The sequence below is a fragment of the Vibrio galatheae genome (assembly GCF_000967545.1).
Taxonomy (GTDB): domain Bacteria; phylum Pseudomonadota; class Gammaproteobacteria; order Enterobacterales; family Vibrionaceae; genus Vibrio; species Vibrio galatheae.
Map to the genome: position 1 here is coordinate 173,015 of NZ_JXXV01000018.1, position 193,880 is coordinate 366,894.

Below are 193,880 nucleotides of genomic sequence, written 5' to 3' on the forward strand. Positions count from 1 at the left end.
CTTGGCTGGTCGATATCAACCACAAATCGAAAAATTTCTGGTCTGCGATAATATGGGAAGTTTAAATTTGATGCAGTCTGCCGTGGCTGATTTTCTCAGCTCAGGAAAATATCGCCAGCATGTATATAAAATGCGTCGTTTTTATCAAAACAATACCCGTTTGTTGCTGCAAGAATTGAGTAACGCCTTCGATCAATACCCAAGTTTGAAACACAAATACAAAGCCATATTGCCACAAGGTTCCTTTTTACTCTGGCTTAGCCTACCGGAAGGGTTGGATAGCCATAACCTTTATCAACAGACGAAACATATAGGGATTAGTATCTTGCCGGGTACCATTTTCGACACCTCAGGACAATATGAGAACTGTGTGCGTTTTAGTTGCTCAAACTTTACATCCAATCCGGAATGGCGAATCGGAGTTGAAAAGCTCGCCTCTGTTATCCATCATCAATTAACCCACTAAGAGCATGGAACGATTATGAATACTCTACCCAGCTCAACAGATGTTCTCGATTTTTGGTTTAATGAATTGGACGCCAAAGACTGGTTTATGGGCAGTCCAGAACTCGACGTTCAAATAGACTCTCGGTTTGGCGCTTTGCTCACGCGTGCGTCTCAAAGTGAACTGTTTACGTGGCGAGGCAGCGCAGATGGACGCTTAGCAGAAGTTATCGTGCTCGACCAGTTTTCGCGTAATATCTACCGAGGTACGCCCAACGCATTTGCTCAAGATCCACTCGCTCTCGCCCTAGCGCAAGAAGCGATAGCACAAGGGCTAGACAAAGCACTGCCCATAGAACAACGTGCTTTTCTTTATATGCCATTTATGCATAGCGAATCCGCGCTAATTCATCAACAGGCCATTGAGCTCTTTAGCACACCCGGCATGGAGAACAACTACCAGTTCGAACTCAAACACAAACTTATTATCGACCGCTTTGGACGTTATCCACATCGGAATCAAATTCTGGGTCGACAAAGTAGCGAGGAAGAAATTGAGTTTCTCACTCAACCGGACTCAAGCTTTTAACCAACTGGGGCATAGATATGAGCAACGATCATAGGAGCCTTATTGGCTCCTATTGTGATTGGCTAGGCGTTCGACGCCTTTTTGTGCCCTTCTTGTAGATGCACAAAGTCAACTAGGTCATCTCCAGATACTTGATAGGCTTGACCAAAACCTTTAACAAACAAGCCTTTGTCAGCTTTTAGGTTGAATAGCACGAAGTCTTGCAGTTGACTCAAGCCATCAATGATTTCGCCAAAACGTTGTTGCATTTGCGCAATGACCTGAGTCCATTGAGCGCTGTCACGTTCCACCACAGACGCAACTGCATCGAAAGTTAAGCGCTTACGGGCAAACAACTGTTTCGAACTTTCTTCATCTTCAATCATCATGATCGAAACATTCGGATTAACCTGCAGATTCCGTGCGTGACGTGCAATTTCTGAGATCAACACAAAATAGCCATCTTGGTTCTGTACATAAGGGGCATAACTGACATTAGGGCGACCATTCTCATCCACAGTGGCGAGTTGCAACGTGCGGCGCTGTTGACGGAATTCTTTAATCTCTGGCCCTAATCGCCCTTGTAAGCGTTCTTGTTTCACTTGTTGTTCCATGTTGAGCTCCTAAACTTACTTTTCTAATTCTAGTGGTGATTATTTTTTGAATTCTTGCTGCCATTGTTTGAATGTTGCGACTTGAGACTCGATCAATGCGCGCTTTTCATTACGGCCTAAATACACTTTAAAAATATTGTTTCCCGCTTCACAAAAGAAGCCAAAGTAGTGACTTTCTCTGCCCATGAAGGGCTTACTCACTAAAGCGACGTGCTTGATGTTCTCTAACTTCAAATGCCCGTGAAGCTCACCGTCACGCCCCATCAAGTTGTAGTAGCCACGTGCCACTTTTCCTTTTGGAAACGGGGCTTTTACTTCAAAAATCGAACCAAATGAATGCACAATTGTCGTGACTGGGCCGAAACCCACCAAGCTTTCCATGATTGGCAATGCTTGCTCGCCATCGACAATCGCGATCATCTCTTCTGGCAACGACGAAACAGCTTCAAACTCCGAAATATCGAGTTTTTCTGCTATCGCCGCAGGAAGAAGGGTTGGTTCCTGTTCAATAAGTTGCGCGACCTTTTGTTTTAGTGTTTGCATAATAGTTCCATTTACATCGCGACGGGTTCGAGCGCGATTTGTTCTTGATAAGTAGACTGTAGTACTTGAATACATGCTTGAGCGAGACTGACTGCCCAAAACTGCCCTGCCATGGTTAATGAAAAGTAATCACCTTGAACCTGCAGCAGGCCTTTTTCTTGCCAATGGTTAAATAGAGGCAATAAATAGTCATATGATGAGCAAGCACCGAACTCTGGCATCATCGCACGTGAAACAACACCGCGATCAAAACCGGCTTTTAATGCCGCAAATATCGGTTCGAGAGCATGCTGCTTGGTCATCATTGCCACCACACTGTCGCCCGACTTTATTGCGTTCATATACGTATCCAAGGTGCGGTGATTCATCATGCTGTAGCCACCAATATTGCCTCCAGCACCGCAGCCGATGGGCAACACTTGGGCGTAAGTTTTGGCTAACGAGTTGTATTGGCTACGTTCTCGGTTATCTCTCGCCCAGTGGTTAACACTTAATTGGCGCATATGATGCTTTTGCATAAATCGCGAACCTAACTCATACATTGAGGCTTTATCTGGCGTTGTTGCAGGCGAGGGTATTCTGCCTTTCTCGACCAAATTTAACATCGGTGCGTTTGCCCCAACCACCAGTTGGTATAAATCAATGCCATGCGCACCTGTTGACAGATAGTCCGCTAAATCCTGTTCGAAAATGTCGATAGTTTGATAAGGCAAGCCATACAGTAGATCGAGAATGATTGGCGCTTGCTCAGTTGCGCTCAAGGCGGTGATGCGTTCCAACACAGTTTCTCTGTCGTCTAACCGTTTTGCGCTACGTCTTACTTGAGTGTTAAAACTCTGGATGCCAAATGAAAATCGATTAAATCCACCTTCTAAAGCGCGCTGAAACATTTCGTCACTGAAGCGATTGATTCTGCCTTCTAAGGTGATCTCACAATCGGCGGTGAGTGGAAAATAGTGGCGAATTGCCTTACCTAGTGCCTCGATTTGCTGAGCAGATAGATCTGTTGGTGTTCCTCCACCAACGTAGACCGCATGAAACGTACCCGCCTGCGTCCATTGCATCCAAGCTTTGTGCTTAATCTCAAGCATCAACGCTTCAAAGTAATCATCAACCAACTGACGACTTGCCGCATTTTGGAAAAAGTTACAAAACGTACACCTAACGCGGCAAAAAGGAACATGGATGTATAGACAGCGTTTATGACTCTTCTCTCCATCAGCAGCAAATAATTGCTTTAATGCGCGCTCTTTTTCATCAACGGCTAATGGTTTCAGCCTTACTCCAGCGTGAGGAGAAGATTTGCGTGCAAAGGCAAAGCGTAACGGATCGGGGGTTTTGACCGCCAAAATGGATTCATCAAATTTATCAATACTAAGCATTTCATACTTCTCTTAACGCTTGTCACAACGAGCTTCACGTTAAAAACAACATTCACTGCAACAGATCATAAATTGACGCTAATGATAATGCAATTGATAATTGATCTTATTTGCATTTTAAGTAATACTGCCGCTGTCTGGACATTATCTTGCTAGTTGGAGAATCTGAGTGAACATAAAACGATACACAATGGCTGCTAGCCTATCTCTAGCTATCCACACTGGATTCGTTTTTATCGCACAAGAACCCAAAGCATTTGCCATGCCTGCTGGAACGCAATCGCACACGGTATCGATCAATTTCAAAGCGGTTACGCCACCAACAAAACCTGAAGTTACAGCGACCAAACCCACTGCGGAGCCAATTGAAAAAGCGCTCACAACAACCCAAGACCAAAAGACGTCGCAAAAGCCCACGCCTGTAGAGCGCAAGATCGCACACAAAAAACCAGCTCCAGAGAAAAAAACTGCCAAACAAATGCCAAAAACCAAGACAGCGCCTTCCCCTGAGCAGACGATAAACAAACAACCTGTTCGACCAAATGACCAAAAGCGCGAAGCCGAACAAAACAAACCACAGACTCAAGTCGTCAACCAAGGTGCTAGCGCTCAACCAGTATTAATTACCAAACCTTCATTTGTGACGCGCCCAACTGCACCGAAATACCCTCGCTTGGCAAGAAAGCGGGGCGTTGAAGGCGTCGCACTGTACGAAATATGGCTAGATGAGCAAGGTAACCAAATCAAACAAGTTTTAATTACCTCGTCAGGCGCAGAGATGCTCGATCATTCCGCCCTCGTCGCCATCAAAAAGTGGCGTTTTTCTCCTCATTCAGTCGATGGGCAAAAAATGGCTCACCGCGTACAAATCCCAGTTCGTTTTAAGTTGGATTAAAAATGGAACAACTACAGCAAATACAACAGCAATTAGGCCTGATGACATGGCCTTTGATTATCTGCTCTGCGCTGACATTAATGATTATTGCCGAGCGATTATTTCAAGTAATGATCAGCCTAGGGGTTGGAAAACGCACCATACGTGCGGAGCTTAAAAAAATCACCCCAACCGACAGCCAACAGATTGAATCGTTGGCGTTAAAGCTGTCACCGCGCCGTCCACTGTTATACAAGGGCGTCGCAATGTTGCTCGCTCATCACTCATTCGCCAAGTCGCTACGTGAAGATGCGGCGGGGATGTGGCTCCAGGAAAAACGTCACCAACTGAACTCGGGGCTTAGGTTGCTGACCCTGATTGGCGTACTCAGCCCTTTAATCGGGCTACTTGGCACCGTACTCGGCTTAATAGAGATGTTCAAAGGTGTCGCCGCATCAAGCGGAAATATTACTCCGAATGATCTCGCGGATGGACTTGGTTTGGCCATGCGAACGACGGCGGCAGGGCTACTGATCGCATTACCTGCAATCGCGGGCGCGCAACTTTTAGGTTTATGGGCAGATAAAGTAGTAGCCAAGCTCGAACATACGCTGAACTACGTCAACTTATGGTTAGAAGGGATCAGCCTGCAGCACGTATCCCCAGATGAATCCTTAACTCAGCACGCGACAGCATCTTTGCACTCGTCGCTAGAGAACGCCTCATGATCAAGGCGAAAAACGACGATGTTCGATACGGGCTAACACCAGATCTTACGCCCTTGCTCGACATTATTTTTATTGTCATGGTGTTTCTAATGCTGACAGCCGCAGTCAAGCTCGAATCACTTGAGGTTGATTTACCGACCACAGATTCACCAACGGTGTCCCAAGTGGACACTCAATCTTTGTCCGTCAACATCCTTAAGCAAGAACCTCACTGGGCAATTGAGGGGAAACAATACATCGACTGGGAGAACTTCACCCTTGCATTGCTAGAAGAGTACAAAACCAATAACAAACCTATCGTGATAGGGGCAGACAAAGACGCCGAAGTTCAACACTTAGTTAAGCTGCTCGCCTTTTTACAACAAAACGGTATCCAAGCGACACAACTGCTCACGGAAGAAACCAAATAATCGAGTTCAATATGTTCAAAAAACCATTAGTCAAAACTATGACCACGTTAGCCTTCTCTTTGCTTGCCATGACCTCATACGCTGAGGAACGAATAGTAAGTGCTGGCAGTGCAGTCACCGAGTTACTGATAGCACTTAACCAGCAAGATAAGCTGGTTGCCGTCGACGTCACGAGTCAACTGCCTGACACAATGACCCTACCCAAAATAGGCTATCACCGACGCTTATCTGCTGAAGGTTTACTGGCCCTTGCACCCAACCGCTTGATTGGCTCGGATGAAATGGGGCCAGAAACAGCACTCAGCCAACTCCGTAGTGCTGATATCGAGGTCAATATCGTCAACACTAAGCCTACACCGCAAGGTTTGCTAGAGCGAATTGACGAGATCGCAACACTCACCAACGCTAGCCAGCAAGCTGAAGAGCTCAAACAGCAAGTCAAGCAACAGCTCGCCAGTTTAGCGCACAACAAGGCGCAGCATAATTCAGCGAAAAAAGTGATGTTCCTACTCATTCATGAAGGTAGACCAGCCAACGTAGCGGGAAGCGACACTACGCCCAATGCCATCATCGAATTAGCAGGGGGAATCAATCCTGCTGCCAAGCAGCTCAGTGCCTATAAGCCACTTTCAGCCGAAGCTATGGTCGAAATGCAGCCAGACATAATTTTAGTCAGTGGTCGTAGCTATAGAAAACTGGGTGGTGCAGAACAAATACTCAACAAAATGCCGATGCTCGCCGCAACGCCAGCGGGTCAAAATAAACAATTTATTGCCATTGATGGTCACGCACTGGTGGGTGGACTGGGTCTAAAAAGCCTGCAAGAAGCCGAGCGTCTAAGTCAACTTTTAAAATAACGAATACAGCCATGCTATTACGCAAATTTCCACTCCCTACGCTATTGATTCTTTTTGCTGCCGCTTTGGTGGTGACGGCAATCAGCTCAGTCACCGTTGGACCAATGGATATCAGTTTTTCAGACAGTGTACAGAGCTTGTTGTTGCAATCGGATCAGCTCGCCCCTCACGTCAATTTAGTTATTCATGAGATCCGTTTCCCACGCACAGTCTTGTGCATGCTTGTGGGCGCGATACTGGCTGTGTGTGGCACGGTAATGCAAGGGTTGTTTCGCAACCCGCTAGCTGAGCCGGGAATTATTGGGGTTTCAGCCGGTGCGGCATTAGGCGCAGCACTAGCCATTGTCCTATTCGCCGATCTGAGTGAACAGTTCCCCCAATTTATGAACTTAGCGGCACTGCCATTGTTCGCTTTTCTCGGCGGGGCGCTGACAACGGTGCTGGTCTACAAACTCGGTACCAGTAAAATGGGCACATCGGTGACAATCATGCTATTGGCTGGCGTAGCAATAAGCGCGCTGTCAGGTGCAGGAATTGGCTATATGAATTTCATCGCCGACGATCAGATGCTGCGCGACTTATCTCTATGGTCAATGGGTTCGTTAGCGGCGGCCAATTGGATGAGCATAACGCTGTGCGCCTTTACCCTCATGGTGTTGATGCTCATCTTTAATCGCAAAGCGATGTCATTGAACGCGTTGCTCTTGGGCGAAGCTGAAGCTAGCCACCTTGGTATCCCAGTACAAAAGCTTAAACGTCAGTTGATACTATTAACAGCCGTTGGTGTGGGAGTCACGGTCAGTGTCTCAGGCATGATTGGCTTTATTGGCTTAGTGATTCCGCATTTAGGTCGAATGCTATCGGGGCCGGATCATCGAACTCTGCTGCCTATTTCTGCCGTCATGGGTGCATTGCTTCTGACCTTCGCTGATATGTTTTCACGTATTGCCGCTGCGCCTGCAGAGCTTCCTGTCGGCATTGTTACGGCCTTGATTGGCGCGCCATTTTTCATTTACCTACTCTTCCAACAAAAAGGAAAAATCATCTGATGAGTAATGTGGTTTTATCAGGTAAACATATTTCCATGACGTTTGGGTCGCGCAAAATATTGGATGACATTAACCTTGATATTCGTGCTGGTGAGGTCACCACTCTATTGGGGCCAAATGGCGCTGGAAAAAGTACGCTACTCAAGCTGCTAAGTGGTGAAATAGCCTCTCGCTGCGACATCCGCTACTTTGATTCACCTCTCGACGAGTGGAAGCCGAGTGAACTGGCTAAACATATCGCTATGCTGCCACAACACAGCACCTTAAGCTTTCCCTTTTTGGCCCACGAAGTCGTCCAGCTCGGTGCCATTCCCTTAAATGTCCCCAACAAAGTCGCTCAGCAGTTGGCAGACAAATATATGCAAATGACCGATGTGGCTCATTTGCGTGAGCGCCTTTACCCTTCACTATCAGGCGGAGAGAAACAGCGCCTTCACTTCGCACGCGTGCTGGTACAACTTGACCAAGCAAAAAACAAAAAGATCCTTATGCTGGATGAGCCGACATCAGCCTTAGATCTCGCCCACCAGCACAACAGTTTAAAAATCGCCCGTCATCTCGCCGACGAACACAACACAGCAGTCATCATAGTGCTGCATGATTTGAATCTGGCGGCTCAATACTCAGATCGCGTGGTGATGCTCCACAATGGAAAACTCGTTTGTGACGCTACACCTTGGAAAGCGCTAAAACCCGAACTCATCAAACATGTCTATGGCTATGAATCTATCGTAGCTGCGCATCCAACATTAGGGTTCCCTCTTATTTATCCAGCGGCTTAAACCAGTTAGAAGGGTCAGTTAACCTTGGCTATACTCAAGTCATTGTACTTGAAAGGAGTCATACAATGGTTTGGAAAACTGGCCCTCTTGTTCTTGCTCTTATCCTATTGGCTGGCTTTGGGCTGCATGCTGCTCCGCACAATAATCTCCCCCATCTGCGAATTTGTGGTGATGCAATTGATTGGCCTCCCTATATCTATGTGCAAAATGAAGAGATACATGGCTATGATGTTGAGATTTTAGACCGCGCGCTCGCTAGGCATGGGGTCAAATACGATTTGGTATTAACATCTTGGTCACGGTGTTTACGGGGAGCAAAGCACGATGAATACGATTTGGTGGTCAGTGCCTCCTACAGCCCTGAACGCGAAAAAGATTACCTCTACACCGAATGGTATTACACAATCACACCGCTCTATATCTATTCTTCACAACTGTTTCCACAAGGTTTAACCATCTCGACTAGCCAAGAGCTTTCTGCGTATCGTGTTTGCGGACAACACAGCTATAACTATCACGACTTTAATATTGACGGTATTGAAAGCGTTGGTAACTCAATCAGGGAGATCACCGAAAAGCTCAAAACGGGTGAGTGTGACGTCTATTTAAGTTGGGAAGAGATACTAGAAGGGACACGACGAAAGTGGGGAATCGAACATATTACCCCTCCTCTCGTGTACAAAGCGGTTCCAAATATGGAACCACATAAGTTTTACATGCTCATATCACGGCACTTGCCTGAGCGAGAGCAACTAAAAACACTGTTAGACAGGCAATTTCGTTTAGACAGAACCGCTAATAAGGACTCACAGTAGTCGACGACGTAAGCCGGTTCTTTCTAACACACGCGTTGAAATCTCTTCGACCGACAAAGACGAAGTGTTGATGTAGGGAATCGCCTCACGTCGAAACAGCGCTTCGACGGTTTGCAGTTCGTGCAGGCACTGCTCATTACTTGCATATTCACTGCCTGCCAATCTATTTTCACGAATTTCAGTCAATCGTTCAGGGTTGATGGTTAAACCAAACAGTTTGTGGCGATGGATCTCGAACTCAGGCAGTAGTCTCATTCTCGCTAGGTCGTCTTCGATGAAGGGGTAATTGACGACTCTCAGGCCAAACTGCATCGCCATATAAAGACTGGTAGGCGTTTTACCGCTGCGCGAGACACCCAATAAAATAATATCGGCATCCTCAAGTCCTTTTAAGGTAATACCATCATCATGGGCTAAGGTGTACTCAATGGCAGCAATACGATCAAAGTATTTGTCTGAATCGCGGCTGACGCTACGCGAACGATGCAATTTCGGCTTAGGCTGCATTTGAATATCGTCTTGCACTTTTTGCACTATGCTCTCAAGCACATCGTAGCTATAGGAATGCGACGCTAGCAATTGTTGGCGCAACTCAGGAATCACCATCGAAAAGAAAACCAATGGTTTGACCCCATTGCGTAAGTATGAAGCTTCGATTTCTTTTAATAAATCAGTTAATTTGTCTGCACTTTCAACAAAAGGGAAGGTTTTTTCGTTGGCTTTAAACGGGAATTGACCCAAAACGACATGACCCAATGTCTCACATGTAATGGCAGTACCGTCAGAAACATAGAATACATCACGACTTTGCATATCAGTTTGCATTTTATTTTAAACTTTCAAATTCTTTTGAGTAGGATAGTAGCCATAATATCGATAATAAAACCCGGCTTGCTGTTACGGCCCCCACAGCTTTAAAAATTCCCTGCGAATTTTTTTCAGCTTTTACGTAATCGTTTGCCTTAAATCCCTACGCTGCAATGTTTCTGGAGAAAGACATGCAAAAAAACACCCTCTGGTTCGATGGCCTATCGATGGAAGATGTCGACAAAGTCGGCGGTAAAAATGCCTCGCTTGGTGAAATGGTTTCAAACCTCGCTAATGCTGGTGTCTCTGTACCCAACGGTTTTGCGACAACTTCTTATGCATTTAACCAGTTCTTAGATTACGAAGGACTGGACGATCGCATCCACCAATTGCTAGATGAACTGGACATTGATGATGTAGACGCTCTGCGCAAGACAGGTGCTACCATCCGTCAATGGGTTTTAGAAGCCCCCTTCCCTGCTGATTTAGAGCAGGATATACGTGAAAACTACCAACAGCTTATTGATGGCAACCAAGAGCTTTCTGTTGCCGTTCGCTCATCAGCGACTGCAGAAGACTTACCCGACGCCTCATTTGCTGGTCAACAAGAAACTTTCCTTAACGTCAAAGGAATTGATGCTGTTCTTGAAGCGACCAAGCATGTGTATGCATCTTTGTTCAATGACCGAGCCATCTCTTACCGTGTTCACCAAGGATTTGATCATCGTGGTATCTCGCTTTCAGCGGGTATCCAACGTATGGTTCGCTCAGACAAAGCGTCTTCAGGTGTCATGTTCACTCTCGACACTGAATCGGGTTTTGACCAAGTCGTCTTCATCACCTCATCTTGGGGACTTGGTGAGATGGTGGTACAAGGTGCGGTCAACCCTGACGAGTTCTACGTTCACAAGCCGCTACTTGAAGCCGGAGAGCATCCAATTGTTAAAAAAACCTTTGGTTCAAAACTTATCAAGATGATCTACTCAACCAATCAAGAGATTGGTAAACAAGTCGACATCATTGATACCGATGCGCAAGAGCGTCAAACCTTCTCGCTGACCGAGGAAGAGATCAAAGAGCTTGCCAAACAAGCGATGATTATTGAGAAACATTATCAGCGTCCTATGGATATTGAATGGGCGAAAGATGGCATCGATGGCAAACTGTATATCGTTCAGGCTCGACCAGAAACGGTATGTTCGCAAAATGAACAAAACGTTATCGAACGCTACGAACTAAACAACAAGGCTGAAGTATTAATTGAAGGTCGTGCGATTGGTCAACGCATCGGCTCAGGAACGGTTCGCCTAGTTGATTCTCTGGATCAAATGTCTTTGGTTCAAGATGGGGATGTGTTGGTCACTGACATGACAGACCCAGACTGGGAACCAGTGATGAAAAAGGCATCCGCTATTGTCACCAACCGAGGCGGCCGTACTTGCCACGCAGCGATCATTGCACGCGAATTAGGTATTCCTGCTATCGTCGGTTGTGGACACGCAACCAGTGATCTTAAAGATGGCGCGACAGTGACCGTTTCTTGTGCTGAAGGGGAAACGGGGTACGTTTATCAAGGAGAACTCGATTTCGAGGTTAAACGCTCTGCTGTCGACGAACTACCAATGCTGCCAACAAAGGTAATGATGAACGTCGGTAACCCAGATCGCGCGTTTGATTTTGCCCAATTACCTAATGAAGGGGTTGGCCTCGCCCGCCTTGAATTCATCATCAACAAGATGATTGGTATTCACCCGAAAGCACTACTGAATTTTGATGCGCAGAGTGAAGAGCTCAAAGCAGAAATCAGCCAGCGTATTCGAGGCTACAAAGACCCTATCGATTTCTACGTCAGCAAGTTGACCGAAGGCATTGCGACCATTGCTGCCGCTTTCTGGCCAAAACGTGTGATCGTCCGTATGTCTGACTTTAAGTCGAACGAATATAGCAATCTTGTCGGCGGTAAAGAGTATGAACCGCATGAGGAAAACCCAATGCTTGGTTTCCGCGGTGCGTCGCGTTATATCTCTCCCGTCTTTGAGGATTGTTTTGAACTGGAAACTCAAGCCATTCGTCGGGTGCGTAATCAGATGGGACTCAAAAACGTCGAGATTATGATTCCATTTGTGCGTACACCAAGCGAAGCCGCTTCGGTCATTGACCTATTAGCCAAATTCGACCTACGCCGTGGCGATCAGGGTTTGAAAGTCATAATGATGTGTGAACTGCCATCTAATGCGATTCTTGCCGATGAATTTTTGAAGTATTTTGACGGTTTCTCTATTGGTTCCAACGACATGACACAGTTGACCCTCGGACTTGACCGAGATTCAGGTGACGTCGCTCATCTTTTTGACGAACGTAACCCAGCTGTCAAGGCGATGCTGAAAATGGCAATCGATGCTGCAACCAAAGCGGGTAAATATGTTGGTATCTGTGGTCAAGGCCCATCTGATCACGAGGATCTTGCCGAATGGTTGATGGAACAAGGGATCAGCTCGGTATCCCTTAACCCAGATACAGTGATCGATACTTGGTTACAATTGGGCAAAGTGAACCGCTAACAGTTGATAACGATTAAAAAAGGCTTCCAGTTTGTTGGAAGCCTTTTTGTTTGTTAGCAATGCATTTAGCTAGTCACATCGTTATGTGACTGGCTGGCAATCTCTAACTCTCTTTGTTTGAGCATCTTGTCCATCTCATCACGATGGGTACGGAACGATGCCAGCTGTTTCTTCGGCACTGAACTTGCCATCGGGATGTTCGCTTTCATCGCATTGACAGGTCTTCCACGATCAATTAACTCGTAATGAATATGCGGACCAGTCACACGGCCTGTTGCACCCGATAAACCGATACGCTGTCCACGAGAGACCTTTTGCCCTTTGCGCACCAAAATTTTGCTAAGGTGAAGGTAACGGGTCTTATAGCGACTGCCGTGCTGGACAACAACATAATTGCCCGCATACGGGTGTTTGCGCGTCATGATAACCACACCATCGCCAGTAGAGACGATTGGCGTTCCTGTTGGCGTCGCCCAGTCTGTCCCGTTGTGCGGAGATACTCTTCCCGTTACTGGGTGCTTGCGTGTCGGGTTGAAATTCGAACTGAGTCGATATCCACCGTTGACAGGCTTACGCTGAAACGCGCGTTGTAGGCTCTCACCATTGTAGTCGTAGTATTGACCATCACTATGTAAGTAAGCAGACAGTACACGACCACGATTGTAGATTTTAATCGCTTGGATTTCGCTGTTGCCCGTTAGCCTCTCTCCAACAAACTGACGAGATTGCACCACTTCAAACTTATCACCGGCGCGTAAATCTCGCGCAAAGTTAATCTTGTCCTTGAGTAGGCTGACGACTTGCTCAATTTCACTTTTACCTAAACCAAGCGCATTGCCAGACTGTGAGAAACTCCCGTTGATTTCACCAATCATCGGAAAAGGTTTCCAAGTCCCCGGGATCTTAACGTCAGTGAATTCGTAACTGCCATCATCAAGACGGCTGTAGACCGCTCGCTCAACTAGGCTAAACTCAAGTTCCATTTTACCCAAATGGCCGCTTTCTTCGTTACGCCAAAACCTTAGCGTATTGCCGGGCTTAAGGGTATCTAACGCGAGATAGTTGAGATCGGTTTCCATGATCTTCATTAGCTCACTATAGCCAAAACCCAGTTGTTCAAAGATAGAGCTTAAGTTGTCACCCGTACGAATTTCATATTCATAATCAGGGACATCATTTGCAATGCCACCATCGAAAAAAAAGTCATTTACAAGCGTGGACTCTGGTAACGCAAGATCAATAGTGCGGTGGTATTTGTCATTGTTAGGCGCACTCGCTATGGCGATAGCGACCAGTACGGGCAGGCTTACAACCATCATTCTTTTAGCTCTAGACAGCCGTTGGAAGCGAGTCTTCAAACTTCTAGTTAGCACAATTTGACCTATGACCTGAATTAAACAAAGGCCTAAGATTACGAATTTATCTAGAACTTGTCACCTTCGAATTGTCAGGTTTAAACGAAAAAAGGCGCAAAAAGCGCCTTTATTGATCTCAATTAGAATTTACGACTAAAGTGATTTCCTTTACTGGTAAGTTGACACCAGACTATTGTCTTCACCAAAGCCGTTCGGTTGATATTGATCGGCTTCAGGGTCGTTCAGCCACTTATCCTGATCGACTAAATATCTAAACTCAAATTGGCTATCTTTGGGTAAGCGAGTTTTGAATTTGTATGTTTTTGATTTTGCCACTTTTTTCATTTCGGCTGGTTGCCAATTTAAAAAGTCTGCAACGATAGCGACGGATTGACCTACTTCCTCTGCTGCAAGTTCAAAGGTAACTTCGACTTCATCTTTCGTTTTAAAAAAACGTTTATTGATCATAGTTTACTCCATTAACGACGTTAAAATTCCATCTCATAACTTGTTAGGTCAAATAATAAGCAATCCATCACACATACTCAATACTGTTTCACATACGGTTAACTATTGCTTTTCTAAGCTATCTTGCTCAGTTACCTTGAAAAGTATAGTGGTTAATTGTGAAGGTTCTTCAGACATCGATTGATGTACATCACGTTCCAAGAGTTTGACCGTGACGACTCCCTCCTCAAATGACAGCCGTTCAACGCTAATTCTGTCGCCAAGAAAGACGGAATCGGTCGTGACCATTCTCTGCCTAAACTCATCATAGATTGAGACAACGAGATAATAAAAAGTCCCACTTCCTTGATTAGACAACGCCAGCGTCGAGACAAAAGTTTTAGAATCTATTTCAATAATTCTTCGGCTATCGATAACAATGATGCCGCGCTGCGCGCCATCCTCATAGTGTCCTTTAAGCAAGGGGAATTGCTCAATGTCATCGATAAAAGTAAAGGCTTGGCTCTCAGGTACTTTAACTGTCCACGGGTTGACCGTTCTAATCCCAAAAACCTTTTGCATAACAGCGTCACTTTTCGCCGCTTGAGTTGGAAACTTGGCTAAAATCTCATCATCAGTTAGGCTAAAACGGTAGACACCTGCTGCAGTGACTATAATTAGCAATACGATGGGAATCAAAAGGATAAGCGGGATAGGCAGTATGCGTTTTTTCATCTTTGTTTAGGTCTTATTACCAGATTCATTCAATTCGTTGCCATGTTATCAGGGTAAGATTAGGAGTTAAAATGGAACAGCAACAGAAAATTAGAATGGCCGATTGCAGTTGTGGTCAAGTTAACCTTGTCTGTCGCGGAGAACCTTTGCGCACTGCTGTTTGCCACTGTTTTGAGTGTCAAAAACGAACTGGGAGCGTGTTTGGTGTTCAAGCACGTTTTTATAAGGAGCAGGTATCGTTTAGCGGCGATCTGGTGGAATATACTCGCATTGGTGATTCTGGTAATGAGGTCACTTACTCTTTTTGTCCGAGATGCAGTACAACCATGATGCTCAAACTACAAGCCGCACCAGAATACCGGGTCATCCCCATCGGTGTTTTCAATCAGCAAGATTTACCGACGCCTAGCTTTTCTGTCTATGAAGAGCGTATCCATGGTTGGGTCAAGTTTGATTGCCAGATGGAACACTACCTTTAATCTTTTAGTTGCGGCCGATCAAATTTCTTTGCGACTTTCGCCTGTCGATATACTTCACTTCCCTCTATAATTGCGCCCTTAAGTAAGGAGCCAAATTTGATCACTAAACTTCCTCGCTGGGTAGAATATGGCGCTTTTCTGCTCGCTTTACTTGCTGGCACAGTAAACGCTATTGGGTTACTTGGCTTTCAGCATCAAGCCGTATCACACATTTCAGGCACGGTAACGCTGATTGGAACTTCAATAGAGGCGTTTGATCCACAAACGGGCCACCTATTCCTTATCTTAATCAGCTTTTTATTCGGTTCCGTGTTAAGCGGGGTATTTATCGAAAGTACCGCACTGAGATTCGGCCGTCGCTATGGCATCGCACTGTGCGTAGAAGGACTATTACTGTTTAACGCATATTGGCTATTAGAGCAAAACCATCAATCTGGTCAATACCTTGCATCTGCCGCCTGTGGTTTGCAAAACGCCATGATTACCACCTTTAGCGGCGCTATTGTTCGCACAACACACATGACGGGGATCATCACCGACCTTGGTTTAATGATTGGCGCCAAGCTGCGTGGCGAGAGTTTTGACTACCGTAAAGCAAAGCTATTTATGTTCATTTTTTGTGGATTTTTATTAGGCGGCATTTTGGGCGCAAAGCTCTATGTAACCATCGCGATTACAGCGCTGATCGTCCCTGCATGCCTCGCGTTTGTACTCGCAATTACCTATTGGCGGTTTATTGCAAATCATCACACACATAAATAATGTGCTTCTCACACTTGAAACAGACCAACAAACAATTTAACATTATCGACACATTTAACCACTAAATGATAAATATTCAACGTTTTATAATGAATATTTAGCAATATATATTGAATAGTATTGCAAGGATGCGTAAAAGCCATTAATCTTGCGCTAATTTGATAATATATGGATGTTTAGTGAATATATATGCCACAGGCAGTGGCTAAAGTATTTAACTAGTTGTAATTCGAGAAACATATGCAAAACAGCGCTAACACTATTGAACAACCTAAAAGTAGAAATAACTTTTGGATGTTCTTTATCCCTTCATTGATCGGCCTATTCGTTTTTATGGCTCCGATCAGCTATCAAGGTGATATCACAATTCCAGTAGCCGTATTGGCTAAGTCGATTCAAGCCATTTTTGGTGATCACCTAGTCGCTATTGTCACTGCGATTATCGCTTTTATGGCGATTACTTCGCTATTGTGTCGAATCAAGACGCCCGCATTTATCGCCAACAATGACTTTTTAAACGGGTTGTTCAATCCAAGTCCAATTTGGCTAGCGGTACGATTGATCGGTGGTGCCGCAGTTATTATGACCTTCTTTAAAGTTGGCCCTAATGAGATTTGGCAAGAAAACACTGGCGGATTGGTACTTGAAGGTCTGCTGCCAACACTATTTTCCGTGTTTATTTTTGCGGGTCTATTGCTACCACTACTGCTTAATTTTGGTCTGCTAGAGCTATTTGGCACACTTCTCAGCAAAGTAATGCGCCCAGTGTTTAACCTCCCAGGAAGAAGTGCGATCGACTGTATCGCATCTTGGTTGGGCGACGGTTCTGTCGGTATCTTGCTGACCAGTAAGCAATACGAAGATAAGTTCTACACACAACGTGAAGCGGCTGTAGTCGGAACTACCTTTTCAGCGGTTTCTATCACTTTCAGTCTAGTGGTCATTGCGCAAGTTGAGCTAGAGCACCTATTTCTCCCTTTTTACGGTGCAATTTGTTTAGCTGGCATCATTGCCGCTATTATCATCCCGCGCTTGCCTCCACTTAGCTATAAAAAGAACACTTTCATCGACGGTTCAAAGCCAGACGAAGATGCCGATGCTATCCCACAAGGCCATACAACTTTTTCATGGGGTATGAACTTGGCGCTGAACAAAGCATCTCAAGTCAAGTCGGTAAAAGGTGTGTTCGGCGAAGGCGTGAGAAATGCCGTAGATATGGTCTTTGGCGTTCTACCTGTGGTGATGGGTTTAGGCACGATTGCGTTGGTGGTTGCGGAGTACACTTCTGTGTTTAGCCTTCTTGGTCAACCCTTCATTCCATTTTTAGAGCTGCTAGGTGTACCAGAAGCAGTAGCCGCATCAGAGACTATCGTTGTTGGTTTTGCTGATATGTTTATTCCGGCTATTTTGGCCGCTTCAATTGATAACGAAATGACGCGCTTTGTGATTGCAGCCATGTCTGTTACCCAATTGATCTACATGTCTGAAGTTGGTGCTTTACTGCTGGGGAGCCGTATTCCGGTTAATATTTTCGAGCTATTCGCGATTTTCATCCTACGTACACTCATCACCTTGCCTGTGATTGCTGGTGTAGCCCATATGATTTTCTAATCAATAATGCTAAGCCCCTTCGGGGGCTTTTTCATTCTTGCTACAACAAAGTGACCATAGACAATCATTTGTTTTTGTAATAGGAATTCCTTTTACCCTAATCTCATCTTATAATTACTGACACATTACATAATAAACCAAAATGTGGGGGTGTTTATGAGATGGTCACTCGTTCTTGTGTCATTGCTCATATGTCTACAGACACAAGCTTCTCAGCTTGTTATCCGCGTAGATAACCAACAAGCAGCCGTATTCTCCGACAATGATATCGCGACTCAATTTTCGCCCACTTCTTTTTCCACACATCTGCCTTGGTACCCAGACAAAAACAAATTTACAGGATTTAAAGTCACTGATCTCTTACGCCACCTAAAAATTAACGATGCTCTTTCTGTATCATTTGTAGCACTCAATGACTATGCAGCAAGCTCTCAGATAGCAGATATAGTGAAGTATGAACCGATCATTGCCTATCAAATGAACGACAAAAACATGAAGATTCGAAATAAAGGGCCGTATTGGCTAGTCTTTAACTTAGACAGGAACCCAGAAATCAATAACGCAGCGTTTCACTCTCAAATGGTATGGCAAATAGACGAAATACTGGTGCATAGAAAGGCAAATGCAAAATAAGAAAAACAACAACCCACTCCCACCATTACTTAGAAGGGCAAAGTACTTACTGCTCTTTGTAAGTGGTGTGCTGATTATTGCCAACCTCTACTTCCTCTCTGAGACCCGCAGCTATGCAAAGTCGTTAAACTCGCAACAAAGTCAGGCTACTTGGTACTTATTCCAATTGACCAAAGAGTACGCCGAATTTCAATCTTCGCTCGCACTCGCTCCCTACAGCAACTCTTACCAGCAAAGTGCACTACTCAAGTACGAATTGACCTGGAGTCGCTTTGACCTACTCATCGCCAATCAAGAATCGAGTAATTTCCTTACCCTTCCCGGAGCAAAGTCGGTCTTTTTCCCTTTGTTTGAACGATTTAAGGCGCTGGAACCAAATTTAGAATTAATTGCTATCCCAGAACACAATATCGATATAGCACAACAATTTGAAGCCTTGTACTTAGAGATCATTGACTACGTCAACACCAACTTCAGAGTAAGCAGTTCGCTGTACCAACATCAGATGGATCAGGCGAGGGAACTGTTCAACATGCAACTGTTAACGTTGCTGTTACTGATTTTTGGCGTCTTGTTCGCCGCCTATATTTTGCATAAGGAATCGGAATACCACAGAGAACAATCCCTAACAGACTCACTGACGCAAATTCCAAATCGACTCGCGCTGTTTAACGACTTAAGAAATAAGATCTCTCGTCATCAGCCATTTCGCCTATTTATTCTGGACCTAGACGGTTTTAAACAAGTAAACGATCAATACGGCCACCAAGCTGGCGACCATGTCTTGAAAGCATTTGCCGAGAAAATCAACAGCCTAGGGGCAAACTGCTACCGTATCGGGGGAGACGAATTTGCGATACTCAGCGATACATTCAACAAAGATGAAATTGCACTTATTACCAATGAGTTCCACCAGCGGATGCACGCAACAGTGATTGTTACCGACGGAAATGCAATCCAAGTACGTACCAGTGTTGGCAGTGCTTGCTTCCCTGATGATTCCAATGATCTCAATGAACTCATCAATATTGCCGACAACAAAATGTATGTCAGGAAACACACCTCCAAAAAAGACGACTCCGAGAGATCAACTATAAAATCTGATGGGTCTGTCGAGCATACTTTTTAAGTACTTCGTGATTTAAGTCCTCACGACTCTCTGGTTGCCACAGCCCACGACCAATACCAGTAACAATCATGTGGATGACAGCTGAATCGATTGCAGACATAACCGCTACATTGACAGGCTCATTATTGGTATAACCCAGCTCCACTTCTAACAAATCTTGGTAATCGATAAAGCGAAAGGCACCCGCACTCAGCTCGTGTGAATAAATGGTTTTGCTCGTCGTAACACTAAGGAGTATTTGCCCCGTTCTTACATTGACTGCGCGTAGGTTTACTGTTACCTGATCTGCCCTATATTGTCCTGAGCCACCGATACCTAAATATCGTGCACCCATACCGCCAGTTTTGATGTTGGAGTCATAGGCAACAATTCCCCCTTCGATCATAACGTTGGCAGAACTAAGCGCGGTCAAGTCATCGCCGTGATTAGCTACACCTTCGCCCTTTTTTTGCGCCGCACGTATAATTTTTCGTTCCGTTAGCAAGTTTTGCAGACCTTCTCTCTCCAGTGGAATGAACCATTTAGAATCAAGTAATGAGGCTGTCAGCAAAGCCGTCCCCCCTTGAGGAACTGCGGTTGAGAAATTACTGTTTGGCTGTGGCTTATATTGACCCGTTTGGTCACGAAAATCATAAACTGATACCAGTATTTTGCCTTTAGGCTCTGGTAGATTGATCAAATCTTTGTAGGTCGCACCACGGGGCATCAAAGTTGGCGCCTCGTCCACATCTGGTACATTCATCGATGTTGCACAACCTGATAAAACACCACAAAACAACACAAGAGTAAGAAATCGCATGGGATTCTCCAAAACTATCTAGCTGATCAATCTGGGTTTAAGCCCGCGACTTTAATCTCTGTTGACTCACCTGAAATTTTGTCAACGATTTGTACAATCAAAGTACCACCGTCATCGACAATATTGAGGAAGAAATCATCCGTCTCCAACTGACCTGTATTACCGTTACCCACATCAGCAAGCAACTGACTGATCAATCTCGACTCTAAACTATTGGCAAGCCTGTCTAACGCTGATTCTTCTTCAAAGCCAAATTCATCACTCGGTGCTTTGTAGTGATTAATTGCGTTAGCAACGTTGAACAAGTGGGAACTGTTAAGCGCATTGCCACCAAAGCTCGGATTCACTGGGGTATAAACCAGCTCTGACGCGATAGACGTGCCTGCAAAAAAGCAAACCGCAGCTGCACATCGCTGAAGTAATTTCCGTTTCATAGTTATTTCCTTAAAACTCATCACGATCTAGATCAAACGTATCTTGATATTCACGCTGAGCCTTCCACCTTAAAAGGTAATTTGTAGCAGCAGATAAAGCTTCTTTTGCTTTATCCTGAGCGCTTTTTCGTCCAGGAGACAATGCCGTGCGATAGAAAACTTTATCGCGATGTAGAACGCTTATAATGCTGCCTGACAAAGCGGTTGGGCGCTCTTTCACCACCAAATTCTCTTCTAATGAGCCATGTCGGTCATTCATATACTGGGAAAAGAAGAAATAAAAATCATCACCTAACCTTGTCATGGTCCGGTCCACAATTAAGCCTTGTACCTCTGCTGTAAACTGCTGCTCTTGTACCGCTAGTTTGTTGTTTTCGTCATTATCAGATCCGAGTTCCTCGGCCAATACGAAAAAGGGAAAAATTAAGAAAAACAACAGCAAAGATACGATTATTTTGACGGAATTAACATCAACCATAAACACCCAACAATATAAAATTCTCACAAGGCCATATATAACTTAACTCAACAAAACTAAGTATAACAGTAAACCTCAACCTCAATACCAGATGTCTTAAAAATGAGACTTTGACATCAAACAATGATCCAAATCAACTCAAACCCATTATTTACCTCAGTTCAAACACTTTATAAAAAATAGTTAAATCATAAAGTTATGAGGCAAATAAACTTTTTTACCCGTCAAAAAAACGAAAAATTAAACTTAAGTTTACTTTCCCATTTACTAAGCCTAATACCAAAGAGAAGTATCATCAGCAAATTTCAAATTTAAGTTCATTGTGTTTAATTCTGGTAAAACCATAATTAGTGTCGAGTTAAGGGTTTGACGATTTTCGTCAATACTTAATTAACGGAGGCTAAGGTGCAAAATCTTAAATTTATACGTAATGGTTTTGTTGTCTTATCTATATTAACCACGGCGAGTGCATATAGTGGTTCCCAATTAGATGTGGATGAAATGTCTAATATCTTTGGCGAGTTTCAAGGTTCTGATGAGCTTGGATTGCTCGAAGATTTGGTTCTTTCTCCGGGAAATTATGCAGAAGTCACCCTAACTAGTACCTCCAATTCACACGTTGCTATTGGTCAGGTGAGAAAGGGAAACGGCACAAATAAAGCTAAGGTAATTCAAGACGGAGCTCACTCAAGCACCGCGATTGTAACCCAAATTGGTTCAAGTAATACCGCATTGGTTGAACAGTCTGGAGAAAACAACATCGCCGTTCTTGAGCAAACAGGTCGGTATCATACCGGCTATATCAGTCAAGATGGAAATAACAATTTAGCTTATCTAAATCAATGCAGCGGGCGCTTTTGCTTAGGCAATGAAGGAAGTGAAATCAGTATTTCTCAAGCCAATGATAACAACGTCGCCATTGTATTAGATAAAAGTAACGCAAGTTACGGAATTGAACAGAGTGGGAATGATTTCATATTCATCAGAAACTCTATGAATCGCAGTATTTACGTTGAGCAATGACGCACAGCGTAAAGGATAAGACCATAATAAATGGACAAAAAGGAACTATTCATGAAAAAGTTAGCTATTACAATCTCAGCAATTCTCGCATCAACCGCTGTATACGCAGAAAATGATGCAACCGTGGATCTTCAGGGCGCTGTAGGAGATACGGTGACGATTACCCAAGTCTCTAGCAACCCTTTCCCATGGGATGACGGTAATGATGCACAAGTCAACATGACTAACACCTTTGAAAACACGGTAACTATCGATCAAGATGGCCGATACAATGATTCTACAGTTGATGTAAGCGGTAGTAGATGGAACTCGATTACAACGACGCAAAACGGTAAACGTGGTGACTCAGATGTCGATGTCATGAATCGATCAAATGGTAATATTATTCAAATCACACAGACTGATGGTAGCTTTTTTAACAAAAACACCTCTGATGTTGACGTCTCAAATTACTCAAGTAGAAATGAGATTTATATCACTCAAAATGAGGATGGAAACAGCTCAACTGTAAGTATATCGAACGGAAGCAGCTTTAACGATGTAGACGTTACTCAAAGTGAAGACAATACTGCGACAGTAAACATCTCAAACGGAAGTGGCTTTAATGACGTAGACGTTACTCAAAGCGAAGACAATACCGCAACAGTGAGTTTGTCTGGAGGAAGTGGCTTTAATGACGTAGACGTTACCCAAGGTGAAGACAATACTGCAACTGTTGAAGTTTATTGGGGAAGTAATGGTAACGACATCTCCATCGATCAGGATGAAAGCAACACGGCTACTGTTAAACTTGGATACTACAGTAATGGTAACGAAGTTGATATTGACCAAACTAGCTACGACTCTCTAGCCACGGTCGATATGACAGCATCTAGCTTCAACTCAATCAGCATTATGCAAACAGCTCAAGACGTGGCTTTGGTCACTGGTTCAAATGCTGTTGGTAACACAGTTACTATCAACCAGTATTAGTCAGTGATTCGTTGTTTACCTACCAAAGCGATGCTCCTAGGCATCGCTTTATCGATCCCGAGTTATACAATGGCAGCTTCCATTACTCACGTCCTAGATAATTTCGTGACACTGACTTGTCGCTTTTCGAGTAAAGTGACTCAGCTCACCTTTGTCGCTAATAGCAATACACCTAGCGGCAGTTCAATCCAGCTTCAAGGTCCAAACTCTATTCGTAGCTCTCTCTCACCTAATTCTCGAGTTAGCACTTCATTGGACACCCAGCAATTCCCTATACGAGTCATTCTTAACGACTCTAAGACTCAGACAGTATTCTCTATCAATAAACATTGCGAGATTACTGTTGAATCTTAAGCTAAGAGAACCACTTGATAAATAAGCCTCTAAACGAAAAAAGCCCCTCATAAAGAGGGGCAAAGTACCATCGCTTATAGTTATTATCTAAGTGCCAGTAAAGTGTATTAGCCAAAATCGCCGTTTACGTAACCGCGAGTTCTATCGTCTTTTGGTTCACTAAAGATCACCTGAGTATCGTTGTGCTCTACTAGCTCTCCCATTAGGAAGAAAGCGGTGCGGTCGGAAATACGACGCGCTTGTTGCATTGAGTGAGTCACGATAACAATGGTGTAGTTCTTCTTCAGATCTTCCATTAGTTCTTCAATCTTGTGAGTTGCGATTGGGTCAAGCGCTGATGTTGGTTCGTCCATCAAAATCACATCCGGCTCCATCGCGATGGTGCGAGCGATACACAAACGCTGTTGCTGACCACCAGACAAACCGAATGCATGAGATTTCAAACGGTCTTTCACTTCATCCCAAAGTGCCGCGCCACGTAGTGAACGTTCGACGACTTCATCTAAATGTTTCTTATCTTTGATGCCTTGAGCGCGCAAACCGTATGCCACGTTCTCGTAAATGCTCATTGGGAATGGATTTGGCTTCTGGAATACCATCCCTACTTTGATGCGCAGATCGGCGACATCCACATTACCGTAGATGTTGTCACCATCCATTTCTAATCGGCCGGTGATCTTCACACCTTCAATCAAATCATTCATACGGTTCAAACAGCGAAGTAACGTCGATTTACCACAACCAGATGGGCCAATCAAAGCCGTCACTTGACGCTCTGGTACTGGCAGGTTAATGGACTTAAGTGCTTGGTTCTCGCCGTAAAATAGGTCTAGATTTTCAATATTAAACTTGTTCATGTTTTGTTCTCTTAATTCGTCAATTCTGTCTGTATCAATCTTTTAAATCTCAGCGCTTGTTAATAAGTCGCTGTATTGAAACGTCGTGCAATCAATTTTGTCACTGTGTTGATAAGCAGTACGACCACGATAAGTACTGTCGCTGTACCGTAAGCTTGGTTCCACTCTTCAATAGTGAACAGCTCAGTAGTCAATTTGTAGAGGTGAACAGTCAACGTACGACCAGAATCGAGTAATGAATCCGGAATACGTGCCACCATACCCGCCGTTAAGAAAACCGGGGCAGATTCACCAATTACACGACCAATACTCAGAATGACCGAAGTTAAGATACCTGGCATTGCACTTGGTAAAATCAAACGCCAGATGGTGTAAATTTTAGAAGCACCGAGACCATAAGAGCCTTCACGATAAGTTTGTGGTACAGCCATTAATGCTTCTTCTGTTGTACGAATGATGACTGGCAGGATTAAGATACTCAGTGTCAATGCACCCGATAAGATCGAAAACCCTAAGCCCAAAATCGCAACGAAGAACGTCATACCAAAAAGACCAAAGATGATCGAAGGAATACCCGCCAAAGACTCGGTACAAAAGCGGATAATCTTGACTAATCGACTGCCGACTTTCGCATATTCAGTTAAGTAAATTGCGGTCATGATGCCCATTGGTGCCGCCACAGCAATGGATGCGATAACCATATAAATGGTCGAAACAATCATCGGGAAGATACCGTGTTCTTCACCCGTACGAGTGTAATCATCGGAAATGAAATTCCAATCGACATGCTGAAGACCATTCGACAAGATGTACCAGATGATCCAGAACAAGAAGCCAACCGTTAAGGCTGCTGCCGCCCATACAAATCCATTAAGCACATTGTCTTTTAGCTGGCGGGATTTCTTAAGTTTATCTTTGTTCATGGTCGAAAGCTTTGAATGAGTAACTTGAGACATAATCATTACCTCGCCTTTTCGCGGTTAAGGTACAACAACACCGCATTAAGAGACATAATAAACACCAGCAGCACAACACCCGTTGCGTACAGTGCATTGGCATGGACACCGCTCGCGTAAGACATTTCAATCGCAATGTTAGCCGTTAGCGTACGAGCAGAATCTAGAATACCCTCCGGCATCGCTGGTGCGTTACCCATCACCATAATGATGGCCATTGTTTCACCAAGTGCGCGACCAATACCCAGAATGACACCTGTCATAATACCGCTGCGTGCTGCAGGAACGAGGAGCTTGAAGATGGTAAAGATTTTTGAAGCGCCGAGCGCCAGTGAGCCTTCTTTGTAGGTTCTTGGTACTGCGCGAATCGAAGTTTCAGAAACCGTAATAACGGTTGGCAGAATCATAACACCTAGCACAATAATACCTGCCAAGATGGTGTTACCCGCAGGCACATCGAAGATGTTTTGAATCAGTGGAACGATGATAACTAAGCCAAAAAAACCGTAAACTACCGAAGGGATACCAGCAAGTAATTCAACCGCAGGGCGAATAATATCGGCCACTCGCTTTGGTGCAATTTCAGCAATGAAAATCGCGGTAAGAACACCAATTGGCACACCCACAACTACAGCACCAAGCGTAGAGACAATCGATGCAACAATCATAGTTGCAACACCGTACAATGCTGGTGGTAACCAGTCCTGGCCTAGAACTATGCCAGATACACCCGCTTCTTGGAATGCAGGAATACTCTCTTTAACAATGAAGTAGGCGATAACCGCTAGGGAGACAATACCGATAACCGCACTGGTTAGAAACAGTCCATGGAAAATGCGTTCTTTCCAATCCACGCGCTTCTGGGCACGTAGACCTGACTTATTTAGTTTAGTCGCTTCAGTATTCATAAGCTTTTCACTATTTGCGATGGTCATACGAAGTTCTCACAGTTCGAGCTGCAAAGCAGAATCGAATTGGATAGAAAACGCTCAGCCCGAAAAGGTGGGCTGAGCAAATTAATGGGGTATAACTTAATTAGTTAACTGAGATGTAACCTTTTTGGTCAACTAGCGCTTGAGCTTCAGGTGTTAGCATCCAGTCTAGGAATTTCTTAGTTTCAGCTGAAGGCTTACCTTCTTTGTAAAGTACAAGGAAAGGACGAGCAACTTTGTAAGAACCGTTCTTAACGTTGTCTACAGAAGCGGCTGTACCATCGATTGCTAGCGCGTTAACTGAGCTGTCAACTGTACCTAGAGAAATGTAGCCGATAGCGTAAGGGTTTGACGCAACCATAGTTTTTAGCGCACCGTTACCGTTAGCAACTTGAGCACGTTGAGAAATTGCAGAAACTTTCTTACCAGATACTTTCTTTTTAAGGCTCATGATGTCTTCGAATGCGCCACGAGTACCAGAAGCTGTATCACGAGTGATAGCAACGATTGGTTTGTCTGCGCCACCAACGTCTTTCCAGTTTGTGATTTCGCCTTTGTAGATAGCCGTTACTTGCTCACCAGTTAGACCAGAAAGCTTGTTTTTTGGGTTAACAACGACTGCGATACCATCACGTGCAATCACTTCTTCTTTCAATGAAGGCTCTTTTTCAGATGCTTTCAAGTTGCGAGAAGACATACCAAGATCCGCTGAACCATTCTTCGCTGCTTTAACACCAGCTGAAGAACCTGGTCCTTGAACTTCGATAAATACGTTAGAGTTTGACTTCATGTATGTTTCAGAGAAAACTTCCATCAGTGGAGTAACGCTGCTAGAGCCCACTGCAGAGATAGTTTCTTTAGCAGAAACTGAAGTCACTGCCATTGCGCCTAGAAGTGCGATTGCACCGATTACTGTCTTTTTCATCACAATTTCCTTAAGTGGCTTTATTGCCGTTGTGTTTCACTTGAACGCTGCCCACTTTAGGACTCAAATATGACAGTTGTGTTTCACTTCGTTGAAGCCTGTATGACAGATGATAGTTTTCTGTTTTTGCCTCGCACAACACCATTGTCCCTATCATATCGTTTACCAGACACTTTCCGAACATTCATAGCTGCTGATATAGAACACTTTTTAGCCCATGAAAAAGCTAATAAATTCAGTTGCATAATGCGAAATCGATGTTTACAAAAAAGACGAGTATTTCGTCTTTAATTCATACATTAAACGAATTAAAATCGCCCGTATTATAAGAATAATAAACGATTGCTATTTCACAGAAGAGGACTCTAAATGCGCCAGTTACTAAACGGCTTATCCATTAAACTGCAGGTCGTCGTGCCTGTAGTATTCACATTATTACTACTCATTGTCGGAATTACTTTTAGCACTTCCAGTTTAAAACAGGCGTTCAGCCAGGTGATGGTATCTACCGAAAACGTTGTAGAACACAAAGATGAACTGACCAAAATCATCGATAACACCTATGGAATGCGTATCAAGGCGATTTACAGCCTTTTTAGAGCCGAAGACGTTGCTCAGCTACACACCACTTTGCTTGAGAACCAAAACGATAGCTTGCGTAGACTCGACTCATTACGCACCGTACCAGGGCTTCAACGCGAAGTAGCGCAAATGGAACAAGCGATTGAAGGTTACGTTAGCTATTCCGTTAACACTATGATTCCATTATTGAAGAGTAAACATCAGCAATCATCCATCTCGAACGATTTTCAAGCCGAGTACGATCAAGCCTCAACCATCTATCGTGACAAAGGCAAGCTGATGGTAAACGCAATTGAGGTTCTTTCTGCCAAACTGAATCAACTCGCGTTAGAAGATGTAAAGCAGAATGAACAGGTTCACTCTGGAGTACTGACGAACTCCGTACTCGGCTTAAGCATCGTATTACTGTGCGCGTTGGCAATCAGTTGGTTATTGGCCGGAATTATTGTCAATCCGATCACCAAGCTGCAAAAAGCGATGCAAGAACTGGCACAAGGTAACTTAAAGGTTTCAGTCACCGAAGAGGGCAACAACGAAATCACGGCGCTTTCGAGAGACTTCAATTCCACCGTAGTGCAGCTAAAAACTACTGTCGACTCATTAGTTCGAATCAGTGTCGACGTAGCGTCTGCGTCTACTGAACTGGCGGCTGTGATGACCCAATCAAGTGCCAACTCGGACCAAGAGAAAAACGAAGTCGAACAAGTAGCTTCGGCAATCAATCAGATGGAAGGAACGGCTGCTGAGGTCACGCAAAATGCGAATCTCGCCGATCAAGCTTCCTCAAATGCGGACAAACTCGCACGCGAAAGCTTAGCTACCTTCGAACAAAACACTCGTGACAGCGAAAAAATGGCGCATCAACTCACTCAGGCTGCAACTGTTGTTAGCTCGCTAAAAGAGCAGTCTGAACAGATAGGTAAGGTCATTGAAGTTATTCAAAGTATTTCTGAGCAAACCAACCTACTTGCGCTAAACGCAGCGATTGAAGCCGCACGAGCGGGCGAAAGTGGTCGTGGTTTTGCTGTAGTGGCTGATGAAGTACGCATGCTGGCAGCAAGAACGCAAGACTCGACCAAAGAAATTCAAACCATTATTGAAGAACTGCAGCAACAATCTGGCAGTGCTAATGACAGCATGAATTCCAGCTTAGATATGTTGTCTAAAAACCAACAGCAAGCAGAAAAAGTCAGCCAAGCTTTGAGTGATATTAGTGGTTCTATTTCCGAGCTGACGACACTCAATGCTCAAGTGGCGGTCGCTTCTGAAGAACAAGGGCAAGTTACGTCTGACATTAACAAAAATCTAGGTAACATTTATGAGCTCGTTAGCCAAAATGTCACTGGTATTACTCAATCAGCCGCAGCGAGTCACGAATTATCTAACTTAGCAGAAAATCAAAAGCAACAGCTTGGTTTTTTTAAGGTGTAAAAGTTCCCAACAGAAAAGAGGCTCACGATGAGCCTCTCTTATTATGTTGACCAGCTTGCCGCCCACTAAAGGGACAAATAATCAATAAATTCTGTTAGTTCGTTTTACCAAACACATATTTATCAATCATCGACACCATCTTGCCAATTTCAGGTTTAGTGATGGTGTCATTGGCACCCAGTGCAAGTGCTTTAGCCCGGTTATCTTCACTCATTAAAGAAGAGAACATAACAATAGGCATGGTGGCGTATGCATCGCTATCACGTAGACGTTTTACTAAATGCATCCCATCCATACGTGGCATCTCTACATCTGTTACCACACCATCAATCAGCTCACTGACGGGCAAGCCTTCTTCTTTGGCGACTTCAATCAGTCCCATCAGTTTTTCATGCGCTTCACCACCATCTTTACATGAAATGATGTTGTACCCTGCAGAACTCAGCGTGTCTTGGATCAGAGAGCGGATAAATGCCGAATCGTCCACAACCATAATGGTTTTTGCATTGCGTTTGGTTACCATTCGTTGGTTAAGGTCAACACTACGGTCAACCGTCACATCGTATTTTTCCATACTAAGCTCTGGGTTGATGTCGGCGATGATCTTTTCAAAATCGAGAATCATAATTAAATTGCCGTCTTTACGCACAACAGCAACCACACAGTCTTGTTCGCCCGCTTCCAAAAACTGGCTAGGCGATTCAACATCATTCCACGAGATCCTATGAATTCGGCTGATACTGTCAATTAAGAAACCGTTGGTCATATTGTTAAAGTCGGTGACGATAACAAACTTTTTCTCTAGATCTCTCGCCGTTGGCACACCCAGCCACCCGGCAAGGTCAACCAAGGGTGTTAGGATGTCTCGCGATGAAAAGACGCCGACCATGTGAGGTTGAGCATTTGGGTAATCCGTTGTCTCAGGTACTTGGATAACCTCTCTCACTTTGGCGACGTTAATACCGTAATAGCACGTCTTCTTGCTGCCGTTGGGCAGTTCTTTCACCAGATGAAACTCTATAATTTCAAGTTCATTGGTACCACTTTCTGTTAAAATCGTACTGGTTGATCCGCTCATAGTCTTATTTTCTTAATTTGATCACTCTAACTTATCGTCATCAATTACAAATTCTTTTGCTCTTTGTATCTATATTCCCATGATTTGTAAATCAAATGCGCGAACTCCGTTCAAAGTTCTCCGCTCACACCTCAAAACCAATGACCATGTAATCAATAGCCGTTGTGAACGACAGAGTATCTCAACGCCGTAATCAACATGCTTCTTCATGATCTCCCACTCGTCCGCATCCAATTTTCCGGGTTTCTGAAGTATCGAATCAGGAACGGCAACCTTGCCGACATCATGCAAAGGAGAGGCATGTTTAATCATGTTTGCTTCGTGGTCGGATAAACCATATAGCAGGGCAAGACGTTCGCATATTAAAGAGACACGCTGAACGTGCGCCCCAGTCTCACGACTACGCGCTTCGACTGCATTAGCAAGGTTATAAACAAGCTCCTTTGAAGTCTCTTTAAAATCAATAAGTAAGCTAATATTTTCAAACGTTAGACCTATATTTTGCATATAGATTTCGAGAAGCTGGACAGCCAACTCGCTCAGTTCTCGATAAAAATTGACATAGAAATAGCCAGACGATAGCTTAATATCTGGCAATCACTTTTAGCGGGACAGGAATATAATCATCGACTTGTCCACCTTTCAGAAACTTGCTCGCAGTCTCTACACCCAAAGCGCCGATAAGATCTGGCTGTTGCGCTACCGTAGCGGAAAGTTGACCAAGATTTACAGCCTCAATACCTTCATCTGTACCATCAAACCCAACCACAATCACTTCTTTGCCCGACGCTTGTATCGCTCGCACTGCGCCTAGCGCCATTTCATCATTATGGGCAAAAACAGCTTGTACATCGGGGTTAGCTTTTAGCAGGTTGTCCATCACACTTTCGCCCTTATCACGCTCAAAACCTGCTGACTTACTCGCCAGCAGCTTCATTTCACTCCCTTTCACTGCATGCATAAAGCCTTCACCACGCTCACGAGCGGCTGACGTACCAACAATGCCTTCAAGTTGAATGACCTTCGCTTTCATGCCGACTTTTTCAACTATATAGTTGCCCGCCATTTCACCGCCAACGATATTATCTGACGCGATATGGCTGACGACCTCACCGCCATTGGCTCCGCGGTCTAAGGTTAGTACCGGAATGTTCAAGCGATTGGCAAGGCGAATTGCATTTACCACCGCATCTGAATTGGTTGGGTTAATGAGGATTGCTTTTACACCACGAACCGTTGTTTCCTTAACATTCGCAAGCTCTTTCTTCGGGTCATTCTCTGAATCCAGCACGATAAGATCATAGCCTAACCGTTTGGCCGTTTCTTCGGCGCCTTTTTTCATCGTCACGAAAAAAGGATTATTGAGTGTGGAAAAAACGATCGCCATTTTATCTTGGGCTTGAGCAGAAACAGAAACGGTTGACGATAGCAGTACAGCATAGATAAAAGTTGCTAATTTTTTCATCTTCTCATCCTTGCTTAAGACGAAATGAGCCAAATCATGGGCTGGCTCTATCATTATGTTTTGTGCCGTGTTTATAACCTATCAGTAAAAACGAGAGAAAGAACGCTACTTTTAGGTGTGTTGGGCAGTATACGGGCATAGATAAGTTTAGGATATTATTCAAAAAAACAGCAATACCTCATCGTCATTATGCGACCTTTAGCAATCTAAATTTGTGGCAGGTTGCCAAGGAGATAAACGTCTTTAAATATAGCGATTGGATGTATGTTGAAGTCAGCCATCGTATTCTTATTAACTTGCTGGTCTCACTTTTTGTGTTCATCTTCGCTATAGTGTGAGGAAAATACTCTTGGAACTAAATATGAAAAAAATTGCTTTTGCCTTCGTTGTACTTACCACTCTGAGTGCATGCCAAAAAGAAGTAGGTACTCAAGCTTGGTGTGATGACTTGGCGACAAAAAAGAAAAGTGAATGGAAGGCTCAAGAAGCGATAGATTATGCCAAGCATTGTTTGCTGCAAGATGCGATAGGCAGTGAAGCTTGGTGCAATGACTTGGAAGAAAAACCCAAAGGAGACTGGAGTACAAACGATGCAACCAGCTATGCCAAGCATTGTGTATTTTAATTGACCGTTGTAAAACAAAGGTCAGATGGAAGTCTGACCTTTGTTTGCTATACCCTTTCTTCTAACGCTACATTATTGTTTGCCCAGAGCAAGGCTTGTAAGCGGTTCTTAGCATTGATTTTTTTAAAGATATTATGCAAGTGAGTTTTGACCGTATTTTCGCTGACAAATAACTCTTCAGCTATCTCCATATTTGAAGCTCCGTGACCGAGCAAACGCATGATTTCTTTTTCGCGCTTAGTTAAGTTTGTATACGTTTGAGAAGTCGTCACCACGTCTGCACAGCGGAAATGTTCGATATAATCTTGAGCAACTTTGCGTGACAGCCACATCTCATCGTTCATGATCTTTTCCATCCCTTTGAGCAGTATAGATACTTCGTCATCAACATAAAACACGCCGACTAAGTTACGCCATTTGAACAAGTAACTTGAAGGGGCTTCGTCAGGGCAGTTAAACACTATCTCTTTCACTGAATGGGTACATTCCCCTTTAGCTTGGTTGTACGCTTCAAATTTGTTGTCATCAAGATAATGGTAGTCAATAAGGACGAGATTACCCAACTGAGCGCCCCCTTGTTCTAATCCATCAGAAGTAACCATCGCCACATGTAGCGATAAGCCTCTCTCCAACGAGTCTTTTAACAGCCTTGACTGCATGGTTAGATCAGAAATAAGGGTAATTTTATAGTGCTCATCATTATTCATCATAACAATACCTAATTGACATTTAATAACTCAAACTATAGTTTAGCGCAAAATAGTCAACTTTGTATCTCAAGCAATTTTTCAACATTTAACATAACGTCCTTTAGTTTCAAAGAATTACTCTGACATTCTTATTTATGAGAAGCGGGTGGATTGAATATGCGCAATAGGAATACACCAGCACTTCGCACCAAAAGAATGATCACTAAGCAAACGAGAATGATGACACCATTGGAACCGCCACCGCTCTCCCCTTCAGATGTCACAACCGCTACACCAGACGCATTAGTCGCTAAGGTTCGCACGCCATTAACTGTCGTCACATAGGCCTTCGGCGTTTCCACTCCACTTAACACCCGTGCTATCCATGACTGATAATCATAGATGTCAGTAAACACAGACGTGACATTAACGCTGGCGTCACCGCACGTTGAAGGGCCAAAACTCGTTATACCAATTTGAATATATTGTGTGCCGTTATACCAGTAGACAGGGCCACCAGAGTCCCCCTGACAAGTGGCATTGCGATAGCCCGCATTTATCGCACCGCTAAAACATAGCTGGCTAGAGGTTATTTTACTTCCATACTCCGCTTGGCAGGTTGCTGTATCCACATACGTCAGTGTCGCTTCGAGTAAATTGGTGCCCCCTGAGACATTACCGGCAATTAAGCCATGACCAATTGCTTTATAAAGATCGCTAGAAGAAAACGTATTGTTTATCGAGGTATTGAGCAAAGATGAGTAGTTAGACACGGCAAGGGGGGTTTCAAGTTTGATAATCGCAATATCATTGGGCCAATATTCACTAGCGGAATCGACATAGTTGTCAGGATAATAAAACTCGATCGCCCTTTCTTGCTGGTTAGAGAGAAAGTTACTTTCATCGTCCAATTGAGGAGTGACGACGGTGTAAAGCATTGTGTCCTCATCGCCATATATGCAGTGCGCTGCGGTAAGAACATAGCGAGAATTGATCATGGTCGCGCCACAATAGGAAGACGAGCTGTAGACGCTATCAGTACGATAGAAAAGGCTGGCAAATGAAGGGTAATCGACAATGTTGGCGTCTGTGCCATTGACAACGTAAGGCGTAACGTCAATGGCATAACTCAATCGACTACACATCAGAAGACAAATTAGCAGCGCCGACACTCTCATGCTTTTTCCTATCTCTTAATCACTTAATAAGTTTAGATTACCGTAAATAAAACGAGGCTATTTACGTTGAAAATGATGTTCCAGCATATAGGCACAGGAAACAATCGTTTAAGCCTCATAGAGTGAAAAAAGCCTCTATACGAGAGGCTTAGCAAATATATGTAAACTAACCATTAGCCACGATAATATCTTTGCGGCACAAATGGCATTTTTTCTACTGTCATCGGTAATTTTTTACCACGGACATCAGCAAACAGCTCTGTGCCAATCGCCGCAAGATCGGCTCGAACATACGCCATTGATACCGGCTTTCCTGCATTCGGGCCTGCTGTGCCACTTGTCACGATGCCGACTTTGTTATCTTCAGCGTCAAACAGCTCAGTACCTTCACGCACGGGGGCTTTGGTTTGACCGACTAAACCAATACGCTTACGAGTTACATCTTTGGTCTCAATTTGATTAAGGATAATATCTGCACCAGGGAAACCACCTTGACGTTCACCACCGATACGGCGAACTTTTTGAATGCCCCACAATAGGCTTGCTTCCACTGGTGTGGTGGTCGTATCTAAGTCATGGCCGTATAGACACAAACCACACTCAAGACGCAATGAGTCTCGGGCACCTAAACCAATCCATTCTACTTCGTCTTCTGCAGTGAGCTTTTTAGCCAGCTCCTCAGCATGACTGTTTGGTACCGAGATTTCGTAACCATCTTCACCGGTATAACCGCTACGGCTAACAATGCACTCGACGCCCAAAATATCGAGCTTCTTAACATCCATAAACAGCATATCCGCAACTTCAGCATTAAAACGCTTCAGTACATCAACCGCTTTAGGACCTTGGAGAGCCAACAACGCGCGATCATCGATCACTTCCAGTTCGACACCCGAAGGCAGGTGCGCTTCGAGGTGGTTGATATCTTGCTCTTTACAAGCCGCATTAACGACGACAAACAAGTGATCACCTAGGTTTGCCACCATGAGGTCATCCATAATACCGCCATCGTCATTGGTAAAGAAAGCGTAGCGCTGATTGCCCTGTGCTAGGTCAATAATGTCTACTGGAACTAATGACTCAAGAAACTCTGCCGCACCGTCACCATGTAAACGTAATTGCCCCATATGGGATACATCGAATAACCCTGCTGCGTCACGGGTATGCAAATGCTCTTTCTTTACACCGAGTTTGTACTGAACAGGCATATCGTAGCCAGCGAAAGGAACCATCTTAGCACCAGCTTCAATGTGAAGTGCGTGCAAAGGGGTTTTGAGTAGTTCTTGAGTCATTATTGTCTCCGTTTAATCAGGTACGCTTTCCTTACAAGGAAACCTTGTTTCCAATAATAAACACGAGCGTAGACATTTTGCACTCTTAAGATGATGACAAGCATTCAAAATGTGACATTTAACATCATATTCACATCAAAAGAGATAAATCAAAAACGCCATTCTGGATAAAACATATCCAAAATGGCGTTATTACATACCAACACAATCAAATAGCAAACGGTTGCATTCACTATAGGAAATTTACACCTAAATTACATTACTTAGCCGTAACCCAAAGAATGTGCGCATCTTGCTCACTGGTTGAGATCAACATATGTCCCATATTGGCATCGTAGTACACACTGTCACCTTCACTGAGTTCAACCGGTTCATAGAACTCCGAGTAGAACATCACGGTGCCAGATAAGATCAAAAGAAACTCTTCACCATCGTGTCGTACCCAATCCCCATACTCTTCAAAGCTACGCGCATGCACTTGGCTTTTAAACGGCATCATCTTTTTATTCGATAACTGTGTGGCTAACAGCTCATGCTCATAAGTCGGTGTTGGGTGAGGCTTTCCTTGGTTGGCTTTAGTGATATCCCGACGGCCAGTAGCAACTTTTTTCCTAGGTGGCTCAAAGAGTTGAGGCATATCAATCTGTAAACCAACAGCGAGTTTTTGCATCGCTTGGAACGTTGGCGAGATCTGTTCGTTCTCTATTTTACTTAATGTAGAGCGCGCCAATCCAGTGCGCTGACTCGCCTCTTCTAGTGTGATCCCAAGCTTGCCACGAATCTCTTTTATTCGCTGCCCAAGTTTTAATGGCTCAATGTTCTCATCAATGGACTCTTTTGCCAGAGTCAAAGATGGATACTCATCATAAATGTCTTCGGGCATGCTTCCCTCTTTTTTTTCGCCGACTTCCTGTTCATTTTTATTGTGCACGAAGCAGCTAGTGGAAGAAAGGCTAGTTCAAGAAATAAACCGTGCTCTTGTTAACAAAAACAGAAACCTTGTTTCCAATAGGAAATTTTTGGTTGATTGTTTATCTGACAACCGCTATGTTACCAACTTGTTAGTTGTAGAGATGTTTTTTCCGGACTTTGTGTCGAACAGTTTCAACACTCTGTTTCGGTTTCCCCGCCATTTCGGGGTTGAAAAATCACCCTGCTCTTACATAGAGAAGAGTAGTAATAGAAGTAGAACCAACGAGAACCAATAACGTGAACCTATAGCTCGTTGGCACGAATGGAAGGTCATCTACCATGAACAAACCGTTTCAAAATCACAGCCTAGAGAACTTTTTCTCGACTAATCTTGCTGCTACCGACGACGCCGTCTTCGCTGGAATCCAAGCGGAATTCACGCGCCAAAACGAACAAATTGAACTTATTGCTTCTGAAAACATTGTTTCTAAGGCAGTAATGCAAGCACAAGGCACCTGCCTGACTAACAAATACGCAGAAGGTTACCCTGGTCGTCGTTATTATGGTGGCTGTGAGCACGTAGACACAGTAGAAGCGATTGCGATTGAGCGCGCTAAACAGCTGTTTAAGTGTGAATACGTCAATGTTCAGCCTCATTCTGGCGCACAGGCCAACGGCGCGGTGAAATTGGCTCTACTTCAACCGGGTGACACCATCTTAGGTATGTCTCTTGACGCAGGCGGTCACTTAACACACGGCGCTCGCCCAGCCTTATCTGGTAAATGGTTTAATGCTGTTCAGTACGGCGTAGACCGCGAAACACTTGAGATCGACTACGACGCAGTGCGCGAACTCGCCGTAGAGCACAAACCAAAAATGATCATCGCAGGTGGTAGTGCTATTCCACGTACGATTGATTTTGCTAAATTCCGCGAGATTGCAGACGAAGTGGATGCCATTCTAATGGTCGACATGGCGCACATCGCTGGTCTTATTGCGACTGACGCGCACCCAAGCCCTCTGCCACATGCGCATGTGGTGACAACAACGACACATAAAACATTACGTGGCCCACGTGGCGGTATGATTTTAACCAACCACGAAGACATTATTAAGAAGATCAATTCAGCGGTCTTTCCTGGGCTACAAGGCGGTCCATTAATGCACGTAATCGCGGCTAAAGCTGTCGCATTTGGCGAAGCATTGGGCCCTGAATTTTCTACATATATTGATTCAGTGATCAACAACGCAAAAGTTCTCGCTGAAGTATTGCAAACTCGCGGTTGTGACATTGTGACTGGCGGAACAGATACGCACCTAATGCTGGTTGACCTTCGCCCTAAAGGTTTGAAAGGTAACAAGACCGAAGAAGCATTGGAACGTGCAGGGATCACATGTAACAAAAATGGCATCCCATTCGATTCAGAGAAGCCTATGATTACATCGGGCATCCGTTTGGGTACGCCTGCGGGTACAAGCCGCGGCTTTGGCGCTGAAGAATTCAAACTCATCGGTAATTGGATTGGCGATGTTCTCGACGGGTTGGTTGATAACCCTGAAGGTAACGCAGAGGTCGAACAACGTGTTCGTAAAGAAGTAAAAGCTCTGTGTGCTCGCTTCCCACTTTACCAATAAACAAATTAATCAAAGTTATTTTTTGGAGATTAAGCAATGGACAAAACACTGAAGTTTGCAGATAGCCACGAGTGGGTACGTGACAACGGTGACGGCACAGTAACTATCGGTATTTCAGAACACGCTCAGGAAATGCTTGGCGACGTAGTATTCGTTGACCTACCTGAAGTTGAAGATGAAATTGAAGCAGGCGATAGCTTTTCTCTGGTTGAGTCTGTAAAAGCAGCTTCAGATATCTACGCACCAATCTCGGGTGAAATCGTGGAAATCAACGAAGAATTAGAAGACAGCCCAGAGCTTATTAACGAAGAACCTTATGAAGGCGGCTGGATTGTTAAAGTGAAGATGTCAGACGCATCTGAACTCGACAACCTAAAAGACGCAGAAGAATACCTAAACTCAATCGAAGACGAGTAAATAGGAAAACGCAGGAAGCTGCCCCCGATTAGGGTGGCAGCTTTTTTTCTAAGTTCGGGCGTATAAATAGACATATCAGTAATGATACCCGTTACCCGAACACGGAGTAGGTAAAGGACAATGACTGAATTACTTCAAAGCCTCAGCACACAAAATGAGTTCGTTGCTCGCCACAACGGCCCAAACAAATCAGACCAACAAAAAATGTTGGACGCGATCAATGCCATAAGCCTTGACGCACTTATCGAAGAAACGGTGCCCGCTCAGATCCGTCTCGAAAAACCGATGACACTCGCCGAAGCGAAAAGCGAAGCAGACATGCTGCTTGCAATGAAAGAGTTTGCCAACCAAAACCAAGTAAAGCGCACTTTCATCGGTCAGGGTTACTACAACACGTTCACGCCAAACGTTATTCTACGTAACGTACTTGAAAACCCAGGTTGGTACACAGCATACACACCATACCAGCCAGAGATCTCTCAGGGTCGTTTAGAGTCTCTGCTTAACTTCCAGCAGATGGTGATGGACCTTACGGCAATGGACATTGCTAACGCCTCACTGCTTGACGAAGCAACTGCAGCCGCTGAAGCAATGACGCTTTGTAAGCGTGCGGGTAAGAGCAAGAGTAACGTATTCTTTGTCGCAGACGACGTACATCCACAGACACTAGAAGTGGTGAAAACTCGCGCGAAGTACATCGGCTTTGAGGTTCAAGTTGGTTCTCTAGAATCTCTTCCAGAGCAAGACGTGTTCGGTGCTCTGGTTCAATACCCTGGTACAACAGGTGAAGTCCGCGATCTCACCGAGATCATCGCCAAAGCACAAGCAAACAAAACACTGGTTACCGTTGCGACGGATCTACTTGCTTCAGCACTGCTGAAACCAGCAGGTGAAATGGGCGCAGATGTTGTTATCGGCAGCGCGCAGCGTTTCGGCGTACCAATGGGTTACGGTGGCCCTCACGCAGCATTTATGGCAACGCGTGATAAGCACAAACGCACCATGCCGGGCCGTATTATCGGTGTCTCTATCGACACTAACGGTAATAAAGCACTACGTATGGCTATGCAAACTCGTGAGCAGCACATCCGCCGCGAGAAAGCAACGTCAAACATCTGTACCGCTCAAGCACTACTTGCCAACATGGCCTCTTTCTACGCGGTATACCACGGTGCAGAAGGTCTACGTACTATTGCTCGTCGTACTCACCATATGACCGCTATCCTAGCAGCAGGTCTGACAAAATCGGGCTTCGAACTCGCGCACAACAGCTTCTTTGATACCATCACGATTAACTCTGGTGAACAAACTGACGCGCTTTATGCCAAAGCCGCAGCAGCAGATCTAAACTTGCGTAAACTAAACGGCAAGTTAGGTATTAGTTTTGATGAAACGACAACAACAGCAGACGTAGAAGCGCTATTCGCCGTATTCGGTATTAAAGAAGATATCGCAGCGCTATCAACAGAAATTGCCAGCAACGAATTTGCCGCTATCCCAGAAGCACTTCGTCGTACATCAAAGTACCTGACTCACCCTGTGTTCAACACGCATCACAGTGAAACGCAGATGATGCGTTACCTAAAACAGCTTGAAAACAAAGACTTCTCGCTAACGCACGGTATGATTCCACTCGGCAGCTGTACCATGAAGTTAAACGCAGCAGCAGAGATGATCCCGGTGACTTGGCCAGAGTTTGGTTCTATTCACCCGTTCGCACCGGCAGATCAAGCGGCTGGCTACGCAGCTCTTGCAAAAGATCTTAAAGAAAAACTTTGTGAGATCACAGGCTACGATGCATTCTCGCTTCAGCCTAACTCGGGTGCATCAGGTGAATACGCAGGTCTTATCGCTATTCAACGCTACCACGAAAGCCGTGGTGAAGGTCACCGTAATGTGTGTCTGATACCTAGCTCGGCGCACGGCACTAACCCTGCAACTGCATCGATGGTTTCAATGAAAGTGGTAGTGGTTAAGTGTGACAACGAAGGCAACATCGACATTAGCGATTTAGCGGATAAGATTGAAAAACACAAAGAAAATCTATCGAGCATTATGATCACCTACCCTTCTACCCATGGCGTATACGAAGAACAAGTGAAAGAAGTATGCGAGATGGTTCATGCGGCTGGCGGTCAGGTATATCTAGACGGTGCTAACATGAACGCGCAGGTTGGCTTAACCTCTCCGGGCTTTATTGGTTCTGACGTTTCTCACCTGAACTTGCACAAAACCTTCTGTATCCCTCACGGCGGCGGCGGCCCGGGTATGGGCCCTATCGGTGTGAAATCGCACCTAGCCCCATTCCTACCAGGCCACATCGAAAACGGTGTTGAAGGTGATGACTACGCAGTATCAGCGGCCGATCTTGGTAGCGCATCAATTCTGCCAATCTCGTGGGCTTATATCGCGATGATGGGCGAAGCTGGCCTAACAGACGCAACCAAAGTCGCTATTTTGAACGCAAACTACGTGATGGAGCGCTTACGTCCTCACTACCCTGTTCTTTACCGGGGCACCAACGGCCGCGTGGCTCACGAATGTATTATCGATATTCGTCCACTGAAAGAAGAAACAGGCATTAGTGAAGAAGACATCGCTAAGCGCTTGATGGACTATGGTTTCCACGCACCAACCATGTCTTTCCCGGTTGCAGGAACATTGATGGTCGAGCCAACAGAATCTGAAGATTTGGAAGAGTTGGATCGATTCTGTGAAGCGATGATTGCCATCCGTGAAGAGATGACAAAAGTGAAAAATGGCGAATGGCCACTAGAGAATAACCCGCTAGTAAACGCGCCACACACGCAAGTCGATCTATCAAAGGATGAGTGGGATCGCCCATACTCACGTGAGCTAGGTTGCTTCCCATCACCTGCAACTAAGTCTTGGAAATACTGGCCAACAGTAAACCGCGTAGACAACGTTTATGGTGACCGTAACCTAATATGTTCTTGCCCAAGTATCGACAACTACGAAGATTAAATCTTTGTTCTACCGATAATTAGGATACAAAAAGCGAACCAATTGGTTCGCTTTTTTATTTCATTCTAACTTTGATTTAGTTACTACAGTAAATAGCTTAGAACTTTGATGGCTTGTTCTAGACAGCTATTATGTCTCATCTATCATTCATGTTTCATACATATTAATAGTAAAACTTTCTAAGCACTAACGAATACTTGAAATTAACTACGCTGCGTTGTCGCTAGGTTTGTCTGATTGGTCATTTCTTTTTTTATTAAACCAACTAAACATTCCCGCGTTAGATGCTGCGCTTAATCCTTCATGCATGGGGCTATTGTGATCAGCGCCATCAATTAATCGTAGAGGCGGAGCACCAAAAGCCAAAATGGTACGCTCAAAAACAGCCTGGCTAACTTCATCTTCATAGAGTTTAGATTCTTCTTGAAAGCCTGTATATGCACGGGCTACTGAAGCTTTATACGAGTAATCTTCAGACAACTTGAAGCATTTATTGATTTGGGAGGTTGCTACCCACGCAAACCACAGAGGGCCACCTAGTGACAGAGCAGATAGCATGGTTTTTATCAGTATCCTAGAATCGGACACTTTATCGTTCTCCAATAATGCAGATAACTGCACAGCATGACTGTATCCAAATGAAGCACCAAATAATAAAACAATGATCAAACCAATAACCCAGTAACTCATAGTCTGCTTGAGTTCTTGTGCCTTTTTCTCAAAGGCTGCTGACAACCCTTCAGCGGTAGCTAGCATGCGCGCATTTCTGCATTGCTTCACTAATAGTGCAGCGTCCTCATGACATTGAGTTATCGACTTTAGATGCTCAAGCATTTCTTTCTGATCACTTTCCAGTTTACCCGCTGTTTTCATAGAACTGTCATGGAGTTGAGTGAGTTCATCTTTTCTCATCTCAAGATCATGCAAGGTGTTCGGCAGACTTTTAAGCTCCTCATGCGCCTTATTTATGAGAGTCACTTTTTCTTCAACATCTAGTGCACTTGAGTTGATGTGTTCGATTCGAGTCCGCGTACTTCTTATATCGGTCGCTAAGCCAGATATATCGCTATAGGCTTCTGAGTGTTCTTCAACCAAATCATTGACCTTTGTACGCAGTTCAATCAACTCTGATTTTTCTATATTCAGTTCAACACTATCACTCCAATGTTTAAGAGAGTTAGATATTGCTGTTACTCCGTGAATAATATTGGTTGCACTCTTGTTTGCTTGCGGAAGTGTGTGGGATACAAAATGTTTCAGCATAAGATCTAGTTGCTCTATGTACTCTGTTCTATTCACTAAGCCACCCAGTACACCTGAGTCTGAAAATGAGTTGGTTACCAGTTCTCTTGCTACTAAAATAGAATCACCCAGTGTCGTACTTGTAACGGCTGGCATATTCCATTGACGCGCATTTAAGTAATGTTGATCTGTATAGTTTGTAGTTACAGAGGAAAAATGATTTTCAATTTGATCGAGCTGAGTATTGATTGAATCAACTAACGGTTTTATATCACTCATAATTGTTTTTCTTTGTAATCACTGTGATTTAGAACTATAGCTGTGTTTAAAACCCGTTTAAAAACGTTTAATTCAAAAGAAAGCCCCAGCTCACGACATGACGAGGACTTTGCATCCCACATACCTCAAAACCGCTTACGAAACTCTCGTGGTGTTAATCCGACAATATTGATGAACGCTTTTCGACATGCGCTGATATCTTCGTAGCCCACTTGATTGGCAATGAGCTCAAAAGAGTGTGAGGTGCTTTCTAAACAATCACACGCATTCTGCACTCTAAGCCTTTGAAGGTACTGGTTAGGATTGTGTCCAGTTGCTTTTTGAAAGCGCCTTTGTAATGTGCGCTCGGTGAGGCTGACTTGATTCGCTAACTGCGTGACCCACACTGTGTTGTCCAAAAGCGCAGAAAAGTATCAGCTTTCTATTGTTGAAGATTGTTGTACCGCAACTGATGAGATGATTCACAAGATAGCGCTGAACGCGGTCTCGGTTCGAGTTCCAACCATCACGTCTGAACAGGCGTTATAGAAAGCTGCAACGGAATACTCACTGGGATTAGCACCCGGTGAGTTTTCGCGTTAATCAAGGTTGCACGGTTCATTGATGATCCCACATGACGTCACATTGGTCTTCAATGGCCGACTTTAGCATTTCCATCAATGGCATGGCTCTGTGGCCAATCGAAACCACAGGCTCCGATTGCTCGTCGTCATCGATGTCATGCTGTTCACTCTTTTCAACCTGAGCGGCTTTAGACAGTGAAGCGCTTAGTTTATCTAACGCTACAGGTATATCGGGGGCAAGAATCGCTCCGGGTACTGAGCCACTGTGACCCATCATTTTAATTAGACTAAGGGCAACATCACCGAACATGGTGATACTGGCGTGGCAAGGGCTACGAAAAATAATCAACATTATCTACTCCAGATGATCTAAGTCGCGGTTATTGTCCCTATAGTAAATCATTTGCTCAGCTCTAGCTCGTTGATGGAGATCCACTGACTGTTTTTAGTTTAGAGGTCGTCGTTCCTATCGTAAATCACGAAAAAACGTACCAACTTCTCACTTCCTAATTGATAATGCAGTTAACACGAGACTCCCTAGTTTATGTACTACACTTGACTCAATAAGTTTCTTGAAAAATTTAGCATTTTTTCTCGGCAACGTTTTTAGCGCTCAATAACAAAAGTGACGGCAACCACATCAAGTGCGATGTCACAAAACGGGAAAGTGAAGGTAAGGATAGCAGATGGTGAATAAGAAAATATGGTGGTTGATCCTTCCTCTAATTGTTTCTTTAACACTCTATGCAACCTATAGATATACAGAAAATTCTGCTCAAGCGATTCTTAAGGAAACCGCTTTGACGCTGCAAATTGAAACCGAAGAGAAGGTCAACACGGTTCAGCAAGACATCTTTCAAAATATCCGCGTGATTAAGTTTTTACATTCAACCCCACCCATTTCAGGTATTACGCGCGCCTTGTCGAACAATAATGTCGATGCACTTGATAACACCACATTGGAGCAGTGGAAATCTCGTTTATCGGTAATATTCAAATCTTGGATTGAAAACGATCCGGCCATCAAGCAATTACGCATCATCTCCGTTGAGGATAAAGGTCATGAATTTCTGCGCGTCGACCGAGATGGAGGACGCGTTATTGTCGTTGGAGAATCTCGCCTTCAGGACAAGAGTAATGAACCTTACTATGAACCTTCTGCTAAATTGGGGGCGGGTGAATTGTACGTTAGTTCAGTGAATCTTAATAAAGAGTACGGAAAAATATCTTACCCGTTGCAACCGACTTATCGGATTGCTCTGCCTATTTTCTATGACAATGGTAATCGCTTTGGCTTTATTATCATGAACATAGACAGCACTGAACTCTTCAACGCACTCTACAAAGACAGCAAAACGCTCGACGCTTCATGGATAGTTGACAGCGACGGATATTTTATATCGTCTTCTGATAATGCGTTGGCGTTTACCAGACAGCTTGCTCCCGAGGTAACATTAGAAAGCTCTTACCATATAGAACCAATGAGTCGCTCACACTTAATGACGCTGATCAGCCTCAGCGATCCGCAAGAGCAGTGGTTTGCCCATAAAGTCACCCTCATTACTGGCAACGACATGGAAAGGAAAATGTATGTCTATGGTTTGATTTCTAAGAACAAAATAATGGCAGAGATCAGCCATCGCCGTAGCGAAATTCTTTATCTGGGTTTGTTTGCCGTTTTAGTGATTGCGACAGTACTTGCTTTCTTTTATCGCTCATATTCTTCCAGTTTGAAGTTAAACAAAGCCAACTCGATATTTCAGGCCATCATCAATAGCTCGGTTGATGCCGTTATCTGTGTCTCTCCTTTAGGGCAGGTAAAGACGTGGAATGGTGCCGCATCACACCTGTTTAATGTGCAATCCAATATGGCGCTAAATCGACCGCTTTCCAAACTAATATGGTTTAATAAAGCGAATGTGATGGACAAAATTGAACAGTGTAAAAACGAAAAGACGGTCATCAAGTTCCAAGACAGCGTCACTTTTGGCGAAGAGAGAAAAGTCTATATCGATGTCATCATCTCACCCGTATTTCTGCGGAATATTGAAGAAATTGATTCATATGTAATTTCCGCCCGTGATGTCACCGAAAGTGTTGAAGCGCAGGACAAATTAAAACAATACAATGCCGAGCTTGAAAAAGAGGTCGATAAACGCACTGAAGAGATAAGACAACACAGTGAAGCTCTCGAAGAAGCCCACGGTAAGGCATTAGAAGCCAGTCAAGCTAAAAGTAATTTTATCTCTACTATCAGCCACGAGATGCGCACCCCACTTAATGGCATGGTCGGCACTCTCAGTTTGGTAAGAAATGGCCCTCTCAACCCAGAACAACAGCGCTACTTAGCCATGGCCGAAAGCTCGGTTGGCACCTTAGCCTTGTTGATTAACGACATTTTAGACTTGTCGAAAATCGAATCAGGAAAGTTAGAAGTCCACTATCAGCCGTTCTCGCCTCGCGACGTGATTGAAACTATGGTGCAGTCCAATGCCGTCAAAGCGTACGAAAAAGGCTTAGACGTCATTTTAGATACCACACAAGTCCACTACCAATCCGTGCTCAGCGACCCCAACCGACTCAAGCAAGTTCTCAATAATTTGATGAACAATGCAATTAAGTTTACGCAACAAGGGATGATAAAAGTCATTGCCTCAACAGAAGTGATTGAGGATAAGTTCGTGCGCTTGAATGTTGGCGTGATAGACAGTGGCATAGGTATCGCCGCAGAAAATCAACATCGTCTGTTCCAACCTTTCTCTCAAGAAGGGCCAGAGACCTCGGCCAAGTTTGGTGGTACAGGGCTTGGTCTGTCTATCTGTCGCCAGTTATGTGAGTTAATGAATGGGCACATCGATTTTGAATCAAAGCAAGGCATCGGAAGCCATTTCTATTTTTACATCGATATCGATGTCGCGGATTGTGAGCTTATGAGCAGTGAGCATGAGTTGCAAGGATCGACCATTGGCATTGCCATCTCAGACAACGCTTTATCAGAGGTGATAGAGAGGGCGTTAGACAATTGGGGAGCGAACCATCAAGCGGTATCTGAGCCTGTCGACAACTGGGTCGCGCAGTTAGACTCCATTATTACAGAGAAACACTCGCCTTATTATCAATCCATCGTTGATGCGGCAGCCGCAGACAATACCAAGGCAGACCTACAAGTCATTGAGTTAAATGCTTCGAGCGTCATGCCGCCTTATTTGGTTGCCGGCAACCCAAATATAGTTATAGTTTCTAAGCCTTTGCTTAGCACCGATTTGTTAACCGCACTGAGTGGTAAATTTAATACCGTTAAAGAGAGCGTCAGCCACACGAAACAGAGATTGTTAGAAGCCGATTTATCCGCCCTGCATATTTTGGTCGTCGATGACAATCAGATAAATCAGGAAGTCGCCAAAGGTTTCTTAGTTCCGCTCGGTGCCAAGGTAGAATGTGCTGAGAACGGTCAAGAGGCGTTGGGCTGTATAGAGCAGGCTGAACGTGATGGCAACACATTTGATTGTATATTGATGGACTGCCAGATGCCGATTATGAATGGATACGAATGTTCGCAAACGTTACGGCTTAACTCCAAGTTTAACGGTGGCCCTGATATCCCAATCATCGCAATGACCGCTAATGCTTTTTCTGGCGAAGAAGAGAAGTGTCTCGCTCACGGAATGAACGACTACATTACTAAGCCTGTCGACTCGACACTACTGATTGAAAAAATTCTGCGCTGGACACTAAACCGTCGTCATACTGCACCGACTCAACCGTTAACGAGAACAGAAAGCAAACCACTGCCAGACAACTATTCCGGTTGGAACAAAGACGTCGCACTGAAGCGTTTGGGCGGAAACCAAGCACTGTTTACGAAAATTGTCTCTATTTTCCAGCAAGATGCAGCCAAAGATATTGAGTTGTTACACAAAGCGATCAACGCGCGCGAAGTCGACGAAATTGCCCACTGGTCGCATAAGCTCAAAGGGCTGTGCGGTGACATCGGTGCTGAAGAGTTGCTCACCCTAATGGCTATGCTCGAAGACGAAGTACGTCGGACTGAAAGCGTAAACTTTGAACGGGTTGAGCAAGTGTTTGAGCGATGCAGCCAAGAATACACTCACTTGATGGCTGCCATTGAACAAACGCAGCAACAATCCATCGCTTCTTAGTGGATTGCTGACCAAAAGTGGCGGCTATTCGTTGACGAGTCAAACATCCAAGGTTTGCTTAATTTGACTCTTTAACCAGCTTCTCAATTTGCTGTAGCGCTCAGTTTGGGCAAACTCGGCTTTGCATACAATCCAATAACTGGCGTCTATTTTGACCGCCGGACCAATCTTAGTTAAGAAGCCTGACTGCCTGATGCTTTGGCAGGTCAATACACTCACGAAGATATCCAGCTCGCATTGGGACTCGACAAACAAGATTTATGTTTAGAAGTACCCATTACCCGCGTCAATACGGGAAATAGCTTTTTAATCATTAAAGTAGCTAATGGAGAGGCGCTGAGTAAAATCATCCCCAACCAAGGACTTATCAACACGATCAGCGATGATCTCGACTTGATTGGCTTCTATGTCTACACCACAGATAAAAGTGCCACCCTCTACCACGCGACAACCCGCATGTTTGCTCCACGTTATGGTATTGAAGAAGAATCCGCGACAGGCATGGCAGCTGGTCCACTCGCATGTTTCTTGTATCAGTATGAAGGCCTATCTGACACCAGTATTAGTATTGAGCAAGGCGCTTATATGACCCCAAAATCAGCCAGCTTAATCAACATTGATTTAGAAACACAGGGGTCAGAGATCACCCGTTTAATGGCCGGCGGCTATGGAAGTTTAGTAAAAACCATCGAGCTTGCTGTGTGAATAAATAGAGAAAAACAGCAAGTATTTATGATTCGCGCGTGATTACAGTTTTCGCGTCAGATCTCGGGCGAAGAGGTATCACTAATTGGAATGACTAAAACGCACAACAAACGTATTGTTTTCATCGCTGCGTGGCATTAGCTCTAAGCTGGCGTTATGCAGCGTTGCTATGTCTCTACAGATTGCCATTCCTAGCCCTGCACCATCGCCTCGATCAGATTGCCCGCGGTAAAACGCTTCAAATAATCGCTCACGAGTAACGGGAGCAATATCAGGGCCGTTGTCAGAAACTTGAACCTCAATTACGCTATTTTTCTCATGTAAAACGACACGGATTGCACTGCCTGATCCAGAATATCGGATTGCATTGTCGATCAAGTTTCTAAACAAAACTTCCAGCAGCGCACTGTCACCAAGAAACTTACTGCAGCGGCCTTCTAAGCAAATGTCTTGATTCTGCTTTAATGCCAAAGGAGCCAAGTCGCCAATCACGCGTTGGAGTAAAACATTGAGATCAACCGAATCAATCGCGCGCTCAGAAGTTGTCTCCACCTTGGCTAAAGTTAACAGCTGTTGGATTAGCCGATCAGTACGTTCAATTCCGAGCAAAATATTATGCAAGTCTTGCTGTTTTTGCTCTGGCTCATCAGTAGCAAGCGCATTTTCAACGTTAAGCCTCAAGATGGTGAGCGGCGTTTTTAACTCGTGTGCGGCAGCGCGTGTAAAACGCTTTTCTCGCTCCCAAGCGAGCTCAAGCTCTTCCAGCAATGTATTGAGGGCATCAACCAGAGGCGCAAGCTCAACAGTATGATCTTTGACATGAATTCGGTCTAGATGATGGGCGTTTCGCAGCGCGATGGCTGTGCGCAATTGATCAATTGGCCTGAGGTATTTGGCAATTAACCACAATAAAACCGCTAACAGTGCGGGCAATAGAAACATCTGTTCAATCGAGGTAGCGAGTGCAATTTCGTTAATGATTTCCTGACGAATCGCATGTTTTTCCGCCACCACAACGTACTCACTTATTCCTTGCTCGTTGATAAAGGTAAGTTGAAACGTGCGCCACGCTTCCCCTTTTACATCAACGTCAGTGAAACCGCTGTCCTGGGCGGATTTCGACAAAGCTGGTAAGTCGTCTATCGAGCTCCATAACAGTTCTCCACTACTAAAAAATTGAAACACCAAGTTTTGCTCATAAGGGTGACCATAGACGGTGCCTTCATCATCATTGGCAGCCAGTTGACGAATGTTATCCATCCAAGCATCAAATTGATGCCGATGGTCAATGATGTCGTTTTGATTTTTAGAGAGTGATACGGCCAATAGTAGCAGTTTGGCCGACTGTCCTAGACGAGCATCATACACTTCTTCTACTTCATGCTTGGCGGATTGAAAGCTAAAGTAGAGCGAAATCATCAGTAGCACACTGACGAGAATGGTCACTGAGAGTGTTAACTGGCGCTTTATTGAGTAAGGCGCTTTACGTTCGAAATTCTCACTTTTCAAGGATGTACCCTACGCCACGAATGTTTTTGATCGCAACATCTGGCACCTTTTTGCGTAAATTATGGATGTGCACTTCTATCGCGTTGTCACTTGAGCCTTCATCCCAACCATGCAGTGATTGTTGCAATTGCTCTTTGCTCTGAACACGACCCGCATTCGTCATCAAACTGGCTAAGATTTTAAACTCATTGCGCGTAAGCTTAAGAGGAGAATCAGCAAAACGGATACTCTGCTCGGAAAGAGAAAGACTCAATGACCCAATCACGATGTTTTCATCCGCACTGCCCGATTGACGACGAATTAACACCCGAAGCCGCGCTAACAACTCTTCGAGTGCAAAAGGTTTACCCAGATAGTCGTCAGCTCCGCCATCCAAGCCCTGAACTCGATCACGAATATCATCACGCGCGGTTAAAATCATCACTGGCAACTCAAACCCTTCACGACGAATGGCTCGCAAGACCTGCAAGCCATCAATGTCCGGAAGCGTCAGGTCAAGGATCACAGCGGTAAACGCCTCTGTTTTGAGCGCGGTCGTCACTCCGGCGCCTTTTTCTAGCCAATCTACCGTATACCCATGTCGGCTTAGCGACGTTACCATCGACTGCCCTAACAGGGCATCATCTTCTACCAGTAATAAACGCATGAATTATCTAAGTCTCGCCATTGTTATCTCTATCTCTTTCTTCCGGCCTTCATCCGCTAACTGGCGATTGGCTCTTGGTGCGGCTTGTAGGGCTTTGGTTAAGTAAGCTTTCGCCTCTTTTTTTCGCCCATCCTGCGCGAGGAAGTCCCCATAAAAGTAGTTAGGATCGATACCTTTAGGATTGATCTCTAACGCTTTTTTTAACATTTGTTCGGCTTTTTTGTCATCTCCAAAGCCAATTGGCCATCCCGGAACCTTATAATACAAGGAACCTAGACTGGTGTATGCCGAACCATTCAAAGTATTTGGCGCACTCTCTATCACTTGCTCCAACAAAGCTTTAGCCTCTTTTGCCAGTGATAACGCGCCTAGTCCACCTTTTGCGCCTGCCAGTGACGCTTTATTGATCGCCAACCAAACCGTTAGTTCAGGATCGCTTGGGCTCTGTTTAAGATACTGAACGTTTTTATTGATCGCCGCTTCAAGGCATTGCTGCTGCTCGTCTTCACCGCCACTATTGTACTGACACAGTGCCCACTCTTTTTGCACTGTTTGCAGTTGCAACTCGTTGGCATTGGCAAGCGATGAACTCAATATGGCTATCCCTAGCGAGATAGTTAAGACTCGTTTCATACTCATTTTTCTTCCCTTACTAAGGACTTATACGATTAACGTATTGATGAATGGTTTCTTTCTGCTTATTGATAGCGGACGAAACCACGCCGGGTAAAATTTGATTCACACGCGCAAAGAGCTTTTCCGGCCAACCAATCCATTTAGCACTGATCTCTTTTTCCAACATGGTCTGCACATGCTGTGCGACACATTGCGGTGAATCCGTTGCGTTGCCCAATTTTTGATTCATTTGCGTCACCGCACTGCTGTTCAGCGCCGTGTCGGTAGCCCTAGGGGCAAGGTAAAGTACGCGAATACCACTGCCGCTGAGTTCTCGGTCGAGAGATTCTGAAAATCGATGCAACCCCGCCTTGGCGGCGCAATACGAGGTATAGCCTGGATAGCCAATAGAGCCAAAGGTTGAGCCTATGTTTAATATTACGCCCGGTTGGGAGAGCGAACCGATCAATGTTTGACAAACCATTATTGGCGCAAGCAGATTGAGGCTGATTTCTTGCTCGATTTGTTGTGGCGATTTACTGTTCAGTAACGCGAATTCATTGCAGCCTGCGCTGTTAATCACAGCATTGATTCTAACGCGTTCGACAATCGCACGTTTGGCGTATTCGTTGATGGCGGCAATGCCAAGCGGCGAAGTGATATCCGCGACTAAGATCTGATGCTGCTGACTGTGTTCAAGTGATGCTTTCAACGATTGCAAAACATCTTCGCTGCGCCCCACTAACGTGAGCCTCGCCCCTGCTTGAGCGAGCTGAGTTGCTATCGCGCGTCCTATCCCACCCGACGCACCCGTCAGCATAATATGGCTGTGTTCAATTTTCATCTTTCACCTCATGCCGCTTGTTGGGTGGTTTGCACAGGTAAAGCACGCAGCATCTGCCCATATAAGTCAAACACCATGTTAGCTGAGTCAATAATCACCTGCTGATCCCTTGGGTCAGTGATCTTATTCATCAACTGCTCAAAGAACTGCAAATGTGATTGATCTAAGACGCTATGGGAGACGAGATAAGTCATCGCTTCTGCCGGCAGTTCTAAACGCGTCTGGATGATTTGCGCCATTTGTCCACCGATACCCACGCTGGTACCTTCAAGCACCCAAACCATACCAAACAGCGCTAAAGGGTTTTGACGGTCGATGTTGTGATAGAGATAAGCCACCATAAGCTCAATAGCTTGTCCAACACATCCTTGACCAATGTTATTGCGCACCTGCTCGGCATCAGCGCCGCAAGCTTTGATATCATTAAGAATCCACTCTTGGTGACCTTTCTCTTCCTCAATGTATTCGGCCAGTGCTTCTCGTACCCACTCATACTCAGCAGATAACCGACCACCACAGGCCATCAATAGCGGCACGGTATGTTTAACGTGGTGGTAAGCCTGAGTAAGAAACGCAACATACATTTCTTTATCAATGTTTCCGCGCTGAACTTCTGCAATCACAGGGGCATTGAGCATCGCCTGCTGAGCCTTGGCCGTATGGTGTTGTAGCTGACTAAAAAAAGTGTTCATATTCTTCTCCTTAAGAGGCTAATAGCTGCTGCGCAGCAATATCAATTCGTGTCACTGACTGACCATCAAGCAGCATTTCGACCTGATTGTTTGCCAACAGCTGGGTCGCATCGCGCTCAAGTTGATTGCGTCTAATTTTGCCGTTGGCGGTAAACCATTGGGTTACCTGACTGATATTCTCAAATACCAATAGACGGCCAATACGGGCGTAATCAGGAAGCAAAGCATTAAGCGCAGTCACTTTTTGCGCTAAATCTGGCTGTTGCTGCGTAATCGCACACAGTGTGTGTTGGTCATTACCAATGACAAAAAACGGTACATTGGGTAAAAAAGCGACCGCTTCGGATTCCACCCACTCAGGTGACACATTACGTCCATACGCAGTCACAATAAGATTCTTCTTTCGTCCTAACAGGGTGACAAAACCTTGCGCGTCGATTTCAGCTAAATCCCCCGTCGCTAGCCATTCGCTCGTAAACGCTGCGCCTAAGTAACCCAGCGCACTGTTGCCTTTCACTTCCAGTTCGCCGTCTTTAGCAATTCGGACATTTAGGTGAGGTAGCACTCGCCCACTCGATCCCGCTTTATGTGCCTTGGGCGTATTAAGACACACCACGGAGCCGCATTCTGAAAGGCCATACCCTTCATAAGCGGCTATGCCAAGTTGCTGCGCCGCTTCAATCAGAGAAGCAGAGACGCGCGCGCCACCGACAGCAACATACTTCAATGTCTCGGCTAAACTCGGTTGCTGTTTTACCACTGAGATAAGGGCCAATAACAACGCGGGAGTGAGTACTAGGCTTTGTGGATGATACTGTTCAAGCGCGTTAGCAAAGCGCTTTACATCGAACTGATTTGAGCCCATCAGCCCCGTTTGCTCACCTGAAACCACATAAGAGGTGACACCCAACAGCAGAGGGACGTAAACACCGGTGATATTTTCCAGCAAAGTTGATAACGGCAAGACAATAAGGTGACGCGTCGCTTCTCCACAAACACTCGTCGCTAACGACTGAGCCACTCGACACACGTTATCTTGACTTAAACACACACCTTTCGGCGCGCCTGTCGAGCCCGAGGTAAAAGTGATTTTCTGTGTTCCTGGTAAATAACTCGCACTTTGCGCCATGTTGTGGGCATAAACCGCCAATCCCGCAATTGTCTCGATTCGCTCTCCAACATAATCCCCCTCATTCACTGACCATTCGCCCACCAGTGCATCGACCGCGGAACTGTGCAAGATATGCTCAACCTGCGAAGCAGAAAAAAAGGTCGGAATCGGAACCACCACTACATTGAGATACATCGCGGCCAAATCGACCACAACCCACCCTAGGCTGTTGTCTGCGCGCAGAGCAATCGCTTGTGCCTGCATCGCTTGCAGTTGATGCGCGGTATAATGAATACAATCCACAAGTTCTTTGTAGGTCACAGGTAAAGGCTCGCCGCTAAGGCCAGAGCCGACAAAGGCAATATTGTCCGGCGTCTCGCGTGCCCACTTTTCTATAGCATTTAATATGGCGTTCATGGTGCGCTCTCCTATGCCTGCTTGCGACGGTTTTGCTGAATTAGGCGCAGACGCTGCAAGCCTTTAATAAGATTTCCGGCATAAACCTTGGGCTGATACTCGTAGTAAGTACCCCAAGTTTTCTGTGCATCGACCACTTTGTTGGCATCCGCACATGTGATTAAACGCGGCTCTAGCCCAAGGCGTGACATCAGTGCGAACAGAGGATCCGTCGCGGTAAAAATGCACCATTCGAAGCCATTTTCGGCCAAACACTCAGCAATCAAATAAAAATGCAGTGGTGACATTCCCTTGGCAAACGACGCCAAATGTCCAAACTCAACTAAGTTATTGCGCTCAACGGATTGCTCAAACAACTGGGAGATCATTTCATGTGCTGGCGCATCAAGGTACTGCTCAAGGAACAAAGGCTCATCGGCAGCAATACGAAAACCGCACACCGACGCAATCTCATCGTTATCGAGCAAGGTAAGATAGGCGGGCATATACACTTTAAGGTCAGCACTAAACGCTTGTTGGTAGCGCTCTGAAACGTGATCAACAACGTCATGCCATAAGCCGTGTGACGGGTGAACAATATCGAGCTGAAAATCTGTTGGTAAAGCTTGAGTTTGAGGTTTCATTCGCATCACCTAATCCTGATTCGTTATCAGTAAGATAAATCGCGAAACTTAAGAAACCCTTAAGGTAGGGAAATTTGCAAGAATTGAAACTGCTCGGGCAATTTTCCGAGCAGTTTTAGTTCGTTAGGCCGTCGTGAGTTCAGTAAAAAAGCTTCTTAACTCTTCGTCGCTCAGGTTGAGTAAGTTGTCACCCACATACCATTCAACCACCGACTGATTAGGATGCCCCGTCACTTGAGGGTTACCGAACCAAATGCCTTTTTCTGTCGCAAACGCTTGCTGCAACTCTTTTGCTTCATCACAACTAAAAGGAAGAATAAGGTGTAACATGTTGGACTGTGGTGTTGGCGGATTCACTGCCAGCGTCGGAAACTCTTCAATGATCTGATACACCTGCTTTGTGCGCTCAAATAACTGTGGCAATCTTGCTAGTCTTTGATCAAATTGCATGGCTGCAGAGACGATGTAAGGTGTTCTATGATAAAGATTGCCACCTTGGCGTTTCATCCACATTGCTGCCAGATCGATAAACGCTCGTGAGCCCAATAACATCGACCCACCTAATCCGTTGACGCCCTTGTACAATGACACATACGTTGTATCAAAGCCTTGCGCAATTTGGTGATACTCTTTTTGGTAATAAGCCGCGGCTTCCCACAACCGAGCCCCATCCATATGCAGGTGAATCTCTTGTTCTGCACAATAGGACTTGATCTCTTCCAGCTCATCCCAAGACGGTAATTGACCCCCAATTTCTCGCATCGGCAGTTCATAAAGTACCGCCGCAATCTCATCTGGCCATGCTTGGAGGTCTTCGAGTTTCCAAGTCTGATAGGGGTCGCCGATCGGCAAAATATTGAAGCGATTCTGCAGTTGGTAGCCTTGTCTTTCATGAACATAAACATGGCTAGATGGGTGCATAGCAACGATTGGATTGCGTTTTTGTTTCGTCACCAACTCAAGTACCGTCGGCTGAGTCATCGTACCCGTAACAACAAAAAGCCCAGCTTCATAACCAAGCAAGTCTGCAATTTTTTGTTCGAATGCCTGTATGGTCTCGCCTTCACCATAAACATCATGATTGACATGGTTGTCTTCACACCACTGTGCCATTTGTCTGAAATGCTCCGCTGGCGAATCTTCTTTATTACCGGGTAAATGGGTATGACAAAGCTGCTTGAGGTGAGCACTCATATTTCTATCCTTTGATGTTATTTCGTCTAATGTAACTTGTTCTTACTTAAGCGTAAATACATTCAATTACACGACTTCAGCACGGCTGTTTGCGCTAAATCGCACTCAACTCAGACACAATTTGACGCACTACGGGCAGGACAGAAATGACCAACAACGTTGACATAGTCAGGTTAAATACGCGCAAATAGGTGGCGTTGGCTAGGTATTGGCGAAGCAGCGAGCCAAACATCAGCCATATCCCAACACACGGAAATGAAACGACAAAAAACGTCATCGCTATGGTCAGGTTCTGCGAGGTGTAAGCATCCCCTATGGTGGTAAACGCGGAAATAGCACCAATGGCAACCACCCAAGCTTTCGCGTTAATCCATTGAAACAACGCGCCTTTTACAAAACCAAACGGCTTGGCCTTTTCCCCACCAAATGAAACTTCACCTGAGCGAGCGATTTGCCATGCAAGATAGAGTAAATACAAGGTACCTAACGACTTAATCAGCAAATCAAGCTGCGGAAAGAGACTGAAGATCTGACCGAATCCGAGACCAACCAGCAGCAACATGATGGTAAAGCCAATACAAATGCCCAGCAGCAATGGTAAGGTTCGGCGAACACCAAAATTCACCCCTGACGTCATCACCATAATGTTGTTTGGCCCCGGCGTGACCGATGAAGAAATCGCAAACAAGGCGACAGACAGTAGATATTCCACAACAAATTCCTTTCTGCTCTGGCTGACAGGATGTAGAGCTAGATTCTCAATCAGACGATATATTGAACAATGATTTATATATGCAATATCAATCTATCGCAATAACAAATCTCACTCGGTCACAAAACCGTTGTGCCCTGTTGGTATCAAAATATCGCGAGTGGAACCTTAGATATATAGAGATAAGGGCTCTGCCGCTGCACAATCTTAGTACCAACAATAGTCATTTTCATTTTCGGCAAACGGTGTTAGTGTGCAGAAAATCAATGACAACTGGAGTGCCGGTTTATGAGTGTCGAAAGCGCCGTTACCTTTTTTATCGCTATGTTTATTTTCAGCATCACTCCCGGCCCTGGTGTATTCGCTATTATTGCCAGAGCGATAGTTTCTGGCGCGCGAAACTGCATCGCTCTATCTGCCGGAATGGTTGTCAGCGATGTGATCTATTTTCTACTCGCGTGTTTTGGTCTTGCGGCTATCGCAGAAAACTGGGCAACGCTTTTTATCGCTATCCGCTACATAGGCGCGGCTTATCTGATTTATCTTGGCTATAAAATGATTAAATCGCTCCCACAAGCGACGGATGCTTTGGAACAAAACACCGCGGTCAATAAGCAGTCTATTTTAGCGGGTTTTGTGCAAGGCTTTCTGATTTCAGCCTCGAACCCGAAAGTGATTTTGTTCTACATTTCATTTTTGCCGACATTTATGGATTTGACCTCGTTGAGCCACCAAGATATTGCGCTTGCGGTAGGGCTGACCATGGTGGCCTTAATGACAGGTATCATGAGTGTCGCATTTGGTGCAGGTAAGCTGGCAAAAGTCATCAAAACACCGAAAGCCCAGCAAAGGATGAATCGAGGCGCCGGAAGTATTATGATCGCCGCCGGTACGTATTTAGCCGTCAATAAGTAAACCGAACCCATTTCATAAGGGTGGCATAAGCCTCCCTTACTGACATCAACACCGAATAAAACATGCCGAATCAACTGTTCAATCAGATCCCTGCAGGGGTCCGTTTTATGCTTCTCTCCGCGCTGGGTTTTGCCCTCATGTCTGCGTGCGTTAAATACGTCAGCAACTACGGCATCCCGCTATTTGAAATTGTGGCTGCACGTGCTTTGGTTTCTCTGATAATCAGCTATTTAGACGTCAAGCGTAAAGGCATTTGTGTCTGGGGTAACAACAAGCCATTACTCTTTGTTCGCGGCACGGTTGGTACCATAGCGTTAATGTGTGTTTATTATGCGGTGACCACTCTACCCCTCGCTGAAGCGACTATCTTGCAATACGTTCATCCGGTATTTACTGCTCTGCTCGGAGTGTTATTTCTCAAAGAACGAGTTCAAACCTCAACTGTGATTTGTATTGCTTTCTGTCTTGCAGGCCTTTGGGTGATGGTTCAGCCAAGCATCAACAATAACGCCAGTGTTGAGTTACCGCCATTAAGTATTGTGACCGCCCTGCTAGGCGCATTTGGTAGCTCGATTGCTTACGTAATTGTCAGGAAGTTAAGCCAAACAGAAGACAGCTCAGTGATTATTTTCTACTTTCCACTGGTTGCTCTGCCGACCTCGGTATTTTTAGTTTGGGATCAGTTTGTGTGGCCCAGTTTAACGCTGACATTTATTCTGTTCCTGGTTGGCGTATTTACTCAAATTGGCCAATACGGCTTGACCAAAGCAATGCAAACTCAAGCTGCAGGCAAAGCCTCCGCCTATTCATATATTCAGATTGTATTTTCCGCCTTGATCGGCGTTTGGTTATTTAACGAAGTTCCCTCATTCTGGACATACTTAGGCGGTGGGCTCATTGTAACTGGAGCGCTAATCAACGTCTTCGGCAGACGATTGTTAAAGCCTTGGATGCCCAACAGATAACGTAAACTCACTAGTTAGGGCGAACCTCTAACAAAGCCATTTGTCGTCGCCCTTATGATCACGCAGAAGCAAATAAGAAGGCATTTTTGCCCGAGCTTTTCACCTGATACATCGCATCATCAGCAAGCTTAAGTAGGTCTTTTAAGTTGTCAGCATCTTCAGGATAGGACGCGATACCAATGCTGGCGTTCACTTTAATGGTGCCCCCTTGCACGGCAATCGGTTCAGCGAGATGAGATAAGGTTCTCGCCGCCACTTGCTCAGTATCTTCAACACCAAACTGGAGGATGACAAATTCATCACCGCCAATCCGCGCGAGCATATCAGATGCGCGAATGCTCGCTTGAATGCGTCGAGCAACGATTTTAAGAACCTCATCACCAATATCATGACCATATTGGTCGTTGATCTCTTTAAAGCCATCGAGATCGATAAATAATACTCTGACCCGCTCACCCTTCTGCGCCGCGTCATCTAACGCCTGTTTCGCCACTTCCTGCATGTGGTGGAGACTAGCAACTTGAGTCAGGGTATCGGTCATTGCGATATCGTGAAGTTTTTTGCGCGCTTGTTCGACTTCTTGCAGAGCCTGATAGAGTTCGGTCACGTCATATTCCACGACGAGCAGTAAGAATTCACCCGTGAGCGGATGCCGTGTACGACGCACATCCAACGCATGCTGCCTATCACCTTGAGTTGTGCGCATCACGTAATCCCAGCGCCCACCTTGATCTGCTATCGCTTTGGCGAGACATTCTCTGCCTTGCTCTGGGTCTGCAAAACGGGCGACAAAGGCGCTAACACCTTTTGGTAGTGGTTGAGAATTAAGGTGAGCATAAGCCTCTGTGGCGGCTGGGTTCTCGATAACAACCTCACCTTGATCGGTAAAAGTCGTCGCCGCGACGCGTGTATAACGCATTGCTTCCACCAAGAGTAGGTTCTCTGGTTGTTCGCCCAGCTCTACTTTTTCGTTGATAAAAGCAATGATACCGCGGTGTTTTTCAGGCCCAAGCAACACAGCGCGATGCATCATGAACACGGTTTTAGGTTTGCCGTTCGGGTAGGTGGTCCAAGGATCAATGGTGAGGCCATTTTTAACGGCCAGTTCAAACGTTTGGGCCGTGCGATCTTTTGCGCCTTGAGTGTCGCCCGACAAATCCTTATCAATCAACTGCTGGACATCATCTAAGCCCCAGAAATCAACCGTAGCTTGATTACCCCACCACCAGCCATGCTTATCGAGGTCGAAAAACCACACCACATTTGGGATCAATTCATACAGTGCTAATTCATCATGACTCTTAATATGAACCAAGTGATCGTAATTGCTCGTGTGTTCCATTCAATACGTCTACCTATACATCCTGCTTTGTAGTTAGCACAATAATATAGCTAGTTAGACAAATCTATTCTGCAGATAGTGACGGAACGCTCAATCACTAGCTAAAGCAAAAATCAGTTTTGTATCTGTAGAGCACAACTAACGAACGGAGACGCAAACCGTCCGTTAATTGCTAACTGATTGATTGACGTTTAGGCCCCGGTTTGCTGTCCAAGTTTGTCAGACCAATCACGAATACCACAGAGCGCTTTTTCCACCACTTGGTCAACATTTTGCTCGACATCGACGAATATCGCCTCTTCCGTGCTAGGTTCTACCAAGGTATCAAACTGGCTTTGGAGCATATTTTTACTGGTAAAAAAGTGCCCCTTACGCTTTTGGTAACGCGCCCAAATGGTGTCAAAAGAGCCTCGTAGATAAACGGTGATTAGCTCAGGGTTGTTTTCTATGAGCAAGCTTCTGTATTGAGGTTTCAAAGCGGAGCAAGCAATGACCCCGCCACCATTGGATACAAATAGTCGATTCAGGGTTTCTAACCAGCCCTGCCGATCTTCATCGTTCAGCGGAATACCTTGACTCATTTTGTCTATATTGCTTTGTGGATGGAAATCATCGCCATCATAGAACGTCTCACCAAGCGATTTAGCGAGGCGCTCTCCTATACAACTTTTTCCACTTCCCGAAACACCCATAACGAGCACTTTCTGTTTATTCATATCTATATTACTGCTTTAGCGATCGGTTTGAAGTTACATACGACAGGTTGTTCCTGCATCAAAAATTGAGCATCGGGATACATCAATCTGCACACTCACCTTCTCACCAACAAAATACGATTTCTCGGTACTCGCACGATGGGATAAGGTGTGAGAATTGGTGAATTTCGTCCAAATAAGAGTGTCTGAGCCCATTGGTTCGACTAACTCAATACTGCCAGTAAGTACATTATCGAGCGATTGCTCACCATCAAGGGTTGAAATGTGCTCTGGCCTAACACCAAAAGTTACCGCGCGCCCATGTTCTGGCGGCTGAGAAAATGGATAATCACTAACATCCAATATCAACTCATCGGAGTAAAAGGTTGTTTTCCCGTTTTCGAGATATAAATGCCCCTGAATACAGTTCATCGCTGGCGACCCCAAAAATGTCGCAACAAACAAATTATTCGGTTTATTGTAAACGTTATCTGGAGTGTCGAGTTGTTGAATGACCCCATCTTTCATCACCGCAATACGGTCAGCTAGAGTCAGCGCTTCAATTTGATCATGGGTGACATAGATCATGGTCGAATTGATAGTTTGATGGAGTTTTTTAATTTCAAGACGAAGTTCTGCCCTAAGTTTTGCGTCTAGGTTCGACAACGGCTCGTCAAATAAATAGATATCCGCATCACGTACCAATGCTCGACCAATCGCTACTCGTTGTCGTTGCCCTCCAGACAAAGCGGAAGGTTTACGTTTTAGTAGTGGCTCCAGTTGGAGCAGTTTGGCCGCCCATTGCACCTTTTTCTCGATTGTCTGTTTGTCTACACCAGCGATTCTTAGTCCAAACGACATGTTTTTTTCAACGGTCATGGTTGGATACAAAGCGTAAGATTGAAATACCATTCCGATGCCGCGATCTTTGGGATCCGTCCATGTTACGTCTTTGTCATCAAAATGAATGGTGCCACCGCTGGTATCAATAAGACCACCAATCGCGTTGAGTAGAGTAGACTTGCCACACCCAGACGGGCCAAGTAGAACCAAAAACTCTCCATCCTGTATTGCTAGGTCAAGCTGTTTAACGATATGCGTCGTTTCGTAGCTGATATCAAGCTTGTTGATGTTTACCATACCCATAAGAATTATCCTTTTACTGCGCCAGAAGCGATACCACGAACAAACCAGCGTCCTGAAGCGACGTAAATGATCAGCGGTACAAGTGAAGTTAAAATAGTCGCGGCCATATTGACGTTATATGCCCGTTCTCCGGTCGTTGTATTGACAATATTGTTGAGCTGTACGGTCATTGGAAGATTGTCATTACCAGCGAACACCAAACCGATTAAAAAGTCGTTCCAAATGTTGGTCACCTGCATAATCACTGCAACAATCACAATCGGTACAGACATGGGTAACATAATGGTAAAGAACACCTTAAAGAATCCCGCGCCATCAATGCGTGCAGCATTAAACAGCTCCAAAGGCAACGTGCTGTAATAGTTACGAAATAGCAGAGTCATTACTGGCATGCCGAAAATGACGTGTGAAACAACTACACCCGTTAAAGTCCCGTAGATGCCGATATCTGCATAGACGCGAATCAACGGATAGATAAAAACTTGGTATGGGATAAACGCCCCCAGCAGCAAGCAAGCAAACAGTAAATTTGCACCTTTCATTTTCCAAAATGACAAGGCATAACCATTTACTGCACCAAACAGAACAGATATGGCAACGCTCGGGATTAGAATTTTGACTGAGTTCCAAAAGCCGACCTGCAAGCCTTGGCATTCCAAACCTGTACAAGCGCTACTCCAAGCCACTTTCCAAGCATCCCAAGAAAATTGCTCCGGTAACGCAAAAATAGAAGAAACACGAATTTCACTTAGTTCTTTAAACGACGTAACTAACATCACATAAAGCGGTAATAGAAAGAACAACGCTGTTAGCAGCAAAAAGCCATAGACTCCCGCTCTGCCCCATTTCGCTTTTATTGAGCTGCGTTTCTTTGTAGCCGGAGCGGAAAGTGTAGGTGAAAGTGTGGTGGACATAAGTTACCTACCTTGCTTTTTTATGTAATTTGAGTAGATAAAAGGCGCGATCAAGCATAGAACTGTCACTAACATGACACTTGATGCCGCTGTTGCGATACCGATATTGGCACGTTCGAACAAGTTATCCATGATGAACTTAGCTGGCACTTCACTCGCAATACCAGGACCGCCTCCGGTCATCGCGACCACGACGTCATACATTTTAATGATGCTAATTGAGAGCAGAACAACCGTCGTAATAATCATTGGACGTAGCATAGGTAGGATGATACTGAGATACACTCGCCATGCAGGAATGCCATCAATTTTTGTCGCTTTCCATAAATCGTCATCAATTCCTCGTAAGCCAGCAAGTAGCAGAGCCATCACTAAGCCGGAACCCTGCCATACTGCGGCAATAATGACGGTATAGAGCACCATATTAGGATCGACGATCCAATTAAATTGAAATGACTCCCACCCCAACTCTTGAACCGTTTTTTGTATGCCGAGCTGTGGATTAAAAATCCACTGCCAAACCAATCCCGTGACGATAAAAGACATCGCATAGGGGAATAGAAATACTGTTCTGAAAAAGCTCTCAGCTTTTATTTTTTGGTCAATGAATACGGCAAGCAGAAAACCAAGCACGAAACAGATCGCCAAGAACAAGAATGCGATGGTCAACAGGTTCTCTAAAGACGTAATCCAACGTGAAGTACTAAACAATCTTTCGTACTGCGAAAATCCAACAAAGTCAGATTTTGGTAACATCCTTGAGCTAGTAAAAGAGAGACGAACCGACCAAAACATCGTACCCATGTAAGCAATAAACACAGTCAGTGCCATAGGTAATGCAGCGATATATGCGAAAGCGTTTCGCTTAAGATGCCTTTGAAAGGCGACGATATTCATTCATGACTCCTTCGAACGAAAATATGAGAGCAGAATTTAAGAGGAAAGGCGCAGTACATGCGCCTTAGATAGACTAGTTAGTTAGAGCATGAGCAAAGATAGAAACCGCTGTATCGGTAGACATATCTTGGCTATTCCAAACCTCGGTGACTGCGTCTTTTAATGCGCCATAGCGGAACTCTTCCATCAACATAGAGCCGTCTGGTACTTGGCGAGAGGCCACTTTCAGTATTTGAGCCCCTTTCTGTGCACAGATGTCCATGCTTGATACATCAATATCGGTTCGTACCGGAATCGAGCCTTTCAAATTGTTGAACTTGATTTGCGTTTCAGGGTTCAACATAGTTTCCACGAGCTTATTCTGAGCTGACACTTGCTGAGCATCTGTCGTTTTAGGGAAGACAAAAACATCACCACCGACAATATACAGCGACTCATCTCCTAGACCTGGGAAACAACCATAATCTTGACCTGGAACTTTGTTGGCCTGAGTAAATTCGCCTTTCGCCCAGTCACCCATGACTTGAATACCCGCTTTGTCATTGATCACTAAGTTGGTAGTGTCGTTCCAGTTGCGGCCCGGTGAGCCTGCATCTACATAAGGTTTCAGTTTGAGGAAAGTTTCAACAACCGTTCTAAACTGCTGAGAGTTCAATGTGTTGCTATCACGTTTACCTAATACGTCTAAGTACAACTGTTTGCCACCCACGTTACTTAACACGGTTGCAAATAACAGGTTCTCTTGCCAATTCTGACCACCTAATGCGAGTGGGATGTAACCAGCAGACTTAAGTTTATCTAGGCTAGAGAAGAATTCCTCGATCGTTGTTGGTTCTGAGTTGATTCCTGCTTTTTCAAACGCCTCTTTTGAATACCAGAACCAACCTGGCATATGGATATTAACCGGAGCGGCGTAAAAGTGACCGTCAACCTTGATCGCATCTAAAGTAGGTTTAGGTAAGATCTCTTCCCAACGATCCGATTTTGCCACTTCATCAATATTATTTAGCATGCCTTCTGCAATCATTTCTCTGTATTGCTGAGAAGTATTAAATAACGCGGCGGTCGTCGGTGAACCACCAATCATGCGGTTAATCGCAGCACTACGCGCATTTGAACCACCAGCGACGGCACTGTCTTTCCAAGTACCTCCCTCTGTCTCATATGCATCAGCTAATACTCGAATAGCTGCAGATTCGCCGCCAGACGTCCACCAATGCATCACTTCCGCTTCTTCTTTAGCAAGAACAGGAGATGAAGCCAGTATAAAACTTACCGCTAGTGAGAGTTTTTTCATCATGAGAGTACCTTTAGTTTCGTTATTGTGTCGTCAGAAATAGGATATATTCGTTGGTCATTATATTTATTTGGAATCGTTTCCAATCGGGTGAATTTATATCCTGATAGCTGTCACTGTTCCACTAAATATTTGGAGTTGTTATCTAACATGGGGGGTTGGTCACAAAAACTTAACAAGGCCATAAATTGGTCTAAAAACACTATAAATATTGAGCTATTGGCACTAGTATGAATGAAAACAAGTCAAAACGAGCTTAAAGAGTTAGATTAAATGGCAACTATTAAAGATGTAGCTAAACTGGCAGGCGTCGGAGTTGGAACCGTTTCCAGATACCTTTCAGGAAATGCATCCATATCCGCGGAATCAGGCTCAAAGGTAGCCGCAGCCATGGCTGAATTAAACTATCGACCAAACAGTATCGCTCGCTCACTGTCTTCAAAAAAATCAAATATCATTGGTTTGTGGGTTCCTTCGTTTTCAGGATCATTCCACCGAAAAATGCTGCAAACCATTGAACGTGAACTACGCAAAAGAGATAAGCACATAATCTTAGCCAACGCTGAAGATGCAAAAACCGACGAAGAGCGTATTGCTTGTTTAGATTATCTGATCGAACGCGACTGCGACGGGATACTCATGTCTTGCCCTGAACTCTCCGTATTTGAATTGGCAAAAATAGAAGCGCGCTATCCAAAAATCGTGTTTATCAATCGCAGTCTAGATGCACTGAATGAGAAAACATTCTATCCCAACCACTACTTAGGTGGCCGCTTGGCAGCACAGCACTTGGTTGAACTCGGCCATACTAAAATTGCCGTTGTTACAGGGCGAATGAACGCACAAGACGCGCAAAGTCGCCATAGAGGATTTCTAGACGAACTTGCATCATCAGGTATCGAGATGCATGAAGAATTAATCGAATGTGGCGGCTATGGGTTCAAGCAAGGTGCGGAAGCAACTGAAAGACTACTCAAAAAAGAGCAGCCTTTTACCGCTCTATTTTGTGGTAACGACAACAGTGCTATGGCGGCAATTTCTACCATGAAGAAACATGGAATAGAGGCTGGTAAAGATATTTCGGTGATCGGTTATGATGACATCGATCTCGCAGAGTTTACGTCTCCTTCCATGACCAGCATCCATGTGCCACTCGAAGATATCTCTCGCAACGCCTGCCATCAGATCCTTAACTTATGCTACGGCGAAGAACTGCCAGTGCAAAACCACTTTGAACCTAAATTATCAATCCGAGACTCAACACAACGCTTGAAACAACTCAAATGAGAAGATTGAACAAGACTCAAATACTAAATCCAAAAAGATGAAAGGTGTAGAAATGACGAAGTATGTCAAGGGTGGTGAGCGTTTCTCGTTGACAGACCCTACCCTAGTTCCTAACTCTGCGGGCTACTTGTGGAACAAGCATATGATGATTCATATGAACTGTCAGGGATATGCCGTTGCACAGTACATGAACCCTGAACCCAAGAAGTACGCCCATACGCCGAGTATGGCGGCAACAAGCTTCATGCAACCAGAGCAACCGTATTTTGCCAACCATCCTGGGCGTTTTTTTTATCTCAGAGATGATCAGTCTGGTGAGATATTTTCTGCTCCGTTTGCGCCAATCAAAGCACCATTGGATAGCTTTGAGTTCCTACCTGGTTTAAGTGATATCAAATGGAAAGTGCAGCACAACGACATTTGCGTCGAACTGTGCCTGACTCTTAGTGAAGAATTCGCCGCAGAACTGTGGCAGGTAAAAGTCACCAGCAACAGCAAAGCGATAAGAAACATTTCCTTAATTCCGTATTTCCCAGTTGGCTATATGTCATGGATGAACATGGGCGCGCATTACGATGACCAACTCAACGCCATCGTTTGCACTTCTATAACCCCATATCAAAAGCTTGAAGACTACGCCAAAAATAAACACTTGAAAGACATCACATTTTTAGCTAGTGACGTTAAGCCCAACTACGTAGAAACAAGTGGACTTCGATTTGAAGGACAAGGCGGTTTACACAACCCTGATGCACTCAGCTCATTGGCCAATTTATCAAATCAGCCTTGTCACTATGAAATGCCAGCTTGCGCCATGCAGTTCCAACTTGAATTAGAGGCTCACGAATCAAGAGAATTTAATTTCGTATTTGGTCCTGCGCTTGATAAAACAGAAATTGAAAACCTAAAGAACCACACTCTAGGCAATTCAAAGCAAGAGCAAACTGAAAAATATGCTCAGTACATCCAATCTGGAAAGGGGGTTATTAATATTTCCTCCCCAGATGAAGCATTTGACCACTTTGTGAACCACTGGCTACCTCGCCAAGTGTTCTATCACGGAGATACTAATCGATTAACCACCGACCCTCAAACGAGAAACTATCTGCAAGATGGTATGGGAATGGCCTACGTAAATAGTGAAACAACCAAAACGGTGATTCTTACTTCTCTTGCTCAACAGAAATCTGATGGAGAAATGCCAGATGGTATTTTGCTAACTCCAGAAGCACAACTTAAATACATCAATCAAATTCCGCACACTGATCACTCAGTCTGGCTGACGCTCATTTTAGATGCCTATCTTAACGAGACAAATGACTGGGCTATCCTCGAGGAACCCGTCGCATGGATAGATTCAGATGAAAAACATTCTGTTCTGGAGCATATGAACCGAGCGATGGATCATATGTGCCAAGCCCGCGATTACAGAGGAATGCCCTATATTGCACAAGGCGATTGGTGTGACCCAATGAACATGGTCGGCCATAAAGGCAAGGGAGTATCGGGCTGGCTAACCCAAGCATTGAGCTTTGCGTTGCAAACCTGGGTGAGGATTTCACATCAAGATAATACCTCCAGCAAAATACAAGAATATCAGTCAACTATTGAGCAGCTTTCCATCATTGCAGATGAGCATTTGTGGCAAGGTGACTGGTACGCACGAGGAATTACTGATGACGGCGTTACATTTGGTGTACCTGATGACAAAGAAGGTCGTATTTTCTTAAACACCCAAAGTTGGGCATTTTTAGCCAATATGCCTAACGAGCTACAAAAGTCACAGATGCTTAAAGCAATTGAAGAACAACTAGATACGCCATATGGTGTCATGTTGTGCGCCCCTGCATTTACCGCAATGCGGGAAGATGTCGGCCGCGTAACTCAAAAGTGGCCCGGTTCAGGAGAGAACGGTTCGGTTTACAACCATGCTGCTGCTTTCTATGCGGCGAGCCTCTACAATATCAACCAACCTGATCGTGCATTTAACGTTTTACGCAAAATGATTGCTGATCCACAATGTCCAACCTTTAAACAACGTGGTCAATTACCTGTCTATGTACCCAACTATTACAGGGGTGCCTACTACCAATACCCTAGTGCTGCCGGTCGTTCGAGCAATCTATTTAACACTGGTACTGGTGCTTGGTTCTATCGTGCAGTGATTGAAGAGATGTTAGGTCTAAAAGGATGTAAAGAAGGCTTAACTGTTACTCCTAAGATCCCACAATCGTGGGAGCATTTGTCCGTAACAAGAACATTCAGACAAGCGACGTTTACCGTGAACTATGAGCGTGTTAAAAACGAATCTGAAACTTCATTAACCGTTAATGGAGAACGATTAAAGACGCATGTTATCAGCAATTTTCAAGCTGGGCAGCATTACACTGTCAATGTGAAATTTGTCTAACAGCGGGAAACGCCATTCGAAATGATCATTTCGTGAAGCACTTTTGATCAGCTCCCCAACGCTATCTGGGCTAAGTTGTAGTGCCCAGATAGCTGAACTTTCCAGCTCGTCATACATAAAATAAAACCCTGTATGCCAGAAACGAAAAAAGCCGCTGTAAAAACAGCGGCTTTCTTGAATGTGGCGGAGAGATAGGGATTTGAACCCTAGATACGCTATTAACGTATGCCGGTTTTCAAGACCGGTGCTTTCAACCACTCAGCCATCTCTCCGTTGCGGGCGTATATTAGGTATTGCCTAGTTACTTGTAAAGCATTAAATCACTCACTATGTTTTAAGTGTTGATAAACTAGACAGCTACTCAGGTTTTTTTTGTGACTTTAAGCATATCACTGACTCTGTTTGTGGGGTAAGTACTCTAAAAACACCCAATTTAATAAAATAGTGTTTTATTGGTAAGAAATTGAAAATAAAAAGAAAAACACCTTTCAAGCAACAGGTGTACGCCCGAAAATGATTGCACAATAGTGTGAACTGTTTCAAAATTATGTAAATAACTGAGCAACGTCGTCAATTTCTGAGGTTTTTATGAAAGTCGCAGACTTATTTAAACATCGTGGTGAAACACTCTCAAAGCAGCAATCAGAGTTTATGCAGTGGATGACTCCAACTGTGCGTGAATACTGGGGAGAGATTGTTAACAAAGCTCATAACCGCCACCTGTTTACTCGTCTACGTGATTTTCATGCTCCAGCGGTCAACGATGAAGTAGAAGCGCCTACACAGAAACCAATTGAATTAAAGCCAGAAGCAGAAAAGCTTTATCTCGAGTTACAATCTAAGCTAGGTGAAGTCATTCACATTGGTGATTGGTTTGATGTTTCTCAAGAGCGTATTAATCAATTTGCTCAAGTTACTGAAGATATGCAATGGATCCATACTGATCCAGAGCGTGCCGCAGAAGAATCTCCGTTCAAGACAACCATCGCACATGGCTTTCTCACATTAGCGCTGTTACCGAAATTAACCGATAGCGTGGATCCTGCAAACAACCTGTTTCCGACGGCGAAAATGGTCGTCAACATTGGCCTTAATCAGGTCCGTTTTCCTTATCCAGTCAAAGCAGACAACCGCGTGCGTGCAGTGAGCACATTGTCAAAAGTAACACCTATTCGCAAAGGCTTGGAAATCGAACGTGAAATTAAGGTTGAAATTGAAGGAGTGCGCCGCCCAGGTGCGATAGTCACCTCAGTCATTCAACTGCACTTTTAATACTTTGTGCAGCATATAAGAAAAAGGATACCCTTTCGGTATCCTTTTTTGTTGTGACGCAATCTCTACTATCTCATCGTATAGCAGCATTCAAGCTGGTAATCATCACCATTTTTAGCGGTGTACTCTTTTTCTTCTGTACACGCTCTTGGTTTGCCTTTTTCATCACCTTTTACCAAGCTAATCCAATGACGCATCGCAGCCATTTCTGACATTCCTTGCGAGAAAGTTGTACACGTCTCTAATTGGATGTCATCGATATCAATCAATTCAATACAACCCGTGCCTTTGTGATTGCCAAATGTTACTTCTACATGGCTACCGGTACCATCTCTGAACAGTATTGAACTTGGATCTTCCTTGTCGCCAACGTAAGCAACAAAGTGTTTAGGGTGTCTAAGACCACTATGGCGTCCATCTTTGAAGTAAGCCATTACGTGATGGTAGTCGATAACGTATGCCGTCACATCTTTATGGGAACTGCACTCTAATGGGAACAAACGGTCAAGCAACTGTTTTGCTTTAACTTGCTTTTCGCTCGCTTGGTTCGCGTTGATGGTTTCCACCGCGAAGACTGCTTCTGCGATAAATGGTTTATTTTGTTTTTGGATTTCTGTTTTATCGAATGTCAGCATGTTCATAGCGTTTCCCTCGCGGATAATTCACAATTTTTATGGTCTAGAGCAAATATTCCAAACTAGCGTTTAACTGTTTTGCAATTTTGTGACTTTGCTTACTTTGTATACTAGTTAATTTTTGACTACAATTTCACAACAAAAATTTTACAGTGTGAATTTTACAAAATGCCAGTGTCAAAAAGCCTAATTCGCCAGTCTCATTTCTTAGGTACTAAGATTAGAAACCTGAGAAAACGCAACCACTTAACGATGGAAGATCTGTCTGCGCGCTGTATTCGGGTCAATCCAGAGTACGCCCCTTCGGTCTCGTACTTGTCGATGATTGAACGCGGAAAGCGCGTTCCTAGCATTGATATGCTGGAAGTCATTGCACAAGTGTTTCAAAAAGATCCCGCATGGTTTTTGGATGACGAGCCAGAGCAAGCGGATATTACGCCAAACAAAGGCAACCGTGGCGGTATTAATGGTATGGCGCTTGAACCAAGCTTTTTGTTTTCCAATGACATACTGCAAATAGCTATCCCCGAGATGCTCTCGCAGACTGGTATCACTGGCCGTCAGTTTGCACACTTACTTATCCGAGCGCACCAAGAAAGCAACCAAAACCATTTTCCTGATCTTGAACGTGCAGCAGAGGACGTGGGACTGAAACGACTTAACCTTGCTGCAGAAGATCTGATGGACATAGCGCGCAGCCTAGGATTAACCATTCGCTGGATATCTCGCCCGCCAAAAGATGTCGTTGATGAGCTAGGTGTCAGCGCCAAACAGATCGTCACTTCGTTTTTTGAGCCACCAGGCACCATCTACTTGAACGAAGTACTAAAACAGTACCCCACGCGCCTAAAATACGATTTAGCGGTCTACATTGGTCACTGTGTACTACATAGTAAAGAGGGGTTAAAAAGTGTCCTTTCTGTTGGCCATGCTAATAGTTGGGAAGACAACGGCCACACATCACCAACCTCCGAGCTAAACTCTCAAGATATTTTGCAGGCATGGCGAGATTTCGAGTCGAGTTTTTTTGCTGGCGCATTATTGTGTCCCAAAGTCCCATTCAGACAACTGCTTGACCGCAGCGGCTATGAAATCGACGTCCACCTAAAAGCCGGGGTATCGCCATCGGTCGCCATGCGCCGAATGACGGTAGTGTCGCCCTATCCTCATTGGCATTACTTTGATGCATATGGACAAAATAAGCTCAAAGCGGTCTATCGTGGCAATGGCATCCCTCTCCCTTGGGGAAATATGCGCAAGGTCAACGACCCGTGCCAGCACTGGGCGGTATTTAGAAGGCTCTCAGAGCCACAGCAAGGCAGCTCGGCGCAAATCTCAATTCTCAATGTTGGTGATGAACCAAGGATCTATTGCTGTGAGTCGGTCAATATGACCGATCCGGCTGGCAACAACAGAGTTCTGTGTGCTGGGATAGATTTAAATCCAGCGATTGATGCTCAGGGTGGTAACTCGCTTGAATTAGCACAAGAGCTTAAATCTTTGTGCGTAAGTAACGGAGGAAGCGCCGCTATCCCGCGTTATATGCAGAAAGAATTCACCACGATCGCGAAAATTCTCAACATTAATTGGATAGAGAGAGGCATTGAATCGGATGCGCGAGTAATCTGTTCGCGTGGCGCGGTTTGCCCACGAAAACCAAGTTGCTATAGCGGTTGCCAAGACGCTTAAGCCAACGCTGATTGCCCGCGTGACAAGAGCCTAAAAGAAAAAAAGCCAATCACAATAAAGGTGATTGGCTATATATAAGTGTGAACAAATAAGGTTCACTAACAACGTCAGTTGGCTAGGTGACCCTCGGCTTAAGAAGGGTCACTAGTAATAAAGCATTATACGTGCCAACTTTTAAATAGCCATTATCAGCCCAATTTCTGGCTAGTTATTCATCTATTTCACAAAAACTATGCGCATAAGGCTTTTTCAATTCGCATGACAGTGCAAATTGCAAATGGTTAAATTCGCAAATTGCAATTATATACTTTCGCCCATTTCAATTTGGTAACCAAGATCAATGCTTGGCTCCCATGTCACTTTGCCTTTTAACCTTTCGATAAGCTGCGTTGCGGCTACTCGCCCTATCTCTTCTCGCGGCGTAATCACAGTCGCTAGTTTAGGAATCATTGCTTGGCTAATATCATGGCCATGAAAACCCGCAATCGCCATTTGTTCTGGGACTGATATTCCACGTCGTTGGCACTCATACAGCGCACCAATTGCCAAGTCATCGTTAGTACACACAATGCCGTCAACTTCTGGATATTTATCTCTAAGTTCACCTAGCAATTTGGCACCAAGGGTAAATGACGAGGCGTCTTCCGTTTGTAAACTGATTGGTTCAAGCCCGGCGTGCTCCATCGCGTGACGGTAGCCTTGCAGTTTTAACCTTGTCCGCTCATCCATTCGCGCGGCAAAATAGGCAATGCTGCGACGACCTTTGGCTAAAATCGCTTCGGTCATCGCTTGGGATGCTTTAGCATTGTCAAAACCGACCGCTTGCTCGATTCTAGGTGAGAAACAATCCATGATTTCAACCACAGGTATCGACGCTGTTTCCAGCATTTTGCGCGCTTTAGCAGTATGGAAATTTTCTGACAAAATGATGGCATCGACATTGTAAGAGAGCAGAGAGGCGATACTTTGCTCTTCAAGTTCAGAGCTATAACTATAGTGGGCAATCATAGTCTGATAACCTGCTGGTGTGGTCACAGACTCAATACCGCGCATTACCTCGGCAAAGACTTGGTTTGTTAACGAGGGAACAAGCACGCCTATTGCGTTAGATTTGGCGTTGGATAGGATATCGGGGGCACGATTGGGGATATAACCAAGATCTTCTACCGCTTGGTTGATCTTATCTTTGATGGCTTCTGATACTTGAGACGGATCCCGCAGGCATCTGCTGACCGTCATTTTTGTCACACCGACTCTGTCAGCGATATCTTGAAGTGTTGGTCTTTTTTTCTTGCTAACCATGACGTTTTACTACGCACTAAATTAAATTTGTTACTGGTAACATAGTAGCGACTATTGCAATCATTTTTCTTGTTGAACCTAACAAAAAAGCGCTTACATCAAGGTAAGCGCTTTGTTTTTAGACAATTATCTGCTGCTTCGTCTTACAACTCCAAGATAAGTGGTATCTAAGGCTCTCATCCTCATCCACTCTGGCGTAACTATGAGCACCGAAGTAGTCCCTCTGAGCTTGGAGCAAGTTGGCTGGCAATATGTCACTGCGTAGCCCATCAAAATAGCTCAGAGCAGAACTCATAGCGGGCATCGCGACCCCATACAATGCAGAGTTAGCGATACTTGCCCGCCAACCGGGTGAACGTGCAAGCAATTGTTCAACAAAACCAGGTGCTAGCAGCAAATTATCCAGTGCAGGGTTCGTTAGATACGCATCAGCAATATCTTGCAAGAATATCGCACGTATAATACAGCCAGCTCGCCAAATCTTGGCAATGTTTGCAAAGTCTAATCCCCAATCCTCTTTTTTCGAGGTGGCGTTCAGCAAATCAAAACCCTGCGCATAGACAGTCAATTTGGAGCAGTAGAGTGCGTCATGCAGCTCACTTAAAACCTGCTTTTTATCCAGTGCCCCTTGCGAACTCAATTGAGCCGAGAACGTTTTTGAAGCCACAGTGCGCAATGATTTCTGACTGCTCTGCGCACGGGCAAAAACGGCCTGTGCTATCGTCGGTGCGGGAACACCTTGCTGCAGCGCATTGACAGCTGTCCATAACCCCGTCCCCTTCTGGCCCGCTTTGTCTAATACCACTTCGACAAATGGGCGCCCGGTGACTGGGTCTGCCGTTTGTAGAATTTCAGCACTGATTTCCATCAGGTAGCTATTGAGAACCCCTTGATTCCAGTGACTGAATATCTGGCCTATTTCATTCGCCGACATGTTCAAAGCACACGACATAAAATAATAAGCTTCGCAGATGAGCTGCATATCCGCATATTCAATGCCATTGTGAACCATTTTTACGTAATGCCCGGCCCCAGCTGGCCCCAGGTAAGCGGCGCAAGCTTCACCAGATTCAAACGGCCCTACTGGAAGGCCATTCACATCAACCTTTGCCGCGATGGCCTGCCACATAGGTTTGACATAGTTCCATGCTTCTTTATCACCACTTGCCATGAGCGATGGTCCAAAGCGAGCCCCAACTTCTCCGCCAGAAACGGCGGTGCTGAAAAAGCGTAGCTTACCCGCAAAACGATGTTCACGCGCCTCGCTGTCAGTCCATAAGCTATTGCCAGTATCGATCACGATATCATCACGGCTTAAACCTGCACTAATAAGATCTTCAATGACACTATCGACTATCGGACCTGCTGGAACAGAAAGGGCGATGACTCGCGGTGGCACTAAGCTTTCAATCAAATGCGTTAAGTCACGCGCTAATACAAATTGTCCTTTATCCATTTGTTCCGACAATGGCTGCGCTTCGTCAGCCGCACGTGTGCAGTTTTGCTGGCTAATATCATAGCCTGTGACATTAAAGCCGTGGTCAAGCAAATTTAGCGCTAAGCTTTTGCCCATAACCCCTAAGCCAATCATAGCGATCTGCGAATCCATCATTGTTCACCTTCCTCAATCGCCTTTAGTGCCTGTGCAACCACGCTCGCAACTGGCTGCCTTATGTCTATATGTAATGCCTCGGTGGTTGTCGGCTCACAGAGTGCCTCAAACTGACTTCTTAACATACTCTGACCATTGAAATAATGGTTGTCTCGTTTTTGATGTCTTGACCAAATGGTGTCAAAGTCACCCTTTAGAAAAACAATCACCAGTTGTGAATTATCCTTCCTCAAGATGTCTCGATACTCCGGTTTCAGCGCTGAGCACGCGATAACGGCTGAGTCATTTTCAACGTAAACGCGATTTAATGTATGCAGCCAACCGAGACGATCCTCATCTGATAGCGGTATCCCTTGACGCATTTTCTCGACATTTTCCGCTGGATGGTAATCATCACCATCGTAAAAAGGTAAGCCTAAGGACTTGGCAATTTCGCTACCTATCAGGCTCTTACCGCAACCTGATACGCCCATCACTAGAATTTTTTTTGCTTTCATTGGACAATACTTTCCTTAGCCTTCACGCTCTCGTAAGGCGGTGTTCCAATCCGAATGTGAATAATTCATACCTGTGGAGTTACTTCCACCACATCGCTAAGTCAGGGAAAACAATCACCAGACTCAAAACAAACACCTGCAACGCGATAAATGGCAATAGTGAAGTGAATATTTCACCTAGGCTGATGTCTTTCGGCGCGACCGATTTTAAGTAAAAAGCCGCTGGGCCAAAGGGTGGCGACAAGAAAGAGACTTGCATATTCAAGCAGAACACAACACCAAACCAGATTGGGTCAAAACCGAGACCGGTAATGATAGGGACAAAAATCGGCATGGTTAACAAGGCGACACCAACCCAGTCAAGGAACATGCCTAGAACCAGCAGGATCACCATCATAATGAGCAGCGTCCCCATAGCACTGCCACCACTTAGGCCAAGAATCACTTCTTCCACGAAGTTGATCCCGCCCATCAGGTTGTAGATGCCTACTAACGCACTCGCCCCAATACCAATCCACATGATCATGCCGCAAGTACGCATAGTGGCGATGGCACTTTCCTTAAGCATTTTGACATTCATTTCACCACGAATAATCGCTGATATCATAATGCCGACCACGCCCAGTGCAGATGCTTCGGTCACCGACGCAATCCCGGTATATATGCTGCCTAGAACAACGGCAACTGACAACAGAGGGAAAAATAGCGCTTTAAAATAGCTTACTTCAGGCTCATCTTGCTCGTCACTGTCGCTTGGCAGTGGCGCAAGCGCAGGATTAAGCTTGCAGCGAATCAATACATAAGCGATGTAGCAGCCAGCGAGTATAAACGCGGGTACGAACGAGGCTTTAAACAAGTCACCAATGGATACGCTCGCCGTCATACCATAGATAATAAGTACGATGCTCGGAGGCAACATTGTACCCAGAGCGCCACCAGCACAAGTGGTACCTATCGCTAGTTTGCGGTCGTAACCTAACCGGAGCATTTGCGGTAGCGCTAAAATGCCGAGCAACACGGTTTCTCCGCCGATCACACCAGACATAGATGCCAGTAGCACCGCAACCAACAAAGTTTGCACCGCAACGCCGCCACGAACTTTACGCCCAACCGACTTCATCGCGTCGAATAAGTCTTTGGCAATCCCGGAGCGATCGAGTAACGCTGCCATTAGGACAAACATTGGCACCGCTAAAAACACATAACCAGAAGCAAAACTGTAGGTACGACTCGCGATAAGAGGCAGTGCGTCTGGCCCAAACCAACAGAGTGTAAAGAAGATTGCAACAAAGCCCGTGACAAAGGCTAATTGCATCCCCGTCAGGAGCAAGCCAATCATCATGACCAGCATCAAGACACTGCCCCATGCGATACCTATTGAAGACATATCAAACATCTTTATTCTTCCTTAGCCCCATAATCTCTTGGATGAGGTGCAATACAAACTGGACAACAAGAATAGAGAGAACAACAAAGATCAGACCTTTGAGCAATGCAGGATAAGGGGCATTGAGAACTGAGCCTGAGGTCTCCAGTCTAAGCTCTCCCCAAGGGGTGAACCACGCTTCCTTAGCGAGAGAATAAGAGGCATACGCCAGCATGCCAGCGAAAGCCAGCCCGACGATATGATGGACAAGGTTTAGATATTTACGCGTTTGGCAAGAGACCGCATCGTAGATCAAAACCACGCGGACATGTTTATTGGCAGCAAACGCATAGATGCCCCCCACGATAAACAAAGAGCCACCAATAAACGAAGCGGTTTCATGGACCCAAGTCGTCGGAGCATCGAAGGCATAACGCATAACCACTTCATAAAAAGAGATAAACACTGTCGCGATGAACAACCAACTGAGGAGATTGCTGACCTTAATAATGGCTTTATCAACAAAATTTCTCGGCTGCTCGTCTGGCTCAGGAGGTGTATGCGGTGTTTGGTCTGTCATAAAATATGTTCCCAAAAAATTAGGAGGGCGCTAACCCTCCTGTGAGAAGCTAAATCGGTGTGATGGGATTAAAGCAAGCCATTGCTTTCGAGGAAAGTCGTTACCGAGTCATACACTTTTTGTGCATTTGGTGAACGTTCTGCAAACACCTTCCACTGTGTTTTGGCAATTTCACGGAACTTCTTACGCTCTTCGTCAGACCAGTTATGAATAGTGATCTTAGGATTCGCTTGAGCCTCTTTGACAGCCGCTTGGTCTGCCATCTTCAGTTGAGTTGTCATGTCGTAAGAGAAATCACGTACTGAAGTCTTAAGAATGGCTTGCAGATCTTCTGGCATCTTGTCCCACTTTTTCTGAGAAATAGAGATATCAATCAGAGGCAGTGAGTGGAAACCAGGTTGAACAGGATGGGTAGCAATATCATTCATTCCTGCTTTTTGGTTAGTCGAGAAAACTGTATAGTCAGCAGCGTCAATTACCCCTTTGCTCAGACCGGTAAATACCTCTGAACCTGGCAGGTTAACTGGCGTTGCACCTGCTGCTGCAAACACTTGCTGCACTAAACCTTCTGGTGCACGTAGCTTCAAACCTTTTAGGTCATCAACGCCATCAATCGGTTTTTTAGAGATAAAAGATTCGACCCCAGTCGTTGATGCGCCCACAAACTGCACACCATAAGGCGCATACAGTTCTGTCATTAACTCGTTACCACCGCCGTAGTTCATGTATTGCAGTAGCTGAGTGGTATCTGACCAAGCGCCGACCATGTTACCAATCAAACCGAACGCAGGATCTTTGCCTGAGAAATAACCCGTAGCCGTCACTTGACCATCAAGGATACCCATTTTGATTGCGCCTAATGTTTCTGTGTGCTTAACCACCGCACCGACTGGTAGCAGATCAATATCGATACGACCATTAGACATTTTCTCGACGCGCTCTGCCCAGTTTTGCTGAACTTTGTAGTTAAGATCGCCAGAAGGATCTGAGGATTGAATCTTAAGAGTAAAATCTGCAGCGAACGCCGAGGTAGCAAATAGACCTGTAACCGTGGCAGCGAGCAGAGTTTTTGTCATGGTTTTCATTGTAGGGGTATCCTTGTTGAGTTTCTGTTTCCAAGCGAGCCTCAAAGGCTGGGTAAACTACCGATTATTATTTTAATGTTACCGGTAACGTTAAGAACAATGTTACCGGTAACAAGTAGCATTTTACCGCGACACTGATCACATTTGTTATTTATCGTCGTTTTAGAATAAATGATTTGTAACTGAATTGTGATCTGCTGCTCACTTAAGCAGATCACCATCTGAGACTAGCGCTTGCGGAATACCCAAATAGGGCCGATCAATAAGAACTGAACATCCTCGAGAAAGGACGGTTTTTTGCCTTCGATTTTGTGGCCGATAAATTGGAATAGCCACAACACGGCAAACAAAATTAATGAAACCAGCAACACAGGGAGTTGCATGAGTTCAATCGACCACACCAACGAGATACAGGCTAAAGTAAAACCTAGCATCATCAAAAACACACTAAGCGATAGCCTGAAGTAAAAGATCATCACGGGCACGACCGCAACCCAAACCCAATTTAGAGTTAGGCCAAAAACCTCTATCGATGGGATTGACCAGATTAAGCCAACCACAGAGAGAAAGATCCCTGGCACTGCGATTTTGTGGATCTTTTGGTTAATAGGATTCTGGTGGCTTTCTCCGTATTCAGCCAGCCATTGAGAGAGTTCCTTCATGCTCTTTTACCTGTAAAATCATCCTATTAACTCTATAGCATGGCTTGACTGAGCTTGCCGTTGAAATTCACTAATTTGTGATGGTTCTTTGCATCTGACGGCGCTTTTCCGCATACATACGTGAATCCGCCAGCTTAAGCATTTGTTCTACATCACTAAATTTTTCATCGTAGATCGCATACCCCACGCTGACCTGCAAATTGATCAAGTGCTGCTCGTAAATAACCGGTGTGTGGCAGATTGATTTCTGCAATTCAATGTTGATTACATCGATATCTGCGCTGCTCGCTATGCGCGGTAACAAGACCAAAAACTCGTCCCCACCAATTCTTGCCACCACATCAGACGCGCGCAAGACGGTTTTTAAGCGCTCTGCCGTTGCAATCAATACCTTGTCGCCGGCAGCATGACCATAAGTGTCATTAATCGATTTAAACTTATCTAGGTCGATATTTAAGATGGCAAACTTATCTTGTTGATTACGTTTTCTCACCGCATCAAAGTGTTCTTGCAACGTATACATGAAGTAACGTCTGTTCGGCAGCAATGTAAGATCATCTTGCAGTGAACGTTTACTTGCCTCGGAATAGAGTTGAAGCGTCATATAGAAAGCAACGAGTAACACTAAGATCATCGGATAGCCAAGCAGTCTAACCGCATGAACTTGATACCAAGGCTGACTAGCAAGGAGATCTTTGTTAGTGGACGCGGCAATAACCCAACTACCATATGGGAAATTGACAGATTCAATAGCGAACGCATCATCAAAAGTAGATTGTTGACCATAGAAAACTTCACCGTTAACACCAGAGCTATCGATACCTCGAATGGCTATGCTGTAGCGAAACTCTAGTGTCTGTACTCCGGCATCGATAAATAAAGATTCAAGGTCGATAACCACACTGCATACACCCCAATAGCGAGACTTATAAAGGGGATCAGAAAATATCGGCACACGTGCAATGAGAGCCAATCCGCCTTGAACCAGATTAAGCGGCCCTGCGATGACAACTTCTTGCAGCTCTTTGGCTTTCTGTACCGTGCGCCACTGACTTGGCACTGTCCGATAATCAAGACCAAGTACGGATTCGTTACCATCACGGGGATAGACATACTGAATGATGTCATCGGGTGCTAGCCCTAACCACTGTACATGGCGACTTTTGCGAATGACACTAGAGGCGATGAGATCCCAGCCTGAAAACTCATACTCAGCATGAGAGGCGACTAGCGAGGAAAGGCCGTTAACCACATAAATATCAGACACGATGGCTGCTTCCAATTCTGAGCGGACAATAGAAAGCTCTTCTTTGGCTTTGGCGAACAAGCTGTCTCGTAGAAAGGATTTCTGGCTACGATCAAGTGATTCGACCAACCCTATCGAGATAATAAAAACAAACAAACAGACAGCATTCAGATAGAAATGCTTGCCAGGACTCAAGGCCATTCGCCCCCCAAATTCCCACGTGCAAGAAAACCGAGCAAGACTCGATACAATAAAACCGAGCAACTGATAGTTATTATTTATATTAGTTACTTAAAAGTTACATTAGATTGTCTCATTTTTCATCGAAAATAGATAAAATTGTTAATGGTGAGGGTGGTTTTCTCCACTTTGCTCACGATATTTGAACCAATATACAACCAAGCGAGCGATTTGATAGATTTTCCCAATGGCAGAGTATTGTTATGTTATAGAAATATTTCAATGTCATACATAGGAAAATTTGACTTACAGATAACATCCAACTGACCAATGTCTGATAGCTTTTCTCCCCATCTTCATAGTGGTTTACGGGACTAAAAAATGCGCGCTCAGTTAATCGGATTGTGTCTATCAATTGTGGTGTCTCACACTGCGTATGCGGAATCCAACCAAGAGTTTAAAGACTCGGCGAACCTGATCAAACAGACTTACGAAAGTCAGCTTTACACCCTGCCAGCGTTTAAAGAAGGCCACTACGGTTTGCGCATGTTTCGTCAAACACTCGATCACAAATATTCAGCGGCAGTGTGGACAGATATGGCCCGAGTAGCGAGTCGGCTGAACAAATTTGCCGCTGAAATCAATACACCGGAGCAAATCCTTAATTATTCTAACAAACGACTCTCTGGATACGTCGGAGAATCCGACGAGCGCAGCGTCAGACGATACGGCGTGACAAAGACTATGCCCGAGTATCTCTATCTTGGTGTTGATTTGCTTGGCTCAATGGCACGTGCTAATGAATATGGACTTAAGCACAAACAGGACGAAAAACTACGTGCCATCATCCGTCGTTACGACTTCGAAAAATACGCCACCGATCAAGAGATGATAAAAGCGTGGGCGGCGCAACTTGCCAATCAAGTCTATTGGTTACGACAGCTTGGCGAACAAGACGTTGTTGCGGCTTTTACTAGCGCATTTCAGCAAGCCTATCCGGACAGTGCTGACAAGACGCTGTCTAACCAGCAATACGGTAATAAGCTCTACGGCATGACACATATCATTTTTGGTGACTCGGAATATTACCAGCACCAGATCAGTGAAAAACAACATCAATGGATATATGACTATTTTCGCGACAACATCGATACCATTCTCAAACGAGCAAAAGAGGATGTCATCGCCGAAGTTGGGATTACTTTCCTGTTAGCTGGACTAGATGATGACCCTGTGGTAGAAAAAACCCGCCGCGCTATTCAACACTCTATCGATTTAGAACGAGGAATGATCCCTTCCGTGACAGGCGATTTTGATATCACCTACGGTGAGCATCGTAATGTACTGGCGATCATGTTACTCGACTGGCAACAAGTCAACGAAGCTCCGACGGTCAAAGGGCAGCCAAAAGTATTCTCTAGTCCACCGTATGGATTAATTCCTCAATAAACGTTTACAGCCCTGCACTCTCGCGGGGCTGTTCATTTTTGGCGACGATTAAATTGTGCCTAAGCGCCTCTTTGCCAACCACTTGGGCGCAAAAACGACAAACATGTTGGCGAGCACCATTAATACCAGTCCCGCGATTTGCAAAGCGTTGTAACTTTCTTGGTAAAACAACCACTGCCACAGCGCAGTAAAGAGTAGATTGGTAAAGATCAGAGGTGCTAATTGGGAACCCGAGTCAACGAGCCGATACGCCTTTGAACGGAAAACTTGGGTATTGATAATCAGCAGCGACACCGCCAACATCACCCCAACCAGTAGTTCAGGAGCCGCAGTCGAAGTATCAACCATCTGCTCATTGCCTACGGCATTCAACGCAACGTAGGGCAATATCACCAGTGCCGCAAACACAAATGTCCAATAATTGATTTCGAAGGCGTTCATGTTGGATTTGCTGATGCGGTATAGACTCAACTGAGATCCAGCATTAAACAGCCCAGATGCCAAACCAACAAGCAGTTCAACTCGCAGATGTATCCCTGATACATCGCCTGCTAAAAGCAAAACACCTAAAAAGGTTAACACTAAACCCAATACCGACACCCATTTGAGTGGGGTGGAAAATATTAGTCTTTCTAACACAGGTAAGAACAGCGGTCCGGTACCAAATAACACGACGCTTTCGACTAAACTGAGATGATTTAACGCATAAATAAAGCAAACTTGGCAGGCAGCAATGCATAAGGCTCGCACCCAAATGGCGTGGTTGAGCTTACCTCTCGGCAGTAGGTATACTTTTCTGGTTAACAGCACTATTAGACCCGCTGGCACGGCGAATCTTAGAAAACTCAGTAAACTGGGTTCAAGGTATTGGCCTAAGTATTTGGAAAACAACCCAGTTAGTGACAAACTAAGCGTTGAGGCCAACATGTATAGCACCGGGTAAAACGGATTTGGCATAGATTCCTCCCTCATGTATTGAGTGTAGAGAAAATGCCCAGCCATGAATAACGAGTAATTTTGACACTATTAGTAAGAAAAACTTACAGATGAAATCAACAGTCCCTGCTCCATTAAAATCACTCTATGCTTTTGTTGCTGTCGCGGAGGCTGGCAGTATGACAGAAGCCGCAGAGACACTGCATGTCAGCCACTCTGCAGTGAGTCAATCGATCAAGTCATTGGAAACCCATTTAGGCCAAGCACTATTCAACCGTGTTGGCCGCCAAGTGACGCTCAATGCATCGGGTCGCCAGTATTATAAGAGTATCGCGCCAGCTCTAGAGCAAATTGGCCGCGCAACTCACCAACTCAAACAAGATAAACACTCTCACCGTTTGACATTAAATATGGTCAACTCACTGGCAATGCACTGGTGGATACCAAGAGTGAATCAGCTTAACCAATACGCCCCCAACTTAGATGTGCGTATATCGACCCTTGTCGGTACGTTTGTTATGGAAGATGAAGGCGTGGATATCGCGGTCATCCACGGCAATGTTGAAGAGTGGCAAGATTACTATTGTGAAAAGCTTGCGGATGATGAGTTGATCATGGTCGCTAGTCCTGAGCTCGTCAAAGGCATTGATTGTCCTAAAACCCTACTTGAAAAGTATCCTGCCATCATCGCCGCCAACGATCGACGAAAATATGACTGGGCGGTATGGTGCGAAGCCAACAGTACATCAATTCCGGATCCCGCCAACAACTTAAAATTTGATGCCTCGATTCAGGCTGTTCAAGCGGCGACTCGTCACCTCGGTGTCTTTGTTACCCACCGGATATTTGTCCGCGATGATGTGCAGCAAGGCTACTTAATCGAAGTAGGACAACCAGTTCTCAATCCTCATCAAAAATTTTACTTTGCATGCTTACCAAGCAAACTTAAAAACGAAAATGTATTGCAGTTAAGGAACTGGATCAGAAGAGAATTTACCCTTGAGTAACCCTTGTTAATAGATTCATTTGTTATAACGGTCTGAAACAAAGCAGATTTTTGAAAGCAGCAAGCTCTCGCTTTATAACACCTAAAATTTAATAAATTACAAAAATATCGTTTAAATACAGTTAGTTAAACAAAAACCCAATAAAACGTCTTACCATCAATGCCGATTAGTATGTAACTAGACAGTATAAGTTATTGAGGTTATTAATATCTTGTTAGTTGTAGATTCGTTCAGACATGAAATTTTATTCTAAACTTTGTTGAGGGCTTATAAATCTAACGCAAAGGAACTCTATGCCGCAACTTGCCTTACATAACATCGAAGAGATGGCAGACATTCGCGCATCACGAAGGCGCAAAGTCATTTTATTTTGTACAGGCGTGTGCGTCGCGATTACCCTAACCTTTAGTTTGGTTCGCTTTATCGAAAGCAATTACTTCCATGCCAGTATTAATTTGGTTGCTTCCATTTTACTTCTGGCGAATATTGCCTACCTCATCAAGCATTCTAAGCCGAAATACAGTGGGCTTCTGCTAAGCTTAGTACTCTTCTCACATGGTCTAATTTTGGTGTTCTACGGACAAAGTATCGCAGCGCGCTTGTTATGGCTGTATCCGATCACTGCCATCATCGTATTCGCCAACAATTTTAAACTCGGCGCTGCGATGAGCGGATGTTTTTTGCTCATCGTAGTTGGTGCGCTTCTCTTTTCAGAATCATCGCCATACACGGCCAGCAAGCCGCATGGCATTTTTTTGTTTAGTCTTTTGGCAATGTGTTTACTGTGCAACATCGCTTCATATCAATACTGCAAAGTGATGGGCTACCTTCAGTCACTGTACAAAGAGGGAATTGAAGATCTTGCCTTTTTGGACAAACTGACAGGGCTAGCGAATCGGTGGAGTTTTGAAAACTGGGCGCAAAGCAAACTGGAAGAGAAGAAAAACAGTGAAAATGTCACGGCGATGCTGTTTCTAGATATCGATAACTTTAAATTTATCAATGATACCTATGGCCATGATGTTGGTGACAGAGTACTGCAACACTTTGCAAGACGATTAAAAAATAATGTACGTAACAAAGATCGCCGTACCGACAAACACGATTACTCTATCGCCCGCTTTGCTGGAGACGAGTTCGTGTTACTGCTATACGATGTGAAATCGAAACACGATTTAGAAGGGATATTAAAGCGTATCTGTGGCCTTTTTTCCGACAGCTTACAAGCGTCAGAAAGAATCAATAAGCTCACGATTAGCGTTGGTGTTGCTCTCTACCCTCAAGATGCCACCACACTTGCTGAGCTGACCCGCTGCGCAGATAAAGCAATGTATGCCGCTAAACATGGTGGCAAAAACCAGTACCGCTTCTATCGCCAAGATAAAGACCAAAGCTCAGATGACGATAAGGTGACATTAGCCAGTGTGACTTCGCTAAAGCAGGGTTAGCCTGTCATGTACATCAGCCACAAGGACGCAGCCATTACGACGATCATCCAAGCTGCATAACGCACCGTATTGTGCTTCTTGCGTTTAGGAGTAACAACCGGTTTCAACGCAGCATCCCTCGCCGCTCTTGCCACCGCAGACACAGTTCGTTTTTCTACTTCCTCTTTGCGCCGCTCCCGCGCTTTTTGCGCGACTTTACCAAAGCGATGCAGTTGATCTGCGGTTAACTCCTGATCTGGATCGTATCGATGTTGGGAGTCAGTGTGTTTTGGAACAACAGCCATAAGCACCTCCTCTCTTTTGACCGCTTCATATTAATTATAGTCAAGTCTCAGTAACAGCAGTTTTGATTGTCTCGCTGAGTCTGTTTGGAATTTCCGAATCCGTTTTAGCCAATCAATGCCACTTCATTGTATGTCAGTTCCACATATTGTTAGGTAAACTGGATCCCAAATAGCAAAAAACCACTTAAAAACGTGGTTTTGGCGCAAAATTTAAAGGTTACTTACTAAGATATTCGCACAGGTAAGCTGTCGGTTGTTGAACTTGTAGGTCAAACGAAGAATCACCAGCGACATTGAAAGACTCCCCAGCTTGGTATGTTACCCACTCTTCTTCGCCCGCAATCTTCACCGTTAGCGCACCTTTGACCACTGTCATTTTTTCTGGGGCCGCCGTACCAAATGTGTACTCACCGACGGCCATCACACCAACGCTTGAGTCGCCATCTTGCTGTGTAAAACCAAGTGACTGAACCTGACCTTCAAAGTAACTGTTTGCCTTAATCATATTGATCTCCTTGGGCTAAATGTCTATCCATCAAAATGCTTGTTTTAACGGAAATATCTGAATCCGGCAACTAAATTCTTATTATCTCTTCTTTTTCAAATAAATAGCCTTAGCCAACGAATCCTAACGCGGCAAACATATCCATCGAGCAATTCTACTGCCCGCAATTTTTCTGCTCTTTGATACGCTAGACCATTTTATCTGCATTGTTGAGAGTTCTGGCGTCAGCAAGCTGAAGTAAAATGGGGGGAAGTTCAAAATTTTCTGAACACTGATTGCGCTCGGTAAGAAACTCCGACAAGCTAGTTCTCCGCCGTACGTTGAATCCCAGACGAAGATCTCACAGCATCATGATAAAAAGCCCTGTATTTAAGACCGTGTTCATCATCATCTTTGTCACACTTGCGGTCGCATTCAGCTCGTTGCTTTATTTCAGCTACCAAGACTATGTGCACCCAAAACACGTCTATGGTCGGTGGATTGAGGTCGGCGCTCCACCCTACAGAACAGAAGTCCTCACCCTCAATAGTAGAGGGGTCTATCGCAACGACCGATTAATTGCGACCCAATTCGAGTTTGATGGTAAACGGATAACCATTAACACAGGTGGTGGTAGGTCAATCTATCAAGTCGCAGGCACATTTGATTCTCCTCAGTTGAAAAGATTGGAGCCCAATAGCCCAACTCAACGTTTTATTAAAGAGGGCTTCGAAGATACGATTGATATGCAAGGAGGTGGCGCGGCGAAAAATCGGCGGGCCGCTCTCTCTGATCATTTTGGCAATCAGTGACGCCTCTATCACAACGCCCCCTTTCCTCCCGTCGGTTGACTAGTTTAGTACGACCTAAACACATATACTTTGCCCATCGCGTCCAAATTAGTATCTAAAATGAACGAGTTACTCACGAATATTTCCGACCAATTCGCCCAGCGATTCCCGACTTGGGACACCAATGTTCTGTTTATTACCCTGGCAAGCCTTTGCACTTGGGTGATCTGGCGTGTCGTACACAACCGACTAGAAACCTTAGTCAGTAAAACCCGCTTCTACTGGGATGATCTGGTCTTAGAAGCACTCAAAACACCCATCAGTGTGTTGATTTGGTGTTGGCCAGCGACCATTTCTGCTGGTTTATTGCTAGACGATTATATGGGTTCCAACCTTGATTGGTTGAACACTCTCAAATTGATACTTGTGATCGGCATATTCCTATGGATCACTTTACGCCTGATTAATAACGTTGAAGAGAACGTACTAACGCGCAGCGATAAAGACGAGACTACCGTACAAGCGGTTGCGAAAGTGGTACGTTTATTCTTCATTGTGATTGGCGCTTTAACCATAATGCAAGCATTTGGCCTAAGCTTATCTGGATTGCTTACCTTTGGTGGTGTTAGTGGCTTAATCGTTGGTCTCGCAGCAAAAGATCTGCTGTCTAATTTCTTCGGCGGGCTGATGATTTATTTTGATCGTCCTTTTAAAGTCGGCGACTGGATACGTTCACCAGACAGAAAAATCGAAGGGACGGTTGAACGGATAGGTTGGCGCATGACCATCATTCGCACCTTCGACAAACGCCCACTTTACGTTCCGAACTCGGTATTTAGCAATATTGTGGTAGAGAACCCTTCACGCATGCTCAATCGTCGTATCTATGAAAACATAGGTATTCGTTACAAAGATGGCGCGAAAGTCGAAACCATTGTCGCCGAGATCAAAAGCATGCTAGAGAATCACCCCGATATCGATACCCAGCAAACTCTGATCGTTAATTTCAATGGCTTTGCCCCCTCTTCACTAAGCTTAATGGTTTACACCTTCACACAGACAGTAAACTGGATTCGCTTTCACGAGGTCAAACAGGATGTGCTACTGAAAATCTACCAAATTATTCAACAGCATGGTGCAGATATAGCCTTCCCAACCCAGACGATTCATCTCCCACCTCAACATGCGGGAGAAGAAGTCAACTCAAACCCTGTGTCTTAACCAATCATTGCAGTCGCCCATTCACCGCACCGGGCTACTGCAATGCCACCTCACGTTCTACGTTGTCTTCCATATGTGAAGCGACATGATAGAGCCAGATCATGCTCAAACATGCCACAAAACAGAGAGCAAAAAGCCAAGTGGCACCCAGCCACTCAATCATGGCGCCACCAACAAGTGGGCCTATTGCGAACCCTAACGTGTAGAGCGCTGTTGCGCCAAAGTAAGAACCTCGCAGATGGGCCGGAGCAAGGCGGTCTATCTGCACGTTAATGGTCGGGAAGGTTATCACTTCACCAACACTGATAACGAAACAAGCCAACGCCCAGCCTAAGGCTGAATTATTCGGTGAGACAATAAATCCAACTTGCCCTGCTGTCAGTAACACCATGCCGATTCGAGTCCGAGAAAAGAGTGGTAATTTCTCCAACAATTTGAGCAGTGGGAATTGCAATACAACAATAGTCGCGGTGTTAACAACCATCAGCATGGCAATCAGCTTTGCTGCATCTTCAATTCCACTACGAACAATGACCTGAGGTACGGAGGACTCTAACTGCGCATAGACGAACATCAACAACAAGTTAGCGAACAAAAGCACAACAAATATTCTATCTTGGCTGATGACCTTCAACGTTTGTCTAAAATTGGGCAGAGCCGACGCCTGTTTGTGTTGATCATGCTTAAATTTCTTTCGCTCGATGCCAAACATAATCCAAAACGCATAGAAAAAATGGGTAAAACCCGTCACTAAAAAAAGGCTCTGTGGAGCAGAAAGTGCGAGGGTTACTCCAATCAACGGGCCCGCAGCGCCGCCAATATTGAGTAAGAAATAGCGGGTGTTTAAAGCCAGTTCTCGGTCTTTCAAATCTTTCAGCGAGTCACCCAGTACTGCCTTTGCTGGCCCATCAATAAGGGGATGCATTAAACCCGTCAATAGAATCAGCAGATAGAAGTGCCACATCTGCGTCGCGAGGGCGATACCACAATAAGCAAAGAATGCAATAAAGCACCCTGCGACCATCAACCATTTACGTCCAAATTTGTCAGAAAGGTAACCTGAATAAAGCCCAGTGGACGAGCCAATAAACGCTGAGGCTGCGAGCATTGCGCCGACTTCAACCGCAGACGCCCCATAATCTTGATATAGAAAGACAACTAAAAATGGCCAAGCCATAAAGTAGCTGGTTCGAGCGATCAATACACCGATCAGGACAGTCCAAACAGGAAGGTTAAATCGCTTAACCCTCTGCCATTGAAATAAGCTTTGTTCTTTATCCATAACCCCCGCCCACCAACTGATTGCATATTTATTGTTTTTCCAGTATACAAATAATCAATAAAAACAAAAGACTTAATCATGCGGAGACAAGAAAGCCTGCAAACAGCAGGCTAAAAGTAAAAATAATTTTTAAAACAAGTAGATAACAGGACTAGTTTTGATAGCTAAATTTGACTCTTTCGAGATTATATGTCTGTTTTTTCCACCAAAAACTTGTTTTCATCTCCGTTTTCAGTTGTAACGTCTCACCAATCATAGGTGTAACCAATTTGGCATCAACAAGGGTTGCTTCCGCAATAAGATCCGTCATTGGTTCATCCCATTTATGCGAGAACAACTCGAATGTCGACCAGTGAACCGGGAAGAGATAATTGGCTTTCAAGTCATGAAATGCTTGTACTGTGTGCCTTGCCTGCATGTGCCCCCAGTTCTCGACAGGAAATCCCTTACCCTCTTTAACATTGGCCGCAACTTCAATAAACGCCATGTCAAATGGGCCGAGCTTGTCGCCAATTTGTTTGAAATGTGTATCGTAGGCTGAATCACCACTATAAAACAGGGCATTGTTTCGGCCTTTTATCGCCCATGAACACCAAAGTGTGGAATTAGAGTCAATCCCTATTCGTCCCGAGTTATGGTTAGCAGGTGTGCAAGTGAGTTTAATGCTGTTCACCTCAGCGGACTCCCACCAATCTAGCTCCGTTATCTTACTGGGTGACACACCCCATCTTTCCAGCAGTCGCCCCACGGCAAGCGGAACGAAAAAACGCACTTCTTTGTTGGCATAATAACGAATCGTCGCTTGTTCTAGGTGATCATAATGATCGTGGGAAATAACTATAGCATCAGGTAACGGCAAATTCTCGCGGCTTATAGGAGCATTAACATTTCGGTCGAACAGGGTTTTAGCAATCCAAGGCGATGCATATTCAAACACAGGATCAATCAAAATTCGGCTGCCATCGATATTGATAAATAGACTAGAGTGGCCAAGCCAAGTGACGCGCGTTTCTTCGCTTCGCTGTGCAAGACGTTCCAAGTCAACTTGATGATGAGGTAACTTTACTGCGGGTTTAAGGGAGCGACGCTGGAATAAGAATTTCCACATCACTTCAGCCATACTCTCAGGCGAAGCAACTTTTGGCATCCGTGCGATCACTTTACTGCCAGAAAATTGCTTTGAGGTCGCGATTCGTTGCGCTCTAACCTGTTCGCTCTTTTGTCTTTCTCCCACATTGGTTAGCTTGGAAAAAGAACCAACGCCGAACATATCTAGCACTGAAATGACTGAGGCTTTAATCACATTACTCATATTCATGACCTGTTAGCTATCCCAAAAAGTAAACGATGGTGTATACTTTACGCACGACCAATTTAAAAGTAGACACCATCGTTTACTTTAGGTGTATTGGATACTTTTCATGATAAAAAGAAGCGATATAAAACAAGAAGATATCATTAAGTCTGCCATCGAAGTTTTTTCTAAAAAAGGCTTTGAGCAAGCAAGTATGGAAGGTATTTCGAAACATGCTGGTGTATCTAAGCGCACGCTTTACAAATACTATCCAAACAAAGAAGCTCTATTTGAAGTTATTGTAGATAAGCTTATGTGTCGCTTTGATGACCAATGTGAGGTGGAATTTGAACCTTCTGTTTCAATCGCGCGGCAGCTAACCGAACTGACACATAAACAGATGTGCTACCTCGGCAATGAAGACTATCAAATGACCGCACGCTTAGTGATGGCTGAGTGCATTCGTTGCCACGAAACGTCTAAGGTGCTGGTGTCTAAGTTTGAATCGCTCGGCGATTCTTATGGTTTACAGAAGTGGGCAAAACAAGGCATTCAAGCTGGTCGACTCGATATATCGGATGTCTCCGTTGCGATAGAACAGTATATGGGTAGCATCAAAGCCGTTGTATTTTGGCCTCAGTTGATTGCTCACCTCCCGCCACCAAGCACAGACGAGGTAGAACACGCGATCAACAAAGCAGTAGAAAGTTTTGTTGCAACCTACAAAGTGAGATAGCAACCTAATTGAATTACAGCAATAACGCCCCGACTTCGGGGCGTTATTCGTTTAGCTGTTGTCATAAATGACGACGTGATCGAGCAAAGCCAAGACCATTCCGTGCTGTGATTGACGTAGTTTCTTACTTACCCTTTGAGTGATACTCATCCCCTGAAATAAACGAATGTGATTCAGTTCAGAATTTGGGGCGTAGAGGCAAGGAAGGATGTCATGCTTTACGCCTTGCGATAGCGTATATGAGTAAAAATATAACAACCTCAAGGATGTAACGTGAAAAGTCTGTTCAAGCTTAATCTGATAACGCTTGCTACCTTATGTAGCTTACCCGCCTTAGCGGAACCAATGCTTACTCTCGCCACCACGACCACCAGCAGAGACACACCGCTTTCAACATCAGAACCGGTCATTTTGTCTTTATCTAAAGAGACATATCAATTAACGGTGTCAGGTATTGAAGGAAACTGCGCAAGTGTGGAAGAGCAGAAAGTTAGATTCCGTCGACCACTGTCGCTCAATTGTGGCACAGAGACTGTCTTGCCTCTCCAGATTCGTTTTGGTGGCGATTACTCGTTCGCTTTCGATCAAGCGAGCAACACACTGACGATTGCGCGAGAAGCGAAGAAAAGTAACAAAACTTTCAGCCGCCCAATTCCAGACGTGCAATGTCAAACGAATACTGGTCAAGAAGTCACCCTCAACCTCGGCAGCACCTTCCCTGACGGTACAGTGTTAAAAGATGCGTTAAGTGGCCAAACAGTTACCGTGACCAATCAGACCGTAATCATATCAGCGTCCAAACAAAGCGGGGGATTGGTACTTCTTGAACCTATAGAACAAACAAAGACCAAACCTAAGTTTACCTACAAAAATGCCAATATCTATTTCATCATGGTTGATCGTTTTAACAACGGCAACGCTGCCAATGATCTCAGTTATGGTCGTCAGAAAGATGGCAAGCAGGAGATCGGCACTTTCCACGGCGGCGATCTTAAGGGTGTGATTGAAAAGCTTGACTACATCAAGAGCCTAGGCACAGACGCGATCTGGTTGTCGCCAATTGTCGAGCAAGTACATGGTTTTGTGGGCGGCGGTGAAAGTGGCAGCTTCCCATTCTATTCCTACCACGGATATTGGACGCGCGATTTTACCAAACTCGACCAAAATTTTGGCAATGAAGACGATCTTAAAACGCTTGTCACTGAAGCCCATAAACGTGACATTAAGATCCTTCTCGATGCCGTCATTAACCATGCTGGGTACGCAACACTCGCCGATATGCAATTCAACAATCTAGACGTTGTCGATACGTCTAAAATGCCAGATAAGTGGGCGACATGGGCACCTGAAAAAGGGGAAAACTGGCATAGCTATAACCAAGCTGTTGATTATCAAAGTAAACAGTGGCAACACTGGTGGGGACCGGATTGGGTTCGCGCTACCTTCCCTGGCTACCAAGGCCCTGGTAGTAGTGATACGACGATGAATCTGGCCGGATTACCTGATTTTATTACCGAATCAACTCATGCTGTGACACCGCCTCAATGGCTGCTGGACAATCCGGGAACCCGCGTTGTTGCTAGACCTAACTTTACGGTAGCGGACTATCTAGTCGAATGGCAATCCGATTGGGTAAAACGTTTCGGCATCGATGGGTTTAGGGTCGACACGGTGAAACATGTCGAGGGTGAAGTGTGGCTTAAGCTCAAACAAGCCGCGAGCGAGAATTTGCAGCATTGGCGTGAAAATAACGACAAAACGGGACAGCCATTTTGGATGATGGGCGAGGTGTGGGGCCACTCAGCCTATCGTTCGCCGTATGCCGACCAAGGATTTGATGCCCTGATCAACTTTGATATGCAAAAGAAACTCGACAAAGGGGCGGCTTGCTTTAGCCAAATGCAAGAGGTTTACCAAAACTACTCAGACTCGATTCAATCGACACCAGATTTTACGCCGGTAAGCTACATGTCATCTCACGATACTGAGCTGTTCTTCAACCGCTTCAAATCATTTGAAATGCAGCGCAATGCAGCCAACGCCCTTTTGCTGAGCCCAGGGGCAATACAAATCTATTATGGCGACGAAATTGGCCGAGAGCTCGGCCCTTACGCTGATGACTTCCATCAAGGAACCCGTTCAGACATGGTTTGGAAGTTAGATGAGGAGCGCAAAGCCCTGCTGTCACACTGGCAAGCTTTAGGTCAGTTCCGCCAAAGTCACCCTGCTGTTGGCGCAGGTCAACACCAAACGCTTAAAAACGAAAATGCCTATGTATTTTCAAGATCGCTTGGTGAAGACAAGGTGATTGTCGCCTATTTAGGAAAATAACTCACCACAGTAGAGCGGCGCTTGATAGTTAGAGCGTCGCTTTTTACGGTTTGTTGACCTAAAACACTTGAGTCATCAAAAAAGTCAGGTAACGTATCGGCCATACACCTCGCTAATAGAACGATTTCGCTTACTATGCCGACACAAGACATCAAATTTATTGCCGCCGATATGGATGGCACACTTCTCGACGAACAGGGGCAACTTAACCCTGAGTTTTTCAGCCTTTATAAACAGCTCGAAGACAAAGGCATTATATTTGCCGCCGCTTCTGGACGTCAGTACTACAGCCTAATGGACACCTTTTCACCAATAAAAGATCGCATGATGTTCATTGCCGAAAATGGCACTTTGGTGATGCACAAAGGTGAGGAGCTCTATAGCTGTGAAATAGACAAAGCATCAATTAAACAAATTATCGAACAAGCCCGCTCGATTGCTGACGCGCAAATCGTTTTGTGTGGCAAGCGCTCGGCATATATCGAAACTCAAAACCCGCAAGCACTTGAAGAGTTCGCTAAGTACTACCATAAATGCCAATATGTCGAGGATTTGCTCGATGTTGACGATGATTTTATTAAAGTGGCGATTTGCCATTTTGGCGGTACAGAGGAGCTGGTTTACCCGACGTTTGACACAGCCTTCGGTCAAACGCATCAAGTCGTCGTCAGTGCTAAGATATGGCTTGATGTGATGAACGCCAAAGCTTCCAAGGGCGCAGCAATTGAACACCTGCAAAACACGCTTAACTTCAGCTATGAGCAAACGATGAGCTTTGGTGATTACCTCAACGATCTCGAAATGCTTAAGGCGAGCTACCACTCGTACGCCATGGATAATGCTCACCCTAAAATTAAGCAAATCGCGCGCTTTCACGCCCCAAGCAACAAAGACGCAGGGGTATTTAGTGTCATTAAGCGTGAACTGCTGAGCTAATTACAACTGGTACAACTCTAAGGGTAAGCCGTCAGGATCTTTGAAAAAGGTGAATGGCTTGCCCGTAAACTCATCAATCCGGATCGGCTCGACCTCAACATCAGCCGCCTGCAAATACGCCGCATACACAGCAACACTATCCACATTGAATGCCAAATGTCGTAACCCCTGAGCTTCAGGATTACTTGGTCGAGGTGGCGGATTGGGAAACGAAAACAGTTCAATTTGGCCGCCATCAGGCAAAGCGAGATCTAACTTGTAAGATTCCCTTTCAGGACGATAGTTTTCCGCAACAATTTTTAGCTTAAGCACTTGGGTATAAAAGTGCTTAGATGCTTGGTAGTCGGAGCAGATCACCGCAACATGATGTATCCGTTTTAGTTCCACGCGACGTCCTTACTCAATCACTAGCGATCCATCTTGGTTAAACTGCCAGAAGTCGGCATAAGCCACTTCCCATAAATAGCCATCGGGATCAGAAAAATAGCCGCTGTAACCACCCCAAAACACCTCTTGGGCAGGCTTTTCCAACTTCGCTCCGGCGCTCACGGCAAGTGCTAATACCTCATCGACTTGCTGCTTAGTTCGGGTATTGTGTGCCAACGTCACGCCGCTAAAGCCTTCTTTCACCGCGGCCATATTGGGGGACACATCTTTCGCTAACGAGTCGAGTGGGTAGAGCGCTAAACACACGCCGCCTGTCTTGAAAAAAACAATGCCTTCCTCAGGGTTCTTAGACGAGGGGAAACCGAGCTGAGTGTAAAACTGGTACGAGCGTTCGAGATCACGAACACCCAACGTAATGATACTGACACGTGGTTCCATAGATGAATTCCTTTACTCTTTGCTTTGTTCGACTTGATGTTGATTGCGGTTGCTCGTCGCTTCTAATCGCTGAGCAATCTCGTGCTGTTGACTGGAGATAGAGTCAAGTGCTTGTGCCGTTACCTTAATTGCCCTCGCCATTGACGAGATATTTTGCGTCACCGACACTAGCGACGATTGCATAGGACGAAGTATAAACCAAGCAATAGCGGCAATAATCAACACCACAACCAACCCGATGGCCCCTATTGTGATCAACACTTTAAGACGTAAATCGTCGAGAAAAAGCTGGCTTTGGGTAGAAATGGCTTGTTTTGATTGTTCGAACGCGTTTGGTAGAGAATTCAAGGAATCTTTTGAAAGATGAACCAGTTGGTTGAGGTTGTCGATGGTGTCGCCGAGCAAGCTCTGCTGCTGTGGTGTTAGATTGTCACTTTGTGCAATCCTATCGAGCGCACCGCCGATTTGATCAAGTGAGTGACGGGTATCTTGTAGCGCATTTTCAATGCCATCCAACTCTAAAGACATATTGACATGTATAAACGCACTCTCTTGCGCTTGCTGTGGCGTTTCAGCAATGGCCAAACATGTCCAAAGAGTGACCAAGACTCCAAGCATCCATTTCATATAATGCCTCTTCCCTATCTATGCATAGACTCGAATAATAACTAGAGAGTAACAAGTATAACGATAGAAACCTATGACCTTTGTTCAAATACATACGTCCGCTCCTTTTTTAAACGAATCCCCCATTGACGACAATCAATGGGGGATTCGTTGGCAACCGCACTACACAGCCGTGTAAAGGCTACTTCAAAAACGCAATTGCATCAGCAAGCACTTTGGCCGCGTCCTGAGACTTCATGTTAGAGCTCATAAACTCACCGACCACCATGTATATCGCGCTTTGAACTTCGCTCGATACCATATGGCCGTGAGCGATACTGCCAACCATGGTGTCTTGTTTAACCGCCAGTTTTAAGTCTGCCATCGATTTTTTCGCACAGGCGTCAAAACCCTCATCACTGACTTGCAAGTTAGGCGGAACAGAGCCTTTAACCTGGTTGAATTTCGCCTGAAACCCGGGATCCATTACCGCTTTTGCCATGCTGTCTTGCGCGCTTTTCTTCTCTTGCGACACATCAAACATGCCAAACTGGTCTGAGTTAAAGACAAAGCTGCCCTCGGTGCCTGGGTATTGGAAACAAAGGAAGTCTTGATTCGGGATTTTACCATTATTGATAAATTCCCCTTTCGCCCAATCGCCCATGATCTGCATTGCGGCTTCGCCTTGCATTACCATTTCTGTCGCCTTGTTCCAGTCGCGACCCGGATAGGCGACATCGACATGAGTGCGATATTCGCGCAGTTGGTCAAACGCGCTTGCCATCGTCGCGCTGTTCAAACTGTTGTAGTCTAAATCACCGAACGCTTTGCGATAGAAGTTGATCCCACCTGCGCTTAGCACTGCGCTATCGAAGATGGTCACCTCTTGCCAAGTTTGACCGCCACCAGCAAATGCTACGTAACCATACGATTCAATCATACGCGCGGCAGCCATCAAATCATTGAACGTCTTAGGCACATCAATACCGAGATCATCAAAGATTTGCTTGTTGGCCCAAATCCAGTTTGTCCGGTGAATCCCCACTGGAGAAGCAATCCACTGTCCGTCGTATTTAGAAAACTTTTGCAATGCAGGTGGCACGATTTCATCCCACTTACCTTGCTGCGCTACGCTATTGATGTTGGCCATCACACCTTCTGACGCCCACTCCGTTAACTTGGTGCCACCCATTTGTACTGCGGTCGGTGGATTGCCAAACGCGGCACGTACGCGTAGGTAGTTTTGTGCGTTGGCCCCCGCCGCGCCAGCAATTTTCAGATCATTCCACTCAATACCTTGAGCAAGGAGGTTTTTCTTTAACACTTCTACTGCTGCGGCTTCGCCACCAGAAGACCATCCATGCAACACTTCTACCGAAGAGTCAGCATAAGCAAATCCAGAGCAGATACACAATGTGAGTACTAACTTTTTCATATCATTCCATCCTACATCTTGAACTGCTCAGTGATCTTCGCCTGCTGATCTGACAGCGACATCAGATCAGAAAACGTCTGTCGATTACCGCGTGAAAGCTGGTGAATCTCTTCAGCTGAATCCGAGATTGCGACGACATTCTCAGTGATCTCTTTTGATACATGTGATTGCTCTTGCGCCGCAGAAGCGATCTGCTCACTCATATTAGCTACAGCGTCAATTGCCGTTGAAATTTCTAGGAGAGACGTTGCCGCTTGTTGTGAGTTTTCAACCACTTCTCGTGCTGTTTCACTGTTTTTATGCATGATATCGACGGAAGATGATGAGATTTTTTGCAGTGATTGAATCATGCGATAAATCTCTTCGGTCGAATTTTGCGTTTTGCTCGCCAAGTTCCTAACTTCATCTGCAACCACAGCAAAACCGCGCCCTTGTTCACCTGCGCGCGCCGCTTCGATCGCTGCATTGAGCGCCAATAAGTTGGTTTGCTCGGCAATACCGGTAATGACCTCTAAAATGCCTTCAATATTCTCAGACTCCTGCTTCATCTCACCAATGGTTTGCGCTGCAGATTTAATGTCACTGTCCAGCTCACCAATCGAATGAATTGAGACATCCATTTTAGCTTTACCGTTAGAAGCTAACTCGCGAATCGCCAATACCTGACCTAGAGAAGACTCTGCGTTTCGCGCCACTTCATAGACGGCAGATTCCATCTCGGTGACCGCAGTCGCGACCGAACTGGTTTGGAATTTTTGATTTTCCAGCATTTCTTCTGATCTTGTTGTTACGTCCAGCGCGCCTTGCGTTGATTGCGATAACGTATTTGAACTCTCTTTGAGTTCAGAAAGCACACCGCCGAGCTTAGTTGCCAGCTCATTGATACCAGCAGCAATCTCACCAAACTCATCTTTTTTCTTAAGATCGATGTGTTGACCGAGTTCGCCGTTACCCAGCGCAGAGAGTGCATTGGTAATACTTTTTAGCGGCGTTCTGATGCTGCGGATTTGTGTCATTACGATTAATACACTAACCACGATAGCGACAATGAACAGTATCGAAGTCATCCACATGTTCGATTGTGACGAGCGCTCGACTTGTTGGTTAGTGTTGGATACTAACGTATCTATCGAACGGGATAATTGGTCAAGCGTCGCAGCGCCTTGATTGACCAATGCGCCCATATCAGCAAGGTTGCGGTTGATTTGTTCGCCCAATGAAACCAGTTTAATTTGCAGTGAAAGATAGCCACGTTCATCATTCACCGAGTAGTTAAGAAATTCCACGAAAGGTTTTAATTTCTCGGCTGAATCTGGAGCCATCGATGCCAGTTTCTCGATACGCGACACGGTTTTCAAACTGCTGTCAGAGAGCTTTTGTTTAATACTATTGAGCAGATCTAAGTTTTCAATATTGCTGACCCCACCAAGCGTGGTCTGCGCCAATGTCAGACTGTCAGCAATCACCGAAACTGCAAAGTTTTCGACTAGACCTAAGTTACTAGCCAGTAAGATGGCAGCGTCTCTTTCGTCAGCAAAAGTAATCCATCGCGCGGTGTAGTTTTGTATTTCCGCCCGAGAGATATCACGAGTGGCGACTAGGTTATTTTGTGCAGCAATCTGAGTTTGGCCGATAGAAAATGCTTGTGAAAAAGTTTGGTCAGCCTGTGCAAGAAGACGACTCAGTTCCCCTTGATCAGCGAGAGAGCTATTTAATGACGCTTTCAGTGCCTTGTACTGTTCGACGGCAGTAGAGAATTCTCGTTCAAACTTCTGCCTTTGCTCGCTATCCAGTGCACTCGCATGCTGACTGACGGCTTTATTCACATTTTGCGCTATGATCGCAAGCTCATAACTACGCGTCATAATGGGAATTAAGGTTTCAGCCGTCTCACTGTATGCCCGTGATGATTGTTGCTGAGCATAAAAGCCAACCCCAGCCAACAAGGTCATCAAGAACACCACAATACTGAAACCAAGTATGGTGCGACTAATTACGGTTAGATTCAATTGAGCCTCCTTTGATGTCACTCAGACTCATCTATTTTTATTGGTGGATGTGGGCAATCTGGGGCAAAGTTCCCTAGCCCACGAACTTCATCATCGATTTCGCTAGTCAAAGCGTAGTCGAGATATCGATGATTTGTGATCAACTATCACTAGAGAGAGCCGTTTCCACTAAATGCCGTGTTAACTTGTCTGCTTTGAGGAAGGTGACTTCGGTATTGAGTTGAAGCGTATCTCCACATCTTATTTCACTGAATAATATGGTGATATCGACCTGTTTAATCATATCACTAATTAGCGCATTTGCATTACTGACAGAAGAGTCACTACAACTAATTAACAGCCTAAAACCAAGACTTCTCGCTAGCTTCTCTATCCGCGCTAAAGACTGGACGGTTTTAGGTTCATGTAAGCTCGGCAAAACCACCCCAATTAACCGGCTCGTTCCGATACGTAAGGATCGCGCGGCCAAATTAGGTGTATAGTTGTGCTGCCGAGCCAGTTGCCAAACTCTATCTTGAGTCTCTTGGCTGATCCGATATTGCTCGCCCTTGCCACTCAATATGTAGCTCGCTGTGGTTTTGGACACCCCAGCAAGTTGGGCAATATCGCTTAATTTCATTCGCTCATCCAACCGTGTTTAACCTACATATTCGCGAACAAAAACTTGCTTTAACATTGCGTCCAGAGCGTCTAACGATCCGACTCCGACCCCAGTTTGCGACACAGCCAACGCCCCTATAGCCGTTGCGCTGGCGACTTGTCTTTCAGGGTTATCAAACTGACTTGCCCAGCAAAACCCGGCAACAACCGAGTCTCCGGCGCCGACGGTACTGACGGGTGTCAATTTGGGCGGCTGAGCAATCAACACTTGGCGTTGAGTCGCCCAAATCAGCCCTTTCTCTCCCAGCGAGACAATGACATTATCTATCCCCTGTTCCACGAGCTCGCTCGCCGCATCGACCGCCTCTTCCATCGACTCTACCTTGCGGCCAAGATAGTCAGAGATTTCTGTCTCGTTTGGTTTCACTAGCCAAGGCTTAGCCTTGATACCAGCGCAAAGCATCTTCTTGCTGCTATCCAACACCACCTTTTTACCCAGCTGTTTTAGCTCTTCGATCCAACCAACAACAATGTGCTCGCTCAGATTCTCAGGCAGGCTACCAGCAAAAATAAAACCATCGTGATCAGTGGCCAATTCCAGTATGGTCTTGTGTAGCGCCGCAATATCACTTTCCTCAACCCTAAAACCGTTAAAGTTGATGTCTGTCGTGCCGCCACTGGTATCATGAATCTTGATGTTGGTTCTATTGGTTCCGTCTACCATCACGAAATGGGTGTTTAAGCCGTTAGATGCAAAAAATGTCTCGAACAGTTTGCTATTGTGGCGACCTAAGAAGCCGCTTAGGGTGACAGATGCGCCTAAGTCACTAAGTACCTTACCAACGTTAATACCTTTCCCCGCCGCATAGCGCTTTGTCTCTTGGACGCTATTGACTTGATTAAGTGCAAGATCTTGCGCCTGAGCTGATAAATCAATCGCAGGATTGAGGGTGACGGTGACCCATTTATTTACCTTCACAGAACCTCCTTGTTGCTCTCATTTTCGGCAAGGTATTGAGCAATACTATCAACCACTAACTTATGGTCTTGATATTGCGGCAAGCCAGAGACAGAAATCGCTCCAACCACACCGACTCCACGAATAATCAAAGGAAAGCTGCCACCGTAGGGGGCAAACTGCTGAGCATCAACGAGCGAGGCTTGCTCAATCGTTTTGCCTTTCGCCTTATAATATTGCCCCATGTACCAAGAGCTGTGGTGATAACGTTCAACGACATTGCGTTTACGTGCTATCCAACACTGATTGTCGGGCGCAGTGTCCGGCATGGCGAAGCTAAATAAACAGTGCTGATTACGAACAATCTCTATCGCAACATTAACTTCGCTCTGTTCAGCGTTGTGCTTAATCAAGCAACCGAGTTGCCACGCAGTGTGATTATCAAAATGTTCAAATTGCAATTCTGCTTCTTGTGCTAACAACTGGTTTAAATCGGTAATCATATGCACTCCTGAAGATTAACCGTGCGTTTTTCGTTGGAACTCAGGTAAGCCGCTTCGATAACAGCAATGACATTAAGCGCTTCATGGGCAGGGACGGGAACAGGATGATCGCCCTCAATCGCTTGCGCTAATTGATGATAGAAGTCTTGGTAACAGCCAAGCTCTGTCTCGATTTGACGTTCGTTGCCATCGGCATCGGTATAGATTCCATAACGTGCTTGCGGCTCTGTCCCCCAGCCAGGTGAACACGGGCCTTTCTTTTCACGCAGGAAATCTTCTTGGCTATCCATGCCATACTTGATGAAACTGCCTTCACGGCCAAAAACCTGAAACCTTGGCCCTTCGCTGGTACTTAAACAGTTACTGTGCAGTATCACTTCCCGCTGCGGGTAGTGCATAACGAGGTGAAAGTGGTCTACCGCTTGGGCGCCCGGCCTTTGCTGTCTAAGTTGCGCTGTCACTTCATCGGGCAGTCCAAATAAGGTAAGCGCTTGATCAATCAAATGAGCACCGAGGTCATAAACGATGCCAGCTCCGGCGACATCTTGCTCACGCCAGCGCACTTTGACTTCTGGGCGGTAGCGGTTGTAGCTGGAATAAAAAGTATGGATATCTTCCAGTTGTCCATCTTGAATAAGCTTTTGGATGGTTTTGAAATCACCGTCGAATCGACGACTTTGGTAGACGGTCAGTTTTTTTCCAGACTCGGCTTCCAATTCAAGCAATGCTTTCCCCTCTTGATAAGAGATAGCGAATGGCTTTTCGACCACGACATGTTTATCGGCTAACAATGCTTTCTTCGCTTGAGGAACATGCAATTCGTTGGGCGTCGCAATTACGACCAACTCAATGTCCGCTTGCGCCAACATGCTATCGAGATCTGGGTAGACCTCCACATGGGGTAGCTGCGCAGTGACCTTATCACGATTACTCGATACAACAGCGGTTAGCTTGTATTCTGGACAGTCGCTAATGACAGGGGCTTGAAAACATTGCCCTGAAATACCAAATCCGACCAAACCCACATTGATTTTTTTCATAATCGATTCCTTTAAAAAAGGCTGTGAGTCCGGAGAGATCATCACAGCCAAACGAGGGTGTTGGAAGCGTTATACCAGTTCAAGCTCTTGTTTTAACAGCGCTTCAACTTGAACGTCACTGGTTGCCGTCATGAGTTGTTCTCTGAAGTCAGCGTGCATAATTTTACGTGCTAGCTTAGAGAAAATTTTCATATGCTGATCACCCGCAGCATGCTTGTTGAGGGTCAACATAATGATGAATTGTGCTTCTTCATCTCCCCATACAATCGGCTTTGGTAGGCGGCAGACACTGATTGCCGACTGCTCGATATGTTCACTTTTGGTATGCGGAATAGCAAAACCAAACCCTAACCCAGTTGAGAACACGTCTTCACGAGCCCACAGATCATCCGCAAGTTTATTCGGATAGCGACAGCGCCCAGTAATAAACAGGTTATCAGCGAGTGTTTTGATCACTTCCTCTTTGCTACGCAGATCGCGCCCTAAGCTGATACAGTCACGAGAAACCATAGGCGCTTCAGTTTGAGTCATTCTAAATTGGGCCAACACATGCTCGACCTCTTGCACCGTGCGACAATCCATGGCGCGATTTAGCAGTTGGCGACATTCGCGGCTATCAAGCTTTGCGATACGTTCTTTGGTTGCGGCGATGCTAGGTGCACTCATACTGATTTCATCCAGCCCCAAACCAACTAGCAGAGGTAATACCGAGCCTTTCGCGCCCAATTCACCGCATAAGCCGATCCACTTGCCATGACGGTGCACTTCTCGAACCACATGGTCCAAAGTACGCAAGAAGGCCGGATTTAAACTGTTGTAGTTTTTCGTCACTTGGGCGTTATCACGGTCAACTGCCATCAAGTACTGAGTTAAATCGTTAGAGCCGATAGAGAAGAAATCGATCTCTTCACAACACTGGTCGATGATGAACGCGACCGACGGGACTTCTAACATGATGCCAAGTGGAACGCGCTCGGCAAAAGAAACGCCATCTTTTCTCAGTTCTTGGCGTACTTCTGCCAGCACATCTTTCACCCACAAGATCTCTTCTAATGACGAAATCATCGGCACCATGATTTTTAGATTGCCGTGAGCCGATGCGCGTAAGATGGCACGTAATTGGGTTTTGAACATCTCAATGAATTCAGGATAGATACGTACCGCGCGATAGCCTAAAAACGGGTTGTTCTCCGCAGGGATATTGAGATAATCGACAGGCTTATCACCACCGATATCAATCGTTCTGACAATAATCGATTTGCCATTCGCAGCCTCACACGCCTGACAGAAAATGTTATACAACTCATTTTCATCCGGTGCCGACGTTCGATCCATGTACAACATTTCGGTGCGAAATAGCCCAACCGCTTCAGCGCCGTGAGCAAACGCTTGAGGTGCTTCGACTGAATGGGCAATGTTGGCTGCCACTTCTAACACTTTGCCATCTGCGGTGGTGGCGGATAGATCGCGATATTTCGCCTGACGTGTCGCGACGATCTCTTTAACTTTCTGTTCCTGAGCGTAATAACGTTCAATCGGATCGTTAATCTCTGTGACTACCGCGCCTAAATGACCATCAACGATAACTTGCTGGCCAATCACATCACTTAACTTACTGGCATCGAGTCCAACAATGGTCGGAATGGCGAAAGAGCGAGCCAAAATAACGGTATGTGATGTGCTCCCGCCATGGGACAGAATTAAACCTTTGAGTAAGGATTTATCCAATTCTAAGAACTGACTTGGCGTGAGGTCATCAGCAAGACAAACTGTTGGTTGTTGCAGTTGAGTTTGACTCGCAAATTTCTCATCACCGTAAATGTTCTGAAGCAGCTGATAGCACACATCTCGAATGTCGAGTTCGCGCTCACGCAGATAACTGCTGGTTGAGTTTTTCATCATCTCGCCAAAATGTTTAGCGGTTGCAACTATCGCATCCGCACAGCTCAACCCTTCGCTCAGATTGTTTTTTACCGTTTGTTGAAATTCGTCATCACGGGCAATTGACAGGTGCGCTTTAATCACTTCACTTTCCGTGTGCTCAGCGGCTTTTAGCTGAATACTCATCGACTTGATGAGGGCCTCTAAGCCTAGCTGGAGCGCAGCTTGCTCCTTAGACAACGCGTTGGCTTGGGGCAAATTCTCTAGGGTATCAAAGTTAACCGTACCCATGATGGTCAAAATACCGCGACCAATACCTTCGCTGACGGCGCGACCTCTTTGGTGGCGAACATTGAGGTTGGAAAAATTTCTCGGTAATGGAGATAAGGCCGAATCGCCGCCGTTGTCGTTATTTTGCAACGGAGCGTCACAATGAGGAAATTCATTGACGATAAACTGCTTTAGCTGACTGATTGCTGACTCTTCATCTTGTCCATCAACCGTAATCAAACACTCATCACCCAGTAGTGTGTCAGTGCCAATCAAAGACAGCACACTTTTTGCGTTGCCACTCATACCAGTGCGTTGATTTTGCCAAATAATGTTCGATTGGAACTGGTTGCAAAGCGCTTCAACATGGCTCGCTGGTCGAGCATGAACTCCATTCGGTAGCTCACATGAAAAAGAGAAGGTTTTCATTTTATATTGTCCTTTTGACTTCTAGGCGAACAGCCCGAGTTGATGTAACAACAATATCAAATCGTGGCAGTTCAACCATTGGACAAAAACACTAATTACTGGATTTTTGTATTATCAAAACTTAACTGTGAAGAACATCAAATTTACTATTCAATTTGTGAATTTAAACACGTTCTAATCTCCCACACCAACCAGACACAATAGTAAACATATGATTTTAATTAATTTTATTCCATTACTGCTATCTATTGCCTGTCTGGACAAAAATGTAGATAGAGATCAAACTTTATCTAGACCCTAACAAATATCCAGTAAATAGCATAAAAATCCTCTAACTAGACAGCACAAATGCTCACTATATTAGATTCACAGCCCGGGCAGCTCTACCAACGTGAAACAGATCAATGAAAACAATTTGACCCAAGGAGAGGTCTATGAACGATTTACTTACCATCTTGAAGGACACCAGAAGACACCTAATGACAGGCGTGTCTCATATGATCCCATTTGTCGTCGCAGGCGGTATCCTACTCGCGATGTCGGTCATGTTATATGGTGAAGGTGCCGTACCAGCAGAAGGAACATGGTTACATGATCTGTTCTTTATTGGTGTGGCGGGTTTTCAACTCATGGTGCCTATTCTGGCGGCATACATCGGCTACTCAATCGCCGACCGTTCAGCGCTCGCACCTTCTGCTATTGCCGCTTTTATTGGCGCTAACATGTATAACACTGGCTTCTTCGGTGCCATCTTTGCCGGCCTACTTGGCGGTATTGTGGTCTTCTATTTGAAGAAGATAAAAGTTCCGGCATTTGCACGCTCAATCATGCCAATCTTTGTTATCCCAATCATAGGTACCTTCATTACCGCTGGCGCCATTGTTTGGGGGATTGGTGAGCCAATTGGCGCAGCCACTGCCGCTCTGACAGACTTCCTCAAAGGCATGCAGAACGAAAGTATCGTGGTACTCGCTATTATCATGGGCGGTATGATCGCCTTCGATATGGGTGGTCCGGTCAATAAAGTGGCGTATGCATTCGTTATCTTGTGTGTCGGTGAGGGCATCTACAACGTTGCTGGGATCTCATCAGTCGCCGTGGCTGTACCATCGATCGGTATGGGTCTTGCCACCTTCTTCAACAAAAAGCTTTATGACTCAAGTGAACAAGAGGCTGGCCGCGCGTCTATCCTAATGGGCACTATGGGGATCACTGAAGGTGCGATTCCATTTGCCGCTGGCGACCCACTACGTGTCATCCCTTCGATTATGATTGGTACCGCAGCAGGCGCTGTCACCGCAGCACTTATCGGTGTAGAAAGCTATGCCGCGTGGGGTGGTTTGATTGTCCTGCCAGTTGTTGATGGGCGCTTCGGATTTATAGCAGCGTTGGCAGTGGGTTCAGTTGTTACCGCACTATTGGTCAACTTCCTAAAGGCACGTCGCCCGGTGCTTGCAGATAACAAACAAAACTCTGACGACTTAGATCTCGATATCGAAATCGGTTAATTACCCCAACACACTAAAGTCAGCAAGGCGCATATCATGACTCATCCTATCGCCTTGCTCTCCACCACAACAAAAGGAACAACACTATGACTCGTATCGTAGCCGTTACTGCATGCCCATCTGGCGTAGCACACACTTACATGGCAGCAGAAGCCATTGATAGCGCAGCGAAAGCCAAAGGCTGGACTTGTGATGTCGAAACTCAAGGTTCAATCGGGATTGAAAATGAACTGTCAGCCAGTGCGATTGAAGCAGCAGACGTCGTGATCTTGACCAAAGACATCGATATCAAAAACAGCGAACGCTTTGAAGGCAAAACCATCGTACGTATTGGAGTCAGTGATGCCGTGAAACGTGCCGCCGCTGTGATGGATAAAATTGACGCTCATTTGGCAAAAGCGACAGCTTAATCAGGCGTTAAATATTTTCCCTTGATGGGTTCCCCTTCCGAAAATTGGAGGGGAAACCAAACCGAGTTTTGATACCCAAGTCACCGCTGCGAACTACTGCACTCGGTGACTTCGTTATCAACATTCATCGTCCTATACGCTCGTCAACCTTATTTGGTATTGCAAGGAGCCCCGCAAATGAGCACCCCAAGAATTGAACGTCTCAAATCGGCATTGTTTGAATCACAACGGGAAATTTCCCTAGAGCGCGCCCTGCTTTACACGCAAAGTCATAAGACAACGCAAGGCGAGCACACTTTAATTCGTCGAGCCAAAGCCACCGCGCACGTCCTTGATAATGTCGCTATTTCAATTCGTGACGATGAACTGATCGCAGGTAACCGTACCGTCAAGGCGCGCGCGGGCATCGCCTCTCCGGAGATGGATCCCTACTGGATTGAAAAAGAGCTGGATTCGTTTGCAACACGCCCACAAGATAAGTTTTATATCTCTGAGCAAGACAAACAAGTTTATCGTGAGCAGTTGCTGAGCTACTGGTCTGAGCGCTCAATGAAAGATTTCATCAATGCTCAAATCCCAACCGAGGTAAAAGATGCCGTCGGAGAAAAGATTTTCAGTGTGAACCAAACCGACAAAGGCCAAGGTCACATCATTATCGATTTTGAACGGCTATTAGAAAATGGTCTCGGCAAACTGCTGGATGAAATGCAAGGTCATGCGCTAACGCACAGCAACAACGAGTTCTACGCCTCGGTGGTATTGCTGCTTGAAGCATCGATTCGTCACATCTATCGCTACGCGGAACTAGCGACAACAATGGCCAGCGAATGCCAAGATCCGATTCGTCGTCACGAACTGGCAACCATGGCGACCATCTCGCATAAAATCGCCACTCAAAAACCAGACTCTTTCTACGAAGCGTGTCAGTTGTTCTGGTACATGAACATTATTTTGCAATATGAGTCCAATGCCAGCTCGCTATCACTGGGACGATTCGACCAATACATGTTGCCTTTCTACCAACGCTCTATTGAAGCGGGCGAGCCGGTTGCCTTTTTACAAGAGTTGCTCGAAAGCTTATGGATCAAAACCAACGATATCGTCCTGTTGCGCTCATCAAGCAGCGCCAAATTCTTTGCCGGATTTCCGACGGGTTACACCATATTACTCGGGGGCCTTAGTCAAACGGGTAAAAGTGCCGTCAATGCCTTATCGAGCTTGTGTTTAGATGCCTATCAAAGTGTGCAACTGCCTCAACCAAACCTAGGTGTGCGTGTCAACGAGTTGATTGACCCTGGCTTTCTAATGAAAACGGCCGAGACGATTCGCCTAGGCACTGGCATACCTCAAATTTTCAACGATGAAGTGGTGGTTCCAGCGTTCTTAAATCGCGGCGTATCGCTTGAAGACTCTCGTGATTACTCAGTAGTCGGCTGTGTGGAGCTATCCATCCCAGGAAAAACCTACGGCTTGCATGACATTGCAATGTTCAACCTGCTTAAGGTGATGGAATTGGTGGTGCAACGTAATGCCGACAATCCAGATGTAAGCTTTAACCGCTTAGTTAGCGAGATCCGCCACGACATCAAGCACTACGTTAAGCTGATGGTGGAAGGGTCAAACATCTGTGACATCGGCCACCGTGATTGGGCGCCTGTTCCACTGCTCTCTTCGTTTATCAGCGATTGTATTGAATCCGGTCAAGATATCACCTACGGCGGCGCACGTTACAATTTTTCGGGTGTTCAGGGGATTGGTATCGCCAACTTGTCTGACTCTCTGCATGCCCTTAAACGCTATGTGTTTGACGAGCAACGCTCCAGCTTTAAAGAGTTCGTCGATGTCCTCAATAGCAATTTTGATGTGCCTGACGGAGAACGCATTCGTACCCGCTTAATGAATAAGTACGAAAAGTACGGCAATGATGTTGATGAGGTCGACAACCTGGGCTCTGAACTATTGCGCTTGTTCTGCAAAGAAGTTGAGCAGTATGACAACCCACGCGGAGGGAAATTCACGCCGGGTTCTTACACGGTATCCGCTCACGTGCCACTCGGCGCGGTCGTGGGTGCGACAGCCGATGGGCGTTTGTCCGGTGAGCAACTTGCCGACGGCGGGCTATCGCCGATGTTAGGTAAAGATCAACTTGGCCCAACCGCGGTGCTGAAGTCGGTCAGCAAACTCGACAACTATTTGCTCTCGAACGGCAGCCTGCTGAATGTCAAATTCACGCCCGCCACTCTTGAAGGGCAACACGGTCTTACTAAGTTGTCTGACTTTGTACGTGCCTTTATGAAGCTTAAGCTGCAACACATTCAATTCAATGTGCTTAACGCCGAAACATTGATCAAAGCGCAGCAGCAACCTCAAGACTACGCTGGTTTGGTTGTGCGAGTTGCCGGTTACAGCGCGTTCTTTGTTGAACTGTCGAAAGAGATTCAAGATGACATCATTCGCAGAACCGCCCATGAGTTGTAACACCGTGGCGACCAGCGAAACACAGCAAGAAACTGGGCGAGTGTTCAACATCCAACGTTACTCGCTGCACGACGGCAGTGGCATTCGCACTGTGGTGTTTTTGAAAGGTTGCCCGCTCAGTTGCCCTTGGTGCGCCAATCCAGAGTCAAGATCGCATCGTACCACTTATCTTCGGCGCGAATCTAAATGCATCCATTGCGACACCTGCGCCATGGATGTCGATGAATGCCCAAGTGGAGCATGGGAGCAAGTCGGGCATGATATGACGTTAGATGAAGTGATTGCGCAAGTGACCAAAGATGACGTGTTTTTTAATACCTCAAATGGTGGCATTACCCTATCGGGTGGCGAAGTGCTTACCCAGCCTAAGTTTGCTATTGCCCTACTGCGCCGCTTAAAAGCCTTGAGCTACAGAACCGCAATTGAAACATCCGGTCATGGCAATACTAAGCAGTTGGGGCACATTGCCCAGCTCTGTGATGAGGTGTTGTTTGACTTCAAAATCATGGACGAACAGAGAGCCAAAACCATTATCGGTATTAACTTGGCACTGGTGCTGAACAACTTTAAACACATAGTCGAACTTGGGGTCAAGGTGATCCCTCGTTTACCACTTATCCCGGGATACACCTTGGATTTGGTCAATATCGACAAAGTGCTGAGCTATTTACGCCCATTCAAAATCAACGAAATTCACTTGTTGCCATTTCATCAATATGGCGCAAACAAATATCAAACCTTGGGGATGGAGTATCTACTTAAAGACGTTCCGGTTCCGAGCAAATCTGAGGTGGAAAGCATTCGCCAACACATTGCGGCTCACGGCTACCACGTCATCATAGGAGGATAATCATGACTAAGAAAATACTCATAACTGGCGCAAAAGGTTTTTTTGGCACGCGCTTTATCAATCGTTATCAAGGTGAGTTTGAGATTCTTGGTTTAGATGCAGAACAGCTCGATATTACAGACAATGACAACGTCATTAAAACATTCGCCCAATTCAAACCAGACTACGTCATCCATGCCGCCGCCATTGCTGTAACCGATTTTTGCAACCAGCACCCAGACATCGCCCATAAGGTCAATGTTCAAGGGGCTATCAATGTTGCTCAGGCGTGTAAGGCCAACGGCGCTAAGCTGGTTTTCATCTCAACCGAGCAAGTATTCAACGGCAATGTCGAACCCGGCCCATACAACGAAAACGACCAACCCGTGCCAGACACCGTATACGGCCAGAATAAGCTCGAAGCTGAGCACGAACTGCGTTCAATTTTGGATGAAATGTGGATTCTTCGCTTTACCTGGTTATTTGGATTACCAGAGCGTAATACCACCATCAACCCGAACGTGGTTTGGAATACGCTGCAGGCATTGATCAGTGGTTCAGTGATGAAAGAGCGCAGCAACGAGTTTCGTGGCCTTACCTATGTGCATGAATTGATTGAACAGTTCCCAACAATTTTTACCATCCCATATGGTACGTATCACACTGGTGCACACAACCCTGCCAGCCGTTATGAGATTGCCCAGCACATCCTAACCGAGCTGGGTCAAGAGCAGCGTCTAGCCGAGATATTGCAAGTGAGTGATGCGCCTAAAACACGCGATGTTCGCCTCAACACAAGCAAACTCGCTGAGCAAGGGGTGACGTTTACTGAAAGCAAAATGGCGATCAGCAAATGCCTGAAAGAATTCCATTTCATTTAAGTTAAAGAGTTAGAGGGAATCTAAACATTCCCTTTCATATCAGGAGTTTCAATATGATTTACATGCTTGATACCGCTGACATAAAAGCGATTTGCAAAGCGGTTGACCTATACCCACTGGCGGGGGTGACGACCAATCCGTCGATCGTCGCCAAAGAAAATCGCCCGTTGAAAGAGATTTTACTCGATATTCGTGAGTGCATTGGCCCAGATCGCATGTTACATGCCCAAGTCATGGCGAAAGATGCCGAGACCATGCTGCAAGAAGCACTTGCGCTACGATCCATCGACCCAGAAATCATCGTTAAGGTACCTGTGACTCCGCAAGGGATCAAAGCGATGAAACTGATCGCAAGCGAAGGGATCCTTATTACCGCAACTGCGATTCTAACGCCACAGCAGGCACTAATGGCAGCAGTGGCGGGCGCTGAATTCCTAGCACCGTATGTCAACCGTCTAGACAATATATGCAGCGATGGTGTTGCTGTTGCCGCAGAAATGGTGGCCCTGATTGAGAATTACAATCTTGATGCAAAAGTGCTAGGCGCTTCGTTCAAGAACACGCAGCAAGTTCATCAACTGGCACTGGCTGGAGCACACTCAGTAACCATCGCACCGGATGTTTTTGATCAATTGCTTGTTCATCCTCTCACGGATTCAGGTGTGGCGGGGTTCGTCGCCGATTGGGAAGGTGTTTATGGCGCCGACACCAATGTGCTAGACGTGCTGTAATGTGATCTAGCCTTTAGTTTTTGGTCGGTGAACGATAAAACTAACAATAAATAACCATTGTCGTGCCCAATGATATTACAATCATTGGGCATTACCATATAACTAAAATAAAAGACCACCAATATGAAAATAGTTGGAGTCACTGCCTGTATCAGTGGCGTAGCACACACTTACATGGCTGCCGAAGTGCTTGAAAAATCCTGCAAAAAAGCGGGGTATAAAATATCGGTTGAAACACAAGGTGCACTGGGTAGCGAAAACCAGCTCGCCGCATCTGATATTGCCGATGCCGATGTTGCCGTGATCATTGCAGATATTAATATTGAAGGTGCTGAGCGGTTTAGTCAGACCCGCGTCGTGCGTTGTTCTATTACGCACTTTTTGCGTAACAGCGCAGAGGTGCTACTCGCGATTGAAAAGATCCGCAAAGCCCCGCCTAATGCGGAACTCATCCTCTAATCTGTGGCTTTGATACTCGAACTTAAATACTGCGCACGATACTCTGAAGGAGATCGTGCGGTCTGGTTTCTAAATACACGGCAAAAGTAATTACTGTCTTTGAAACCGCAGCGATGCGCGACCTCTTTGACCTTCATATCGTATTCAATCAACAGATATTTTGCGCGCTCTAACCGGACATGATTCAGATACTCGTTAAACTTAAGCAGCCCTTCTTTTTGAAATAACTGCGACAAGTAGTTCGGTGACACGTAAAAATGCTTTGCCACCGATTCTCGCGTTAACGGTTCGTGATAGTGTTGCTCTAGGTGCTCTCTTACGGCCTCAAACAAAGCATGGCTTTTCGACGGAGTTTCGACCGGCCTTTCGATAAGGTCAAGGATATGACTGAGCAAAGAGCTGATCAAAAGTCGTTTCGTCTCTTGGCTATCTGGTTGTTTTATAAACTCTTCAATGGCACTAAGAATGAAGGTGCCAATTCTTGGCCCGCGACGCAACACGCTCTCTTTGATCGCCGAATCGAACTGCTCTCCATCCCAACTGAGTAAGCTCATGCCGAAACTCTGCTTGCCCGCCATCACGGTCAACGTCACAACGGGCTTATCCCATACTGGCTTGTTCCAACTTTCAGCAGGCAAGTACAACACGCCCCCCTGCTTGAGAGTGTACTGGGTGTCAATGCCAAGATGGTTACCGACTTCCATATCTAGCTCACCGATTAAAACCATTTCCACGCGCGGAAAATGCACCTGATACGCCAATGGAGGAGGTGAAGGTAAGTTCCCGGCAAAATAAACATCGCTGATTGACTGGGTATTTTTTGCGTAATGATCCAACGCATCGAGTAAATATGTTTTGTCTAGCATAATCGATAGTGTATACGAATCCTTTCCTTGACGAATACAACAGACAACTTGGCACAATACGTTGCTGTTATTAACTTGAGACAAGATAAGCGACCGCGTTCAATTAGGATATGTGCCAAATCACACTTTTCTCAACACTCAACAAATATCCAGTATTTCGAACAATTACCCTGCTTATAAAGCCTGCGTTCTCCATTACCTTTGTTATCAAAGTCAGTACAAAAAGAACGCAAAAAAGGTACCCTCCATGACACAGTCCGCTCAGCAATATTTGAATGCTTTAGGCGCCGATCTCGAACTCTCAGCCGAGATGATCCACCAACTTGATACATTGGGTTTCACCGTCATTCACAATGTGGTTGACGATGATTGGCTCGAAGAAATGCGCAGAACCATCGACATGCTAGTCGAGCGTGAAGGTGACAATCTGGCCATTGAACATCACCAAGAAGAAGGTGTGACACGCATTGCCAACCTGATTAACAAAGGAACAGTGTGGGAAAAGGTTTGGGCGCACCCGCTGGCACTTGCCGCATGTAAGCACATTTTTGGCGGTGCATTTAAAATCTCAAGCCTCAATGCTCGAGAAGCACACCCTGACTGCGGCCACCAGCCATTGCATGCCGATTGGAAAAAGCCGCGACCAGATTACCCTAAAGTGCACTTGGTCAACTCCATCTGGGCGATTGACGATCTCACCCGTGAAAATGGCGCGCCGCGTATTATTCCCGGTACTCACTTACGTCCTGAATTACCGGAAGATGTACTAGACGATGTGGAAAGCGCACACCCAGACGAAGTGTATCTTGAATGCCCAGCCGGAAGTGTAATGATTTTTAACGCTCATACTTGGCATGGTGGCACCATCAACTATGCGGGAACACGCCGACGAGTCTTGCACGGCTTGTACATCGACCGCGACGACACACCGCAACAAGACCAACAAAAGTGGATCACTGACCACACCGCGAGTCGATTAACACCAGCGCAAAAATGGCTGCTAGATGTAGAGTAACAATCTGGTTCAGCCTTTATTGGCAAAGGCTGAACGCCTCAAAAAAGTGAGTGCGAACATGTCAATTTATAAGCTTAACAACGTCATCCAAACCTATGATTGGGGGAGTGTCACCTCCCTCCACGATATGTTTAATATCGACAACCCTCAGCATCTACCACAAGCTGAAATGTGGATGGGCGCCCACCCCAGAGGGTGTTCTAAAGTGGTCGAACAAGATATTCCGCTTAATGATCTGTTGGTAAGAGACACGCCCAACTTGCTAGGCAGTTACACCGCAGCAAGATTCGGTGAACTACCTTATCTGTTAAAAATCATTGCTGCGCAGTCGCCTTTATCTATCCAAGTGCACCCGAGTAAGCAGAAAGCTGAACAAGGATTTGCGCGTGAGAATCGACTTGGTATTCCTCTTGATGCGGCAAACCGCAATTTCAAAGACGCTAACCATAAGCCCGAGCTGGTATACGCGCTGACTTTTTTCCTCGCCCTTAATGGTTTTAGGCCAATTAGTGAGATCACCGCCCTCTTTCATGAAATTGATATTGAAACGATTAATCCACTAGTTGACGCGCTTATCCAACAGCCGAACGAAGCGGGGCTGCGTGACTTTTTCAGCCATATAATGACCTTGTGCGAAGCTGACAAACGCCAAGCCTTGCAACAGCTCTCATTGTTGGTTGAGAAGCCAGCCAAAAGCCGCTTGTCGAGAGAAGCATTTCATACGATCAGAACGCTGATGGTTCATTATCAAGATGACCTTGGCCTGTTTGCCCCACTGCTGTTAAACATCATTGAGCTCGCTCCGGGAGAAGCGATGTTTCTTCATGCCGAAACCCCACATGCGTATTTATCAGGCACCGCATTGGAAATCATGGCGAATTCAGACAATGTGCTACGGGCTGGCTTAACCGCTAAACATATCGATATTGAGCAATTGATCGAGAATTTATCGCTAAAAACCACCCACGCATCGAAGCTCATCATGTCTCCGGTGCAAAAGGAATCTCGACTGACTTACCCTGTTCCTGTCGATGATTTTTGCTTTGATATTGTTTTTTCTAACCCGACGCCACAAACGCTCTATGTTAGAAGCGCCGAGGTACTTTTCTGCATCGATGGCGAGGTGGTTGTTGAAACGCCACAGCAAACGGTCACACTCAAAAAAGGTCAATCGGCTTTTGTCACATGTGATGCGCTATCGTACCAGTTTAGTGGCAATGGCAGACTAGCCAGAGCATACAACTAGGCGATGCACAGCCAGTGCGTCGCCCAATGTTTTGCAACCAACAATGGTCTGTTAACTAGACTCCGTTACTGGCGCTACTTTCGCGCGGGTAACTCCTCTTGAGTTAAATAACCGTCATTGTTTCTATCAAAGCGATTAAAGTCTTTAGCCAACGGGCCTTTGACTTCAAGCCGTGACAGCTTGCCATCGCCGTTGCGATCCATTCTTGCGAAGTGCCCACTAGGCCCACCGCTTGGTTTATTGCCTTTTGCGGGCATTAACGACGCTGAGCCGTTGTTTTTAAAACGCTCTGCAGGTCGTGTTATCTCACTCGGCTGCTGAACAAACACTGTATTGCCACCTCTGACACAACGCACCATGTTATCGATGCGAATCGCATCACCTTGCGGCCCATGACCTCTCGGAAACTGGCTTGCTGTGCCGGTCTTCGGATCGCTACGCTGAGAACCTGCCCCATGCACATCAATCCATGCATTACGCATATAGCCTAACGAGGAGCCAAACGCGACGTACGCACCATTCGCGCCATTTCTCATGTTTTCATGTGTGGTACTACTCCAGTAGTTGGCATAGTCTTGGCGTTTTGCTTCGCTGGTAATGGGCGTGGTTGTAAACAGAGGGTCAATCGCCGCGCTGCCGCTCGTTGCTGGCGAACGAGTGTAATCCACAATCGACTGTAGCTCTTTTACATTCGGTAGACGCCAATCGCTTTGCTCTGCCAGCTCAAGATTTTCACAATAGGCAAGTGCTCGCGGAAAATCCATTTGCGTCTGGCTATCTGCTTGCTGCCAAATAAGTCCCGTGGCGTTATCTACCACCGCCCCTTCACCTGTATCGACAAACTGGTTAATACCATAGTGCGGATTGCCACGCACCGCTAAGACATAGAAAGTTTTTTCGCCACCTCTTGGATTAGAAATACCATAGCCCTTGATTCGGCCATCAATAAAGTTAACCCCGAAAACAGTCTCATCTCGATTCATCGTGGTTGAAACGTATTTGGTACTCGACACAAACTGGCTGTCAATTAAGCGCTCTCCGGCATCAACATCGCCAGCGTTGATATCAAAGTAACGAGAATCTAAGAAGGGAACCATCTGCACACTACCCGGCTGATTGATACCACTGGGATCTTGGCCATCAAACAAGATCAGAGAATAAAGTTCTTTGATCGAAGGTAATCGCCAATCGCTGTATCCAGCGTGGTCAAGGTGAGCGACGTAATCCAGAGCTTGCTGATAGCTCAGCTTGTCACTCGCATCAATCTTGCCATCGCTATTAAGATCGGTAGTCTGAGTCCAGACAAGCCCCGTCACGTTGTCACGTACAGTGCCATTACTGTTTTTGCTATAACTGGGCGCGTTACCTTGGTACTGAGCATCTTGTCCAAAAGTCGAATCAGAAGGTGACGGACAGGTGCTCATGGCGTTTTTGGTGCCAAAACACTGACTTTGGTGAGTATCAACTATCGGTGTTGTCAGCGTATCGGCATTAGCAAAGCTTGACCAAGCTAAAGTGAGACTTAACGCTAATAAACTGTTTCTCGGTACATTTTCCATTGTTATTCCTTGTTTTCTCAACGTCTTTCTAGTCTAGGCGTTGGCAGGTAAAGAAATACAACATGAGCGTAAAGGTATGTAAAGTATAAGACTGACATAAACACACATTTTCCTGTCATATCAAGTAAACTGTATGAAATTTCTAACGAAAAGTAGCCTGATTTGCTGACCGATAAAACGCTGACATTTGCGACCGCCAATTTGTTTAACTTCATAGAGCCGCCCGGTGCCTATTATGATTTTGAAAACATCTATGAGCGAGATGCCTGGCAAGAGAAATGTCGCTGGACAAAAGAGCAAATAAAGAAACTTGATGCCGATATTGTTGGAATACAGGAAGTCTTTAGCATTGAGGCCGCACAAGCGCTATTTTCCCAGTTGGGTTATCACCATTTTGCGGTGGTGGATAAACCAAACGTTGAACAAGAATACATCTACTCTCATCCAGTCGTGGCATTGGCTTCAAAGTATCCTATCAAGCAAATTCAAGCCGTTGAGCCGCCAAGTTCAATTACCGAGAATTATCACGTTGCTACACCCAAATTCAGCCGGCAACCTCTCTATGCGATTATCGATGTTCCCGACATTGGGGAAATAGCCGTGTATGTCTGCCATTTAAAGTCTCAACGAGCAACAGAAAGCCACCTCCCCGAGAAAGCCCACTCAATCGTTGGTCGCTGGCTCTCTAGTCAACAGCGAGGCTGGGAAGCGGTGATGCTCAGAGTGTTTATGGAGCAACAATACGCCAACCACCCACTGCCAACTGTGCTATTAGGCGATATGAATCAGGCCTTAACCAGTGATATCACCAGCCTATTAACCACAAGCGCTGACATCAGCGGGCAGTCACTGCAGTTAACAGACAGTTGGCAAATTTATTCGCAAACCAATAACAAAGCCCAGCGACCAGCGACTCACTATCACTTTGCGACTGGCAATGTGCTTGACTACGTTCTACTCTCGCCGGAGTTTCAACCTGACTCGCCCTACTCACTGGCCGATGTTGTCGCCTACCAGACACTCGATACGCACCTTATCAACCCCAGTTTCGAGACCGACAAGCAAGCCAGCGACCATGCCTTTGTCGCCGTGACCGTTCAGTTTGTGTTGTAAGTCGAGGTTAATCTAGTCACTCCCCATTTGATAGACGCTACCGACCCCGCTTTCATGGACAAAATCTTCGTCATGGCTGACTAAAATAAAGGCTCCGTTGTAGTGATTTAGAGTGCTGGCCAATAACTGCTTCGATTCGAGATCGAGGTGGTTATCGGGTTCATCAAGCAGTAGCAGCGGCTGGGTTGGTTGATGACTGACCACCAGCATGGATAACTTCATCTTTTCGCCACCACTTAACTGCTCGACCTTACGAAATACGCTGTCACGGCGAAAGCCTATCCCCGCAAGTAGGGTTCTTGCCTCTGCTTCCAAGACCCCTACGCACATGTCCATGACGGTTTCGAGCATGGTTTGATTACTTTGCAGTAAGCCAAAATGCTGATCTAAATAGTAAACCTTGCTGTTAATCAAACAGTCACCGCTTAGTAACGTCTGTTCGCCTCTTAGAACAGACAGCAGGGTCGATTTGCCCGCGCCGTTACTACCTTGCAACCACACCTTACTTCTACTGCTGAGCTGAAGATGTATGGGCGCGTTACTGCCGAAAGGGAGAACGCCTGCAACTATCGATACGAGCTGTCCTTTGCGGCTGTCTTGCGCATCGCTCATATAGAACTTTTGTGGTTTCACTTGCTCCCAGCGTTGCTCAAGCGCACTCGCCTTTTGGCTTAGCAGCTCTCGTCTGCCACTATCATTTTTGGCTCGATTTGACATAGCCCCAGTGGCGCTATCTCTCATCCCATTGAGTAGAATTTTCGCTTGGCTACCCGTTCTGCGTAGTTTCATGCCTTGAGCCTGTCGTTGCTCAGCTTTTTCACGATTTAGCTGTGTTTGTCGTTCCAGTCGTTTTTGCTCCTTGTGCACGCTGTCGATCTGGCGTTCCAACGCAGCCACTTCCAGCCCTTTTTGCTCCCGGTAGTTATCATAGTTTCCACCATACTGAGCCAAACCAAGGGTTGAGAGTTCCCAAATCTGATCCATCTCGCGCAACAGAAATCGGTCGTGACTGATTAATAGTATCTGGCCTGAAAACGCATTCATCTGGTTACGCAACCACTCTCTGCCTTGCTTGTCCAAGTGGTTTGACGGCTCATCAAGAACCAGCAGGTCTGCGTTCGATTGAAACAGTTGCCACAATTGCAACCGCGCAAGCTGTCCACCACTCAGTTGAGCACACGGAAAGTTAACGTCTTGCGGCAAACGCATCTCAGCAAGCTGTGACTCTAGCTCGTGCTGCAAGTTCCATTGATCTCCGACCAAATCGAACCAACGCTGATCGCACGCACCCTGTTCAATTTTTTGCAGCGCTTCAAGCGTATCAGCGACCCCGAGATATTGAGCAAGAGTTAAATCACTGCCCAGCAACGCAGAAGGTAGCTGAGTGTAAGTGCGCACTTTGCCACTGAGTACCACCTGACCATAAGTAGGACTCAGAGCCTGAGTGAGAATCGCGGCAAGAATAGACTTACCCACACCGTTTCGTCCGACTAATCCCACCTTGGAATGAGTCAAGGTGCAAGAAAGATCGCGAAAAAGAATCTCTCCATTGTCGAAGTGATAGCTGATTTTATGGGCTTGTATAACTGGCATAATTTGCCTCCTGTAGAACAGGATTAGGCACTGCGCGTAGCAAACAGATCGCAAAAACAGCGATACAAAGTAATGATGTGAATTGTCTTAAAAGACTTGGCTCGAATAGAGCGAAGATTGAGCTACGCCGACTAACCCTGTGAAATCCGAATAACAATGTAAAAATGGATAACAGGTGTTAGTTGTACATATTGGCGTAATCTCCTACAGAAATGATGCGCTGAGTATAGAGCAATTTTTGTTCTTGTTGCAAGGGCTCAAATAGCAAACACATGATGTTGTCACAAACCAGGATATCTCCCACCGTTTAAATCAACGCGCGATACAAACGCTACACAGCCTGCTTAGTATCGACTGAATCAGCCTTGGAGGTGACATTGCGAAACAGTATCTCGTTGAGGCTCGTCGAACTGATTGGTTTAGTGATCACATCACAGCAACCCGCCGAGATCATCTGATCTCTGGCTTCTTGATAGGCATCAGCCGTACAACCTATCATCACAGGTTGGTGTGGTAATTTAAGGCCTAATATCTCTTTGACTGCTTGCGTGCCATCCATAACTGGCATGTGGTTGTCCATAAATACCACATCAAAGTCGCGTTGGGTGACCTGCTCGATCGCTTCTAAGCCGTTACTCGCAATGTCGTACTCAAAGCCTAATTTATCTAGGAATCGACCTAGGACCATTGCATTCACTTTGGTATCTTCAACGATCAAAACCCACATGCCGGTACCGTTATATGTTTGCTGACCATCGGCGACTTGGTCTGCTGATTCATCCGTTGCTAAAGAGATAGGTACGGAAACGGTAAAAGTACTGCCTGTGCCGAGCGTACTGTTTAAATCAATAGTGCCCTGCATGACGTTCACTAACTCAGACACAATCGCCAGTCCCAAACCTGTCCCTCCAAATCGACGTGTCGTGTCTGTTTCTGCCTGACTGAATGGATCAAAAATGAGCGCTTGTTTCTCTTGGCTAATCCCGATTCCACTATCACTGACGCTCATTTTCAATGTCGGCTGGCTTTGACTAAACTCAATGCCAACCGCCAGTTTCACTTGCCCCGATATGGTGAACTTGAGCGCATTACTGAGCAGGTTTTGTAGTACCTGCATTAGCCGAGTTTCATCACTGGCGATACGAACATGGACGTCAAAATCGCATTGGCAGACAAAGTAAATCCCTTTCTCTGCACACAAAGGGGTATAGAGATTGGTCAATTTGGTTGTGATATCCGCCAATAGAAAGCTTTTTTGCTCTAACTTGACTTTCCCCGCCTCAGTTTTAGAAAAGTCCAAAATATCGTTGAGAACCGTCATCATGTGGTGGCCAGAATTGAGCAAGGTGTCGACGTACTCTTTTTGCTCTTGGTCTAACGAGGTGTCTTGAAGTAATTCTCCAACGCCAAGAATGCCATTCATCGGCGTGCGTAATTCGTGGCTCATCGCGGCAAGGAATTTAGATTTAGCGATATTGGCAGCATTGGCTTCAATGGCCTTTTGCTCTAAGTTGTCTTGAAGCTCAATGCGCTGACTAATGTCGCGCTTGACCGCCATATAACCTTCCAGTTTTCCATCAGCTTGAAACAGCGGTGTCAACGTTAATTCAATCCAATACCACTGACCATTCTTATGGTAATTGATCAACTCGAACGAACCGCTTTGCCACAATTTAGTGACCTCTCTTATCTCATCTATGGTCAATCGGCTGGTCAACTCTCCATGCAATAAGCTATCTGGATCGCGGCCTAACGCTTCCGCTTCCGTATAGCCAGTCAGCTGTTCAAACGCCGCATTAACCCAAACAATATGGCTATTGGCGTCGACGAAGATCACCGCGTCACGCATGTACTTGACCAAGCGAGCCAAACGGGCAGACTCGGCCTCGCGCCGTTTAAGCTGCTTCGATTGTTTACGCAGTTTTTTCTCTGACTTATACAAAGCTTGAAACGGTGAAACTAACACATGTTGACCAAAGATAAACAAAGCGACGATGGCGATCAGCGTGGCCAGCGCCATACCGACCAAAAGACTCTCAATAAAGTTATTTTTCGCATTTGTGATTAACTGTGGGGAGTAGGAATAAAGAATCGTAAAATCTAGATCTTTCACTGGTTTCTGTTCTATCAACCAGCCGTTAGGATTGTGCATACTCCAATTGAATCGATCTTGTTTTAAGCCAAACCAGTGCAGCGAATCACTGCCAAAACCAGAATAAAATCGACTGTCATCCAATGGCGTGACTAAAGTCACCAACCCCTCAGGCAAACTATTGTATTCAACAGGCAAGGTAACAATCAGGTAGTTGCTTTGCATTTGGTCAAAAATCGAGTACGACGGATTGACGAGTAGGCTTCCATCTTGTATTCCATCAGCAATAAAAGCGGTGACCTTCTCTGGCAAAGCTAAATCAGAATAGACTTTCTCACCAACAAAATCATAGACATTAATAAACGATGACACACCGATTGGTTTGTAGCGTTTTAGTTGATCATAAAACGCTGACGGATTATCGATTCCTTCCAGTACAGCACTTAAAACAAGCGGGTGTTGCGCCAAGTTTTTTAATATTTGCTCGCGCGCATGTATATATTCGGTGACATACTGCTCAACCGTGGTGAGCTTACTGTCGAGACTCTCATCAATGACAACTTGTGCGGTTTTAGAGGCTTGATGCTGAACAAAAATCAAACTAACCGAAAAGAACACGGCAGAACAAACAACGATGAAGAGCGAAAACAAATGCATCCCATTTCTTTTGTCAAAGATTAGCATTGCGCCACCTTACACACTCCTTTTAGCCTTTGGCTGCCTAAAGTAATTTCACCGCATTGTTATTGTCATAATAGGCCATGCAATAATCACTTGCAGACAACGCCTCATGCGCATCTAAATTGGTACTACTGGGCAACTCAAACGGTTGATGATAGGTTTTGAGCAGCCCTTCTACAGGCATATCCATATTTTCTAATGCAGTTTTTAGCGTACGCCGATTGGTTATCGTATCAGAGACGAACTGCACGTTTTGTGCTGCTGCTATCAATAATTTTGTCAAATCATAACCATGGACGAACCCTGCCGGCGCTTCAATATTCAGGCTAGCAAACGAGTCGGGATAAATGGCTTTCGCACGCTCAAACACTTGGGCTTGATATTCCGTCAGTGTCGAACTGTAGAAATTAAAGCAGGATTGAATAAATCGCAGTGGCGCTTGCTCCCTCACGTTATAGGGAACAATACGTGAAAACTGACCGCCCGTTATTCCCCAATGACTGTACACAGGCAGTCTTTCTCCAACTTCAGAAATCGCCTCAACAATCGCCTTACCTTCTCTGGTATTGGCCACCATCAATAAGCAATCAGCCCCAGCGCTAAGAGCTTTGCGCACGATAATCCGCGCGTCGGAATTTTCAATCCCCCAGTCAAACCATGAAGTGTCGGTTTGACTGTCAAGTTCCATCGGCAGCGCTTTCATCATCGCTTTAAAATTTGACTTACCCCAACCCGTATTTTCTAGCACCAGATGAGGATGGCGACACTGCTGCTCAACGGCATAATCAACCAGAATTTTACCGACTTTGGAATCATCAACAGAAAGGCGAAAGATATAATTATTCTCGCTCGGCGTGCCGCGCGTAATGGGCGTTGCCGCCGCCCAAGGGACAAGGGTTAATAAAGACGATTGATTGATGAAATCACGGTACTTAATCAGCGGTGGACTGTGTAAGCCTGCGACCAAAGCAATCGTGGCGGGATCATTAAGAGCGCGCTGGATGTTCGCTTTGCTGCGCTTAACGTTTCCCCTATGATCTAAGGCAACAAACTCGACGGGAATACCATTGAGCTGATTACCGACTTCCGAGAACGCGACCCTGACACCCTGCTCGATTGCGAGTGCTGACTCAGAGTGTCCGGTTCTATCTGCATCAAAATAGATTTTCAATACTAACGGCGCTGACGCAAAGGTCGACGCACAAAACAGCCACGAAGCGATTCCAATCCAGAACCGAGGCATACCAGCTCCCTTGGACGATGAACGAAAGATAACATTAGCTTAGGTGACTGGTCGCCATTTTCCAATTTCTAGTACTTTTAGCGTAGAAATATTCGAAAAGGGATTAGGTCAGGAGTCTAGTCAATTTGCTGTACTGAAATGCGATTTTTAAACTCAAATACCTTTTCTGCGCATACATCAATACAGCTCCCACAGCTCATCACAATTTGGCGACAACCCCTGCTGCATCGCCCTGTGTGCGGCACTGAGCAAAGATATCTTGGCTTGCTTGATAAACGGATGTTTCAACATCCATGATGCCAAGCATTGAGTGAAACAGATTATCGTGGGAGTAATGTTCCGAGTGCGCGACTTGCTCTAAGCAGTGATTATCTAGTCCTTTTTGCTGTGCAAATTGAGGTGAAGTCCAAACCATCAATGGGACTTTTGTTTGCTGTTCGGGCGCGAGTGCGTATGGCATACCATGCAGAAACAAACCATTTTCACCAATCGACTCACCATGATCCGAAACATATACTAAGGCAGTATTGTATTTGTCTTGTAAGCCTTTGAGCTTGTCCACCACCTGCGCAATAACGTAATCAGTGTAACGAATGGTGTTGTCATAACTGTTTCTGATCTGTTCCACCGAGCAATTTTCGATATCCGCGCGCGGGCAATCAGGTTGAAAAAACGCATGCTCACGTGGATAACGCTGAAAGTAAGTTGGCCCGTGGCTGCCAATAACATGCATCAATACCATGCGGTTTCCTTGCATGTTATCCACTTGCTGGTCAAAATTTTCCAACAACGCCATATCGTAACAGGTTGACCCATTGCATAAGCCGTCGTTGCGCTTACGGTCAATTTCTTGCTTAGTGATGTGCTTCGCAACCCCTTTGTCACCACCGTCATTCTCTAACCAAAATAGATCGACCTTGGCGCGCTTTAGAATATCAAGCACGTTGTCCTGATTGTCAGCCACCTCACGACTGTAGTTATCATGACCTAAAGACGAGAACAAGCATGGCACAGAGACCGCTGTTGCAGTGCCACACGAAGCAACATCCTGAAACGACACCATATTCAAGGCTTGTGTATAGGCGTTAGTCGCACGCGAGTAGCCATTGGCTTGGTACTCTTGCGATCGCGCGGTCTCACCGAGGACAAACACCATCAAGGTTGGCTTTTCTTGAGCGGCAGCCAAAGCAGACTGGCTTTGCTTAGCGTCGATCCCCATCGGCTGATATTCAATCGGCTCGGTCAAATAAGTTTTGTTGACGTATTTCGTGACACTGTAGACCCACTGTGTCGGCACAATCATCTGTCTAAGATAAGCATTGTTGCGACCCACTGATGCATAGTCTTGGTAATATAAGCCTGCAATCACCGCAATCACCAATAGCGATGCCACCATAGAGCCAGCTTTTTTCATCAGCAGGTTAAAAAATGATCGCGGCTTTTCAATCGGCAGTAACATTAGCAACAGCGCAGGAAGGACGCCCATTAGCAGCATCCATGCGACTGAGTAACCGCTCAAATACGCAGTCGCCTCGCTACTGTCTGTTTCTACTATGTTAGCGACCATATTCGAATCAAATAGAGTGCCATAATTGAACCCTGCATAGCTCACCGCAGCAGATATCACCAACAATATTACAAAATATGGCTTAGTGATAAACGGCCAGCTAAATAGATTGAAAAGAAGATTAAAGGCGGCAAAAAAGAACACCGGAATCGAAACCACAAAGCCGATTTTAACTGTGCCTAACTCGCTGAATATTTCCAGCAATGCAGAGTAAACCGGTACATTAACCACCAGCGCAAAGTAGCCCGCCAGCAAAGCTGTAAGGCCAACATAAGAAAAAGGTGAACCACTAAATAATCGTTTCATGCCTTACACCAATATATAGATCCAAGTAAATGCGGCTAAACACAGCGCGATAAACACCGCTGAAGATCCGATGTCTTTTGCGCGGCCACTCAGCTCATGCCAATCACTGCCAATACGATCGACAACAGCTTCAAGTGCCGAGTTAAGTAATTCGACGATCACGACCAACGCCAAGCTAGCGATCAGCAGTAGATGCTCAACTTTGCTCACGGGTAACAGGAAAGAGACAGCAACCAAAACAATGCTTAGCAGCACCTCTTGGCGAAAAGCGGCTTCGTGGTTCCAAGCGGAACGCAGCCCATAAAGAGAATATTTTGATGCGTAGAGAACGCGAATAATGCCGGAATGTCCTGGTTTCACTTCAATACTCAGTCTTGTTGCAAATTAGATAGCGTCAGACTAGCGTTTGAAACTTAAGAAACCCTTAAGATAAGAAATTCAAATAAGGAAGGCGGAACAAGGTTTGGCACAGAAGGGGTCAAAATAGCAGGATCATAGCAGAGGTCAGCAAACCTCCGCCATATCGATGTGTCATCATTCTCCCTGAGAATTAGAACTGATAGACCAAGCCCGCGCATATCATGGGTTAACTAATATCACGGCAACGAATGGGAACTTGATTTGCAAATTTAGTATTTTTCTAAACTAGCCTGTTTATTTGACCCTGTAACGACACAATACAGGGTTGTTGTAAACATAAACACGGCGTCAGTTATTGTTCAAATCCTTCTAAGGTAATAATTGCGTAACCGTTCTTTTTGACTTGCTCATTAAGTTCTGAGAACTGCTCGCTGGTGTGACAAAATTGACAGTCACTTGAACTCAAACTTTCGACCTCTAGTTGCCGCAGCGCCAAGAACGCCTTGGCTGCATCAATTGCCTTCTGTGCATCGCGTTGTTGAAGTAACACGTCAAAATGCAATTTTTTGCCTTCAAGGGTAGTGGTATGGGTATCGTAGACGTGTAAGCTCATATTATCTCCAAAGATTGTCTTTAATTTATTTAGTACTGACACGGCCTGGCAGCGACAAATCACCAGATGCAATATCATGGACCTCGGTAACACAAAGAAGCGGTGCATGAACGTTTGCGTTCACCTTCAGTACCGCGCTGACCGAGTCAAAATTAAAATTTTTATCCGTTGTCAGCGATGACTTGGGCACCTCAACTCGAAGCTCTGTTGTGGTAAATTCAGGAGAAAAGTCGGGGCTATCAATATAAATCGGTAACTTTGGCCATGTCTCTGGCACTGTCGGTGATGAGTTTTCAGGTATGTCACGTACTTTGAGACCACCCGCGCAGGTTTCGTCTTTAACCAGTACGACCCAATGTGAATGCCACTGGTCACCGTCATTGGTTAAGTTTCCATCGCCATTTTCATCGTATAGCGGCGTGTCGTCAAAATCTGGGTGTGCAGTTACTGCTAGGGCGACGATGCCTTTTTCTTTATCAAAACCTATTGCTGATGAATCTAAGCTAGTCGGCCATACGTAGCTATACACTTGCGCCCCAGCCAACGCCCCTGTGAAATCAGGTTTCAAACTACCGATATGATCACGGACTTCCAGTTGAAAAACAAAACGGTCCTGTTGCTCTATGACCTTGCTATGAATCAGATCAAAGCTTGCTGGGATACGGTTATCTGAGCTAGCAATAATATGCTCATCTTGGTGAGCAGCCACAGTTCCAGTTTGTAAACCAACAATAGATGCAATTGTGGCAAGGGCCTTTCTTTGAGTACTAATTTTCATTTTTAACTCCTGTCATTAATATTTAGTTTCGCATCGAAACTAAATATTAATTTACATGCACACTTAGATTTGTCAATATAGTTTCGACTAAAAACTTTTATTATTTTTTCACGGTGGCAGTATGAGTAAAGACGTGTATGAGTTACTGGATAGAATTGGCAATTTGCTGAGAGCTGAGGTTAGGCAGCTTGGTTCAAGCTATGGCTTACATCCCGTCCATATAGAGATCTTGAGCTACTTATCTCGATGCAACCAATTCAGCGATACCCCGGCAGCGCTCAAAGAGTTTCTTGGTATCACTAAAGGTACACTGTCTCAGTCAATTACATTGCTTGAAACGAAAGGAATGTTGGTTAAACAAAAAGACGTACAAGATAAGCGGGTGTCACACCTGAGCCTCACTGAATCAGGAAGAGATCTCATTGAACAACTAACACCTCCGGATCGCTATTTAGGCCCACTCTCCAAACTGGAACAAACCTCACCTGACAGCGTTACGCTTTTAAAGCAGATGCTGGCTGAGATGCAGATCCAGAACGAGACGCTCACTTTTGGCGTGTGTCACACTTGTCGACATCATCAAGTGGTATCAGAGACAAAGTTTTACTGCCGTTTGACAGAGCTAGAATTGGATAGGAAGTTCGGTGAGTTGATATGTAGGGAGCATGAAAATACGCGCTGAAAATTCACGCTCCCAACACTGAGCCGTTAAGGCAACATGGACTTGATGTAGTCTCGGCGATTGAGTTTGCTCATCACGATGACGGCCGACACATGGATGGTGACCAAGATAAAAGTGACGTTCGCCAACACTTCATGCACCTCTTCGAGCCACTCCTCGCCCCAAAATAAGTCACTTTCCATTAGCCAACCGGAAGACGCAGTTAAAATTATCATCAGCCACAGCAACCAAATCATCACAGCTGCTGCTGGGTTGTGCCCTTGGTGATTATCGTTCCTTTCTAGCAACGCGTGTTTGATGTGATCGACAGCCGCTTTGGGTGAAGGCCAAAATCGACTAAGTCGTGCAGGAGAGTCACAAACAATTCCCCACAGCAGACGCACCGCAATGGCCGCAAGTATTGTATAACCTGCCCACTCGTGCAATTCACTCCCCTCTTCTAGCGCAAAGTAGTTAGCTAGGAAAAGGGCTGCAACTAGCCAATGAGTGAGACGTACTAGCCAATCCCATTTGAAAACACTAGTCATCTATCTCTTCCTTCACTTTGGCCAAATTGGTTGGGTCAAAATAGATCTCAACGCGCTGCTTATCTTGGTTGTAGCCATACAACTCATAACAACCTGTATCAGTGCGTTTAAACACCTTAATTTCATAACCCATATCTTCAACTTGTGACTTGGCTTGCTCGAAGTCGATCCACTGTGATTCTGGCTCAGTTGTACAAGTCGGGTCAGCGACGGCCATCGGAATGAATCCCAAAACGGATGAGCCAAAGATAAGCATTGCAAGTGTATTTTTCATCAGAATTCCTTACTAGTTTTGTCCAATTTCTCTTGGATAGTAAGGAGTGAAACTTAAGAAACCCTTAAGCCAGTAGGCATAAAAACAACCCAACAAGAATGCGCGCGAAAACTCATTGCTAATAAACAACTCTATTTCATACACAACTAGATGCTTATCACCTTTCATAAGTGTCATTACGACTACACTGGTTTACATCTTAGGACATAAAGGAAGTCAAACTAATGAGCTATCACTTCGCCGCAACACTATTATTTGTCACTTTTTCGATAGGAAACGCTTCAGCTCAACCGCCGGCATATCTCGCTAAAGTTGAAATAGCACATAGTGGAGGCACTGATGTATGTGGATGCCACCATAATAGAAAAACCGGCGAATATCATTGCCATACCAGAAAACAACGTGGCGGTAGCTGTCCGCCTTAAATAGAATACTAAAAAAGCTGAGTATGCGATGACACTACTCAGCTTTGGCTAGATCTAGATAAAGATTCAGTTTTTACTCTGTGGAGGTTCGTTTGACTATCAGCGCGGTGCCCATCCCACCTCCGATACACAAAGAAGCGAGACCAAGTTGCGTGTCTGAGCGGATCATCTCGTAAATCAGAGAGGTGACGATTCGACCACCTGACGCACCAATCGGATGACCAAGGGCAATAGCACCACCGTTGACATTAGCTCTCTCTTCAAACCAATCATAAGGCACATTGTGTTGCTCACTCAGTCCTTTCATAACGCCTATCGCTTGAGCTGCAAACGCTTCGTTTAGCTCTAAGCGCTGAATATCGCTTAGTTTAAGTTGTGCGCGTTGCAGCGCCTGTTTGACCGCTGGGATAGGGCCTAACCCCATGACTTCAGGCTCAACGCCACCTTGCCCAGTTGCAACCACTTCAACTAGTGGCGTTAAGCCGTATTGATTGACAGCCCGGCCACTGGCAACAACTAGCGCTACCGCTCCATCATTTAATCCCGACGCATTACCCGCGGTCACGCTTCCTTGCTTATCAAAAGCTGGGCGCAAGCCAGCCAATGTATCGATAGTGGTGCCAAATCTTGGGTGTTCGTCCGTGGTGATTTCACTTTCGCCCTTGCGTGATTTAACCGTCACTGGGACGACTTCAGCACCAAAATGACCACACTTGATCGCATGCTCGGCTCTGGATTGGCTACGCAGTGCAAATGCGTCTTGCTCTTGTCGGTTGATTTCGTAGCGCTTTGCTATGTTCTCGGCTGTCATCCCCATATGATAGCCGCCAAACGCGTCAGTTAAGCCATCTTTTAGCATGGTATCGACCATAGCCATGTCGCCCATTTTATTGCCCTGACGACATTTTCCATCAACAACAAAAGGGGCGTTGCTCATACTTTCGGTTCCCGCTGCAACGACAATATTTGCATCGCCACTGCGTACAGAATTGATGGCATTGAGCAAAGATTTCATTCCGCTACCACAGATCATATTCAGTGTATAAGCTGGAGTTGTCACCGGAATACCCGCGTAAACCGAAGCTTGGCGACCAACACCTTGACCTTGCCCGGCCCCCAGTACATTGCCGACAACCACTTCATCAACAGTTTCAGGTGCTAGCTTTGCTTGCTTGAGTACTTCTTTGATGGTCAAACTTGCCAACTCAACCGCCGATTGCGAACTCAACCAACCCAGAAAAGTCCCAATCGGGGTGCGCTTAGCCGCAACAATATAGACTTTATCACTCATGTTATAGCACCAACCCGCCGTCAATTTTTAACACTTGCCCTGTAATAAAGCTCGACTTGTCACTGGCCAAAAACTCCACACCATTGGTAATGTCCTCTTTGGTACCCATCCGACCTAACGGCGTTTTCTGTTTCATTAAATCGAGGACTTTTTCCGGTAAATCGGCGGTCATTGGCGTTTCGATAAATCCCGGCGCGACGCAATTGGCACGAACTTGTGCACCTTTACGAGCGAACTCTTTCGCCCAACCTTTGGTCATTGCGATAACGCCGCCTTTGGTTGCGGCGTAGTTAGTTTGACCAATGTTGCCGTCAGTACCGACGACCGAAGACATGGTCACAATCGAGCCGTAGTTGTTTTCCATCATCAAAGGCGCAACGGCCTGAGTCAGATTGAAGACCCCTTTAAGATTGACATCAATGACAAAGTCCCACTCTTGCTCGGTCATTTTGTCGATCAGTGCATCTCGGGTTACACCGGCATTATTCACTAGGACATCAATACGCGAATATTTCTGTTCTATGGTGGCAACGAGCTCGGCAATGGCTGCGCGGTCACAAATATTAATCGTGACAGTTTCAACATTTTCCACATCAGAAAATGCCGTGGATAACCCGTCCGCGTTCATGTCTAAGGCATACACCTTTTCGGCACCATTTTGAGCAAACCTTTCAGCAATTGCTCGACCTATTCCTTGTGCTGCGCCTGTTACCAGACAAATTTTGTTGTCAAACATGTCTTAATCCTTATGGGCAAATAAAAAACTGACGAGTAAATCAATTGAGTACAAACGTACAGCTAGCAAAGACGCTTGCCTCAACTGGAAGCAAGATGAGCTGTTATTCATCTTGGTTAAGTTTGAGTCGAAACTGCGTGTCAAAGATTGCAGAATCCATAATTTTTAATGACGAACTGACGACAGGATCGAACGTCATCTGTTGCAAGATATCGCGCTGTAAATCAATGCCGGGTGCGATTTCCGTCAGCTCTAAGCCATGCTGAGTCAAACGAAACACCGCCCGTTCGGTAATATACATAACGGGTTTATCGCTATTTAACGCTTGCTGGGCACAGAAAGTGATCTGTTCGACCTGATCAATCAGTTTCTCCTGACGACCTTCTTGAATAATAGTCAATCCCTGTGAATTGACCTCTAATTGCAGGCCCTGTGCGGTAAAGGTGCCACAAAAATAGACCTTCTTCGCGTTCTGAGTAATGTTGATAAAGCCACCGCAGCCAGCAATTTTGCTACCAAAGCGTGAGACATTGATGTCGCCTTTTTGATCGCATTGCGCCAGGCCAAGGAATGCTTGATCGACCCCGCCACCGTCGTAGAAATCGAACATCTGATCTTGGCTGATGATCGCCTGAGGAAGCCGAGACGCACCAAAATCCAGACCACTTTGTGGGGTACCGCCAACGGCTCCGGGCTCAACGGTCAATGTGAAACGATCCATGATGCCTGCTTGCTGCACCACCTGAGCAATGTACTCAGGAGCGCCGATGCCTAAATTAAGAATTGAGTTGGCTTCTAGCTCCATAGCGGCGCGGCGAGCAATGATGGTTTTGGCATCCAGTTTGCTCACCTGATTTGGTTTAGTGCTAGCGTCAATGTCATCACCACTGGCAACACCGACAAATTCTGGATTCATCATAGTGGCGAAGGTTTGCATGTGCTCTGTTGGATCTTGGCAAACCACAACCGCATCAACAAAAATACCTGGGACTTTCACCGCATGGGGATCGAGCGTTCCAGCCTCTACCACCTGCTTAACTTGAACAATCACCCTGCCGCCATTGTTCTTGGCCGCTTGCGCTGCCGCTAAACTCTCAACGATCAAACACTCATCTTCCATGGTAATGTTGCCATTCTTATCTGCTGTGGTGCCACGCAAAATAGACACATTAACGGGAAGCTTATGGTAGAACAGATGTTCTTCGCCTTTTAGATCAATCACTTCAACCCAATCTTGTGTGGTTGCAGAATTAATTTTTCCGCCTTCGACACGTGGGTCAACAAAGGTGCCAAGCCCAACTTTGCTAATGGTGCCTAATTTACCCGCCGCGGTATCACGCAGCAGATGAGAAATAATCCCTTGAGGGAGATTGTAGCCTTCAATAAGGTTATCGACCGCGAGCTGTTGCAGTTTGGGTACCAAGCCCCAGTGACCACCAATGGCTCGTTTTACCAGCCCTTGCTGAGCGAGGTGATTGACCGCTCTTCCTTGTCCGTCACCTTGCCCTGCGGCGAATAGTAAGGTCAAATCTCTTGGTTGTTGGCACATGGCAAAACGCTCGCCGATTGCACGTTCAATGGCTTCTGGAACCACACTACCAATGAAGCCACCTAATAGCACAGCATCTCCGTCATTGATCCACTGCGCGGCTTGTTCCGCTGTTAACTCTGCGACCACTTCAACCTTCCTTGTTAAATTCGAAGCTCTTTAACGATTTATTCCAGATTAGACCGTGCCGCGCAGGTTGTTAATTGCACAAAAAGAGATTGTGAATTTCATATTTGAAATTTTTAAATGGTGCGGTTTTGCATCTCTGCAACGCGCTGATACAGATACTGTTTAAATCCGGCGCAGCGTTCCGGCATTGGCGTACGTGGGCGATAGTAGACGTCGATATCGAAGCTAGCACACTGATATTGCTGCATAATGTGCTGTAACTCGCCACATGCAAGTTGCGCGCTCACCAACGAGTGGGGTAAATAAGCAATTCCCGCATGTTCTAGGGCGAGGTCGAGTAACATTTCACTGTTGTCGCACTCTAACGTATCTCGAATGGTCGCAATTTCCGTTTGGCCATTGTGCTCAAAACACCAACGATTGCCCCCAACTAGTGTGCGCGCATATAAGCAGCGGTGCTGGCCTAGTTCACTCGGACTGGTTGGCATGCCGTGTTCAACAAGATACTGCGGCGATGCGCAAAGATACAAAGGTTCACGCAGTAGACGACGACGTATCAGTAGCGAGTCTTGCTCTGGCTCACCGACATAACTTGCACTGGCTCGAAAGGCGAAATCAATACTTAAAGGATCGAACTCGCCCGCTTCGATAAAGATTTTAAAATTAACCTGAGGATGCATAGCTATGTATTCCGCGACAATTTTAGTCAGGTATTGGCGCGCAAACAGGGGTGTTGAAGAGAGCTTAATTTCACCGCGCTGCTCCTCAGCCAGGTTTTGTACCTCTTCACATAGGCTATGAATATCTGGCAACAACGGCGAAAAGCGCTCGTAAAGCAGTTGACCCGCTTGCGTAGCCACCAATTGGCGCGTGCTGCGTTTTATCAACTCAACCGACATCGCTTCTTCAAGCTCTTTGACCCAACGGCTGCCTGCTGCGGGAGAGATCCCTTGCTGAATGGATGCCTCACGAAATGAGCCTAAGCGAATCACGGCGCAAAAGAAGACAATCTTATCTAGGATCGGTTGGCGGCTTGAAAGCAAGTTGGTGGTCATACGCTCACCAGCCCTTTTTGCAGCGCTAGTTTCACCAAAGCGGCGGTTGATGTTGCGCCCAATTTCTTCTTAATTCTGAGCCTGTGGGTTTCAACGGTACGCACACTGATGTGCAATGAATCAGCGATGTCTTTATTGCAAGCGCCGTTAACGATCGCCTTCAACACATCCGATTCACGATTGGTTAAGGTATCGTCTTTGGGCTCAGGTTTATCATTGATCTGTTCCAGCAATCGATCGGACGCCTGAGGACAAAGGTATGAACGGCCTTGCGCCACCTGATTGATTGCCATTACCAACTCTTCTGAGCCAACATCTTTCAGTACGTAGCCTTTCGCCCCAGCTTTCACCGAGCGAACGACGTAATCTCGGCTGTCGTGCATCGATAACATGATCACCGCCGTATTCGACTGCTTCTTCTCAAGCTTCTCTAACACTTCAATGCCATTCAGACCGGGCATATTGATGTCTAATAACAACACATCCGGTTTGAGTGACAGCGTGCTTTCTAAGGCATCGACCCCCGTCCCTACACAGGTAACAATATCTAAGTTGTCTTCCCTTTCCAGCCGTGACTTTAGCCCATCTTGCATCAAACGATGATCATCGGCCAATATCAGTCTAATCATACAAACTCCATGTTTAAGCTCACTCGCACTTCCGTACCTTGTCCTTGCTCACTGGTGACGGTAAATGTGCCACCGATCGCTTGAATCCGTTCTCTCATATTTTGCAATCCCATGTGCTCAAATATGGCTTGATGACGCTTACCTGATTTGAGCAGCTTGGCAGGAATGCCCACCCCATCATCACTGACGGTAAGAATCAGCATTCTCCCTTCGCGCTGCATAATTACGTCCACGCCCTGCGCATTGGCGTGCTTTTCAACGTTGTGCAACGCTTCTTGCACCACTCGGTAGAGCGTGGTTTCCACCTCTGGTAGGAACTCTTCACCATCAATATCATGTTCAAACACCAGCTCAAGTTGAGTTCGTTCACGTAACTCGTTGATGTAGGCTTCGATGCCTGCCACCAGACCAAGATCATCCAACTGTGGAGGCCGCAAATCCCGCGAGATGCGCCGCAACTCAACAATGGCATGTTCCATGGCATTTTTGCTTGCATCTAGCTCAAGTTCTTTCTTGGCTTCATTCTTCTCTTGCGCAACGTTATCTAAGCGGTACTTGGCCGCGACCAACAATTGATTGACGCCATCATGCAACTCTCGCGAAACGCGGCGACGTTCGTTCTCTTGCGAGTCAATAATTTGCTGATTGAGTACACTGAGTTGCTGGTTAGCTAAGCGGCGCACATTGAGGTTTAATGACGCGCCCAACGCCGCAATGACAGACACTGCGATAATCACGACCCCAAATAGCGCGCTGCTTGTTTTGCCGATGTTTTGGTCGAACCCATTTTGAATGTGGTTCACTTGGCTTTCGATATCGTCAATATAGACGCCCGTTCCGACCATCCATTGCCACTTGTCGAGCGACACTGCGTAACTGAGTTTTGGTAACGGCTCTTTTTTTGACGGTTTGTGCCACAAGTAATCGACAAATCCACCACCACTACGGCCAGCCTTGATCAGCTCTTGCAGTAATTTTTTACCTTTGACATCTTCGACATCCCACCAGTTTTTTCCTATGCGCTCCTGCTGGTATGGCAGTACCAATGCATCGCCTTCCCAGGTATAGACAAAAATGTAGCCATCGCTGCCATACGTGAGTTGGTTCAACTTTTCAGCAACAATTTGCTTGGCAAGATCGGGGGCTAATGACTCATCTAGGTAGTAGGGTTCGATACTTTTAACTGCCATTTCTACGTACTGAACCAATTCCTGCCTTTTCGCGGCAAGAATATTTTTCCTCGTAAGCTCGACTTGTTCACTAACCAGTTGTTTTGCCTGACCAAACAAGATTCCAGCCACAATAGACACCACCACAATTAAGGGCACGATCGAAAGCAAAATGATATTGATAGTCAGTCTTCTGTTGCTAACGAAACCCATTTTGCTCTCCATGCTTGTACGTAGTTTTACTGAAACTTTATATCGAAAATTGCACTTAGTACCGACTAAATTTGCGCAATTCTCCTTATAGAGCGGATTTCATCTCACCCCTACACTTAGGCTCAAATGTAACATCACATTAACATTCACAACGCTGCGATGTTCACATTTCTCGTGTTTAAAAGGATTACAGCCTAACAAGGAGACTTCCATGAAGTTCAAAAAAGTAGCACTCGCCTCACTGATCGCCGTCTGCGCAACATCGAATGCCTTAGCGGCGGATAAAAAGGTGTTGCTGAAAACGCCGATTGCTTTTGGTAGCCATTTACCTGCGCTAGGGACGCCGATTCAGTGGTTCTCTGAGAAAATCAGTCAAACCTCGGGTGGCACCATCAAGATGAAAATCTATGAGCCGGGTAAGCTAGTCAATCCGCCCGAGATTCTCGACGCGGTTTCAACTGGTAAAGTCAACTCTGGCTATGCGATCTCTGGTTACTGGCAAGGTAAGCTTCCTGCGTCGGCGATTTTTTCTGCTATCCCATTTGGACCGGAAGCGCCTGAATTCATGGCATGGTTGTTCTTTGGCAACGGCTTAAAACTTTACCAAGAGATGTATGACGAAGGCGGATTCAACGTCAAAGTGATGCCGTGTGCGATTATCTCGCCTGAAACCTCGGGCTGGTTCCGCAAACCAATTGATAAGCCTGAGGACTTAAAAGGTCTCAATATGCGTTTTTATGGCTTAGGCGCATCTGTGATGGAAAAACTTGGTGTCGGCACTGTGCAGCTACCGGGCGGTGAAATCTTTGGCGCACTTGAGAAAGGAGCGATTGATGCCTCTGAGTTTTCTCAACCCGCGATTGACGAACGTCTAGGTTTCCACAAAGTCGCTAAATACAACTACTTCCCTGGCTGGCACCAACAATCAACAGTATTCGAGTTGTTGATCAACAAGGATACGTGGAATGAGATGAGTCCAGTTCAGCAGTCGGCTGTGGAAACGACCTGTATGGCAACCATGACCTACTCGATTGCAGAAGGTGAGGCACTGCAATTTGCAGCGATGGAAAAAGCCAAGCAGAACGGCGTCGAGATCCGCTACTGGAACGAAGAGATGCTGAGCCTGTTCAAAAATACTTGGATGGAAGTCGTGGAAGAGAAAAAAGCCGAAGACCCATTCTTTAATAAGGTATGGGAAGATCTCAGTACCTTCCGTGCCGGCTATGCTCTATGGGCATCCAATGGCTTCCTACCTCGTGAAACGAAAGCCCAATAACTTGTCTGTGAATTGGACCTACTGGCCGACGCATTTGCGTCGGCCAAGGTTGTAAGGAGTCACCAATGAGCAAGGTGCTGTATTCTACCCCTACCGTTCCTATGTATTGCCATATTGAACGGACAATTAACTTGGCGAGCAAAGCGTTAGCTTGGACCAATCTCGCGTTAGTTGCCGTTATTATCATTCAAGTCGTGTTGAGAAAAGTCTTTTCCAACGGCCAAATTGCGTTAGAGGAGCTGCAATGGCACCTATACGCCACCGCGGTGATATTTGGCACCGCCTATGCGCAAGTGACCAATCTGCATGTCCGGGTCGACATTTTCTACCATAAGTTTTCTGAGCGCAAAAAGGCCTTTGTCGACCTGCTTGGTTTGCTTTTTTTAGCCATCCCATTCGTTGTGATTGTCATTTTACACTCTTACGATTTCGCCTATGAGGCTTGGCGAGTCAACGAAAGCTCGGCCTCGCCGTCTGGTTTACCTTATCGCTGGCTAATCAAAGGCGTCATTCCACTCAGCTTTAGCCTGCTGCTGTTGTCTATGGTAGCCAAAATACTGCGCGATATAGACACATTGCTCAATGACGAAGCACAACAAGGAGCACATCATGGAAGCAAATGAATGGATTGTGATCGCCATGTTCGGCTCGTTTATCCTGCTGTTATTTACTGGCATTCCAGTCGCCTATGTATTAGGTGGTGTTGGCGTGATGTTCGCGGCGATTGGTTACTTTGCCGATATCTATCTTGATACCTTTACTGGTCTTGATTACACCAGCCTAGGTTTGGTGGTGAACCGTATCTATAAAATCATGGATAACTGGATATTGGTCGCGCTACCCATGTTCATTTTCATGGGTAATATGCTCGACAAGTCAGGGATTGCCGAGAAGTTAATGTCATCAATGCAGGCTTTGTTTGGCAAAGTGCATGGCGGCTTAGCGATCACCGTCATGGCAATTGGTATTATCTTGGCGGCCTCAACGGGCATTATTGGCGCTTCTGTGGTGCTACTGACCGTCATGTCACTGCCAAGCATGATGCGTCAAGGTTATCACCTGCCACTTGCGCTCGGCACTGTCGCCTCAGCCGGAACACTCGGTATCTTACTGCCACCGTCTATCATGCTGGTGATCATGGCCGATCAACTTGGCCTATCTGTTGGCGATCTGTTTATGGGCGCCATCATGCCGGGTCTGCTGCTGGGTAGTTTATACATCATCTACATCCTAGTGGTGGGTAAGATGACCCCGCACAAAGCGCCAGTACCAGAACATGTCGAGCCGGTTGATTGGCGCTTGATCTTGCAAGTGTTCAAGGATATCACTCCGACTGTGGTACTGATTTTATGTGTCCTCGGCTCTATATTTGCCGGTATCGCCACCCCGACCGAAGCGTCAGGGATCGGCGCACTCGGTGCTACCTTGCTCGCAGCGTATAACAAAAAGCTCAACCTCAAGGTACTCAAAGAGGTATTGCTGTCATCCTATGGCACCACCGCCTATATCTTTATGATTTTCTTAGGTGCGTCATGCTTTGCTTTAGTCCTACGCGAGCTGGGTGGTGATGAGTTAATCGAGTCGTTCTTAAGTGGCTTACCCTTTGGTCCATATGGAATCATCGCCTTCATTCTAATGATCGTGTTCCTGCTCGGCTTCTTCCTTGACTGGATTGAAATCACTTTGATCGCGCTACCTTTGCTCGCTCCTGTGATTGCTAGCCTTGGCATTGAGCTGGATGGACACGGCGTGGTGGATAACCCTAGCTTAGTGTGGTTCGTGATGCTGGTTGCGATGGCGCTGCAAACTAGCTTTTTAACCCCTCCGGTTGGATTTGCGCTGTTCTATTTGAAAGGTGTCTGTCCGGAAGGCGTCGCGTTAAAAGATATTTATCGCGGTGTGATTCCCTTTATTGCCATCCAGTTAGTTGCGCTGATCTGTTTGGTGGTTTGGCCACAATTAGTACTTTGGTTCCCAAGTGTTGCCTACGGATAATCATTGCACGTCATTACCCACTCCAAAGCCAGCTCATCTGAGTTGGCTTTTTACACTAAGAAGTCAGCAAAACAAATTGTTTGCGTAGCTAAAGTCCACTGCAGGCGAAAAAGCCACCACTTGACCACGAGCCAGTGTGACCAGATCTGAGCTTTTGTTTGACGATATTGCTTTTCCAAGCAGAACCGATACAATCGCCAGCGCTATATTAGCAAACGTTTAATTTATTCTCAGGGCGGGGCGAAATTCCCCACCGGCGGTATTCCCTTATAATAGGGTGAGCCCGCGAGCGCTCGATACGTCGAGGTCAGCAGATCTGGTGAAAACCCAGAGCCGACGGTTATAGTCCGGATGAGAGAGAATGAAAACACACCATCATAAGTTGAGCTTACTCGTTCAACAATGTCGTGGTGCATTTCGTTTGGCTGAGGGGCTTTACCTCAGTACTCATGTATGCCCTGATTCTGGTGATATTTAGGAGTTAACCATGAATCAGTCATCTTTACTTGCCGAATTCGGCGATCCAATTACCCGCGTAGAAAACGCACTTTCTGCTCTGCAACAAGGTCGAGGCGTACTGCTACTTGACGATGAAGATCGTGAAAACGAAGGCGATATTATCTATTCCGTTGAGTCACTGACCACGGAGCAAATGGCACTGATGATTCGCGAATGCAGTGGTATCGTCTGTTTGTGTCTGCCTGAAGAGCAAGCCGATCGTCTTGAACTGGCGCCTATGGTTGCAAACAACAACAGCGCTAACCAAACTGCGTTTACTGTTTCCATCGAAGCCAAAGTTGGCGTAACAACGGGTGTTTCAGCTCAAGATCGCGTCACAACCATTAAGACAGCAGCGAACCCAACCGCAAAACCTTCTGATCTGGCAAGACCTGGGCATGTGTTCCCACTGCGTGCGCGCAAAGGGGGAGTGTTAACTCGCCGCGGTCATACCGAAGGTACAATCGACTTAATGCAAATGGCCGGCCTGCAGCCTGCGGGCGTTCTGTGTGAAGTCACTAACCCTGATGGCAGCATGGCAAAAGCGCCAGAAATCGTCGCATTTGGCAAACTACACAACATGCCTGTACTGACTATCGAAGACATGGTGATGTACCGTAGGCAGTTTGAACAAAAACTTGCTTAAACGTCAAAAGCCAAGTGCAGTGCACTTGGCTTTTTAGATTTTAACTTACTGTTTATCAAGCCTTAGCTGGTTTTAATGTCTCACCTGTATGCCTCAATCTGAGATTAAACAGTACCAATAACACTATCGCGGCTAACGAACCAAATAGAGAGACATACAAGGTGCTGTAATAGTTATACAACTCCCCCACCACACCTAGTGAAAGACTCGCAATCAACGCGCTGACATTAAGTAGATTGGTAAACAGCGTTGAAGCCGTTCCCAAGCGATCGCGCATCATATCTTGCAGCACCACCATTCCTAAGGTTGCACACACGCCAATAAAGAATCCGTTGAGCAGTTGGGCGCAGAGCATGGCAACAAAACTTGTGTTGGTCAGCATCACTACATAGAACAGCGCGCCACTGACGATCCCCATCACTAATAACTTGATTGTCCCTACTTTATCAGACAAACGCCCTGCCCACAGCATCACTGGAATTTCACATAGTGCGCCCGCGCCAAACAAGAAACCTAACCAGTTTGAATCGACTTGCAACTCTTGTGACAGGTAGAGAGGCATACTGGTGATGTAGAGGTTATTAGCGGCAAAAGCTAGTGCCATCGCAAAACAATAGAGCGCAATCAATCCTACTTTGGTGGCTGAGAGTGGTTTACGTGAGTTGTGCTCCGTTTGCTCAACCGATTTCTTACAATCAGGTAGATAACGTAAAATCACCCCTATCGCGATACTAACTATCAGAGCAGACACCGCAAAAGCCGTTCCAAAGCCAAAGCTTGCCTTAATGATGAAAGCAGCCGGTGGACCGAATACCCACGCGATCGCCATGCCCGCACGCATGGTTGAAAGAAACGTGGTGCTGTCTTCCACATTCTCGTCGGCATATTCACGCCCCATCGCAAACAGTTGGCCAAAAGCGGCACCGCTGATACTACCAAACATGGTTGCAATCGCTACGCCGACCCAATACTCACGAACAAAAATAAAGCTCACCACAGTAATGAAATAACTAATCAGTGCAGTAACCAATATTGCTTTGCGCGGCCAGTTCTTATCCGACTGAGAGGCTAAAAACTGTGATACCGCAACCGAACTCATTACGGCCAATACCATGTACAGACTCAACATCATCGGCGTAGCGCCTAGCTCCTCAACGATAAATAGACTCGACAGAGGATAAAAAAATGCCCCACATAATCCTGCGACAAAGGCAGTAAAAATGAACAAGATGGCAGTTTTATCTTTATACATAATTAGCGACTCTCTTTTCGTCCAAGGTGAAGTAAACGGCGTTAGTTTACTCAATGTCACATCTTTTCATTGATAGTATTCGAGCTAGTTCTAATACTTATCCGTCAAAAACTGATTTAATTTTGACGGATAAACGCATCCAACGTACTCTACAGCGGTAAAGCAAGGACCAAACTATGAAACCGTTTATCGAGAATGTACTCAATACTCCCCACTACGATTGGTTGGTGCGCGAGTATCAATGCCGCGTGGCAAACGAAGAATTTTCTTGCCCATGGCACTATCACACTGAATACGAACTGGTGCTGTATTTGGATCCTGATAATGTTTTCAGCGGAAACTACCTTGCTGGTGATACGGTCGGGCAAATTGAAGATAAAACCCTATTGCTCTACGGACCCGGCTTGCCACATATGCTCAGCGGTAAACTTATGAGCAGTGAAGACAAACCACATCGGTCGATTATTGTGTGGCTAAAGCAGCATTGGATAGACAAACTGCAAGCGATGGTCCCCGAAGCTCGAAACATAAAATCACTGCTGGAAAAATCCGCTTTTGGCATGCAGTTTAGCCAACAAACGGCCAATAAGGTCGCTAAGCTGCTTGCTGGAGTAGAAAGCTTAGATAGGCACTATCAATCACTGCGAGTAATGGAAGTACTGGTTCTGTTAGCGGATGATAAAGACGCACAAAAACTCTCGGTAACACCGTATCGAATCAGCCAAGTTACAGGGGATAAAGAAGCGCACCGCAAGGTAGAGCGAGCAACCCAATACATAGAGAATCACTTCCACGCCGCGATTCGCATCTCAGACTTATGCCAAGCGCTCCACATTAGCGAGAGCTCAGCCTACCGCTTGTTCGAAAAACATTTTGGCGTGAGCTTTTCTGATCATTTGAAGCAATTTCGTATCGGTAAAGCGTGTGAATTGCTCGCCAACACGCAAGCGCCAATCGCATTAGTTGCGGAAAGAACCGGATTTCAAAACCTTTCCAATTTCAATCGCCAGTTTCGCTCGGTAAAACAGATGACCCCCTCCCAATTTAGGGCAAGGTTTGAATAGACGTCGTTGTTCGTTTGCGAGGTAAGTTAAATTCACAAGTATGATGACAACAACAAAAAAGCGCTTCATGCATGAAGCGCGTGGAAAGGGATAAGATTAGGCGTATACAACGAACACACCTAGGTACGATCTCATCATTTTTACGATCTAGATGATCCCTCGTGCAATGCCAACTCGACGTCCTTCTTCCATTTCCCACTGCACCCCATACTTATCTACCCAGTAGAAAAATGAGATCGGGAACCCGTTTAACTTCTCAGGGTGATAGTCATGAGAAGGGTTAATCATAGTAACGCCTTCTTGCGCCTTCAAATAGTTAAATACGGCGGTACAGTTCGAGACTTCAAGCGCAATGTGTCTTGGCCCACCAAGGTCATAGGTTTTGGGTTGAGGCGGAATCTCAGATTTTCCTATCGGGCGGTGATAGCGCATTAGCTCGAGATAAATCGACGCGTAGGGATGTTTCAAAAAGAGTACATCGACCTCGACATCTTGGTTAGCCAACCCTGCATCTTGGTTAAACTCATCCATTGATACATTGCGATAATCCATCTTCTGCCCTTGGTCATCAACCGCACGCTCAAAGCCAAGTACGTTGTGATAATAGTCCGCGGCACTATCTACATCTTCGACAATGATGTTGACATGAGATAGACCGAGAACAAAGCCGCTGATGTCTTTTTGGGTGAGGCGCTTGAATAGTTCTTGTTCTGCGCTCGGTGATATTTCAACCGCGTAGTTGACCTCTTTCCCTGTCTCGATCTGCTCGTTACAGACCAAATAGTCTTTTACTTGATCATTCTTTGTGTCACTCGGACCTGACTGCACCTGCGCATGCCAACGTTTAACTGCAAACCAATCAGGGTTAATAACATAAGCGGCAGCGACCAAATCAAAAGGAATAAAACCGTGGCTAGAACCAAAGAGAGTCGCCCACTCTAAAGCCCAAATACGTGACTCTTTCTCTAGATACGCGGCAAGAGAACTGCCATTCTTCATCTCTCTTAACTCATGGAAATCTATCCAGATATCGTCGCATGCTTCAAAAGGAATCAGGGTCAGCTGAACATCACTGTTTAGTAGTGCGTTAAACGCGGCTTGATCGACTTCAAAATTCAGGTCTCTAAATGGTCTTAGCTGGCGTTTACTCGTGACAAAATGCTGCTCTTTATTCCTCCGCCCTGCCACGCATACCACTTCTTCGATATTGTGAATCAGTTGAGGAAAATGTTTGATAACAAGCGCAATATTCGTCAATGCGCCGATCGCAAGTATGGTCAATGGCCCTTGTTGCAAGGCTTGAGCTAAGTGCTCGACCGCATCGGGAAGCGCTTTCCCTTCTGCTTGCGAAAAAAATACTGGGCTACCTTTGGAAACCGTGAGGCTGGTTGGACCAAACTGAGTGGTAAACTGAGTGGCAATTTTAGTCGTGACTTCAATATCGTCGCAATTACCAAGTGTAGAACTCAAACCAACGATATCGATCTCTTGACTACGAAACATCACCCCAAGTGCATAGCCATCATCGACATCACAAGGAACAAGTCCGTTGTAGTGGCCTATCGTGATATCGGTATCAATCCACGTCCGTTTTTGTGGCACGTCTAAACAATCCTCAGATCTAAAACTTTGCATACACTCTCCTGTAATTCAATGTCACTCTTGTCGCACCTAAGATGATTTTACGTTGCTTCAATCTATCATGAGTTTTTCACTGTACATGACGACATTGCGGCCATATTCTTTACCACGGTATAGCTGTTCGTCTGCTTTGACGATTGCCTGTTTTAGACACTCATCCAACTGTTCGATAGTCACACTTTCTCTGTTCGAAAGAATAGGGATTGCGCCAATCGATATGGTGACAACTTTATGCGGTGGGTTATTGCGATGTGCAATGTTTAGCTGCTCTATCGCTAACCTTAAAGCTTCGATTCGTTGTTTGAGCTGATTGATGTCATTACCACAGAGAATAAAAACAAACTCCTCTCCCCCTAAACGACATCCCAGTTCCTGTGGGGTCAACTGATTAATCATCGTATTGGCGACTTCCGTCAGAACGTTGTCACCTTCGGTGTGACCGTAAGAATCATTAAACAGTTTGAAATTATCAATATCACACATGACAAGGTAAGTGTATTGGCCCTGAGTCAGTGCAGCTTGAATAGTTTTTGCCGCATGTTTTTGATACTTAAGCCGCGAGCCAATCCCTGTAAGTGGATCCGTTTCTGTTTGATTGTGGAGAAGCCGCAATTGGTTTTTTATCTTAGTAATCAGGCTGGAATATGAGCGAGCTAGGTCACCAATCTCATCTGCTCTCTTTATTTCTGGTATCTGAGATTGGTCAATTTTTTCAATATCTTGCTTCATTGAAGCAGCAAGTGTTTTAACCGGGCTAACAAGCCAAAATGTCACCAGATAAATCAAAAAAAACGAAATGGTCAGAGCGATCATAGCCTCAAACAGTACAGCTGTGAGCAGCTCACGTTTAATCTCTCCTAGTGCGGATGCGTCAACAACCGCTCTAAAATAGCCTCCGTTTTTGTTGCGTAGTACCACTTTAACAAACAACAAATTGGCCTTTTCATCAAGGTAGTAAGCCTGATTTTGCTGCTCACTCGGTACGGTAGGGATAGTCAGTGACTGTAAGCGAAGATTATCTTCAACGACCGCTAAGTCCACTTTAACTTTATTGATCAGGTGGTTAAGCTTCTTAATGTGAACGGTATTGTTTTCTGGTGTGGCTGCCAGCGACTGAGTGAGGCTACTCAGCTTTTCAGCAAGCTGCTTGGCTTCTTGCACTGTGACGTCGAGCCGCCACCCTTTACTCTTTTCAATCGAGTATCGAACCTTAACTGGTTGCTTTGAGTAATCACTGGTACCCGATATCTCGGCAAACTTTAAGTTCGGAATCGATTTCAAACTGTCCAGCGTTGATTGCATCAGCAAGTTTGCGTAGTTTCTGCCCGCAACTGAACCAGAGAAAAATGTATTGTATGCGGTGAGATGACTGGCTGACATATCCGCAAGATATTCTACTTTGACTGACCAATCATGTTGATAGCGGCTATACGACATACCAAAAATAATCGATAGCACGAGCGCCAGATGCGAGACAAACAGCATCTGGTTTATCGTTAGCCGACCAAATAAACGATCGCTCACGCGAGTCTACTCTTATTTGTCCGTATAAGTCGCGAGTACAGGTTCTGCGCAAGTGCCATTAATACAGATGTCTTTGTAGGTGGTATGACAGCTGGCACAGAAGCTAGGCTCTAACGACGGGTGTCGAGAACTGATGTCTTGACCCTGACGATCATAGCTTCCATACAGTGCCAACCCACCAATATGCTCAGTTACCCAAATAATGCCTTCTACTTCGGAAACAGCGACCACTGTAGGGCCATCAGTATAAGGCCCATGGGTTTTATACTGTTCAAGTTTATTAGGGTTAACACGAATGGTTAATGGTGAACCTCTCCCTTCATTTATCCATGCATACGCACGTACAGATTCTTGAATAAACAAGGAGGTGTCTGGAGGAAGAACAGTATCCGCAGGAAGGTTCATCGATTCTTTTACTACAGGCCAACTTTCCCACCCTTCGGGGTAACTGGCATCCGACTCTGCGTACACATTACCTACGACACTTAATGCAGTAAGTAAACCTAATAAAACATTCAACATGCGCGACATAACTTCCATTTAATCCTTAGAATCAGTGGACTCATTTCTTATTTTACTTGAGTCAAATATCAATCAAAACCAGACTCTGGCCGAAAGATGACAAGTATTTCCCTAGCATTTAAACCAGAGCTTATTAATCAGACAAATATAGTAACCATATACATATTAAGTGCAAACGAAATGACGCAAATTGAGTACAAGAGACAGAGTTTTTAGCAAGGCGAGCTTGTCAAATTCGGACTACAGATACCAGTAAGATTGAGTGGCTTAATCGCTACAGTGAATTGTTTTGGCGCAAGCTGTCATCTGACTTGGATGACATAGAAAAAGCGTGGTTGAAGCGCGCAACGGAGACAATATAGTTTCACGCTTTTTTGTGCCAGACACCCAGTCGATATCTGGCGAGGTCGTACAATTGTGGGTTAGCGTCGACCGCGACCACCACGTGATGAACGGGCTTTGTGAGCGGAAGCCGCCTTCGCTTGAGAATTAAGAATTGATTCGACCGTCAGTACCATTGGCTCTTTAGGCTTAAGACCATTTGGAAACGTGCGCGCGCGTGGCGGTAGATCATACTCTTCACTCGACGCTCTCGGCATACGTTTAAAACGATAGAGATAGAAATTTTCTACCTTTTCTCGCGCCCATTCGGTTTTCTTTAGGTACTTCACACTGCTCGCAACCGAAGGGTTGGTATGAAAACAGTTAAAGCGCATGGCGGTATCAAGGATATCCCAACCATAGAAATCCACTAATTCCTGCAGCATCGTTTCTAGTTTCAGACCGTGTAGCGGATTGTTCTTTTGTAATTCAATTCTTTCTTCATCAGTCATCATAAAGTGTTCCTAGAGGATTGATACGGTGAGGGGAAGGTAATTGTAGCTTGGAGTTGATTAACGATAAACTCTTGACTAAAACACTATGACGTTAGCTTTTCTGACTTTGGAAACAATTTCGTTTAGCTAAAACGCGTAAATTGCTCGCCACTACTCAAACGCCAATCGCTATGTTCTCGAAAAGAGCTGGCTTTCAAAGCCATTCCAATTTAGATGTGGGTTTATACAGGAATACTGGCTACCGTGCACAATTTATTTTACTCAAGGAGCCTGAGTATCGCTTACTCCCAAGTGCTGATAAGGTTTTTTAGCGCACTGTGGTCATCTAGCTAGGATGAGCATAATACCGTTAATATAGCTAAAGCCACAGTACACTTTCTCTACAGATGTCAAACTAACGCCATCGCTACTTACTTATACTGGATTGAGTACGTCACAGTGCTGCTCACTACTCCTGGAGTAGTCATCTCTTCTGCATAATACTCAACCACATAAGTAAGATCTGCCGAACCAGACGATACATCCACATAAGTCAGGGCTTCCACTTGCTCAGCACTGCCTACTTTAATCACATTCGCTAATGCTGAGCCATCTCTTAACTGTAAGCTAACATTGTTCGCAGTTCCGCTATTAATTAACCGACCACTCCGCAAGTCTACGGCGGAGCCTGCTTCAAAAAATGCCGATGCAGTATTCATTGAACCAACACAATCCGTAAGCGAAAAACTAAATGCTGTGGCACCCGCCGTTTCTCCAGGCGCCGCCAATGATCTTGCGCTCACACTAGGCAAACGAATTGTGGCATTAGTACCTTGACCGTTGATTGATACATTACAAGTAGGCTCTGTCAACGCTCCTACAAAAGTAATAGAGCCATCACTAGAAGCATAGACGTTTGTTGTCGCTAAACACACTAACGTAATCACTGGTAAGTGGTTTAAAAATTTCATGTTAATTCCTCTCTTCCATTTTTTATTTGACTAATTTCCATATAGCCAAGGCATCCGTTACTTCGCTACACATTGTCAGGATGAACTCATAGCGGAATCAGCAGAACTTTATAATTAGCACTTTTACTGCCTACAAATACCTAGTTGCTAACCACAGTATAAAGCAAAGCAGCTAACCTAAAAGAGAAAACGGTTCCATTGACGGTTATTATTGTGAGTGTATTTTATGAAAAAACTACTAGTATCTTTGTGTGTGGTGGCGTCTCTTAACGCAACAGCTGCGTTTGAAGGCCCAGGTTCGGTGCCTAAAGTAATGACTGTCAGCTCAATTCTAAAAATGAAAGATGACCAATGGGTTGCAGTCGAGGGGTTTATAACGAGACAGCTACGAGAGGAGCACTATATGTTTCGAGATAATACTGGCGAAATAGAAGTTGAAATTGACCATGAGATTTTTAATGGTTTGAAGATAACACCAGAACGCAAGATAAAAATAAGTGGTGAATTAGATAAAGACTGGGCTTCAGTAAGTATAGATGTTAACCATATTGAATTGAATTAACGGACAAAAAATACATCCTTATACAAGCGATTCGCCCTATGGTGAATCGTTTTTATGCTAACTCCCTTGCCAGTACTACAGCCCGTTACGTTACTACCTAGATAAAATCTCATTTTTTGATAATTTTTTTACCATAAATAAATAGCGGAAAATTTATCACTCAATTATAAATAATTAATCGTTACCGTTAAGCTCGTCGTTGCTTGTCCCGGTGAAACGAACGGATCTACTTGGTAGTATCGCGCCGCTAAGGGTATCAGAATTACACTGCTCCCATCGTTAGGCGGTGTCATAGACCAAACACTTCCTGGTGTCCATATTGACGCCGGTTCACTCAATGTGACATTGGTATCACCTGCCGTATAACCCAATTGTAAACCAAGCCCTGTAGCCGTACCTTCACTTGGCATTAAACCCATCCCCCCTAACGATTCATCCAGAAGCGGATAATGAGGTGAAATCGATATTCTGAGCTGCGTCTCTGTAACGTTAGTGCCCGTAGATGTATCAGAGTCAATCATTGTTTGTGAATGACCATAACCAAAATAACCAGAAAAAACTGGGCAACCTTGCAACTGAAGATTAAAATTTCGCCATGCCGTTGTATCACCAGGTCCCGTAAAAATATTGCCAATCTGATACTCACCCATTTCAATAGTAGTGTCAGGCAGGTAACACGTAGATGTAGTAAATTGCACCGAACCAGCAAAATTCACATAAAACATATCCAATGGTGGCCCTGTGTACCCAGTATCAGCAACCATTCGATAATTAACAGTTGGAAAGGACGACGCCTCTACAATTGAGCCTGAAGGAATGTCCCCCGTTTTAATTAACACAACATTAAAATTTAGACTTACTCCGACGGATGCTCTAGTGCTGTTCATCGTCAATAAGGTTTGCTTTGGATCTGAAGATGAAAATAGTTGATTACTTTTAACAAATGCAACTCCAACACCCGCCACATTAGTTGGGTAAACAGGACCCGTCCCCCAATTACTAGTATTTAAATATATCGCAGGACCTAAAGGTTCTTGGCTCACCGTGTACTCATAATATATGGTTACCGAGTCAGAACAGCTTAGTGTCGACATTTCTGAATTACGAATGTTACTTTGATAGATAGTATCCCCAACGGATAGATCTTCTCCTGCATAAGATGAATCTGGCATTTGTATCGTTGGTGTTTGGTACTTCACTCCAATTGGTATAGAGCATGAGGCTGCTTCGACTGTATCAATGAAAAACAAACAGGAAGACAAAAATATTGATACAATTAATCTTGACCCAATTTTTCTCATATTCGTAAAATACTTATCTCAAGTTACTACCATCATTTTTCAATACCGCTCTTATTTCAGCCCCATCCCAAAATTCAATATGGCTGAAGGATGTAATACAGATCATGCTTTGAAAACTGGAATGCAACTTCGCACCTACAGCAGTCAGAATCAATAGCATTTTAGCGTTTGTTTTTTTGGTTAATGCTAATGTGCTCCTGTGCTAAAACTGATATTTTAAAGTAAGAAACTTATAAACGCAGACTCAAAAGCTTTATTGATTAGACTCAATAAATTTGTCTTCTCACCTGCAACAATAAAACGTCATAGCCTTCATATACCTTAAATATCAAAAACCTATTAAGTATCATTCAATTATGCATCGATTACTCTTATATACATTAATTCTAGGCCTTTCCCTAAGTAAGGCTTGGGCTGATGTAAACTGTCAGCCAGCGTATAGTACGCCCCAGTACAGATCTATTACACTGAACACTGGAGATTCATTTATTGGCCCCGAAATTCCCAATGGCGCTATCATATATAAAGCGGGAACTCAAATGACAAACTTTTTTGGTATCTATTGTGATGGGGATTTTGATCTTAACACCGAGGTCTATGTAACCTCTGAACTGAATGGACCACCAACCATAATGAATACGGAGCTAGGGACCGGACCGGTTTATCCAAGCAATGTTGCGGGGATAGGCTTTGTTGTATGGGTGCACATCGCTGGCGGCCCTAGATTTATGCTATCGACGTCCCCCACAACTTATACTTCAATAGTAGATTCAGCCGGCACTTTAGCAATGCGAGGAAATTTTAGTGTATCGCTGGTAAAAACTGGTGACATAGCAAGTGGCTCCGTAGTCGATGCATCTTTGATTCCGACTGTTGCTTGGAGAGTAGCCGATAAAGCTGGGTATACAGGTTTGCCCATGGAATTATATAGAACTAACTATAATGGAACACTTAGCTTTAGCACCGGTACTTGTACAACCCCAGATGTGAATGTTAATTTAGGTAGTCATTCGCTTGATGTTGAACTAACAAATGTTGGTTCTTACACAGAATGGGTAGACTCATCATTTGTACTACAAAATTGCCCCACCTTTTCAGGTTACCATGGTGACGCGAATAGGCAGACAATTTACGATAGCAGTGATATTGCCCAAGGCGATTCAAAGAACCCAAACCTACTTGAAGTTACATTTCAGCCAATATATGGCGTTACGGATAACGTAATACATTTGCAAAATGATGCTAGTTCAGCACAAGGTATAGGGATACAAATTGGTGCAAGTCCATCTAACCTGCAAGCAAATCCGCTGAATCCGGAACTGATATGGGATGGTAGTGAAATATTCACGATTACTCCACCAACTGATTCATCTTTTAAAATACCATTAGCGGCTCGCTATTATAGATACCAAGAGGAAGCACAAGCCGGATCTGCAAATTCAGGAGTACTGGTCAACATAGATTATCTATGAGCGAGTAAACAATATTTTCAGTACGTCACCAAATAGAGTTACTGTTTATACAACTCAAACCATAATCATTAGCTGTATTAGTTCAGACTAGATCTGAGCCTTCAATTTTAAAAGAAGAGAGTTACCCACTTTGATTAAAAGTACTTAATCACTAATCAAAGACAATAAGAGGTAACTCTCATGCTTCATACTAGCAATCCAATCATCAAACACACAGCAGGGCTTCTCAACCTAGCTTCACAATGACCTAGAAAACCTCAAGAAACGAGTTATTGCACTAGAAAAACAGGTCGCAGAAAACGGCATAATCTTAACAGATGAACATGTAGCTACCCTAGAGCGTAAAGCATTATGATTAAGTTTGTGGTGAGATAGAAACGGCACACCCTAGTTATCTCGGCACTCAAGATACGTTCTATGTTGGTAACTTGAATGGTGTTGGACGTATCAATCAGCAAACGTTCGTTGATACTTACAGCAAAGTCGCCTTCGCTAAGCTCTATACGACAAAACGCCAATAACTAGCAGATAAAAGTTCTGCCTTTCTGCGAAACACATGCACTAACTATGCGACGAATCTTAACCGACCAAGGAACCGAATACTGTGGTCGAGTCGTTCTGCATGATTGTCAGTGTTGCTTAGCCATCAATGATATCCATCACACTAAAACTAAAGCGATGTCACCACAGACAAATGGTATCTGCGAACTCTTCCACAAGACTATATTGAATGAATTCTACCAAGTCACCTTCAGAAAGAAGATGTATTGTTGAATGGAAGAGTTGCAGAAAAATATGGACGAATGGATAGACTACTACAACAATCATCGTACTCATCGAGGAAAAATGTGCTGCGGCAGAACGCCGATAGAAATATTAGAAGATGGGAAGTCAATCTGGGCTGAAAAGAATCTAGTCGAAAAGTGGATAACTGTCAGATCAGGTCTGAATTAGTACAATTTATTACTACCTAAATAAAAAACGCGATAATACATATTCTGCATTATCGCGCTTAAAATTATACGAATTAAAGGTTACATTCTGTTGTAAACCGTGGAATTGCTGCTTGTTCTTTTCCTGTCAGTGCGTAGTTCAACTGACATTGTTCAGCCTCAGTTTGTCCCCACGATACCTTTAACCTTCCTGTTGTCGTTGATACCCTCGCATAGATTTGTCCTCCTTGACCAACACTACCCACCATTTGTCCCTCGCTATCAAATACCGTGGCACCGAATGGAACCGGTACTCCTTGCACCATGCTGTCAATCAGAATTGGTGTACCTTTATTGGTTTCGTATTCAATTAACACCACAGCACCAGCTTTAGGCGAGACTTTATCTGAAGTATTTAGTAATTCTACCTTATTCGACATCATCGAAGGATCAATAGAAATTTCGTTCATTTGATACGGATTCAAATACGGTACAATTGCGTAATTATTACTATCAATCTGAATCCCAGAATAACCAGAGACTCTCGCACCTTCTGCACCCTCAGCTTTCACCAAAGCAAAAGTATTACCCGTATATGGAGACATAGTTAAACCACCTGAGTGGACAATCACTGAACCAGAAGCTCTTACACTTGTGCTTTGATAGTCCTCACCGACACTATAGTTCATATTTAAATTACTTACTGGCGTAAGGTAACCCAAGTTGACATCACCACTCGTGGCAGAGCGATTACTATTGTTTACAGTAACGCCATAGCTAAACTGATTGCTGTCGCCAATTGTATCCGAAATATTAACTTGCTGACGTTCCGTTCCTTGAGTGTCGCGATTTAGAGTGGCTCTTAGCTGTGGTACGGTTCCAGAGTCAGCTTGACCTAAAGGCATGCTAAACGTCAGTTGAAAATTATTTTGCGCGACACCATGAGCATCTTCACTACGGTTAACACTGACCCCCCAAGTCAAAGCTTGGTAGCGATTGTTATAACCAGCCTGGTATTGTTCAAATCTTCCCGATTCTTGCCAATAATTTTCGGCAGAACTACTAATATAAAATTGCCCCCACCCACGCGGTAAACGCTGGCTAGCTGTCAATACAAATCGACTTTTAGCTCGATTGACGTTGCTAGCATCGTTGCCAAGTAAGATTTGATCTCGTGTTCTCATCGCCGTTTGAAAGTCCATGTAACCATCGGTTGAGAAACGATATGCAGCAAGCGACAGGTCACTTCCGGTTTCGGTTATATTTTTACTAAAGCGGAATTGGTAACTCTGGCCGACTTCAGCATCCAGTCCACTTGGCAACACGGTTCGTGCATGTGTCACGTCTACAGAAAAGGCACCGATTGGGGTACCAATTGCAGTACCCGCTTGCAGAGCATAATAATCTTGGTTCGCTTGAATACCTGCGTAGCCTGTTAGAGAGTTGGTTAGACCTCTTTGATAGCTGCCTTCAAAAAACATAGGGGCTTCTTGCAAGTTACTATCGCGATACTCACCCACGGTAGCTGAAAAACTATGACTGCCAGGCCTTAATAACTGTGCCATTGATGAATAAGGAACCAAAAAATGCTGCTCAGAGCCATCTGACTCTAACACTGAGACCTCCAAGTTCCCACCAAATCCTGTCGGATAAAGATCATCAATTAGAAATTCACCTGGACTTACCGTAGTCTCATAAATAACCCTATCATTTTGTTTCACTGTTACGCGAGCGGTAGTTTTTGCTATTCCATGAATCTCTGGAGCGTAACCACGCTGTGAATCAGGTAGCATACGTTCATCTGTATTGAAAGTGACACCAGTAAACGGCAATGTATCAAACAACTTTCCTGATGTATTAGTCTGTCCAATGGTTACGCGTCCCTGCCAAGGTGTAATATCTCTTTGAATATAGGCGTTAGTGCCCGAGTATTCGGGAACACCACTATCCGCCCAACTGATGGTACCGCTTTGACGAAAGTACCAGTCGTCAATATTCACCCCTGTCGAAATACTCGCAAAAGTAGACTGATAGTCTTCCCCATATGAATGACTGCTATATGTATTGACATTATAATTCACCATAAACGCAGGAACCCCATCACTCCATAATTCAGGGCTAACTGAGCCACGTGCTTCACGCTTCATATATAATTGGGGGATTTGAATATCCAAACGTGACTCATTACTGTCATAACTAACACTTGAACCTGGGATCAATCCTGCCACATCAATGCATTCTTCTACATCAGAAAGGCTGGCAGTGAATTGTGCGGAAAGACGCGTATAATCAAAAGAAATGTTTTTGATGATATTTTTTGTTATACATGGCCAAGTGGCGTTACTTTCGTCTGACTTGATCGTTACATTGGCCGTTTTTATTAATTGATTATTCACAAAAACACTTGATGGATAAGTGCCAGGCAAGGCATTTGCCCCAGCAGAAAAGCGACTTAAATCGACACTGTTATTGTTACTAAGTTTCAAAAATGCAGGATCAAATTCAACATCTTCCGCTGTAGCATAGGAGGTTTGGCCATATAGCGCCAAGATTACACACACAGCTAAAGATTTAACTTTAGAAAATGACAAAACCTGAATACCTTTACGGTTATAGAGAATATTAATATTACGAATATTCATACTGCACCTACATTAAAAAACTTACAACACGAACAACGTTACTTTATTACGGATTCAACCTGCTTTACCGCTCCATAGTCATTGATATATCTGATTATAATTTTGCTATTACGAGGGACTTTGTTTAGCTCACTAAAAGTAAATGCTTTTGATCCGTTTGGTGTGATCATTGAACCTTCTGTACTATAATTTTTTCCATTAACAACGACATTAATTTTTGATAAAGAAACATGATATGCCGACGAATTATTTACTACTACTCCTGTACCAGAGCTTTTCCACGTAAGGTTATTTGCGGCTTGAGATAATGTTCCGGCTAAACCTTCAGGCCTGAAAAACAATTTAATTCGGGTACGAAACGCCATTTGCAAGTAATTTTTATCTGTCATAGATTTATTTTTGGCTGGAACTTCCAAAACATTTAACCAAAATACCGTTTCTTGAGTTTTGGATAGATCAGACCCCGTGTAAGCAAGACGTAGCGTTTGCCCTTTTTCAGCATCCACGCGATTTATTGGCGGTGTCAAAGTAAAAGGCACTTGAATGGATGCAGGATTTGCTTCAACGTCACCATTATCAATCCAACTTTGAATTAACACCGGACTCTCACCCATATTGCTCAATTTTACCGTTACTTCCTTTGCTTGTTCTGGATAAATCACTCTTGTATTACTGATGACCACCCCCGCTAGTGTCGAAAAACTAGTAAAACAAATCAAAGAAAAAAACAAATAACGCGCAAACGACATTGTAGCTCCTACAAACATTAAACTTTTAGAAACAAAAAGAGCGGGAGAGCTATATGCCCTACCCGCATTTATCACAATAGAGTGAAATTATTTATATTGAATAGAATAAGTTACATTACTTACAACCGTACCAGCAGTCGCTGCATCGTCAGCGTAATATTCAACAATGTATGGTAGGTCAGCAGAACCTGATTGAATATTAGCATACGTGTTATCATTTAACTGTTCGGCACTACCCGCTTTAATTACTGTAGTAGGCGCTAAACCATCACGTAGCTGTAGGCTTACATTACTTGCGCTACCGCTAGTGTTATTTAAGCGTCCTGTAACTAAATCAACTGAAGAACCAGCCTCAAAGAACATAGTTGCCGTGTCTAATGAACTCATACAGCCTGATAAAGACACGTTAAATGCAGTTGCACCAGCAGTTTCACCCGCTGCACCAAGTAAATTTGTACTTACTGTTGGTAGCTGAACTGTAGCGTCCGCCGCTTGGCTGTCTACAGTAACGTTACATGTAGAAGCTGTTACCTCTCCGTTGAATGTAATAGTACCAACACTTGCTGCTTGTGCATTTAATGCAATGAGTGATAGTGCTGCAATAGCTGATAACGAAACGGTCTTTTTCATAGTTTTCTACTCTCTATATTTTAACTAGTTGATGCGAAAATATTTATCGTCACATCGTTAGTTCCTTGCTTATTGATTGTTCGTTCATTTTAAGAATATATAGAACTCACAACATATCTTTTGAAAATCATTCGAAACAGTTTCTGCTATTGACACAAACTTCAATTACCCCCTAAAGACAGATCAGTGTAAGCAACTGATTTATAATAAGTTTAATAAAGGTAACACTAACTGCACGGCAATGCCCCTGGAAAAAACAGTGGCTTTCATGCATAAAAACATGGTTAGCTTTAAAAATATTGCAGTCGTTAATTGACATAGATCAATAAAACCTCAAATAATGACACTCAAACAAGGTGGATGCAGCTTCGGTTAAGAACTCAATACGTTGATTATAAAAACGGAACGATTTCCGTTAGGTCGCATGGCATTAGAAATAGGCTACATTCAGAGATCGCAACCATTGCCTTATGGAGCTTACAATAGTGAGCAAAGAGCTTCTATCTACCACGGCAGAGACACATTAAATAAGCCAAGCAGACATCTTCGAATTTGGATTTCGTCGCCATACCTCTATCATGAGTAAACAAATGCTCACGTAAGAAGAGAAGTGGGTAAATTGCATTGATCTTCAGTCAATTTTCAATGATGAAGCGGGGAAAAATTACGCTTGATTGAAACCTTGAGATTATCTATACCCACTTATTGCTGGAAAAATTTAGCTAACAGCATTAGGCGATTGAGGAGAGACTGTGAGTTTATATAAAAACTAGGTAAATACGAGCTGTATTACTAGATACCCCCTAAACTGTGAGGAAGATCCTGAGAATAATTTGACGTAAAAATATTTTCATCCATTGTCGTTTAGTCTATATAACAAGATGATAATTGACCGAACGTAGTGATTTATATATTGAATCTCACAACCATGCGTTGAATGATAAAATGGATGATATAACAAGTAAGAAACTCAATCTAGAATAGCCAAAACTATGGCCTTGTAAAGAACACGTTTATAAATTAAACACATAATATAGTAAATTAAAATTAAAATTAAACTAAGGTCTAGATGTTATATTCAATTGAAAATTTATCATTAATGATATTTTCATCCACATAGAAAATTTTTGAACTCAACATTTCAATAACATCAACCTTATATAATAGCCACTGATATTTACCAGTTTGGTATTTTATACCCACTTCACCACTGGGACCTTTTACAACAACTACACCTCCTAGTCCTTCATAAAAATTAATCAACTCCGAAAAAAAGCATTTAACATAAATATATTTAGGTGTAATCTCGGATTCAACCAATGCATCAAGTACAATTTTATTATGAAACATAAAAACGTCTTTTGAAGATGAATAGCAAGTTAGAACGTATAAGGAACTGTCCCTATCAAATACATAATCAGTCTTTATCTTTTCTGATAATTTATTTTGAATAATCTCAGAGTCAACAATAAAATATAAGAAATGCCCTAACATTCTTCCATCTTCAGAATAAAATTCGTAAAGATTTGTACTATTAGTCTTAGTCACCAAACTTTTAAACTCATCCAAGTCAGTATTAATTTTATGTATATTTTGAACATAATCAAGATAAAACCAAACACGTTCTTCAGGAATATATGAATAGTACTTAACTAGTATTTTTTTTGATGAATCTACGTAAGGGCTGTCACTTAATGAAAAATTATCTCTAAATCTTTTTCCAACTATTTTATCAAACCTACCAAATCTAGATGCTTCGTCCCCATAAATACTGTTAAACTCTTTCAAGTATCCGAAATAAATTAATAACAAAATTTGTTTTTTACGTGTGGGTTGTGTTCGACCATTTTCCCAGCGTGACAATGTAATTTCATCTAATGATTCAAAGGATTTCTCTATGCCTTGGATACGACTGACCAACTCAGCCTGCGTACAGCCCACCTCTTCACGATAACGTTTTATCAAACTTCCAAACATGCATCTTACTCCTTTAGAAAATTCAACTTGTGCTGTAACTCTGGTGAGAAGTACTAAACTTACTTCTATTTTAGTTACTGGTTATCACATGTACAATAAATGAGCACAGATAACCATAAAAAACAGCAACAATAATAACCATACAAAAAGTATATATATGTGTATTAGAACAAAATAACCAGAGACTGAAAAGGAAAAAACACTATTTGACTATAGAATAGTGATATATTACCACTTTATAGGGATATGGATTAAGCTGAATTATTTAATAGGAATACAGATTAGTCTGGAAGTATAATTATCTAACACCCCATATGCTTGTTACAATAACAAGTCTAGGTTTGGCGTATCATTTAAACACCATTAACGAGGCACTTTAAGAATACGAAAATTCTTAGTTGGACAAAAATTCAAGGTATAGAACATAGAGTGCGATAGCTAAATCCAACTGCACTGGGTAACTTAGGTATGAGAACTTAGGATTAGATATATATTAGTAAAGGAATCGTTATTTGCACTGGAATTCATCGACACACCGTCATTCTGAGCAAAAACTAGAGAAGTAATCATCAAAAGTATGTTGGAAAATATACAAGTTAAAATTGAGCATCCATGCTCACATTAGCTATGTTAAGTAATTAAGCTCTTAAACCAGAAATAAGTTTCTTGATTATACAGCCTATCAATAGCCAAACTTAATACCCACCTCTAACTAGTTACTCCAAATTTATTTTACCTACCAAGCACTTGGTCTGGACTCTGAACCCTCAGTCAAAATTACAATGACCTGGCGCATATCCTTACTCTTAATCTGGCGGCTTGTAGATACAAACTTGCCTTTACCTTGAGCATTAACATTCTGCACACCGCGCAACACTAAATAATCAGCAACAGCATCAGCACGTCTCTGTGACAATCGCTTATTATAAGCATCTGCGCCTATCTGATCAGTAAAGCCACTCACCCAGATATGTGTTTCAGGGTACTCAGTTGTAAACTTAACAACCTGTTCTAACTTATTCTTATTTTCTTCGCTTAGTGTTGCACTATCAAATTCAAAATACAGCACAGGTAATTGAGGTAGTACTACTGGCTCAGCTTTGATTTTTGGTTTCTCTACAACCAGCAATTCAGTTTCGATAGGTTCTATTGACTCTACTGCTTTCGTAGTCATAGTTTTGCCAAAGTGATAACTAATACCTAAAGAACTAAAATGGCTTTGGTTACCTGCCACATCATCCAAATATTGATATTCAGCACGCAACGACACCATTGGAGCTAATCGATATTCCATTCCTAGTGCGGCCATCGGAGTCCAACCACTCTCGTCTGGCATTTCAAAGTCGGCAACTCTATCAATATCGAGTCGACTACCACCTAATCTTACGTAGCCCGCAACGCTTTTAGTAATAGGCGCTGTTAGCTTCATGGTAATATCATACCCTTCAACATCATATTGTACTGGCCTTTGATTTAACATGGTTTTGTAATCTTGGTAATCAGTGGCTGCTAGCTCTAACGCAAACCAAGAATTAAAATTGTAGCCAGTAAAGAGGCCAAAGCCCGCATCCGAATCATCACAACTAGAAAAGTCTGGAGTGCAGTTATGTTCAATTCTGTTATAACCCGCTCGGGCACCTATATATGCGCCTAAATCAGAGTTATTTTCGACTGATACGGGCGTCGTATCTTCTGCAAATGCTGGAGGTAAAAAAAACATAGCACTTAAGATAAAAAATGTTTTTCTATTCATACACACTCCCAAATGAAGCCAAAAGCAAAGTCTCAAAAATTGAAACCTAAAAATCATTTATTTTTCACTAGCGCCAGCATGTTACTGCTTCTCTAAGGATATAAAATAGCATGTGTTTTTTTCTATTTTAATAAAATGCTAAGCTCATGACATAACTGGCTGCCGTACTGAGTGACTGATATGGCGATGACTACTCTTGATACTTTGATAAAAATAAATCTTGAACATAAGTTCTTATAGCGGCTCAAATTACAAAATGGTGTACATGTCAAATAGAATGATTTACGCCAACACAGTCGATGACTTAAATACCATTATCGCTCAATATCTTTAACGTAAAACCTCTACTGCATAGACGTCAAAAGCGCCCAACGGCGCTTTTTGGCTATAGGAATTGATGGAAAATCAATATTAAAACGATCGCGCCCAACTGTGGAGAGCGTCTTTCATCTCTGCTCGGTCATGCTTCATTTGATGCATTTCACCGTCGCTAATCGGCGAGTCTCGCATTTCGAGTTTGCGGATTTCTTTGTCTAATGAATTGTAGTCTCGCATCATAGTGGCGAAATCATCGTTGGTTTCTGCCAGGGCAAGAATTGCATCTTTGTATTGTGGAAATTCCTTAAGTAGAGAGTGATCTTCACCGAGCATTGCTACTCCTCCATCGTTGAGTTTTGTTTGTACACTTTTTAACCATAGCAATTATTTTTCTAACAAGGTGTGCTCTAACGCACTTACTCGCAACTAAACTAATGTGGCTAAGTCATGCTAATCAGTTCCCCAGCTAATGTTAGAGATGCACCGATTTATATAAATCACACTTCTATCAGTTACGGACTATACTTGTGTATGGGCTGAACGCTTTCGTCGAGATGAAAACGAGGTGTTTTATGTTAAATTCAATTGAGCATCAGACTACAAGAGTGCGCCTCCTCGGTAAGTCACTATCACCAAATTCCTCCCTTCGACAGCAGGCAGGCACGGCGATTATCGAGTTCAGCTTGGTCGCTGCTGTGTTCTTCTCTATATTTTTCACTATCGTTGATCTTTCAATATACAACTACGTGAAACTCACTATGCAAAATGCGGTTCGTGAAGGGGCTAGGTACGCAGTAACTGGTCGTGCAGACTTAGATCCTGATGGCAAAGGAGACCGAAACGCCGCTGTGAAACAAATGATTGAAACGGCTTCCAATGGCTACTTAGACAAAGTCATGAATATTGATCAAGATTTGCGAGTTGAAGACGTCGATGGAAATGTCGTTAACGGCTTCGGAGCATCAGGGGAGATCATCGCGATTCACTTAGATTGCGAGTGGCCAGTTTCTAGTCCGCTCATCTATCCATTTATAGAGGGGGGAAATTACACCTTTACCGTAAGCACTGCGATGAAAAACGAATCATTTTAGAGGCATGCGATGAAACAGATGAATCGCCAAACTGGCTTTGCCGCCGTGGAAATGACGCTAATAACGCCATTTATGGTGCTGTTAATTGGTGGCATTATTGAGGTGACACAGTATCTTCAAGCGAGCAGTATTCTGATTGGTGTCACTCGCGAAGGTGCAAACCTAGTCTCGAGAACCAGCTCTACCGAGCCAGACGACATCATGACATTAGTTTCAAAAACAACCGGCACTCTTGATCTCGAGAGCGATGGCATCATGTATATTACCTTGGTTACTGGTCAAGAAGATGACGACCCTTACGTAAATGAACAATATCGTTGGAGTGACTCTGGTCTTGTCCATACTAGCTCTACGTGGGAAGAGTGCGCGAGTTGGACAGACAATCAATGCGACATTGATTCGCCCCCGCCGACCCTTGATGATTTTCCTATTTCACTCGATCCAAATGAATCAGTTTACGTCGTCGAAGTACACTATCAATACGTGCCATTATCAAGCTTCTTCATCACGAGTAGCTTTATTATGAGTGACATTACTTACCTGTAAGGGGACTCATTATGACTATCAAACATCGATTTAGCCAAATGAAAAAAAACAAAGGCCTGGTTGCTCTTATTTCGGTGATTGCCGCGCCTTTTTTAATTTTGGCAACGGGGCTTGCGATTGATTCAGGGCGAGCGTATTTAGTCAAGGCAAAACTATTTACTGCGGTTGACGCTGCGGGTATCGCGGCAGCTAGGGCTGTATCTGAAGGAGAGGACGCAGCTCGATCCGCCGCCGCCAAGATGTTCACTGCCAACCTTCCTAACGGTTACCATGAAAGTACCACGGTAAGCCCAACACTCTCTTTTGGCTATGATGAATTCGGTAATGTTTCAATTGATGTCTCAGCCTCTGCCCAAGTGAACACCACTTTTTTGGGTGTGTTTGGCTACAGTACTCTCAACCTCAACGCAACAGCCCAGACAGTACGACGTCCTGTCGATCTTGTTTTGGTCGTGGACAACACAACATCTCTAAGGTTGGGCTCAATTGGAGATGTCACTGAAGATGTCATCGAACGCTCAAAAGACTTCATATCAAACTTCAATGAAAACTTCGATCGTGTTGCTCTAGTCAAATATGCCTATGGTGGGGAAGTTCCAGTTGCGTTTCAGTCTAGTAGAGGGCACGTACGAAGCGATATAACGTCTGCGATAGATGCGTTTAATTTTGGTAGCTGGTCTAACCCACAATACACAAATGCTTCCGAAGGTTTTTATCTTGCCCTTGACTCAATTCGCAACGTAGACAACCCCGCAAATCTAAAAGTGATCGTATTTTTTACCGATGGGGCCCCAAATACTTTTTCGTCGGAGTTCGACTTTACCAGCACTAGTACCAACTACACGGGTTCAATTCGTTCAAGTGACGACCCTAGCGGTACACCTAGAGGGTTATGGCGCCATAATGCAATCGCAACCCAGCTTTCAGGATCTGGATATCAGGGAAGTAATATCGATGATCGCATTGCATCGTTACCAGATTACTACACACCACACAACGCAGATGCGACCGAATTTAAAGTGTTAAACCCAGATCACCCATATCGCCCAGTGTATCAATATAGCCCTGCATCGAATTCTGCCAATGATCTATTCACTCGCATCAACCGTGTTGCGCGAAACTTAGTCGAAGATATGGCTGAAGCGGCACGAAATGAGGGAATTTATGTCTTCACCTTAGGTCTTGGTTCTGCATTGACGTCAGCCGCCGGACCAGACAATGAATTAGGGGAAGATCTTCTGCTCCGGATGGCAAATGACCCAAAACTACTAGATGATGCGGACTTAGCTGATGACTATCACGCCGATCAACTTGAAGGTGTCTATTGCCACGCTGAAGACGAACAAGCATTAGGCCCTTGTTTTGATGAAATGCTGAATGTCATTATCAGGCTGACGCTATAACGGGTACGTACATCTGACTAAATCCACATATATGTTTCTCCCATATGGGTGGCGTTCCAATATAGGTTTGTACCGCATGGATAAATTCACGCACCAATGCGGTTTGTTTACGGTGTGGATAGAGTGCATAAAGCGCTAACCCTTTGTTACACAAAGTATGATCAGTAAGTAGCGGTTTTAGCCCTAGCGCTTTGATAGGCTGGTTCAAATTGGACGAAGAAATCGTGACATATCCGAGCCCATCTTGAACTGATGCGAGTAAGGTTTGCACATCGTTCACTTTTAACTTACCTCGCATTTTGTAATTGACAATATGACTCGAACCGGGCCGCTCACTAAGACGAATTGTATCGACGGTCAACGAACGATTGCTGTACACCACCGATGGCAGTTGAACCAGCTCTTCTGGTGTCTTGGGCTCACCGTATTTCTGAATGAAGCTCTCTGAGGCGAGAATCACGGCGCGGATATCGGCAATTTTCTTCGCAATTAAGCTGGAGTCATCCAATCGCCCCAAGCGAAAAGCCACATCGAAATGATCCGAGATAATATCAGAGCGTTTATCATCCAGTAGCAATTCGATTTCCACATCTGGATACGCCAGCATAAACTGTCTAATCACCGGACGAAGGAAGTTTTGCCCGATATGGTAAGGGGCGGTGATTCTAATTCTTCCCTTGGGCTCAGCGTGATACGAATCCGCAATAGATTGAACGTGGCTGAGTGTGCCGACAAGATTGTGTGCTTGTTCGAGAATCTCTGTCCCTGCTGGGGTCAGTGAAAATGAACGTGTCGAGCGATTGAGGAGCTGAACGCCTAAATCTGATTCTAGCTTTTTTATTTGTTTCGATAGCGAGGAGTTATCCATGTCATGTAATGCGGCCGCTTTGGTGAACGAGCCTTGCTGGACAACATCAATAAATAGAGAAAGCTGACTCACTAACGCCATACGATAACCTTACTTTTGCGCTCGTTGCCATTGTACTAACCACTTATCAAGATGGTTGGCAAATTGCTGACGATCCGCCTGACTCAAAGGAGCTGGGCCACCTGTTTGAATACCGCTGCTGCGCATGGTTTCCATGAAATCACGGATATTAAGTCTCGATTTAATATTCTCTTTGGTAAACATTTCACCGCGAGAGCTCAGTGCATGGCCGCCCTTGGTAATGATTTCATCGGCGAGTGGGATATCACTGGTAATGACCAAGTCGCCCACTTGGCAGCGTTTAACAATTTCGTTATCTGCCACATCGAAACCAGCTTGAACTTGCAACATGGTTACTTTTGGTGAGGCTGGTGTGCGGATGTACTGGTTAGCAACTAACGTCACTTCTACCCCAGTACGCTCAGATGCCCGAAACAAAATGTCTCGTACTACAACAGGACACGCGTCCGCATCTACCCAAATTTTCATTATGTTTGTTTCCTCATTGCGGTCTACAACCATTATTAGACCGCAATTGACCAACACTTAGTAGCGTTATTTAAATTTAACCGCAGTGCCACTAACGCTAACCATCATCATGCTACCACCACTACCGATCACTTCGTAATCGATGTCGATACCAACAATGCCATCTGCGCCAAGGTCGCGCGCTTTTGCTTCCATCTCTTCAAATGCAATTTCACGCGCTCTGCCCATTTCACGTTCATACGCACCAGAGCGGCCGCCGACCACATCGCGAATCGCACCAAATATATCTTTAAAGATATTAGCGCCTAAAATCGCTTCGCCAACCACCACGCCCAAGTAATCTTGAACCGGACGTCCTTCCACAATCGATGTGGTTGTTTTAATCATAACTTGCTCCTTAATTATGGTCTGAATCTGTGTTTCTATAACGTCAGCCGAGGCTGGATAAAGTCAATAAAAGCTGAAATACGCCGTGCCACTTTCGATGATTTGTAATACACAGCATTGACCAATTCACGCTCTGTGTTGCGCAGTTTTTCGTGCTCTAACACAGAGACTAAGCGACCTAAATTTAGATCTTCTTGCACCATGAACCCCGATAAACAAGCAATCCCATTAGAAGTGAGTGCCAACTGACGTATCGCCTCACCATTTCCAGACGAGATAAAGGGTTTAAGAGCTTGGAACCCTTTAAGCGGCCATTGGTTCAATACTTTTGGCGCAGTAAAGGCGATTATTTGATGCTGCATTAAATCACTGACCGATTTCGGCACGCCATGTTTTGCTAAGTAGTCTGGTGAGGCAACAATATGTAGTGGACTTTTCCCCAGCGTTCTGGCGTGCAAAGTCGAATCTTTGAGCCGACCGATCCGGATCGCCACATCAGTTCGATGCTCGAGCAAATCAACAAAGCCCTCATTGGATGTGAGCACTAATTCAATCTCTGGATAAGTTTGCTGGAACTCGTTGATCAGCGGTACAAGCTGATGGAAAACAAATGGACTTGCAGCATCAACACGTAAGTGCCCTTTGGGTAGCTCACCACGCGTGACAAGATCTTCTTCAGCCTGCTTGATAATGTCGAGTCCATGGCGCACAGAATCCACAAACTGTTTACCTTCCAGCGTTAACTCTACACGGCGTGTGGTGCGATTAAGTATCGAGACACCGAGCTGCTTCTCTACTTTGCCGACGGCTCTCGATACCCTTGCTACTTGAATATCTAATACTTCAGCCGCGGCGGAAAATCCTCCACAATCGACCACCGTGAGCAGAATCGCTAAATCATCTGAACGCGTACGCATCTAACGTCTCCCAAAAGTTCATTATTGTCATTTATAGCAAAAGTTATTTGATAAAAGCACTATTTTTCGCAAATAACTAATCTTCAATAATTCATGCCATCAATAACACTATTAATGGAATCCACCATGCCAATTGCTCTACTCGCATTAACCTTAAGTGCCTTTGCTATCGGCACAACCGAATTTGTTATCGTTGGACTGATACCGACGATGGCCGCAGACCTATCCGTCTCACTGCCTTCTGCAGGTTTTCTGGTCAGTTTGTATGCCTTAGGCGTTGCCATCGGCGCTCCCGTTTTAACCGCGCTAACGGGTCAATGGCCGCGTAAGAAAGTCCTTCTAGCGGTGATGAGTCTATTCGTTTTAGGCAACCTGCTGGCTTGGCAAGCACCCGGCTATAATACGCTGGTGGTTGCACGTTTATTGACAGGTCTTGCTCACGGGGTATTTTTCTCAATTGGTTCAACAATTGCTACTGGCTTGGTCGCGAAAGATAAAGCCGCCAGTGCGATTGCGATTATGTTTACTGGCCTAACGGTTGCTTTGGTAACAGGTGTACCATTAGGGACTTACATTGGGCAAAGTTTTGGCTGGCAAGCAACCTTCCTTATCGTTGCCGTACTGGGGTTAATCGCGCTTATCGGCAGTGCCATTCTGGTGCCAAAAGACTTAAAACAGCCACCAGCGGCTAAGCTATCGGCACAAATAAAAGTCCTGACTCAGCCAAGATTGTTACTTGTCTATGCCATTACAGCTTTGGGTTACGGCGGCACATTCACGGCTTTTACTTTCTTAGCCCCTATTTTGCAGCAAGTATCCGGATTTAACTCAAGTGCGATTGGCTTGATCATGCTGGTTTATGGTGTGTCAGTTGCTATCGGAAACATCTGGGGTGGCAAGATGGCTGATAAAATGGGACCAATCAAAGCGTTAACAGTGATCTTTATTGGTCTAGCTCTTGTTCTAATGATTTTCAATTTGACTGCTTACCATTCAATCGCAGCAGTGCTTACTATTCTGGTATGGGGTGCGTTTGCGTTTGGTAATGTCCCAGGACTGCAAGTCTATGTGGTTAATCTGGCACAAAAGTATGCACCCGATGCTGTTGATGTCGCATCTGGTTTGAACATCGCGGCGTTTAATGTTGGCATCGCACTGGGTTCTTGGGGAGGAGGTGTCATCGTTGAACAGTCGGGGCTAATGAACACGCCTTGGATTGGTGCCGTCATCGTCTTGGCAGCTTTAATGCTTACACGGCTTAGCGGTGCATTGGATAAACGTACATTACTTACTCAACAAGCCTAGTTTGAGTATAAAGCAGCCCCTAAATAGGGGCTGATGATCATTTCACTCGCATCAAGCGATGCTTGACGTGTGTTAGGTCGAACTCTTCTATTTGAGATCGTTGCATCTTGTCGATTTGCTCAATCATCGCGAGTGAGTACCCTTTGCGTTTCATCCACTGCATTGGTTCAAGGAAGCTATCTTCGTTAACAATATAAGATTCCCCTTTATGCTCACCAGCGGACACACTCACTACCCACACTCGAGATTGAAAATCTAATGCGTCGCTTAACGCAACCTTAATCCGTTTAAATAGACTCATGATTAGCTCACTAACAGCCAAACACCCACTGCCATCATCAAGGTGCCAGCAATGCGATTCATCAAACGTACATTTTGTGATTGACCTAGTAGACGCTTCAAGCCTTTACCGCCTGTGGCATAGAGCGTCATGCAAATGAACTCAAACAACAAGATTATTGACACCAAAACAATCAACTGGGGAGCAAGTTCGGCACTTTGGTCAATAAACGGGGGCAGCAATGAAATCATAAACGCCCAGCCTTTAGGGTTGGCTATAGCGGTCACAAAACCCTGAACGACCAAGTCCCAATCACTAGAAGGTTCTGGCGCTTGCTCATTAAGGTTGAGAGCGAGCTTGCCCCTTGAGCGCCACATTTGGATTCCGAGATAAAAAAGGTAACCGCCGCCGATCAATTTTAGGGCAACAAATAACCAAGGGTAGTTGAGCATAACGGCTGCAATCCCAACCACAGCGGCCACCGCAACCAAACCTACACCAACCAATTCACCAGCCATCATCCACAGCGCGCGTCGATAGCCAATGCTCATACCCAAAGTGAGTGCTAACGTCATGCACATGCCGGGTGTGATAGAGACAAAGAAAAAGGTTGGAATAAACATTCCCAGCAAAGCGGTATTCATAATTTCATCATTTGTTGTGTTATGCGTCTAACATAATGCAATGTCTCATGAAATCCAATACGTTCATCGCAGGAAGAAGCGCTATTGGCACAACTGTGGCTTTATAGCTCGCCATTTTCCCAAATGACGAAACTAACCCTGAAACTATTTGTAGCCGTGCTCTACCCTAGGCTCCTGCAAACCAAGTTTGACGTAATTGCGCAAAATAGCCTGTGACGGCAAACTGATAAATCCATACTCATTAAAGATCTCTCGGTTGTCGTCATTAAGAACCATCCCTACAATTTTCTTTTCTGAATCAGTAAGATAATTTCGGTGTGGCGGCAAATCTATGTATAGGTAATATACGCTTGATAACGGATAACGACCTGACAAAATCGTCTCTTTGTTCACGTCAAATATCTCTCCACGGTCATCAATAATAGAGAGTGTTTTGAATCCTTCCCAACGCTTTGAGTAAGTGACATAACCTAATGCAGCTTCACTATCATCAAGCGCCTCTTCAAGCGCTGCTCCGTCTACAACAAACTGTGTGCTTGCATACGTACCCTCACGACACGTAACCCACTGGTGAAACTTGTGGTGAAGTTTTAGCCCTTCATCAATAGCAAAAGGTAGCATCAGTGGCGTTTCATTGCTTTCCCCCCACTGGCTCCAACGAGCAGGGAGTAGATCTTGATGACAACCAAACACCGAGCGTAACTTGTCTAACGAGATAGCATGGTTAGGATTGTCATTGTTAGCAATGATCGCGACCACTCCAGCAGTAAAATAGAGCTCTGTAGGACGATAACCTGTCTGCTTTTCAAATTGAGCCACCTCGAGATCCGTCCAGCGCCGAGCACTAATACCAACTCTAACCTCACGATTAAGCATCGCCGCTTGGACGTCCTCACGGCTTAGAATATCGAGACGAGGAAACTTTCCGTCCGTCAGTGCATTCACTAGCTCGACCATGTGGCTGTCGACAGCGATTGCTGACACAGGCTCTTCAGCATGTAGAGACGCAACAAAACCAAGTGGGAGAGCACAGCAAACCATTGAGATAAATTTCATCATGTTAGTTTTCATTATCCACCTCACTCACATTGCTTTTGGTCAGTTGTTGCTCTGAGCTGAATATATTCCACGTCGGTTTTACGCTCAGCACGTCTGTCATTACAACCGCAATTGTGCGACGTTTACGAGCATGTAAGTACTGTGTAAGTTGTGTCACTTGGCTGAATTCTTGTTCTGATATCCGCGTTGACTCTATACCCTGTCTCTCTAACATCATACGTATGGTGTAAGTACGACGCTTTGCCAATGCTTGGTTGTATTCCAAACTGGCTTCACTACTGGTGTCACCGAGCAAGATCACTGACGCATTTGGGTGCTGATCAAGCAGTTTTATTAGCTGAGATAAAGGCGCTTGATGTGCTTGGGTTTCTTGATCTTGGTCCATCGCAAAGAAAAAACTAATCACGTTGGCTTTTTCTTCTATTTGCCATTCAGTACAGCCTTGACGATCCACCGCAACGTTGTTCGGTGTCGATGAACATATATCACGCTGGTTAATCACCCCATCACGGTCATCATCGCGCAGATCGTCGATCTGATGACGCGTGGTATGAATACTTGGATCTTGGGCACATGCAGAGAGCAAAAGTACGACAATGCTTAAAATTAACCGTTTTTTCATTGCGCTTCCTCCCCTTGCCACTCTTCTGGGTGCTCTACCCTCAAAGCGTAAGTCAGTATACCCATTGCATTGAACAATCTATACGCGGCAAGTGTATGGTCATATTTAGCGGAGACGTAATTTCTTCTTGCTAGGAATACTTCGACTTTTGCGTCAAGTACATCCAGTAGGCTGCGTCGCCCTACATTAAACTGCTGCACATAACCCAATTCCGCAATCTTCACCGCATCCACGTTTTGCTGGAGCAAGGTCATCTGCTTTTCGAGCAAGTCATAGGCATTCCAAGCCAACTGTGTCCCTTCTGCCACTTCCCTTTCGGTACGCAAACGAATCGCCCGAGCTTCTTCTACCCGCCAAGCGGAAGACTCGACTTGAGCATTGGTTGAAAAGCCATTGAAAATATCATAGTCCATGGTGATCATTAGTCTGGCGTCTTCATCAGGCCCCTCGGCATTACTCACATTATCGTTCTTGTTCGCATGAAGCTCGAGCTTGATCTCGGGGTAGTAGCCCCCTTTCTCGCGACGCACTTCTTTCCTTGCCGCATCTAAGTCTAATACCGCAGCTTTGATCTCTGGGTGATTATCAATCGCCTGCTTCTTTGCAACGTCAGCACTGCTGGGAAGAAGCGCATCGTCGAACACGGGATCAATCAACTCATTCGGCATGGTTCCAACTAGCCTTAGATACTGAGTCTGCAAATCTAGCAGATTGTTTTGTGAGGCGATAAACGAAGATTGGGAGGTTGCAACTCGAGCAGATATTTGAGCCAGATCTGAATTACTGCTCAGGCCTTTTTGCGCTTTATCCAAAACGTTCTGGTAAATTTCTTGATGCTCACGAACATTACGCTCAGCAAGCTCTAGCAGGGTTTGGGCTTTGAGTAGCTCTAAGTAAATGCGCACAATATCAAGAGAGACATTTTCAGCGCGGGAAATGAGCGTCAAACGTTCCGCTTCAGCTTCATAACCAAGACGATCCACGTTGGCACTTGTACTAAAACCGTCAAACAACAACTGAGAAATTTTCAAACCAATTTCTGTACGCGTTAATCCTCGATCTTGGGAGTCTATATAAGAACCGCTGTTGTAGCGGGTCTCTTCATACCCTGCCGCCGCATACAAGTTCGCTTGGGGTAACTGCAAACCACTTGCTGCTTCTCCATCTCTGACCACTGACTGGTAGCGCGAGTATTGAGCCAACAATTCCGGACTGTAATCTATGGCTAGTGCTACAGACTCCTCTAAGGAAATTGCGTGCACAGGCCCAGAGAGCAATAGGCCTAAGAACAACGATTTGAGACGCATTATTTATCCTTGTGTTTATTATCGTTCTCGAAGAGCATTCTCTTTCGCTCTTAATATAGGTTTCAACCAATAACTTAAGACGGTTTTCTCACCCGTCAATATATCTACCGCGACTTGCATGCCTGGAATAATAGTGAAGTCATCCACTTTGTTGTTTTCATCCAGTTCGATATGAGCGCGGTAATATGCATTGCCATCTTCAGTTTGCAGAGCATCGGCACTAACATAGGTTACCTTACCTGACAAACCACCATAGATAACAAAATCATAGGCACTAAATTTAACCATGGCTGCTAAGCCAGTCCTAACAAAAGCGATATCTTGAGGCGCAATTCTCGCTTCAACAATCAATGCACTGTTTTCAGGGATCAACTCCATGATAGGCTCACCAGGTTTCACCACCCCACCAATAGTGCGAATAAAGACCTCTTTAACCCGACCATCGACTGGAGAAACGAGCTGAGTACGTTTCAGCTGATCCGCTATCGCTTGCTGACTTTCTCTCAGTTGGGCAAGCTTGGTTGAGACTTCATTCAATTGCCCTTGCGCTTTGGTTCGAAAATCAAGCGCGGTGCTTCGCCTATCTGCTATGGCTTCAGCGTAGGCTGCTTTTTGTTTTTGAGCCATCACTTGTGAGCTCGCAATATCGCCTTGAAGTTTAACGTAATCGCGATTGAGTTTAAGCAGTTCGACTTCGGCAACTGCGCCACTTGCGACTACGTCTCTCAACATGTCGCGCTCTTGAGTAACAATGGCTAAACTGCTATTCAAGGTTCGAATTGCGTTCTGAGTATCATTGAAGGCTTGCGCCTGCTGCTCGATACGTAACCGAGATTCTTCAAGTTCCGTTTTAAGCTGACCGATACGCTCTAAGTAGTTGGCGCGTTCATTAATAAGCGCGTTATGGCTACCTACGACAAGATCAAATGGTTGTAACTCAATCACCACCTGTTCACGCCAATCTATATCTGAACTTTGAACCTGTATCGTAGCTAACTCTGCCTCCATACGCACCTTTTGTGCCATCAAAGACTGAACTTGTTGCACAGACTCCTGAAAGCTTGCCTTAAAGCGCGTGTCGTCCAAAATAGCGATAGTCTGCCCTTGCTTAACACGTTCCCCTTGAGCAACTAGGATCTGTTTCACCAATCCACCTTCCAAACTTTGGATTGTTTGGACAGAAAGGCTAGGAACCACTTTCCCTTCTCCAACCACGACCTCTTCAAGTTTGGCCCACATCGCCCACGTGATAATAGCAACAACCAAAGCGCTGCTAAGCCAAATCAAACGCCGAGAACGATACGCAAGGTGAGTGTTATTCCATGCGGTACTACTCATTCTTGCCTCCTTTGACGACTGATACTGAGCGTACTCGTCTTTTGCTTGGCTCTTTTTTCTTATTCAGCACTTCGTCAGGTGTTCCGTCGGCAACAATCTTACCTTGATGAATAACCAAGATACGATCACAGAGCGACAAAAATGAATGGCGATGAGAACTGATAATAATACTCTTGTCACGTGGCAGTGATTGTAAGCTATGGAATAAACGCATTTCCGCTTCTGTATCTAGCGATGCAGTTGGTTCGTCCAATATCAACAGGCTAAAATCGCGATATAACGCTCTGGCAAGAGCAACAGCCTGCCGCTGGCCACCGGATAAAAATCGTCCACCTTCACCCACTTGCGTCTCTAACCCTTGACTAAAACGATCAAGGTAACCGGCCAAACCAGATAAGCGAATCGCATCACTTAATCGTTGTTGATCGACATTCAATTCACCCAGAGTAATATTTTCGACTACGGTTCCGTAAAGTAATTGCGGAGATTGTGCGACCCACCCCACAGCATGGCGAATTGAACTGGTCGGCCACAACTGACTGTCAATCTCATCGTAAAAAAGCCGACCTTGCGCCGGATTGGCTTGCCTCGCAATGAGACTAAGTAAGGTTGATTTACCCGCACCAGCTACGCCGACCACACCGACACGTTCACCTGAACGAATGGAGAGATTAATTTCAGTAAGGCAAGCAGTTGGGCTCTGTGGATACTGATAGCTGACATTCTCCAGACGTACGCCGCCTTTAAACTCACCTTGTGATAGCTTATTGCGTTCTTGATCTTCCTGAGGCAAATCGATTATCGCGTTCAAACCTTCGATAGCCGTTTTGGTTTGCTGATACCTCAGCATGAGTAAAGACAATTGATTAATGCTGCCAGCAGCACGACCACTTAACATAACAATCGCGATCAATCCCCCCATACTCAGCACGCCTTCAGAAATCTGATACACACCAAATACGATTAAACAGATGGTCACTATCTGCTGGCTAGATTGTATCGAATGCGCGACCAAGTTTGAGTAATAACGAGAGCGATTTTGCCAATCAGACAACTGAGCGACCGTTTGTTCCCAACGCTTTTGTATACTGCCTTGTGCATTGTTTTGCTTAATCTCTGGTAAAGAAACCAGACAGTCGATGAGTTGGGCTTGTCGTTGACTCGACAGCGCTGCTGTCTCTTGCTGAGTGCGCTCAATCTTGCCTTTCATGACTAGAGACATTCCAACTAAGACCAGCATGACTATCACAGGAACAAACATCATTGCCCCCCCCAGCCAACCGATCAAGATGAGGAACAGTAAAGTGAAAGGGAGATCGATTAAGGTAACCAAAGAGATAGAAGTAAAGAAGTCACGAACACTATCGAAATCTTGAATTTGTCTTGAAAACGCGCCGACCGACTGCGGTCGATTTTCTAACTTCATACCAAGAACTTTGCTGAGCAATATCGCCGAAAGCTTGTTATCGAGATATCGTCCTGCGACATCGGTCACGGCACTCCTTGCCGAGCGTAGCAACCAATCAAAGATAACCACAACCACAACGCCAATCACTAGCACCCACAATGTACTGAACGCCTGATTGGGCACAACTCGATCATATACATTCATCGTGAAAAGCGGTACAACCAACGCCAACAAATTGATCAATAGTGAGGCAAGCAGTAAATCGCGATACCAAGGTTTCACTTCTGCGACGACACTCCAAAGCCAATGCCCTTGTTTACGCGGTTGCAGAGTTTCAACACGCTCGTCGTACTTCGCTATTGGTGTTACATGCCAAACCGTCTGCTCTGCTCTGCGCTTAATTTCACTCAATGGTACGGTCTGAATTTGGCCTGCTCGCCACACTTGATAGTTCTGCTCATGGCTTTCAATCACAATCCAAGGATGTTGCGATTCTTTGTCGATTAACATAACTGGCAAAGCGAAGGATTCAAGGTTGCTCAGAGGGGTAGAGGCTGCCGACAACTGCGCACGCTCTAATGCGCGAAAAAATAATTGCTGATCGAGTCGACCGTTTTCAAGTGGTAACCCAGTCAATAGAATATCTTGATGGCAGCTTTGATGATGATGCGTTATCCACCACTGCAAAGCCTCATACCAAGGGTCGAATTCCCCTCGTTGTTCCATATCGTTACTTTTCATTCCTTACTGTACTATGAGGTTCTGATCATCGATCATTTTCTGCAGTATTTCAGCTTCACTACTTAGACTAGGCGCCAGATCGTTGAGACTGACATCAGCAATCACAACCGACTGCTGCACATTACTTCCATCAGGCTTGATATCGAGCACAACATCACTACCACTTTCACTAATATCGATCTGTAATGCCGCAGACGCACCATCTGTCACTCCGTTCAAAATTGCACTTAAATCAATAGAGTCACTATCAGCGCTGTACTCAAAACTGCTAATGGTGTCGGTACCTGTCGTTTGGCCGATAACAAAGAGATCGTTGACTCCGTTGGTACCTGACAGATTGGTTGAAACGTCGCTCGGTGCTTGCAGGCTTACATCAATGACCTGCGCCACGCCACTGGCCGAATCACTTCCTATCGTTGATATCGGTTCAATAGAAAGTTGGAAATCAACTGCACCATCATAACCCCCGACGATAGCCAAGTCCGCCACATCATCCATGTCCACGCTGTACTTGCCATTTTGCAATGTACCTGCATTTAAGACCAAACCACTTGGCAAACCCGATATAATCACTCTGCCCGTTTCGTTACTGGCTGGATTGATTAACTCAATATTGAGGCCGAGCGGAATGTTGCCATCAGCGTCTGCGGTGATGGTATCGTAGTCAAGTGTCAATGTTGGAGGATCGGGCTCTGGTGTGATTGTCAATGTTAAGCTCTCCGTCGTGGCATCGCCCGTATCACTTTCTAAATTTCCTAGCACTATGGCTTGGTCAAAGCTGGATATCGAAATGGTGACATCAAATTCACCAAACGCATCACCAGGGAAAAACGTGACTTGATCTATTTCGCTTGCTTTTACTTGCACGCTAGCAACGGCTCGTCCGTCACCAGTGCTTAAAAAAACGGAAGTTTGCAAGCCGACACGAATTCGATCTAAACCAATGAGGGCAGTCGCGTCAGAGCTTGGCTCGATAATGAAGGTAAACAGCAAATACTCGTCACTGTTAGTTTCAAAGCTAGTAGCGTTTAAGGTGATATTAACGCCATCATTTTCACTGCCGTTCAGTGTGTCGGGCAAATCAACCAGCTCAACACGGTCGCCGACAGGAAGAACACCGACGGTAAACTCTGAACTGGTAAAGTTCACATCGCTGTTTTCAAGCTCTTGCGTGGTCGCTTCCAATGACAAAGGTATATCACCACTAAAATCCAAAGGTGGACGGAGATAAACATCCGCTAAACGCGTCGGATCTAGCTGCCATTCGTAAGTATCCTTGCCATTGAAACTGCCGCCGTCTCCTCCATTGTTTGCGGCCAGCTCATAGCTATCGCCTACTTTGTAGACAATCACTGCGCCTTCTGGGACACCTGTGATACTCAAGGACAAGCTCTCAGAGCCGTCTTGGTCAATCAGTGACGCACTCATTGCACCTAAGGAGATATAATTGTCTTCACTGCCCAATACATTCTGCGTGACTAAGTTAGCTTCATCGGCAACAGGTTCGATATGAATCGTCACCGTGGTTGTTTTGTCTTGGGTATCTGTTTCTGCTATCCCAGTCGCCTGATCGGTAATATTGGCGGTGAAAGTCATGACTACGTCACCACTGTAATGTGCTGGAGGCACGAGCGAGACTTCGTTTAAACGGCTTGGATCTATGATACTCCATGTCCCATCGCCGTTATCTTGCAGAACGTCAACAGGTCCCGATAATGTCGCCCCCGAGGTTACCGTTACCATCAACGAGTTGACGGTTTCTTTACCTGTCGATTCTGTACCCTCACCCTCTATCAACTGCCCGGTTTCAATACTGTCACCTAACACCAACGACAAGTCTAAATTGGTCACCGCATCTTCTTGAATAGTGTCTATATCAACTTCAACCGCGATATCATCGACGACAGGGGTGATTTGAATCGTGATTGTTTGTTCCGTGGTCACTGACGTACCATTACACCCCGAAGTCTCAATGGTTTCGACTGTAAAGATCAAGGTACCCGCAAAGTCTTCATCTACCCCCGTCAGGACTAAACTGTCCAACGCGGAAGCAGTAATCGAGTAACCAATGACATTCCCTAAACGGTCGTATTCCGCCGTGACGCCACTGCCTTGAATTTCGACCCCTTCAGGTAGTGAATCTGCGGGAATATAAAATGACAATATATTGTCTGGATCGCTCGCAACATCGCTATTAAGCAAACCGGAAAGGTCTATTTCATCACCTTCAGGTTGTTTAATATCACCCGACTGTACATTACCTGGAGTACCAACTGGATCACAGCCTCCGCCACCACCGTCATTTCCCGTGACCTGAAATTGAAAACTCGTATCAATGAAACGATCGTCGCTACCATCGAGGACCCTAGCTCGCACTACGATATCGAGCACGGGTGTATCTTGCGTACTAGATAGCGTTGCGCCATTTAAAATTTGCGTGACACTTTCTTGGAAGGTATCACTGGTTAATCCTGAAGCGGGGATAAGCCAATTACCATCGCCATCTTGGCTAGCGCCATTGGGATGATCAACGATAAGCGTGTAACCATCTGGAACGACGATAATGATGTAATCCAGATATTCAGAACCATCGAGATCTTCATCAACAAATATCACAGAGTCAGAAATGTCTACGGGCGAACCGTCAGTACTGCTGTAAAGCTCTCCAGAACTTTCTAACCGTGTATCTAACTCCACTTTCGCGCTAACATTTACGCTTAGTGTACCATCAATCCAGCTTTCAGTTGTTGCGAGAGTCTCGGAGGTATCTGTTACCTGATAGCGTATTCCAACATTAAATACACCACTTAGATCTTCACTTGCTAGTACGCTTAGCCGTCCACTGGCAAGTAAACTATCGAGTGTTGGGGAAGTGGCATCAAGCAATGTACTTAAATCTAACCCTGTACCTAAATCAATCTCAACACCATCAAAGTAGAGTGTAAGCTCAGCATCTAGGCTGGTGATCATATAACCAGTTAATGCCTCGCTTCCATCTTGGTCTGCATCAACCGAAGGCTCAAGTGAGAGTGATATCAGCCTATCTTCAATACCTTGAGTGGCGATCACTTGGCCATCCACTTGGTCTACCTGAGGCAACACTTCGATTTCAACCGTCATTGGGTATTCACCTGAATCCCCATCCGGCTCCGTTGAAATTGCTATGACAGATAAGGTGAGCTGACCACTAAAATCTGCAACTGGTTTAAGGTATAAGGTACTTAAGTCTGCATTACTCACCTGATACACAGGGCCAGTGATGTCGTCGATGGAAGCAATCGTTAGAGTCACAGGGTTGCCTGAAGCATCAACAAGTTGGGTCCCGTCTGGAATATCTGTCAGCAGGATATTAATTTCTTCCGATGCGTCATCATCTGTCGTCTGAACAAGAAAGTCGAGAGCGATTAGTTGGTCTTCTAAAACATCACTTTGGTTACTGATCACTTTACTGTTGGCGTCATATTGCCAATGGCCTTCTCCACCATCAACAACCGTTGGCTCATCAACCACACCTTTTAAGTAAATTTGGATCGTTTCGGTCGCACTTGAAGCTTGAGGATTACTCGGAATGAGTCCATCTTGCGTCGATTCAATGGATACTGCGGTCACATCAATAGACAAGGACTCGGTATACGAGCTGATGTCTTGCTTAGGAACCAAAGTAACGCTTCCCGCCGCCAGTGCATCGGATGTCACTGAATATTGATTGTTACCTACATAGTCACCACCAGCCACCGACCAGCCATCAGGAACTTGGATGGTAATACGTAAACTTTCTGAGCCATCGGTGTCGGTTAAGCTCGACAAAATGTAATCTTTTAAGTTGATCACATCATCTTCAAGCCCTTTGATGTCCTTAACTTCTAATGTTGGGGTATCGGCATCTGGACGGACATTAACGACCACCTGTGAGGTAATTTCAGCGGTTTTATCACCACTGCTGGCAAAATTATTTCCATCTTCTATTGCAATCGCTTTGATATCAAAATTGAAGCTGCCAGCAACATTATCGTCAGCCGTGATTTTCATCTGATCTAGCTGAGCTTGTGTGTACTGTTTTCCTTCGGTTATTGCCGTACCATTGAGGGTAACGGTTATCCCTGAGGGAATATTGGTGATTTCATACTTAAGCGCTTCTGAGCCATCTAAATCCACCAAGTTGGCCGTAATATCAAGACTTAAACTTTGATCCGCATCCTCAATTGTGCTGTAGGTAAACTGCGACTGTCCCCACTCAGGGGTATCTGCAATCGGCAATACAGACACATCAAGACTTTCGGCGAGATCTCTTGGCACAGTATCTGTGCTGATCACAGCAGAAATGGCTAGGGAAATAGAGATGGTGGTGTCAGATTGATTTTCTGGCGGTAAGTAGGTCAAGGTACCGTTGGGAACCACTAAGCTTGGATTACTAGAATCAAGTTGACTTCCTGTTAGTGAAACTTTGCCATTCACAGCAGTCAAGAGGACTCCATCTAGGTAAATGCTACCACCTTGCAAAGAGGCTTCACTAATCGCGATTTCAGTCACTTGCTCTTGTTGGTCGATGTCCCCTGTCGACACTTCTATAGACAAAGTAACACTGTTGTCTTCCGTTGTTTCTGCATCAGCGACCCGGATAAAACCGTCGTTATCCCCTAAGACAAAACTCACGGTACTCGTCGCTTCATCGCCATCAAAATCTCTAACTACCATTTGTAATGCGTCGTTCAAAGCCGGATCAGCATCGACAGAGGCATTGGTCACCAGAGTGTAGCTTCCGTCTCGGTTGACTGTCAGTGAACCATAACTCTCTGAAGGGCTGTTCGGGTTGTACAACGCGATGGTATAAGATGGATTTGCATCGCTGAATAGATATTGCTCCGCGTTACCATCACCATCCACATCGTAAGAGACACTGACTAACTCACCGCCGTCAGCGCCCACTCGATCGAATACAGTGATCATGTTGCCTGACTGCGTATCACCTTCAACCAGATTTAGCGTCGAATCATAAGATGTCGGCACATCATCTGTCACATTGACCGTGTAATCTACCGATGCGGAAACATCACCATCCGCGTCAGTCGCCGTTAGGCCAAAGGTCAGTGCTAAGTTATTTTCCCCAAGACCAGTATCGTGGTCGAGTGGACGATACAGCTCAAACTCAACACTACCATCAAGATTAAAACGAATTTTAAAAACGTCATCCCCAGAAGCAGTGATGCCGTAATACCAGCCATTCACGTCGACATCGTTCAAACTCACCGCAGAGCCACCACTGGTATAGCCTTGTCCATCAAATCCGTTGCGGTCAACATTTAACGAGACAATATCATCTGAACCTTCAAGTAGAGTAATCGATGGCGTCACTGTTTCACTGCCAATGTCAAGGTTGCTGCTGGTTAGCTCATCTTCATCAACCGAAATTGATCCAGCCACTTCAATGCGCGGATCCGCCCCATCATAGATGGTAATACTCGATTGCACGGTATTTTCGGTGCCGTCTGAATCTACGGTATAAACGGGAACTGGAATATTTAGGCTTAGGTCATTGCCCGAGCCGATATGGTCTATCTGTTGATACAATTCTAAACGTACATCAACTGAAGCCGTTTCTCCTGAACCTAAAATAAAATCGCTAGGTAAACTCACGCTCAAAATTATCTGACCGTTTGCAATCACCGCATCATAGCTACCATCACCGTTGTCACGCCAAGTGACTGCCTGCCCATTGTGGGTAATGGCATCACCATTGGAATCGAGTACCGCTTCACCAGTGCTTACTGCTAAACCCAAATAGACTAATGGGTCGAATGCCGCGCTGACGTTAAACGATACTTCTGCAGTCGCTTCAGCATCAATACCAGAAGCACGAGGTACCTCAGACAACTCTACATTGCCAGAGCCAATACTTGGCGCTCCACCATCATTCACAGAAATATCGAGAGTTAACTTGGTTTGGTCACCGTCTCTGTCTTGCGCCGTGACCACAATCGGAATCTGGCTGTTACCATCCAATTGATCAAGCGCTTGGTGCAACTCAACCGTATAGGTTACGGTCGCATCCCCACCATAGATTGGCTGATCAAAATAAACGTTAAACACCAGTTCGTCTGGCTGCAACCGAGTATTTAGATCCTCGGTGTATGCAGAAAGGGAACCATCGCTGTTCAGAACATAGACTATGTCTCGGCCCCCACTACTTAATGCTGGCTGATCGGCCAAATCAAAAAATACCGAGTCTAGATAATCACTGCCAATTGATACCTCAAACGTACCGTTTTGAGACAATGGTGCCGCAGCCAGATCGCTCTCATTAATAGTGACACTACTTGCATTCGACAGAGCCGGATCCTGTCCATCATGGATGATCCATTCAAATGTGCCTGGTAAAAGTGGTGTCCCATCAAGATCGGTACCCGAGATTGAAAGAGGGAGTACAATGGCGTCACTGGCTAGGAGATGAAGGATAGGCTGAGATTGGTCAAGCGTTACTGTTGCTGTTACATCATCGCCATTTGCCACCGCACTCAGTGTCAATGTAAAAATAGTGTCGCTTCCTGACGTCGCAGTAATGACTTTACCATCAGCACTCAATGTATAACTGATATCTGCTAAATCTAGCGTTGATTGCAATCCCATGGCATCAAGTAACGCTAACGTCCCACTATCAAACTCAAGTGTGGCTGGATCAGGATTATCTGAGCCTGCGTCCACGGCAAAAGTCGCACTTAAGGTTTGTACACCTTCGTCAAGACTTGCCTCCTGAGAAGCGTTACTGCCATTTTGGATGTCACCCGCCCCCCCATCTAGGATGCTTATCTCAGCCGTCGCGGTACCAAAATCGCTGCTAGAATCACCAGCGATGTAGTTGATAGAGATTGTATGCTCTAAATTATGGTCCAGGTTTCGCGAAGCCTCAAACGTCCACTGACCGTTGGCAAAAACGGTCAACACACCATCACTGGTGGTGAAGCTGACCGGTTGACTACCAGTAATCGTTTTGGTCACACCATCCACTTCAACTTCTCGTACTAAGAGCTGGGTATCTAAGTCGATATCATTGTTGAGCAAGTTACCAGACGACGTTGTTCCTTCTGTCATGGTGTAATTTTCACCAAACACTAATGGGTCGGAGTCTTTGACTGTAATAGGCAAGTGGGCAATGACCGTTTCCGTTGTCCCATCAGCGTCGGTTTGAACACCTTGTATCAGCAATGCAGTTTGGAGTGAATCTAACCCTGTCCCCTGATCAATTGCACGATAGAATGTGACACGAACTTCGCCATCAACGATCTGAGCGGCAAACACTAATTCATTCGAATTGTTACGGCCTTCTAAACTTTGGCTGTCTCCAGAGATAGAGACAGTGATACTACTGTTCTGGGAGGTAACGTTGTTTTCAAGTAAGCTTTGATCGGCGTAAAAGCCGAATTCAGCAAACTCAATATTGATGTCGGATGTTTTTTCCTGACTACCAAAAATCCCCACCACAGTCTCAGAAAAGGAGAGCGAGTCAGGCAGCACAATGGTTGGCATATCGTCAATAGCTTGGTTACCTATCGCGTTGAAGACCGACGCTTCAACTGTCCATGTTTGCCCGATATCTAACGCGGACGTATCGATATCAGTGACAGACCAAGCACCGCTGCCATCCACCACGCCTTCAAAACTCAGTTCAAGTGTCCCGTCTGAAACAGTAATCGTCACCATTAAGCCAGCATCAACCCCAGTCGTCGTACCTTGCATGGTAGTCAGATTGCCTTGACGGAAATCTAAAACGCTAAATCCACTCAATGTATCGATGTCAATGGTTGGAACGCTAGTATCAATGATTGTGCTGTTATCGGTATAGGTGGCGGGGTTACCAGCAATATCGACGGTACTTGCCGTGACAGTCACCGCACCGTCGACAAAACTGGACACATCAACGTTATCAACGCTCCACTGGCCACCGATGACGACGGTGTCAAATTCGAGTGTTGTGTTATTGCTATCGGTAATCACCACATGAACCGGTTGACCGTTTTCAACATTAGAGACGGCACCGCTAAAGGTCAGGCTTTGCTTTTCGGTGATATTAACAACATCATCACCACCATCTTCAACATTGGCAGTAATAGACGCTAGGGTATCTTTGGTGATCGTATCTTGAGCAATTGCAGGGTTCCCAGCAATGTCGATAGTTTCAGCAATCACTGTCAGTGTGCCTTCGGCAAGACTGCTAACATCTATCGCACTTATAGACCAGTTTCCGCCATCAACAACGGAGGCCAACTTAATTATCTGACCTAAACTATCAATGATTTGGACACTAATTGGCTGTCCATTTTGAACAAAACTTACACTACCAGACAGAGCACCATTGCTCACTTCAAATTGGTTATAGTACTCATCTCCGCCACCATCAAAATCAACGTCAATAGCTGCCAAAGTATCTTTGATTGTATCGTCCGTGGCGCTGACACTGTTGCCGAAGTTATCAGCAACCACCGCACTAACTTTTAAAGGGCCTTCGGCAAGAGAAGTTAAATTGACACCGCTAACCAAGTAAGCTTCATCATTGGTGATCGCTGAAGTGGTAACAGTATTACCATTGATATCAGTAATGGTGATATTGACAATACGACCATCTCGTATATTAAGTGCTGTGCCTTTAATCACAACACCTGGTGATTCAAATCGGTTTTCGTATCCATCACCGCCATCAAGAATGTCCACCGTCAGTTGTGCATTCTGATTTAAAATATCAAGAACTTCCGGCTCTGGTTGCTCATCATCATTAGCAAAGATATCGTCGGGTCGCGTGTCAAACCCCGCTTGAGCGAGCGTTTCTTGCAGAGTGGCTTGGACATAGTTAATAAAAGAGGCACTCTGGCTAGCTTGTTGATTGGCGCCAGCATAGGCTTCACCAGTGCGATTATTGAACGTGTATTGAGTTAGCTCATCAACAATCTGCGCTAACTGCTCTTCTACAGCTTGCTCTTGCTCTGGTGTTAACACCACATCTTGATTGGAAACCAATGGGGTTATCACCAACACATCGGGCTCTATTGTTGAATTCGCTTGAGCCTGCTCCCAGGTGCCGTCCGGCATGATTTGCCAAATTACATCACCAATCTCAATATACAGAATGGGGCGCATCATTCCTCCTAATAACCGCTTAGCCTAACTATAGAGTTGCCAATACCAATAGAAGCTATCACACAACAACATACGCATCACTATTTATAACACTCAATAGTCACTCGCTACACACATTAGGCTGATTTTTTTTACATTTCTCACTTTGGCAATCTAACTACTATTGCCAATTCATTGCCTTCCTTATTACCTCCAAGTTGTGTGCTCTTACATTAAGTATACATCACCTGTAATTTTGCAACGCAATTCATAAATATCACTCCACTGCACGCCTAGTTGTCAGAACAAAGAGACTCACGCGCATAACCAACCGCTTGTATGTCATTGAGGATCACTTTATTAAAATATGCACCTTCACGCCTAAAAGTGAATAAAGCCTTATTTATTAAATGCCTACAAGTATTTTGTTACAAAATAAATCAAATGGATAATTAAATAGAACTCACTGGTTATTAAGTTGTTAATTAGCATAAAATTCTAGTGATCTATATCACACATGAAGTTCTACTCCATTATTTTGATTTTTTATTTATCAATCTGCCTGCTAACCTCCTGCTCGCCTTGAAGTGAACTCAAGGTGCATAACTATAAGGAGTGTTCACTATGAATACCAAGAAACCGATGTCGTTAACCAGCCGTGTAATTTTAGGTATGGTTGCAGGTATCTTGACCGGATTTGCGATTCGCAGTCTTTTTGCTGACAACGGATTTGTCGATGCATACATTGTTAATGGATTATTTGAAGTCGGCGGCCAGATCTTCGTCGCTAGCTTGAAAATGCTTGTTGTCCCACTGGTGTTCGTCTCATTGGTGTGTGGTACAAGCTCACTAAAAGATCTTTCAACTTTAGGTCGAATGGGGGGCAAAACCCTTGCGTTCTACATAGCGACCACGGCGGTTGCGATCACTCTTGCCCTGACGATGGGCTATCTTTTCCAGCCAGGTGCAGGCGCTGACCTAACCGCAGCGAGCTCATTCAGCTCGGCTGAAGCCCCATCTTTAGGCCAAGTGATCATAGGGATGTTCCCAACCAATCCAATCAGTGCGATGGCTGAAGGCAAAACACTGCAGGTCATTGTGTTTGCGGTACTGTTCGGTGTCGCTATCAGTGCGGCAGGTAAGCCGGGCGAACGCATAGCAGGATTCTTTAGCGATCTTAACGAAGTGATCATGAAATTGGTGGCTATTTTGATGAACTTGGCGCCATATGGTGTGTTCTTCTTGATGGCGAAGCTATTCACTGGCTTAGGTTTGAGTGCAATTGTAAATCTAGCAGAATACTTCTTGGTGCTAGCCGGGACTTTACTGCTGCACGGATTGGTGACTTACAGCTTGATGCTCAAAGGCTTTACAGGTCTTAGCCCGATTACTTTCTTGAAGAAAATGGAAGATGCCGTCATGTTCGCATTCTCTACCGCTTCTTCTAATGCAACCATCCCGGTGACAATGGAAACGGCGAAAAACCGTATGGGTGTTGATAACCGAGTATCATCATTTACTGTGCCACTGGGTGCGACGGTAAATATGGACGGCACCGCAATCATGCAGGGTGTTGCGACAGCGTTTATTGCTCAGGCATTCAACATTGACCTAACCATGGGTGATTACCTAATGGTGATCATGACAGCGACCTTAGCATCCATTGGTACCGCTGGTGTGCCTGGCGTGGGTCTAGTCATGCTGGCTATGGTGCTTAACCAAGTCGGATTACCACTAGAGGGCATCGCACTGATCATGGGAGTTGACCGCTTACTCGATATGATTCGCACAGCAGTGAACATCACTGGTGACAGTGCAGTAACGGTCATCGTAGCTAAATCAGAAGGTGCGTTGGATGAAGCACGCTTCAACGATCCAATGGCGGGCGTGAAAGAAGAGCAAGTTCATTTAAAACATTCTCAAGCTTAACTGCTGCTAAAAGCCCGAGAGCATATCTCGGGCTTTGTCATTAACTAACCTGGGATAAAGTCATTCAACAGTGCTAGAAGCCACTGCCGACATTGAAATAGACCGCACTTTCTTCAGAACTTCGCGCATAATCCATACCGATGTGTAGACCATAACGACGGGCGATTTGATAGCGAAAACCAACCCCTCCCGCCTGTACAGACTCAGATTTTTCCGATTGATCCGCTTGTATCGCACGGCCCACGCCATAGAAACCAGACACTTTCCAGCGATGGGAAATCGCATAGGTAATTTGGCTTTGCAGGGTTTTGATTTCATCGCCTTGGTAACGGTATGACGACACACCACGCAATGCAACGTAAGGCTTAGAAGTGGGTGATATAAAAGTACTCTCTTGTTCAAAATGCTGGTAGTTTCCTGCAAGTCCGAGTGTCCATTTATCTGCTAACGGAATGTAGCCCTCGCCATCAAAGTTGAAGTGACGATATTCATAATCGCTACCGAGTGATTCGTCATAAATCATATAGTCCGCGCTGAGTATGAATCCCCGGCTTGGGTAAAACATGTTGTCACGAGTATCATATTCGGCAACGACACCAAGACCAGAGGTGATCGCTTCTTCTCCCAATGTATATTTCATCGCGGTCGAGAGTGACTCGTTTTCCGCCTCCACAGTGGAAATGGAAGCAAGTTGTTTAACACCTAACATCAGAGGTGTCGTACCCACTCTAAACTGAAGCTGCTGCATCAACACAGCGACTTTGGTCTTGGTACCAATCGCTATGGTTTTATCTATTGGCGCAATAGGGCCAAATCCAGGAAATGACAGGTTTTTATAAACATCGAGATTAGCAACACCTAGACCACCACCACCAACATAACGAATCGCATCTTTATTCCAAGAGCGGCGATGTGCACCAAACGCAAACCATGTGCCGTTTTCTGTCCCCACAGCACCAAAGAGCGTCATCGCAGAAGGAACGAGCTGAGCGCCACCATCAATTGCGGCTAAAGCAGCTTGCTTACGCTGCTCTTTTTCTTCTTCCGTTTCATGCAAAAACAAACCCACCATACCACCACCGTAACCAATCGCAGGCTCGGTGATAATGACTGGAATCGGAAGGAAACCAACGGCATTCTCTGCGAGATGTTCACCAATGTCGAATTGATGATCGACGGGATCGGTAAAAGATATATCAGCAGCATAAGTAGGCAGCGTATCTAATAAGGCCGACAACGCGATAAGTTTAATATCCACAAGTTTCCTCTCAGCGCAAAATGCGGTGCGTTCCGGTGGCTTTTTTCGCCTAGATCTAAAGCTAAAACGGCTAGGCGATTCGTAGTTAGTCACAAGATAATAATCTAGTTTATATAAAGGCGGCTAATCGCTTTTGAAAGATCTCAACCGACAAAAGTCACTTTACCTTTGAGTGGACGTATTACTTACTCACAGCTCGGTAAGCTGTGCTCTGAAAAAGGAATCGGTTTGCATAGAAATAGCCTTGATGTAAAGCCGCGCCCAGCCATTTAGCTTGACTTTGCTCCTCGACGCCTTCAACAGTCAACTCTAGATCCAGCCCTTTTGCCATAGCATTGATGGAAATTAAACCAGATCAAACCTATCTCACACATCGAAACTCAATTCCTCTTTAAAATGAGGTAGGAAACAAAACCAATAAAAACAATAAGCTTTCAAAGGAGTGAAAGTATGAAATTGCCGTGGTTACTGTTCGTTACTCTATTCATTCTACCTTTTTCAACCTATGCATCCACTGACCAAGCACTGCCGCTCACGCAATCAACCATAGGTTACGCTGCACTGATTATTTTTGCGCTCGCTTATACGCTGGTCATGTTGGAAGAGTATCTGCAACTGAGGAAATCTAAACCCGTATTGCTCGCCGCGGGTGTGATTTGGGCGATGATCGGTTTTGTTTACTCGCAACATGGTCAAGTTGAAGTTGCTAAGGTCGCACTAGAACACAATCTACTTGAGTACGCCGAGCTGTTGCTGTTCTTGCTGGTTGCCATGACCTACATCAGCGCCATGGAAGAACGACGTCTATTTGATGCACTCCAAGCTTGGATGGTAGGTAAAGGCTTTAACTTCAAAACGTTATTTTGGCTTACAGGTATTCTGGCGTTTTTTATTTCCCCTATCGCCGATAACCTGACCACGGCGTTGCTGATGTGTGCGGTCGTAATGAAAGTGGCCGGAGACAACACCAAGTTTATTAACCTGGCTTGTATTAATATCGTTATCGCGGCAAACGCCGGGGGGGCGTTTAGTCCATTCGGCGATATTACTACCCTTATGGTATGGCAGGCAGGGCATGTCTCGTTTGCCGAATTTATTCCGCTGTTTATCCCGTCGGTCGTCAACTACTTAGTTCCGGCAGCGATCATGTCGATTTTCGTGCCTAGTACTAGCCCAAATGTGGTTCATCAACACGTTGAGCTTAAGCGCGGCGCAAGACGAATTGTTGCCTTGTTTGTCCTCACCATAGCCACAGCGGTTGCGTTCCACGCCGTACTGCATTTCCCACCAGTGATCGGCATGATGATGGGATTAGCCTACCTTCAGTTCTTCGGCTTCTTTTTACGTAAAACGTTAAAGGCGTCTTTACATAAGAAATGTATGCTGGCAATTGAAAATAGAGATGATCTCGCACTTAAACGCTTAGGTTCTGTGGTGCCATTTGACGTATTCAGACGCGTATCCCATGCGGAATGGGACACCTTACTGTTCTTCTACGGCGTGGTGATGTGTGTCGGCGGTTTAAGCTTACTGGGTTACTTGGGGTTGATCTCTGAAGTGATGTATACCCAGTGGGATCCAATGTGGGCCAACGTCATGGTCGGGATACTTTCGGCAATCGTCGATAACATCCCTGTCATGTTCGCTGTTCTGACAATGGAACCATCGATGAGCGTTGGTAACTGGTTACTGGTCACGTTAACGGCAGGGGTGGGGGGTAGTTTGTTGTCGATAGGCTCAGCTGCAGGCGTCGCTCTGATGGGAGCGGCACATGGTAAATACACCTTCTTTGGCCACTTAAAATGGATGCCTGTCATTGCGGCGGGTTATGTCGCCAGCATTGCCGCGCATTTAACCCTCAATTCAAACTTGTTCAATTAGCTCGGCGATAAACGCTAAAAATGCATACTTGATAACATCAATGTCTATCAAGTATGCCCCGCATCGCCACAGGTTCTTACCCAACATAACTGGATCTCAGTCATACTACGCAGGCTAATTGTTGTACTGAGCCTGCTCCAACTCAAGCAGCTTAGCTTTACGTTCAACACCACCAGCATAGCCCGTTAGCTTGCCATTTTTGCCAATCACACGATGACAAGGGACGATCACCGAGACAGGGTTCTTACCATTCGCTAACCCGACCGCACGCACGGCTTTCGGGTTACCGATCGCATTAGCAAGATCCTGATAGCTCCAAGTTTCACCATATGGAATCGTGGTAAGTGCCTGCCAAACCTGCTTTTGAAACGCAGTTCCTAGTGCCGAAATTGGAACATCAAAGACTTTGCGTACGCCCGAAAAATACTCATCTAACTGTTTGATAGCGAGGCAAAGTATTGGGTCTTGGGGCGAATATTGGCCAAGTTCCTCAGGTTGAGTCGTTTGCGTTTCAAACCAAACGCCCAACAGCCCTTCTGCATCAGCTTGAAGGGTGATCGCACCTAGCGGCGAAATATGTGTTGTGTATCTTTTACTCATGCGTGACTCCAGCAATGAAAAGTTGCGTAACTTCCCCACGGAGAAGCACTGTTTGCAGACAATTGAGGGAACTGATTTAACGCCTTTTTCACGACAAGATCACCATCAAGGAAACAATTTGGCTCTGACGCACCTCTGAGTCGTGCATAGTTCACCGTCCACGGGCCAATCCCTTTTAGCGCCAACCATTGATCTAACGGAGCTTGGCTCCCCTCAATCATGAATTGAGCAAATCGGGCTAACGTCTGTTTGCGACTGCTGGGCATACGCAAAAAATCCAGATCTGCACCAGCGACCTCAGACGGTGTTGGAAAGTGGGTAATACCTTGCGGTTGTAGTGTGTTTACCAGTAAATTCAACTGACCAATCGCCGCTTTAATCGACACTTGCTGACCCAATATCGCTCTTACTCCGGCTTCCCATGTACTCCACACTCCCGGAATGCGAATCCCCGACTGTTTGACTAACTTTGGCGCGATATCTAACAGGTGCTGTTCAATTTGGAGAATATCACTGTCGAGATCGAACATACGCCTAAGCTGATTGACCAAACTTCGCAGCAGCGAGATATCATCGAGCTTAAACTCAACCCTCATAATACCTGCTTTGGGGTTAGAGATAGAAAACCATCCACGCTCTCCTTGTAACTCAAAGTGACGCTGGTAAGTGTCTTCGCTGACCTGCTCCAATCCATCAACCGCTCTCAAGCGATAGAAATTAAGCATATGCTGCCAATCTAGTGGCCCACGAAACGCCAGATCAATGTGATTCGATTCGCTTAGCGCTGCGGCACTTTTTCGCACTTGTGTCGGGGATAACTGCATGACTTGTTTGAATGCATCGTTAAATCGTCGCACACTGTTGAATCCACTAGCCAGAGCGACATCGGTGACAGACAAACGACTGGTATGCAGCAATTGCTTGGCAAACATCAACTGATAATACAGGGCGTACTGTTTAGGCGACATACCTAGATATTGGTTAAACAGCTTACGCAGATAGCGGTCACTGATACCAAGTCGTTCCGCTAGATCCACCAACGAAGCATGATGAAGTGCCCCTTGCTCTATCAGCTTAACCGCACGTTGAAATGTCACTTCAACACCCTTCCATGCCCAAGAGCTAGGGGCACTATCAGGTCGACATCGCAAACAAGGGCGATACCCAGCTTGCAGCGCCTGTGCTTTGTCAAAATAGTATTCGACGTTTTCTTCTTTGGGTAGATTGGCAGGACAAATAGGACGACAGAATATCCCGGTCGTTTTTACCGCAACATAAAAACGGCCATCAAACCGGCTATCACGGGCAATACGAGCCTTGTGGCAATCTTGCTGACTGAGAGTGACGAGTCCATCTTCCATACGGCTTTCCAAAAACATGTGAACAGATAAGCACAGTCTAAATCGTCACACCGCAAATACTAGCCATTTTCGGAACTCAATCGAAATCAATCGCGCTAGAACTCAGCAGGGAGTAAACATTGCCCTAACTTCAACAGATAAATGCGCTGAACTAGTTTCTATCGGAGCGATGGAGTAACGCATCAAACTTTTCGTTACCGTGTAACCCCTCTAAGTCTGGTTCAGTATTGATCAGCTCAGATATCGAAGGACTGGCTTCAATCGCGTACGCAAGATCATCAATCGCCTGCTCTTCAGCGCCTAGCCTAGAGTATGCGCAGGCTCTTTGGTATAGCGCTGGAGCGTTAGTACCATCTAAAGCTAACACGCGGTTACATAAGCTTAACGCCCAGTGGTACTCTTTTATTTCCATCGCCGCGTCAGCTTTATACGTTAGCGCCTCAAGATCGCCAGGTCGAATCGTTAGGATTTCATCATACACATCCATGCGCTGCTCGGCGGTTGGCATACTTTGCGCACGTAACCAAAGGTTGTGGATCTCATTGATCTTTTCTATTTCTTTATTGTTCTCGCTAATAATACGAGTTTTGCGCTTCAAATCCCGCTCAAGTGCAATGAATTTCTTCTCATACTCTTGGGCTATTTTGTCTAGGCGCTTGTCTGCCATCTCTTTGGTGTTGTGTTTAAACTCGCGCAAAGATTGCCAACCGACAAAAGCGATCAGCGAAGCAACACCCGCAATGATGTAAAAGAAATAAGTGACGGTCACATTGGCATAATTGAGAGATTTATCAGCCACACTCAGTTCACGATCGGTAATTTCTGTGATCACTCGTTTTTCTAAGCTTTGCTGATCTTGGCGTAACGATTTCAATTCATCGAGGATATAACGCTCCATCAATGGCCGATCGAGCATTTCTGATTGCGAATACGTCTGCTCAGCATGCAGTGAACCACTAAACAGCATGAGCAACACCCAGCAAAATAACCAACCCTTTCGCATCAAAATATCCACCTTTATCAACAATCTTTAGCACTACAAACCGCCATCACGGGCCAGCTACATGCGCTACCAACACCATGGTATGAAAATGTTAAAAAACCATAACATAGATTAGACTCAACAATAAATGGTTCGACATCTAAACAAAGAGACCCTAATGGCAAACATCGTCTTTATCGCAACCAGCCTCGACGGATTTATCGCCGACAAACAAGGCAAACTAGACTGGCTAGCTACAGTACCTAACCCGGACAATATCGACACGGGCTTTTTTGCACTGCTAGAACGAGTCGATGCGATAGTGATGGGGCGCAATACCTTAGATGCGGTGATGAGTTTTGACTGTGAGTGGCCGTATACCAAGCCGGTCTTTGTACTCAGCAACACAATGACCGCAGTACCACAAGGCTACCAAGACAAGGTCATTTTATTTAAAGGTGAGTTAAAAAATCTTGTTGCAGAGCTTAACAACCAAGGCTTTAAGGAACTCTACATTGATGGTGGGGTGACGATCCAAAACTTCCTCAATGAGGATCTGATCGACGAAATGGTCATCACTCGTTTTCCTATTCTACTGGGCGGCGGCGCACCGTTATTTGGCTCCTTACCACATACGCTACATTTTACCGTCATTAAGAGTGAAATCCTTCTTGGAACCTTAGTTCAAACAACCTATGTGAGAGAGAAATAATCTCGCTTTCTACCTTGCCAGTATGCTATTTCATAAGCTGGTTGCTCAACAACCGCTTATGGTTCGCTATTATCAATTTGCCAACGGCTTTTCTTGATCTAAAGTTATCTATGCAGACCTAAAAAATAATAAGGAAGTTGGCTATGAACCTGCACTCTTGCACTATTGTACTTAACAACGAACTCACGATGACCTGCGACAATGTTGAACAAACACTGGGGATTATTGATCAACACGGCGCAACCAATATTCACCGAATTTTAATTGATGCTTATGATGGTCAGTCTATTCGCAACTATCACGAACTCAGCATTGAGGAGTCGATCGAAAGTCTTATGAGTTTATAAACTCTGCGCTAGATGGCCTAGCGCTAGG

At 45.1% G+C, this 193,880-nt stretch carries 174 protein-coding genes, 1 tRNA gene, 4 pseudogenes and 1 riboswitch (1 of these 180 cut by a window edge); of the genes and pseudogenes, 68 read left to right on the forward strand and 111 right to left on the reverse strand.

The features are described 5' to 3' along the window. On the forward strand, window positions 1-466 hold the 3' end of the coding sequence (locus TW81_RS11525) for an aminotransferase-like domain-containing protein (RefSeq protein ID WP_045955858.1). The gene continues 953 nt to the left of window position 1, outside the view; only the last 466 of its 1,419 coding nucleotides appear in the window; its start codon lies off the left edge, out of view; the stop codon is at window positions 464-466. Between the two features lie 15 nt (window positions 467-481). After that, entirely contained in the window at window positions 482-1,033 is a 552-nt protein-coding gene (locus tag TW81_RS11530) for a DUF924 family protein (RefSeq protein WP_045955859.1), read from the forward strand. 62 nt (window positions 1,034-1,095) lie between these two features. On the opposite strand, the gene hutZ is transcribed toward TW81_RS11530, so the two are convergent. Genes hutZ through hutW form a run of 3 tightly spaced genes read right to left on the reverse strand, consistent with a single transcriptional unit; the run spans window position 1,096 to window position 3,551 of the window. Continuing rightward, entirely contained in the window at window positions 1,096-1,626 is a 531-nt protein-coding gene (gene hutZ, locus TW81_RS11535; RefSeq protein WP_045955860.1) for a heme utilization protein HutZ, read from the reverse strand. Between the two features lie 39 nt (window positions 1,627-1,665). Next, window positions 1,666-2,169, reverse strand: coding sequence for a heme utilization cystosolic carrier protein HutX (hutX, locus tag TW81_RS11540; RefSeq protein ID WP_045955861.1), 504 nt, complete (start codon window positions 2,167-2,169; stop codon window positions 1,666-1,668). Window positions 2,170-2,180: 11 nt separating this feature from the next. Next, a complete protein-coding gene (gene hutW, locus TW81_RS11545; RefSeq protein ID WP_045955862.1) occupies window positions 2,181-3,551 on the reverse strand; it encodes a heme anaerobic degradation radical SAM methyltransferase ChuW/HutW in 1,371 nt (456 codons plus the stop codon). Between the two features lie 169 nt (window positions 3,552-3,720). On the opposite strand from hutW, the gene TW81_RS11550 reads away from it, so the two are divergent. From TW81_RS11550 to TW81_RS11580, 7 genes are all read left to right on the forward strand, one after another. Continuing rightward, complete coding sequence (locus tag TW81_RS11550) at window positions 3,721-4,446, forward strand: energy transducer TonB (RefSeq protein ID WP_045955863.1); 726 nt, start codon at window positions 3,721-3,723, stop codon at window positions 4,444-4,446. A gap of 2 nt (window positions 4,447-4,448) precedes the next feature. Beyond that, window positions 4,449-5,153: a MotA/TolQ/ExbB proton channel family protein gene (locus tag TW81_RS11555; protein ID WP_045955864.1), complete on the forward strand. Its 705-nt coding sequence runs from the start codon at window positions 4,449-4,451 to the stop codon at window positions 5,151-5,153. Next, window positions 5,150-5,563, forward strand: a complete 414-nt coding sequence (locus TW81_RS11560) for an ExbD/TolR family protein (RefSeq protein WP_045955865.1) — start codon at window positions 5,150-5,152, stop codon at window positions 5,561-5,563. Before TW81_RS11555 ends, TW81_RS11560 begins: the two co-directional genes overlap by 4 nt. A gap of 11 nt (window positions 5,564-5,574) precedes the next feature. After that, window positions 5,575-6,420, forward strand: coding sequence for a heme/hemin ABC transporter substrate-binding protein (locus TW81_RS11565; protein WP_045955866.1), 846 nt, complete (start codon window positions 5,575-5,577; stop codon window positions 6,418-6,420). Between the two features lie 11 nt (window positions 6,421-6,431). Next, a complete protein-coding gene (locus tag TW81_RS11570; RefSeq protein ID WP_045955867.1) occupies window positions 6,432-7,469 on the forward strand; it encodes a FecCD family ABC transporter permease in 1,038 nt (345 codons plus the stop codon). Then, window positions 7,469-8,251, forward strand: coding sequence for a heme ABC transporter ATP-binding protein (locus TW81_RS11575; RefSeq protein WP_045955868.1), 783 nt, complete (start codon window positions 7,469-7,471; stop codon window positions 8,249-8,251). The genes TW81_RS11570 and TW81_RS11575 overlap by 1 nt, the downstream gene beginning before the upstream one ends. A gap of 65 nt (window positions 8,252-8,316) precedes the next feature. Beyond that, on the forward strand, window positions 8,317-9,066 hold the full coding sequence (locus TW81_RS11580) for a substrate-binding periplasmic protein (RefSeq protein ID WP_045955869.1): 750 nt from the start codon (window positions 8,317-8,319) through the stop codon (window positions 9,064-9,066). Here TW81_RS11580 and ppsR read toward each other — a convergent pair. After that, complete coding sequence (gene ppsR, locus TW81_RS11585) at window positions 9,058-9,891, reverse strand: posphoenolpyruvate synthetase regulatory kinase/phosphorylase PpsR (RefSeq protein ID WP_045955870.1); 834 nt, start codon at window positions 9,889-9,891, stop codon at window positions 9,058-9,060. The genes TW81_RS11580 and ppsR overlap by 9 nt on opposite strands. Before the next feature lie 173 nt (window positions 9,892-10,064). Here ppsR and ppsA point away from each other — a divergent pair, with 173 nt between their 5' ends. Continuing rightward, window positions 10,065-12,434, forward strand: a complete 2,370-nt coding sequence (gene ppsA, locus TW81_RS11590; RefSeq protein WP_045955871.1) for a phosphoenolpyruvate synthase — start codon at window positions 10,065-10,067, stop codon at window positions 12,432-12,434. Between the two features lie 65 nt (window positions 12,435-12,499). On the opposite strand, the gene TW81_RS11595 is transcribed toward ppsA, so the two are convergent. From TW81_RS11595 to TW81_RS11605, 3 genes are all read right to left on the reverse strand, one after another. Next, window positions 12,500-13,753 carry a peptidoglycan DD-metalloendopeptidase family protein gene (locus TW81_RS11595; protein ID WP_045955872.1) on the reverse strand — a complete coding sequence of 418 codons (1,254 nt, stop codon included), beginning with the start codon at window positions 13,751-13,753 and terminating at the stop codon, window positions 12,500-12,502. A gap of 204 nt (window positions 13,754-13,957) precedes the next feature. Beyond that, entirely contained in the window at window positions 13,958-14,257 is a 300-nt protein-coding gene (locus TW81_RS11600; RefSeq protein WP_045955873.1) for an isoamylase early set domain-containing protein, read from the reverse strand. 102 nt (window positions 14,258-14,359) lie between these two features. Continuing rightward, complete coding sequence (locus tag TW81_RS11605) at window positions 14,360-14,971, reverse strand: hypothetical protein (RefSeq protein ID WP_045955874.1); 612 nt, start codon at window positions 14,969-14,971, stop codon at window positions 14,360-14,362. A gap of 71 nt (window positions 14,972-15,042) precedes the next feature. Between TW81_RS11605 and TW81_RS11610 the strand changes: the two genes are divergently transcribed. From TW81_RS11610 to TW81_RS11630, 5 genes are all read left to right on the forward strand, one after another. Beyond that, window positions 15,043-15,450, forward strand: coding sequence for a GFA family protein (locus tag TW81_RS11610; RefSeq protein WP_045955875.1), 408 nt, complete (start codon window positions 15,043-15,045; stop codon window positions 15,448-15,450). A 96-nt stretch (window positions 15,451-15,546) separates the two neighbouring features. Beyond that, a complete protein-coding gene (locus tag TW81_RS11615) occupies window positions 15,547-16,212 on the forward strand; it encodes a YoaK family protein (protein WP_045955876.1) in 666 nt (221 codons plus the stop codon). A gap of 240 nt (window positions 16,213-16,452) precedes the next feature. Continuing rightward, the gene (locus TW81_RS11620; RefSeq protein ID WP_045955877.1) at window positions 16,453-17,823 is read left to right on the forward strand and encodes a YjiH family protein; all 1,371 of its coding nucleotides are present in this window, start codon (window positions 16,453-16,455) and stop codon (window positions 17,821-17,823) included. Window positions 17,824-17,979: 156 nt separating this feature from the next. Then, complete coding sequence (locus tag TW81_RS11625) at window positions 17,980-18,456, forward strand: putative pterin-binding protein (protein WP_045955878.1); 477 nt, start codon at window positions 17,980-17,982, stop codon at window positions 18,454-18,456. Next, on the forward strand, window positions 18,446-19,585 hold the full coding sequence (locus TW81_RS11630; RefSeq protein WP_045955879.1) for a GGDEF domain-containing protein: 1,140 nt from the start codon (window positions 18,446-18,448) through the stop codon (window positions 19,583-19,585). Before TW81_RS11625 ends, TW81_RS11630 begins: the two co-directional genes overlap by 11 nt. Here TW81_RS11630 and TW81_RS11635 read toward each other — a convergent pair. The 3 genes from TW81_RS11635 to TW81_RS11645 are packed head-to-tail and all read right to left on the reverse strand — an operon-like array spanning window position 19,548 to window position 21,296. Continuing rightward, a complete protein-coding gene (locus tag TW81_RS11635) occupies window positions 19,548-20,384 on the reverse strand; it encodes a CsgG/HfaB family protein (RefSeq protein WP_045955880.1) in 837 nt (278 codons plus the stop codon). The two genes, TW81_RS11630 and TW81_RS11635, sit on opposite strands and share 38 nt — an antisense overlap. Before the next feature lie 26 nt (window positions 20,385-20,410). Next, window positions 20,411-20,818 (reverse strand): curli assembly protein CsgF, encoded by a 408-nt coding sequence (locus tag TW81_RS11640; protein WP_084715870.1) that lies wholly within the window; start codon window positions 20,816-20,818, stop codon window positions 20,411-20,413. Between the two features lie 10 nt (window positions 20,819-20,828). After that, window positions 20,829-21,296 (reverse strand): curli production assembly/transport protein CsgE, encoded by a 468-nt coding sequence (locus TW81_RS11645; protein ID WP_071209962.1) that lies wholly within the window; start codon window positions 21,294-21,296, stop codon window positions 20,829-20,831. A 405-nt stretch (window positions 21,297-21,701) separates the two neighbouring features. Here TW81_RS11645 and TW81_RS11650 point away from each other — a divergent pair, with 405 nt between their 5' ends. Then, window positions 21,702-22,319: a hypothetical protein gene (locus TW81_RS11650; RefSeq protein WP_045955881.1), complete on the forward strand. Its 618-nt coding sequence runs from the start codon at window positions 21,702-21,704 to the stop codon at window positions 22,317-22,319. 51 nt (window positions 22,320-22,370) lie between these two features. Then, complete coding sequence (locus tag TW81_RS11655; RefSeq protein WP_045955882.1) at window positions 22,371-23,291, forward strand: hypothetical protein; 921 nt, start codon at window positions 22,371-22,373, stop codon at window positions 23,289-23,291. 461 nt (window positions 23,292-23,752) lie between these two features. Here the strand turns inward: TW81_RS11655 and pstB are convergent, their stop codons facing one another. The 4 genes from pstB to TW81_RS11675 all read right to left on the reverse strand — a co-directional run bounded on the left by pstB (window position 23,753) and on the right by TW81_RS11675 (window position 27,315). Continuing rightward, entirely contained in the window at window positions 23,753-24,502 is a 750-nt protein-coding gene (pstB, locus tag TW81_RS11660; protein WP_045955883.1) for a phosphate ABC transporter ATP-binding protein PstB, read from the reverse strand. Between the two features lie 59 nt (window positions 24,503-24,561). After that, on the reverse strand, window positions 24,562-25,425 hold the full coding sequence (pstA, locus tag TW81_RS11665) for a phosphate ABC transporter permease PstA (protein ID WP_045956037.1): 864 nt from the start codon (window positions 25,423-25,425) through the stop codon (window positions 24,562-24,564). Window positions 25,426-25,463: 38 nt separating this feature from the next. After that, window positions 25,464-26,393, reverse strand: coding sequence for a phosphate ABC transporter permease subunit PstC (gene pstC / locus TW81_RS11670; RefSeq protein ID WP_045955884.1), 930 nt, complete (start codon window positions 26,391-26,393; stop codon window positions 25,464-25,466). Between the two features lie 100 nt (window positions 26,394-26,493). Then, the gene (locus TW81_RS11675) at window positions 26,494-27,315 is read right to left on the reverse strand and encodes a phosphate ABC transporter substrate-binding protein (RefSeq protein WP_045955885.1); all 822 of its coding nucleotides are present in this window, start codon (window positions 27,313-27,315) and stop codon (window positions 26,494-26,496) included. A gap of 369 nt (window positions 27,316-27,684) precedes the next feature. Here TW81_RS11675 and TW81_RS11680 point away from each other — a divergent pair, with 369 nt between their 5' ends. Next, window positions 27,685-29,328 (forward strand): methyl-accepting chemotaxis protein, encoded by a 1,644-nt coding sequence (locus TW81_RS11680; RefSeq protein WP_045955886.1) that lies wholly within the window; start codon window positions 27,685-27,687, stop codon window positions 29,326-29,328. Between the two features lie 94 nt (window positions 29,329-29,422). Here TW81_RS11680 and TW81_RS11685 read toward each other — a convergent pair whose 3' ends face one another. The 3 genes and pseudogenes from TW81_RS11685 to rbsB all read right to left on the reverse strand — a co-directional run bounded on the left by TW81_RS11685 (window position 29,423) and on the right by rbsB (window position 31,871). Then, on the reverse strand, window positions 29,423-30,406 hold the full coding sequence (locus TW81_RS11685) for a chemotaxis protein (protein ID WP_045955887.1): 984 nt from the start codon (window positions 30,404-30,406) through the stop codon (window positions 29,423-29,425). A 147-nt stretch (window positions 30,407-30,553) separates the two neighbouring features. Then, window positions 30,554-30,970 (reverse strand): annotated as a pseudogene (locus TW81_RS11690) (HD-GYP domain-containing protein); the annotation flags it as partial. A gap of 19 nt (window positions 30,971-30,989) precedes the next feature. After that, on the reverse strand, window positions 30,990-31,871 hold the full coding sequence (gene rbsB / locus TW81_RS11695; RefSeq protein WP_045955889.1) for a ribose ABC transporter substrate-binding protein RbsB: 882 nt from the start codon (window positions 31,869-31,871) through the stop codon (window positions 30,990-30,992). Between the two features lie 361 nt (window positions 31,872-32,232). Here rbsB and TW81_RS11700 point away from each other — a divergent pair, with 361 nt between their 5' ends. Continuing rightward, window positions 32,233-32,496: a DUF3012 domain-containing protein gene (locus tag TW81_RS11700; protein WP_045955890.1), complete on the forward strand. Its 264-nt coding sequence runs from the start codon at window positions 32,233-32,235 to the stop codon at window positions 32,494-32,496. 47 nt (window positions 32,497-32,543) lie between these two features. On the opposite strand, the gene TW81_RS11705 is transcribed toward TW81_RS11700, so the two are convergent. The 4 genes from TW81_RS11705 to TW81_RS11720 all read right to left on the reverse strand — a co-directional run bounded on the left by TW81_RS11705 (window position 32,544) and on the right by TW81_RS11720 (window position 36,538). Then, complete coding sequence (locus TW81_RS11705) at window positions 32,544-33,203, reverse strand: LuxR C-terminal-related transcriptional regulator (protein ID WP_045956038.1); 660 nt, start codon at window positions 33,201-33,203, stop codon at window positions 32,544-32,546. Window positions 33,204-33,334: 131 nt separating this feature from the next. Continuing rightward, a complete protein-coding gene (locus TW81_RS11710) occupies window positions 33,335-34,363 on the reverse strand; it encodes a S1 family peptidase (RefSeq protein ID WP_045955891.1) in 1,029 nt (342 codons plus the stop codon). Window positions 34,364-34,536: 173 nt separating this feature from the next. Continuing rightward, window positions 34,537-35,655: a glycine cleavage system aminomethyltransferase GcvT gene (gcvT, locus tag TW81_RS11715; RefSeq protein ID WP_045955892.1), complete on the reverse strand. Its 1,119-nt coding sequence runs from the start codon at window positions 35,653-35,655 to the stop codon at window positions 34,537-34,539. Window positions 35,656-35,914: 259 nt separating this feature from the next. Next, a complete protein-coding gene (locus tag TW81_RS11720; protein WP_045955893.1) occupies window positions 35,915-36,538 on the reverse strand; it encodes a helix-turn-helix domain-containing protein in 624 nt (207 codons plus the stop codon). Window positions 36,539-36,906: 368 nt separating this feature from the next. Here TW81_RS11720 and TW81_RS11725 point away from each other — a divergent pair, with 368 nt between their 5' ends. The 3 genes from TW81_RS11725 to gcvP all read left to right on the forward strand — a co-directional run bounded on the left by TW81_RS11725 (window position 36,907) and on the right by gcvP (window position 41,604). Beyond that, window positions 36,907-38,202, forward strand: a complete 1,296-nt coding sequence (locus tag TW81_RS11725; protein ID WP_045955894.1) for a serine hydroxymethyltransferase — start codon at window positions 36,907-36,909, stop codon at window positions 38,200-38,202. A 36-nt stretch (window positions 38,203-38,238) separates the two neighbouring features. After that, window positions 38,239-38,619 carry a glycine cleavage system protein GcvH gene (gene gcvH, locus TW81_RS11730; protein ID WP_045955895.1) on the forward strand — a complete coding sequence of 127 codons (381 nt, stop codon included), beginning with the start codon at window positions 38,239-38,241 and terminating at the stop codon, window positions 38,617-38,619. A gap of 120 nt (window positions 38,620-38,739) precedes the next feature. Continuing rightward, window positions 38,740-41,604 carry an aminomethyl-transferring glycine dehydrogenase gene (gcvP, locus tag TW81_RS11735; RefSeq protein WP_045955896.1) on the forward strand — a complete coding sequence of 955 codons (2,865 nt, stop codon included), beginning with the start codon at window positions 38,740-38,742 and terminating at the stop codon, window positions 41,602-41,604. A gap of 207 nt (window positions 41,605-41,811) precedes the next feature. On the opposite strand, the gene TW81_RS11740 is transcribed toward gcvP, so the two are convergent. Both TW81_RS11740 and TW81_RS11745 read right to left on the reverse strand, forming a co-directional pair. Continuing rightward, window positions 41,812-43,125: a hypothetical protein gene (locus tag TW81_RS11740; protein ID WP_045955897.1), complete on the reverse strand. Its 1,314-nt coding sequence runs from the start codon at window positions 43,123-43,125 to the stop codon at window positions 41,812-41,814. A 125-nt stretch (window positions 43,126-43,250) separates the two neighbouring features. Continuing rightward, window positions 43,251-43,505 (reverse strand): annotated as a pseudogene (locus TW81_RS11745) (helix-turn-helix domain-containing protein); the annotation flags it as partial. Here TW81_RS11745 and TW81_RS19565 point away from each other — a divergent pair. Further along, window positions 43,495-43,653, forward strand: a pseudogene (locus TW81_RS19565) (cysteine hydrolase); the annotation flags it as partial. The pseudogenes TW81_RS11745 and TW81_RS19565 sit on opposite strands and share 11 nt — an antisense overlap. 69 nt (window positions 43,654-43,722) lie before the next feature. Here TW81_RS19565 and TW81_RS11750 read toward each other — a convergent pair. Further along, a complete protein-coding gene (locus TW81_RS11750) occupies window positions 43,723-44,040 on the reverse strand; it encodes a DUF1840 domain-containing protein (protein ID WP_045955899.1) in 318 nt (105 codons plus the stop codon). 254 nt (window positions 44,041-44,294) lie between these two features. Beyond that, on the reverse strand, window positions 44,295-44,429 hold the full coding sequence (locus TW81_RS19620; protein WP_275041439.1) for a hypothetical protein: 135 nt from the start codon (window positions 44,427-44,429) through the stop codon (window positions 44,295-44,297). A 59-nt stretch (window positions 44,430-44,488) separates the two neighbouring features. Between TW81_RS19620 and TW81_RS11755 the strand changes: the two genes are divergently transcribed. Then, window positions 44,489-47,848, forward strand: a complete 3,360-nt coding sequence (locus tag TW81_RS11755; RefSeq protein ID WP_162197056.1) for an ATP-binding protein — start codon at window positions 44,489-44,491, stop codon at window positions 47,846-47,848. A gap of 198 nt (window positions 47,849-48,046) precedes the next feature. Further along, entirely contained in the window at window positions 48,047-48,553 is a 507-nt protein-coding gene (locus TW81_RS11760; protein WP_052706199.1) for a PhzF family phenazine biosynthesis protein, read from the forward strand. An 81-nt stretch (window positions 48,554-48,634) separates the two neighbouring features. Here the strand turns inward: TW81_RS11760 and TW81_RS11765 are convergent, their stop codons facing one another. The 9 genes from TW81_RS11765 to TW81_RS11805 form a co-directional block, all read right to left on the reverse strand. After that, window positions 48,635-50,062, reverse strand: coding sequence for an ATP-binding protein (locus tag TW81_RS11765; RefSeq protein ID WP_045955901.1), 1,428 nt, complete (start codon window positions 50,060-50,062; stop codon window positions 48,635-48,637). Further along, window positions 50,052-50,708: a response regulator gene (locus tag TW81_RS11770; protein WP_045955902.1), complete on the reverse strand. Its 657-nt coding sequence runs from the start codon at window positions 50,706-50,708 to the stop codon at window positions 50,052-50,054. The genes TW81_RS11765 and TW81_RS11770 overlap by 11 nt, the downstream gene beginning before the upstream one ends. Before the next feature lie 3 nt (window positions 50,709-50,711). Further along, entirely contained in the window at window positions 50,712-51,347 is a 636-nt protein-coding gene (locus TW81_RS11775; protein ID WP_045955903.1) for a tetratricopeptide repeat protein, read from the reverse strand. A gap of 13 nt (window positions 51,348-51,360) precedes the next feature. After that, complete coding sequence (locus tag TW81_RS11780) at window positions 51,361-52,167, reverse strand: SDR family oxidoreductase (protein ID WP_045955904.1); 807 nt, start codon at window positions 52,165-52,167, stop codon at window positions 51,361-51,363. An 8-nt stretch (window positions 52,168-52,175) separates the two neighbouring features. Next, a complete protein-coding gene (locus tag TW81_RS11785; protein ID WP_045955905.1) occupies window positions 52,176-52,859 on the reverse strand; it encodes an iron-containing redox enzyme family protein in 684 nt (227 codons plus the stop codon). 10 nt (window positions 52,860-52,869) lie between these two features. Further along, a complete protein-coding gene (locus TW81_RS11790; protein WP_045955906.1) occupies window positions 52,870-54,387 on the reverse strand; it encodes an AMP-binding protein in 1,518 nt (505 codons plus the stop codon). An 11-nt stretch (window positions 54,388-54,398) separates the two neighbouring features. Then, entirely contained in the window at window positions 54,399-55,010 is a 612-nt protein-coding gene (locus tag TW81_RS11795) for a thermostable hemolysin (protein WP_045955907.1), read from the reverse strand. Between the two features lie 123 nt (window positions 55,011-55,133). Beyond that, on the reverse strand, window positions 55,134-56,204 hold the full coding sequence (locus TW81_RS11800) for a threonine aldolase family protein (RefSeq protein ID WP_045955908.1): 1,071 nt from the start codon (window positions 56,202-56,204) through the stop codon (window positions 55,134-55,136). A gap of 94 nt (window positions 56,205-56,298) precedes the next feature. After that, window positions 56,299-56,916: a LysE family translocator gene (locus TW81_RS11805; RefSeq protein ID WP_045955909.1), complete on the reverse strand. Its 618-nt coding sequence runs from the start codon at window positions 56,914-56,916 to the stop codon at window positions 56,299-56,301. Window positions 56,917-57,204: 288 nt separating this feature from the next. On the opposite strand from TW81_RS11805, the gene TW81_RS11810 reads away from it, so the two are divergent. Both TW81_RS11810 and TW81_RS11815 read left to right on the forward strand, forming a co-directional pair. Then, window positions 57,205-57,831, forward strand: a complete 627-nt coding sequence (locus TW81_RS11810; protein ID WP_045955910.1) for a LysE family translocator — start codon at window positions 57,205-57,207, stop codon at window positions 57,829-57,831. 107 nt (window positions 57,832-57,938) lie between these two features. Continuing rightward, the gene (locus tag TW81_RS11815; RefSeq protein ID WP_045956040.1) at window positions 57,939-58,796 is read left to right on the forward strand and encodes a DMT family transporter; all 858 of its coding nucleotides are present in this window, start codon (window positions 57,939-57,941) and stop codon (window positions 58,794-58,796) included. A 58-nt stretch (window positions 58,797-58,854) separates the two neighbouring features. On the opposite strand, the gene TW81_RS11820 is transcribed toward TW81_RS11815, so the two are convergent. From TW81_RS11820 to TW81_RS11845, 6 genes are all read right to left on the reverse strand, one after another. Beyond that, window positions 58,855-60,138 carry a GGDEF domain-containing protein gene (locus TW81_RS11820; protein WP_045955911.1) on the reverse strand — a complete coding sequence of 428 codons (1,284 nt, stop codon included), beginning with the start codon at window positions 60,136-60,138 and terminating at the stop codon, window positions 58,855-58,857. A gap of 191 nt (window positions 60,139-60,329) precedes the next feature. Further along, a complete protein-coding gene (locus TW81_RS11825; protein WP_045955912.1) occupies window positions 60,330-60,854 on the reverse strand; it encodes a gluconokinase in 525 nt (174 codons plus the stop codon). Between the two features lie 33 nt (window positions 60,855-60,887). Next, the gene (locus TW81_RS11830) at window positions 60,888-61,979 is read right to left on the reverse strand and encodes an ABC transporter ATP-binding protein (protein ID WP_045955913.1); all 1,092 of its coding nucleotides are present in this window, start codon (window positions 61,977-61,979) and stop codon (window positions 60,888-60,890) included. A 5-nt stretch (window positions 61,980-61,984) separates the two neighbouring features. Then, the gene (locus tag TW81_RS11835; RefSeq protein ID WP_045955914.1) at window positions 61,985-62,893 is read right to left on the reverse strand and encodes a carbohydrate ABC transporter permease; all 909 of its coding nucleotides are present in this window, start codon (window positions 62,891-62,893) and stop codon (window positions 61,985-61,987) included. 3 nt (window positions 62,894-62,896) lie between these two features. Beyond that, complete coding sequence (locus TW81_RS11840) at window positions 62,897-63,790, reverse strand: carbohydrate ABC transporter permease (RefSeq protein ID WP_045955915.1); 894 nt, start codon at window positions 63,788-63,790, stop codon at window positions 62,897-62,899. A gap of 73 nt (window positions 63,791-63,863) precedes the next feature. Beyond that, window positions 63,864-65,090 (reverse strand): ABC transporter substrate-binding protein, encoded by a 1,227-nt coding sequence (locus TW81_RS11845; RefSeq protein WP_045955916.1) that lies wholly within the window; start codon window positions 65,088-65,090, stop codon window positions 63,864-63,866. 270 nt (window positions 65,091-65,360) lie between these two features. On the opposite strand from TW81_RS11845, the gene TW81_RS11850 reads away from it, so the two are divergent. Both TW81_RS11850 and TW81_RS11855 read left to right on the forward strand, forming a co-directional pair. After that, window positions 65,361-66,374, forward strand: a complete 1,014-nt coding sequence (locus tag TW81_RS11850; RefSeq protein WP_045955917.1) for a LacI family DNA-binding transcriptional regulator — start codon at window positions 65,361-65,363, stop codon at window positions 66,372-66,374. Between the two features lie 52 nt (window positions 66,375-66,426). Further along, entirely contained in the window at window positions 66,427-68,784 is a 2,358-nt protein-coding gene (locus TW81_RS11855; RefSeq protein ID WP_045955918.1) for a GH36-type glycosyl hydrolase domain-containing protein, read from the forward strand. 181 nt (window positions 68,785-68,965) lie between these two features. Here the strand turns inward: TW81_RS11855 and TW81_RS11860 are convergent. Further along, window positions 68,966-69,056 (reverse strand) — tRNA-Ser (locus TW81_RS11860). A 316-nt stretch (window positions 69,057-69,372) separates the two neighbouring features. Between TW81_RS11860 and TW81_RS11865 the strand changes: the two genes are divergently transcribed. After that, window positions 69,373-70,056: a MaoC family dehydratase gene (locus TW81_RS11865; protein WP_045955919.1), complete on the forward strand. Its 684-nt coding sequence runs from the start codon at window positions 69,373-69,375 to the stop codon at window positions 70,054-70,056. A gap of 68 nt (window positions 70,057-70,124) precedes the next feature. On the opposite strand, the gene TW81_RS11870 is transcribed toward TW81_RS11865, so the two are convergent. Then, window positions 70,125-70,697, reverse strand: a complete 573-nt coding sequence (locus TW81_RS11870) for an aldolase/citrate lyase/malate synthase family protein (RefSeq protein ID WP_045955920.1) — start codon at window positions 70,695-70,697, stop codon at window positions 70,125-70,127. 162 nt (window positions 70,698-70,859) lie between these two features. On the opposite strand from TW81_RS11870, the gene TW81_RS11875 reads away from it, so the two are divergent. Next, window positions 70,860-72,380 (forward strand): DUF3612 domain-containing protein, encoded by a 1,521-nt coding sequence (locus TW81_RS11875; protein ID WP_045955921.1) that lies wholly within the window; start codon window positions 70,860-70,862, stop codon window positions 72,378-72,380. Window positions 72,381-72,680: 300 nt separating this feature from the next. Here TW81_RS11875 and gntR read toward each other — a convergent pair whose 3' ends face one another. From gntR to TW81_RS11915, 8 genes are all read right to left on the reverse strand, one after another. Then, window positions 72,681-73,682, reverse strand: coding sequence for a gluconate operon transcriptional repressor GntR (gntR, locus tag TW81_RS11880; RefSeq protein ID WP_084715876.1), 1,002 nt, complete (start codon window positions 73,680-73,682; stop codon window positions 72,681-72,683). Between the two features lie 118 nt (window positions 73,683-73,800). Beyond that, the gene (gndA, locus tag TW81_RS11885) at window positions 73,801-75,294 is read right to left on the reverse strand and encodes an NADP-dependent phosphogluconate dehydrogenase (protein WP_045955922.1); all 1,494 of its coding nucleotides are present in this window, start codon (window positions 75,292-75,294) and stop codon (window positions 73,801-73,803) included. Beyond that, window positions 75,291-75,791, reverse strand: a complete 501-nt coding sequence (locus TW81_RS11890) for a gluconokinase (protein WP_045955923.1) — start codon at window positions 75,789-75,791, stop codon at window positions 75,291-75,293. The genes gndA and TW81_RS11890 overlap by 4 nt, the downstream gene beginning before the upstream one ends. Window positions 75,792-75,870: 79 nt before the next feature. Beyond that, window positions 75,871-77,187, reverse strand: a complete 1,317-nt coding sequence (locus TW81_RS11895) for a TRAP transporter large permease (RefSeq protein WP_045955924.1) — start codon at window positions 77,185-77,187, stop codon at window positions 75,871-75,873. Further along, complete coding sequence (locus TW81_RS11900) at window positions 77,180-77,737, reverse strand: TRAP transporter small permease subunit (protein ID WP_045955925.1); 558 nt, start codon at window positions 77,735-77,737, stop codon at window positions 77,180-77,182. Before TW81_RS11900 ends, TW81_RS11895 begins: the two co-directional genes overlap by 8 nt. 68 nt (window positions 77,738-77,805) lie before the next feature. Beyond that, a complete protein-coding gene (locus TW81_RS11905; RefSeq protein ID WP_045955926.1) occupies window positions 77,806-78,822 on the reverse strand; it encodes a TRAP transporter substrate-binding protein in 1,017 nt (338 codons plus the stop codon). Between the two features lie 227 nt (window positions 78,823-79,049). Next, window positions 79,050-79,484 (reverse strand): Mpo1 family 2-hydroxy fatty acid dioxygenase, encoded by a 435-nt coding sequence (locus TW81_RS11910; RefSeq protein WP_045955927.1) that lies wholly within the window; start codon window positions 79,482-79,484, stop codon window positions 79,050-79,052. Between the two features lie 70 nt (window positions 79,485-79,554). After that, complete coding sequence (locus TW81_RS11915; RefSeq protein ID WP_045955928.1) at window positions 79,555-80,931, reverse strand: diguanylate cyclase; 1,377 nt, start codon at window positions 80,929-80,931, stop codon at window positions 79,555-79,557. Between the two features lie 360 nt (window positions 80,932-81,291). Here TW81_RS11915 and TW81_RS11920 point away from each other — a divergent pair, with 360 nt between their 5' ends. Next, on the forward strand, window positions 81,292-82,359 hold the full coding sequence (locus TW81_RS11920) for a DUF3541 domain-containing protein (protein ID WP_045955929.1): 1,068 nt from the start codon (window positions 81,292-81,294) through the stop codon (window positions 82,357-82,359). Between the two features lie 48 nt (window positions 82,360-82,407). Here the strand turns inward: TW81_RS11920 and TW81_RS11925 are convergent, their stop codons facing one another. Beyond that, window positions 82,408-83,316, reverse strand: a complete 909-nt coding sequence (locus TW81_RS11925) for a DMT family transporter (RefSeq protein ID WP_045955930.1) — start codon at window positions 83,314-83,316, stop codon at window positions 82,408-82,410. Window positions 83,317-83,405: 89 nt separating this feature from the next. Between TW81_RS11925 and TW81_RS11930 the strand changes: the two genes are divergently transcribed. Together TW81_RS11930 and TW81_RS11935 are read left to right on the forward strand one after the other, a co-directional pair. Next, window positions 83,406-84,302, forward strand: coding sequence for a LysR family transcriptional regulator (locus tag TW81_RS11930; protein WP_045955931.1), 897 nt, complete (start codon window positions 83,406-83,408; stop codon window positions 84,300-84,302). A 293-nt stretch (window positions 84,303-84,595) separates the two neighbouring features. Next, window positions 84,596-85,750: a GGDEF domain-containing protein gene (locus tag TW81_RS11935; RefSeq protein WP_045955932.1), complete on the forward strand. Its 1,155-nt coding sequence runs from the start codon at window positions 84,596-84,598 to the stop codon at window positions 85,748-85,750. Here TW81_RS11935 and TW81_RS11940 read toward each other — a convergent pair. Further along, window positions 85,747-86,034: a hypothetical protein gene (locus TW81_RS11940; RefSeq protein ID WP_045955933.1), complete on the reverse strand. Its 288-nt coding sequence runs from the start codon at window positions 86,032-86,034 to the stop codon at window positions 85,747-85,749. The genes TW81_RS11935 and TW81_RS11940 overlap by 4 nt on opposite strands. 217 nt (window positions 86,035-86,251) lie before the next feature. Next, entirely contained in the window at window positions 86,252-86,539 is a 288-nt protein-coding gene (gene ppnP, locus TW81_RS11945; RefSeq protein WP_045955934.1) for a pyrimidine/purine nucleoside phosphorylase, read from the reverse strand. Between the two features lie 350 nt (window positions 86,540-86,889). Between ppnP and TW81_RS11950 the strand changes: the two genes are divergently transcribed. Continuing rightward, window positions 86,890-87,330 carry a DUF2850 domain-containing protein gene (locus TW81_RS11950; protein ID WP_045955935.1) on the forward strand — a complete coding sequence of 147 codons (441 nt, stop codon included), beginning with the start codon at window positions 86,890-86,892 and terminating at the stop codon, window positions 87,328-87,330. Window positions 87,331-87,429: 99 nt separating this feature from the next. Beyond that, window positions 87,430-88,530: a mechanosensitive ion channel family protein gene (locus TW81_RS11955; RefSeq protein ID WP_045955936.1), complete on the forward strand. Its 1,101-nt coding sequence runs from the start codon at window positions 87,430-87,432 to the stop codon at window positions 88,528-88,530. A gap of 34 nt (window positions 88,531-88,564) precedes the next feature. Here TW81_RS11955 and TW81_RS11960 read toward each other — a convergent pair whose 3' ends face one another. Both TW81_RS11960 and TW81_RS11965 read right to left on the reverse strand, forming a co-directional pair. Further along, window positions 88,565-89,812, reverse strand: a complete 1,248-nt coding sequence (locus TW81_RS11960) for an MDR family MFS transporter (protein WP_045955937.1) — start codon at window positions 89,810-89,812, stop codon at window positions 88,565-88,567. Window positions 89,813-89,963: 151 nt separating this feature from the next. Beyond that, window positions 89,964-91,124: an MBL fold metallo-hydrolase gene (locus TW81_RS11965; protein WP_045956042.1), complete on the reverse strand. Its 1,161-nt coding sequence runs from the start codon at window positions 91,122-91,124 to the stop codon at window positions 89,964-89,966. 109 nt (window positions 91,125-91,233) lie between these two features. Here TW81_RS11965 and TW81_RS11970 point away from each other — a divergent pair, with 109 nt between their 5' ends. From TW81_RS11970 to TW81_RS11980, 3 genes are all read left to right on the forward strand, one after another. Continuing rightward, window positions 91,234-91,842: a TetR/AcrR family transcriptional regulator gene (locus tag TW81_RS11970; protein WP_045955938.1), complete on the forward strand. Its 609-nt coding sequence runs from the start codon at window positions 91,234-91,236 to the stop codon at window positions 91,840-91,842. Window positions 91,843-92,115: 273 nt separating this feature from the next. Continuing rightward, entirely contained in the window at window positions 92,116-94,173 is a 2,058-nt protein-coding gene (locus TW81_RS11975; protein WP_045955939.1) for an alpha-amylase, read from the forward strand. A gap of 135 nt (window positions 94,174-94,308) precedes the next feature. Next, window positions 94,309-95,109: a Cof-type HAD-IIB family hydrolase gene (locus tag TW81_RS11980; protein ID WP_045955940.1), complete on the forward strand. Its 801-nt coding sequence runs from the start codon at window positions 94,309-94,311 to the stop codon at window positions 95,107-95,109. Here TW81_RS11980 and gloA2 read toward each other — a convergent pair whose 3' ends face one another. The 10 genes from gloA2 to ptsP all read right to left on the reverse strand — a co-directional run bounded on the left by gloA2 (window position 95,110) and on the right by ptsP (window position 105,665). After that, entirely contained in the window at window positions 95,110-95,496 is a 387-nt protein-coding gene (gene gloA2 / locus TW81_RS11985) for an SMU1112c/YaeR family gloxylase I-like metalloprotein (RefSeq protein WP_045955941.1), read from the reverse strand. A 9-nt stretch (window positions 95,497-95,505) separates the two neighbouring features. After that, a complete protein-coding gene (locus TW81_RS11990) occupies window positions 95,506-95,934 on the reverse strand; it encodes a VOC family protein (protein ID WP_045955942.1) in 429 nt (142 codons plus the stop codon). 12 nt (window positions 95,935-95,946) lie between these two features. Beyond that, window positions 95,947-96,561 carry a hypothetical protein gene (locus TW81_RS11995; protein WP_045955943.1) on the reverse strand — a complete coding sequence of 205 codons (615 nt, stop codon included), beginning with the start codon at window positions 96,559-96,561 and terminating at the stop codon, window positions 95,947-95,949. A gap of 181 nt (window positions 96,562-96,742) precedes the next feature. Next, window positions 96,743-97,975 (reverse strand): ABC transporter substrate-binding protein, encoded by a 1,233-nt coding sequence (locus TW81_RS12000; RefSeq protein ID WP_045955944.1) that lies wholly within the window; start codon window positions 97,973-97,975, stop codon window positions 96,743-96,745. A gap of 11 nt (window positions 97,976-97,986) precedes the next feature. Next, a complete protein-coding gene (locus tag TW81_RS12005; protein WP_045955945.1) occupies window positions 97,987-99,984 on the reverse strand; it encodes a methyl-accepting chemotaxis protein in 1,998 nt (665 codons plus the stop codon). A gap of 139 nt (window positions 99,985-100,123) precedes the next feature. Continuing rightward, window positions 100,124-100,603: a LacI family DNA-binding transcriptional regulator gene (locus TW81_RS12010; protein ID WP_052706201.1), complete on the reverse strand. Its 480-nt coding sequence runs from the start codon at window positions 100,601-100,603 to the stop codon at window positions 100,124-100,126. Between the two features lie 18 nt (window positions 100,604-100,621). After that, a complete protein-coding gene (gene pfkB / locus TW81_RS12015) occupies window positions 100,622-101,563 on the reverse strand; it encodes a 1-phosphofructokinase (protein ID WP_045955946.1) in 942 nt (313 codons plus the stop codon). Further along, the gene (locus TW81_RS12020; RefSeq protein WP_045955947.1) at window positions 101,560-102,045 is read right to left on the reverse strand and encodes a heme-degrading domain-containing protein; all 486 of its coding nucleotides are present in this window, start codon (window positions 102,043-102,045) and stop codon (window positions 101,560-101,562) included. The genes pfkB and TW81_RS12020 overlap by 4 nt, the downstream gene beginning before the upstream one ends. Beyond that, window positions 102,042-103,085, reverse strand: a complete 1,044-nt coding sequence (locus TW81_RS12025; protein WP_045955948.1) for an oxidoreductase — start codon at window positions 103,083-103,085, stop codon at window positions 102,042-102,044. Before TW81_RS12025 ends, TW81_RS12020 begins: the two co-directional genes overlap by 4 nt. A 69-nt stretch (window positions 103,086-103,154) precedes the next feature. Continuing rightward, window positions 103,155-105,665, reverse strand: coding sequence for a phosphoenolpyruvate--protein phosphotransferase (gene ptsP, locus TW81_RS12030; RefSeq protein WP_045955949.1), 2,511 nt, complete (start codon window positions 105,663-105,665; stop codon window positions 103,155-103,157). A 434-nt stretch (window positions 105,666-106,099) separates the two neighbouring features. On the opposite strand from ptsP, the gene TW81_RS12035 reads away from it, so the two are divergent. The 7 genes from TW81_RS12035 to TW81_RS12065 all read left to right on the forward strand — a co-directional run bounded on the left by TW81_RS12035 (window position 106,100) and on the right by TW81_RS12065 (window position 112,961). Then, window positions 106,100-107,173 carry a PTS fructose transporter subunit EIIC gene (locus tag TW81_RS12035; RefSeq protein WP_045955950.1) on the forward strand — a complete coding sequence of 358 codons (1,074 nt, stop codon included), beginning with the start codon at window positions 106,100-106,102 and terminating at the stop codon, window positions 107,171-107,173. Between the two features lie 86 nt (window positions 107,174-107,259). Continuing rightward, window positions 107,260-107,583, forward strand: a complete 324-nt coding sequence (locus TW81_RS12040) for a PTS fructose-like transporter subunit IIB (protein ID WP_045955951.1) — start codon at window positions 107,260-107,262, stop codon at window positions 107,581-107,583. A 177-nt stretch (window positions 107,584-107,760) separates the two neighbouring features. Beyond that, the gene (locus TW81_RS12045; RefSeq protein WP_045955952.1) at window positions 107,761-110,061 is read left to right on the forward strand and encodes a formate C-acetyltransferase; all 2,301 of its coding nucleotides are present in this window, start codon (window positions 107,761-107,763) and stop codon (window positions 110,059-110,061) included. Beyond that, entirely contained in the window at window positions 110,051-110,911 is an 861-nt protein-coding gene (locus TW81_RS12050) for a [formate-C-acetyltransferase]-activating enzyme (protein ID WP_239424344.1), read from the forward strand. The genes TW81_RS12045 and TW81_RS12050 overlap by 11 nt, the downstream gene beginning before the upstream one ends. 2 nt (window positions 110,912-110,913) lie before the next feature. Next, a complete protein-coding gene (locus TW81_RS12055; protein WP_045955954.1) occupies window positions 110,914-111,771 on the forward strand; it encodes an SDR family oxidoreductase in 858 nt (285 codons plus the stop codon). Between the two features lie 53 nt (window positions 111,772-111,824). Further along, complete coding sequence (locus TW81_RS12060) at window positions 111,825-112,502, forward strand: transaldolase family protein (protein WP_045955955.1); 678 nt, start codon at window positions 111,825-111,827, stop codon at window positions 112,500-112,502. 123 nt (window positions 112,503-112,625) lie between these two features. Next, entirely contained in the window at window positions 112,626-112,961 is a 336-nt protein-coding gene (locus TW81_RS12065) for a fructose PTS transporter subunit IIB (protein WP_045955956.1), read from the forward strand. Here TW81_RS12065 and TW81_RS12070 read toward each other — a convergent pair. Next, complete coding sequence (locus tag TW81_RS12070) at window positions 112,958-113,911, reverse strand: helix-turn-helix transcriptional regulator (RefSeq protein ID WP_239424346.1); 954 nt, start codon at window positions 113,909-113,911, stop codon at window positions 112,958-112,960. The two genes, TW81_RS12065 and TW81_RS12070, sit on opposite strands and share 4 nt — an antisense overlap. Window positions 113,912-114,074: 163 nt before the next feature. Between TW81_RS12070 and TW81_RS12075 the strand changes: the two genes are divergently transcribed. Then, window positions 114,075-114,842 (forward strand): phytanoyl-CoA dioxygenase family protein, encoded by a 768-nt coding sequence (locus TW81_RS12075; protein ID WP_045955958.1) that lies wholly within the window; start codon window positions 114,075-114,077, stop codon window positions 114,840-114,842. A 58-nt stretch (window positions 114,843-114,900) separates the two neighbouring features. After that, on the forward strand, window positions 114,901-116,088 hold the full coding sequence (gene manA / locus TW81_RS12080; RefSeq protein WP_045955959.1) for a mannose-6-phosphate isomerase, class I: 1,188 nt from the start codon (window positions 114,901-114,903) through the stop codon (window positions 116,086-116,088). 74 nt (window positions 116,089-116,162) lie between these two features. Here manA and TW81_RS12085 read toward each other — a convergent pair whose 3' ends face one another. Further along, window positions 116,163-117,647, reverse strand: coding sequence for an Lcl domain-containing protein (locus TW81_RS12085; protein ID WP_045955960.1), 1,485 nt, complete (start codon window positions 117,645-117,647; stop codon window positions 116,163-116,165). Between the two features lie 162 nt (window positions 117,648-117,809). Between TW81_RS12085 and TW81_RS12090 the strand changes: the two genes are divergently transcribed. Further along, window positions 117,810-118,760, forward strand: a complete 951-nt coding sequence (locus TW81_RS12090) for an endonuclease/exonuclease/phosphatase family protein (protein WP_045955961.1) — start codon at window positions 117,810-117,812, stop codon at window positions 118,758-118,760. A gap of 12 nt (window positions 118,761-118,772) precedes the next feature. On the opposite strand, the gene TW81_RS12095 is transcribed toward TW81_RS12090, so the two are convergent. From TW81_RS12095 to TW81_RS12125, 7 genes are all read right to left on the reverse strand, one after another. Further along, window positions 118,773-120,353, reverse strand: coding sequence for an ATP-binding cassette domain-containing protein (locus TW81_RS12095; protein WP_045955962.1), 1,581 nt, complete (start codon window positions 120,351-120,353; stop codon window positions 118,773-118,775). A gap of 331 nt (window positions 120,354-120,684) precedes the next feature. Then, window positions 120,685-123,129, reverse strand: a complete 2,445-nt coding sequence (locus TW81_RS12100; RefSeq protein ID WP_045955963.1) for an ATP-binding protein — start codon at window positions 123,127-123,129, stop codon at window positions 120,685-120,687. A gap of 37 nt (window positions 123,130-123,166) precedes the next feature. Beyond that, window positions 123,167-124,369 (reverse strand): ABC transporter substrate-binding protein, encoded by a 1,203-nt coding sequence (locus TW81_RS12105; protein WP_045955964.1) that lies wholly within the window; start codon window positions 124,367-124,369, stop codon window positions 123,167-123,169. 199 nt (window positions 124,370-124,568) lie between these two features. Beyond that, a complete protein-coding gene (locus tag TW81_RS12110) occupies window positions 124,569-126,242 on the reverse strand; it encodes a phosphoethanolamine transferase (protein WP_045955965.1) in 1,674 nt (557 codons plus the stop codon). Window positions 126,243-126,245: 3 nt separating this feature from the next. Next, window positions 126,246-126,602, reverse strand: a complete 357-nt coding sequence (locus TW81_RS12115) for a diacylglycerol kinase (RefSeq protein WP_045955966.1) — start codon at window positions 126,600-126,602, stop codon at window positions 126,246-126,248. A gap of 352 nt (window positions 126,603-126,954) precedes the next feature. Continuing rightward, window positions 126,955-127,215, reverse strand: a complete 261-nt coding sequence (locus TW81_RS12120; protein WP_045955967.1) for a DUF2024 family protein — start codon at window positions 127,213-127,215, stop codon at window positions 126,955-126,957. 25 nt (window positions 127,216-127,240) lie between these two features. Beyond that, window positions 127,241-127,993, reverse strand: coding sequence for a hypothetical protein (locus TW81_RS12125; protein ID WP_045955968.1), 753 nt, complete (start codon window positions 127,991-127,993; stop codon window positions 127,241-127,243). Window positions 127,994-128,114: 121 nt separating this feature from the next. On the opposite strand from TW81_RS12125, the gene TW81_RS12130 reads away from it, so the two are divergent. After that, window positions 128,115-128,675, forward strand: coding sequence for a MarR family winged helix-turn-helix transcriptional regulator (locus TW81_RS12130; protein ID WP_045955969.1), 561 nt, complete (start codon window positions 128,115-128,117; stop codon window positions 128,673-128,675). A 26-nt stretch (window positions 128,676-128,701) separates the two neighbouring features. Here the strand turns inward: TW81_RS12130 and TW81_RS12135 are convergent, their stop codons facing one another. Together TW81_RS12135 and TW81_RS12140 are read right to left on the reverse strand one after the other, a co-directional pair. Further along, window positions 128,702-129,202, reverse strand: coding sequence for a cytochrome b/b6 domain-containing protein (locus TW81_RS12135; RefSeq protein ID WP_045955970.1), 501 nt, complete (start codon window positions 129,200-129,202; stop codon window positions 128,702-128,704). Continuing rightward, on the reverse strand, window positions 129,195-129,476 hold the full coding sequence (locus TW81_RS12140) for a PepSY domain-containing protein (RefSeq protein ID WP_045955971.1): 282 nt from the start codon (window positions 129,474-129,476) through the stop codon (window positions 129,195-129,197). The genes TW81_RS12135 and TW81_RS12140 overlap by 8 nt, the downstream gene beginning before the upstream one ends. A 224-nt stretch (window positions 129,477-129,700) precedes the next feature. Between TW81_RS12140 and TW81_RS19680 the strand changes: the two genes are divergently transcribed. Then, window positions 129,701-129,901 (forward strand): YHYH domain-containing protein, encoded by a 201-nt coding sequence (locus tag TW81_RS19680; RefSeq protein WP_084715880.1) that lies wholly within the window; start codon window positions 129,701-129,703, stop codon window positions 129,899-129,901. Window positions 129,902-129,974: 73 nt separating this feature from the next. Here the strand turns inward: TW81_RS19680 and TW81_RS12145 are convergent, their stop codons facing one another. The 6 genes from TW81_RS12145 to TW81_RS12170 all read right to left on the reverse strand — a co-directional run bounded on the left by TW81_RS12145 (window position 129,975) and on the right by TW81_RS12170 (window position 136,672). Then, window positions 129,975-131,192, reverse strand: coding sequence for an acetyl-CoA C-acetyltransferase (locus tag TW81_RS12145; RefSeq protein ID WP_045955972.1), 1,218 nt, complete (start codon window positions 131,190-131,192; stop codon window positions 129,975-129,977). Window position 131,193: 1 nt separating this feature from the next. Beyond that, window positions 131,194-131,928: a beta-ketoacyl-ACP reductase gene (locus tag TW81_RS12150; protein ID WP_045955973.1), complete on the reverse strand. Its 735-nt coding sequence runs from the start codon at window positions 131,926-131,928 to the stop codon at window positions 131,194-131,196. A gap of 103 nt (window positions 131,929-132,031) precedes the next feature. After that, window positions 132,032-133,606, reverse strand: a complete 1,575-nt coding sequence (locus tag TW81_RS12155) for an acyl CoA:acetate/3-ketoacid CoA transferase (RefSeq protein WP_045955974.1) — start codon at window positions 133,604-133,606, stop codon at window positions 132,032-132,034. Window positions 133,607-133,719: 113 nt separating this feature from the next. Further along, entirely contained in the window at window positions 133,720-134,661 is a 942-nt protein-coding gene (locus TW81_RS12160) for a LysR family transcriptional regulator (protein WP_045955975.1), read from the reverse strand. Beyond that, complete coding sequence (locus TW81_RS12165; RefSeq protein ID WP_045955976.1) at window positions 134,658-135,290, reverse strand: response regulator; 633 nt, start codon at window positions 135,288-135,290, stop codon at window positions 134,658-134,660. The genes TW81_RS12160 and TW81_RS12165 overlap by 4 nt, the downstream gene beginning before the upstream one ends. Next, window positions 135,287-136,672: a cache domain-containing protein gene (locus tag TW81_RS12170; protein ID WP_045955977.1), complete on the reverse strand. Its 1,386-nt coding sequence runs from the start codon at window positions 136,670-136,672 to the stop codon at window positions 135,287-135,289. The genes TW81_RS12165 and TW81_RS12170 overlap by 4 nt, the downstream gene beginning before the upstream one ends. 211 nt (window positions 136,673-136,883) lie before the next feature. On the opposite strand from TW81_RS12170, the gene TW81_RS12175 reads away from it, so the two are divergent. The 4 genes from TW81_RS12175 (at window position 136,884) to ribB (ending at window position 141,087) form a co-directional block, all read left to right on the forward strand. Continuing rightward, window positions 136,884-137,948, forward strand: a complete 1,065-nt coding sequence (locus TW81_RS12175; RefSeq protein ID WP_045955978.1) for a TRAP transporter substrate-binding protein — start codon at window positions 136,884-136,886, stop codon at window positions 137,946-137,948. A gap of 65 nt (window positions 137,949-138,013) precedes the next feature. Beyond that, window positions 138,014-138,571, forward strand: coding sequence for a TRAP transporter small permease subunit (locus TW81_RS12180; RefSeq protein ID WP_045955979.1), 558 nt, complete (start codon window positions 138,014-138,016; stop codon window positions 138,569-138,571). Beyond that, window positions 138,558-139,943 (forward strand): TRAP transporter large permease, encoded by a 1,386-nt coding sequence (locus tag TW81_RS12185; protein WP_045955980.1) that lies wholly within the window; start codon window positions 138,558-138,560, stop codon window positions 139,941-139,943. The genes TW81_RS12180 and TW81_RS12185 overlap by 14 nt, the downstream gene beginning before the upstream one ends. Window positions 139,944-140,165: 222 nt before the next feature. Beyond that, window positions 140,166-140,310: riboswitch (FMN riboswitch) on the forward strand. A 120-nt stretch (window positions 140,311-140,430) separates the two neighbouring features. Next, window positions 140,431-141,087 carry a 3,4-dihydroxy-2-butanone-4-phosphate synthase gene (gene ribB / locus TW81_RS12190; protein WP_045955981.1) on the forward strand — a complete coding sequence of 219 codons (657 nt, stop codon included), beginning with the start codon at window positions 140,431-140,433 and terminating at the stop codon, window positions 141,085-141,087. A 55-nt stretch (window positions 141,088-141,142) separates the two neighbouring features. On the opposite strand, the gene TW81_RS12195 is transcribed toward ribB, so the two are convergent. Continuing rightward, the gene (locus TW81_RS12195) at window positions 141,143-142,339 is read right to left on the reverse strand and encodes a sugar efflux transporter (protein WP_045955982.1); all 1,197 of its coding nucleotides are present in this window, start codon (window positions 142,337-142,339) and stop codon (window positions 141,143-141,145) included. A 176-nt stretch (window positions 142,340-142,515) separates the two neighbouring features. Here TW81_RS12195 and TW81_RS12200 point away from each other — a divergent pair, with 176 nt between their 5' ends. Next, window positions 142,516-143,403 (forward strand): helix-turn-helix domain-containing protein, encoded by an 888-nt coding sequence (locus tag TW81_RS12200; RefSeq protein ID WP_045955983.1) that lies wholly within the window; start codon window positions 142,516-142,518, stop codon window positions 143,401-143,403. Window positions 143,404-143,550: 147 nt separating this feature from the next. Here TW81_RS12200 and TW81_RS12205 read toward each other — a convergent pair whose 3' ends face one another. From TW81_RS12205 to TW81_RS12215, 3 genes are read right to left on the reverse strand one after another with little or no spacing between them, the layout of a single operon-like run. Continuing rightward, entirely contained in the window at window positions 143,551-145,038 is a 1,488-nt protein-coding gene (locus TW81_RS12205) for a nucleoside hydrolase (protein WP_045955984.1), read from the reverse strand. A 57-nt stretch (window positions 145,039-145,095) separates the two neighbouring features. Continuing rightward, complete coding sequence (locus tag TW81_RS12210; protein ID WP_239424348.1) at window positions 145,096-146,568, reverse strand: GGDEF domain-containing protein; 1,473 nt, start codon at window positions 146,566-146,568, stop codon at window positions 145,096-145,098. Window positions 146,569-146,580: 12 nt separating this feature from the next. After that, complete coding sequence (locus TW81_RS12215; protein ID WP_204244001.1) at window positions 146,581-147,090, reverse strand: hypothetical protein; 510 nt, start codon at window positions 147,088-147,090, stop codon at window positions 146,581-146,583. A 257-nt stretch (window positions 147,091-147,347) separates the two neighbouring features. On the opposite strand from TW81_RS12215, the gene TW81_RS19685 reads away from it, so the two are divergent. Then, window positions 147,348-147,452 carry a M24 family metallopeptidase C-terminal domain-containing protein gene (locus TW81_RS19685; RefSeq protein WP_420835063.1) on the forward strand — a complete coding sequence of 35 codons (105 nt, stop codon included), beginning with the start codon at window positions 147,348-147,350 and terminating at the stop codon, window positions 147,450-147,452. A gap of 60 nt (window positions 147,453-147,512) precedes the next feature. Here TW81_RS19685 and TW81_RS12220 read toward each other — a convergent pair whose 3' ends face one another. Together TW81_RS12220 and TW81_RS12225 are read right to left on the reverse strand one after the other, a co-directional pair. Next, window positions 147,513-147,926, reverse strand: coding sequence for a VF530 family protein (locus tag TW81_RS12220; RefSeq protein WP_045955987.1), 414 nt, complete (start codon window positions 147,924-147,926; stop codon window positions 147,513-147,515). A gap of 410 nt (window positions 147,927-148,336) precedes the next feature. Next, window positions 148,337-148,876 (reverse strand): fimbrial protein, encoded by a 540-nt coding sequence (locus TW81_RS12225; RefSeq protein ID WP_084715882.1) that lies wholly within the window; start codon window positions 148,874-148,876, stop codon window positions 148,337-148,339. A gap of 226 nt (window positions 148,877-149,102) precedes the next feature. On the opposite strand from TW81_RS12225, the gene TW81_RS12230 reads away from it, so the two are divergent. Further along, window positions 149,103-149,438 carry a YgiW/YdeI family stress tolerance OB fold protein gene (locus tag TW81_RS12230; RefSeq protein WP_045955988.1) on the forward strand — a complete coding sequence of 112 codons (336 nt, stop codon included), beginning with the start codon at window positions 149,103-149,105 and terminating at the stop codon, window positions 149,436-149,438. Between the two features lie 164 nt (window positions 149,439-149,602). On the opposite strand, the gene TW81_RS12235 is transcribed toward TW81_RS12230, so the two are convergent. Then, window positions 149,603-150,610: a fimbrial protein gene (locus tag TW81_RS12235; RefSeq protein ID WP_045955989.1), complete on the reverse strand. Its 1,008-nt coding sequence runs from the start codon at window positions 150,608-150,610 to the stop codon at window positions 149,603-149,605. A 668-nt stretch (window positions 150,611-151,278) separates the two neighbouring features. On the opposite strand from TW81_RS12235, the gene TW81_RS12245 reads away from it, so the two are divergent. Together TW81_RS12245 and TW81_RS12250 are read left to right on the forward strand one after the other, a co-directional pair. Then, a complete protein-coding gene (locus tag TW81_RS12245) occupies window positions 151,279-152,211 on the forward strand; it encodes a fimbrial protein (protein WP_156980952.1) in 933 nt (310 codons plus the stop codon). 235 nt (window positions 152,212-152,446) lie between these two features. Beyond that, window positions 152,447-153,165 (forward strand): annotated as a pseudogene (locus tag TW81_RS12250) (integrase core domain-containing protein); the annotation flags it as partial. Between the two features lie 73 nt (window positions 153,166-153,238). On the opposite strand, the gene TW81_RS12255 reads toward TW81_RS12250, so the two are convergent. The 6 genes from TW81_RS12255 to TW81_RS12280 all read right to left on the reverse strand — a co-directional run bounded on the left by TW81_RS12255 (window position 153,239) and on the right by TW81_RS12280 (window position 161,545). Further along, window positions 153,239-155,785: a fimbria/pilus outer membrane usher protein gene (locus tag TW81_RS12255; RefSeq protein ID WP_084715884.1), complete on the reverse strand. Its 2,547-nt coding sequence runs from the start codon at window positions 155,783-155,785 to the stop codon at window positions 153,239-153,241. Between the two features lie 38 nt (window positions 155,786-155,823). Beyond that, window positions 155,824-156,534, reverse strand: coding sequence for a fimbria/pilus periplasmic chaperone (locus TW81_RS12260; RefSeq protein WP_045955992.1), 711 nt, complete (start codon window positions 156,532-156,534; stop codon window positions 155,824-155,826). Window positions 156,535-156,621: 87 nt separating this feature from the next. Next, on the reverse strand, window positions 156,622-157,164 hold the full coding sequence (locus TW81_RS12265; protein WP_045955993.1) for a fimbrial protein: 543 nt from the start codon (window positions 157,162-157,164) through the stop codon (window positions 156,622-156,624). A 1,065-nt stretch (window positions 157,165-158,229) separates the two neighbouring features. Continuing rightward, on the reverse strand, window positions 158,230-159,141 hold the full coding sequence (locus tag TW81_RS12270) for a helix-turn-helix domain-containing protein (protein ID WP_045955994.1): 912 nt from the start codon (window positions 159,139-159,141) through the stop codon (window positions 158,230-158,232). Window positions 159,142-159,877: 736 nt separating this feature from the next. Next, the gene (locus TW81_RS12275; RefSeq protein WP_045955995.1) at window positions 159,878-160,894 is read right to left on the reverse strand and encodes an OmpA family protein; all 1,017 of its coding nucleotides are present in this window, start codon (window positions 160,892-160,894) and stop codon (window positions 159,878-159,880) included. 411 nt (window positions 160,895-161,305) lie between these two features. Then, a complete protein-coding gene (locus tag TW81_RS12280) occupies window positions 161,306-161,545 on the reverse strand; it encodes an HP1242/YdcH family protein (RefSeq protein WP_045955996.1) in 240 nt (79 codons plus the stop codon). A 239-nt stretch (window positions 161,546-161,784) separates the two neighbouring features. On the opposite strand from TW81_RS12280, the gene TW81_RS12285 reads away from it, so the two are divergent. The 3 genes from TW81_RS12285 to TW81_RS12295 are packed head-to-tail and all read left to right on the forward strand — an operon-like array spanning window position 161,785 to window position 164,252. Next, on the forward strand, window positions 161,785-162,303 hold the full coding sequence (locus tag TW81_RS12285) for a TadE/TadG family type IV pilus assembly protein (protein WP_084715888.1): 519 nt from the start codon (window positions 161,785-161,787) through the stop codon (window positions 162,301-162,303). A 9-nt stretch (window positions 162,304-162,312) separates the two neighbouring features. Further along, window positions 162,313-162,849: a TadE/TadG family type IV pilus assembly protein gene (locus TW81_RS12290; RefSeq protein ID WP_045955997.1), complete on the forward strand. Its 537-nt coding sequence runs from the start codon at window positions 162,313-162,315 to the stop codon at window positions 162,847-162,849. An 11-nt stretch (window positions 162,850-162,860) separates the two neighbouring features. Next, window positions 162,861-164,252 carry a vWA domain-containing protein gene (locus TW81_RS12295; protein WP_045955998.1) on the forward strand — a complete coding sequence of 464 codons (1,392 nt, stop codon included), beginning with the start codon at window positions 162,861-162,863 and terminating at the stop codon, window positions 164,250-164,252. Here the strand turns inward: TW81_RS12295 and TW81_RS12300 are convergent. From TW81_RS12300 to TW81_RS12315, 4 genes are all read right to left on the reverse strand, one after another. Next, on the reverse strand, window positions 164,236-165,201 hold the full coding sequence (locus tag TW81_RS12300) for a LysR family transcriptional regulator (RefSeq protein ID WP_045955999.1): 966 nt from the start codon (window positions 165,199-165,201) through the stop codon (window positions 164,236-164,238). The two genes, TW81_RS12295 and TW81_RS12300, sit on opposite strands and share 17 nt — an antisense overlap. Before the next feature lie 9 nt (window positions 165,202-165,210). After that, window positions 165,211-165,669, reverse strand: a complete 459-nt coding sequence (locus TW81_RS12305; protein ID WP_045956000.1) for a YaiI/YqxD family protein — start codon at window positions 165,667-165,669, stop codon at window positions 165,211-165,213. A gap of 66 nt (window positions 165,670-165,735) precedes the next feature. Further along, entirely contained in the window at window positions 165,736-166,056 is a 321-nt protein-coding gene (locus TW81_RS12310) for a heavy metal-binding domain-containing protein (protein ID WP_045956001.1), read from the reverse strand. 35 nt (window positions 166,057-166,091) lie between these two features. After that, a complete protein-coding gene (locus tag TW81_RS12315) occupies window positions 166,092-166,973 on the reverse strand; it encodes a LysR family transcriptional regulator (RefSeq protein ID WP_045956002.1) in 882 nt (293 codons plus the stop codon). A gap of 126 nt (window positions 166,974-167,099) precedes the next feature. Between TW81_RS12315 and TW81_RS12320 the strand changes: the two genes are divergently transcribed. Then, complete coding sequence (locus tag TW81_RS12320) at window positions 167,100-168,278, forward strand: MFS transporter (RefSeq protein WP_045956003.1); 1,179 nt, start codon at window positions 167,100-167,102, stop codon at window positions 168,276-168,278. 37 nt (window positions 168,279-168,315) lie between these two features. Here TW81_RS12320 and TW81_RS12325 read toward each other — a convergent pair whose 3' ends face one another. From TW81_RS12325 to TW81_RS12360, 8 genes are all read right to left on the reverse strand, one after another. Continuing rightward, window positions 168,316-168,579, reverse strand: coding sequence for a hypothetical protein (locus TW81_RS12325; RefSeq protein WP_156980954.1), 264 nt, complete (start codon window positions 168,577-168,579; stop codon window positions 168,316-168,318). Window positions 168,580-168,581: 2 nt separating this feature from the next. Beyond that, window positions 168,582-169,202, reverse strand: coding sequence for a LysE family translocator (locus tag TW81_RS12330; protein ID WP_045956004.1), 621 nt, complete (start codon window positions 169,200-169,202; stop codon window positions 168,582-168,584). A 144-nt stretch (window positions 169,203-169,346) separates the two neighbouring features. After that, window positions 169,347-170,261 (reverse strand): PstS family phosphate ABC transporter substrate-binding protein, encoded by a 915-nt coding sequence (locus TW81_RS12335; protein WP_156980955.1) that lies wholly within the window; start codon window positions 170,259-170,261, stop codon window positions 169,347-169,349. Window position 170,262: 1 nt separating this feature from the next. After that, on the reverse strand, window positions 170,263-170,883 hold the full coding sequence (locus TW81_RS12340; protein ID WP_045956005.1) for an OmpA family protein: 621 nt from the start codon (window positions 170,881-170,883) through the stop codon (window positions 170,263-170,265). Beyond that, window positions 170,880-172,190 (reverse strand): TolC family outer membrane protein, encoded by a 1,311-nt coding sequence (locus TW81_RS12345; protein ID WP_045956006.1) that lies wholly within the window; start codon window positions 172,188-172,190, stop codon window positions 170,880-170,882. Before TW81_RS12345 ends, TW81_RS12340 begins: the two co-directional genes overlap by 4 nt. An 18-nt stretch (window positions 172,191-172,208) precedes the next feature. Next, entirely contained in the window at window positions 172,209-173,528 is a 1,320-nt protein-coding gene (locus TW81_RS12350; protein WP_045956007.1) for an HlyD family type I secretion periplasmic adaptor subunit, read from the reverse strand. Next, on the reverse strand, window positions 173,521-175,662 hold the full coding sequence (locus TW81_RS12355; RefSeq protein ID WP_045956008.1) for a type I secretion system permease/ATPase: 2,142 nt from the start codon (window positions 175,660-175,662) through the stop codon (window positions 173,521-173,523). The genes TW81_RS12350 and TW81_RS12355 overlap by 8 nt, the downstream gene beginning before the upstream one ends. An 18-nt stretch (window positions 175,663-175,680) precedes the next feature. After that, window positions 175,681-184,803: a T1SS-143 repeat domain-containing protein gene (locus tag TW81_RS12360; protein WP_045956009.1), complete on the reverse strand. Its 9,123-nt coding sequence runs from the start codon at window positions 184,801-184,803 to the stop codon at window positions 175,681-175,683. Window positions 184,804-185,406: 603 nt separating this feature from the next. On the opposite strand from TW81_RS12360, the gene TW81_RS12365 reads away from it, so the two are divergent. Next, window positions 185,407-186,711 carry a dicarboxylate/amino acid:cation symporter gene (locus TW81_RS12365; RefSeq protein ID WP_045956010.1) on the forward strand — a complete coding sequence of 435 codons (1,305 nt, stop codon included), beginning with the start codon at window positions 185,407-185,409 and terminating at the stop codon, window positions 186,709-186,711. Window positions 186,712-186,784: 73 nt separating this feature from the next. Here the strand turns inward: TW81_RS12365 and TW81_RS12370 are convergent, their stop codons facing one another. Next, window positions 186,785-187,969: a BamA/TamA family outer membrane protein gene (locus TW81_RS12370; protein ID WP_239424351.1), complete on the reverse strand. Its 1,185-nt coding sequence runs from the start codon at window positions 187,967-187,969 to the stop codon at window positions 186,785-186,787. 450 nt (window positions 187,970-188,419) lie between these two features. Between TW81_RS12370 and nhaD the strand changes: the two genes are divergently transcribed. Then, on the forward strand, window positions 188,420-189,850 hold the full coding sequence (nhaD, locus tag TW81_RS12375; protein WP_045956011.1) for a sodium:proton antiporter NhaD: 1,431 nt from the start codon (window positions 188,420-188,422) through the stop codon (window positions 189,848-189,850). 114 nt (window positions 189,851-189,964) lie between these two features. On the opposite strand, the gene TW81_RS12380 is transcribed toward nhaD, so the two are convergent. From TW81_RS12380 to TW81_RS12390, 3 genes are all read right to left on the reverse strand, one after another. Beyond that, the gene (locus tag TW81_RS12380; RefSeq protein ID WP_045956012.1) at window positions 189,965-190,450 is read right to left on the reverse strand and encodes a methylated-DNA--[protein]-cysteine S-methyltransferase; all 486 of its coding nucleotides are present in this window, start codon (window positions 190,448-190,450) and stop codon (window positions 189,965-189,967) included. After that, window positions 190,447-191,811 carry a DNA-3-methyladenine glycosylase 2 family protein gene (locus TW81_RS12385; protein WP_045956013.1) on the reverse strand — a complete coding sequence of 455 codons (1,365 nt, stop codon included), beginning with the start codon at window positions 191,809-191,811 and terminating at the stop codon, window positions 190,447-190,449. The genes TW81_RS12380 and TW81_RS12385 overlap by 4 nt, the downstream gene beginning before the upstream one ends. Before the next feature lie 151 nt (window positions 191,812-191,962). Continuing rightward, entirely contained in the window at window positions 191,963-192,778 is an 816-nt protein-coding gene (locus tag TW81_RS12390; protein WP_156980957.1) for a tetratricopeptide repeat protein, read from the reverse strand. Window positions 192,779-192,971: 193 nt separating this feature from the next. Between TW81_RS12390 and TW81_RS12395 the strand changes: the two genes are divergently transcribed. Both TW81_RS12395 and TW81_RS12400 read left to right on the forward strand, forming a co-directional pair. After that, window positions 192,972-193,505, forward strand: coding sequence for a dihydrofolate reductase family protein (locus TW81_RS12395; RefSeq protein WP_045956015.1), 534 nt, complete (start codon window positions 192,972-192,974; stop codon window positions 193,503-193,505). 143 nt (window positions 193,506-193,648) lie between these two features. Beyond that, entirely contained in the window at window positions 193,649-193,852 is a 204-nt protein-coding gene (locus TW81_RS12400; RefSeq protein ID WP_045956016.1) for a hypothetical protein, read from the forward strand. Window positions 193,853-193,880 lie beyond the last annotated feature (28 nt).

Bases quoted from the DNA above. Each gene is read 5' to 3' on its own strand.
- TW81_RS11530 (WP_045955859.1), top strand. From the start codon at position 482: ATGAATACTCTACCCAGCTCAACAGATGTTCTCGATTTTTGGTTTAAT.
- hutZ (WP_045955860.1), bottom strand. From the start codon at position 1,626: ATGGAACAACAAGTGAAACAAGAACGCTTACAAGGGCGATTAGGGCCA.
- hutX (WP_045955861.1), bottom strand. From the start codon at position 2,169: ATGCAAACACTAAAACAAAAGGTCGCGCAACTTATTGAACAGGAACCA.
- hutW (WP_045955862.1), bottom strand. From the start codon at position 3,551: ATGCTTAGTATTGATAAATTTGATGAATCCATTTTGGCGGTCAAAACC.
- TW81_RS11555 (WP_045955864.1), top strand. From the start codon at position 4,449: ATGGAACAACTACAGCAAATACAACAGCAATTAGGCCTGATGACATGG.
- TW81_RS11560 (WP_045955865.1), top strand. From the start codon at position 5,150: ATGATCAAGGCGAAAAACGACGATGTTCGATACGGGCTAACACCAGAT.
- TW81_RS11565 (WP_045955866.1), top strand. From the start codon at position 5,575: ATGTTCAAAAAACCATTAGTCAAAACTATGACCACGTTAGCCTTCTCT.
- TW81_RS11570 (WP_045955867.1), top strand. From the start codon at position 6,432: ATGCTATTACGCAAATTTCCACTCCCTACGCTATTGATTCTTTTTGCT.
- TW81_RS11575 (WP_045955868.1), top strand. From the start codon at position 7,469: ATGAGTAATGTGGTTTTATCAGGTAAACATATTTCCATGACGTTTGGG.
- TW81_RS11580 (WP_045955869.1), top strand. From the start codon at position 8,317: ATGGTTTGGAAAACTGGCCCTCTTGTTCTTGCTCTTATCCTATTGGCT.
- ppsR (WP_045955870.1), bottom strand. From the start codon at position 9,891: ATGCAAACTGATATGCAAAGTCGTGATGTATTCTATGTTTCTGACGGT.
- ppsA (WP_045955871.1), top strand. From the start codon at position 10,065: ATGCAAAAAAACACCCTCTGGTTCGATGGCCTATCGATGGAAGATGTC.
- TW81_RS11595 (WP_045955872.1), bottom strand. From the start codon at position 13,753: ATGATGGTTGTAAGCCTGCCCGTACTGGTCGCTATCGCCATAGCGAGT.
- TW81_RS11600 (WP_045955873.1), bottom strand. From the start codon at position 14,257: ATGATCAATAAACGTTTTTTTAAAACGAAAGATGAAGTCGAAGTTACC.
- TW81_RS11605 (WP_045955874.1), bottom strand. From the start codon at position 14,971: ATGAAAAAACGCATACTGCCTATCCCGCTTATCCTTTTGATTCCCATC.
- TW81_RS11610 (WP_045955875.1), top strand. From the start codon at position 15,043: ATGGAACAGCAACAGAAAATTAGAATGGCCGATTGCAGTTGTGGTCAA.
- TW81_RS11620 (WP_045955877.1), top strand. From the start codon at position 16,453: ATGCAAAACAGCGCTAACACTATTGAACAACCTAAAAGTAGAAATAAC.
- TW81_RS11625 (WP_045955878.1), top strand. From the start codon at position 17,980: ATGAGATGGTCACTCGTTCTTGTGTCATTGCTCATATGTCTACAGACA.
- TW81_RS11630 (WP_045955879.1), top strand. From the start codon at position 18,446: ATGCAAAATAAGAAAAACAACAACCCACTCCCACCATTACTTAGAAGG.
- TW81_RS11635 (WP_045955880.1), bottom strand. From the start codon at position 20,384: ATGCGATTTCTTACTCTTGTGTTGTTTTGTGGTGTTTTATCAGGTTGT.
- TW81_RS11640 (WP_084715870.1), bottom strand. From the start codon at position 20,818: ATGAAACGGAAATTACTTCAGCGATGTGCAGCTGCGGTTTGCTTTTTT.
- TW81_RS11645 (WP_071209962.1), bottom strand. From the start codon at position 21,296: ATGGTTGATGTTAATTCCGTCAAAATAATCGTATCTTTGCTGTTGTTT.
- TW81_RS11655 (WP_045955882.1), top strand. From the start codon at position 22,371: ATGAAAAAGTTAGCTATTACAATCTCAGCAATTCTCGCATCAACCGCT.
- pstB (WP_045955883.1), bottom strand. From the start codon at position 24,502: ATGAACAAGTTTAATATTGAAAATCTAGACCTATTTTACGGCGAGAAC.
- pstA (WP_045956037.1), bottom strand. From the start codon at position 25,425: ATGAACAAAGATAAACTTAAGAAATCCCGCCAGCTAAAAGACAATGTG.
- pstC (WP_045955884.1), bottom strand. From the start codon at position 26,393: ATGACCATCGCAAATAGTGAAAAGCTTATGAATACTGAAGCGACTAAA.
- TW81_RS11675 (WP_045955885.1), bottom strand. From the start codon at position 27,315: ATGAAAAAGACAGTAATCGGTGCAATCGCACTTCTAGGCGCAATGGCA.
- TW81_RS11680 (WP_045955886.1), top strand. From the start codon at position 27,685: ATGCGCCAGTTACTAAACGGCTTATCCATTAAACTGCAGGTCGTCGTG.
- TW81_RS11685 (WP_045955887.1), bottom strand. From the start codon at position 30,406: ATGAGCGGATCAACCAGTACGATTTTAACAGAAAGTGGTACCAATGAA.
- rbsB (WP_045955889.1), bottom strand. From the start codon at position 31,871: ATGAAAAAATTAGCAACTTTTATCTATGCTGTACTGCTATCGTCAACC.
- TW81_RS11700 (WP_045955890.1), top strand. From the start codon at position 32,233: ATGAAAAAAATTGCTTTTGCCTTCGTTGTACTTACCACTCTGAGTGCA.
- TW81_RS11705 (WP_045956038.1), bottom strand. From the start codon at position 33,203: ATGAATAATGATGAGCACTATAAAATTACCCTTATTTCTGATCTAACC.
- TW81_RS11710 (WP_045955891.1), bottom strand. From the start codon at position 34,363: ATGAGAGTGTCGGCGCTGCTAATTTGTCTTCTGATGTGTAGTCGATTG.
- gcvT (WP_045955892.1), bottom strand. From the start codon at position 35,655: ATGACTCAAGAACTACTCAAAACCCCTTTGCACGCACTTCACATTGAA.
- TW81_RS11720 (WP_045955893.1), bottom strand. From the start codon at position 36,538: ATGCCCGAAGACATTTATGATGAGTATCCATCTTTGACTCTGGCAAAA.
- TW81_RS11725 (WP_045955894.1), top strand. From the start codon at position 36,907: ATGAACAAACCGTTTCAAAATCACAGCCTAGAGAACTTTTTCTCGACT.
- gcvH (WP_045955895.1), top strand. From the start codon at position 38,239: ATGGACAAAACACTGAAGTTTGCAGATAGCCACGAGTGGGTACGTGAC.
- gcvP (WP_045955896.1), top strand. From the start codon at position 38,740: ATGACTGAATTACTTCAAAGCCTCAGCACACAAAATGAGTTCGTTGCT.
- TW81_RS11740 (WP_045955897.1), bottom strand. From the start codon at position 43,125: ATGAGTGATATAAAACCGTTAGTTGATTCAATCAATACTCAGCTCGAT.
- TW81_RS11750 (WP_045955899.1), bottom strand. From the start codon at position 44,040: ATGTTGATTATTTTTCGTAGCCCTTGCCACGCCAGTATCACCATGTTC.
- TW81_RS11770 (WP_045955902.1), bottom strand. From the start codon at position 50,708: ATGCGTTTATTACTGGTAGAAGATGATGCCCTGTTAGGGCAGTCGATG.
- TW81_RS11775 (WP_045955903.1), bottom strand. From the start codon at position 51,347: ATGAGTATGAAACGAGTCTTAACTATCTCGCTAGGGATAGCCATATTG.
- TW81_RS11780 (WP_045955904.1), bottom strand. From the start codon at position 52,167: ATGAAAATTGAACACAGCCATATTATGCTGACGGGTGCGTCGGGTGGG.
- TW81_RS11785 (WP_045955905.1), bottom strand. From the start codon at position 52,859: ATGAACACTTTTTTTAGTCAGCTACAACACCATACGGCCAAGGCTCAG.
- TW81_RS11790 (WP_045955906.1), bottom strand. From the start codon at position 54,387: ATGAACGCCATATTAAATGCTATAGAAAAGTGGGCACGCGAGACGCCG.
- TW81_RS11795 (WP_045955907.1), bottom strand. From the start codon at position 55,010: ATGAAACCTCAAACTCAAGCTTTACCAACAGATTTTCAGCTCGATATT.
- TW81_RS11800 (WP_045955908.1), bottom strand. From the start codon at position 56,204: ATGAGTGCTCACCTCAAGCAGCTTTGTCATACCCATTTACCCGGTAAT.
- TW81_RS11810 (WP_045955910.1), top strand. From the start codon at position 57,205: ATGAGTGTCGAAAGCGCCGTTACCTTTTTTATCGCTATGTTTATTTTC.
- TW81_RS11815 (WP_045956040.1), top strand. From the start codon at position 57,939: ATGCTTCTCTCCGCGCTGGGTTTTGCCCTCATGTCTGCGTGCGTTAAA.
- TW81_RS11820 (WP_045955911.1), bottom strand. From the start codon at position 60,138: ATGGAACACACGAGCAATTACGATCACTTGGTTCATATTAAGAGTCAT.
- TW81_RS11825 (WP_045955912.1), bottom strand. From the start codon at position 60,854: ATGAATAAACAGAAAGTGCTCGTTATGGGTGTTTCGGGAAGTGGAAAA.
- TW81_RS11830 (WP_045955913.1), bottom strand. From the start codon at position 61,979: ATGGGTATGGTAAACATCAACAAGCTTGATATCAGCTACGAAACGACG.
- TW81_RS11835 (WP_045955914.1), bottom strand. From the start codon at position 62,893: ATGTCCACCACACTTTCACCTACACTTTCCGCTCCGGCTACAAAGAAA.
- TW81_RS11840 (WP_045955915.1), bottom strand. From the start codon at position 63,790: ATGAATATCGTCGCCTTTCAAAGGCATCTTAAGCGAAACGCTTTCGCA.
- TW81_RS11845 (WP_045955916.1), bottom strand. From the start codon at position 65,090: ATGATGAAAAAACTCTCACTAGCGGTAAGTTTTATACTGGCTTCATCT.
- TW81_RS11850 (WP_045955917.1), top strand. From the start codon at position 65,361: ATGGCAACTATTAAAGATGTAGCTAAACTGGCAGGCGTCGGAGTTGGA.
- TW81_RS11855 (WP_045955918.1), top strand. From the start codon at position 66,427: ATGACGAAGTATGTCAAGGGTGGTGAGCGTTTCTCGTTGACAGACCCT.
- TW81_RS11865 (WP_045955919.1), top strand. From the start codon at position 69,373: ATGAAAGTCGCAGACTTATTTAAACATCGTGGTGAAACACTCTCAAAG.
- TW81_RS11870 (WP_045955920.1), bottom strand. From the start codon at position 70,697: ATGAACATGCTGACATTCGATAAAACAGAAATCCAAAAACAAAATAAA.
- TW81_RS11875 (WP_045955921.1), top strand. From the start codon at position 70,860: ATGCCAGTGTCAAAAAGCCTAATTCGCCAGTCTCATTTCTTAGGTACT.
- gntR (WP_084715876.1), bottom strand. From the start codon at position 73,682: ATGGTTAGCAAGAAAAAAAGACCAACACTTCAAGATATCGCTGACAGA.
- gndA (WP_045955922.1), bottom strand. From the start codon at position 75,294: ATGATGGATTCGCAGATCGCTATGATTGGCTTAGGGGTTATGGGCAAA.
- TW81_RS11890 (WP_045955923.1), bottom strand. From the start codon at position 75,791: ATGAAAGCAAAAAAAATTCTAGTGATGGGCGTATCAGGTTGCGGTAAG.
- TW81_RS11895 (WP_045955924.1), bottom strand. From the start codon at position 77,187: ATGTTTGATATGTCTTCAATAGGTATCGCATGGGGCAGTGTCTTGATG.
- TW81_RS11900 (WP_045955925.1), bottom strand. From the start codon at position 77,737: ATGACAGACCAAACACCGCATACACCTCCTGAGCCAGACGAGCAGCCG.
- TW81_RS11905 (WP_045955926.1), bottom strand. From the start codon at position 78,822: ATGAAAACCATGACAAAAACTCTGCTCGCTGCCACGGTTACAGGTCTA.
- TW81_RS11910 (WP_045955927.1), bottom strand. From the start codon at position 79,484: ATGAAGGAACTCTCTCAATGGCTGGCTGAATACGGAGAAAGCCACCAG.
- TW81_RS11915 (WP_045955928.1), bottom strand. From the start codon at position 80,931: ATGGCCTTGAGTCCTGGCAAGCATTTCTATCTGAATGCTGTCTGTTTG.
- TW81_RS11920 (WP_045955929.1), top strand. From the start codon at position 81,292: ATGCGCGCTCAGTTAATCGGATTGTGTCTATCAATTGTGGTGTCTCAC.
- TW81_RS11925 (WP_045955930.1), bottom strand. From the start codon at position 83,316: ATGCCAAATCCGTTTTACCCGGTGCTATACATGTTGGCCTCAACGCTT.
- TW81_RS11930 (WP_045955931.1), top strand. From the start codon at position 83,406: ATGAAATCAACAGTCCCTGCTCCATTAAAATCACTCTATGCTTTTGTT.
- TW81_RS11935 (WP_045955932.1), top strand. From the start codon at position 84,596: ATGCCGCAACTTGCCTTACATAACATCGAAGAGATGGCAGACATTCGC.
- TW81_RS11940 (WP_045955933.1), bottom strand. From the start codon at position 86,034: ATGGCTGTTGTTCCAAAACACACTGACTCCCAACATCGATACGATCCA.
- ppnP (WP_045955934.1), bottom strand. From the start codon at position 86,539: ATGATTAAGGCAAACAGTTACTTTGAAGGTCAGGTTCAGTCACTTGGT.
- TW81_RS11950 (WP_045955935.1), top strand. From the start codon at position 86,890: ATGATAAAAAGCCCTGTATTTAAGACCGTGTTCATCATCATCTTTGTC.
- TW81_RS11955 (WP_045955936.1), top strand. From the start codon at position 87,430: ATGAACGAGTTACTCACGAATATTTCCGACCAATTCGCCCAGCGATTC.
- TW81_RS11960 (WP_045955937.1), bottom strand. From the start codon at position 89,812: ATGGATAAAGAACAAAGCTTATTTCAATGGCAGAGGGTTAAGCGATTT.
- TW81_RS11965 (WP_045956042.1), bottom strand. From the start codon at position 91,124: ATGAGTAATGTGATTAAAGCCTCAGTCATTTCAGTGCTAGATATGTTC.
- TW81_RS11970 (WP_045955938.1), top strand. From the start codon at position 91,234: ATGATAAAAAGAAGCGATATAAAACAAGAAGATATCATTAAGTCTGCC.
- TW81_RS11980 (WP_045955940.1), top strand. From the start codon at position 94,309: ATGCCGACACAAGACATCAAATTTATTGCCGCCGATATGGATGGCACA.
- TW81_RS11990 (WP_045955942.1), bottom strand. From the start codon at position 95,934: ATGGAACCACGTGTCAGTATCATTACGTTGGGTGTTCGTGATCTCGAA.
- TW81_RS11995 (WP_045955943.1), bottom strand. From the start codon at position 96,561: ATGAAATGGATGCTTGGAGTCTTGGTCACTCTTTGGACATGTTTGGCC.
- TW81_RS12000 (WP_045955944.1), bottom strand. From the start codon at position 97,975: ATGAAAAAGTTAGTACTCACATTGTGTATCTGCTCTGGATTTGCTTAT.
- TW81_RS12010 (WP_052706201.1), bottom strand. From the start codon at position 100,603: ATGAAATTAAGCGATATTGCCCAACTTGCTGGGGTGTCCAAAACCACA.
- TW81_RS12020 (WP_045955947.1), bottom strand. From the start codon at position 102,045: ATGATTACCGATTTAAACCAGTTGTTAGCACAAGAAGCAGAATTGCAA.
- TW81_RS12025 (WP_045955948.1), bottom strand. From the start codon at position 103,085: ATGAAAAAAATCAATGTGGGTTTGGTCGGATTTGGTATTTCAGGGCAA.
- ptsP (WP_045955949.1), bottom strand. From the start codon at position 105,665: ATGAAAACCTTCTCTTTTTCATGTGAGCTACCGAATGGAGTTCATGCT.
- TW81_RS12035 (WP_045955950.1), top strand. From the start codon at position 106,100: ATGAACGATTTACTTACCATCTTGAAGGACACCAGAAGACACCTAATG.
- TW81_RS12040 (WP_045955951.1), top strand. From the start codon at position 107,260: ATGACTCGTATCGTAGCCGTTACTGCATGCCCATCTGGCGTAGCACAC.
- TW81_RS12045 (WP_045955952.1), top strand. From the start codon at position 107,761: ATGAGCACCCCAAGAATTGAACGTCTCAAATCGGCATTGTTTGAATCA.
- TW81_RS12050 (WP_239424344.1), top strand. From the start codon at position 110,051: ATGAGTTGTAACACCGTGGCGACCAGCGAAACACAGCAAGAAACTGGG.
- TW81_RS12055 (WP_045955954.1), top strand. From the start codon at position 110,914: ATGACTAAGAAAATACTCATAACTGGCGCAAAAGGTTTTTTTGGCACG.
- TW81_RS12060 (WP_045955955.1), top strand. From the start codon at position 111,825: ATGATTTACATGCTTGATACCGCTGACATAAAAGCGATTTGCAAAGCG.
- TW81_RS12065 (WP_045955956.1), top strand. From the start codon at position 112,626: ATGAAAATAGTTGGAGTCACTGCCTGTATCAGTGGCGTAGCACACACT.
- TW81_RS12075 (WP_045955958.1), top strand. From the start codon at position 114,075: ATGACACAGTCCGCTCAGCAATATTTGAATGCTTTAGGCGCCGATCTC.
- manA (WP_045955959.1), top strand. From the start codon at position 114,901: ATGTCAATTTATAAGCTTAACAACGTCATCCAAACCTATGATTGGGGG.
- TW81_RS12085 (WP_045955960.1), bottom strand. From the start codon at position 117,647: ATGGAAAATGTACCGAGAAACAGTTTATTAGCGTTAAGTCTCACTTTA.
- TW81_RS12095 (WP_045955962.1), bottom strand. From the start codon at position 120,353: ATGCCAGTTATACAAGCCCATAAAATCAGCTATCACTTCGACAATGGA.
- TW81_RS12100 (WP_045955963.1), bottom strand. From the start codon at position 123,129: ATGCTAATCTTTGACAAAAGAAATGGGATGCATTTGTTTTCGCTCTTC.
- TW81_RS12105 (WP_045955964.1), bottom strand. From the start codon at position 124,369: ATGCCTCGGTTCTGGATTGGAATCGCTTCGTGGCTGTTTTGTGCGTCG.
- TW81_RS12110 (WP_045955965.1), bottom strand. From the start codon at position 126,242: ATGAAACGATTATTTAGTGGTTCACCTTTTTCTTATGTTGGCCTTACA.
- TW81_RS12120 (WP_045955967.1), bottom strand. From the start codon at position 127,215: ATGAGCTTACACGTCTACGATACCCATACCACTACCCTTGAAGGCAAA.
- TW81_RS12125 (WP_045955968.1), bottom strand. From the start codon at position 127,993: ATGAAAATTAGTACTCAAAGAAAGGCCCTTGCCACAATTGCATCTATT.
- TW81_RS12130 (WP_045955969.1), top strand. From the start codon at position 128,115: ATGAGTAAAGACGTGTATGAGTTACTGGATAGAATTGGCAATTTGCTG.
- TW81_RS12135 (WP_045955970.1), bottom strand. From the start codon at position 129,202: ATGACTAGTGTTTTCAAATGGGATTGGCTAGTACGTCTCACTCATTGG.
- TW81_RS12140 (WP_045955971.1), bottom strand. From the start codon at position 129,476: ATGAAAAATACACTTGCAATGCTTATCTTTGGCTCATCCGTTTTGGGA.
- TW81_RS19680 (WP_084715880.1), top strand. From the start codon at position 129,701: ATGAGCTATCACTTCGCCGCAACACTATTATTTGTCACTTTTTCGATA.
- TW81_RS12145 (WP_045955972.1), bottom strand. From the start codon at position 131,192: ATGAGTGATAAAGTCTATATTGTTGCGGCTAAGCGCACCCCGATTGGG.
- TW81_RS12150 (WP_045955973.1), bottom strand. From the start codon at position 131,928: ATGTTTGACAACAAAATTTGTCTGGTAACAGGCGCAGCACAAGGAATA.
- TW81_RS12160 (WP_045955975.1), bottom strand. From the start codon at position 134,661: ATGACCACCAACTTGCTTTCAAGCCGCCAACCGATCCTAGATAAGATT.
- TW81_RS12165 (WP_045955976.1), bottom strand. From the start codon at position 135,290: ATGATTAGACTGATATTGGCCGATGATCATCGTTTGATGCAAGATGGG.
- TW81_RS12170 (WP_045955977.1), bottom strand. From the start codon at position 136,672: ATGGGTTTCGTTAGCAACAGAAGACTGACTATCAATATCATTTTGCTT.
- TW81_RS12175 (WP_045955978.1), top strand. From the start codon at position 136,884: ATGAAGTTCAAAAAAGTAGCACTCGCCTCACTGATCGCCGTCTGCGCA.
- TW81_RS12180 (WP_045955979.1), top strand. From the start codon at position 138,014: ATGAGCAAGGTGCTGTATTCTACCCCTACCGTTCCTATGTATTGCCAT.
- TW81_RS12185 (WP_045955980.1), top strand. From the start codon at position 138,558: ATGGAAGCAAATGAATGGATTGTGATCGCCATGTTCGGCTCGTTTATC.
- ribB (WP_045955981.1), top strand. From the start codon at position 140,431: ATGAATCAGTCATCTTTACTTGCCGAATTCGGCGATCCAATTACCCGC.
- TW81_RS12195 (WP_045955982.1), bottom strand. From the start codon at position 142,339: ATGTATAAAGATAAAACTGCCATCTTGTTCATTTTTACTGCCTTTGTC.
- TW81_RS12200 (WP_045955983.1), top strand. From the start codon at position 142,516: ATGAAACCGTTTATCGAGAATGTACTCAATACTCCCCACTACGATTGG.
- TW81_RS12205 (WP_045955984.1), bottom strand. From the start codon at position 145,038: ATGCAAAGTTTTAGATCTGAGGATTGTTTAGACGTGCCACAAAAACGG.
- TW81_RS12215 (WP_204244001.1), bottom strand. From the start codon at position 147,090: ATGTTGAATGTTTTATTAGGTTTACTTACTGCATTAAGTGTCGTAGGT.
- TW81_RS12220 (WP_045955987.1), bottom strand. From the start codon at position 147,926: ATGATGACTGATGAAGAAAGAATTGAATTACAAAAGAACAATCCGCTA.
- TW81_RS12225 (WP_084715882.1), bottom strand. From the start codon at position 148,876: ATGAAATTTTTAAACCACTTACCAGTGATTACGTTAGTGTGTTTAGCG.
- TW81_RS12230 (WP_045955988.1), top strand. From the start codon at position 149,103: ATGAAAAAACTACTAGTATCTTTGTGTGTGGTGGCGTCTCTTAACGCA.
- TW81_RS12235 (WP_045955989.1), bottom strand. From the start codon at position 150,610: ATGCCAGATTCATCTTATGCAGGAGAAGATCTATCCGTTGGGGATACT.
- TW81_RS12245 (WP_156980952.1), top strand. From the start codon at position 151,279: ATGACAAACTTTTTTGGTATCTATTGTGATGGGGATTTTGATCTTAAC.
- TW81_RS12255 (WP_084715884.1), bottom strand. From the start codon at position 155,785: ATGAATATTCGTAATATTAATATTCTCTATAACCGTAAAGGTATTCAG.
- TW81_RS12260 (WP_045955992.1), bottom strand. From the start codon at position 156,534: ATGTCGTTTGCGCGTTATTTGTTTTTTTCTTTGATTTGTTTTACTAGT.
- TW81_RS12265 (WP_045955993.1), bottom strand. From the start codon at position 157,164: ATGAAAAAGACCGTTTCGTTATCAGCTATTGCAGCACTATCACTCATT.
- TW81_RS12270 (WP_045955994.1), bottom strand. From the start codon at position 159,141: ATGTTTGGAAGTTTGATAAAACGTTATCGTGAAGAGGTGGGCTGTACG.
- TW81_RS12275 (WP_045955995.1), bottom strand. From the start codon at position 160,894: ATGAATAGAAAAACATTTTTTATCTTAAGTGCTATGTTTTTTTTACCT.
- TW81_RS12280 (WP_045955996.1), bottom strand. From the start codon at position 161,545: ATGCTCGGTGAAGATCACTCTCTACTTAAGGAATTTCCACAATACAAA.
- TW81_RS12285 (WP_084715888.1), top strand. From the start codon at position 161,785: ATGTTAAATTCAATTGAGCATCAGACTACAAGAGTGCGCCTCCTCGGT.
- TW81_RS12290 (WP_045955997.1), top strand. From the start codon at position 162,313: ATGAAACAGATGAATCGCCAAACTGGCTTTGCCGCCGTGGAAATGACG.
- TW81_RS12295 (WP_045955998.1), top strand. From the start codon at position 162,861: ATGACTATCAAACATCGATTTAGCCAAATGAAAAAAAACAAAGGCCTG.
- TW81_RS12300 (WP_045955999.1), bottom strand. From the start codon at position 165,201: ATGGCGTTAGTGAGTCAGCTTTCTCTATTTATTGATGTTGTCCAGCAA.
- TW81_RS12305 (WP_045956000.1), bottom strand. From the start codon at position 165,669: ATGAAAATTTGGGTAGATGCGGACGCGTGTCCTGTTGTAGTACGAGAC.
- TW81_RS12310 (WP_045956001.1), bottom strand. From the start codon at position 166,056: ATGATTAAAACAACCACATCGATTGTGGAAGGACGTCCGGTTCAAGAT.
- TW81_RS12315 (WP_045956002.1), bottom strand. From the start codon at position 166,973: ATGCGTACGCGTTCAGATGATTTAGCGATTCTGCTCACGGTGGTCGAT.
- TW81_RS12320 (WP_045956003.1), top strand. From the start codon at position 167,100: ATGCCAATTGCTCTACTCGCATTAACCTTAAGTGCCTTTGCTATCGGC.
- TW81_RS12325 (WP_156980954.1), bottom strand. From the start codon at position 168,579: ATGAGTCTATTTAAACGGATTAAGGTTGCGTTAAGCGACGCATTAGAT.
- TW81_RS12330 (WP_045956004.1), bottom strand. From the start codon at position 169,202: ATGAATACCGCTTTGCTGGGAATGTTTATTCCAACCTTTTTCTTTGTC.
- TW81_RS12335 (WP_156980955.1), bottom strand. From the start codon at position 170,261: ATGATGAAATTTATCTCAATGGTTTGCTGTGCTCTCCCACTTGGTTTT.
- TW81_RS12340 (WP_045956005.1), bottom strand. From the start codon at position 170,883: ATGAAAAAACGGTTAATTTTAAGCATTGTCGTACTTTTGCTCTCTGCA.
- TW81_RS12345 (WP_045956006.1), bottom strand. From the start codon at position 172,190: ATGCGTCTCAAATCGTTGTTCTTAGGCCTATTGCTCTCTGGGCCTGTG.
- TW81_RS12350 (WP_045956007.1), bottom strand. From the start codon at position 173,528: ATGAGTAGTACCGCATGGAATAACACTCACCTTGCGTATCGTTCTCGG.
- TW81_RS12355 (WP_045956008.1), bottom strand. From the start codon at position 175,662: ATGGAACAACGAGGGGAATTCGACCCTTGGTATGAGGCTTTGCAGTGG.
- TW81_RS12360 (WP_045956009.1), bottom strand. From the start codon at position 184,803: ATGCGCCCCATTCTGTATATTGAGATTGGTGATGTAATTTGGCAAATC.
- TW81_RS12365 (WP_045956010.1), top strand. From the start codon at position 185,407: ATGAATACCAAGAAACCGATGTCGTTAACCAGCCGTGTAATTTTAGGT.
- nhaD (WP_045956011.1), top strand. From the start codon at position 188,420: ATGAAATTGCCGTGGTTACTGTTCGTTACTCTATTCATTCTACCTTTT.
- TW81_RS12380 (WP_045956012.1), bottom strand. From the start codon at position 190,450: ATGAGTAAAAGATACACAACACATATTTCGCCGCTAGGTGCGATCACC.
- TW81_RS12385 (WP_045956013.1), bottom strand. From the start codon at position 191,811: ATGGAAGATGGACTCGTCACTCTCAGTCAGCAAGATTGCCACAAGGCT.
- TW81_RS12390 (WP_156980957.1), bottom strand. From the start codon at position 192,778: ATGCTGTTTAGTGGTTCACTGCATGCTGAGCAGACGTATTCGCAATCA.
- TW81_RS12395 (WP_045956015.1), top strand. From the start codon at position 192,972: ATGGCAAACATCGTCTTTATCGCAACCAGCCTCGACGGATTTATCGCC.
- TW81_RS12400 (WP_045956016.1), top strand. From the start codon at position 193,649: ATGAACCTGCACTCTTGCACTATTGTACTTAACAACGAACTCACGATG.